The organism is Oceaniglobus sp. K40-3 (genome assembly GCF_055808395.1).
In genome coordinates this window covers 3,051,173-3,279,336 of sequence record NZ_CM147868.1, presented here as the reverse complement: position 1 = coordinate 3,279,336, position 228,164 = coordinate 3,051,173, and the positions used below count along the sequence as shown (strand labels likewise).

197 protein-coding genes, 2 tRNA genes, 28 pseudogenes and 1 riboswitch (2 of these 228 running past the window's edge) are annotated in these 228,164 nt (G+C 61.2%); of the genes and pseudogenes, 103 read left to right on the top strand and 124 right to left on the bottom strand.

The genetic code is table 11. From position 1 onward, the window contains the following. From AC0L7P_RS17030 to parA, 5 genes are all read left to right on the top strand, one after another. Positions 1-68 carry the 3' portion of a hypothetical protein gene (locus AC0L7P_RS17030; protein WP_473433789.1) on the top strand. Its footprint begins 1,279 nt before the window's first position, so 68 of the gene's 1,347 nt are visible here — the last part of the coding sequence; the start codon falls outside the window, past its left edge; its stop codon occupies positions 66-68. After that, entirely contained in the window at positions 62-814 is a 753-nt protein-coding gene (locus AC0L7P_RS17025) for a hypothetical protein (protein WP_473433788.1), read from the top strand. Before AC0L7P_RS17030 ends, AC0L7P_RS17025 begins: the two co-directional genes overlap by 7 nt. Beyond that, a complete protein-coding gene (locus AC0L7P_RS17020) occupies positions 804-3,107 on the top strand; it encodes a sulfatase-like hydrolase/transferase (protein WP_473433787.1) in 2,304 nt (767 codons plus the stop codon). Before AC0L7P_RS17025 ends, AC0L7P_RS17020 begins: the two co-directional genes overlap by 11 nt. A 97-nt stretch (positions 3,108-3,204) precedes the next feature. Then, positions 3,205-3,873 (top strand): exopolysaccharide biosynthesis protein, encoded by a 669-nt coding sequence (locus AC0L7P_RS17015; protein ID WP_473433786.1) that lies wholly within the window; start codon positions 3,205-3,207, stop codon positions 3,871-3,873. Positions 3,874-3,965: 92 nt separating this feature from the next. Next, positions 3,966-4,592, top strand: coding sequence for a ParA family partition ATPase (parA, locus tag AC0L7P_RS17010; protein ID WP_473433785.1), 627 nt, complete (start codon positions 3,966-3,968; stop codon positions 4,590-4,592). A 60-nt stretch (positions 4,593-4,652) separates the two neighbouring features. Here parA and AC0L7P_RS17005 read toward each other — a convergent pair whose 3' ends face one another. From AC0L7P_RS17005 to ettA, 6 genes are all read right to left on the bottom strand, one after another. Continuing rightward, positions 4,653-4,859 (bottom strand): cold-shock protein, encoded by a 207-nt coding sequence (locus tag AC0L7P_RS17005; RefSeq protein ID WP_473435494.1) that lies wholly within the window; start codon positions 4,857-4,859, stop codon positions 4,653-4,655. 296 nt (positions 4,860-5,155) lie between these two features. Beyond that, positions 5,156-5,362, bottom strand: coding sequence for a cold-shock protein (locus tag AC0L7P_RS17000; protein ID WP_473433784.1), 207 nt, complete (start codon positions 5,360-5,362; stop codon positions 5,156-5,158). Positions 5,363-5,618: 256 nt separating this feature from the next. Continuing rightward, positions 5,619-6,068: a CreA family protein gene (locus AC0L7P_RS16995; protein ID WP_473433783.1), complete on the bottom strand. Its 450-nt coding sequence runs from the start codon at positions 6,066-6,068 to the stop codon at positions 5,619-5,621. 73 nt (positions 6,069-6,141) lie between these two features. Further along, positions 6,142-6,597: a hypothetical protein gene (locus tag AC0L7P_RS16990; protein ID WP_473433782.1), complete on the bottom strand. Its 456-nt coding sequence runs from the start codon at positions 6,595-6,597 to the stop codon at positions 6,142-6,144. A gap of 289 nt (positions 6,598-6,886) precedes the next feature. After that, entirely contained in the window at positions 6,887-7,636 is a 750-nt protein-coding gene (locus AC0L7P_RS16985; RefSeq protein ID WP_473433781.1) for a glycosyltransferase, read from the bottom strand. 89 nt (positions 7,637-7,725) lie between these two features. After that, on the bottom strand, positions 7,726-9,381 hold the full coding sequence (gene ettA, locus AC0L7P_RS16980; RefSeq protein ID WP_473433780.1) for an energy-dependent translational throttle protein EttA: 1,656 nt from the start codon (positions 9,379-9,381) through the stop codon (positions 7,726-7,728). A 175-nt stretch (positions 9,382-9,556) separates the two neighbouring features. Between ettA and AC0L7P_RS16975 the strand changes: the two genes are divergently transcribed. Then, positions 9,557-10,033: a hypothetical protein gene (locus AC0L7P_RS16975; RefSeq protein ID WP_473433779.1), complete on the top strand. Its 477-nt coding sequence runs from the start codon at positions 9,557-9,559 to the stop codon at positions 10,031-10,033. On the opposite strand, the gene AC0L7P_RS16970 is transcribed toward AC0L7P_RS16975, so the two are convergent. From AC0L7P_RS16970 to AC0L7P_RS16940, 7 genes are all read right to left on the bottom strand, one after another. After that, positions 10,030-10,641: a TadE/TadG family type IV pilus assembly protein gene (locus tag AC0L7P_RS16970; RefSeq protein WP_473433778.1), complete on the bottom strand. Its 612-nt coding sequence runs from the start codon at positions 10,639-10,641 to the stop codon at positions 10,030-10,032. The two genes, AC0L7P_RS16975 and AC0L7P_RS16970, sit on opposite strands and share 4 nt — an antisense overlap. Continuing rightward, complete coding sequence (locus AC0L7P_RS16965) at positions 10,638-11,162, bottom strand: TadE/TadG family type IV pilus assembly protein (protein ID WP_473433777.1); 525 nt, start codon at positions 11,160-11,162, stop codon at positions 10,638-10,640. Before AC0L7P_RS16965 ends, AC0L7P_RS16970 begins: the two co-directional genes overlap by 4 nt. Continuing rightward, the gene (locus tag AC0L7P_RS16960; protein ID WP_473433776.1) at positions 11,159-11,989 is read right to left on the bottom strand and encodes a hypothetical protein; all 831 of its coding nucleotides are present in this window, start codon (positions 11,987-11,989) and stop codon (positions 11,159-11,161) included. Before AC0L7P_RS16960 ends, AC0L7P_RS16965 begins: the two co-directional genes overlap by 4 nt. After that, positions 11,950-12,684 (bottom strand): pilus assembly protein TadG-related protein, encoded by a 735-nt coding sequence (locus tag AC0L7P_RS16955; protein WP_473433775.1) that lies wholly within the window; start codon positions 12,682-12,684, stop codon positions 11,950-11,952. The genes AC0L7P_RS16960 and AC0L7P_RS16955 overlap by 40 nt, the downstream gene beginning before the upstream one ends. Before the next feature lie 345 nt (positions 12,685-13,029). Then, a complete protein-coding gene (locus tag AC0L7P_RS16950; RefSeq protein ID WP_473433774.1) occupies positions 13,030-13,590 on the bottom strand; it encodes a TadE/TadG family type IV pilus assembly protein in 561 nt (186 codons plus the stop codon). A 13-nt stretch (positions 13,591-13,603) separates the two neighbouring features. After that, entirely contained in the window at positions 13,604-14,158 is a 555-nt protein-coding gene (locus tag AC0L7P_RS16945) for a TadE/TadG family type IV pilus assembly protein (RefSeq protein ID WP_473433773.1), read from the bottom strand. Beyond that, positions 14,155-15,813: a pilus assembly protein TadG-related protein gene (locus tag AC0L7P_RS16940; RefSeq protein ID WP_473433772.1), complete on the bottom strand. Its 1,659-nt coding sequence runs from the start codon at positions 15,811-15,813 to the stop codon at positions 14,155-14,157. Before AC0L7P_RS16940 ends, AC0L7P_RS16945 begins: the two co-directional genes overlap by 4 nt. 362 nt (positions 15,814-16,175) lie before the next feature. Between AC0L7P_RS16940 and AC0L7P_RS16935 the strand changes: the two genes are divergently transcribed. From AC0L7P_RS16935 to AC0L7P_RS16915, 5 genes and pseudogenes are all read left to right on the top strand, one after another. Further along, entirely contained in the window at positions 16,176-16,790 is a 615-nt protein-coding gene (locus AC0L7P_RS16935) for a DUF6151 family protein (RefSeq protein ID WP_473433771.1), read from the top strand. Next, positions 16,780-18,031, top strand: a pseudogene (locus AC0L7P_RS16930) (sarcosine oxidase subunit beta family protein). The gene AC0L7P_RS16935 and the pseudogene AC0L7P_RS16930 overlap by 11 nt, the downstream one beginning before the upstream one ends. A gap of 69 nt (positions 18,032-18,100) precedes the next feature. Further along, entirely contained in the window at positions 18,101-18,358 is a 258-nt protein-coding gene (locus tag AC0L7P_RS16925) for a sarcosine oxidase subunit delta (protein WP_473433770.1), read from the top strand. Further along, a pseudogene (locus AC0L7P_RS16920) lies at positions 18,355-21,264 on the top strand (sarcosine oxidase subunit alpha family protein). Before AC0L7P_RS16925 ends, AC0L7P_RS16920 begins: the two are co-directional and overlap by 4 nt. Further along, positions 21,257-21,778: a sarcosine oxidase subunit gamma gene (locus AC0L7P_RS16915; RefSeq protein WP_473433769.1), complete on the top strand. Its 522-nt coding sequence runs from the start codon at positions 21,257-21,259 to the stop codon at positions 21,776-21,778. The pseudogene AC0L7P_RS16920 and the gene AC0L7P_RS16915 overlap by 8 nt, the downstream one beginning before the upstream one ends. On the opposite strand, the gene AC0L7P_RS16910 is transcribed toward AC0L7P_RS16915, so the two are convergent. The 3 genes from AC0L7P_RS16910 to cobT form a co-directional block, all read right to left on the bottom strand. Continuing rightward, complete coding sequence (locus AC0L7P_RS16910; RefSeq protein ID WP_473433768.1) at positions 21,775-22,116, bottom strand: DUF427 domain-containing protein; 342 nt, start codon at positions 22,114-22,116, stop codon at positions 21,775-21,777. The two genes, AC0L7P_RS16915 and AC0L7P_RS16910, sit on opposite strands and share 4 nt — an antisense overlap. A gap of 97 nt (positions 22,117-22,213) precedes the next feature. After that, a complete protein-coding gene (locus AC0L7P_RS16905) occupies positions 22,214-24,019 on the bottom strand; it encodes an aminopeptidase P family protein (RefSeq protein ID WP_473433767.1) in 1,806 nt (601 codons plus the stop codon). A 74-nt stretch (positions 24,020-24,093) separates the two neighbouring features. After that, positions 24,094-25,965, bottom strand: a complete 1,872-nt coding sequence (cobT, locus tag AC0L7P_RS16900) for a cobaltochelatase subunit CobT (protein WP_473433766.1) — start codon at positions 25,963-25,965, stop codon at positions 24,094-24,096. A 204-nt stretch (positions 25,966-26,169) separates the two neighbouring features. Between cobT and AC0L7P_RS16895 the strand changes: the two genes are divergently transcribed. Further along, positions 26,170-26,949 carry a PRC-barrel domain-containing protein gene (locus AC0L7P_RS16895; protein ID WP_473433765.1) on the top strand — a complete coding sequence of 260 codons (780 nt, stop codon included), beginning with the start codon at positions 26,170-26,172 and terminating at the stop codon, positions 26,947-26,949. A gap of 68 nt (positions 26,950-27,017) precedes the next feature. Here the strand turns inward: AC0L7P_RS16895 and cobS are convergent, their stop codons facing one another. Continuing rightward, positions 27,018-28,004, bottom strand: coding sequence for a cobaltochelatase subunit CobS (cobS, locus tag AC0L7P_RS16890; protein ID WP_473433764.1), 987 nt, complete (start codon positions 28,002-28,004; stop codon positions 27,018-27,020). Positions 28,005-28,168: 164 nt separating this feature from the next. On the opposite strand from cobS, the gene AC0L7P_RS16885 reads away from it, so the two are divergent. From AC0L7P_RS16885 to AC0L7P_RS16875, 3 genes are all read left to right on the top strand, one after another. Next, a complete protein-coding gene (locus AC0L7P_RS16885) occupies positions 28,169-28,711 on the top strand; it encodes a sigma-70 family RNA polymerase sigma factor (protein ID WP_473433763.1) in 543 nt (180 codons plus the stop codon). 8 nt (positions 28,712-28,719) lie between these two features. Then, the gene (locus AC0L7P_RS16880; protein WP_473433762.1) at positions 28,720-29,424 is read left to right on the top strand and encodes an anti-sigma factor; all 705 of its coding nucleotides are present in this window, start codon (positions 28,720-28,722) and stop codon (positions 29,422-29,424) included. 183 nt (positions 29,425-29,607) lie between these two features. Further along, positions 29,608-30,159 (top strand): fasciclin domain-containing protein, encoded by a 552-nt coding sequence (locus AC0L7P_RS16875; RefSeq protein WP_473435493.1) that lies wholly within the window; start codon positions 29,608-29,610, stop codon positions 30,157-30,159. A gap of 180 nt (positions 30,160-30,339) precedes the next feature. On the opposite strand, the gene AC0L7P_RS16870 is transcribed toward AC0L7P_RS16875, so the two are convergent. Next, positions 30,340-30,969: a DnaJ domain-containing protein gene (locus tag AC0L7P_RS16870; RefSeq protein ID WP_473433761.1), complete on the bottom strand. Its 630-nt coding sequence runs from the start codon at positions 30,967-30,969 to the stop codon at positions 30,340-30,342. Between the two features lie 73 nt (positions 30,970-31,042). Here AC0L7P_RS16870 and AC0L7P_RS16865 point away from each other — a divergent pair, with 73 nt between their 5' ends. After that, positions 31,043-31,300, top strand: a complete 258-nt coding sequence (locus AC0L7P_RS16865) for a BolA family protein (protein WP_473433760.1) — start codon at positions 31,043-31,045, stop codon at positions 31,298-31,300. Here the strand turns inward: AC0L7P_RS16865 and AC0L7P_RS16860 are convergent. The 3 genes from AC0L7P_RS16860 to gatB form a co-directional block, all read right to left on the bottom strand. Beyond that, positions 31,270-31,800, bottom strand: a complete 531-nt coding sequence (locus AC0L7P_RS16860) for a DUF4177 domain-containing protein (RefSeq protein WP_473433759.1) — start codon at positions 31,798-31,800, stop codon at positions 31,270-31,272. The genes AC0L7P_RS16865 and AC0L7P_RS16860 overlap by 31 nt on opposite strands. 91 nt (positions 31,801-31,891) lie before the next feature. Next, positions 31,892-33,760 carry a hypothetical protein gene (locus AC0L7P_RS16855; RefSeq protein WP_473433758.1) on the bottom strand — a complete coding sequence of 623 codons (1,869 nt, stop codon included), beginning with the start codon at positions 33,758-33,760 and terminating at the stop codon, positions 31,892-31,894. Between the two features lie 153 nt (positions 33,761-33,913). Continuing rightward, positions 33,914-35,425, bottom strand: a complete 1,512-nt coding sequence (gatB, locus tag AC0L7P_RS16850) for an Asp-tRNA(Asn)/Glu-tRNA(Gln) amidotransferase subunit GatB (protein WP_473433757.1) — start codon at positions 35,423-35,425, stop codon at positions 33,914-33,916. Between the two features lie 169 nt (positions 35,426-35,594). Between gatB and AC0L7P_RS16845 the strand changes: the two genes are divergently transcribed. Next, positions 35,595-36,173 carry a lytic transglycosylase domain-containing protein gene (locus AC0L7P_RS16845; RefSeq protein ID WP_473433756.1) on the top strand — a complete coding sequence of 193 codons (579 nt, stop codon included), beginning with the start codon at positions 35,595-35,597 and terminating at the stop codon, positions 36,171-36,173. Between the two features lie 98 nt (positions 36,174-36,271). After that, on the top strand, positions 36,272-36,964 hold the full coding sequence (locus tag AC0L7P_RS16840; RefSeq protein ID WP_473433755.1) for a lytic transglycosylase domain-containing protein: 693 nt from the start codon (positions 36,272-36,274) through the stop codon (positions 36,962-36,964). A 113-nt stretch (positions 36,965-37,077) separates the two neighbouring features. Here AC0L7P_RS16840 and pepN read toward each other — a convergent pair whose 3' ends face one another. Further along, positions 37,078-39,630, bottom strand: coding sequence for an aminopeptidase N (gene pepN / locus AC0L7P_RS16835; RefSeq protein WP_473433754.1), 2,553 nt, complete (start codon positions 39,628-39,630; stop codon positions 37,078-37,080). A gap of 106 nt (positions 39,631-39,736) precedes the next feature. On the opposite strand from pepN, the gene AC0L7P_RS16830 reads away from it, so the two are divergent. Then, a complete protein-coding gene (locus AC0L7P_RS16830) occupies positions 39,737-39,934 on the top strand; it encodes a hypothetical protein (protein ID WP_473433753.1) in 198 nt (65 codons plus the stop codon). A gap of 4 nt (positions 39,935-39,938) precedes the next feature. On the opposite strand, the gene AC0L7P_RS16825 is transcribed toward AC0L7P_RS16830, so the two are convergent. The 10 genes and pseudogenes from AC0L7P_RS16825 to AC0L7P_RS16780 form a co-directional block, all read right to left on the bottom strand. Continuing rightward, complete coding sequence (locus AC0L7P_RS16825) at positions 39,939-40,409, bottom strand: universal stress protein (protein ID WP_473433752.1); 471 nt, start codon at positions 40,407-40,409, stop codon at positions 39,939-39,941. Further along, a complete protein-coding gene (locus tag AC0L7P_RS16820; RefSeq protein WP_473433751.1) occupies positions 40,406-43,015 on the bottom strand; it encodes a TRAP transporter permease in 2,610 nt (869 codons plus the stop codon). Before AC0L7P_RS16820 ends, AC0L7P_RS16825 begins: the two co-directional genes overlap by 4 nt. Positions 43,016-43,116: 101 nt before the next feature. Next, positions 43,117-44,085, bottom strand: a complete 969-nt coding sequence (locus tag AC0L7P_RS16815; protein ID WP_473433750.1) for a TAXI family TRAP transporter solute-binding subunit — start codon at positions 44,083-44,085, stop codon at positions 43,117-43,119. A 323-nt stretch (positions 44,086-44,408) separates the two neighbouring features. Next, the gene (locus AC0L7P_RS16810; protein WP_473433749.1) at positions 44,409-45,737 is read right to left on the bottom strand and encodes a glutamine synthetase family protein; all 1,329 of its coding nucleotides are present in this window, start codon (positions 45,735-45,737) and stop codon (positions 44,409-44,411) included. Further along, positions 45,734-46,574, bottom strand: a pseudogene (locus AC0L7P_RS16805) (ABC transporter permease). The gene AC0L7P_RS16810 and the pseudogene AC0L7P_RS16805 overlap by 4 nt, the downstream one beginning before the upstream one ends. After that, positions 46,571-47,338: an ABC transporter permease gene (locus AC0L7P_RS16800; RefSeq protein WP_473433748.1), complete on the bottom strand. Its 768-nt coding sequence runs from the start codon at positions 47,336-47,338 to the stop codon at positions 46,571-46,573. Before AC0L7P_RS16800 ends, AC0L7P_RS16805 begins: the two are co-directional and overlap by 4 nt. 203 nt (positions 47,339-47,541) lie before the next feature. Then, positions 47,542-48,262, bottom strand: a pseudogene (locus AC0L7P_RS16795) (transporter substrate-binding domain-containing protein). 28 nt (positions 48,263-48,290) lie between these two features. Next, positions 48,291-49,070, bottom strand: coding sequence for an ABC transporter ATP-binding protein (locus AC0L7P_RS16790; protein ID WP_473433747.1), 780 nt, complete (start codon positions 49,068-49,070; stop codon positions 48,291-48,293). Between the two features lie 41 nt (positions 49,071-49,111). Then, complete coding sequence (locus AC0L7P_RS16785) at positions 49,112-49,927, bottom strand: phosphate/phosphite/phosphonate ABC transporter substrate-binding protein (protein WP_473433746.1); 816 nt, start codon at positions 49,925-49,927, stop codon at positions 49,112-49,114. Then, positions 49,924-50,367 carry a tellurite resistance TerB family protein gene (locus AC0L7P_RS16780; RefSeq protein ID WP_473433745.1) on the bottom strand — a complete coding sequence of 148 codons (444 nt, stop codon included), beginning with the start codon at positions 50,365-50,367 and terminating at the stop codon, positions 49,924-49,926. Before AC0L7P_RS16780 ends, AC0L7P_RS16785 begins: the two co-directional genes overlap by 4 nt. A gap of 156 nt (positions 50,368-50,523) precedes the next feature. Here AC0L7P_RS16780 and AC0L7P_RS16775 point away from each other — a divergent pair, with 156 nt between their 5' ends. Then, positions 50,524-51,360 carry a MipA/OmpV family protein gene (locus AC0L7P_RS16775; protein ID WP_473433744.1) on the top strand — a complete coding sequence of 279 codons (837 nt, stop codon included), beginning with the start codon at positions 50,524-50,526 and terminating at the stop codon, positions 51,358-51,360. Positions 51,361-51,372: 12 nt separating this feature from the next. Here AC0L7P_RS16775 and AC0L7P_RS16770 read toward each other — a convergent pair whose 3' ends face one another. The 5 genes from AC0L7P_RS16770 to AC0L7P_RS16750 all read right to left on the bottom strand — a co-directional run bounded on the left by AC0L7P_RS16770 (position 51,373) and on the right by AC0L7P_RS16750 (position 55,155). After that, positions 51,373-52,143, bottom strand: coding sequence for a 23S rRNA (adenine(2030)-N(6))-methyltransferase RlmJ (locus tag AC0L7P_RS16770; protein ID WP_473433743.1), 771 nt, complete (start codon positions 52,141-52,143; stop codon positions 51,373-51,375). Between the two features lie 40 nt (positions 52,144-52,183). Continuing rightward, on the bottom strand, positions 52,184-52,477 hold the full coding sequence (locus tag AC0L7P_RS16765; RefSeq protein ID WP_473433742.1) for a DUF1330 domain-containing protein: 294 nt from the start codon (positions 52,475-52,477) through the stop codon (positions 52,184-52,186). A gap of 24 nt (positions 52,478-52,501) precedes the next feature. Then, positions 52,502-54,145 (bottom strand): CTP synthase, encoded by a 1,644-nt coding sequence (locus AC0L7P_RS16760; RefSeq protein ID WP_473433741.1) that lies wholly within the window; start codon positions 54,143-54,145, stop codon positions 52,502-52,504. 168 nt (positions 54,146-54,313) lie between these two features. Continuing rightward, positions 54,314-54,673 (bottom strand): preprotein translocase subunit SecG, encoded by a 360-nt coding sequence (gene secG, locus AC0L7P_RS16755; protein WP_473433740.1) that lies wholly within the window; start codon positions 54,671-54,673, stop codon positions 54,314-54,316. 86 nt (positions 54,674-54,759) lie between these two features. Then, positions 54,760-55,155: a DUF6524 family protein gene (locus AC0L7P_RS16750; RefSeq protein WP_473433739.1), complete on the bottom strand. Its 396-nt coding sequence runs from the start codon at positions 55,153-55,155 to the stop codon at positions 54,760-54,762. A 158-nt stretch (positions 55,156-55,313) separates the two neighbouring features. On the opposite strand from AC0L7P_RS16750, the gene AC0L7P_RS16745 reads away from it, so the two are divergent. Further along, positions 55,314-56,606, top strand: a complete 1,293-nt coding sequence (locus tag AC0L7P_RS16745; RefSeq protein WP_473433738.1) for an adenylosuccinate synthase — start codon at positions 55,314-55,316, stop codon at positions 56,604-56,606. A 9-nt stretch (positions 56,607-56,615) separates the two neighbouring features. Continuing rightward, the gene (locus AC0L7P_RS16740; RefSeq protein ID WP_473433737.1) at positions 56,616-56,843 is read left to right on the top strand and encodes a DUF2842 domain-containing protein; all 228 of its coding nucleotides are present in this window, start codon (positions 56,616-56,618) and stop codon (positions 56,841-56,843) included. A 76-nt stretch (positions 56,844-56,919) separates the two neighbouring features. On the opposite strand, the gene AC0L7P_RS16735 is transcribed toward AC0L7P_RS16740, so the two are convergent. Next, positions 56,920-59,406, bottom strand: a complete 2,487-nt coding sequence (locus AC0L7P_RS16735; protein WP_473433736.1) for a hypothetical protein — start codon at positions 59,404-59,406, stop codon at positions 56,920-56,922. A 225-nt stretch (positions 59,407-59,631) separates the two neighbouring features. Here AC0L7P_RS16735 and AC0L7P_RS16730 point away from each other — a divergent pair. Further along, positions 59,632-59,895, top strand: a pseudogene (locus AC0L7P_RS16730) (motility associated factor glycosyltransferase family protein); the annotation flags it as partial. After that, the gene (locus AC0L7P_RS16725; RefSeq protein WP_473435546.1) at positions 59,895-60,287 is read left to right on the top strand and encodes a hypothetical protein; all 393 of its coding nucleotides are present in this window, start codon (positions 59,895-59,897) and stop codon (positions 60,285-60,287) included. The pseudogene AC0L7P_RS16730 and the gene AC0L7P_RS16725, both read left to right, overlap by 1 nt. Here the strand turns inward: AC0L7P_RS16725 and AC0L7P_RS16720 are convergent. From AC0L7P_RS16720 to AC0L7P_RS16705, 4 genes are all read right to left on the bottom strand, one after another. Further along, positions 60,238-61,182 carry a DMT family transporter gene (locus AC0L7P_RS16720; protein ID WP_473433735.1) on the bottom strand — a complete coding sequence of 315 codons (945 nt, stop codon included), beginning with the start codon at positions 61,180-61,182 and terminating at the stop codon, positions 60,238-60,240. The genes AC0L7P_RS16725 and AC0L7P_RS16720 overlap by 50 nt on opposite strands. Continuing rightward, positions 61,179-62,099, bottom strand: coding sequence for a DMT family transporter (locus AC0L7P_RS16715; RefSeq protein ID WP_473433734.1), 921 nt, complete (start codon positions 62,097-62,099; stop codon positions 61,179-61,181). Before AC0L7P_RS16715 ends, AC0L7P_RS16720 begins: the two co-directional genes overlap by 4 nt. Before the next feature lie 81 nt (positions 62,100-62,180). Next, the gene (locus AC0L7P_RS16710) at positions 62,181-62,882 is read right to left on the bottom strand and encodes a glutathione S-transferase N-terminal domain-containing protein (RefSeq protein WP_473433733.1); all 702 of its coding nucleotides are present in this window, start codon (positions 62,880-62,882) and stop codon (positions 62,181-62,183) included. 60 nt (positions 62,883-62,942) lie between these two features. After that, positions 62,943-63,821, bottom strand: coding sequence for an alpha/beta hydrolase family protein (locus AC0L7P_RS16705; protein ID WP_473433732.1), 879 nt, complete (start codon positions 63,819-63,821; stop codon positions 62,943-62,945). Positions 63,822-63,938: 117 nt separating this feature from the next. Continuing rightward, positions 63,939-64,017: riboswitch (SAM riboswitch) on the top strand. A gap of 39 nt (positions 64,018-64,056) precedes the next feature. Here AC0L7P_RS16705 and metZ point away from each other — a divergent pair. From metZ to AC0L7P_RS16690, 3 genes and pseudogenes are all read left to right on the top strand, one after another. Then, a pseudogene (gene metZ, locus AC0L7P_RS16700) lies at positions 64,057-65,237 on the top strand (O-succinylhomoserine sulfhydrylase). 196 nt (positions 65,238-65,433) lie between these two features. Continuing rightward, on the top strand, positions 65,434-66,516 hold the full coding sequence (gene folE2 / locus AC0L7P_RS16695; RefSeq protein ID WP_473433731.1) for a GTP cyclohydrolase FolE2: 1,083 nt from the start codon (positions 65,434-65,436) through the stop codon (positions 66,514-66,516). A gap of 56 nt (positions 66,517-66,572) precedes the next feature. Further along, on the top strand, positions 66,573-68,021 hold the full coding sequence (locus AC0L7P_RS16690) for a TrkH family potassium uptake protein (protein WP_473433730.1): 1,449 nt from the start codon (positions 66,573-66,575) through the stop codon (positions 68,019-68,021). A 3-nt stretch (positions 68,022-68,024) separates the two neighbouring features. Here the strand turns inward: AC0L7P_RS16690 and AC0L7P_RS16685 are convergent, their stop codons facing one another. Then, positions 68,025-69,293, bottom strand: a complete 1,269-nt coding sequence (locus AC0L7P_RS16685; RefSeq protein ID WP_473433729.1) for a trypsin-like peptidase domain-containing protein — start codon at positions 69,291-69,293, stop codon at positions 68,025-68,027. Positions 69,294-69,916: 623 nt separating this feature from the next. Between AC0L7P_RS16685 and AC0L7P_RS16680 the strand changes: the two genes are divergently transcribed. The 9 genes and pseudogenes from AC0L7P_RS16680 to AC0L7P_RS16640 all read left to right on the top strand — a co-directional run. Continuing rightward, the gene (locus AC0L7P_RS16680; RefSeq protein ID WP_473435492.1) at positions 69,917-70,873 is read left to right on the top strand and encodes a glycine--tRNA ligase subunit alpha; all 957 of its coding nucleotides are present in this window, start codon (positions 69,917-69,919) and stop codon (positions 70,871-70,873) included. Further along, positions 70,870-71,385, top strand: coding sequence for a DUF6446 family protein (locus AC0L7P_RS16675; protein WP_473433728.1), 516 nt, complete (start codon positions 70,870-70,872; stop codon positions 71,383-71,385). The genes AC0L7P_RS16680 and AC0L7P_RS16675 overlap by 4 nt, the downstream gene beginning before the upstream one ends. Positions 71,386-71,412: 27 nt before the next feature. Beyond that, positions 71,413-73,575: a glycine--tRNA ligase subunit beta gene (glyS, locus tag AC0L7P_RS16670; RefSeq protein ID WP_473433727.1), complete on the top strand. Its 2,163-nt coding sequence runs from the start codon at positions 71,413-71,415 to the stop codon at positions 73,573-73,575. A 67-nt stretch (positions 73,576-73,642) separates the two neighbouring features. Beyond that, positions 73,643-76,203 (top strand): annotated as a pseudogene (locus tag AC0L7P_RS16665) (putative PEP-binding protein). Positions 76,204-76,358: 155 nt separating this feature from the next. Further along, on the top strand, positions 76,359-77,027 hold the full coding sequence (locus tag AC0L7P_RS16660; protein ID WP_473433726.1) for a cell wall hydrolase: 669 nt from the start codon (positions 76,359-76,361) through the stop codon (positions 77,025-77,027). Between the two features lie 51 nt (positions 77,028-77,078). Beyond that, a pseudogene (locus AC0L7P_RS16655) lies at positions 77,079-78,007 on the top strand (dihydroneopterin aldolase). 31 nt (positions 78,008-78,038) lie between these two features. Further along, positions 78,039-79,048: pseudogene (gene folP / locus AC0L7P_RS16650) on the top strand (dihydropteroate synthase). Positions 79,049-79,207: 159 nt separating this feature from the next. Continuing rightward, positions 79,208-79,297, top strand: a pseudogene (locus tag AC0L7P_RS16645) (hypothetical protein); the annotation flags it as partial. A gap of 52 nt (positions 79,298-79,349) precedes the next feature. Beyond that, positions 79,350-79,478, top strand: a pseudogene (locus tag AC0L7P_RS16640) (hypothetical protein); the annotation flags it as partial. Between the two features lie 183 nt (positions 79,479-79,661). Here the strand turns inward: AC0L7P_RS16640 and AC0L7P_RS16635 are convergent. Then, positions 79,662-80,606, bottom strand: coding sequence for a DMT family transporter (locus AC0L7P_RS16635; RefSeq protein WP_473433725.1), 945 nt, complete (start codon positions 80,604-80,606; stop codon positions 79,662-79,664). Between the two features lie 73 nt (positions 80,607-80,679). Next, positions 80,680-81,702, bottom strand: coding sequence for a ketol-acid reductoisomerase (ilvC, locus tag AC0L7P_RS16630; RefSeq protein WP_473433724.1), 1,023 nt, complete (start codon positions 81,700-81,702; stop codon positions 80,680-80,682). A gap of 130 nt (positions 81,703-81,832) precedes the next feature. Between ilvC and AC0L7P_RS16625 the strand changes: the two genes are divergently transcribed. The 3 genes from AC0L7P_RS16625 to AC0L7P_RS16615 all read left to right on the top strand — a co-directional run bounded on the left by AC0L7P_RS16625 (position 81,833) and on the right by AC0L7P_RS16615 (position 83,940). Continuing rightward, the gene (locus AC0L7P_RS16625) at positions 81,833-82,288 is read left to right on the top strand and encodes an Lrp/AsnC family transcriptional regulator (protein WP_473433723.1); all 456 of its coding nucleotides are present in this window, start codon (positions 81,833-81,835) and stop codon (positions 82,286-82,288) included. After that, entirely contained in the window at positions 82,285-82,740 is a 456-nt protein-coding gene (locus AC0L7P_RS16620; protein ID WP_473433722.1) for an Lrp/AsnC family transcriptional regulator, read from the top strand. The genes AC0L7P_RS16625 and AC0L7P_RS16620 overlap by 4 nt, the downstream gene beginning before the upstream one ends. Positions 82,741-82,812: 72 nt before the next feature. Continuing rightward, positions 82,813-83,940, top strand: coding sequence for an aminotransferase class V-fold PLP-dependent enzyme (locus AC0L7P_RS16615; RefSeq protein ID WP_473433721.1), 1,128 nt, complete (start codon positions 82,813-82,815; stop codon positions 83,938-83,940). Here AC0L7P_RS16615 and AC0L7P_RS16610 read toward each other — a convergent pair. Together AC0L7P_RS16610 and AC0L7P_RS16605 are read right to left on the bottom strand one after the other, a co-directional pair. Beyond that, complete coding sequence (locus tag AC0L7P_RS16610; protein ID WP_473433720.1) at positions 83,928-85,127, bottom strand: FAD-dependent monooxygenase; 1,200 nt, start codon at positions 85,125-85,127, stop codon at positions 83,928-83,930. The genes AC0L7P_RS16615 and AC0L7P_RS16610 overlap by 13 nt on opposite strands. Before the next feature lie 38 nt (positions 85,128-85,165). Further along, positions 85,166-85,813: a pyrimidine 5'-nucleotidase gene (locus AC0L7P_RS16605; RefSeq protein ID WP_473433719.1), complete on the bottom strand. Its 648-nt coding sequence runs from the start codon at positions 85,811-85,813 to the stop codon at positions 85,166-85,168. Positions 85,814-85,895: 82 nt separating this feature from the next. On the opposite strand from AC0L7P_RS16605, the gene AC0L7P_RS16600 reads away from it, so the two are divergent. Further along, complete coding sequence (locus tag AC0L7P_RS16600) at positions 85,896-86,546, top strand: GntR family transcriptional regulator (protein WP_473433718.1); 651 nt, start codon at positions 85,896-85,898, stop codon at positions 86,544-86,546. Here the strand turns inward: AC0L7P_RS16600 and AC0L7P_RS16595 are convergent. Continuing rightward, a complete protein-coding gene (locus AC0L7P_RS16595) occupies positions 86,527-88,380 on the bottom strand; it encodes a glycosyltransferase (RefSeq protein ID WP_473433717.1) in 1,854 nt (617 codons plus the stop codon). The two genes, AC0L7P_RS16600 and AC0L7P_RS16595, sit on opposite strands and share 20 nt — an antisense overlap. Positions 88,381-88,491: 111 nt before the next feature. After that, positions 88,492-89,643 (bottom strand): glutamine-hydrolyzing carbamoyl-phosphate synthase small subunit, encoded by a 1,152-nt coding sequence (carA, locus tag AC0L7P_RS16590; RefSeq protein ID WP_473433716.1) that lies wholly within the window; start codon positions 89,641-89,643, stop codon positions 88,492-88,494. A 198-nt stretch (positions 89,644-89,841) separates the two neighbouring features. On the opposite strand from carA, the gene AC0L7P_RS16585 reads away from it, so the two are divergent. Beyond that, positions 89,842-90,312, top strand: a complete 471-nt coding sequence (locus AC0L7P_RS16585; protein ID WP_473435491.1) for a GatB/YqeY domain-containing protein — start codon at positions 89,842-89,844, stop codon at positions 90,310-90,312. Between the two features lie 7 nt (positions 90,313-90,319). On the opposite strand, the gene AC0L7P_RS16580 is transcribed toward AC0L7P_RS16585, so the two are convergent. From AC0L7P_RS16580 to lipB, 3 genes are all read right to left on the bottom strand, one after another. Continuing rightward, on the bottom strand, positions 90,320-90,853 hold the full coding sequence (locus tag AC0L7P_RS16580; RefSeq protein ID WP_473433715.1) for a DUF2244 domain-containing protein: 534 nt from the start codon (positions 90,851-90,853) through the stop codon (positions 90,320-90,322). A 32-nt stretch (positions 90,854-90,885) separates the two neighbouring features. After that, positions 90,886-92,559 (bottom strand): cytochrome c oxidase subunit I, encoded by a 1,674-nt coding sequence (ctaD, locus tag AC0L7P_RS16575; protein ID WP_473433714.1) that lies wholly within the window; start codon positions 92,557-92,559, stop codon positions 90,886-90,888. A 324-nt stretch (positions 92,560-92,883) separates the two neighbouring features. After that, positions 92,884-93,612, bottom strand: coding sequence for a lipoyl(octanoyl) transferase LipB (lipB, locus tag AC0L7P_RS16570; RefSeq protein WP_473435490.1), 729 nt, complete (start codon positions 93,610-93,612; stop codon positions 92,884-92,886). A gap of 75 nt (positions 93,613-93,687) precedes the next feature. Here lipB and AC0L7P_RS16565 point away from each other — a divergent pair, with 75 nt between their 5' ends. From AC0L7P_RS16565 to AC0L7P_RS16555, 3 genes are all read left to right on the top strand, one after another. Beyond that, on the top strand, positions 93,688-95,010 hold the full coding sequence (locus tag AC0L7P_RS16565) for a peptidoglycan-binding domain-containing protein (RefSeq protein ID WP_473433713.1): 1,323 nt from the start codon (positions 93,688-93,690) through the stop codon (positions 95,008-95,010). A 73-nt stretch (positions 95,011-95,083) separates the two neighbouring features. Continuing rightward, positions 95,084-95,169: transfer RNA gene (locus tag AC0L7P_RS16560), tRNA-Leu, on the top strand. A gap of 78 nt (positions 95,170-95,247) precedes the next feature. Further along, entirely contained in the window at positions 95,248-96,843 is a 1,596-nt protein-coding gene (locus AC0L7P_RS16555; protein ID WP_473433712.1) for a DUF6538 domain-containing protein, read from the top strand. 123 nt (positions 96,844-96,966) lie between these two features. Here AC0L7P_RS16555 and AC0L7P_RS16550 read toward each other — a convergent pair whose 3' ends face one another. The 4 genes from AC0L7P_RS16550 to AC0L7P_RS16535 all read right to left on the bottom strand — a co-directional run bounded on the left by AC0L7P_RS16550 (position 96,967) and on the right by AC0L7P_RS16535 (position 99,901). Continuing rightward, positions 96,967-97,167: a hypothetical protein gene (locus AC0L7P_RS16550; RefSeq protein WP_473433711.1), complete on the bottom strand. Its 201-nt coding sequence runs from the start codon at positions 97,165-97,167 to the stop codon at positions 96,967-96,969. A gap of 982 nt (positions 97,168-98,149) precedes the next feature. After that, positions 98,150-98,794 (bottom strand): hypothetical protein, encoded by a 645-nt coding sequence (locus AC0L7P_RS16545; protein ID WP_473433710.1) that lies wholly within the window; start codon positions 98,792-98,794, stop codon positions 98,150-98,152. 349 nt (positions 98,795-99,143) lie between these two features. Then, complete coding sequence (locus AC0L7P_RS16540) at positions 99,144-99,338, bottom strand: recombinase family protein (RefSeq protein WP_473435489.1); 195 nt, start codon at positions 99,336-99,338, stop codon at positions 99,144-99,146. Further along, positions 99,338-99,901, bottom strand: a complete 564-nt coding sequence (locus tag AC0L7P_RS16535; protein WP_473435488.1) for a recombinase family protein — start codon at positions 99,899-99,901, stop codon at positions 99,338-99,340. Before AC0L7P_RS16535 ends, AC0L7P_RS16540 begins: the two co-directional genes overlap by 1 nt. A gap of 520 nt (positions 99,902-100,421) precedes the next feature. Here AC0L7P_RS16535 and AC0L7P_RS16530 point away from each other — a divergent pair. From AC0L7P_RS16530 to AC0L7P_RS16495, 8 genes and pseudogenes are all read left to right on the top strand, one after another. After that, positions 100,422-101,477, top strand: coding sequence for a DNA cytosine methyltransferase (locus tag AC0L7P_RS16530; protein ID WP_473433709.1), 1,056 nt, complete (start codon positions 100,422-100,424; stop codon positions 101,475-101,477). A 151-nt stretch (positions 101,478-101,628) separates the two neighbouring features. Further along, complete coding sequence (locus AC0L7P_RS16525) at positions 101,629-102,993, top strand: hypothetical protein (protein ID WP_473433708.1); 1,365 nt, start codon at positions 101,629-101,631, stop codon at positions 102,991-102,993. Positions 102,994-103,729: 736 nt separating this feature from the next. After that, positions 103,730-104,452: a hypothetical protein gene (locus AC0L7P_RS16520; protein WP_473435487.1), complete on the top strand. Its 723-nt coding sequence runs from the start codon at positions 103,730-103,732 to the stop codon at positions 104,450-104,452. Continuing rightward, complete coding sequence (locus AC0L7P_RS16515) at positions 104,449-104,919, top strand: plasmid mobilization protein (RefSeq protein ID WP_473433707.1); 471 nt, start codon at positions 104,449-104,451, stop codon at positions 104,917-104,919. The genes AC0L7P_RS16520 and AC0L7P_RS16515 overlap by 4 nt, the downstream gene beginning before the upstream one ends. Beyond that, positions 104,916-105,389 carry a hypothetical protein gene (locus AC0L7P_RS16510; protein ID WP_473433706.1) on the top strand — a complete coding sequence of 158 codons (474 nt, stop codon included), beginning with the start codon at positions 104,916-104,918 and terminating at the stop codon, positions 105,387-105,389. The genes AC0L7P_RS16515 and AC0L7P_RS16510 overlap by 4 nt, the downstream gene beginning before the upstream one ends. Before the next feature lie 64 nt (positions 105,390-105,453). Further along, positions 105,454-106,023, top strand: a pseudogene (istA, locus tag AC0L7P_RS16505) (IS21 family transposase); the annotation flags it as partial. 123 nt (positions 106,024-106,146) lie between these two features. Further along, positions 106,147-107,130, top strand: a complete 984-nt coding sequence (locus AC0L7P_RS16500) for a Mu transposase domain-containing protein (RefSeq protein ID WP_473432711.1) — start codon at positions 106,147-106,149, stop codon at positions 107,128-107,130. Next, a pseudogene (locus AC0L7P_RS16495) lies at positions 107,127-107,970 on the top strand (ATP-binding protein). Before AC0L7P_RS16500 ends, AC0L7P_RS16495 begins: the two are co-directional and overlap by 4 nt. Before the next feature lie 118 nt (positions 107,971-108,088). On the opposite strand, the gene AC0L7P_RS16490 reads toward AC0L7P_RS16495, so the two are convergent. Beyond that, positions 108,089-108,496, bottom strand: a complete 408-nt coding sequence (locus AC0L7P_RS16490; RefSeq protein WP_473433705.1) for a hypothetical protein — start codon at positions 108,494-108,496, stop codon at positions 108,089-108,091. 610 nt (positions 108,497-109,106) lie between these two features. Between AC0L7P_RS16490 and AC0L7P_RS16485 the strand changes: the two genes are divergently transcribed. Further along, on the top strand, positions 109,107-109,358 hold the full coding sequence (locus tag AC0L7P_RS16485; protein WP_473433704.1) for a hypothetical protein: 252 nt from the start codon (positions 109,107-109,109) through the stop codon (positions 109,356-109,358). A 15-nt stretch (positions 109,359-109,373) separates the two neighbouring features. Beyond that, positions 109,374-110,942 (top strand): recombinase family protein, encoded by a 1,569-nt coding sequence (locus tag AC0L7P_RS16480; RefSeq protein WP_473435486.1) that lies wholly within the window; start codon positions 109,374-109,376, stop codon positions 110,940-110,942. On the opposite strand, the gene AC0L7P_RS16475 is transcribed toward AC0L7P_RS16480, so the two are convergent. Both AC0L7P_RS16475 and AC0L7P_RS16470 read right to left on the bottom strand, forming a co-directional pair. Further along, a tRNA-Ile gene (locus AC0L7P_RS16475) sits at positions 110,899-110,975 on the bottom strand. The genes AC0L7P_RS16480 and AC0L7P_RS16475 overlap by 44 nt on opposite strands. 34 nt (positions 110,976-111,009) lie before the next feature. Continuing rightward, positions 111,010-111,249, bottom strand: a complete 240-nt coding sequence (locus AC0L7P_RS16470) for a hypothetical protein (protein ID WP_473433703.1) — start codon at positions 111,247-111,249, stop codon at positions 111,010-111,012. Between the two features lie 119 nt (positions 111,250-111,368). Between AC0L7P_RS16470 and purM the strand changes: the two genes are divergently transcribed. From purM to rnd, 3 genes are all read left to right on the top strand, one after another. Beyond that, the gene (gene purM, locus AC0L7P_RS16465) at positions 111,369-112,415 is read left to right on the top strand and encodes a phosphoribosylformylglycinamidine cyclo-ligase (protein ID WP_473433702.1); all 1,047 of its coding nucleotides are present in this window, start codon (positions 111,369-111,371) and stop codon (positions 112,413-112,415) included. Further along, a complete protein-coding gene (gene purN, locus AC0L7P_RS16460; RefSeq protein WP_473433701.1) occupies positions 112,412-113,005 on the top strand; it encodes a phosphoribosylglycinamide formyltransferase in 594 nt (197 codons plus the stop codon). Before purM ends, purN begins: the two co-directional genes overlap by 4 nt. 74 nt (positions 113,006-113,079) lie before the next feature. Beyond that, a complete protein-coding gene (gene rnd, locus AC0L7P_RS16455) occupies positions 113,080-114,237 on the top strand; it encodes a ribonuclease D (RefSeq protein WP_473433700.1) in 1,158 nt (385 codons plus the stop codon). A 17-nt stretch (positions 114,238-114,254) separates the two neighbouring features. On the opposite strand, the gene AC0L7P_RS16450 is transcribed toward rnd, so the two are convergent. Next, positions 114,255-114,728, bottom strand: coding sequence for a hypothetical protein (locus tag AC0L7P_RS16450; RefSeq protein WP_473433699.1), 474 nt, complete (start codon positions 114,726-114,728; stop codon positions 114,255-114,257). A 114-nt stretch (positions 114,729-114,842) separates the two neighbouring features. Here AC0L7P_RS16450 and AC0L7P_RS16445 point away from each other — a divergent pair, with 114 nt between their 5' ends. Continuing rightward, positions 114,843-115,256 (top strand): SufE family protein, encoded by a 414-nt coding sequence (locus tag AC0L7P_RS16445; protein ID WP_473433698.1) that lies wholly within the window; start codon positions 114,843-114,845, stop codon positions 115,254-115,256. Here the strand turns inward: AC0L7P_RS16445 and AC0L7P_RS16440 are convergent. After that, entirely contained in the window at positions 115,253-115,927 is a 675-nt protein-coding gene (locus AC0L7P_RS16440; RefSeq protein ID WP_473433697.1) for a phosphoribosyltransferase, read from the bottom strand. The genes AC0L7P_RS16445 and AC0L7P_RS16440 overlap by 4 nt on opposite strands. A 48-nt stretch (positions 115,928-115,975) precedes the next feature. On the opposite strand from AC0L7P_RS16440, the gene AC0L7P_RS16435 reads away from it, so the two are divergent. Continuing rightward, positions 115,976-117,124: a M20 aminoacylase family protein gene (locus AC0L7P_RS16435; protein WP_473433696.1), complete on the top strand. Its 1,149-nt coding sequence runs from the start codon at positions 115,976-115,978 to the stop codon at positions 117,122-117,124. Here AC0L7P_RS16435 and AC0L7P_RS16430 read toward each other — a convergent pair. The 17 genes and pseudogenes from AC0L7P_RS16430 to AC0L7P_RS16350 form a co-directional block, all read right to left on the bottom strand. Beyond that, positions 117,121-117,642, bottom strand: a complete 522-nt coding sequence (locus AC0L7P_RS16430) for an adenine deaminase C-terminal domain-containing protein (RefSeq protein WP_473435485.1) — start codon at positions 117,640-117,642, stop codon at positions 117,121-117,123. The two genes, AC0L7P_RS16435 and AC0L7P_RS16430, sit on opposite strands and share 4 nt — an antisense overlap. A gap of 216 nt (positions 117,643-117,858) precedes the next feature. Further along, positions 117,859-118,416 (bottom strand): annotated as a pseudogene (locus AC0L7P_RS16425) (amidohydrolase family protein); the annotation flags it as partial. After that, positions 118,338-118,607 carry a hypothetical protein gene (locus AC0L7P_RS16420; protein ID WP_473435484.1) on the bottom strand — a complete coding sequence of 90 codons (270 nt, stop codon included), beginning with the start codon at positions 118,605-118,607 and terminating at the stop codon, positions 118,338-118,340. The gene AC0L7P_RS16420 and the pseudogene AC0L7P_RS16425, both read right to left, overlap by 79 nt. Before the next feature lie 275 nt (positions 118,608-118,882). Beyond that, positions 118,883-119,467 (bottom strand): nucleoside hydrolase, encoded by a 585-nt coding sequence (locus tag AC0L7P_RS16415; protein ID WP_473433695.1) that lies wholly within the window; start codon positions 119,465-119,467, stop codon positions 118,883-118,885. After that, positions 119,443-119,763 carry a nucleoside hydrolase gene (locus AC0L7P_RS16410; protein WP_473433694.1) on the bottom strand — a complete coding sequence of 107 codons (321 nt, stop codon included), beginning with the start codon at positions 119,761-119,763 and terminating at the stop codon, positions 119,443-119,445. The genes AC0L7P_RS16415 and AC0L7P_RS16410 overlap by 25 nt, the downstream gene beginning before the upstream one ends. A 67-nt stretch (positions 119,764-119,830) precedes the next feature. Continuing rightward, entirely contained in the window at positions 119,831-120,721 is an 891-nt protein-coding gene (locus AC0L7P_RS16405; protein ID WP_473433693.1) for an ABC transporter ATP-binding protein, read from the bottom strand. Then, positions 120,714-121,493, bottom strand: a complete 780-nt coding sequence (locus AC0L7P_RS16400; RefSeq protein WP_473433692.1) for an ABC transporter permease — start codon at positions 121,491-121,493, stop codon at positions 120,714-120,716. The genes AC0L7P_RS16405 and AC0L7P_RS16400 overlap by 8 nt, the downstream gene beginning before the upstream one ends. Further along, on the bottom strand, positions 121,490-121,957 hold the full coding sequence (locus tag AC0L7P_RS16395) for a GNAT family N-acetyltransferase (protein WP_473433691.1): 468 nt from the start codon (positions 121,955-121,957) through the stop codon (positions 121,490-121,492). Before AC0L7P_RS16395 ends, AC0L7P_RS16400 begins: the two co-directional genes overlap by 4 nt. Continuing rightward, positions 121,954-122,784 (bottom strand): ABC transporter permease, encoded by an 831-nt coding sequence (locus AC0L7P_RS16390; protein ID WP_473433690.1) that lies wholly within the window; start codon positions 122,782-122,784, stop codon positions 121,954-121,956. Before AC0L7P_RS16390 ends, AC0L7P_RS16395 begins: the two co-directional genes overlap by 4 nt. A gap of 85 nt (positions 122,785-122,869) precedes the next feature. Next, entirely contained in the window at positions 122,870-123,889 is a 1,020-nt protein-coding gene (locus AC0L7P_RS16385) for an ABC transporter substrate-binding protein (protein ID WP_473433689.1), read from the bottom strand. Continuing rightward, on the bottom strand, positions 123,886-124,848 hold the full coding sequence (locus AC0L7P_RS16380; protein ID WP_473433688.1) for a LacI family DNA-binding transcriptional regulator: 963 nt from the start codon (positions 124,846-124,848) through the stop codon (positions 123,886-123,888). Before AC0L7P_RS16380 ends, AC0L7P_RS16385 begins: the two co-directional genes overlap by 4 nt. A gap of 74 nt (positions 124,849-124,922) precedes the next feature. Continuing rightward, positions 124,923-125,936, bottom strand: a complete 1,014-nt coding sequence (locus tag AC0L7P_RS16375) for a zinc-dependent alcohol dehydrogenase (RefSeq protein WP_473433687.1) — start codon at positions 125,934-125,936, stop codon at positions 124,923-124,925. Between the two features lie 4 nt (positions 125,937-125,940). Beyond that, positions 125,941-126,591 (bottom strand): DUF1638 domain-containing protein, encoded by a 651-nt coding sequence (locus AC0L7P_RS16370; protein WP_473433686.1) that lies wholly within the window; start codon positions 126,589-126,591, stop codon positions 125,941-125,943. 133 nt (positions 126,592-126,724) lie between these two features. Beyond that, a complete protein-coding gene (locus AC0L7P_RS16365) occupies positions 126,725-127,060 on the bottom strand; it encodes a YbjQ family protein (protein WP_473433685.1) in 336 nt (111 codons plus the stop codon). Then, positions 127,041-127,259: a hypothetical protein gene (locus AC0L7P_RS16360; RefSeq protein WP_473433684.1), complete on the bottom strand. Its 219-nt coding sequence runs from the start codon at positions 127,257-127,259 to the stop codon at positions 127,041-127,043. The genes AC0L7P_RS16365 and AC0L7P_RS16360 overlap by 20 nt, the downstream gene beginning before the upstream one ends. 54 nt (positions 127,260-127,313) lie before the next feature. Next, positions 127,314-127,505 (bottom strand): hypothetical protein, encoded by a 192-nt coding sequence (locus tag AC0L7P_RS16355; RefSeq protein ID WP_473433683.1) that lies wholly within the window; start codon positions 127,503-127,505, stop codon positions 127,314-127,316. Positions 127,506-127,651: 146 nt separating this feature from the next. After that, on the bottom strand, positions 127,652-128,269 hold the full coding sequence (locus AC0L7P_RS16350; RefSeq protein ID WP_473433682.1) for a glutathione S-transferase family protein: 618 nt from the start codon (positions 128,267-128,269) through the stop codon (positions 127,652-127,654). A 94-nt stretch (positions 128,270-128,363) separates the two neighbouring features. On the opposite strand from AC0L7P_RS16350, the gene AC0L7P_RS16345 reads away from it, so the two are divergent. Then, positions 128,364-128,696, top strand: coding sequence for a DnaJ family domain-containing protein (locus AC0L7P_RS16345; protein ID WP_473433681.1), 333 nt, complete (start codon positions 128,364-128,366; stop codon positions 128,694-128,696). Between the two features lie 14 nt (positions 128,697-128,710). Here the strand turns inward: AC0L7P_RS16345 and AC0L7P_RS16340 are convergent. Further along, positions 128,711-129,687: pseudogene (locus AC0L7P_RS16340) on the bottom strand (tellurite resistance/C4-dicarboxylate transporter family protein). A gap of 228 nt (positions 129,688-129,915) precedes the next feature. Next, positions 129,916-130,608, bottom strand: coding sequence for a corrinoid protein (locus tag AC0L7P_RS16335; protein ID WP_473433680.1), 693 nt, complete (start codon positions 130,606-130,608; stop codon positions 129,916-129,918). 145 nt (positions 130,609-130,753) lie between these two features. On the opposite strand from AC0L7P_RS16335, the gene AC0L7P_RS16330 reads away from it, so the two are divergent. After that, positions 130,754-131,872, top strand: a complete 1,119-nt coding sequence (locus tag AC0L7P_RS16330; RefSeq protein ID WP_473433679.1) for a PA0069 family radical SAM protein — start codon at positions 130,754-130,756, stop codon at positions 131,870-131,872. Here the strand turns inward: AC0L7P_RS16330 and AC0L7P_RS16325 are convergent. The 3 genes from AC0L7P_RS16325 to AC0L7P_RS16315 form a co-directional block, all read right to left on the bottom strand. Beyond that, complete coding sequence (locus tag AC0L7P_RS16325; protein WP_473433678.1) at positions 131,830-132,369, bottom strand: DUF1697 domain-containing protein; 540 nt, start codon at positions 132,367-132,369, stop codon at positions 131,830-131,832. The two genes, AC0L7P_RS16330 and AC0L7P_RS16325, sit on opposite strands and share 43 nt — an antisense overlap. 4 nt (positions 132,370-132,373) lie before the next feature. Beyond that, positions 132,374-133,390 (bottom strand): betaine--homocysteine S-methyltransferase, encoded by a 1,017-nt coding sequence (gene bmt, locus AC0L7P_RS16320; protein ID WP_473433677.1) that lies wholly within the window; start codon positions 133,388-133,390, stop codon positions 132,374-132,376. A gap of 169 nt (positions 133,391-133,559) precedes the next feature. Continuing rightward, positions 133,560-133,880 (bottom strand): DUF1476 domain-containing protein, encoded by a 321-nt coding sequence (locus AC0L7P_RS16315; RefSeq protein ID WP_473433676.1) that lies wholly within the window; start codon positions 133,878-133,880, stop codon positions 133,560-133,562. Between the two features lie 171 nt (positions 133,881-134,051). Here AC0L7P_RS16315 and purC point away from each other — a divergent pair, with 171 nt between their 5' ends. From purC to AC0L7P_RS16280, 7 genes and pseudogenes are all read left to right on the top strand, one after another. Then, entirely contained in the window at positions 134,052-134,813 is a 762-nt protein-coding gene (gene purC / locus AC0L7P_RS16310; RefSeq protein ID WP_473433675.1) for a phosphoribosylaminoimidazolesuccinocarboxamide synthase, read from the top strand. A 53-nt stretch (positions 134,814-134,866) separates the two neighbouring features. Further along, positions 134,867-135,097: a phosphoribosylformylglycinamidine synthase subunit PurS gene (gene purS, locus AC0L7P_RS16305; RefSeq protein WP_473433674.1), complete on the top strand. Its 231-nt coding sequence runs from the start codon at positions 134,867-134,869 to the stop codon at positions 135,095-135,097. Further along, a complete protein-coding gene (locus AC0L7P_RS16300; protein WP_473433673.1) occupies positions 135,097-136,134 on the top strand; it encodes a zinc-binding dehydrogenase in 1,038 nt (345 codons plus the stop codon). The genes purS and AC0L7P_RS16300 overlap by 1 nt, the downstream gene beginning before the upstream one ends. A gap of 10 nt (positions 136,135-136,144) precedes the next feature. Next, positions 136,145-136,813 (top strand): phosphoribosylformylglycinamidine synthase subunit PurQ, encoded by a 669-nt coding sequence (gene purQ, locus AC0L7P_RS16295; protein WP_473433672.1) that lies wholly within the window; start codon positions 136,145-136,147, stop codon positions 136,811-136,813. Positions 136,814-136,851: 38 nt separating this feature from the next. Further along, positions 136,852-138,608, top strand: a pseudogene (locus AC0L7P_RS16290) (sensor histidine kinase). An 8-nt stretch (positions 138,609-138,616) separates the two neighbouring features. Beyond that, positions 138,617-139,945, top strand: a complete 1,329-nt coding sequence (locus AC0L7P_RS16285) for a sigma-54-dependent transcriptional regulator (protein ID WP_473433671.1) — start codon at positions 138,617-138,619, stop codon at positions 139,943-139,945. Between the two features lie 420 nt (positions 139,946-140,365). Next, positions 140,366-142,993, top strand: coding sequence for an Rne/Rng family ribonuclease (locus AC0L7P_RS16280; protein ID WP_473433670.1), 2,628 nt, complete (start codon positions 140,366-140,368; stop codon positions 142,991-142,993). 70 nt (positions 142,994-143,063) lie between these two features. Here AC0L7P_RS16280 and AC0L7P_RS16275 read toward each other — a convergent pair whose 3' ends face one another. Next, positions 143,064-143,294, bottom strand: a complete 231-nt coding sequence (locus AC0L7P_RS16275) for a sulfurtransferase TusA family protein (protein WP_473433669.1) — start codon at positions 143,292-143,294, stop codon at positions 143,064-143,066. A 91-nt stretch (positions 143,295-143,385) separates the two neighbouring features. Between AC0L7P_RS16275 and AC0L7P_RS16270 the strand changes: the two genes are divergently transcribed. The 3 genes and pseudogenes from AC0L7P_RS16270 (at position 143,386) to AC0L7P_RS16260 (ending at position 146,780) form a co-directional block, all read left to right on the top strand. Then, positions 143,386-144,138, top strand: coding sequence for a cytochrome c biogenesis CcdA family protein (locus AC0L7P_RS16270; protein ID WP_473433668.1), 753 nt, complete (start codon positions 143,386-143,388; stop codon positions 144,136-144,138). A 62-nt stretch (positions 144,139-144,200) separates the two neighbouring features. Beyond that, positions 144,201-145,437, top strand: a pseudogene (locus tag AC0L7P_RS16265) (hypothetical protein). Beyond that, positions 145,434-146,780 (top strand): cytochrome P450, encoded by a 1,347-nt coding sequence (locus tag AC0L7P_RS16260; protein ID WP_473433667.1) that lies wholly within the window; start codon positions 145,434-145,436, stop codon positions 146,778-146,780. The pseudogene AC0L7P_RS16265 and the gene AC0L7P_RS16260 overlap by 4 nt, the downstream one beginning before the upstream one ends. Positions 146,781-146,891: 111 nt before the next feature. Here AC0L7P_RS16260 and AC0L7P_RS16255 read toward each other — a convergent pair whose 3' ends face one another. The 5 genes from AC0L7P_RS16255 to purF form a co-directional block, all read right to left on the bottom strand. Further along, positions 146,892-148,082: a peptidoglycan DD-metalloendopeptidase family protein gene (locus AC0L7P_RS16255; RefSeq protein WP_473433666.1), complete on the bottom strand. Its 1,191-nt coding sequence runs from the start codon at positions 148,080-148,082 to the stop codon at positions 146,892-146,894. Between the two features lie 97 nt (positions 148,083-148,179). Further along, positions 148,180-148,824: a protein-L-isoaspartate(D-aspartate) O-methyltransferase gene (locus AC0L7P_RS16250; protein WP_473433665.1), complete on the bottom strand. Its 645-nt coding sequence runs from the start codon at positions 148,822-148,824 to the stop codon at positions 148,180-148,182. Further along, a complete protein-coding gene (surE, locus tag AC0L7P_RS16245) occupies positions 148,821-149,600 on the bottom strand; it encodes a 5'/3'-nucleotidase SurE (protein WP_473433664.1) in 780 nt (259 codons plus the stop codon). The genes AC0L7P_RS16250 and surE overlap by 4 nt, the downstream gene beginning before the upstream one ends. A gap of 119 nt (positions 149,601-149,719) precedes the next feature. After that, positions 149,720-150,367, bottom strand: coding sequence for an SDR family NAD(P)-dependent oxidoreductase (locus AC0L7P_RS16240; RefSeq protein ID WP_473433663.1), 648 nt, complete (start codon positions 150,365-150,367; stop codon positions 149,720-149,722). A gap of 78 nt (positions 150,368-150,445) precedes the next feature. Further along, positions 150,446-151,918 carry an amidophosphoribosyltransferase gene (purF, locus tag AC0L7P_RS16235; RefSeq protein ID WP_473435483.1) on the bottom strand — a complete coding sequence of 491 codons (1,473 nt, stop codon included), beginning with the start codon at positions 151,916-151,918 and terminating at the stop codon, positions 150,446-150,448. A 293-nt stretch (positions 151,919-152,211) separates the two neighbouring features. Here purF and AC0L7P_RS16230 point away from each other — a divergent pair, with 293 nt between their 5' ends. Next, positions 152,212-152,793 (top strand): L,D-transpeptidase, encoded by a 582-nt coding sequence (locus AC0L7P_RS16230; RefSeq protein WP_473433662.1) that lies wholly within the window; start codon positions 152,212-152,214, stop codon positions 152,791-152,793. Positions 152,794-152,842: 49 nt separating this feature from the next. Here the strand turns inward: AC0L7P_RS16230 and AC0L7P_RS16225 are convergent, their stop codons facing one another. The 11 genes and pseudogenes from AC0L7P_RS16225 to pyrC all read right to left on the bottom strand — a co-directional run bounded on the left by AC0L7P_RS16225 (position 152,843) and on the right by pyrC (position 162,882). Then, positions 152,843-153,310: a host attachment family protein gene (locus tag AC0L7P_RS16225; protein WP_473433661.1), complete on the bottom strand. Its 468-nt coding sequence runs from the start codon at positions 153,308-153,310 to the stop codon at positions 152,843-152,845. A 1-nt stretch (position 153,311) separates the two neighbouring features. Continuing rightward, positions 153,312-153,542: a hypothetical protein gene (locus AC0L7P_RS16220; protein ID WP_473433660.1), complete on the bottom strand. Its 231-nt coding sequence runs from the start codon at positions 153,540-153,542 to the stop codon at positions 153,312-153,314. 210 nt (positions 153,543-153,752) lie between these two features. After that, entirely contained in the window at positions 153,753-154,307 is a 555-nt protein-coding gene (locus tag AC0L7P_RS16215) for a CvpA family protein (protein ID WP_473433659.1), read from the bottom strand. 41 nt (positions 154,308-154,348) lie between these two features. Beyond that, positions 154,349-155,713: a DNA repair protein RadA gene (gene radA, locus AC0L7P_RS16210; protein ID WP_473433658.1), complete on the bottom strand. Its 1,365-nt coding sequence runs from the start codon at positions 155,711-155,713 to the stop codon at positions 154,349-154,351. Between the two features lie 67 nt (positions 155,714-155,780). Further along, complete coding sequence (locus AC0L7P_RS16205; RefSeq protein ID WP_473433657.1) at positions 155,781-156,605, bottom strand: DNA repair protein; 825 nt, start codon at positions 156,603-156,605, stop codon at positions 155,781-155,783. Between the two features lie 199 nt (positions 156,606-156,804). Further along, a pseudogene (gene alr, locus AC0L7P_RS16200) lies at positions 156,805-157,850 on the bottom strand (alanine racemase). Between the two features lie 80 nt (positions 157,851-157,930). After that, positions 157,931-158,218: an ATP-binding protein gene (locus tag AC0L7P_RS16195; RefSeq protein WP_473435482.1), complete on the bottom strand. Its 288-nt coding sequence runs from the start codon at positions 158,216-158,218 to the stop codon at positions 157,931-157,933. Next, entirely contained in the window at positions 158,137-159,333 is a 1,197-nt protein-coding gene (locus AC0L7P_RS16190; protein WP_473433656.1) for a histidine kinase dimerization/phospho-acceptor domain-containing protein, read from the bottom strand. Before AC0L7P_RS16190 ends, AC0L7P_RS16195 begins: the two co-directional genes overlap by 82 nt. Positions 159,334-159,411: 78 nt before the next feature. Further along, the gene (locus tag AC0L7P_RS16185) at positions 159,412-160,848 is read right to left on the bottom strand and encodes a replicative DNA helicase (protein WP_473433655.1); all 1,437 of its coding nucleotides are present in this window, start codon (positions 160,846-160,848) and stop codon (positions 159,412-159,414) included. Between the two features lie 266 nt (positions 160,849-161,114). Continuing rightward, complete coding sequence (locus tag AC0L7P_RS16180; protein ID WP_473433654.1) at positions 161,115-161,789, bottom strand: orotate phosphoribosyltransferase; 675 nt, start codon at positions 161,787-161,789, stop codon at positions 161,115-161,117. 55 nt (positions 161,790-161,844) lie between these two features. Then, positions 161,845-162,882: a dihydroorotase gene (gene pyrC / locus AC0L7P_RS16175; RefSeq protein ID WP_473433653.1), complete on the bottom strand. Its 1,038-nt coding sequence runs from the start codon at positions 162,880-162,882 to the stop codon at positions 161,845-161,847. Between the two features lie 243 nt (positions 162,883-163,125). On the opposite strand from pyrC, the gene AC0L7P_RS16170 reads away from it, so the two are divergent. Beyond that, entirely contained in the window at positions 163,126-163,362 is a 237-nt protein-coding gene (locus AC0L7P_RS16170; protein ID WP_473433652.1) for a hypothetical protein, read from the top strand. Positions 163,363-163,386: 24 nt separating this feature from the next. Here the strand turns inward: AC0L7P_RS16170 and AC0L7P_RS16165 are convergent, their stop codons facing one another. The 6 genes from AC0L7P_RS16165 to AC0L7P_RS16140 form a co-directional block, all read right to left on the bottom strand. Then, positions 163,387-163,560 carry a hypothetical protein gene (locus AC0L7P_RS16165; RefSeq protein WP_473433651.1) on the bottom strand — a complete coding sequence of 58 codons (174 nt, stop codon included), beginning with the start codon at positions 163,558-163,560 and terminating at the stop codon, positions 163,387-163,389. Positions 163,561-163,801: 241 nt separating this feature from the next. Further along, positions 163,802-164,734: a hypothetical protein gene (locus AC0L7P_RS16160; protein ID WP_473433650.1), complete on the bottom strand. Its 933-nt coding sequence runs from the start codon at positions 164,732-164,734 to the stop codon at positions 163,802-163,804. Between the two features lie 121 nt (positions 164,735-164,855). Continuing rightward, a complete protein-coding gene (locus tag AC0L7P_RS16155) occupies positions 164,856-165,542 on the bottom strand; it encodes an FkbM family methyltransferase (protein ID WP_473433649.1) in 687 nt (228 codons plus the stop codon). Continuing rightward, positions 165,535-166,230, bottom strand: coding sequence for a class I SAM-dependent methyltransferase (locus AC0L7P_RS16150; RefSeq protein WP_473433648.1), 696 nt, complete (start codon positions 166,228-166,230; stop codon positions 165,535-165,537). The genes AC0L7P_RS16155 and AC0L7P_RS16150 overlap by 8 nt, the downstream gene beginning before the upstream one ends. Further along, entirely contained in the window at positions 166,230-167,117 is an 888-nt protein-coding gene (locus tag AC0L7P_RS16145) for a hypothetical protein (protein ID WP_473433647.1), read from the bottom strand. Before AC0L7P_RS16145 ends, AC0L7P_RS16150 begins: the two co-directional genes overlap by 1 nt. Beyond that, a complete protein-coding gene (locus AC0L7P_RS16140) occupies positions 167,114-167,917 on the bottom strand; it encodes a hypothetical protein (protein WP_473433646.1) in 804 nt (267 codons plus the stop codon). The genes AC0L7P_RS16145 and AC0L7P_RS16140 overlap by 4 nt, the downstream gene beginning before the upstream one ends. A 205-nt stretch (positions 167,918-168,122) precedes the next feature. Here AC0L7P_RS16140 and AC0L7P_RS16135 point away from each other — a divergent pair, with 205 nt between their 5' ends. The 5 genes and pseudogenes from AC0L7P_RS16135 to AC0L7P_RS16115 all read left to right on the top strand — a co-directional run. After that, on the top strand, positions 168,123-168,653 hold the full coding sequence (locus AC0L7P_RS16135; protein ID WP_473433645.1) for a glycosyltransferase family 2 protein: 531 nt from the start codon (positions 168,123-168,125) through the stop codon (positions 168,651-168,653). Further along, the gene (locus tag AC0L7P_RS16130; protein ID WP_473433644.1) at positions 168,581-169,630 is read left to right on the top strand and encodes a hypothetical protein; all 1,050 of its coding nucleotides are present in this window, start codon (positions 168,581-168,583) and stop codon (positions 169,628-169,630) included. Before AC0L7P_RS16135 ends, AC0L7P_RS16130 begins: the two co-directional genes overlap by 73 nt. Next, complete coding sequence (locus tag AC0L7P_RS16125) at positions 169,605-169,904, top strand: hypothetical protein (protein WP_473433643.1); 300 nt, start codon at positions 169,605-169,607, stop codon at positions 169,902-169,904. Before AC0L7P_RS16130 ends, AC0L7P_RS16125 begins: the two co-directional genes overlap by 26 nt. Continuing rightward, positions 169,901-170,794, top strand: a complete 894-nt coding sequence (locus tag AC0L7P_RS16120) for a hypothetical protein (RefSeq protein WP_473433642.1) — start codon at positions 169,901-169,903, stop codon at positions 170,792-170,794. The genes AC0L7P_RS16125 and AC0L7P_RS16120 overlap by 4 nt, the downstream gene beginning before the upstream one ends. Further along, positions 170,791-171,282, top strand: a pseudogene (locus tag AC0L7P_RS16115) (glycosyltransferase family 2 protein); the annotation flags it as partial. The gene AC0L7P_RS16120 and the pseudogene AC0L7P_RS16115, both read left to right, overlap by 4 nt. On the opposite strand, the gene AC0L7P_RS16110 reads toward AC0L7P_RS16115, so the two are convergent. Both AC0L7P_RS16110 and AC0L7P_RS16105 read right to left on the bottom strand, forming a co-directional pair. Continuing rightward, the gene (locus AC0L7P_RS16110; RefSeq protein ID WP_473435545.1) at positions 171,244-171,645 is read right to left on the bottom strand and encodes a hypothetical protein; all 402 of its coding nucleotides are present in this window, start codon (positions 171,643-171,645) and stop codon (positions 171,244-171,246) included. The pseudogene AC0L7P_RS16115 and the gene AC0L7P_RS16110 sit on opposite strands and share 39 nt — an antisense overlap. 195 nt (positions 171,646-171,840) lie before the next feature. Continuing rightward, on the bottom strand, positions 171,841-173,061 hold the full coding sequence (locus AC0L7P_RS16105) for an acyl-CoA dehydrogenase (protein WP_473433641.1): 1,221 nt from the start codon (positions 173,059-173,061) through the stop codon (positions 171,841-171,843). Positions 173,062-173,494: 433 nt separating this feature from the next. On the opposite strand from AC0L7P_RS16105, the gene AC0L7P_RS16100 reads away from it, so the two are divergent. The 3 genes from AC0L7P_RS16100 (at position 173,495) to AC0L7P_RS16090 (ending at position 176,616) form a co-directional block, all read left to right on the top strand. Next, a complete protein-coding gene (locus AC0L7P_RS16100; RefSeq protein ID WP_473433640.1) occupies positions 173,495-174,220 on the top strand; it encodes a hypothetical protein in 726 nt (241 codons plus the stop codon). Continuing rightward, a complete protein-coding gene (locus tag AC0L7P_RS16095) occupies positions 174,210-174,728 on the top strand; it encodes a LysM peptidoglycan-binding domain-containing protein (RefSeq protein ID WP_473433639.1) in 519 nt (172 codons plus the stop codon). The genes AC0L7P_RS16100 and AC0L7P_RS16095 overlap by 11 nt, the downstream gene beginning before the upstream one ends. Positions 174,729-174,801: 73 nt before the next feature. Continuing rightward, a complete protein-coding gene (locus tag AC0L7P_RS16090) occupies positions 174,802-176,616 on the top strand; it encodes an ABCB family ABC transporter ATP-binding protein/permease (RefSeq protein ID WP_473433638.1) in 1,815 nt (604 codons plus the stop codon). 165 nt (positions 176,617-176,781) lie between these two features. Here the strand turns inward: AC0L7P_RS16090 and AC0L7P_RS16085 are convergent, their stop codons facing one another. Together AC0L7P_RS16085 and AC0L7P_RS16080 are read right to left on the bottom strand one after the other, a co-directional pair. Continuing rightward, positions 176,782-180,408, bottom strand: a complete 3,627-nt coding sequence (locus AC0L7P_RS16085; RefSeq protein WP_473433637.1) for an efflux RND transporter permease subunit — start codon at positions 180,406-180,408, stop codon at positions 176,782-176,784. Beyond that, positions 180,405-181,640, bottom strand: a complete 1,236-nt coding sequence (locus AC0L7P_RS16080; RefSeq protein WP_473433636.1) for an efflux RND transporter periplasmic adaptor subunit — start codon at positions 181,638-181,640, stop codon at positions 180,405-180,407. The genes AC0L7P_RS16085 and AC0L7P_RS16080 overlap by 4 nt, the downstream gene beginning before the upstream one ends. Positions 181,641-181,867: 227 nt before the next feature. Between AC0L7P_RS16080 and AC0L7P_RS16075 the strand changes: the two genes are divergently transcribed. The 3 genes from AC0L7P_RS16075 to der are packed head-to-tail and all read left to right on the top strand — an operon-like array spanning position 181,868 to position 185,411. Beyond that, positions 181,868-182,515: a hypothetical protein gene (locus tag AC0L7P_RS16075; protein ID WP_473433635.1), complete on the top strand. Its 648-nt coding sequence runs from the start codon at positions 181,868-181,870 to the stop codon at positions 182,513-182,515. A gap of 52 nt (positions 182,516-182,567) precedes the next feature. Continuing rightward, positions 182,568-183,884, top strand: a complete 1,317-nt coding sequence (locus AC0L7P_RS16070) for a PQQ-like beta-propeller repeat protein (protein WP_473433634.1) — start codon at positions 182,568-182,570, stop codon at positions 183,882-183,884. Positions 183,885-183,932: 48 nt separating this feature from the next. Next, complete coding sequence (gene der, locus AC0L7P_RS16065) at positions 183,933-185,411, top strand: ribosome biogenesis GTPase Der (RefSeq protein WP_473433633.1); 1,479 nt, start codon at positions 183,933-183,935, stop codon at positions 185,409-185,411. A gap of 45 nt (positions 185,412-185,456) precedes the next feature. Here der and parE read toward each other — a convergent pair whose 3' ends face one another. Further along, positions 185,457-187,418 carry a DNA topoisomerase IV subunit B gene (parE, locus tag AC0L7P_RS16060; protein ID WP_473433632.1) on the bottom strand — a complete coding sequence of 654 codons (1,962 nt, stop codon included), beginning with the start codon at positions 187,416-187,418 and terminating at the stop codon, positions 185,457-185,459. 166 nt (positions 187,419-187,584) lie between these two features. Between parE and AC0L7P_RS16055 the strand changes: the two genes are divergently transcribed. Together AC0L7P_RS16055 and AC0L7P_RS16050 are read left to right on the top strand one after the other, a co-directional pair. Continuing rightward, on the top strand, positions 187,585-187,743 hold the full coding sequence (locus AC0L7P_RS16055) for a hypothetical protein (protein WP_473433631.1): 159 nt from the start codon (positions 187,585-187,587) through the stop codon (positions 187,741-187,743). 185 nt (positions 187,744-187,928) lie between these two features. After that, on the top strand, positions 187,929-189,809 hold the full coding sequence (locus AC0L7P_RS16050; protein ID WP_473433630.1) for a calcium-binding protein: 1,881 nt from the start codon (positions 187,929-187,931) through the stop codon (positions 189,807-189,809). Positions 189,810-189,863: 54 nt separating this feature from the next. Here the strand turns inward: AC0L7P_RS16050 and AC0L7P_RS16045 are convergent. The 3 genes and pseudogenes from AC0L7P_RS16045 to AC0L7P_RS16035 form a co-directional block, all read right to left on the bottom strand. Then, positions 189,864-190,207, bottom strand: a pseudogene (locus AC0L7P_RS16045) (HesB/IscA family protein); the annotation flags it as partial. A 222-nt stretch (positions 190,208-190,429) separates the two neighbouring features. After that, positions 190,430-190,771, bottom strand: a complete 342-nt coding sequence (locus tag AC0L7P_RS16040) for an SUF system Fe-S cluster assembly protein (RefSeq protein ID WP_473435481.1) — start codon at positions 190,769-190,771, stop codon at positions 190,430-190,432. Between the two features lie 94 nt (positions 190,772-190,865). Then, a pseudogene (locus AC0L7P_RS16035) lies at positions 190,866-192,265 on the bottom strand (RimK family alpha-L-glutamate ligase). Between the two features lie 66 nt (positions 192,266-192,331). Between AC0L7P_RS16035 and tgt the strand changes: the two are divergent. The 6 genes and pseudogenes from tgt (at position 192,332) to AC0L7P_RS16005 (ending at position 202,157) form a co-directional block, all read left to right on the top strand. Next, positions 192,332-193,462 carry a tRNA guanosine(34) transglycosylase Tgt gene (gene tgt / locus AC0L7P_RS16030; RefSeq protein ID WP_473433629.1) on the top strand — a complete coding sequence of 377 codons (1,131 nt, stop codon included), beginning with the start codon at positions 192,332-192,334 and terminating at the stop codon, positions 193,460-193,462. A gap of 313 nt (positions 193,463-193,775) precedes the next feature. Then, positions 193,776-196,186: pseudogene (lon, locus tag AC0L7P_RS16025) on the top strand (endopeptidase La). Positions 196,187-196,734: 548 nt separating this feature from the next. Further along, positions 196,735-198,345, top strand: a complete 1,611-nt coding sequence (locus AC0L7P_RS16020; RefSeq protein ID WP_473433628.1) for an ABC transporter substrate-binding protein — start codon at positions 196,735-196,737, stop codon at positions 198,343-198,345. 124 nt (positions 198,346-198,469) lie between these two features. Then, positions 198,470-199,426, top strand: a complete 957-nt coding sequence (locus AC0L7P_RS16015) for an ABC transporter permease (protein ID WP_473433627.1) — start codon at positions 198,470-198,472, stop codon at positions 199,424-199,426. A gap of 12 nt (positions 199,427-199,438) precedes the next feature. Next, positions 199,439-200,503, top strand: coding sequence for an ABC transporter permease (locus tag AC0L7P_RS16010; protein ID WP_473433626.1), 1,065 nt, complete (start codon positions 199,439-199,441; stop codon positions 200,501-200,503). Position 200,504: 1 nt separating this feature from the next. Then, on the top strand, positions 200,505-202,157 hold the full coding sequence (locus tag AC0L7P_RS16005) for an ABC transporter ATP-binding protein (RefSeq protein WP_473433625.1): 1,653 nt from the start codon (positions 200,505-200,507) through the stop codon (positions 202,155-202,157). A 17-nt stretch (positions 202,158-202,174) separates the two neighbouring features. Here the strand turns inward: AC0L7P_RS16005 and AC0L7P_RS16000 are convergent, their stop codons facing one another. The 3 genes and pseudogenes from AC0L7P_RS16000 to AC0L7P_RS15990 all read right to left on the bottom strand — a co-directional run bounded on the left by AC0L7P_RS16000 (position 202,175) and on the right by AC0L7P_RS15990 (position 207,479). Beyond that, positions 202,175-202,297, bottom strand: coding sequence for a hypothetical protein (locus AC0L7P_RS16000; RefSeq protein WP_473433624.1), 123 nt, complete (start codon positions 202,295-202,297; stop codon positions 202,175-202,177). 455 nt (positions 202,298-202,752) lie between these two features. Further along, positions 202,753-206,198: pseudogene (locus tag AC0L7P_RS15995) on the bottom strand (pyruvate carboxylase). A gap of 144 nt (positions 206,199-206,342) precedes the next feature. Further along, complete coding sequence (locus tag AC0L7P_RS15990) at positions 206,343-207,479, bottom strand: alpha-hydroxy acid oxidase (protein ID WP_473433623.1); 1,137 nt, start codon at positions 207,477-207,479, stop codon at positions 206,343-206,345. A 111-nt stretch (positions 207,480-207,590) separates the two neighbouring features. Between AC0L7P_RS15990 and AC0L7P_RS15985 the strand changes: the two are divergent. After that, a pseudogene (locus tag AC0L7P_RS15985) lies at positions 207,591-210,037 on the top strand (ATP-dependent helicase). Positions 210,038-210,750: 713 nt separating this feature from the next. On the opposite strand, the gene AC0L7P_RS15980 reads toward AC0L7P_RS15985, so the two are convergent. Continuing rightward, complete coding sequence (locus tag AC0L7P_RS15980; protein ID WP_473433622.1) at positions 210,751-210,969, bottom strand: DUF1127 domain-containing protein; 219 nt, start codon at positions 210,967-210,969, stop codon at positions 210,751-210,753. A 232-nt stretch (positions 210,970-211,201) separates the two neighbouring features. Between AC0L7P_RS15980 and AC0L7P_RS15975 the strand changes: the two genes are divergently transcribed. The 8 genes and pseudogenes from AC0L7P_RS15975 to mraY all read left to right on the top strand — a co-directional run bounded on the left by AC0L7P_RS15975 (position 211,202) and on the right by mraY (position 220,666). After that, positions 211,202-212,269 (top strand): Mrp/NBP35 family ATP-binding protein, encoded by a 1,068-nt coding sequence (locus AC0L7P_RS15975; RefSeq protein ID WP_473433621.1) that lies wholly within the window; start codon positions 211,202-211,204, stop codon positions 212,267-212,269. A 708-nt stretch (positions 212,270-212,977) separates the two neighbouring features. Then, a complete protein-coding gene (locus AC0L7P_RS15970) occupies positions 212,978-213,475 on the top strand; it encodes a division/cell wall cluster transcriptional repressor MraZ (RefSeq protein ID WP_473433620.1) in 498 nt (165 codons plus the stop codon). A gap of 5 nt (positions 213,476-213,480) precedes the next feature. Next, positions 213,481-214,476 (top strand): 16S rRNA (cytosine(1402)-N(4))-methyltransferase RsmH, encoded by a 996-nt coding sequence (rsmH, locus tag AC0L7P_RS15965; RefSeq protein ID WP_473433619.1) that lies wholly within the window; start codon positions 213,481-213,483, stop codon positions 214,474-214,476. Next, on the top strand, positions 214,476-214,814 hold the full coding sequence (gene ftsL / locus AC0L7P_RS15960) for a cell division protein FtsL (RefSeq protein ID WP_473433618.1): 339 nt from the start codon (positions 214,476-214,478) through the stop codon (positions 214,812-214,814). Before rsmH ends, ftsL begins: the two co-directional genes overlap by 1 nt. Then, a pseudogene (locus tag AC0L7P_RS15955) lies at positions 214,783-216,598 on the top strand (peptidoglycan D,D-transpeptidase FtsI family protein). The gene ftsL and the pseudogene AC0L7P_RS15955 overlap by 32 nt, the downstream one beginning before the upstream one ends. A gap of 13 nt (positions 216,599-216,611) precedes the next feature. Continuing rightward, a complete protein-coding gene (locus AC0L7P_RS15950; RefSeq protein WP_473433617.1) occupies positions 216,612-218,093 on the top strand; it encodes a UDP-N-acetylmuramoyl-L-alanyl-D-glutamate--2,6-diaminopimelate ligase in 1,482 nt (493 codons plus the stop codon). Continuing rightward, positions 218,090-219,580, top strand: coding sequence for a UDP-N-acetylmuramoyl-tripeptide--D-alanyl-D-alanine ligase (locus AC0L7P_RS15945; RefSeq protein WP_473433616.1), 1,491 nt, complete (start codon positions 218,090-218,092; stop codon positions 219,578-219,580). Before AC0L7P_RS15950 ends, AC0L7P_RS15945 begins: the two co-directional genes overlap by 4 nt. Next, positions 219,581-220,666, top strand: coding sequence for a phospho-N-acetylmuramoyl-pentapeptide-transferase (gene mraY, locus AC0L7P_RS15940; RefSeq protein WP_473433615.1), 1,086 nt, complete (start codon positions 219,581-219,583; stop codon positions 220,664-220,666). Positions 220,667-220,675: 9 nt separating this feature from the next. Here the strand turns inward: mraY and purD are convergent, their stop codons facing one another. Further along, positions 220,676-221,941 (bottom strand): phosphoribosylamine--glycine ligase, encoded by a 1,266-nt coding sequence (gene purD, locus AC0L7P_RS15935; protein WP_473433614.1) that lies wholly within the window; start codon positions 221,939-221,941, stop codon positions 220,676-220,678. A 69-nt stretch (positions 221,942-222,010) separates the two neighbouring features. Here purD and xseA point away from each other — a divergent pair. Both xseA and AC0L7P_RS15925 read left to right on the top strand, forming a co-directional pair. Next, positions 222,011-223,563 (top strand): annotated as a pseudogene (xseA, locus tag AC0L7P_RS15930) (exodeoxyribonuclease VII large subunit). Between the two features lie 93 nt (positions 223,564-223,656). Continuing rightward, positions 223,657-224,435, top strand: a pseudogene (locus AC0L7P_RS15925) (gamma-glutamyl-gamma-aminobutyrate hydrolase family protein). Here AC0L7P_RS15925 and AC0L7P_RS15920 read toward each other — a convergent pair. From AC0L7P_RS15920 to AC0L7P_RS15900, 5 genes and pseudogenes are all read right to left on the bottom strand, one after another. Further along, positions 224,430-224,891: a GNAT family N-acetyltransferase gene (locus AC0L7P_RS15920; protein WP_473433613.1), complete on the bottom strand. Its 462-nt coding sequence runs from the start codon at positions 224,889-224,891 to the stop codon at positions 224,430-224,432. The pseudogene AC0L7P_RS15925 and the gene AC0L7P_RS15920 overlap by 6 nt on opposite strands. Continuing rightward, entirely contained in the window at positions 224,888-226,081 is a 1,194-nt protein-coding gene (gene kynU / locus AC0L7P_RS15915; protein WP_473433612.1) for a kynureninase, read from the bottom strand. Before kynU ends, AC0L7P_RS15920 begins: the two co-directional genes overlap by 4 nt. A gap of 10 nt (positions 226,082-226,091) precedes the next feature. Further along, positions 226,092-226,846 (bottom strand): annotated as a pseudogene (locus tag AC0L7P_RS15910) (SDR family NAD(P)-dependent oxidoreductase). Between the two features lie 67 nt (positions 226,847-226,913). Next, positions 226,914-227,312, bottom strand: a complete 399-nt coding sequence (locus tag AC0L7P_RS15905) for a hypothetical protein (protein ID WP_473433611.1) — start codon at positions 227,310-227,312, stop codon at positions 226,914-226,916. Between the two features lie 79 nt (positions 227,313-227,391). Further along, positions 227,392-228,164: the 3' portion of an alkane 1-monooxygenase gene (locus AC0L7P_RS15900; protein ID WP_473433610.1), read on the bottom strand. It continues 274 nt past the right edge of the window; only the last 773 of its 1,047 coding nucleotides appear in the window; its start codon lies off the right edge, out of view; it ends in the stop codon at positions 227,392-227,394.

The following is a 228,164-nucleotide window of genomic DNA, read 5'->3' as shown; positions in this document are numbered from 1 at the left end:
CCGGTGCGCTGCGCGATGAACAGGGTCGTTGGGCGCTGCCCGCCATTTTGCCGGTTGGCCGATGCTGAGCCTTGAGGGATATCTGCCGCAGGGGGCGCTGTTAAATGGCGCGACACAGCCGATCTCGCAGGTGATGGAGGCGGCTGGCGCGCTCTGGTTCAGTTTTGACGCTGCGCTGGCCGATCTTGACAGTGACATCATCACCGGATTGCACAGCCGCACGGGCCAAAACCACGCCCGCCCGACCGAGGCGAACACCGGGAATGGCCGCCTGACCCGGCACCGGGGGGCGGATGTTCTGGTGACACAGGCGCGCACCAACTGTGGTTTCGTGCTGAGCGAACGGGTGGATTGCGCACTGATGGGCGTGGCTTGTGTGTTTGATGCGCCGGGGGGCAATGGCGAAACCCTGTGGTGTGTCGATGCCAAAAAGGGCAACAGCGGCATCGTGTTATCCGAACAGGGCGGCGTTCTGCGCCTGAGCGACCGGCGTGGCGAGGATGAGCTGACCTGCCCCCTGCCCCCGGGCAGCGGAATGCAGGTGGCATTTGCCACAGTCACGCCCGGGGATCTTTCGTTGCTGGTGGGCGAAGGGGCGCCCGTTACCGGCCCGTTGCAAGGCAGCTTTGCGCCGGGGCCTTGCGATGTGTATCTCGCCTGTCGACGCGGGCGGCAGGGGTTGTTGAACACCTTGGGGGATCTGCGGCTGGGCGATGTGATTCTGTTTCCGGGGCGCGATATTTGCGCCTCCGATGCGCAGCCTCTGCGCGACCGGCTGCGCATCTATGCCAACGAGGTGTTTCATGGGGTTTGATCGCGAAAGCGTGGCGGGCGACAACATCGTGGTGATCTGGATCGACGATCTGATCGACGTGTTCACATGGCGCAATGCCTACGGTGTGCCGATCCTCACTCCGAACCTTGATTCGCTGATGGGGCAGGGGGTGCGGTTTTCCAATGCCTATGCCACCGTACCCCTGTGCGCCCCTTGTCGAGCCGAGCTGACAACCGGGCTGTCGCCGTTTCGCACCGGGCTGGTCGATCTGAACCGGCTGTGGCGCGATGTTCTGCCCCCGACCGAAGCCTGGCAATATGACCTGCGCCGCGCCGGGTTTCGCACCTTTACCACGGGCAAGACCGACGGCAATTATAACCCCATGCCCGAGGAATATCGTCGGGTTCTGTTTCATCACGATCCAAAGGCGCAGGCCTTTGGCAAACGCACCGGCCATCGGGTGTATCTGGAAAAAGGGCCGGGGGTGCGCAGTTTCAACGCCCCGGACGATGATGGCAGCCTCGATCATAAACTCTATGATTATTGGGTGGCGCAGAACGGGATTGACCATCTGGGCACGCTGGACCCCGGCGAGCGGCACCTGATCCAGCTTGGGTTCAAACACCCCCATTACGATCTGGTTTGCCCTGACCGGTTTTACCAGATGTATGACGTGGATAAAATCCACTGGCCCCGCATCGCCGCGCCCGAAGATTTCACCGGGCCGCAGGATGGCATGGCGATCTATGAAAACGCCTATATCGTGACCGGGCAATTCACCCCCGAAAAGGCCGGGCCAGAGGCGTGGAAACAGGTGGTGCGCGGGTATTTTGCGGCGTGCAGCCACATGGATCATGAATTGGGCCGGTTTCTTGATGCCCTGCGCGGCTCATCCATCGCCGATAATACCACGGTGGTCTTGCTGTCGGACAATGGGTTCAACCTTGGCACCCATGACAGTTTCCACAAGATGAGCCAGTGGGACAGCGCCGCCCATGTCCCCCTTGGTATCTGGTCGCCCCGGATGGAGGGCGGGCGCGTGATCGACTTGCCGGTGTCGCTGCACAATCTGCCGAAAACCATCCTTGATCTGGCCGGTTTGCCACCGCGCAGCCACTGGGCGTCTGGTCAGAGCATGCTGCCCCTGCTGGATAAGAGTTTCGGGGGCTTTGACAGCACGAAATCCCCGGTGACCTGCGTGTTCGGCACGCTTTCGGTGCGCCCCTCGGTCGAGGGGCTGACCCATTTGCGATACTTCCGCTATCCCAATGGCGAAGAACACGTTTACGACGTGGTCAGCGACCCGGGCGAAACGCGCAATCTGGCCGAAACCACCCCGTTGGCGCAACTGCGCGATGAGTTGATCCGCGGCGCGCTGGATCTGGGGCTGGATCTGCGCGGGCTGGCCGACCCGGCGAATGGCGTGAATGCAATGATGGCGGTGGATGGCACCGTGGTGATGCAGGGCGGGGTGCGTGACAACGATTACTGGGCTTACGGCGCGGATGCGGAAAAGATCGACGAACAGGCCGATGGCGGCCATGACACCCTGTGGTATATGGGCGGGCCGGATGATTATTTGCTGCGCCTGCCTGCCAACGTTGAAGCGGTGCGCATCGCCACGGTGCAATCGCGGCTTGAATCCGACACAACCACCCAGAAAACCATCCGCATCGTCGCGCATCCCGACAGCCCGATCCATTTCGAAACCTCGGAACGGGTGACGGTGGAAATGGTGGGCAGCAACGGTGACGATGTGATGATCGGCCCGAAATACGACGGCGCCACCTTTCATGGCGGGGCAGGCAACGACCGGCTGATCGCGCGGTCGGGGCGGGGAAAATCGGTGCATCACTTCTATGGCGGGGCGGGCGACGATTATCTTCAGGGCGGGCAGGGCAAGGATATTCTGGACGGGGGCACCGGTGATGACACGATCATCGGTGGGAACGGCAAGAACCGGATTTTCGGCGGCCACGGCAATGATCAAATCACCGACGGCGAGGGCAATTCGCAAATCCACACCGGCCCCGGGCGCAATTCTGTTGTGTCCCTTGGCGGCGATGATACGATTCATGTGGGTAGCGGTGAAAATGATCTGACCGGCGGCCCCGGGGCCACCTGTTACCGGGTGGCCTATGGCGGGGTGGTGCGCATTCACGATTTCGGGGCAGGCGACCGGATTGAACTGATTGACTGGCCGGCCCCCGCGCAAACCACGCAGCGGGGCGATGATTTCGTGATTGCGCTGGGGTTGTCGCGGATTATTCTGATTGGCAATTCGGGTATCACCGAAGGGCAGTTGAGCCGTGGGGCAGGCGCCCTTGTGTGACCGCCCGTCTGCGCGCTAAACGGCCCATGAACAGCGCGGCACCGGAACCACCCATGGTGCTGCCGTGTTAAGCCAGAACAGGCCAAAGGACGCGTTCATGATGCCACCTGCATCCCCGATGCCGGACGAATGTAGCAATGCCAAGGATGCCGATGGCTCCGCCCCGGATACAGGGGGTGGGCCGCAGCGTCCGGTGCGCCTGATCGTCGAACAACTTGACGGGCTAAGCGGCGGCGAAACAGTATCGCTGGGCGAGATCATACATACATTCGGGCGCACGTCGTTTCTGCCGATGATGTTGGTTCCTGCACTGATGCTGGTATCACCCCTGAGCGGAATTCCCTTGTTTTCCTCATTTTGCGGGCTTTGGATTGCGGCTGTGGCCCTGCAACGGGTGGCACAGCGTGACCGGCTGTGGTTGCCCGGCCTGCTGACCCGGCGCGAGATCAGCGGCGCGGCCCTGCACCGGGCGGCCAAGCGGCTGCACCGGGTGGCCGATTGGCTGGATCGCAATTCCCGGCCCAGATTGCGCCTGCTGGTCATGCCGCCCTTCAATGTGCTGGCCTATCTGCTTTGTGCGTTGGCGGGGCTGACTATTCCGTTTTTTGAACTGGTGCCGTTTTCGTCGTCGGTTCTTGGTATGGTGGTGGCGTTGGTGGTGGTGGGCCTGTTGGTGCGCGACGGGGTCTATCTGATCGTTGCGCTGGGGCTGGTGGCGCTGGCGGCCAGCATCCCGGCCTTTGTGATGACACAGGTGGTCAACTAGGCCCGAACCCACACCCTGCACGTCACGCGGCCCTTGTGATAAAGGGCTTTGCGCGTTATGCTGCGGCGCAGCAACGCAAGGAGTGCCTGAGCATGGCCGGGAAAGTCATTACTGTCGCCCAGCAAAAGGGTGGATCGGGCAAGACGACCATCGCGGCCAACCTTGCCGTCGGGCTGACCCGGGCGGGGGCCACGGTTGCCCTTCTGGACACCGATCCGCAGGGGTCGCTGGGGCGCTGGTTCATGGCGCGGCGGGGCGATGGCATTGAAGACATGGAATTTTCCACCGCCAGCGCTTGGGGCGTCGGGTATGAATGCGAAAAACTGAAGAAGGTCAGTGATTTCGTCATTCTGGATACACCGCCCAAGGTCGATGCCGATTTACGCCCGGCCCTGCGGATCAGCGATCTGGTGATCGTGCCGGTGGCGACAAGTCAGGTCGATGTCTGGGCGGTGGAATCAGTGCTGGACCTGGTCGAACGGGAAAGCCGCACAGCGTTGGTGGTGTTGAACCGATTCAAATCCGGCACCCGCGTGGGGCAGGATGTGACGGCGGCCGTGGGTGAGATGAACGTCGCGCTGGCCGAAACCACCCTGGGCAACCGGGTGGTGTTTGCCGAAACCCTGGGCCTTGGGCGCGGGGTGCAAGAGCGCGGCAAGGGGGCAGCGCAAGACGAGGTTGATCGTTTGGTTGCCGAGGTGCGCCGCCATCTGGGATAGGGCGGCGCAAAAGGGCGCGCAACAGGATGCGCGCCCGAAACTCTGTTTCCGGTCAGGCGTTTATGCCAGTGCCAGATTGATCGCGCTTTCGCGGCCGTCACGGCCGGCTTCGATGTCAAAGGTCACTTTCTGATCGTCGCGCAGGCCGGTGAGACCCGAGCGTTCGACAGCCGAGATATGGACAAAAATGTCCTTTCCGCCGGTGTCGGGGGCAATGAAACCATAGCCCTTGGTAGTGTTGAACCATTTCACGGTGCCGTTGGCCATACCGTGTTCTCCTTCAGCTTTCTTATGCTGTTCGCGGAAGTGCAACAGCGTGGCTAAGTCAGTGCTGGATCGAATGCGCTGTAGCCGTGGCGGAAAGCAGGCGGGGTCGATATAGATGACGTCGCAACCCCATTTTATGCCACCTTTCGAATTTTCGGTAAAGATGTTTTCGTGATATTTTCCCTGCGACCCATCGTCCTGCCCCTTTGCGCCGGGACGGTGCAACAAAAAACCGGCCCAAAGGCCGGTTTGATGTAATTCATGGGCGGGGGTGACCCCCACCAAGGCGGTGAGGCTTACGCCAGAGCCAGATTGATGGCGCTTTCGCGGCCATCACGGCCAGCTTCGATGTCGAAGGTGACTTTCTGGTTGTCGGCCAGGCCGGTCAGGCCGGAACGCTCAACTGCCGAAATGTGAACGAAAACGTCCTTGCTGCCGCCTTCGGGCTCGATAAAGCCGAAACCCTTGGTTGCGTTAAACCACTTCACGGTGCCATTGGCCATCGTGTGTACTCCTGTCTATGCCACCCGCAACATGCGGTGGCCCGGCTTGGTCAGTGCTAAATCGAGTACTGTGCCGTGCGTGCAGAGAACAGTGGCCGAAAGAGAAAGAACGTTCGCAAAGGCCATATGGGGCCTTTGGGCCAGAATTGCAATCATTTTCGTGTGACGGACCCGGGCGTTCCGGCACATTTCTGCCGCGTTTCTGGCGGTTTTGCGCGCCGTGCGCTGCGTTGCCTGCCGGATATCGGGCGCTGTTTCATTGTCCGGCCTGATAAAGCGGCACGGTGGAAATGGCCATTTTGGCCGATCCATCCTGTACGTCGCGGGCATGCGAGATATAGATCAGCGTCTGGTTTTCTTCATCGAAGATGCGCTTTACCTTCAGGGATTTCCAGATCACCGAGCGCCGCTCGGAAAACACCGATTCGCCTTCTGCGCTGCGATCAATATCACCGATCTCGATCTTGCCGGTTTGACGGCACGAGATTGACGAGTTCGACGGATCCTCAAACCAATTGCCTTTTTGCAACCGGTCAATCAGCCCGCGGTCGAAATAGGCCACGTGGCATGTGACGCCCTTTACCTCGGGATCGGAGAACGCCTCGATGATGATATCGTTGCCCAGCCAATCAACATCGACATTGCCCACCTCTTTTGCGTGGGCAGGCAGGGCGCAAATGAACAACAGCAAACACAGGTGGCGCATGGGAAATCCTTTTGTGGGTCGAGGCCTAACGCGACGACCCACGCCCGGGTTCCCCGGCTTTTGCAAAGGTGCGTTAGCTGATCTCCTGGCCATCAATCTTGTATATTTCGATCGAGACATTGCCGTTTGCCAATTCGTGGCGCAAGGCGTTCACCTTGCGGCCCACGGACCATTCCCCGTTGGCGACACCGCCCACTCCGCCGCTCAGCCCCTTGGAGATGTTCGCCGGCCGCTCCAGTTTCTGCCAGATGTGGTGGGCATCGCTTGACCCCAGCCAGAGCGCCTTGGTGTCGCTCATTTTGGGGTTCGCATAGGCGGTGTCGGCGGCGATTTCCAGATATCTGTGGGGCGGCAGCCCGGCCCGGTTGGCCGGGGGATTGCCTGCGATAACACCGGTCAGAATTTGACGCGACGCGCCGTTCCAGCCGATCGCGGCATGGGCAAGGGCCGTGACGGTTGCGCCCATCTTGCTCTGAAGCGCATCGTAATCCTTGCGCTTTATATCGTAGATGAAAAATTGACCGGCCATGATATTTCCTTTGGTTCGAAGGGGCAGTCGCGAAAGATTTGAAAATACAGAAACCCGCAGACTGGCAATGGCGCAATGTTGGTCGCATTTGCGGCGCCGATCAAGGCAGGGAAACCTGACCCAAACCAAAACCGCCGCGTAATTGCGGCGGTTTGGAAGGCTCTCTCACATGCACTGACGTTGAGGATATACCTGATTTTGAGGTGCTGCGGTCTGGCCTTGCACAACCCATAGCACATTTCGCCCGAGTCGGAAATAGCCGAAGCAAAGCTCACGAACTTTGTGATTTTCACCGGCGCAGGCGACGGCGCAGGGCGTGTTTGATCCGGTTGGCCAGAACATCGGGGCCGAACCGAAGCAAGGCCAGCGCCCGATCAGACATGTCCCCGGCCCGTGGCAGTGCGTGCAACACGACATTTTCGCTGAGGCAGGAATAATGCGGGCGATAGCGGGGCCTTACATCCGCCTTGCGGGTGCCGCCGGTGAACTGAAACCCGATATCATCAGGCCAGAGAAACGCGACCTTTGTGGTGGCGGGCGATGATGCAATCGCGCGCGTAAACATCTTTGGCCCGGTTACATTGAACACACCCGATGACCCGATTCCCTCGTGGTTGGCCCGATAGCCTGCAATGCGCGAAATCATGGAGGCCGCGATATGCGTTAGCATTTTATCGCCGGCAGGGGCGGCAAAGAAGCATTGGGAAATCAGGTTCTTGTTGCGCGAGCGGAATTGCGCAGGTGCCAGCGCGCGAAAATTGTCGACGGGGAATTTTTCGGGGCGCAACACCGACAAACAGCGGTGATGCGATGTAATGGTCGAAAGCGGCACGGTTATTCTGCTTTTGGCATCAAGATAAATGCCACCGTGCAACAGTACCGCATAATAGCGAAAGAAATCGGCCTGCGCGACACCGTAAGAAGGATTGAGCGCGTCATAGGCGGCAATCACATCGGCGCCGAAATTGTCGGCGATCAGACGCCGCCGCGCCCCTGCATCATAGAACCGACAGTCGAAATCGGGATTCCCGGCCTGCATGAAAAGAACGGAATCCTTTATCGATTGAGGTAAAGGATCCCATTCTTCTTCGGTCTGATGCAGGATTTTCGGTATCATCGGGGATACGGCTAGCGGACGAATTTCTTGAATTTCACCCGCTTGGGTTCCAGGGCATCGGCGCCAAGACGGCGTTTCTTGTCCTCTTCGTAATCCTCGAAATTGCCTTCGAACCATTCCACATGTGCGTCGCCCTCAAACGCGAGGATATGGGTGCAGATCCGATCAAGGAAGAACCGGTCGTGGGAAATGACCACGGCGCAGCCGGCGAAATCGACCAGCGCATCTTCCAGCGCACGCAGGGTTTCGACATCAAGGTCGTTGGTTGGTTCATCCAGCAGCAACACGTTGCCGCCCGCCTTCAGCAGTTTGGCCATATGCACCCGGTTGCGTTCGCCGCCCGACAGCATCGCGACCTTTTTCTGCTGATCGCCGCCCTTGAAGTTGAACGCCGAACAATAGGCGCGCGAATTCATCTGCGCATCGCCCAGTTGGATGATCTCGGCGCCGCCGGTGATTTCCTCCCACACGGTCACGCCGGGATCGAGCGCGTCGCGCGACTGATCCACATAGGACAGATCGACCGTTTCGCCGTATTCCACCGTGCCTGCATCGGGCGTTTCCTGCCCGGTCAGCATCTTGAACAGGGTGGTTTTACCGGCGCCGTTGGGGCCGATCACCCCAACGATGCCACCCGGCGGCAGGGCAAAGGACAGGTCTTCGACCAACAGCTTGTCGCCCATGGCCTTGGTCAGGCCCTCGACCTCGATCACCTTGTTGCCCAGACGCTGACCATTGGGGATGATCATTTGCGCGCGGGTCAGTTTGTCACGCTCGGATTGACCGGCCAGTTCGTTATAGGCACTGATTCGGGCCTTGGATTTGGCCTGCCGCGCCTTGGCGCCCTGACGCATCCATTCCAATTCGCGCTCAAGGGTTTTCTGGCGTGACTTATCTTCTTTCGCTTCCTGGCTCAGGCGTTTGGCCTTTTGTTCCAGCCAGGAAGAATAATTGCCTTCCCATGGCACACCGCGCCCACGATCCAGTTCCAGAATCCAGGATGTGATGTCGTCAAGGAAATACCGGTCGTGGGTGACGATCAGGATTGTGCCTTTGTAATCAATCAGGTGGTTTTGCAACCAGGCGATGGTTTCGGCGTCAAGGTGGTTGGTCGGTTCATCGAGCAACAGCATATCCGGCGCTTCGAGCAGCAGTTTGCACAGGGCGACGCGGCGCGCCTCACCACCGGAAAGCGAACTGACGGCGGTATCGTCGGGCGGACAGCGCAGGGCCTCCATGCTCACGTCGATCTGGGCGTCGAGATCCCACAGATTCTGGGCGTCGATTTCATCCTGCAAGGCGGCCATCTCATCGGCGGTTTCGTCAGAATAATTCATCGCCAATTCGTTGTAACGATCCAGAATCGCCTTTTTCGGGGCCACGCCCAGCATGACGTTTTCACGCACGTTCAGCGCCTCGTCCAGCTTTGGCTCCTGGGGCAGATAACCGACCTTGGCCCCTTCCGCCGCCCATGCCTCGCCGGTGAATTCCTTGTCCATGCCGGCCATGATTTTCATCAGGGTCGATTTACCGGCGCCGTTCGGGCCGACGACACCGATTTTCACACCGGGCAGGAACGACAGGCGAATGTTTTCGAACAGCTTCTTGCCGCCGGGGTAGGATTTGCTCACGCCGTCCATGTGATAGACGTATTGATAGGCTGCCATGGGGGTGCTCCGCTAATGGGGTTTTGCCGTGGTTTACTTGGTCCGGCGGGCGGGGGCAACGGGATGGTTGGAATACGGGAACGCAGGTGGCGGCCTGCGGTTACCCTTGCGCGAAACGGCTCGATTTTCCGGGCGCGATGGGATAGGCGCGATCACACAACAGTGGGAGCCACCGATGTCAGAAATTATCGCCACCGTCACGCCGTCGCCGCTGCGCCGCCTGGTGGGTGTGACCGTCGTGGGCGCATTGGGGTTCCTGCTGATCTGGATGGCGATAAGCACGGCGCCGCCCCTTATCTGGCGGATCGTGATTCTGGCCCTTGGGGCAATGGCGCTGGTCGGAATGATGCGCCTGTGGCAGGCCACCCGATCACGGGTCGAACTGACGGCGACCGAGCTGCGCGATTCCGCGGGAACACGCCTGGCGCTGGTGGATGACATCATCGGGATCGACCGGGGGGCGCTTGCCTTCAAGCCGTCAAATGGTTTTGTGATTATCCTGTCCACGCGCCATGCCCGGGGCTGGGCGCCGGGGCTGTGGTGGCGCACGCCGCGCCGGGTTGGCATTGGCGGGGTGACGGGGGCAGGCGAGGCCAAGCTCATGGCCGAACTTTTGGCCGCGCGCATCGTCGCGCGCAGCCACGAGGCCTAGCTGACCGGCGTATCGCTCCACAACAGTTGCGGTACGAACCGGGGCGACGACACCACACGGTTGTTGAATTCCGACGCGGGCAGCCCGATCGAGAACGGAGGGGTGTAGTCCATCCAGGTTTCCACGATCACGGCCGAATCGGCATTGGCCAGCACAGGCAGGGTCGGGGCAAGCTGTGCCAATGTGGCTTTGCTGATCTTGGGCCGTTTGGGATCGCTGGTATAAGACCAGACCAGCACATGTTCGTCGGGGGTTACGACAGTTGTGTTTGTGTCCTCGTCATATTCGGATTTGCCTTCCTTGAAATAAACCACGGTGACCCGCATGGCGGTATCGTGGTGGGTCTGGGTCAGAAATTCGTGGTATTTTTCCAGACCGTCCAGGAATTCTTCGTCCACCGGGTTCCACTGCCGGGTCAGAAGGTCGCTGATCGTGTAGGTGGCGCGCAGGTTCAGAGATTGCATGCGATACGCGTCGACAAACGTATAGGTGGCCAGCATACCCCAAAGCAGGATTGGCAGGATCAGGACGGTTTCAACCGTATAGCTGCCGTCGGTATCCCGGGTGAAGGCGCGCAGCTTTCTGCGCAGATGTGTCATGATGTTCATGTCGGTTCATTCACAAAAAAGGTTGAAGCCATCATCTTGTATCCGCCCCCTACGACCGGGGGCAGGATCGCGCCGAGGCCGACGGCAGGGAAAATTGGGTCGTGCAGATAGCAGAACCGGATCAGCATCACCTCGTTGTTGGCGCCCGAGGTGTAACTGATCACCGGCTTTGACGTCTGGGTGCGGTCAACACAATCGCCGCCCCCTTCCCAATAGGTAAAGCCGCGGGTTTTGACCGGCCCCATCTCAAGTTTCATGTTGGTCGCACAATCGGTCAGCAGCAGCGCCTCTTGGCACACGGCGGCCTTGAGCACTTCGGGATCGCGATATTCCGGTTTGCCAAGGCGCAGTTCGCGCACCACGATGTCCATGCTTCGTTCCAGCATCGCCTGACGCAACTGGACCACGCCCATTTCGGCCGAGCACATGAAGATGGCCATCACCAGAGGAAACATCAGGGCAAATTCGACAGAGGCGACCCCGTCTTCACGGCGCAGAAAGGTTTTCAGCATCTTGATCATTGGATCAGCCTCAGTTGGTTGATGGTGGATGCGATGGCCGAAAAGGCATAGACGATGTCTTCGCCGTCAACGTCGAAATAGTGGTTATCGGACGAGGCGCATTGTTTCATCAGCGGCACATCCGCGCTGTCAATTTCGAAGGCGACGCTGAACACCAGGATACCCTTGGATTTCGCTTCGGCACAGATGTTGGCCATCCGCCTGTCCTTGACCGAGCCCGAAACGTAGTCGGTGGGTCCATTCAACCAATCGTAATAGAGGTTGGAATTGTAGTCCTGACGATACCACATGTAATAGGCGTTATACCCGAGCGAGGCAGCGGCCCAGAGTTCCTGATAGCTCAGCCGGTGGGATTTTGAATTCCCGCCATCACGGGCGTCGTCCCAACGGTTGCTGCGCGGAATATACCAGGTTTCCCACCAGTCATCGTCGTCATCCTTGTCGCGATATTCCTGATGATCGACGCTGAACCGCCAGCTGCCATCGGAATATTGGCGTCCCCAGACATCGGACATGCCCTGATTATACTGATCGCGCAGCGTGTATTGGGTTGTTTGGGCGCCGTCGGTCATGACCACCAGCACTTTCATGCTGTTGTTGCGGTTGTATGCGTAGGGCCGGTCACTGAATGTGTTTTCCACTTTGCCGGCGGTGATCAGATCGTCGGTGATGCTCTGGAATGACGGGTCAAGCATGGCGACGCCCCATTTCACGCCGATATCGGTCGAGGTGTTGCCGTCGGCGGTCAGGCCATTGATCTGGGCGATCAGCTTGGTCTTGTCCTCGGTCAGGGGTTGAACCTTGAAGGATTCATCGTCGCGGCACACCGGGGTGGTCGGGGGCTGGTCCGGCTCCAGGGATCAAAATGACCGGTCTGTTTGCGGGTGCCGTCGGGCATCGCGGTGGTCTGAAAATCGTCGGAGTCGAAATCCACGCAGTGCGAATAATCCTGGGTAAAGCTGAGATCCATACCGTCGGCGATAACCTTGCCCACGTTCACCTGGGTCGAATAGGGAACGATCGAGATCGAAACCTCGCCATCGCCGGTAATGCCGCGTTCATCCGACAGCACCGTGTTCACGAAACTTTTGGCGGCGTTTTTCATGTCGCGCAACCGGTTGTCGTTCCCCATGGAGCCGGATACGTCAAGCACCATGGAAATCTCGATATCGCTGATTTCTTCGCGGGCGGTGCCTTTTGCAACGGCAGGCATCGAATTGATCCCGAGGGCGTTGATGAACATCGTGCCCACATCAACCGAAGATGTGGCCGTGACGGTACGCGAGTTGATGTTCTCCACCACGTTGATTGAATCAAGGTATTCGGCCATCCCCGCCTTGTCGAAATAATCGGTTACGACTGCGGCTGGGTCCAGTTTCTGGTCCAGGTCGGCGGCGGCCAAAACGGCGGTGTCCACCGTATTCTGAAGGCCGAGACGCGAGAATTCGTTGCGCATTATGTCAACCGAAATTCCCCCGATCAACAGAATTGCCATGAACAGATACAGCCCGAAAAGGATCATCGACCCTTCTTCGTTCCGTGCGAATCGTTGGGCGACGTTGACAGGGGAGCCGTGATCGGGGCCCCTGGCGTGGCCATTTTTTGTCTTTATTTGGGGCACAAACCAACTCCTGAATGCGGTCGCGACGCAATTCGCACGTCGCGGTACGCAATCTATGGCAGATGGATTCGGCGGGAATTGGGCCAGATTGAGACAGATTGCGATGATTTGAGGTAACTTTTTGGCGTATGTATCCGGGGCGTCTGGCCCCGCCACATTTCGTGCCGGGCGTAAACGGTCCATGCAGAAACGAAACGGCGGCGCCCTTTTCGGGGCGCCGCCGTTTCGGTGCATCGGGGCGGTGGGTCAGGCTGCCGGGGGCGGGGTGGTCTGCCATTGCAGTTGCGGGGCAAACCGTGGGCTGGTGACCATGAAATTGTGCAGGGTGGTATCCGTCAGACCCATCACAAAGGCAGACCGATAATCCATCCATGTTTCCACAGTGATCACGATATCGCCGTTTGCTGTGGTCGGCAGGCGGTCATTTACTGCGGCGGCATCCACAAAGGCCGCCTTGCCGCCCCGGGCTTCGGACCAGACCAGATCAAAATGCTGATCTTCGCCGTCATAGCGGAATACGGAAACCCGCAGGGATTTGTGGTAACTGCGGTTGACCAGAAACGCGAATAATTGTTCGATCCCATCGATATATTCGTCGTTGATCGGCGCGGTTTCCCGCGACAGGATATCGCTGATCGTATCGGTGGCCTTGACGTTTACATTGGCCAGCCGGAGCCCGTCGAAATAGCTGAACATTGCCAGGATCGCCCAGGCCAGCATTGGCAACATGAGGATCGTTTCAACGGAATAGCTGCCTTCGCTGTTGCGGCCAAAGCGACGCAGAAGGGGCTTGAGGCGCAGGGTCATTGTCACTCTCCTCTCAGGGTTCGTTCACAAAGGCGGCGGTGGAAATGGCCGCATAATCGCCGGCGCCGTCCTTGGGCAGGACCAGCCCAAGGCCGGTCGTCGGAAAGATCGGCTGCACCTTCACGCAGGCCCGCACCAGCATCAGATCGCTTGGCGCACCGGGAATGAACCGGGTGACCGGCCTGATCACATCGCTGCGGTCGCTGCATTCGATGGCGGCATTGATCGTGTTCCAGGCGGTGCGCGGCACGCTGCGCATTTCGACCCGCAGCGCATTCATGCAATCGGGGATCAGCATCGCCTGATCGCAGATCATCTGTTTCACCTGTTCGTGGGTCGGCGGGGTTCTGGGGTTGATGCGCACGGCACGCATGGCCATGTCGGTGCCACGCTCTAACATGACACTGCGCATATTCAGCAGGCCAGCCTCGGCGCCGGACATGAACATCCATATTACCGGCACCACCAGGATCACGAATTCGATGGTGGGGCCGCCGTCCTCGTCCCGGCGAAAGTGGCGCAGGGGGGCGGTGATGGCGTGCAGAAATCGCTTGATCGGGCGGTTCATTGGGTCAGCCTCAGCTTTGAGATGGAGTTGGCGATCTGATCGAAGGCCGACTCTAGGTCATTCCCCACCACGCGGATGAAATAGTTCGGCGTGCTGGCACATTGGCCCATGACATCGGCGGAATGGTTGGTAACTTCGAACCCGATGGTAAAGATCGTGGCGCCCTTGGTCCGCAGCTCACTGCACAGATCCAGAAGGTTGGCATCCTTGGTTGGCGCGCTCACGCCCTCCCAGACATTGTTATAGAAGGTGTTTCGTGCGGTATTTGAGTTACGTTGACCATACACATAGGTGTTCGCAAAACGACGCACCGGCATTTCATTCCACAACTCGGCAAAACTCAGCGAAACCGGCGCGATCGCGTTGGATAATGCGCCGGGCAAACGCGCGTCGATCGCCCCAAGATTGTCGCCAAGACGGTCGTTCGACCATCCGGCGGGTATCGTGATGTTGGACAATCCGGTGACGGAACGGGGCAGGGTGATGCGCGGATTCCAATATTGTTCGTTGGCGATGCCGTCACCATCCTCATCGCCGACCTCGGGCGAATTCCAGGAATAATACACGTTCGAACGGGCCGAATTGGGCACCCAGCGCGACATCCCCGATGGCCCGGTGGCAAAGGCATCGTTGATTTCCTGCTGTTCGGTGTTCACGCCATCGGTCAGCAGGACGATGAATTTTTCGGTGTTGGGCCGGTCCCAATCAAAGGGCCGGTCGTTAAAGGCGTTGTCCACGTCACCTTCGGAAATCAGGCGCCGGGTGATATTGCGGGTGCTGGGATCGACAAAGGCGGCGCCCCACTTCAATCCGATCTCGATCGAGGTATTGCCGTCCGCGCTCAGGGCATCGATGTCCTGTTTGATTTCAGTGGGGTCATTCAGCACCGGTTTGACGATCAGGGCCGGTTCGGGGCGGCAGACATAAAGGCGGGGCGTTGCATTGGTGTACCATTGGTCAAAGTGCATCGTCTGGTTATAGGGCGACACGCCAAAAGCGTCGGGGCCGCGCAACTCGGAACTGTCAAAATCCGCGTCGGCAAAGTTGATGCAGTTCGAATAGGCATGGCGCGGCGTGACACCCATTTCATTCATGATGACCGGGCCGGCGTTCACCTGGGTGGAATAGGGCACCAGGCTCATGGTGATCCGCTCGGGGCTGTCGGTATTATAGATTTTGTCGACGAACCGCTTTGCCGCTGATTTCAGATCGGCCAGTTTTGACGTGCTTCCAGGGGCCGAACTTGCCCGGGCCATGGAACCGGACACATCCAGCACCAACGAGATTTCAAGATCGGTCCGTGCCTCGGTGGCGGCAGATACCGACCGGGGGGTCAGGGTGTCGATTCCTGTGTGGTTCCAGAAATTCATGAACATCGTTCTCTGGACCTTCTCGGTGTTCACCTTGACCGAGCGCTGATTGAGATTCTGGTTCACCTCGATGTCGCCAAGATATTGCTGCATCCCGGCCTTGGCGAAATAGCTGTTCACGACGTCCGTGGCGGGAACGGTCTGATCGAGATCGGCGGCGGCCAGAACGGCGCGGTCCGACAGGCTTTGCAGGCGGGCGCGGTTGTTTTCAAACACCATGATATCAATCGAGATGCCGCCGATCAGGATCATGCAAATGAAAAAGAACAGCGCCAGAATCGTCATTGATCCGGCCTCGTCCCTGCCAAAGCGCGCATTTACATTCGAAAATAGCTTAAACTGTTGCAGCATTGTTAACCTCGATTCAGTCGAGAACGCCCCCGGTTCCGCTCTCGGGTGGCAGATTGACGCCTGGATTGAGGCAGGAATGTGGCGCCCGGGGGCAAAGGTGGGGTCATAGGTGCGACGCTGGAACCTATGGGGGAGAGTGGCGGAAACTGTTGAAAAACAGGCGACAGTGGTATGGTTAATATTGCCGCCCGAATTTGCATCACGTCGAACCTGCGCCGACGGTATGGTTAATTCGGCGACAATAGATCAGCATCCAAAGGCGCGATCTCGCCGCACCGTTACCCAACAGGAGAGCCATGGCCCAGGATTTGAATTTCACTTGCCGATGTGGGGCGCTGCACGGGGTGTTGCGCGATGTGGGGCCTGGTTCGGGCAGCAATCTGGTGTGCTATTGCGCCGATTGTCGGGCCTTTGCCCGTCACATGGGCGTGGCCGACCAACTGACCCCCGGCGGCGGCAGCCCGCTTCATCAAACCGTGCCGGCATCCATCAATATCACCGGCGGGGCCGAGCATATCGCCTGCGCAAGGTTGCGCCCCAAGGGGTTGTATCGTTGGTATGCGTCGTGCTGCAACACGCCGCTGGCCAATACCGTGGGCAGTTCGCGGATGCCGCTGGCAAGCCTGTGGCAACCCTTGTTCGCTGATCCTGTCGCGCTGGGCGCGGACACGGCACAGGTGTTTACAAAATACGCGCAGCGCCCGTCGGCGGCTCCGGCAAAAGACCGGGGGGTGGTTTCATTGATGCTTGGATTGATCCGTCGCATCTTTTCCGCCTATGTTTCCGGCACCGCCCGTCAAACCCCGTTTTTTGACGCAAACGGAATGCCTGTGGTCACACCTGTGATCCTGACCGAGGCCGAACGGCGCGATGCCTATCAGGAAGGGTCGAAACCGGCCAATGGGATATAACGCACTTCGTCTGCTGAAAGAGGGATTGACCGGCAACACGGGCTGGAACCCGGTCTGGCGCGATCCGACACCCAAGGATGAATACGATATCGTCATCATCGGTGGCGGCGGGCATGGGTTGTCCACGGCCTATTATCTGGCGCGCGAACACGGGCTGCGCAATATTGCAGTGGTGGAAAAGGGCTATATCGGCGGCGGCAACGTGGGGCGCAACACCACCATCGTGCGCGCCAATTATTTTCTGCCCGGCAATTCCGAGTTTTATTCCCATTCCATGAAGCTGTGGGAGGGGCTGGAGCGTGACCTGAATTATAACGTCATGCATTCCCAGCGCGGGCTGATCAATCTGTTCCATTCCGACGGGCAGCGCGACGCTTTTGTGCGGCGCGGCAATGCGATGATCAATCAGGGCGATGATGCGATCCTGCTGGACCGCGACGGCGTGCGCCGCCATCTGCCCTATCTCGATTTCGACAATGGCCGCTTTCCGGTCCATGGCGGGCTCTTGCATCCGCGCGGCGGCACCGCGCGTCATGATGCCGTGGCCTGGGGCTATGCCCGGGGGCTGATCGGCGCGGCGTCGATCTGTTGCAACAATGCGAAGTCACCGGAATCGACGTGAAAGACGGAAAAGTGCAAGGCGTCACTACAAGTCGTGGGGTGATAAAGGCCAAAAAGGTGGGAATTGTGACAGCCGGGCGTTCAGGGCAGGTGGCCGCAATGGCCGGTTTGCGCCTGCCGGTGGAAAGCCATGTGTTGCAGGCGTTTGTTACCGAGGGGCTGAAACCGGTGATTGACCATGTGGTCAGTTTCGGGATGGGGCATTTCTATATTTCCCAATCCGACAAGGGCGGGCTGGTCTTTGGGGGCGATCTGGATTTTTACGCCTCTTACGCCCAACGCGGCAATCTGCCCATGGCCGAGCATGTGATGGAGGCCGCGATGACCCTGATGCCGGTGATCGGTCAGGCCAGGGTGCTGCGGTCCTGGGGGGGATCATGGATATGACGCCCGATGGATCGCCGATCATCGACCGCACGGGCATTGACGGGCTCTATATTGATTGCGGCTGGTGTTATGGTGGGTTCAAGGCGGTGCCCGCGTCGGGGTTTGCCTTTGCCCATCTTCTGGCCACCGACCGCCCTCACGAGACGGCAGAACGGTTCCGGCTGGATCGGTTCCGCGATGGTGTGACCCTGATGGATGAGGAGGGCACCGGTGCGCAACACAATCTGCATTAGGCGCGGGGCGCGGCCGGGGATGCCTGCGGCGCGAGTATTTATGTCAGTAAAAAATCAGGGGATGTGTCCATGCGGCTGACCTGTCCCCTGTGTGGCGAACGCGATTTGCGCGAGTTTTCCTATACCGGGGATGCGGTATTGGTGACGCGCCCCGCGCCTGACGCCGGTGCGGCGGCCTGGGGTGAATATTTGCATTTGCGTGATAACCCGGCGGGGGTGACCCGGGATTTGTGGCATCACGGGGCGGGGTGTTCGGCCTGGTTGGTGGTGACGCGCAACACGGTCAGCCACGCGGTGATTTCGGTTGAACTGACAGGTGGCAGATGAGGATTGCGGGGCGCGGGCTGGTCGATCACGCATCAACCGTGGGGTTCACCTTTGACGGGCGACCCGTTCAGGGGGTGGCGGGCGACAGTCTGGCTTCGGCGTTGTTGGCCAATGGTCAGCGGCTTATGGGGCGGTCGTTCAAATATCACCGGCCGCGCGGGGTGGTGACTGCGGGATCGGATGAACCGAATGCCCTGGTGACGATCGGGCAGGGCGCGGACCGGAGGCCCAATGAACGCGCGCCCATGGTTGAGATTTTTGGCGGGTTGGAGGCGGTGAGCCAGAACCGGTGGCCCACGCTTGGATTTGATGCCATGGGGGTGAATGACCTGTTGTCGCCGTTTCTGTCGGCGGGGTTTTATTACAAGACCTTCATGTGGCCCCGGGCGTTTTGGGAACGGGTATATGAGCCGATGATCCGTCGCGCTGCCGGTCTGGGGGCGTTGTCGGGTGTGGCGGCGCCTGATGTATCGGACAAGGTGTTCGGGTTTTGCGATCTGTTGGTTGTTGGTGCCGGGCCTGCGGGGCTGATGGCGGCACTGGTGGCCGGGCGGGCCGGGGCGGATGTGATTGTCGCGGATGAACGCGACCGTATGGGCGGGCGGTTGCTGGACGAGGACGAACAGGTGGGCGGGGTGGCCGGGCACGACTGGGTTGCGGCGGCGCTGGGCGAGCTGGACAGTATGCCCAATGTGCGGCGCATGGTACGCACCACGATCACCGGGGCCTATGACGGCGGCACTTATGGCGCCCTGCAACGATGTGCGCCGGGGGAAAACCACCAGACATTCTGGCGCATCGCTGCGCGCCGCGCGATCCTGTGTGCGGGCGCGTTGGAGCGGGGCATTGCCTTTCCAGGGAACGACCGGCCCGGAGTGATGATGGCCGGGGCCGTACGCAGTTATCTGCATCGTTATGGTGTGGCGGCAGGTCAATCGGTGGCGGTGTTTGGCAACAACGACAGCGCCCATCGCACCGCCCGCGATCTGTTGGCGGCGGGGGTGAAGGTGACGGCCCTGATCGACACCCGCCCCGAGGTGGCAACCCACGCCGATTTTCCCACCTTTGCCGGGGCCGAGGTGGTGGCGACGCGCGGGCATTTAGGCCTGCGCGGTGTGACCATCCGACAGAATGGGCGCACACGCCGGATTGCGGCCGATACCCTGGCGGTTTCGGGGGCTGGAACCCTTCTGTGCATCTGACCTGTCACATGAACGCGCGGCCGCTCTGGAATGAGGGCATCGCCGCCTTTGTGCCGCCCGACAATGCCGTGCGGGGGCTGGCTGTGGCGGGGGCCGCGGCGGGGGTGTTTTCAACCCATGGCGCGTTGGGCACCGGCGCGGCGGCGGCACAGGCGGCGCTTGGCGATCTGGGGATCAGCGTCCCCGCGCCCGATCTGCCCGAGGTCGGGGATGTGCCCTTTGTCATCACCCCACACTGGCAGGTGCGCGCCAAAGGGCGTGCCTGGCTGGATTTGCAAAACGATGTGACCACCAAGGATGTCGCCCTGGCGGCGCGGGAAAATTTCCGCAGTGTCGAGCATATGAAGCGCTATACCACCCAGGGCATGGCCACGGATCAGGGCAAGGGCAGCAACGTGAACGCCCTGGCGGTGCTGGCCGATGCCACCGGGCGCAGCATTGCGCAAACCGGCACCACCACGTTTCGCCCACCTTATACGCCGGTGGCGATTGCGGCCATGGGGGCGGGGGTGGCGGCGCGGGCTTTGCGCCGCAACGCTTTACCACCTCGCATAATGCCAGCGTTGAAAAAGGCGCGCCGATGATCGAAGCAGGGCTGTGGTATCGGCCCAGCTATTTTCCACGCCCGGGGAAACCACATGGCGCGAAAGCTGCGATCGCGAGGTGGCGATGGTGCGCGGCGCCGTGGGGATTTGCGACGTGTCGACCCTTGGCAAGATTGACATTCAGGGGCCGGACGCCGCTGCCTTTCTTGATTTCGTCTATACCAACACGTTTTCCACCCTGAAACCGGGGCGGGTGCGCTATGGGCTGATGCTGCGCGAGGATGGCCATGTCATGGACGACGGCACCACCGCCTGCCTTGCCCCCGACCATTATGTGATGACGACGACAACCGCCGCCGCCGGGCCTGTCATGAAACATCTGGAGTTTGTCGCGCAGGCCCTGCGCCCTGACTGGAATGTCCGCTTTACTTCGGTCACGGAACAATGGGCGCAATTCGCCGTGGCGGGGCCAAGGGCGCGCGATCTGCTGAATGGCCTGCTTGACAGCGCAATCGATGATGAGACTTGGCCGTTCATGGCCTGCGGCGCGGTTTCCGTCTGCGGGATCGTGGCGCGCCTGTTCCGCATCTCGTTTTCCGGCGAACAGGCCTATGAAATCGCCGTGCCGGCACGCTTTGGTGACAGTCTGTTCCGCCTGCTGGTGGCACAGGCCGAGGGGCTGGGCGGGGGCGCTTACGGGATGGAGGCGCTGAACGTCTTGCGCATCGAAAAAGGCCATATCACCCACGCCGAAATTGACGGGCGCACCACCGCATCTGACATCGGAATGGGGCGGATGGTGTCGGTGAAAAAAGACTGCATCGGTCAGGTGATGGCGGCGCGCCCGGGGCTGTGCGATCCGGCGCGCGAGCGGCTGGTGGGGCTGCGCCCGGTTGATCCGGCGGCACCGCTCAGCGCCGGGGCGCATCTGTTCAATCCCGGCGACAGGGCCGAACGGCTGCGCGATCAGGGCTATGTCACGTCGGCCTGCTGGTCCCCTACGCTTGGCACCAACCTTGCTCTGGCATTCCTGAAACACGGCCCCGCGCGCCACGGCGAACGGATCAGGCTGGTCGATCATCTGCGCGGCTATGATACCTTGTGCAGCGTCACCGATCCGGTGGCGTTTGACCCGGAAGGAGAGCGGTTGCGTGGTTAACCTTGTCGTCAAAAGCCCGGCCAACGGTGCGTTGCCCGTCACCATCGGCCCCCTGACCCTGAGCGAGCATTCGCCAGAGGCGATCACCGCTGTCATGCCCTTTGCCGGGCAAACCGATGCCGTTTCCGCGGATATGGGCCAGATGTTCCCGGCCCCCAATTGCACCAGCGAAAGGGGCGGCACACTGGCCATCTGGGCGGGGCTGGATCTGGCGCTGGTGTTGGGCACGCCGCCCCGGACACAGCACGCCGCGCTCAGCGATCAATCCGATGCCTGGGCGGTATTTGATCTGAGCGGCCCCGGGGGCGATCAGGCCCTCGCGCGGCTTTGCCCCATCGACACGCGCCCGGCGCATTTCGCCCCCGGCGACACGGCGCGCAGCTTGCTCGGCCATATGAACGCCAGTATCACGCGCCTGGACGCAGATACGCTCAGGCTCATGGTGGTCCGGTCCATGGCGCACACCGCCCTGCACGACCTGACCCGCGCGATGGAGCATGCGCAGCGCGGCTAAACCTGCTCCACCGTCACCTTGTGCGAATGGAAGGCCAGATGCCCGGCGATCGACCCGGCTTCGGTGCGGGGGGTTTCATAGCTCCAGGCGGCATCGCGGATCAGTTCGCTTTTGGTCTGAACCGAATAATAGCTGGCATCGCCCTTGCGCGGACAGTGGGTTTTGCTGTCCGAGAGTTCCAGAAACGCCATGGCCAGATCAGAGCGGGGAAAATAGATCACCGGGGCGTCAGCGCCCTCGGTCAATTCCTGCGCCGCGGTGGTTTCGCCGATGACGGCCCCGCCTGCGCGCACCACCCATGTGCCGCCCGCCGGACGGATCGAGATTTGGTCGGCCATGCTGTTCCCCCTGTGATGTCGTTGTTGGCAATGTTTTATACCAACGTATGCGACAGCGCCATGTGCCATGATACCGCAAACAATGCTGCGGTGAAAATCACAGGGGCGCCGTTGCCCTGGTCAGCCACCGCGCGACATCGCCACTCACCAGGGGGGCGATCTGCGCGGCAACCTCGGCATGATAGCTGTCGATCCATGCGCGTTCCGCCGGGGCCAGAAGGGTGGTGTCGATCAACTGCCGGTCAATGGGGGCAAAGGTCAGGGTCTCGAATGACAGCTGATCGCGCCCATCGCCGCCGGGCAGGGCCGGGGCCTGTTGCACCACCACCAGATTTTCGATGCGGATGCCAAAGGCGCCATCGCGGTAATATCCGGGCTCATTGCTCAGGATCATCCCGGGCTGCAATGGCACCTCGCCCAGGCGCGAAATCCGCTGAGGCCCTTCATGAACACTCAGGTAAACCCCCACGCCGTGGCCGGTGCCGTGATCAAAATCCAGCCCCGCCACCCACAGGGGATAGCGCGCCAGCGGGTCGAGATCACGCCCCGCCAACCCCCGGGGCCAGCGGGCGCGCGACAGGGCGATCATCCCCTGCAATACCCGGGTGAAACAGGCCCGCTGTTCCTGCGTCGGTGCACCAATCGCCATGGTGCGGGTGATATCGGTGGTCCCGTCCAGATACTGCCCGCCGCTGTCCACCAGCAGCAATTCACCCAAAGCCAGATCGCGGTTGGTGTCCTCGTTCACCCGGTAATGAACGATGGCCCCGTTCGGGCCTGACCCCGCAATGGTTTCGAAACTGATATCGCGCAACTGGCCGGTGTCGCGCCGGAACCCTTCCAGCGCGCGAACCACATCAATCTCGGTGATTGTTTCGCCGCCTTCCACCCGGCCCGCCACGCCATCGACCCAAGCCAGAAAGCTGCATATCGCCGCCCCGTCGCGCAGATGCGCGGCCCGGGTTCCGGCAATCTCGGCCTCGGTTTTGCAGGCCTTGGCGATGATGCAGGGATCGGCGTCAAAAGCCACCGCAATACCTGCTGTTTCCAATGCCTGCGACACCGCAAGGGGGGCCGTCGCCTTGTCCACCCGTACCGGCCCGGCAAGCGCGGCCAAAGCCCCGACAAAACCCTCGCCAGACTGTACGCGCACGCCAGCCCCCAGATGCCCGGCCAACCCCGCAACCTTGGCAGGGTCGCAAAACAGATCGACCCGCCCGTCATCATGCAGGATGGCAAAGCCATGAATCACCGGGTTGCGCTCAATATCATGGCCCCGGATGTTCAGCAGCCAGCAGATGGAATCGGGCAGGGTGAGGACACAGGCGCGCTGGCCGGCATCGCGCAAAACGCCGGCCATATCGCCACATTTCTGCGCCCCGCTGCGCCCCGCCAATGCGTCGGGCCAGGCCTCGGCACTGCCCGCGGGCGCGGCGGGCTGATCCTCCCAAACGGCATCCACCAGATTGTCAGTGGCCACAAACGCCAGTGCGGGCGCCGCCGCGCGCAGGGTTTCAATCTCACGCGCCGTGTGCAGCCAGGGATCAAACCCCACCCGCGCGCCACTCTCCACCCGCGCCGCCAACCACGGGCCAAGGGTTTCGCCGGGCCAATTCACCGGGGTAAACACATCCGCCACCTGGGCGCGCACCTGCACCCGGTATCGCCCGTCCACGAACACGCCCGCCACATCCCCCAGCACGGCGCAAAACCCGGCCGAGCCGGTAAACCCACTCAGCCAGGCCAGCCGCGCGTCGCGCGGCGCCACATATTCCCCCTGATGCACATCGGCGCGCGGCACCAGAAATCCGTCCAGCCCCGCATCGGCCATGGCGCCGCGCAACAGCGCCAACCGCCCCGGCCCCTGCTCGGGCGATGTGGTCACGTCAAAGCTCTGAAACATCACCACTCCCCGCGACGCGCCTGTCGCTTTTTACTGATCCAAATACTCAAAATCCGACGGGCAGCCAAACCACCTCAGCCTGCCCGTTTCATCCCCGTCACCCGCGCCCGGGCGCGGGGATCGGTGTCAAACAGGGCGGCCAGCTGTTCGGTCATTGCCCCGGCCAGTTGCTCTACATCGGTGATCGTGACCGCCCGGTCATAATACCGGGTCACATCATGGCCGATGCCGATGGCCAGCAATTCAACCTGTTTGCGCCGCTCCACCATGGCGATCACATCGCGCAGGTGTTTTTCCAGATAATTCGCCGGATTCACCGACAGGGTTGAATCGTCCACCGGCGCGCCGTCGGAAATCACCATCAGAACCTTGCGCGCCTCGCTGCGCGACGAAAGCCGCCGGTGCGCCCACTCCAACGCCTCGCCGTCGATGTTTTCCTTCAGCAGGCCCTCTTTCATCATCAGCCCCAGATTGGGCCGCGCCCGCCGCCAGGGTGAATCCGCGCCCTTATAGATAATGTGGCGCAGATCATTCAGGCGCCCGGGGGCCGCAGGCCGCCCGGCGGCCAGCCAGGCCTCGCGCGCAAGGCCCCCTTTCCAGGCACGGGTGGTGAACCCCAGAATTTCGACCTTGACCTGACAGCGCTCCAGGGTGCGGGCCAGAACATCGGCACAGATCGCGGCAATGGAAATGGGCCGTCCGCGCATGGAGCCGGAATTATCCAGCAGCAGCGTCACACAGGTATCGCGAAATTCGGTGTCTTTCTCGCGCTTGAAGCTCAGCGGCGTGGTCGGGTTTGCCACGACGCGCGCCAGACGGCCCGCATCCAGCGTGCCTTCCTCAAGGTCGAATTCCCAACTGCGCGATTGCTGGGCCTGAAGGCGGCGCTGCAATTTGTTGGCCAGCCGTGACACCGCGCCTTTCAGCGGCTCAAGTTGCTGATCCAGATAGGCGCGCAGGCGTTCCAGCTCGGCCGGTTCGGCCAGATCCTCGGCGCGGATTTCCTCGTCATGCTCGCTCAGATAAACCAGATAATTCGGATCAGCGGCCGACGCGGGCGGCGGGGCGGGTGGTTCGAACGGGGCGTCGCCCTCGGGCATTTCCGCCTCTTCGCCCATTTCGGTGTCGGCCATGTCATCCAGTGTCACCTGCGCCTGACTGGGATCCTGAGTCTGATCCTGCGATTGTTCCGGGCTGGCGTCGCTGTCTTCGGAATCGTCCTCTTCTTCGCCCTGGCTGTCGGAATTTTCGAGATCGTCGCTGTCGCTTTCGGCGTTCTCTTCGGTGTCGTCTTCGGCGTCCGGGTCATCGCCCAGTTGATCGCCATAGCCCAGATCCTCGATGATCTGGCGCGCAAACCGGGCAAACGAGGCTTGATCGCCCAGTTTTGCATCCAGCCCTTCCAGGGTGTCGCCCGCCTTTTCCTCAAGGAAACCGCGCCACAGGTTCATGATATTGTCCGCGCCCTCGGGCAGGGGGCGGCCCGTGGCCAGATGCCGGATCAGATACCCGGCCGCCACCGACAGGGGCGCATCGGCGGCTTTGCTCACCTGGGCATAACCCTTGCGCATTGCTTCATTGGCAATTTTCGCGTCGATATTGCCCGCGGTGCCCGGCATGGAGCGCGCGCCCACCGCCTCGCAGCGGGCCTCTTCCATCGCCTCATACAGATCGCGCGCTATCTGCCCCTGCGGTGCATAGCGGTTGAATGTTCCGGCATCATGGTGACGGCGGCGCAGGGCATAGGCATCGGCGGTGCCACGGGCCAGCAACACCTCATCGCGGGTCATCCGGCGGGTGATTTGGGGCAGACGCACGCTTTCATTCGTCATTCCCGGGGGATCGACGGAATAGGTGATCGTCATTTCCGAATCGTTGGCCATCGTCTTTGTGGCCTCGGCGAGCGCCTTCTTGAACGGATCTGCGGGGTTGTCTGTTTGCTTCATGTCCGAATGGCCTGACTTGCGACGGTGTGCCGGATGGGTCTGGCACGTTCCCGCCGAATGGTCAAAGGGGGCGTGTGAATCGCATTTTTGTCGGGAACCGTTTTGCCCCGCCGGGGATTGATTGGGCAAGAGGCGTTGATTGGATGTCAAGACACATGATTGGGATCGTGTGCGCCAAAACGCCGCATTATATTGGAGAGCCCCATGACCAACATCTTTCACACCGCAAGCCGCCTGGCCCTGGTCGCAGCACTGGCCGGTGCACCCGCCGCCGTGATGGCGCAAACCGCAACAGTTGATACCACAACCAAGGCGGAGGTCACCACCAACACCGAATCCGCAACGGAAACCATGAAGGGCGCGGCGGACAAGGCTGGCGGAGCAATGGAAAAGGCCGCTGACAAGACTGGCGATGCCATGGAAACGGCTGCGGACAAGGCCGAGAACGCTGCGGACAACGCCGCCGTTGAAACCGAGAAGGCGGTCGACAAGATGGGCGATGCCGTTGAAGGCGCCGCCGAAAAGACCGGTGAAACCGCCGAAAAGGCTGCGGCCGAGGCAGAGGCCGCCGTAGACACGCCGCCCACGGAAGAGATGGTCAAGCCTGTCGAGGGCCAGATCATTTTGCAGAGCGAAAACACGATCATGGCAAACGACCTGATTGGCAGCAATGTGTATTCTTCCGACGGTGAATCGATCGGTGAGATCGACAACATGATCGTCAATCTTGATGGCAAGATTGATGGCGTCGTGATCGGCGTCGGCGGTTTCCTGGGCATCGGCGAAAAGGACGTGGCCATCGCCATGGATAGCCTGTCGACCACCACCGATGAGAACGGGAACATCCGTCTGCTGACGAGCGCGACCCAAGCCGATCTGGAAGCGGCAGAGGCGTTTGTCACGAAGGCCGCCCAAGATCAGGCTGACCGCGCCAAGGAGCCCATGCCCGCCGCCGGTGCCACGGCCCCTGCCACCGGAAACTGATCCTCTGCATCAACTGAAAAGGCCGCGCTGGTTTGGCGCGGCCTTTTCATGTCAAGTTGACTGGCATCTCATCCGAGCGAGATGCTTGCCGCGCTTTCGGGCAATTCCTCATCGAAACAGCGCTGATAGAATTCGGCCACCGTTTCACGCTCCAACTCATCGCATTTGTTCAGGAACGTCAGGCGGAACGCATAGCCCACGTCGCGGAAAATGCTGGCGTTTTGCGCCCAGGCGATCACGGTGCGCGGCGACATGACAGTGGACAGATCGCCGTTCATGAATGCCGTGCGGGTCAGTTCGGCCACCGTTACCATCTGGCCGATGATCTTGCGACCTTTTTCGGTGTTATAGGTTGGCGATTTGCTCAGCACGATGGCAGCTTCGGCATCGTGGCGCAGATAATTCAGGGTGGCGACCAGCGACCAGCGGTCCATCTGACCCTGGTTGATTTGCTGGGTGCCGTGATAAAGGCCGGTCGTATCGCCCAACCCCACGGTGTTGGAGGTGGCGAACAGGCGGAAATAGGGGTGCGGCGTGATCACTTCGTTCTGGTCCAGCAGCGTCAGTTTGCCGTCCACCTCCAAAACCCGCTGAATCACAAACATGACATCGGCGCGGCCCGCATCGTATTCGTCAAACACGATGGCGGTCGGGTTGCGCAGGGCCCAGGGCAGGATACCTTCCTGAAATTCGGTGACCTGCACGCCGTCGCGCAATTTGATCGCATCCTTGCCGATCAGGTCGATCCGGCTGATGTGACTGTCCAGGTTCACCCGCACACAGGGCCAGTTCAGCCGCGCGGCCACCTGTTCGATATGGGTGGATTTGCCGGTGCCGTGATACCCTTGGATCATCACCCGCCGATTGTGGGCAAAACCGGCCAGAATTGCCAGCGTGGTGTCGGGGTCGAATTTATAGGTCGAATCGAGTTCCGGCACGCGGTCGGACCGTTCGGCAAAGCCTTTGACATGCATTTCACTGTCGATGCCGAAGGTGTCGCTCAGCGAAATATCCTCGGTCGGTTTTGCCTGAATGTCGATGGTGCCGTCTGCCATGGTGTTCGTCCTTTCCGCGCGGCGCCGGATACGGGGCGCCAGCCAACCCCGAGGTGGTGCAACATATCTATCCCACGCGCAAGGGGAAGGCGCCGGGAAAGCAGTAAGGAACTGGTCATACGCCCCTGCGTTTGATTTAACAGCCCTGACAACCAGGAGTGACCATGAGAACCGCGCAAGACGTTGAACAAATGATCCTGGCCATGGCCAAAGGTGACAGGGCGGCGTTTCTTTCGCTCTATGATGCGACCAGTGCGAAACTTTTTGGTATCTGCCTGCGTGTACTTAATGACAGGGCAGAAGCCGAGGATGTGCTGCAAGAGATCTTTCTCAAGATCTGGCGCAACGCGGATCGCTACAAGGCGAACGGATTTTCCCCCATGACCTGGCTGATCACCGTGGCGCGCAATGGCGCCATTGATCGGCTGCGCGCCCGCAAGGGACGAGGCGAATCGCTGGATCTGGCCGAGGAATTGCCCGATCACGGCCCCACGCCCGAGGCTGCGGCCGTGGCCTCGTCCGAGCGCGCGCAGGTGCAGGGGTGCCTTGAGGAGTTGAAACCCGAACGGGCAGGGGCCGTTAAAGGCGCCTATCTCGAAGGGCTGACCTATCAGGAGCTGGCCGACCGTTACGGTGTGCCGCTCAATACAATGCGAACCTGGCTGCGCCGCAGTCTGCAAAACCTGAAAGAGTGCCTGAGCCGATGACCCAAGAGATGGACCCGGACAAAGATGATGAAGTGACAGTGGCGGAATACGCCCTGCATCTTCTGTCATCCGAGGAGCGCACAGCGGTGGAGCAGCGGCTTGAGGTCGATGGCGCCCTGCGGCAACGGCTCGCTTGGTGGAGTGACCGATTGGCGCCCATGGCCGATGAAATTGCCGATGTCCCGCCCCCCAAGGGCCTGCGCGCGGCGTTGGAGCGGGCCATTGTGGCCGAAACTGCACCCGTCGCGGCCCAAAAGCCCGCGCGCCGCGGTGGTTTTCCGCTGTTCGGGCTGCTGGGGGGCGCAGGGTTTGCCATTGCGCTGGGGGTGGTTGTGATGACGCAACTTCCCAATATCCGCCCGCCCGCCGCCTTTACGCCCGATTTCGCGGCCAGCATCGCGGGGCAGGAGGGCGCGCTGTTGCTCAATGTCAGCTATAGTGACGAAACCGGCGAATTGCATGTCGAACGCACCGCCGGACAGGCGCCCGAAGGTCGGGTTCTGGAGCTGTGGGTGATTGCCGATGGCAGCCCCGGGCCGGTGTCGCTGGGCGTGTTGCCCGACGCGACCCAAGCGGTGCTGCATGTTCCCGAACCCCTGCGTGTCGATATGCCCGGCGCGACCCTTGCCGTCAGCGAAGAGCCGCCGGGTGGTTCGCCCAATGCTGGGCCAAGCGGTGCCGTTCTTGGAGCCGGGGCGCTGAGCGACATCTAAGTTGTTAAAGTTTTGCAACGAATACCCCTGCCGCCTCTGTCGGCAGGGGTATTTTGCTTGCTGAGGTGGGGTTTCCCACGTTCGGGAAAATAAACTGGTCCTCGCCTGAAACTCTTGCCTTTGCGCTGTCGTGGGTTCGTGTGACCGGGACAGACCCGGATGACACAAAACACGGAGATCAACATGATCCGCAAGACATTTGCTGCCGCGACCCTCGCCTTGTCCACCATTGCGACCGGCGCCTTGGCCGACAACCCGATGGTCGGCGGTGCCGAGATGCTGCCAACCCGTAATATCATCGAAAACGCTGTAAATTCGCCGATTCACAAAACGCTTGTTGCGGCGGTGAAAGCGGCGGGTCTGGTCGACACGCTTCAGGGTGAGGGGCCGTTCACCGTTTTTGCCCCCACTGACAAAGCGTTTGGGATGATCAAGAAAGAATCGCTGGATGCGCTGATGAAGCCTGAAAACAAGGCGCAACTGACCAAGATCCTGACCTGCCACGTGGTGGCCGCCGATGCGATGTCGATGGCGATCAAGGGTATGATTGATGATGATGGCGGTGCGCATCCCGTCCCGACGCTCGGCGGCTGCACTTTGATGGCCCGCTATGAGGGGGACAAGATCACGCTGACCGATGAAAACGGCCGCACGGCCAACGTGACCATCGCCGATGTGGACCAATCCAACGGTGTGATCCATGTGATCGACCGTGTGATGTTGCCCAAGCAGTAAGCACCGCCACATTTGATTTCGAGGCGCGCGGCACATGTCGCGCGCCTTTTGCGTTGCAAAGCGGCGCCAGAGGCCGCGCAGGAAGTTGGCAATCGTGTTCAACAGGGCGCCTCGGGGTCATCCGGTGTCATGCCAACAGATGACCCAAGGACATTACCATCCCGTTAAGCGCGACGTGGTTCAGCCGGTGAAGCTGCGGCTGTCCTTGATCTGGTCCCAGGCCCAGACGACCTCTTGCAATTGTTCCTCATGTCCCCGGTCGCCGCCGTTCATATCCGGGTGCAGCACCTTGATAAGTGCCTTGTACGCCTTGCGGATTTCGGGTTTTGTCCAATGATCCTTGGCCTCGAGGATATCCAGCGCGCGCCGCTCCGTAGGCGGCAGACGGCGGGTTCCGGTGATGGACCGGCCCGGATTGCGCGTGGCGTTTTCCCCCAGCACCTGATGCGGATCATCCACCCCGAGGCGCGACCAGGCGCGCTGTTCCTCGGATTTCTTGAACGGCTTGGTTTCGCGGTTCCAGACCCGGTCACTCTCAAGCTGGGCGTCCATTTCCTCTTCGGTGGTGCCGTTAAAGAAATTCCATTTCAGATTGTATTCGCGCACGTGATCCTTACAGAACCACAGGTATTCATCCAGATGATCGGGCGATTTCGGCGCACGATACTGGCCACCCTCTTCGCATCCGGGGTGTTCGCATACCCGGGTCGAGGTTTCGAACGCGCCGGACATGCCCCGCTTGCCACGGGGATTCTTTTTCTTGGCTGCGGTTACGCGCATATCGAAACCGAAGGGGTCATTTTTCGCCATCATCGCACCTTTCCGACTCGGGCCTAGGAGTTTAGAGATTTGGGTCTGAGAGTGAAGGGGAGATTGCACAAAAATGGCGGTAAGTGACGAAATCCATGCGCGGCTGCAACAGGCGTTCCAGCCAAGCACGTTGCAGGTGATCGACGAAAGTGAGGCCCATCGTGGCCATGCCGGGTATCAGGACGGCGGCGAGAGCCATTTTCGCGTCACAATCACCGCATCCGCCCTTGTTCCCCTGTCGCGCCTTGCCCGGCACCGGGCGGTGCATGCCGCCATCGGTGCCGATCTGATTGGCCGCATTCACGCGCTGGCACTTGACATTCGCACCTGATCGTTACTCGCCGCGCCCCTCGAACCGATCCGCCCCTGAACGCGGAAAGGGATGCACCCTTGTGCCCCCTCCGCCGCCGGGCCAAGTTTGGGTGCCGGGCCGGTGGCGCCATCGCGTGCCGCTGCGCCCAGGCGGGGGGCAGCGGCAGGCTCTGCCGGTTTGTGGCTGAACGACGGCGCAGGCTGGGGCGCAAGCTCGGCGGCCAGTTGCTCGGGCGTTTCCACATGGTCGGCCTCGGCCATGGCGTGGCCCACCGCATCACGGGCCTCGATGGCGCGACGAAACACCAGCATGTTCTGATACACGGTTTTCGTCCCCGTCAGCCCGCTGCGTTCCTCACAAGGGAGCGTGTCACACCGCAGATATTCCCACCCTTCGGCGCCATAGGCATTCATCACCTCGGTCAGCGTATGGGCAAACCGCGCCTCGCTGGTTTTGGCCCCCTTGACCTTGGGCGCCTTCTTCGGCGCCGGCACCACCACATATTCGAAATTCATCATTGCACTCTCCAGCACCCGTTCCAGATCGCGCTTTTATCAAAGCCGACAGCCGGGGGAAAGCCCACCTGAACACCTCGGCCAAACCGCGCCATCAGAGCGCGGCGAGGTCAGAGAGGATTGTGTCGCGCAAATTGCTGGCTTTGATGTGATGATATGAGAAATGTTCGGGGGCGAAAATCTCAAGCGCCAGATCGGCATGACGCAATGCCGCTTCCAGATGTTCGCGTGCATTGGTCGTGTCGATTTTTGAAAACGTCCCGTGGGCAATCGCCAAATTCTCCTGCGTCATCGCCCAATCCACCGGATGTTCGGCGCGGGTGCGCACACCCAACGCATAGTGATAGCGAGCTATAGCTTCGACCAGCAGAGCGATGCTGCCAGACCCGTTGATGCGTTTGGCCTGATCTTTCAGCGTGTTGGCGAGGTCGTTTTGCGATGCCGCCCAATACACAGGATGTTCGGCGCGGGTGCGTACCCGCAGCGCATTACGATAACAGTCCACAGCCTCGGCCAGTAGAGCGATGCCACCGGGGCCTTGGGCGCGGTTTGCCTGACTCACCAGCGCGATGGCGAGGTTGTGTTGCGTTGTCGCCCAAAGCTCGGCGCTGGTGCGTACCTGTAGCGAATTGCGAAAGGAGTTGACGGCCTTGACCAGCACGGCAATGCCACCGGGGCCATCGGTGCGGTTAGCTTGATCCGTCAGCGCGATGGCAAGATTGCTTTGCGTTGTTGCCCATTCGACTGGGTGCTCGGCGCGGGTGCGCACCTCCAGCGCGCTATGATAGCAGTCCACAGCTTCGGCCAGCAGAGTGGTGCCAGCGGGGCCGTGGGTGCGGCTGGCTTGATCTCGCAGTGTGATGGCAAGGTTGTTTTGAACCATGCCCCAAAGGGTAGGATCTTCTGCGCGCAACCTGTCGGTGACGATTGCGCGCAGCATGTCGGTAGCGCGCAACAGACCGCGCTCATCAAAGCGCAGGCCATGCTGATGGACCATGTATGAGTATCTGTCCCGCCGTCGCACCCGCTCCAATGTGTCCACGCCTGCAAAACTGTCCGCCGCTGCCGCATACAGCCCAAACGCCTGATCCACCCGGCCGCGCAGCAGGGCGTTGCCGGCGCGCAGTTCAGCGGTTTCCGCAGCGATGTCCAACTCCACCGTCTGCACCCGCGACAACAGCACCTCGACCTCTTCCAGATCGACCCGCTCCATCGCATCTCGCGCGGCGGCCTTGAGGTTGCCCAGCCCCGCAACCCGTTCGTCAATCGCCTCGACCTCGGCCTTTAGCAGGTCATATTCCACGGCCTTGTCACCCAGAAACGACAGCAATTTTTCGCGCGACAGAGCCTCTTCGAGACCAAACCGCGCGGCCAGTTCCTGCAACGCGGCCAAGGGCAGGTGATCGGCCTGCTCCACCACCCCCGCCACGCCGCCCTGTGCCAAGATCTGTTGAACCATCGCCTTGGTTTCAGCCAACTCCGCCTCGATCCGCCCCAGCGTCGGCAGGATCAGGTTCACGTCCCGGGCGGTTTTCTCGACAAGCGCCAGGGTCAGCCCACCGCGAAACGTCTCGCTGCTGTGACAGGCGGTGAGGGTTTCGACCAGAATGTGGCGCACCAAGCCGCGCAGAGCCGTCTCATCAACGCCAATCGCCAACCCATCGATCAACACATCGGCGCAATGTTCGGAAAATCCGTCTGCCTCCCACGTGCCCACCAGATGGTCGAGCGATACGACCTGCAAAGGGTTCACCCCCTCCAGCACAGCCTCGGCCGCCGCAATCACATCGTCGGGATATTCCCGCGCGAGATCACTCAGCAACCTGTCACGCGCTTTTGCCAGGGCGCGTTTCGCGCAGTCCTCCCGCAACGCCGCACCAAAGGCCAGCAGACCCGTCACCGCGCCCGCCGCCACACTCGCCCCGGCGGGCAATGCAAGCGCCAGCGCCGCCCCCCGATGCACAGGTTTCCACCCAGCGTGATGACTTTTTCCAGTTTTCTCATCTGCGCCCTTCACCGCCCATGGGCATGTGACGGGCGCAAATCGGGTTCGTCAAGCGGCGCAAGATCATATGCTGGGCCTGCGCACGTTCGGCGCACCGGCGGTGCAGGGCGGTTACAGGCCCAGTTTGGCGCTGACGATCTGGTTCACGGCGGCGGGGTTTGCCTTGCCACCTGTCGCCTTCATCACCTGCCCGACGAACCATCCGGCCAGCTTCGGGTTGATCTTGGCCTTTTCCACCTGCGCCGGATTTTCCGCGATGATCTTGTCCACCGCGGCCTCGATGGCGCCAGTGTCCGTGACCTGTTTCATACCTTTTTCTTCAACGATTTCAGCAGGGTTTCCGCCGGTGGTATAGACGATCTCAAACAGATCCTTGGCGATCTTGCCGCTGATGTCGCCCTTGGAAATCAGCGCGATGATGCCGCCCAACTGATCGGGGGAAACCGGGCTTTCGGTGATGCTCAGGTCGTCCTTTTTCAGACGACCGAACAATTCATTGATCACCCAGTTCGCGGCCAGCTTGCCATCGCGCCCCTTGGCGACCTCTTCAAAGTAAACGGCATTTTCCACATCCGCCGTCAAAACCGACGCGTCATATTCCGTCATTCCAAAGTCACCAACAAACCGCGCCTTTTTCGCATCGGGCAGTTCGGGCAGGGTGGCGGCGATGTCATCGACAAACCCCTGCTCAATTTCAAGCGGGAGCAGGTCAGGGCAGGGGAAGTACCTGTAATCGTGCGCTTCTTCCTTGCTGCGCATGGACCGGGTTTCGCCCTTGTCCGGGTCGTACAGCCGGGTTTCCTGCACCACCTTGCCGCCATCCTCGACAATCGCAATCTGACGCCGCGCCTCGACTTCGATGGCCTGCTGGATGAACCGCATGGAGTTCATGTTCTTGATCTCGCAGCGCGTTCCGAGATGGGAAAAATCCTGCGTTTCCTGATACTTCTCATATTGCCCGGGGCGGCAGATCGACACGTTCACATCGGCCCGCAGGTTGCCGTTTTGCATGTTGCCATCGCAGGTGCCAAGATAGCGCAGGATCTGGCGCAGTTTCACCACATAGGCCGCCGCCTCTTCCGGGCCGCGAATGTCGGGGCGCGACACGATCTCCATCAACGCCACGCCGGTCCGGTTCAGGTCGACGAACGACATGTTCGGGTCCATGTCGTGAATCGACTTGCCCGCGTCCTGCTCAAGGTGAATCCGCTCGATCCGTACCCGGCGCGCAATGCCCGGCGCCATATCGACGATCACTTCGCCCTCACCCACAATCGGATGATAAAGCTGGGAAATCTGGTAGCCCTGCGGCAGGTCCGGGTAAAAATAATTCTTGCGGTCAAAGGCCGATTTCAGATGAATCTCGGCCTTCAGGCCCAGCCCGGTTTTCACCGCCAGCGCGACACAACCCTCGTTGATCACCGGCAGCATCCCGGGCATCCCGGCATCCACAAAGGCGACGTTGCTGTTGGGTTCGGCCCCGAATTGGGTTGACGCCCCCGAGAACAGCTTGGCCTTGCTGGACACCTGGGCATGAACCTCAAGCCCGATCACCAGTTCCCAGTCGTGTTTCGCACCCGAAATGACGCGGGGTTTCGGGGTGTCGAAGGTGAGATCAAGCATGGCAAACCTGTTTGGCTGAGTGACGTTCGCGGTTCTAGGTCAGGGCGCCACGCCACGCAAGGGGCGCGGGAATCCGCCGAGTGGCGGGCGGGGCGATGGCAGGTCTGTGTTTTTGCGCTATGCCAGCCTCGCCGGGGCAGAATCGCCCGGTGCTGCCAAGTTGAGTCTCATGATACGTACCATCGCACTCGTTTGCGGGCTGGCGCTGTCTGTCAGCGCCTGCGCCACGACGGACACCACCGACGAATCCACAACACTCCCCGCCATGCGCTGGGATCATCGTCCCGAAGCGCCCCTCTGGACTGCGGCAACGCTGACCGCGCTGGAAAGCAACACAACCGGATTGCCCAGCCTGGTGCCCGCCGACATCGCGGCCTATTGCCCCGGATATTCCACCGCCGACACAAATCAACGGGCTGCGTTCTGGGCCGGTTTGTTCAGCGCGCTGGCCAAACACGAAAGCACCTGGAACCCCAACGCGGTTGGCGGTGGCGGGCGCTGGTTCGGACTGGTGCAGATTGATCCGCGCACGGCGCGTGCCTATAATTGCGCGGCGCAAACGGGCGATGCCCTCAAGGATGGGGTCAGCAACCTGCGCTGCGGGGTCAAGATCGCGACCGTTCAGGTCACCAAACGCGGCACCGTCAGCCGCGGGATGCTGGATTGGGGGCCCTTTCACAGCAGCGGCAAACGCGCCGACATGAAAGCCTGGACCAGCCAGCAGCCCTATTGCAAAGCCCCTGCATAAACAGCCTTGCCCGGGCGGCGCACAATTGGCAACTTGGCGCGATGTGCTGCCGCACCCTTTCATACCTGCGCCGAATCGCCCGGTCCGCTGCCCTGTTGATGCTGTGCCTCGCTGGGGCTGCGTTCGCGACCCCAGATCACAGCCAGCGGCCAAAGCCACGCCCGGCCTTCGCGCCCGAGGTCATTCCCGATACCCGCTGGGATCATCGCAGCGAAGGCACGGCCTGGACCCGGGCCGCGCTGAGCGCGCTCAAGACCCACGGCGCGCCTTTGGTAAACACCGTACCCCATGACATCGCGACGTGGTGCCCGGGCTATCGCACTGCCCCGGCGCCGGTGCGCCGGGCGTTCTGGGTGGGGTTTTTGTCGGCGCTGGCCAAATACGAAAGCACCTGGAAACCGCGCGCTGTCGGTGGCGGCGGGCAATGGTACGGATTGTTGCAGATCCTGCCGTCGACCGCGCGGGGATATGGCTGCCGGGCGCGGTCGGGCAATGCCCTGCTGACCGGAGCGGCCAATCTCGCCTGTGCGATTCGCATCATGGCGGTCACCGTTCCCCGGGACGGCGTGATCTTTCGCCGTGAACCCCGCTGGAGCGGGGTCGCCGCCGATTGGGGACCGATGCGGTCAGCCCGAAAACGACAGGAAATGGCCAACTGGCTGCGCACGCAGGATTACTGCCAACGGGCCACCAGCCCGCGTCCGAAACCGCGCCCCGGGGCACTTGGCGTCAGGACACCGACACCAAACATTCGCCCCCGGGCGCGCGAAGTCGCCCAAAACGATCTCTGATCGGGCGCCCTGTCTTTTTACTGATCAAAATACTCCCGCCGGAGGCTCCGCCCTGTGCCGCGACCCGGCCAATGCCGGTCGGGCGCAGGGGGTCAGTATTGCGGTTTTCACGATCAGCCCAGAATACGGCTTACCATTTCCGTGCAATCGCGTGACAGGCCGGGCGTGGCGGCGATTCGCTCAAGGGCGCCACGCATCAGGGCCTGACGGTCGGCGTCATAGCGGCGCCAGGTTTCAAATACCGTGGTCATCCGCGCGGTGGTTTGCGGGTTCAGCGCGTCCAGCCGGATCAGCCAACCGGCGATCAGATCATAGCCGGCACCGCTGGCGTGGTGCAGCCCCGCGTGATTGCCCGCCAATCCACCAATAAGCGAACGGAATCGGTTGGGGTTCTTCCAGTCGAAATCGGCGTGACGGCCAAGCGCATCCGTGACCTCTGCCGCCTTGGCCGGGCTGGCCTGCATCGCCTGCAACATGAACCATTTGTCCATGACCAGCCGGTCCTTATGCCACTGACGGTAAAACGCCGACACTTCCTCGCCGCCTAGCCCATTGGCCAAAAGTGCCGAAAGTGCGCCCAGTTGTTCGGTCATGTTATCGGCCTGCGCGAACTGGCGCGCGGCCCGTTTGCCGCCATCCACCCGGGTGAGAAACCCCAGCGCCGACAGCCGCAGCGCCCGCGCCCCTGCCGCCCGGGCATCGGGCGTATAGGGGCCGGGAATCGCCATGGATTCATAAAGGTCGCCAAAAGCGTCGCGGTGGGCATGGGCGATGGCATCGCCCAGTTTCTGACGGGCCGCATAGATCGCGTCGGGGTCGGGGGTGACGCCGCCGTCAAACAGGCTTTGCGCCAGATCGTCGTCCGATGGCAGCGCCAGCGTAAGGGCACGAAACGCCGGATCAAGGGTTTCATCGCGCAACACCTGCGCCAGCGCCGACAGGTAATCCGGCCCCGGCGCCGCGCCATCGGTGATCATCGAGATCAGAACATCCTTGGCCAGGGCGCGCCCTGCCTCCCATTTGTTGAAGGGGTCGGTATCATGGGCCAGCAGAAAGGCGCGCTGCTCGGCGCTCAGGCTGCGTTCAACAATGACCGGCGCGGAAAAACCGCGCAGGATCGACAGGATCGGGCGCACGCCTTCGGAATCGAACGTCAGCGTGGTTTCGGCCTGATCCATCACCAGCATTTCGGTGCCGGTCATTTCATGGCCATCGGGGTGCAGCAGGCCAAAGGCGATGGGAATGACCTGGGGTTGCTTGTCGCTCTGGCCCGCAGAGGGGGGCGTCGTCTGGCGCAATGTCACGGTCAGCCGGTTGTCGGCAAAGCTTTCCTCGACCCGCAGGCGGGGTGTGCCGGGTTGTTGATACCAACGTTTGAACTGGCTCAGATCCTGGCCGGTGGCATCCGCGAACACCTGCAACCAATCCTCGATGGTGCAGGCCTGTCCGTCGTGGCGCTGAAAATAAAGATCCAGCGCGCGGTAATACCCTTCATCCCCGACCAAGCGTTTCAACATCCCGATCAGCTCGGCGCCTTTTTCGTAAACGGTGGCGGTATAGAAGTTGTTGATCTCGATATAGCTTTCGGGGCGCACCGGATGGGCGAGGGGTCCGTTATCCTCGCGGAATTGCCGCGCGCGCAGTTGCAGCACGCTTTCGATCCGCTTTACGGGGGCCGAGCGCATGTCGCCCGAGAATTGCTGATCGCGGAACACGGTCAGCCCCTCTTTCAGGCAAAGCTGAAACCAGTCGCGGCAGGTGATCCGGTTGCCGGTCCAGTTGTGGAAATATTCGTGGGCGATGATGCCCTCGATCAGTTCATAATCCCGGTCGGTTGCGGTTTCGGGGCTGGCCAGAACGTATTTGGAGTTGAAGATGTTCAGCCCCTTGTTCTCCATCGCGCCCATGTTGAAATCATCCACCGCGACGATGTTGAACACCGACAGATCATAGGCGCGGTCGTAAATCTCTTCGTCCCATTTCATGCTGCGGATCAGGGCGTCCAGGGCGTAGTCGCATTTGCTTTCATCGCCCGGGCGCACCCAGATATTCAGCGCCACATCATCGCCGTTCATGGTGGTGAAGGCCCCGGAACGGGCCATCAGATCACCGGCGACCAGCGCGAACAGATAGGCGGGTTTCGGCCATGGATCATGCCATTCGGCCCAGCCGTCGCCGCGCTCGCCCGGGTTGCCGTTGGACAGCAGAACCGGCTGATCGCCTTCGATACGCACATCGAAGGGGGCCATCACATCGGGGCGGTCGGGGTAATAGGTGATCTTGCGAAACCCTTCGGCCTCGCATTGGGTGCAATACATGCCGTTGCTCATATACAGCCCCTCAAGCGCGGTGTTGCTGGCGGGGGCGATTTCAACCTCGCATTCCCAAAGGAATGGGCCTTCGGGGACGGCGCAGGTCAGACAGGAATCGCCAACATCGGGGCTGACGGACGTGCCGTCGATGCGGGCCGAAATCAGGCGCAGGTTTTCCCCGTCCAGTCGCAAGGTCCGGCTGTTATCGGCGGCAGGGTTGGGGCGAAACCGGATGCGGGTTTGCACCCGCGTCGCATCGGGCGAGAGGCGAAAAACAAGCGAGACATTGTCGATCAAATGGCTGAACGGGCGATAGTCGGACAGGTACACGGCCTGGGGTGCGGCGTCTTTCATGGGGGGCCTTTCGGGGAAGCTGCAATGAACTTTCTGCTGGTTCACACGTTAGGCTGTTGAATGCCGGGCTTCAATGGCCGGGCCCAACCGACGTCAGGAGGCGCCCATGTCCCCACCCGATACCAATATCGACAAACAGAAAAAGCAACACCGCCCTTCCTTGTTTGGCATAGGGGGCGGCATGGCTTTCATCTTTGTGTTGCTGCTTGTGCTGATCGGCTGGGTGATCGTGAACGGCGGCAAAACCGAGGGCCCCTCGGTGCAAACCGATGACACAGTTACCGCACCCGCAACGACAGAATAAGGGTTTATGCCTCTGGCGTTGCCGGGCCAAAGGGGCTGTTGCGTGACCGCACAACGAACACATTGCAGTCGCTGTGGCGCACAATGCGCGCCGCATTGGGGCCGAGGAACAGATCGGCGATCCCCGGTTTGTGGGCGCCGATAACGATCAGCCCGCAATCGCTCTCTTTGGCCAGTTTCAGCACCTCGTCATAGGCGCTGCCGGTCGCCACGATGTGGCGCACCGCGGCGTTGATTTCGGCCCCCAGCAGGGTGGTGATCTGATTGTTCAGCGCCGCCCGCGCGGTATCAATGGCCTTTTGATGATAGCTGTCCTCAAAATACCCGCCGACGACGCTTTGCCCGAAATCGGGCAGGACGGTGATGACATCCAGTTGCGCGCCGTCCAGTTCGGCCAACCGGTGGGCCATTTTCAGGATATGGTTGTCCTGTCCGGGGTTGCTGATGTCGATGGCGCAGAGAACGGAACGGGTCATGCCGGTACTCCTTCTTCGTCTTTCGCAGCACGGCTGCGTTGCAACATGTAAACCATGATCAGCAGCAACAGCGCCGGAATAAAGACAAGTTCCTTGGGCAGTTGGCTGGCCGGGGCGTTGACGGCGGTGACAGTCACCGGGTCGTCGCCATAGAAATCATAACTTTGCAGGGTTTCCGAAAAGGGCGTGCCGAACAGCGGCTCTTCCAGGGCGATGGTTTCGCCCTCACTCAGCAGGGTCAGTCCAAGCGCGTCAAGCCGCGCGCCCGCAGGTTCATCGCCAACAGGCAGAACCAGCGTTGTTTCCTTGCTTTCGCCGGTGTCAAAATCCGGGCCGGTTACCTTGATGCGGATTTCGCTGCCTGGTTTCGCGTCATCCACCGCCTGAGCCAGGGCCGCCGGTTCGATGTCGTGGTATGGTGGTTGAATGCGGTTCATAAAGTAATCGGGCCGGAACAGGGCAAAGGCGATCAGCACCAGTGCCACGCTTTCATAGATGCGGCTGCGGGTGATGAAATATCCCATGGTGCCGGCGGTGAAGACCAAAATCGCGATACTGGCCGAGATGAACACCAATATTCCCTGCGCCCAATTCACATCAATCAGCAACAGGTCGGTGTTGAAGATGAATACGAACGGCAGGGCCACGGTGCGCAGGCTGTAAAAGAACGCCACGAACCCGGTCTTGATCGCATCGCCCCCCGACACGGCGGCGGCGGCGAAACTGGCCAGCCCCACAGGGGGCGTTACATCCGCCATGATCCCGAAATAGAACACAAAAAGATGCACCGCGATCAGGGGCACGATCAGCCCGTTCTGCGCGCCCAGTTCCACCACGACCCCCGCCATAAGCGAGGACACGACGATATAGTTCGCCGTGGTCGGCAGCCCCATGCCCAGAACCAGCGACAGCAGCCCCACCATGATCAGCATCAAAATCAGATTGCCACCCGACAGGAATTCAACCAGATCAGCCATCACCTGACCCACGCCGGTCAGGGTGACCGTGCCCACGATCACGCCTGCGGTGGCGGTGGCCAGGCCGATGCCGATCATGTTGCGCGCGCCATCCACCAGCCCTTGCAGCAGGTCAACGACACCATCCTTGAACTGTTCGACCATTTCGTTTTCGCCCCGGAAAATCGCCTTGAGCGGTTTTTGGGTCAGCAGGATCACGAACAGCAGCATGGTGGCCCAAAAGGCCGACAGGCCCGGCGATTTCTGCTCGATCATCAGGAAATAAACCAGAACGACGATCGGCAGCAGGAAATAAAGCCCGGCCTTATAGATTTCCCCCACCACAGGTAGTTCAACTTCGGTGGCGTTGGGATCGTCGGGTTCCAGATCCGGCACCTTGGACGCAACCCAGAGCAGGCCAGCATAGGCCAGAAACACCAGCGCCGACAGGATCAGCCCGGAATTGGGCAGGGCGGCGGTGATTGCCTTGACCGGGTATTGCACCCCGTAACACAACAGCGCGAAACCGACGAAAAACGCCGCCATCCCGCCAATGGTTTTTCCCATGGAAACAACGCGGTTGCCCAGAACGGGCATGTTCCGTTTTACCGCCTCAAGGTGCACGATATAGACCAACGCGATGTAGGAAATCGTCGCGGGCAGGAACGCGTGGGTGATGACCTCGACATAGGAAATGCCGACGTATTCCACCATCAGGAAGGCCGCGGCGCCCATGACGGGGGGCATGATCTGACCGTTGACAGAACTGGCCACCTCAACCGCGCCGGCCTGTTCCGAGGTGAAACCGACGCGTTTCATCAGCGGAATTGTAAATGTGCCGGTCGTCACCACATTGGCAATGGACGAGCCGGAAATCAGGCCCGTCGCCGCCGAACCGACAACAGCCGCCTTGGCCGGCCCGCCCTTGAGGTGGCCAAGAGCGCCAAAGGCCATCTTGATGAAATAATTCCCCGCCCCGGCCTTATCCAGCAACGAGCCGAACAGCACGAACAGGAACACGAATTTGGTGGACACCCCAAGGGCGATGCCGAACACCCCTTCCGAGGTGATCCACATATGGCTCATCGCCTTTTTCAACGATGCCCCACCCCAGCGGATCACATCCGGCACAAGGGGCGACGAGCCGAAAAAGACATAGAGCAGGAAAATCGTGGCGATGATCGCCATGGCCGGGCCAAGGGCGCGGCGCGCACCTTCGAACAGCAGGATCAGGCCGACAAGGGCAAACCATTTGTCCACGTCATCGGCCAACCCCCCCGAGGCCACGACCTTGGCATAGAAGATATAGCCGTAAAGCGCGATGAATACCCCGGCAAACCCCATGATCCAATCCTGAATGGGGATATAATTGCGCGGGCTGGATTTCAGGGCGGGATAGGCCATGAAGGCCAGGAAAATGGCAAAGGCCAGATGCACCTGACGGGCGTTGTTGATAACCGACCCGGGCAGAATGTAATAGGAGATGGGTGAGGCCAGGATCACCTGAAACACCGACCAGGCGATCGCGACGATGGCCAGAAAGGTGCCCACAGGGCCAACCGGATTGCGCGCCCCCGCATCTGACGAGGACACCAGATCCTGGAGCTCCTCTTCGCTCAGGGCGCGGCCCTTGGTGGGTTGGTCGGTCATTTCATGTCCCCCTGTCGCCGCGTCTTTGCGCCGCGTTATTGTTTTTGCAGGTCGTTGGTCGGGAAAGGCGGCGCCCGCCTTTCCCATGGGTCAGGGCAGGATTATTCCATCCAGCCTTTTTCCTTGTAATATTTCACAGCACCCGGATGCAGCGGGGCCGACAGGCTGGCGCTGATCATTTCTTCGGGGGTGAGGTTGGCAAAGGCGGGGTGCAGCTTTTTGAAATCGTCAAAGTTTTCAAACACGGCGCTGACCAGAGTATAGACCGCCTCGTCCGACACATCGGCGCTGGTCACCAGGGTGGCACCGACGCCAAAGGTGTTGGTGTCGTTATCGTTGCCGCGATACATGCCGCCGGGGATGACAGCCTTGCGATAGAACGGGTTGTCGGCGATCAGCTTGTCCACCGCTTCGCCCTCGACGCTGACCAGGTTGGCGTCACAGGATGTGGTTGCCTCTTGGATGGCGCCCGACGGGTGGCCAACGGTATAGGTCATCACGTCGATCTGGTTGTCGCACATGGCCGAGGCCTGCTCGGCGGGCTTCAGTTCGGTCGCGACGGTGAAATCATCCATGGTCATGCCCATGGCGTCCATCAGCACTTCCATGGTGCCACGGCTGCCGGAACCCGGGTTGCCGACGTTTACGCGCTTGCCTTTGGTGTCTTCGAAGGTTTTGACGCCTGCATCGGCGCGCGCAACCACGGTAAATGGTTCAGGGTGCAGCGAAAACACCGCGCGCAGCTTTTCAAACGGGCCGGCATCGGCAAAGGACGACGTGCCGTTATAGGCGTGGTACTGCCAATCAGACTGGGCAACGCCGAATTCCAGCTCGCCTTCGCGGATGGTGTTGATGTTGTACACAGAACCGCCGGTCGATTCGACCGAACAGCGGATGCCGTGTTCCTTGCGGCCCTTGTTGACCAGACGGCAGATGGCGCCGCCCGTGGGGTAATACACGCCTGTGACACCGCCGGTGCCGATGGTGATGAATTCTTCGGCCATCGCGGCCGGAGCCAACAGCGCCGTCAGGGCAAGCCCGACAGTTGCGCTTTTCAATCCAGTGAACATAATGTTCTCCCTTTTCCTTGGATGAGTGTTTTTGGTCGGTGCGCCTGCCTCATTGGGCAGGGGGCGACTGTGGTGATACTGGCACGGCAATGGATGGTTGCCGTCGACATGGCGCGGGGCGCTGTACGCACCGTTTGCCACAGACCCCCAAGAATCGGAAACGCCAACCCTGTCCGCGATGTTCGCGCCATCGTGATTGGTGTATCCTTGGGGTTGTGCAAATGACATCTCCGCAACGCCGGTAAACGAACCTGACTGTGGCAATTTGCCCCGATGGTTGTCAACGCGCGATTTGCAGATTTGCAGCCGCCCTCTGGCAGTGGTCAAACCGTATCGAGATACAGTTCGACCTGTTCGTCGTCGCTCAGTTCCGCAAGATAATGCAGTTCCTGGCGCTTGGTCATGACGAAATTGGTGATCAGCGCCTCGGGAAGAATGCGTTTTATCAGTGGATCGGCGGCAAAAGCATCAATCGCCGTTTCCCAGGTGGTGGGCATTCGCGGCAGATCCATGAGATAGGCGTTGCCGGTGATCGGTTCGGGCGGCATCTGCGCATCTTCCAGACCGTTCAGCGCCGCGCCAAGGATGGCGGCGATCATCAGATAGGGGTTCACATCGCCCCCGGCCACCCGATGTTCAATGCGCCGGGCCTTGTGATTGCCGCCGGGCACGCGAATCGCGGCGGTGCGGTTTTCATAACCCCAGGCAATGGCGGTGGGGGCATGGGCGCCCGGCACAAACCTGTCATAGCTGTTGCCGTGGGGGGCAAACAGCAGGGTCGATCCGGGCATCGCGGCCATACAACCGGCGATGGCGTGGTGCAGCGCCTCGGTGCCGTCAGCGCCACCGTTGTCGAAAATATTGTTGCCGTCACGATCCAGCACCGAGAAATGCACATGCATCCCGTTGCCCGAATGTTCGGCATAAGGTTTGGCCATGAACGAGGCGGCAAAACCGTGTTTGCGTGCCAGTCCGCGCACCAGCAATTTGAACAGATAGGCATCGTCGGCCGCCTTCAGCGGGTCGGCCACATGGTTGAGGTTCACCTCGAACTGACCCTTGCCCGCCTCGGAAATAACGGTTTCCGCCGGAATATCCATGGCATCGCAGGCGTCGTACAGATCGGTAAAGAACACATCCCAGGCATCCAGCGCCCGCAACGACAGGATTTCGGCACCCTGGCGCCGCTTGCCGGAACTGGGCGATTTCGGCACCCGAAGATCCTTGCCCGAGTCGTCGATCAGATAGAATTCCAGCTCGGTCGCGACCACGGGCGTCAGCCCGCGTTCGGCAAAGCGGGCCTGTACCCCGGCCAAAGCGTGGCGGGGATCGCCGGGAAAGGGCGTGCCATCCTCGTGAAACATCCACAGGGGCAACAGGGCCGTGGGCGCCGCCAGCCACGGCATGGGCAAAAGCCCCCGCTCGGTGGGAAACAGCACGCCGTCCGGGTCGCCCGCGTGATGCACCAGCGGGCTGTCGTCGATGTCTTCGCCCCAGATATCCAGAAACATCACCGACAGGGGAAAGCGCGTGCCATCCTCAAATACCTTGGATGCCAGATGGGCGGGCATCCGTTTGCCCCGCGCCTGACCGTTCAGGTCTGATGCGGCAACGCGGATGGTGCGGATTTCGGGATGGTCGTCGAGGTTCATCTGATCACCTGAGGGCGGATGCGCATTTTCTGGCGCCGCTCTTGCGGCAAATGCCGGTTCAGCCGGGCGTTTACAAGGCCGAAAACGCCAATCACCGTGAGGGTCAGCAAAATAAAGAACCCGGCCAGAATCGGATAAGGCACAAAGGGGTTGAATGTCTTGTCCGCAAAATAATTGGCGTAATACAGGGCATCGCCCCGCTGCTGCCATGCCGGAAAGCCCGAAAAATAAACCAGCGTGGTGGCATGAAACAGAAAGATTGCCTCGTTCGTGTACGACGGCCAGGCCAGGCGCAGCATGGTGGGGAAGGTGATCTTGCGGAATTTGGTCCAGCCGGAAAACCCATAGGCATCGGCGGCTTCCATATCGCCCTTGGGAATGGCCCTGAGCGCGCCATAGAAAATCTCGCCTGCATAGGCGGCGGTGTTGAGAAACAGCACGATCAGCGCCCCCGCCCAGGCCCGGGTCAACCACCGGGTTTCGACGGTTATGTCGGTGAACCCGAGGTTCAGATCAAACCCCAGCTTGGGCAGCATGACAAAGGTTTCATAGGCAAGGAAAAACTGGATGAACAGGGGCGAGCCCGCGAAAGACAAAGATGAACCATTCCGCCGGTTTGCGCACCCATGGGTTGGCGGTGTTCTTGGCCACGGCGACAGTCACCGCCAGAAAAAACCCAAAGCTGAGCGCGAGCACCCCGAAATAGATGTTCCAGATCATCCCCGACCCGATCAGCGTGACCTGTTCGCACAGGGTGAAATCGCTGCGCGGCAAAAGACGCTCGCCCATGCCGATGGAGCGGAAGGCATAGGCCTGAAAGGTATCAAAACAGCTCATGCCGCCCGCCTTTGTGCTTCGCCCGCCACGGTGGCCTGTCCGTGTGACAGGCGGATGGTCAGACGGTCCAGTACGATTTCCGAAACCCGGGTAAGGCAAAGGTAAAACACCAGCAGGCCCAGGAAATAATAAAGCCGCCAATCGGGATGGGGATAATCGTAAAGCTGAATTTTCGACCCGCCCAATTCGCGCGCCCAATAAACGATGTCCTCGACCCCCAGCAAAAACAAAAGCGGCGTTGCCTTGACCAGGATCATCCAGAGATTGGACAGGCCGGGCAGGGCGTAAACCCACATCTGCGGCACGAGGATACGCCAGAATGTCTGGCGCTGTGACATGCCATAGGCCTCGCCGGTTTCGATCTGCGCCCGGGGCACCGCGCGCATGGCCCCGTAAAGAACATTGGCCGCAAAGGCGCCAAACACGATGGAAAAGGTCAGCACGGCGATGGAAAAACCATAGGCCTCATGCACCCACTGGGGGCTGGACGACAGCGGCAGTTTGGCCTGGGCGCAGACGACAAAATCATTTCCCTGACGGATCGGCTGATCCCAGTCGGGGCATTTCACCTTGTGACGCAGCCATTCAAACCCCTGATCCAACGCAATGACAAAGAACAGGAAAAACGCAATATCCGGCACGCCGCGCACGATGGCGGTATAGCCCTTGCCGAACCAGCGCAGGGGCGCGAAACGCGACCGCGCCGCCATGGCCCCGCCAAACCCGAACAGCAGGGCAGATGGCGCCGTTACCGCCAACAGCAACAGAACAGTGCCGAAAGAGCCGTAAAACGCCAGATGCTTGCCCGTGCTGAGATAGCAGGCAAGCCAGTGCAGACCTTCAAGCGTCTTTGGATCGGTACAGGTGAAGATGGGCTGTCACCCTTTTCGGTGGCGTGGCATCGGGGACGCGCGCCGGTGAGGAAGGGGCAAAGGCCGCGCTGTGGCGGCCCTTGCCGAATGGTGGATCAGTAAGTCGTGGCGTCGTCGCCAAACCATTTCTTGATCATCGTGTTCAGGGTGCCGTCGGCCTTCATCTCGGTGATGACGGCATCGAAGGTTTCCTTCAACTCGGGGTCGGATTCGCGCACGCCCATGCCGATACCGCCGCCCAGTGCGATGTCGCCACCCAAAAGCGCGACATCGGACCCTTCGTCCGCCACGGGAACAAGGAACGCCTTGTCGGCCAGCACGGCATCGGCTTCGCCATTGCGCACGGCGGCAACGGTTTCATCGGGGGTGGCGAATTCCACCAATGTCTTACCTTCCATCGAGGCAACATGGGAGGCCTGAATCGTGCCGGTCTGGGCGGCGATCACTGTCACATCGTCCATGGTCATGCCAGCCATGGCCAAAAAGGCCGATGGTTCAGGCGGGAGATAGTTCTGGGTGAAATCAATCACCGCGTCCCGTTCGTCGGTGATGCTCATCCCGGCCATGATCGTGTCATAGTTGCCGGAAACGAGGTTGGGGATGATGCCATCCCAATCATTCGTAACCCATTCGCAGGTCAGCTTGGCGCGCGCGCACAGCTCATCACCCAACTCGCGCTCGAACCCGTCTACTTCGCCGGAATCATTGATGAAGTTATAGGGGGTAGGCGCCCTCGGTGCCCATGCGGATGGTATCGGCCATGGTCATGCCGGCCGACAGGGCCAGCGCGGCAGTGGCAAGGATCAGGTTTTTCATTTTGGTTCTCCCGTGGTCAGTTATGGGTTTATTGCGCCTGCCCGGCGTTCAGAAACTGTTGCAGGCGTTCGGTTTTCGGCGCCCCGAACAGCGTTTCGGGTGCGCCTTGTTCTTCGATCCGGCCCTGGTGCAGAAACACCACATGATCAGAAACATCATTGGCCAGCCGCATATCGTGGGTCACCAAAAGCATGGTGCGCCCCTCGTCGGCAAGGGCCTTGATCACCTTGACGACTTCTTGCTCAAGCTCGGGGTCAAGGGCAGATGTCGGTTCGTCGAACAACAGGGCGCGCGGCTCCATGCACAGGGCGCGGGCGATGGCGGCGCGCTGTTGCTGCCCGCCCGACAGCATGGCGGGGTAAACATCGCATTTGTCGCCAATGCCCACCTTGGCCAGATATTCGCGCGCCTTGCCCTCTACTTCGGCGCGGTCACGTTTCAGCACTGTTACCGGTGCCTCCATGACGTTTTGCAAAATCGTCATGTGGGCCCAAAGGTTGAACTGTTGAAACACCATCGACAGGTTGGTGCGGATGCGCGTCACCTGTACCCGGTTGGATGGATGCCGGCCAAGCCCCTTGCCCCGCCATGTGATGGGTTCGCCCTCAAACAGGATTTCGCCCTGCTGGCTGTCCTCCAACAGATTGGCACAGCGCAAAAGCGTGGATTTGCCCGACCCCGACGACCCGATAAGTGAAACCACATGACCGCGCGGCGCCACCATATCGACGCCCTTGAGCACCTCAAGCGCGCCATAGCTCTTGTGAAGGTCGCGGATTTCGATAACGGGCGGATTGGGTATATTCACGTGGCAATCATTATTGGCAAGGTCGGTGCGAGTAGGGCGGATTAGCCCGCCGATTGCAACGTTGAATTTTCGCCTGACGTGGGGGAATGGCCCGTTTTTGCAGCATTTGCCAGGGGCGCGGGCGGAATTGGCAGGTCAAGATGCGCGCCAAGGGGCAGTTTGACGACCCCGGCAAGGCCCAGTGTGGCGCGGTGTTGCGGCGGGAGGGCCTTGATGGCGCGGGTCAGGGCGCGCGCCAGTATCGGTGCGAGATCGCCAAAGGCGGTGATATAGGGCAGGGCCGGCGAAGCGGCAGTGCGCCCGATCACCTGCAAGCGGTCGGTCACTGATGGCTCGTACATCGAAAGGGCGCGCCATGTGTGGGCGTCAATCGCCGCAATATCGGCGCGTCCGTCGGCAATGGCGATTGCGCTGGCCCTGTGCGCGCCGGTTTCCAGGGTGTCGTCAAAGGTAAACCCATGGGCGCGGGCCTGTTCCTGCGGCGCCGCCCAGCCCGAATGCGACAGGGCATCGTTCAGGGCAAAGCGGCTGTTGCGGTAATGGCCCAAGTCGCGCGGGGCGCCTTTGCGGGTCACAAAAACGCTGTGGTAATGACCCGGCGGCGTGTCGGGCAGGGCAAAATCGGGGTTCGCCACCAGCGTCACACGCGGGTGCAACCGGGCGCGAAACGGCAGGCTGCACGTCTGGCCCAGCAACAGATCGCCACTTTCCCATTCGGCCCACAGATCGCCGCCCCGGGTCAGGCACGCGGGTGCATCGATTCCGCGGTCGTGCAGATCGTCGCGCAGGGCCGCCCACAGGGCATCATGGGCCGCCGCCGTTTCGGGGCGGTCATACATCGGCAGGCTGGCGATCATGCGCGGCGCGCCTCGACCCTCTGGCGGGCCAGATTGCTGTCACGGTCATTCAGGCCCAGCATCGGCGCGACAAGGCGCAGCAAGGCATTCTCGTCCTCGTCGCGCACACCGTCGGCCAGCACGATGTCCCACAGGGCCTCGATCACCTGCACGCGGTCCTCATAGGCGACGGCCTCTTTGATGGCGCGGGTGAACCGCACGGTGTCAGGCGCCTCGGCCTCCACCGCCTCGGCATCCCGGCGCAGGGCCGCCGCCTCGAACGGGGACAGCCCGTGGCGGGTGGCCAGCACGCGGTCGATCCGGGTGATTTCAACGTCGGAATAATCGCCATCGGTGCGTGCGATACGCACCAGAAGGGCGGCCAGCGCCAACCGTGCGTCCGGGTCGGGCAGGCGTTCGGGGTCGGGCGCGGTGAGGCGGCGGAGGAGATCTGCAAACATGGGGGGAGATATACTGCGCCGTGGGGCGAGAGGGAAGAGGGCACACCCTATGGTATAAATACCATGCCCCACAATCTTGTGTGTTGGGGCCTGCGCCGGGCGCGCTATGGTATTATAGAGAGAATAACTGCCATGTCTGCAACTTGGAATCACCGGATGAATCTGCTGCCCCGCACCCTTGCCGCCCTTGCCCTGATCGCGCCGTCCGTTGCGTCGGCTGGCGATCTTGCTACCCCTACGGTCGAAAGCGCCCCTGTTTATCAGGCGGTGCCTCAGGCCAGCCCCGATCTGATCTTTACCGTGCGCGGTGGGGTTTCGGCCGCGCCTGAATATTTCGGATCGGACGATTACAAACTGGGCCCGGATTTTTCGCTGGGGGTGAATTTTCTGCGTCTGCCCGGTGGGCGCAGCTTCGGCACCACCGACGCCAGTGATCCGCGCTATGGGTTCGGGTTGCGCGGTGCGTTCCGCTATATCGGCAAGCGCGACGCCGCCGATTACCCTGAACTGCGCGGCTTGAACGATGTCGATACCAGTGTCGAACTGGGCCTTGGCGTTGGCTATACCTCGCGTTATTTCGATGCCTTTGCCGATCTGCGCTATGGTGCCATTGGTCACCACGCCTTTGTGGGTGAAATGGGCGCGGATGTGAAAGTTCAGGCCAGCGACCGTCTGACCCTGTCGGCCGGGCCGCGGCTGTTCGTGGGGTCTGATCGCTATGCCCAGACGTATTTCGGTGTCAGCGCCGCCGAAGCCGGGGCCGCGGGCAGCAACTTTGCCGGGCAGGCGTATAACGCCCAAGGCGGTCTGCTGAGCGCGGGAATCGAACTGGGCGCGACATATAAAATCAATGATGATTGGGGCGTTGAGGGGGCCGTGACCTGGGATCGCTTCACCGGCGATGCCGCCGACAGCCCCATCGTGCAACAGGGCGAGCGTGACCAATACGGTGTGCGCATCGGGATCACCCGCCGCGTCACCCTGGATTTCTGAACCGCCAGCCGATCACAGTTTCGCGAAAAGGCCGTCCAATCGGGCGGCCTCTTCTTTTGTGCCCCATGGCGGGTTGACGATGAACATGCCGCTGCCCTGCATTCCGTGGCCCGGACGGGCCGGGACAAACCCCACCTCGTGGCGCAGGGCATCGGGCAGGGCGCCACACAGGGCGCGCAGCATGGGCCGGTGGCGCGCGTCGGGCAGGATCGGATACCACAGCATAATCACCCCCACGTTCCATTTGGCGTGCAACTGCGGGATGAGCCGGGCAATATCGGCGTATTCGGTTTTCACCTCATAACTCGGGTCGATCAGGGCCAGCCCCCGGCGGGGCGTGGGCGGCAACAGGGCATGGGCCAGCGCCAGCCCATCGGTTTTGTGCAACGTCGCGCGCCCGGCCACCTGCGCCAGGGCGGCGTGTTCGCCGGGGTGCAGTTCGGCCAGATGTTGGCTGTCACCAGGGCGCAAAAAATGCTGGGCGATCAGGGGTGATCCGGGATAGGCCGCCGCCCCGTGTTGTGCGCGCACTGCGCTAAGCGCCGCGCGATACGGGTGATCATCGGGCAAAAGTGGTTCGGCCCGGGCAATCCCTGCCGCCGCTTCGCCGGTCTTCAACGCCTCGGGCGCGCCCAGATCATACAGCCCCCGTCCGGCGTGGGTTTCCAGATAAAACAGGGGTTTACCCTTGGCAGTGAGATAGCGCAGCACCCACGCCAGCAAGGCATGTTTGTGCACATCGGCCAGATTGCCCGCGTGATATCCGTGTTGATACGACAGCATCTTTCGCTGCTATCCCGGAACGGGGCCGGGGAAAAGGGGCTTAGCCGTCGTAACCTTCGACAATCACCACCCGCCCTTCGGATACCGGCACACGAATGGCCTTGGCCGCCTGATAGTCCGGGTCATCATAACAGGCGAGCGCATCGGCGTAGCTTGCAAATTCGATGACAACCGAACGTGGAAACGGATCACCCTCAACCGATTTCTGCGTCCCACCGCGCACAATGAACCGCGCGCCATACCGGGCAAACACCGCGCCGTTTGCCTCTTTATAGCGGTTATAAGTTTCGGCATCGTGAACGATGTTATTGGCGATCCAGTAACCTTTGGGCATATCAGTCTCCGGGTAAGGGGGGCGTCAAACCAGCCGCGATACGTCTTTTGCGGCGCGCACGAAATCCTTGAACAAAGGGTGCGGATCGAAAGGTTTGCTTTTCAGCTCGGGGTGGAACTGCACGCCGATGAACCAGGGGTGGTCCTTGATCTCGACGATCTCGGGCAGGCGGCCATCGGGGGACATGCCTGAAAACGCCATGCCTTTTTCCTCCAACGCGGCGCGATAGGCCAGATCCACCTCATAGCGGTGGCGGTGGCGTTCCTCGATCACCTCGCGGCCATAAATTTCGGCCACCTTTGACCCTTCGGTCAGATTGGCGGTATAGGCCCCAAGGCGCATGGTGCCGCCTTTGTCATCGCCCAGCTTACGGGCGACGGTGTGATTGCCCTGCACCCATTCCTTGAGGTGGTAAACCACGGGTTCGAAACGCTTTTTTCCGGCCTCGTGGTCAAATTCCTCGCTTCCGGCGGTGCTGAGCCCGGCCAGATTGCGGGCCGCTTCGACCACTGCCATCTGCATGCCCAGACAGATGCCCAGATAGGGAATGTTGCGGGTGCGGGCGTATTCGGCTGCCTTGATCTTGCCCTCGGTGCCGCGTTCGCCAAAGCCGCCGGGCACAAGGATGGCGTGGAACCCTTCCAGCGACGAGGCGGCATCGCCCCGTTCGAACAATTCGGCATCCACCCACTGAATCCGCACCTTCACCCGGTTGGCCATGCCCCCGTGGGTCAGGGCCTCGGCGATGGATTTATAGGCGTCCTCAAGTTGGGTATATTTGCCGACGATGGCGATGCGCACCTCGCCTTCGGGGTTATAGATGCGGTCAAACACATCTTCCCAGCGGGTCAGATTGGGGCGCGGCGCGGGCGAGATGCCAAACGCATCCAGAACCGCCTGATCCAGCCCTTCGCGGTGATAGGCCAGCGGCGCCTCATAGATGGATTTCAGATCATAGGCGGCGATCACCGAATCCGGGCGCACGTTGCAAAACAGCGCCAGTTTTTCACGCTCTTTCTGCGGAATGAGCCGTTCTGACCGGCAGACCAGAATATCCGGCGCGATACCGATCGAGCGCAACTCCTTGACGCTGTGCTGGGTCGGTTTGGTTTTCAGCTCCCCACTGGCCGCAATCCAGGGCAACAGGGTGAGGTGCATGAAAATACATTCACCACGGGGCCGGTCCTGGGCGAACTGGCGGATTGCCTCGAAAAACGGCAGCCCCTCGATATCGCCGACCGTGCCGCCGATTTCGCAGAGCATGAAATCCACCTCATCGGCGCCAATCTTGAGGAAGTCTTTGATTTCATTGGTCACATGGGGAATGACCTGAATGGTTTTTCCCAGATAATCGCCCCGCCGCTCTTTCTCCAGAACGGTGGAATAGATACGTCCCGACGATACAGAATCGGTGTTGCGCGCCGCCACCCCGGTAAAGCGTTCGTAATGGCCGAGGTCCAGATCAGTTTCGGCGCCGTCGTCGGTGACGAAAACTTCGCCGTGTTCAAACGGGCTCATCGTGCCGGGATCGACGTTCAGGTATGGGTCAAGTTTGCGCAACCGCACGGAAAAACCACGGGCCTGCAACAACGCCCCCAAGGCAGCCGAGGCCAGCCCTTTGCCCAGAGATGAAACCACGCCGCCCGTGATAAAAACATACCGTGCCATGATCAAAGGCCCCCGTGAGTGATCGCTGCGACGCGTCGCAAATGCAAATGGAATGCGGTGCGCAATACGCACCACCACGGGGTTTAAGCCTTACAGGATTCGCGCTCTGCCCGCAACCAAAGCGCAACATCTTGGGGCGCTAAACTGCGCGCCCCCAATCGGGAGGGTTCAGTCCGCGCGCGGCGGCGTCAGGGGCGAATCGTCAGCCGCGGGCGGCAACAGATCGCTGCCTGCGGGCAGGGCGGGTGTTTCCGCAGCCGGCTCTGGAACGCCCAACCGGTCCACGACCGAGCTTCCCGCCGATTTCTGCGCCGCGATCACCGTCAGCCCGATGGAGGTGCCGATAAAACAGATGGCAAAGATCCAGGTCAGCTTGGTCAGCGCCGTCGCGACGCCCCGGGCTGAAATGGCGCCACCACCGCCGCCACCGCCCATACCCAGCCCGCCACCTTCCGAGCGTTGCAGCAACACAACGCCAATCAGGCAAAGCGCCAGGATCAGATGAACGATAAGAACGATGTTTTCCATGACGGCGGCCTTTGGCAATGGGACAGGCGGTATCTAGAAGCCAAAGCCATGCGCTGCAACCCCAAAGCGTGGCCGAATCCCCGAGGTTATTCGTCGACGTCGTCCATATCGGCCTGACCCGACAGTTTGCGCCGCACCAGGCTCCAGCTCAGCCCGATCCCGAGGATCAGCGACAGGGCAAACAGAGCCAGCCAGATATTCATGTCGCGGTTGTCCAGCCGCAGGATGCCATAATCGTAAAGCACCCAGATCACGGCCCCGACCAACGCCGCGACAAGGGCCATCCCGATCGGACCGATCGAACGGAACGTGGCGCGCAGATAGACGATATATCCAACCAGCAGGACAAGGCCCAGAAGCACCGTCAGCGGCATCTGTAAATCCCAGTTGGCGCGCGCCCAGCGGATATAGTTCAGATCAGTGGGGTTGAACGTCGCCGCGAGAAGGACAAAGGCAAACAGCCAGCGCAGTAAAAACCCCATCATATCCCTCCAACTTCTGTCCTTATTGGATGCCAGAGGTGGACGCGTGATGTAAAGCCCCGGGTCGGGTGCGAAATCCGTTTGTCCTGTCCCGGTCGGGCGCGTATATGGGCGCGGGCCGCACGGAACGCGGCACCGGGATCGGGAAAGGAAGCCTTATGGCCAATGTCGTCGTCGTCGGAGCCCAATGGGGGGACGAGGGAAAAGGCAAGATCGTGGATTGGCTCAGCGAAAGGGCCGATGTCATCGCCCGGTTTCAGGGCGGCCACAATGCGGGCCACACCCTTGTTATCGACGGACAGGTGTTCAAACTGTCGCTGTTGCCCTCGGGCATCGTGCGCGGTGGCAAACTGTCGGTGATTGGCAATGGCGTGGTGCTGGACCCATGGCATCTGCTGAGCGAGATCGCCGCGTTGCGTGAACAGGGGGTCGAAATTTCGCCCGAAAATCTGATGATCGCTGAAAACGCGCCGCTGATCCTGCCAATTCATGGCGAGCTGGACCGCGCCCGCGAAGCCGCCACGTCGGTTGCCAAGATCGGCACCACGGGGCGGGGCATTGGCCCGGCCTATGAAGACAAGGTGGGGCGCCGTTCCGTGCGGGTGGCCGATCTGGCCGATCCCGCCACGCTGGAAATCCGGGTGGATCGTGCGTTGGTGCATCATGATGCCCTGCGCCGTGGGCTGGGGCTGGAGCCGGTGGACCGTGACGCGTTGTTGGCATCCCTGCGCGAGATCGCGCCGCAGGTTCTGGAATACGCGGCCCCCGTCTGGAAGGTGCTGAACGAACAGCGCCGGGCGGGCAAGCGGATCTTGTTCGAGGGGGCGCAAGGTGCGTTACTGGACATTGATTTTGGCACCTATCCCTTTGTCACGTCGTCCAACGTGATTGCCGGGCAGGCGGCCACGGGCACCGGTATTGGGCCCGGGGCCATTGATTTCGTGCTGGGTATCGTCAAGGCCTATACCACCCGGGTGGGCGAGGGGCCGTTTCCGGCAGAGCTGAACGATGATATGGGCCAGCGTCTGGGCGAGCGGGGTCATGAATTTGGCACCGTGACCGGGCGCAAACGGCGCTGTGGCTGGTTTGATTCGGTGCTGGTGCGCCAGACCTGCGCCACATCCGGCGTTAAGGGGATCGCGTTGACCAAGCTCGACGTGCTGGACGGGTTCGAGACGCTGAAAATCTGTGTCGCCTATGATCTGGATGGAACGCGGCTTGATTATCTGCCCACAGCGGCAGAGCAACAGGCGCGCTGCGTGCCGATCTACGAAGAGATGCCGGGTTGGAGCGAATCGACCGAAGGCGCGCGGTCATGGGCCGAATTGCCCGCGAATGCGATCAAATATGTGCGCCGCGTCGAGGAGTTGATTGATTGCCCTGTCGCGCTGCTGTCCACCTCGCCCGAGCGGGAAGATACGATCCTCGTGACCGATCCGTTTGCCGATTGAGGGGGTGATATGGCGCTGAGTTATCGGGCCAGACGGCGCTGGTCGCTGGTGATTCTGCTGGTGGGGTTGCCGATCTATATTCTGGTGGCCAGTTGGGCGGTCACGCTGTTGACGCGCCCGAATATTCTGATCGAAGTGGTGATCTATCTGGCGCTCGGGGTGGTCTGGGCGTTGCCGTTCCGCGCGGTGTTTCGCGGCATCGGTCAGGCCGACCCGGACGCGCCGCGCGACGATTAGGGCGCGGTGGTACACCGGTCTGGAATGCAAAAGGCGGCCCCGTGATGGGGCCGCCTTTTGGGTCTGTGCAGGTGCCTTAATGACCCGAGGCGCGGCTTTGTGGTTCGCGGGCCGTGTTGCCCAGGGCGAACTGGCCCTGGCCGACCTTACGAATCCGCCCCGAGCGCAAAAGTTGCCCGAAGCTTTGCAGGCCCTTTTCGCGACTGTCGGTCAGGTCGGGGCGCAGGGTTGCTGCGCGGCGCAGGATTTGCGGGCGCGACAATTCCGCCTGTCCTTCGTATTTGGAGGAATACGCAACCGCCGCTTCGAGAAGATCGGGCAGGTCTTCGGCGCCGCGTTCGGCGGCGAAATCCGAAAAGCTGATTGCGTCTTTTTCGATGGAGGCGGGTTCTGGCGCGGCACTGGGGCGGTTGGCCGACACCCGGCGGGGGCGAATGACCGCAGGGCGGGCCGTGCCTTCGGCGGGGGTGTCGATCCGCTGTTCGGACACCAACACCAGAGGTGCGGGGCGCGGCGCCAGCGGATCGGTCGGGCGTTCGCGGGTTGACGCGGCTTCGCCCGATGTGGCGGGGGCCATCATGGGGCGGCGCGGGCGCACCACCTGAGCCAGATCATCGCGATAGCGATTCAGGCTTTCGTCTTCGGCCGGTTCACTGCGATCCCCCTTGAGCAGGCGGTCGGCCTTGGTTGCCGCGACGGCGGCTTTGAGGTGGGCAATGGCCGAGCGGCGGCGGGAGCCTTCGGTTTCGTTCAGCTTGGCATTGGTTTCGTTCAGCAGCCGGTTCAGCGCCTGTTCGTCCCCATCCTCGGCCGGCGCCTCATCGGACGCTTCGCTTTCCTCTTCGGGGCTCTCCATCAGATCGGCATAGCGCATCTTGGCCTTGGCAGCCTTGGCTTCGGCTTCGGCGGCCTCGCGTTCGACTTCGGCCAGTTCCGCGGCCAGCTCGGCCTCGGCGTTCTGATCCAGGCTGGTTTGCCCGATCAGATCGCGGATGCCTTCGGTCAGCGAATCGTCGGCGTCTGCTGTTTCGGGCTGCGCGTCCTTGTCGTCGGCGGGTTCGGCAAAGACGTTTCCGGGGGCGTCGGCATCATCTGCCAGGACTGCCGCGATGGTATCGGCAAGGGTGTCACCCTCATCGTTGTTCTCGTCGGTGTCGGACAGGTCGTCGGACTCGCCATCGACTTCGATTTCGGCGACCATATCATCGTCGTCGTCGGTCAGGTCGTCGTCATCGCCGACTTCTTCGATTTCGCCAGCGGCCAAAGCAGCCTCAAAATCGGTCCGCTTCAGTTTGATAACGCGAGCAATGGGCTGGAGTGGCTGGTTGACAGGCACGGCAGCCTCGACCGTTTCCTTCTCGATGCGGGCGTGCTCGGCGGCGACCTCTTCGGCCTCCTTCTCGATGCGGGCCTGCTCGGCTGCGGCGGCCTCTTCGGCCTCCTTCTCGATGCGGGCCTGCTCGGCGGCGGCGGCCTCTTCGGCCTCCTTCTCGATGCGGGCCTGCTCGGCGGCGGCGGCCTCTTCGGCCTCCTTCTCGATACGGGCTTGCTCGGCGGCGGCCTCTTCGGCCTCCTTCTCGATGCGGGCCTGCTCGGCGGCGGCGGCCTCTTCGGCTTCCTTTTCGATGCGCGCTTGCTCGGCTGCGGCGGCCTCTTCGGCTTCCTTCTCGATGCGGGCGTGCTCGGCGGCGGCCTCTTCGGCCTCCTTCTCGATGCGGGCCTGCTCGGCTGCGGCGGCCTCTTCGGCCTCCTTCTCGATGCGGGCCTGCTCGGCGGCGGCCTCTTCGGCCTCCTTCTCGATACGGGCTTGCTCGGCGGCGGCGGCCTCTTCGGCTTCCTTCTCGATACGGGCCTGCTCGGCTGCGGCGGCCTCTTCGGCCTCCTTCTCGATGCGGGCTTGCTCGGCGGCGGCCTCTTCGGCCTCCTTCTCGATGCGGGCGTGCTCGGCGGCGGCCTCTTCGGCTTCCTTCTCGATACGGGCTTGCTCGGCAACCGTATCATTTTCTGCTTCGTTCGCCAGCATGTCGGCCAAGCTTACGGGAGGTTCGGAATCGTCGTCGGTCAAAGATTCCGTGGCAAAATCGTCGGTGTCGTCCTGCAATGGGGCGTCACTGTCATCCACGGGCGCGATGGGATCGTTCAGATAGGCCTCGACCGGCTCATCCTCGACGAACGCGGTGTCGGCGTCGCGGTTGGCCCGGGCGCGGGCGACGACGGCGCGGATGCGTGACAGTTTGGCGGCCACACTGTCGCCGTCAATATCGACCTCAAAAGGCGTGTTGTCGCCGGCATCGGCCTTGGGGCCTGAGGGCCGGCGGTCGTCGCCGGACGCGGCTTTGGCACGATTGGCCGGGCGTTCGGGTGGCTGATCGGTATCGCCTGTGATCGCGTCTGCCGTTTGGCGCAAGACCACACCGTTTTTCTGAACCTGGGTTTCGACCCGGCGGTTCACCTCGCGTTCGGCAATCTGGTGGAGCATCTGGGCGTCGGGCTGTGGCGGCTCGGCGCCGAAATAACGGTCGTCCGCAGCCAGATCACGAAAGTACTCCGCGATTGATTTCATCGTCTCGAACGGTTGGTCGAACCCTTCGAGTGTGCACGAGAACGTGCCATATGAAACAGTCAGAATCTTACTCGATCCAACCATGGTTAACTCGCTTTCTCCCCCGATCCAGCAGGGGTATGTTTACCACGGATTGGTTCCCAAATAAGAACAGAACTGCGGGAAATCCGGTATCTTTTCGCGGCCAGAATGTGGTCAAAATCCTGAGATAGAGTTAATATCGCCATGTTTGAGAATATAGGCGCCGACAGGTCCGGCGCAACTTTGGTGGGTGGAGGCCCTGTTTTATCAGGGGATCTGGACGAATCTCTGGCGATCGCGCCGCTTTTGGTGGCGGCGGATGGCGGGGCGGACCGGGTTTTGGAATTGGGGCACACGCCCGACTGGGCCATCGGTGATCTTGATTCAATCTCGCAATCAGCACGGGGCAGAATCAGTGCGGCGCGGGTGATTCACGATCCCTGTCAGGAGACCACGGATTTTCAGAAATGCTTGTCGCGGTTGTCGACGCCACTGATTCTGGGGCTGGGGTTTCTGGGGGGCAGGTTGATCACGAACTGGCCGCGCTCAGCACATTGGTGCGGGCGCGCAATCAAAAAGTCGTGCTGATTGGTGCGCAGGACGTGGTGGTTCATGTGCCCGACGCGATTGATCTGTCGCTGGAGCCGGGAATGCGGTTTTCGCTGTTTCCGATGAAGCCGGTGACCGGGCGGTCCGAGGGGCTGAACTGGCCCATAGACGGGTTGGAGTTCGCGCCGGGGGTGCGGGGCGGCACGTCAAACCGGGTTACGGGGCCGGTGCGGTTGTGGTTTGATGCGCCCGGGATGTTGGTTATCGTGCCGCGTGCTGCACTGGTGCCGCTTTTGGTGGGGCTGCGCTGAGCGCGCGTTCACGCAGCACGATATAAAGCCCGGCAATGAGCGTTACGACAATGCCAAGCGCGGCCAGCCCGTTGGGCAAATTGCCAAATACCGCCCAGCCGATCAACGTGGCGACCGGGATTTCCAGATATTGCATAGGCGCCAATGTGGCCGAAGGGGCAAAGCGCAACGACCAGGTCATCAACAGATGTGCCGCAGTGCCCAGCAAACCAAGAAGGCCAAGCAAAGGCCAGGCGCGGCCTTCGGGCATCACCGGATCGAGGTGGGGCAATCCGGTGCCGTCCAACAGGAACAACACGGGGACCAACACGACCGATGCCATGAGTCCGCTGACGAATTGCAGCCCGATGGGATCGACATCCTTGGCCATGGTCCGGGTCACCAGCATGAACAGCGAAAAGACGACGGCAACGATCAACGGCAACAGCGCGGGCGCGCCAAAGGCGGCAAAGCTGGGTTGCACGACCATCAACGTGCCGATGAACCCGACCGAGCAGGCGGCCATGCGGCGCGGGCCGATCTCTTCGTGCAGCACGAATTTTCCGAGCAGCAGCAGCAGGAATGGCATGACAAAGGCGATGGATATTGCCTCGGCCATTGGCAGATAAAACAGCGACAGAAACATCGCGCCAATCCCGGCCATATGCAGCGCCGTGCGCAGGGCCGTCAGCAGCAGCATCCGCCGGCTCAGGCGCACCGCAGCCGGCGCCATGGCGACAAGGGGCGCCAGAATGATCACCTGAAGGACAAAACGCACGGTCACCAGTTGTGCCACGGGCAGGGTGTGGCCCAAAAGCTTGGCCGTGGCATCGCCCATGGGGGCCAGAACGCAGAACCCCAGCATCAGGGTAATGCCCAGCAGCGGGCGGTCTTCGGCGCGCAGGATTGTTGTCATACCGGCGGACGCGCAGCAAGAAGGGCGGCGCGCTCTAATCGCCGTTCGCGCAGGAAGACATAAAAGCCCGAGCTGATGATCAGGGCGATTCCGGCAAAGGTGGGCAGATCCGGCAGGTCGGAAAAGACGAAATAGCCAAGGGTCGTGGCAGCCACGATCTCAAGGTACTGCAAGGGGGCGATGGTGGCGGCAGGGGCGACCTTCAGCGCGAAACTGATGAACAAATGCGATATGGCGGCAACCAGCCCGACGCCGATCAGCCAGACCCAGACAATGCCCTGGGGGCGCACCGTCAGCAGGGGGGCGAAATCGCCGTCGCGCGCCAGCCAGAGCGCCGGAAGGATCAGCAGCGTGGCCCCGAATGCCGTCCAGAATTGCAGGGCCACGGGGGGGATGCGGCGCGCGATCCGGCGGGTCAGGACCATGTAACTGGCAAAACAAAGGGCCGTCACAAGGGGCAGCATTGCGACGGGGCCAAACACGGCCAGGCTGGGGCGGATCACCAACAGCGCCCCGGCAAAGCCCACACCACAGGCGGCAATGCGGCGCCAGCCGATGGTTTCGCCCAGAAACACGGCGCCCAGCAGGGTCAGGATGAAGGGTTCGACAAAGAAAATCGCGATGGCATCGGCGATGGGCATCACCCGCAGTGCGGTAAAAAACGCCCCCGTGGCCACCAGAATCAGCGCCGCGCGCAAAAAGTGCAGCCCCCAATCCCGCGCCGTTGGCCGGGCAAGCTGCGCCAGCAACAGCGCGACGGGGAACAACAGCAACGCCTGAAGGCCAAAGCGGAATGCCACGATCTGCCCCACCGCCACACTGGACGCGGCAAGTTTGGCGAACGTGTCCATCACCGGCGCGGTGACGGTGAAACCGATCATCAGAAGGATGCCGAGCAGGGGGCGGTCGTTGTTCATGGCGCGACGCTAGGGTGCAAATTGCGCCTGTGCAATGGCCTCGGGGGCGTTGGGCGCGCAGGCGGCCCCCAACGCGCGTTTTTATCGTTTGAACAAAAGGTCCTGCGCGGCCTTGTTCGTTTGCAGGTCAGACCGGTTTTCTGCCGCCACAGCCCGCCCCGCAACCACGCCGGGGCGCGCGGCAACGGCATCGAGCCAGCGGGCTATGTGGGGTTTGTCTTCCAGGGTTTGCTGTTGGCCTTCCCAAAGCGACGCCCAGGGCCAGATCGCCATATCGGCAATGGAAAAGAAATCTCCGGCCACATATTCATTTGCGGCCAACTGCCGGTCAAGAACGCCGTAAAGCCGCCCGGTTTCGGCGCGATAACGGTCTTTGGCATAGGGCAGGTCATTGGGCGGGTCCATCGCCGGGGCGTATTTCAGAAAATGGTGCGCCTGACCTGCCATGGGGCCAAGCCCGCCCATCTGCCACATCAGCCATTGATCCACAGCGACCCTGTCGCGTTCGGTCGCGCCACAGAACTGCCCGGTTTTGCGGGCAAGATATTGCAGGATTGCGCCAGATTCGAAAATTGAGATCGGCGCGCCGTCCGGGCCCTCAGGGTCGGTGATGGCAGGCATCCGGTTGTTGGGTGCGATTTTCAGGAACGCGGGGTCGAACTGGGCACCTGCGCCGATGTCGATCAGGTGCAGGTTATAGGGCAGGCCCATTTCCTCAAGCGCGATAGAGATTTTCCATCCGTTGGGGGTGGGCCAGTAAAACAGATCAATTGGGGTGGTCATAGGATTCTCCGGTTGCCTTGCCCGACTGTGGGGGCGCAGGCGCCGGGGTGCAAGGCCGCCTCACGCAGGGGTGTGTGCGGTGCGGGGCAGGGCGCGGAATGGCGCCGCAGGTTCGGCCAGACAGGCGGCCAATGTTTCAAAAGGCAGGGCGGCGGGATCGCTCAGCCACCGCCGATAAAGCGCAAACAGCCCCGGGCGCAGATAACCTGACCAGTGGCACACCCGCCGTACCGGGCGCGCGATCGGATGGCCAAGGCTGCGCAGGGCGGCGCGGCTGGCGTGGCTGTCGATCGGCAGGTCTATCCAGCGGGGTGCCGCGCCGTGCAGGCCACGCCCGACCGCCCGCCGCCCGCCGCCGACGGTCATTTCGATCAACGCGTCAAAGACAGCGTTTTCGCGGCTGGTGATGTTCAGCACCTCGGCGGTGGCGCCTGCCGGACTGGCCATGGCGCCCCGTGCATCACCGCGAAACGCCGCCCCGGCCAGCAGAATGACCCGCCCGACACTGCCCGCGCGGGCAGCTTTGATTGCCGACAGGGCGACGCGCGCGCCAAGGGAATGGGCGATAATTCCGGCAGGGCGGTCATGTGTCTGGTGGATCCGGTTCAGCACTGCGGCCAGCGCCACCCCGGCAATGCGCGCCCGCCGCCACGCGCCCCAGATTGTCCCCCTGGCATTCCACCCAACGGCAATGCACAGCGGTTCGGCCGTGGTGCCACTGCGCCCGACACCCAGATGCCGGGGCCATGAAACGGCCCGGGCGCGGCGCACCGGGGTAAGCGACAGGATGTCGCGGAACGGGCAGGCGCCGGTGATGCCCGGCGCAAATTTGAACCCGTGGATCATGACGATCACCGGTGTTTGTGGGGCAAGGCTGTGCAGGGCCGCGTCGAGGGCTGCGGCATCATCGCGATCCGGCGTGAAGTGGATCAAGGGCATCGGGAATTCTCCCCATAACTTGTGACCTGACGTTAACCAATCAATACGGCGAAAGAGTGAACCTGCGGTTACAGCAGTGTGACGGTGCTTGACCGGCCCGGGCAGCGGCGCTATGCCCGCCAGCATCGTGGCGATTTGTTCACCGGATTGCGGGCCACGTTAAATATTCCGCTAAAGAGGTCGGAACAAATGTCTCCGGCGTTTTACGGTGGGGGTTTTTGTAAAAGAGGCATCCATGACGAAAGACTGGAACACCCGCACCAAACTGGTGCATTCCGGCAGCCGACGCAGCCAGTACGGCGAAGTGTCCGAAGCGATTTTCCTGACCCAGGGCTTTGTCTATGACAGCGCCGAACAGGCCGAGGCGCGATTTCTGAAATCGGGCGAAGATGAGTTCATCTATGCCCGTTATGGCAACCCCACAGTGCGCATGTTCGAAGAACGAATCGCAGCCCTTGAAGGTGCCGAGGATGGATTCGCCACCGCCAGCGGCATGGCTGCGGTGAGTGGCGCGCTGATTTCAATGCTCAGGGCGGGCGATCACGTGGTCAGCAGCCGGGCGTTGTTTGGCTCTTGCCTTTATATTCTCGAAAATGTGCTGGGGCGTTTCGGGGTTGAGGTTACATTTGTCGACGGCACCGATCTGGACGCATGGCGCGCCGCCGTGCGCCCCGACACCAAGGCGGTGTTCCTGGAATCGATCAGCAACCCGACGCTGGAGGTGATTGATCTGGGCGCTGTCGCTGAAATTGCCCATTCCGTGGGGGCCACGGTGATCGTGGACAATGTGTTTGCCACCCCGATCTGGAGCCGCGCTTTGGAACTGGGTGCCGATGTCGTCGTCTATTCCGCGACGAAACACATCGACGGGCAGGGGCGGTGCCTTGGCGGGATCATCCTTGGCAGTCGTGAATTCATCCGCAAGACGGTTGAACCCTATGTGAAACATACCGGCGGCGCGCTGTCGCCCTTCAACGCCTGGGTCATGCTGAAAGGCATGGAAACCCTTGATCTGCGGGTGCGTGCCATGACCGATGCCGCAACCACCATCGCCACGGCGCTGGAAGGGCATGACAAACTGGCGCGCGTGATCTTTCCCCATCTGCCCAGCCACCCCCAGCACGAGGTCGCCTGCCGGATGATGGAAAGGGGGGTACGGTTCTGTCGCTGGACATCAAAGGTGGCCAGGCCGAAGCGTTCCGGTTTTTGAACGCCCTTGAAATCATCACAATCTCCAACAATCTGGGCGATGCCAAATCCATCGTTACCCACCCGGCGACAACGACCCACCAACGTCTGGGTGAAGACCAGCGCGCGACACTGGGCATCACCCCCGGCCTTGTGCGGGTCAGCATCGGGATCGAAGACCCCGACGATCTTTTGGCCGATATCCGCAATGCCCTTGATACGGTCTGAGCGCTGATTCGGGCGGCGCCTGTTCGGGTGCCGCCTGTACGACCCATTCGCATTCATCCATGTTACACTCCTGTTCGGGCCGCGCATTTCACCGAAATCTGTCTTCACCGTTGCAGCAATATCTTTATTTTCTGTGAAATTCCGCCATGGTTGCCTATCTATTCTGCATCCGTCACCTGCCCCGAAAGGGTTAAGCATGAATGTCCGTATGGCCAAGGTTAACCGTGATCCTGATCGTGACGATGCCGCGCGCGCGCTGAAATTGCTGCGTGACTGGGCAGGGCAGGCCAGCGCGAAAGAAATCAACGCCGTCGATCCGGTCCTCGCCGATCTGACTGCGGGCAGTCTGTCGCGGGAGTATCCGTCGGAATTTCGCGCCGATGCGGCCTATCGCGCCACCCTGCCTGATATTCAGAATGGCCCTGCCGGCCTGATTCGGGGCGCACAGCGCCAGATTCAGCATGTGGGGATCAGCAATTTTCGCCTGCCGATCCGTTATCTGACCCGGGATGGCGCGCCTTTGATGCTGGAAACCAGCGTCACCGGAACGGTATCGCTTGAGGCTGACAAAAAGGGCATCAACATGTCGCGCATCATGCGCACATTCTATGCTCATTCGGAAAAGACATTCAGTTTCAATGTGATCGAGGCAGCGCTGGATGATTATAAAACCGATCTTGAGAGTTTTGACGCCCGGATACAGATGCGGTTTTCCTTTCCGATGATCCTTGGATCACTGCGGTCCGGGCTGTCGGGGTATCAGTATTACGATATTGCGCTGGAACTGGTCGAACAGGACGGGCTGCGCCAGCGGATTTTGCATCTCGACTATGTATATTCCTCGACCTGCCCTTGTTCGCTGGAATTGTCCGAACATGCCCGCCAGACCCGGGGGCAGCTGGCCACGCCCCATTCACAGCGTTCGGTTGCGCGCCTGTCCGTGGTGCTGGCCGAGGGGCAGCCCTGCCTTTGGTTCGAAGACCTGATCGACCTGTGCCGTATCGCCGTGCCGACGGAAACCCAGGTGATGGTCAAGCGCGAGGACGAACAAGCCTTTGCCGAGCTGAACGCCGCCAACCCGATCTTTGTCGAGGATGCGGCGCGGCTGTTCGCCAGGGAATTGCAGGGTGATGCCCGGATCGGTGATTTCCGGGTGGTGGCCAGCCATCAGGAAAGCCTGCACAGCCATGATGCGGTGTCGGTCCTGACCGAAGGCCCGACCTTTGCCCAGGCCAGCCTTGATCCGCGGCTTTTCGCAAGCCTGAGCCATGGCGGCTGAGCGGCAGGAGCACAGGAACAGTTGACACCCAAGCGTCCTGCGGCCAAGCCTGCGCCATGATCGACCCGCGCCCCGTTGGATATGTCATTGGCCTGCTTGTGGCTGCCCTGGGTGTGACCATGGCGGTGCCGATGACCGTGGATATTGCGGCGGGCAACGGCCATTGGCCGGCGTTTCTGGAAAGTGCCGTGATCGTTTCACTGACCGGCGGGCTGATCGCGCTGGCCTGTTCCAATGGCGTGGTTGAACGGATTTCGATCCAGCAGACCTTTCTTCTGACGGTCGGGGTCTGGGTGGCGCTGCCGGTGTTCGGCGCCTTTCCCTTCGTTCTGGGCGCAACCGATGCGAGCCTGACCGACGCGATGTTCGAGGCCATGTCGGGCATGACGACCACGGGATCAACCGTGTTTACCGGATTGGAAAACCTGCCGCGCGGAATTTTGCTGTGGCGGTCGATGCTGCAATGGTTCGGCGGTATCGGGATCATTGTCGTCGCGATGGTGTTCATGCCTGAATTGCGGGTCGGCGGGATGCAGATTTTCCGTTCGGAAGCATTTGAAACCATGGGAAAAATTCTGCCGCGCGCAGCCGAAATCGCGGCGCAGATTTCATGGATCTATGTGGCGCTGACGTTCGTGTGTTTCCTGTGCTATCTTGCCCTTGGCCTGCCCAGTTTCGAGGCGATCAACCACGCGCTGACCACCCTGTCGACGGGCGGATTTTCCACCTCGGACGCATCATTCGGTGCCTTTCAGGGGGCGCCGGAATACGTGGCGTCGATTTTCATGATTTTGGCGAGCATGCCGTTTGTGCGCTATGTCCAACTGATCGCCGGAAGCGCGCAGCCACTTTGGCGCGATTCGCAGATACGGGCCTTTATCACCGTGATCCTGGCGGTTGTGATGGTGATGTGCATCTATCAGATGCTGGCCGATGGTCGCGCCGTTGAACCTTCGCTGCGCGAGGCGCTTTTTAACGTCACTTCGATCATGTCGGGCACCGGATATGCCAGTGTCGATTATCAACTCTGGGGCAGTTTCCCCATGGTGATGTTTTTCCTGATCGGGCTGGTGGGGGGCTGTGCCGGATCGACCTGTTGTTCGATCAAGATCTTCCGTTATCAGATTCTGCTTTCGGCGATTTCATCGCAGATCAGGCGCATCCATTCGCCCCACGGCATCTTTACGCCCCGCTATGACGGGCGGCCCGTGGGGGATGATGTGCTGAGTTCGGTAATCGCCTTTCTTGTGCTGTTCGTGGTGTCTTTGGGCGCACTTTCGGTGCTTTTGGCGATGACCGGGCTGGATTTCGTGACCGCGCTGACAGGCGCGGCCACGGCGATCGCCAACATCGGCCCTGGTCTTGGGCCGATCATTGGCCCCTCTGGCACCTTTGCAACGATCAACGACACGGCCAAATGGCTGTTGGTTGGCGGCATGTTGCTCGGCCGGCTTGAGGTGATGGCGGTTTACGTCCTGTTTACCTCGATGTTCTGGAAAGGCTGACGGTCACTGCCAGCAACTGACCAGAACGGTCATATCCGTGGCCAGATCGTTCAACACGCCCGCCTTCAATGCCCCGCCCCGTTCGGCCGCTGTGGCGGTAATTCCGTTGTCGGACAGGAACCCGGCGATGGTTTCCACATCCACGGCGAATGACACCTCATCGGGCAGAGCGCGCCCGTCTTTTGCAACGGTCGGCACCAACATGCCCAGAACGGCGCCGCTTTTGTCCAGAACCGGCCCGCCGGCATCGCCGGGCTGTGCATCCAGATCCAACCGTTTGATTGCGTTTTCGCCGTTCAGCCCGCGCAGATCGGCAAGGGTGCCAAACGTAAGGGACGGCGCGCCCAGAATGCCCTCATAGGAATAGCCAGACAGCACGACCTCGGATTTCAGGCGCGGCACAGCTGGTTGGAAATGGGCAAAGGCGCGGGGGGCAAGGGCCTGACCGGGGGTCAGAATGGCCAGACCGCTGGCCGGGTCGTTGACGGTCAGGCTTGCCTCGATTTCTTCGTTCAAGGTGATGCGCTTGCAGGATTCAACCGCCGTGCTGGTGGTCAGGATATGCCCACGCGGGTCCACATAGAATCCGCTGCGCGACACCTCGGGCTGGCGCACCTCAAGCCCGGCCAGAAGGTCGATCCGCTGATCCTCGGTTGGTTCGCCCACCAGATCGTCCATCACCTGGCCGGGGATGGCGGTAAAGCTGTCGGTCATTTCGTCAATCACCCGCTGGCGGCGCTTTTCATCGCCCGTGGGCCAGATCAGGGTAAACCCCTTGACCGTGCCATCCTTGGCCACCGCCTCGGTCTGGCTGATGAAATCGCGGCCTTGGCCAATCAGGGTAAAGGAATTGCGCCGCTTTTCCCGTTCCCCCTGTTCGGGAACAATCTCAAGGGTTTGCATGATGTCATACAGCCCGAACAGGGTGTTTTCATCACCCCGCTGGGAAATCAGAAGAACCTTGGGGAATTTGCCATCCTTATGGGGGCCGTAATGGGCAAAGGGGGGCTCATAGCGGTCAAACCCCACAAGGGCCAGCGGCAGCTTGATCTCAATCCCTGCCACATCGTCACGCACGATTTCCATGCCCAGCCCGTTGAGAATGGCGTTATAGGCGGCCAAAAGTTCGGTTCGCTGGCGGGTGGTCAGGATGCCCGTCACGTCATAACCTTTGGCGGCCTGCCAATCGGCCATGCTGGCACGGGTGCCACGGCCAAAGGCGCCGTCGATGGCGGCGTCGTAAAATCCCTCCCATTGCAGGGCGACCTGCAAATCGCGCCGTTCTTTGCCGCTAAGCTGTGCCTCGCTGCGCCGGGCTTCGGCCGGGGTTTCATCGATTGGCTCGGGCGTGGGAAGGGGGCTGCGGTTTCGGTTTCTGGTGTGACAGGGGTGGCCGGTGTGGCGGTGGGTGGCGTGTCGGGCGCGGCGACAGCAGCACCGCCGATGGGCCAGAACTGTGTACCGAACGACTGCCCGTCGGTGACGAAACTGTCAGCGGGGATTTGCCTGTCGCGGCGCAATGCCCGGCGTTCGAACTCGGCGGTTGCCTCATCGAAGGGGCCGATCACGATGGCGTACCAACTGCTCGAGCCCAGCCGGAATCCCCCGACTTTTGCGATCCTCTGGGCATAATCCGCCGCCCGTTCCTGTGCGGCCTGCAAACGCGGCTGCGCCTCGACCTGGATCCATGAATTCTGCTGGGCATTGGCGCCCGCCGCAACAAAGGCGGCCACAACCACCACAAGACTTCTTATAAAACCAAACATTCTTATCCGCTCAACCCTTGCATTTTCTGCCGTACCCACAGCCCACCTTAACAGCGATATATCTTGCACGGCGTCAAGAAACATCGAACAGATGGCCGGGTGCAATTGACCCTTGTTGCCCATGTGCCTATGCAGAACGCGCTTTTCCCGCCAGATGTGAGGCCCGCAGTGGACACGCCCCAGAGCTTTCAAGAAATCATCCTGAGGTTACAGACCTATTGGGCGCAGCAGGGTTGTGCCGTGCTGCAACCCTATGATCTTGAGGTCGGTGCTGGCACGTTCCACCCGGCCACCACCCTGCGCGCCCTTGGGCCAAACCCCTGGGCCGCCGCCTATGTCCAGCCCTCGCGCCGCCCGACTGACGGGCGGTACGGTGAAAACCCCAACCGGTTGCAGCATTATTACCAGTTTCAGGTGCTGATCAAACCCTCGCCCCCCGATTTGCAGGATCTCTACCTTGGCTCGCTTGCGGCCATCGGCATCGACATGGCGCTGCACGACATCCGCTTTGTCGAGGATGATTGGGAATCCCCGACGCTGGGCGCCTGGGGGCTGGGTTGGGAGGTCTGGTGTGACGGTATGGAAGTATCGCAGTTCACCTATTTCCAACAGGTCGGCGGCCATGATTGCCGCCCCGTCGCGGGCGAGTTGACCTATGGTCTGGAACGTCTGGCGATGTATATCCTCGGCGTCGATCATGTGATGGACATGCCGTTCAACGCCCCCGATGCGCCTATTGCGCTGACCTATGGCGATGTGTTTCGCCAGACGGAACAGGAATATTCCCGCTGGAATTTCGACGTGGCCGACACCGACACCCTGTTGCAACATTTCCGCGATGCCGAGGCCGAAGCGGCGCGCATTCTTGCCGCCCCGGCGGATGATCCGAAAACCGGCAAGCGGATCGTCATGGCGCACCCCGCCTATGACCAGTGCATCAAGGCCAGCCATCTGTTCAATCTGCTGGATGCGCGCGGCGTGATTTCGGTGACCGAACGTCAGGCCTATATCGGCCGGGTGCGCGCCCTGGCCAAGGCCTGCGCCGATGCCTATCTCGACACGCCCCAAGGTGGCCGTGCCCCATGAATGGCAAGTTTATCGGAGGGTTCCTTGTGATCACCGCCCTGATCGCCGGTGCGGCGATGTATTACCTTCAGGTCTATGCCTATTATGACGAGGTGAAATTTTCACCCGAAGACGTGGAACTGACCGTCCTTGTCACCGACACGCCCGAGCCGATTCTGGCCGAGAATTTCCAGGGCATCGACGCGGCAAGCTCGCCCCTGCGTTATCGCAGTTGTTTTACCACACCGATGAGTCAGGCCATGCTGACCGAAACCTATGTCACCTATGAAAACGCCCAACCCCTGACGGCGCCGGGGTGGTTTGATTGTTTCGATGCGGATGCCATCGGTGATGCGCTGGACACCGGCGAGGCGATCGCCTTTCTGGGGCAGCGCAACATTGAATACGGCGTTGATCGCGTGGTTGCCGTGTTCGGCGATGGCCGCGCCTATGCCTGGCACCAGTTGAATCACTGCGGCGAGCTTGACTATGACGGCAGCGCGGATGGCCCGGAATGCCCCCCGCGCGACTGACCCTCCTTTTGCGAAAAGAACCCTGACATGGCACATCTCCTGATCGAACTCCTGTCCGAGGAAATTCCCGCGCGCATGCAGGCCCGGGCCGCCGAGGATCTGAAAAAACGCATGACTGACGCACTTGTCGAGGCGGGCCTGACCTATGCCTCTGCCGGTGCCTTTCACACGCCGCGCCGTCTGGCCCTCTCGGTCGAAGGGCTGCTTGATGCCGCCCCCGCCAAGCGGGAAGAACGCAAAGGCCCCCGCGTCGATGCGCCCGAAAAGGCGGTTGCAGGATTCCTGCGCGCGACCGGCCTGACCCGCGATCAATTAACTGTGCGTGACGAGAAAAAAGGCCAGGTCTATTTCGCCGTGATCGAAACCCCGGGCCGCCCTGCCGACGGGATCGTGGCCGAGGTGCTGGAGCAGGTCGTGCGCAATTTCCCCTGGCCCAAATCCATGCGCTGGGGCGCGGGCGATCTGCGCTGGGTGCGTCCGCTGCATTCGATCCTGTGCATTCTGTCTGATGATACAGGCCACCGCATTGTTGATCTGGATATCGACGGCATTCGCGCGGGCGATATGACGCGCGGCCACCGCTTTCTGGCGCCCGAGGTGTTTTCCGTCACCGGGTTCGATGATTACGCTGCCAAACTGAAACGCGCCAACGTTGTGCTGTCGGCGCAGGAACGGGCCGATCACATCTGGGCCGATGCCACCACCGCCGCCTTTGCCCAGGGGCTTGAGGTGGTCGAAGATGCTGCCCTGCTGGCCGAAGTGGCCGGTCTGGTCGAATGGCCCGTGGTTCTGATGGGGCGGATTGATGAGGGTTTCCTGCATCTTCCGCCCGAGGTGCTGCAAACCTCAATGCGGGAACATCAAAAGTTTTTCAGCGTTCGTGACCTGAAAACTGGCCAGATTGTTCGATTTGTGACAGTCGCCAACCGCACCACGGCGGACGACGGGGCGACGATCCTGTCGGGCAATCGAAAGGTTCTGGCCGCCCGCTTGTCCGATGCGCGGTTCTTCTGGGACAATGACCTGCGCGTGGCCAAATCCGACCTTGGCCAATGGGTGAAGGCGCTGGAAAACGTGACCTTCCACAACAAACTCGGCACCTTGGCTGACCGTGTCGCGCGGGTGCAGGCCCTGTCCCGCGAAATCGCCCCGATGGTCGGCGCCGACCCGGAACAGGCGGCCCTTGCCGCCGGGCTGGCCAAAGCTGATCTGACCTCGGAAATGGTCTATGAATTCCCCGAACTTCAGGGGCTTATGGGGCGATATTACATTGAGGCGGCTGACCACCCGGCAGAGGTGGCCGCCGTCGCGCAAGATCATTATTCGCCGCTCGGGCCGTCCGATGACGTACCGACTGCGCCGCTTTCGGTGACGGTCGCGCTGGCGGACAAGCTGGATGTTTTGGCGGGTTTCTGGGCCATTGATGAAAAGCCGACCGGGAGCAAAGATCCGTTTGCGTTGAGGCGAGCGGCGTTGGGTGTGATCCGGTTGGTTTTGGTAAACGGGATGTCTGGGAGGCTGATAGAACTAATTGTTTCCCATCTGCTTCATCCCGGCAGAGACGACGCAAACTGGATTGAATCTCTTTATCGGCAGGAAATCGATATCTTTGATGCGAACAAGAGCAACGAAGATATCTGGCAGGAGGCCGCCCAGATTATGTCGCTTGACCTCCTCTCCTTCATCCATGACCGCCTCAAAGTCTATCTGCGCGATCAAGGCATCCGCCATGATGTGATTGACGCCTGCCTTGCCATGCCGGGCAATGATGATCTCACGCTTTTGGTCAATCGTGCCAATGCCTTGTCCGGCTTCCTGAAAACCGATGACGGTGAAAACCTGTTGCAAGGGTTCAAACGGGCCAACAATATTCTGGCGCAGGCCGAGGCGAAGGATGGGGTGGAATATTCCTTTGGGGCGGATGTGAAATTTGCCGAAACCGACGCGGAAAAGGCCCTGTTTGCTGCGCTTGACACAGCCGAGGCGCAGATCGCGCCAGCCGTGGAGGCCGAGGATTTCGCCGCCGCCATGTCGGCCATGGCCGCCCTGCGGGCCCCCATCGACGGTTTTTTCGAAGCGGTGCAGGTGAATGCCGAAAGTCAGGTGATCCGGCGCAACCGGTTGAACCTGCTCAGCCGGATTCGCACCATCTGCCTTGGCGTGGCCGATCTGACGCTGATCGAAGGATAGACGTCCAATGTAAACCTTGCATGACATTGCAAGGCGGTTATCCTGCGCGCGACATCGGAGTGCTGCAGTGCAGAAACATAGCCAGATCGACGCCTATACTGTGATCACCGCCACCGCGGCCATATCGGCTGCGTCCCATGGCGGACGGGCGAAATGTTTGCAACGGCTGATCCGTATGGGCCTGCCGGTGCCGTCGACTGTTGCGCTTGGCTTTGATCTGGTGCGCCGGATTGCCAAGGGCGATCTGCCCGATCTGGGACAATTGTTTGAACAGTTGGGCCGCGACACTCTGGTTTCGGTGCGCCCCTCGGGCGAGGTGGCCGATTGGGGCGGGCCGGGGGCGATCCTGAATATCGGGATGAATGATGCCCAGCACCTGCGCCTGACCAATCTTATCGGGCCACAGGCCGCAGATGCACTTTATGTTCGATTTATACAATCTTATGCGGTTCTGGTCGCCCGCCTTGACCCGGATATGTTCGAAATATCCAATACGCCCGATGCCGATTCAATTCGCGCCCTGCTTGCCAGTTACGAATCCGAACTGGATGAGCCGTTCCCCCAAGACCCCGAACGCCAGCTAAGTGATGTTTTGCGCTCCATGGCCCGCGCCTGGGAAGGGACATCGGCGCGCCTGTTGCGTCAGGCCAAGGGCGCGCCCGCCGATGCCGGGCTGGGGCTGGTGGTGCAAGTGATGGCGCTGGGGGTTGGACAGGGGCGGCGGGGGGAATGTGGCTCGGGCGTCATTCAATTTGTCGATCCGATGACGGGGCAACCCCAGATCACCGGGCGCTATCTTGGCCAAAGTCAGGGGCGCGAGGCGCTGGTGGAAGGCGCGCGCGCGATCTATCTTACCCGTGACGCGCGCGGCGGGTCGCTGGAAGATCTGTGCCCCACGGTCTTTGCCGAGCTTCTGACCTGCGGCGCCTTGTGCCGCAACCGGCTGCGCGAAGAAATGCAGGTGGAATTTACCATAGATGCCGGGCGGTTATACGTTCTTGACGCCGTGCGCGTGCCGCGCACAACCCGGGCTGCCGTGCGCATTGCGGTGGCACTGGCCGAGGATGGAATCATCCCGCACTCCGAGGCTGTGCTGCGGATCGACCCCATGGCGCTTTCCGATCTGCTGCACCGTCATGTTGACCCGGACGGGCCGCGCGACAGTTTCGCCAGCGGCATCGCCGCCAGCCCCGGCGCCGCCACCGGGCGTTTGGTGTTCACCGCCCACGCCGCGCAGGTTTCTGCGGCGCGTGAGGAACCCTGCGTGCTGGTCCGGCGGGAAACCAAACCTGACGACGTGCGCGGCATGTTGGCCGCCGCCGCTGTCCTGACCCAAAAGGGCGGGGTCACCAGCCATGCCGCCGTGATCGCCCGGGGGTTGGGCCTGCCCTGTGTCGTCGGGGCGTCGGGCGTTGCCATCAACGCCCGGACGCGCACCCTGACCGGCGATCATGGCCGGGTGTTCCGCGAGGGTGATATTGTCACCATTGACGGCAGCCGGGGCATCGCCCTGGTCGGCGCGGCGCGGCTGTTGGAACCGGCGCTGGATGATGCGTTTCAGTCGCTTTTGGGGTGGGCGGATGAGTTGCGCGACATCGGCGTGCGCGCCAATGCCGATACCCGCGCCGAGGCGGAAATGGCGCACCGATTTGCCGCTGAGGGAATCGGGCTGTGCCGCACCGAACATATGTTCTTTGACGCTGATCGCCTGACCGTCATGCGCGAGATGATCTTTGCCGCCCGTCCCGAAGATCGCGCCGCCGCTCTGGAGCGGTTATTGCCGGTGCAGCGCTCTGATTTCATTGATTTGTTCCGCATCATGGAGGGGCGCCCGGTTTGCATTCGCCTGCTTGATCCGCCGTTGCACGAATTCCTGCCCGAGGGGCGCGAGGGGCTGTTGGGGCTGGCCGAAGCCTTGGATCTGCCCCTTGCCAATGTGGTTGCCCGGGTCGATTCCCTGCGGGAGGTCAATCCGATGCTGGGGATGCGCGGGGTGCGTCTGGGCATCGCCGTGCCGGAAATATACGATATGCAGGCCCGCGCGATTTTCGAAGCGGCGGTCGCCGTGGGGGGCGCGTGGTGCCCGAGGTGATGATCCCGCTTGTGTCGGCCCGGCGCGAGGTTGAACTGGTGCGCAAGCGGGTCGATGGGGTGGCCGCAGCGGTGCGTGCGGAATCCGGGGTGGATTTCGAATATCGCATGGGCGTGATGGTTGAAACGCCCCGCGCCGCCCTGCGCGCCGGAGAGATCGCGGAAACCGTGGCGTTTCTGTCGTTCGGCACCAACGATCTGACCCAGATGACATATGGGTTGTCGCGCGACGATGCGGGGCGGTTCATGGGGCCCTATGTGCAACAAGGGGTGTTTCCCGACGATCCGTTCCTGCGGTTGGATATCGACGGGGTGGGCGAATTGCTGAGCCTCGGGGCCGAGAGAGGGCGCGCCGCCCAGCCCGACATCACCCTATCCGTCTGTGGCGAACACGGGGGCGACCCGGACAGCATCGCGTTTTGCCGCGCGGCAGGGTTTGATTACGTGTCGTGTTCGCCGTTCCGGGTGCCCATGGCACGCCTTGCCGCGGCCCACCTGGCGATCCGCGACAGGGTGAAAACCGAGCCGTGCGATTGACCGCTCTGGGCGCTTTTCGGCAGGAAACCGCCTGAAACCGGCGTCGCACCTCAAGAGGGTTTTCAAGCGGTAGCTGCGGACCTAGACCAACCGCCGCTTGCTGCTTTGGCAATTTTCGCCGAATCCGCCCCTGCATTTTGTTGTCCGGAGGCCGAATGAAACACTCGCGTTTAACGTGGGTCGTGCTTTTTTGTGCGCTCACTACATTTGCCGCCCCTGCCGGGGCTGATATCATATTTTCGCAATCCAACGACCCCACCGTCCAGCTTGAGCATCGCCTGAACGGCCTGCTTGGCCCCGACAGTGCGCAATTGCAACCTCAACGGGGCAACCGGCTCAGCCGCCTTTTGGCGCCGGCGCCCAAGGCTGCGCCCACTGGCGCGCTGCCCGAATATTCGGCCCGCGCCCTGGCGCGATTGCCAAAGGCCGCGGGCGGTGCCGAGTGGTCTTGTCTGTCCGAGGCGCTTTATTTTGAGGCGCGCGGCGAGTCGGTCAAGGGCATCTTTGCCGTGGCCGAGGTGATCTTGAACCGGGTCGATAGCCGCGCCTTTCCCGGGTCGGTCTGCAAGGTCGTCAATCAGGGAACCGGCCGGCGCAACCGGTGTCAGTTCACGTTCACCTGTAACGGCAGTTCGCGCAAGGTGTACGAGAGGAAAGCCTGGGTGAAGGTCGGCAAGATCGCGCGGCTGATGCTGGATGGCGCGCAGCGCAAGCTGACCCACGGTGCCACCTATTACCACACCAACGCCGTGCGCCCCCGCTGGAGCCGCAAGTTTGACAAGACGGCCAGCATCGGCGTGCATCTTTTCTATCGCAAGGGCTAACGCGTTCCGGCCCGCTGCGCTAGGGATGGGCCAAACCATGACAGGGCCACCATGCCATCCGATCTGACACAGGCCTTTGGCCATCTGGAACAGCGCGCAGCGGCCACCGCGCCCACGGGCATGGCCGATCGTATTTCCTTGCGCGATCATATCGTTACCGTTGAAATTGGCGCCTTTCAGCAAGAGCGCGACACGACCCAGCGCCTGCGGTTCAGTCTGGTGGTCGAGGTGGCGCCCCATGACGGCGCGGACGATGATGACGTGGACAAGATCCTGTCCTATGACACCCTGACCGAGGCGATTTCAACCGAGCTGGCGGCAGAGCGGCTGAACCTTCTTGAAACTCTGGCAGAGCGAATTGCCCAGCGGGTGCTGGTTGCGCCGCAAGCGCTGCGGTGTTTCGTTCGGATCGAAAAGCTGGATCGTGGTCCGGGTGCCTTGGGCGTGGAAATCGTGCGCAGCCGGGATGAAGGGGTGGCGCGCGATCTTGCGCAGTCCCGGGTTTCGCCTCTTGTGGTTTATCTGTCGAATGCGGCCCTTGGGGCGGCTTATCTTGCCGGTTGGATCGACGATCTGCTGGCGCGTAATGCGCCGGTCATCCTGTGCGTCGATGTGCCTTGTGGCGCGACAATTACCGCGCCAACCGTGGCGGCACAGCGGCGGATTGATCTTTTGGCGATAGAGCAGAACGCCTGGGCGCTGCATGGGCGCGATCCGCGCTGTGCGGTGGTTGGCACGCGAACCGAACTGGACTGGGCCATGAAACAGGGGGGCTGGCGGTTTGGGCGCCGTCAAAAATGGTGCTGGACAGTGTTGACGGGCCGTCTGCTGACGCATCTCGCGGCGCGACGCTGGCGGCGTGGTTTGCCCACAAGATCGGCGCGCACAGTTTGATCGTAATCGGCGAAACGCCGCCCGAAACCGGCGACCTGCACGTTCTGGGCCACCCGATACCCGGGCGGGATCTTCCCACCACTTGAAATCCGGCGCCGGGCATTCGATAGAGACCCCATGACCCGCTATTTCCGCCCTCTTGTGCAGACAGGCCCGCGCCGCCCCGATGATGCCGTGTCGTTGGCCGGGGGGCGCAGTGGTTCACCATGGCCGAGGTGTTGGAGCGCGGGCAGCCCGCGCATTTTGTCGCCGCCTGCGACATCCCGCCCGATACATTGACCCGGCTTACAGCGACCCGCGCGCCCATTGCAGGCCTGTCGATGGATCGCCCCCGGCTTATGGGTATTCTCAACACCACCCCCGACAGTTTTTCCGATGGTGGCCTGTTCGCGGCCCCCGAGGCGGCGCTGGATCAGGCGCGCCAGATGGCTAGGGATGGGGCCGATATCGTGGATATTGGTGGCGAATCCACCCGGCCAGGGGCCGCTGTCGTTCCGATTGACGATGAAATCGCCCGCACCGTGCCAGTCATTGCGGCCCTGCGCACGGGGTTTGACGGTGCAATCTCCATCGACACGCGCAAGGCGGGGGTGGCGCGGGCGGCTTTGGCGGCGGGGGCCACGATTCTGAATGATGTGTCGGCCATGACCTATGATCCGGCCATGGCACCGCTGGCGGTGGAAAGTGGCGCACCGATTTGCCTGATGCACGCCCAGGGCACCCCCGATGTGATGCAGCAGGCGCCCCATTACGATAACGTTCTGCTTGATGTCTATGATGTTCTGGCCGCCCGTGTCGAGGCGGCCTGCGCGTCGGGAATTGCCCGCGAGCGTATCATCGTCGACCCCGGCATCGGTTTTGGCAAGACGCTGGACCATAACCTGACCTTGCTGGCCGGACTGTCACTGTTTCACGCCCTGGGCTGTGTGGTTTTGCTGGGGGCGTCGCGCAAGAAATTTATTGGCACGCTAGGTGGCGGCGATCAGGCGCGCGACCGCGCACTTGGGTCCGTCGGCGTAGGGCTGGCTGCGGTGGCCCAAGGTGTGCAGATTTTGCGGGTACACGATATTGCAGAAACAAGGCAGGCCCTTACCTTGTGGTGGGCCGCCGCACATGGGACCGGATAGTCGCGCGAACATCAGAGCCCAGAAAGAACCGTAAACTGTTTGGAACCGACGGGGGGCGTGGCACCGCCCACACCTGTCCGGTGACGGTTGAACCGGCGATGAACCTGGGCGCAGGGGCGGTGTCAGATCACATCAGGAATAATTCAACTGACCACATCCATGCGCGCCGACGTGGCGGTGATGATTTTGGCCAGCCTCGATCCGGCGGTGGACAACGGAATCAAATTCATTGGCCCGTACGGGTTCAAACCCGGTGATCAGGCCAGTGCGGTATCAGATCTCAGAGCGGATCAGACGGCACCCCACCGGAGTGGGCGACCGCTACGTGGTCGCCGCGATGCGCAATCCGGGGTTCAACCGTGGCGGCGAACAATCAGGCCATATCGTGCTGAGAGATTACGCCACCACCGGCGATGGTTGTTGGTCGGGGACGGGCGGCGTCTGACCCGCACATCAGGCACCGAATCCCCGATCCGGGTGATGTCCGAATGCGGGGTGAAGCCAAGCTGGCACAGATCGCGACCGGGATCATCGATCAGGTGAAGGCGGCGGCATGATTATCAGAAAAGGTATAGTATCAGGCCTTATCTCTTCGGAATCCTGCCTGCTAATGTCACATTCTGATAAGTTTGCGCAGGCTGGCCCATTGGCTGATCGCCAGCCCGCCGAGGATCAGCAGCAGCGCGATAAAGAACCGGAACGGTAGAGCCTCGGACAGGACGAGGGCGCCGAACACCATCGACCACAGGGGCACCTGATAATTCACCAGCGTCATGAACACCGACCCTGCCGTGCGGATGACCTGCACGCGCAAAACCGCCGCCATGGCCGTGGGCACAAGGCCCAACAGGATGATTGCCCAGCCAGAGATGCCGGGCTGCCAGGTCGGAACGCCTTCGATGGCAAACATCAGCGGGATCAGCACGACAGCCCCGACAATCAGCGAGATCGCAGAAAGCGCGACCGGATCAACCGGCGGGCAGCGTCGGGTCAGGATTGACGCGACCGCATAACATATCGCCGCGCCGATGCAGGCTGCCTGCGCCAGAGATTCCACCGCCCCCGCGCCAAGCCCGCGCAGCCCGGGCCCCATCAGGACCAGCGCGCCGATAAACCCGAGGATCACACCCAACATCTTGCGCAGGCTCATTTTTTCATCCGTGAGCAAATGGGCGAGGGGCAGAACGAACAATGGCAAGGCGGCCATTGACAGCCCGGCAAAGGCAGATGGCACGTATTGCTGGCCCCAACTGAGCAACAGAAACGGAACCGCCGATGAGAATACCCCGATCGGCACGGCAACCACCCAAACCCTTGGGGATCGTGGAAAAGCCCGCCCCAATGACAGGGCCATCGTGGTCAACGCCACCGCACCCAACCCGGTGCGCGCCGCCGCCACGGTGACCGGGCCATAGCCGCGCAGGGCAAGCGAAACAACCATGAAGGTGCCGCCCCAAATCACACCCAACACCAGAACCGTCAGCCAGTTCGCAAGGGTCGGGTCTGCGCCGGTGATGGCCGGTTCGCTGCGCAGGGTTGTGATCTGAAGCGGTCGCATGAACATTTTCCCAAAAGGTAAAAAGGCACCGCCAACCAGCGGTGCCTTATGTATTGCAAGAACTTGAAAACTATCAGTTCTTTTCTTTATCAACCATGCGCCCTTCGGAAATCCAGGGCATCATCGCGCGCAGTTTTGCGCCCACTTGTTCGATCTGGTGTTCGTCGTTAAGGCGCCGGGTGGCCTTGAACGACGGTTGGCCAACGGCGTTTTCCTGCATGAAATCACGCACGAATTTGCCGTTCTGGATGTCCTTCAGAACCGCCTTCATCCGCGCCTTGGTTTCGTCATAGGGCAGGATGCGCGGGCCGGAAACATATTCACCATATTCAGCGGTGTTGGAGATCGAATAATTCATGTTGGCGATGCCGCCTTCATAGATCAGATCGACGATCAGTTTCACTTCGTGCAGGCATTCGAAATAGGCCATTTCGGGTTCGTAACCGGCTTCGACCAGGGTTTCAAAGCCCATACGGATCAGTTCGACCAGGCCACCGCACAACACGGCCTGTTCGCCGAACAGGTCGGTTTCGCATTCCTGACGGAAGTTGGTTTCGATGATCCCGGAACGCCCGCCACCAATGGCCGAGCAATAGGACAGGCCGATTTCCAGCGCCTTGCCCGAGGCATCGTTATCGACCGCCACAAGGCAGGGCACGCCGCCGCCTTTGGTGTATTCGCCGCGCACAGTGTGGCCGGGGCCTTTGGGCGCCATCATCAACACATCGACGCCGGGCTTTGGTTCGATCAACCCGAAATGCACGTTCAACCCGTGAGCAAAAGCAATCGCGCTGCCCTCTTTCAGGTTGTCATGCACGTATTTCTTATAGGTTTCGGCCTGCAATTCGTCGGGCATGGTGAACATGATGAGATCACACCAGGCGGCGGCCTCGGCGATGCCCATGACCTTGAGCCCCTGTCCTTCGGCCTTCTTGGCCGAGGGCGAGCCTTCGCGCAGGGCGACAACAAGGTTCTTCGCGCCCGAGTCGCGCAGGTTGAGGGCGTGGGCGTGGCCCTGGCTGCCATAGCCAAGGATCGCGACCTTCTTGTCCTTGATCAGGTTGATGTCGCAATCGCGGTCATAATATACGCGCATGATGTTCTCCGGTCTGGTTTGGTTGTGCGGACCATAAAAGCGCAGGTTGCGCTTTGCGAGGGGTGTTTCCCAAAGATTTCCTCTGATAGTGATAAATTCATTCGCACGGGTAAGGTGGATTGGCAAATTCATGCTTGACGATATCGACCGCCGCCTTTTGCGGCATTTGATGGCCGATCCCTCCATCGCGACGTCGGCCCTTGCGGTGCGCGCGCAGGTCAGTGGCGCCGTTGCCACCCGCCGCCTGGAGAGATTGCGCAGCATAGGTGCCCTGAAAGGCACCCATGGGGTGATTGATTGGCGGGCGTTGGGGTGGGCGGTTGAGGTTTCGCTGCGCTTTACGCTGGATAAAACCGTTCCCATGGCGTTTGACGATTTCCTTGCAGCCGCGCGAATGGTCCCGGAAGTTATTGAAATTCAGACGTTTCTGGGGCGTGTCGATGTTCGTCTGTCGATTGTGGCGCGGGATATGCCCCATTATCAACAAATATATCGCAGCAAAATCCTCGGGCTGCCACATATCGCCGATATCGAATCCCTGATGGAGGTGGCGCGGATCAAAACCGCCGGCCAGTTGCCCATATGACCCCTGACAGCACAGATTGGGCGCTGTTGCGACTGTTGGAGCAGGACGCGACCCAACCGGCCAGCGCCCTCGGCCGCGCTTTGGGGCTCAGCCAGCCTGCAACATGGCGGCGCATTCAACGGCTGGAACAGGCGGGTATTCTGACCGGGCGCAGGCTTGATCTCGATCTGGAAAAGCTGGGGTTCGGGGTTTCTGTCTTTTTGGGGGTAAAGCTGGCCACCAAGGGCCGGGTCAGTCTGGATGATTTCGAACGCGCGGTCATCGCCATTCCCGAGGTGCAAAGCGTGAGTCTGGTTCTGGGCCTTTATGATTACCGCCTGCGGGTTGTCGCCCGCGATCTGGCCGATTTCGAACGGGTGCTGCGCCGCCGGATCATGACACTGCCCGGGGTGGGAGATGTCGAGGCGAATGTGCTGCTCAGCGAAGAGCGGCTGCCGGGGCCGCTGGGATAGGAGGCGATGAAAATTGCCTTTGCCACCGGGCCGCGCGCCCGTTACCCCATAGGACAGATAAGGAGAAATGCCATGACTGCCCTTTTGCCCGATGTCGATCCCGATGGCCTGATGGAGTTTTCCGTCGTCTTCACCGATCGCTCGCTCAACCACATGAGCGGCGCGTTCCAGACGGTGATGCGCGACATTTCCGGCCTGCTGAAAGAGGTCTATAATGCTGATGCCGTGGCGCTGATCCCCGGTGGCGGCACCTATGCGATGGAGGCCGTGGCCCGGCAACTGGCCGTCGATGCCCGCGTGATGGTGATTCGAAACGGTTGGTTTTCCTATCGCTGGAGCCAGATTTTCGAGGCGGGCGTGCCCGTGGCCGATGAAACGGTGATGATGGCGCGCCGCACGGGCAATGCGCCCGATGCCCCATTCGCCCCGGCCCCGATCGATGAGGTGGTCGCGAAAATTGCCGAAGAACGCCCCGAGGTTGTCTTTGCGCCACACGTTGAAACCAGTTCGGGGATGATCCTGCCTGATGATTACCTCAAACAGGTGGCCGATGCGGTTCATGCCGTGGGCGGGTTGTTCGTTCTGGATTGCATCGCGTCGGGCTGTGCCTGGGTTGATATGACGGCGACCGGCGTTGATGTGCTGATTTCGGCGCCGCAAAAGGGCTGGTCGGCGTCGCCTTCGGCGGGCTGCGTCATGCTGAGCGCCGCCGCGCTGGAAAAGGTGAAGGTGCGCAAATCCACATCTTTTGCGGTGGACCTGGGAAAATGGCTGTCCATCATGGAGGCCTATGAAAATGGCGGTCACGCCTATCACGCCACCATGCCCACCGACGCATTGAAAGGGTTCCGCGACGCCATGCAGGAAACCCGCGATCTGGGGTTTGCCAAACTGGCCGAGGCGCAATGGGAACAGGGCCGCGCCGTGCGGGCGGCTTTGGCGCAGCGCGGGCTGAAATCGGTTGCCGCCGATGGGTTCGGCGCGCCCGGTGTCGTGGTTGCCTATACCGACCGCGACGATGTGCAGACCGGCAAGGCATTTGCCGCGCTGGGCATGCAGATCGCCGCCGGTGTGCCGCTGCAGGTGGGCGAGGGGGCTGATTTCAAAACATTCCGTATCGGGTTGTTCGGGCTGGACAAATTGCGCGACGTTCCGGCCAGTGTGGCGCGGTTGGAACAGGCCTTGGATCAGGTATTCTGAACCCGGCCCATCCCGGCGCGCATCACCCCGCGCCGGAGTGGGGCCAGATCATGCACCCCGCGCAGCCCGCTCAGGCGCAGGGCCTGAATCGCCGTGCTGTCGGATTGGCAGATCCGGTTGAACAGGTCGATCACCGCCGCGCGATTGCCCAGATCCCGGGCGCGCGCGGCCTCATACCGGGCCAGGCCCTCGGGCGCGCCGGGATCGTCGGATATTGCCTCTAGCAGCGCGATCACATCCTGCAACGAAGTGTTCAACCCCTGCGCCCCGATTGGCGGCAACACATGGGCGGCCTCGGCGACCAATGCCGTGCGCTTGGCCGTGATCCTGTCGGCGGTGCGGGTGATCACGGGCCACAGACGCCGCGCGCTGATCGGGCGCATGTCGCCCAACAGACCGCAGGCGCGCAGGGTCATTTCGGCCCCAAACGCCGCGTCATCCATCGCCAAAAGCGCCTTGGCGCGCGGCCCGTCGTTCATCCAGACGATGGCCGAAGTGGGGGCGCCCGCATGGTCGGGCAGGGGGACGGTGGTGAACGCGCCGCCCGAGTTGTAAATTTCGGTTGAAATCTCGTCATGGGGCAGATCGTGACGGGCCACCAGCGCCAGCGCCTTTTGCCCATAGCGCCGTACCCTGGCGCCAATGTCCGCCGCCCGCGCCACGGGCGAATCACGACCATCGGCGCCCACCACCAGTTGCGCATTGATCCGGCTGCCATCGCTGAGCGTGACGCGCACCCCGGCATCCCGACGCAGCATCCCGGAAAACCCGACGCCAAGGCGCAGATCGACCCCCGGCATCTGGCCCAGATGATGGGTTAGCACCGCACGACAACGCCAGTTGGGCAGGTTCCAGCCAAAATGTTCCGCGTCCACGTCCCGCGGCTCGAACTGTCGCCGCGCCCGTTCAACCGGCGGCCAACCGGTGGTGTCGATCACCTGCAAGGCGCGCAGGGGTGTGGCGTAATCGGCCAGCGGCGCCCAAAGATTCAGGCGCGCAAACAGGGCGCGCGCCGGTTGCAGGAACGCGGTCGAGCGTAAATCGGACCCTTCGCTTTGCGCATTTTCCGAAGGGGCGACCGGATCGACGATCATCACCCGCAGCCCTTTGGCGGCCAACCCGGCCGCGGCCACCAGCCCGGCAATCCCGGCGCCTGAAATCAAAACATCTGTATCGGTGTTGGTCATGGCATCATACCTGCGGGTTTGCCCGGGCTTGGCAAGGGTCAGGCACCGAGGTGCGACAGAAAGTCAGCCAGATCGACAGCATGAAACTGCACATGCGCGCCCGGGTCGCGGATGGGCGCCACATGCACTGTGCGCAGGCCCATGGCGTGGGGCACCAAAAGATTGCGGGCGTCATCCTCAAACATCGCTGCTGACGGCCCGTGCAACCCGTCGGCGGTGAACACTGTTTCAAAGGCCGCGTGTTCGGGTTTGGGCAGGAAATTTGCATGTTCCACCCCATAGATCGCATCAAACAGCCCGGTCAGCCCCCGCGCCGCCAGCACCCGTTCCGCATAGGGCGCGCTGCCGTTGGTATAAACGATCCGTCGGCCGGGCAGGGCGCGGATATGAGAGGCCAGCACCGGGTCGGGGGCCAGAGAATCCATGGAAATATCATGGACATCAACAAGATAGGGCGCAGGATCGACGCCGTGTTCGCGCATCAGCCCGGCCAGCGTGGTGCCATAGCGGCGCCAATAGTCGCGGCGCAGGCGATCCGCCTCGTCGCGGGTGACGTTGAGGGTCTGCATCACCCAGGCGATCATCCGCACTTCGATCAGCGCGAAAAGGCGCGCTTCGGGCGGATAAAGCGTATTGTCGAGGTCGAACACCCAGGTGTCGACATGGGAAAAGGCATCACGGTGCATGGGCCTGCCTACTCCGGCGCGGGGAGGGTTTGCAATGGGGCAGCGCGCCGCTAGGGTCGGGCCGAAAATGGATGGGGGGCAAATGGCAGAACACCGCAGCGGACAAGGGGATGCCTATCGGTTGATTCTCGAGGCAATCGACATCGGGACGTTCCGCCCCGGAGATCGTCTGGTCGAAAGCGAGCTGGCCGAGCGGTTTGGCGTGTCGCGCACCCCAATTCGCGAGGCTTTGCAACGGCTTGAGACGCAATCCATGCTGACGCGCGATGGCCGGTCGCTGATCGTGGCGTCGCTGGATCACAACCAGCTGGCCGAACTTTATGTGGTGCGCAGTGAACTGGAAGGGTTGGCCGCCCGTTTGGCGGCGCGCCATGCCACCGAAGAAGAGGTGCGCGTGTTGCGTGCCATGGTCGAGGATGATCGCGCCCTTTTGGGCGATCCGTCGGCGCTGGCCCGCGCGAACCGGCGTTTTCATAAACAAATACATCTGGCGTCGCATAATCGGTATCTGGTGCAACAGTTGGATCTGGTGCACCGTTTCATGGCTTTGCTGGCCACCACATCCCTGGCGGTCGAGGGGCGGGGCGAACGGGCCTTGGCCGAGCATGGTTCGATCGTTGCAGCGATCGAGGCTCGAGACGGCGATGCGGCCCACTTGGCATTGAAGACGCATATCTCGAATGCATTCGAAACGCGGCTGAAGGTTGTCGCTGTTACGTCTGAGTTGGGTTAACGGCCTGTCCGGGGTCGGACAGGTGGCCATGGCTGGTCTTGTCCCAAAAGAAAGGCCGGGTGACAAGTTCAAGCGCGGCCTTCAAAGCCGCCGCGGTGGCCAGCGCATGATAAAGTGAAAGCGTCGGCGCCCAAAGCGCCAGCCCCCGGTCCCCCCGTGCCAGTGCCCCGAGAACCCATACCCCCCAGTGAACCAGGGCCGCCCCGCCCATGACACAAGACAGCACAGTGCCCCCGACAGCTTGCACCGCATCGGACCAGGGATGGGGCAGACCAAAGACCATAAGGCCAAACGCCCAGAGAAACGGCGCCGTCAATACCCCTAGAAGGTTGCCCAGAAACAGGATTTGCACGCCCCAGAACCGTCGCGCCCCCAGATCCCGCCAGAGCGCAACCGGATCGCGCATATGAACAAAATAGGTCATCGCATACCCCTTGAGCCAGCGCGAGCGTTGCCGCACCCAAGACCAGGGGCGACAGTTTGCTTCTTCCAACGTATCACTGTCGAGCAGATCGGTACGATAGCCACGCCGCGCCAATCGCAGGCCCAGATCGGCGTCTTCGGTGACGTTGTGCGCATCCCACCCGCCCAGTGCAACCAGCGCCGATTTGCGAAAGAATAACGTTGTGCCCCCAAGGGGAAGAACCAGCCCCAGCCGTGCCAGACCGGGGAGCATGACCCGGAACCAGGTTGCATATTCGATGGTAAAACAGCGCGCCATCCAGTTGGCGCGGGGGTTGTAGTAATCCAACCGCCCCTGGAGGCAGGCCACCTGCGGTGCGGCCCGCTGGAACTGGCGCACAACCGCGCGGATTTGGCCGGGATCAGGCGCATCTTCGGCGTCGTACACCCCGACGATCTGACCCCGGCAGAAATCCAGTGCATAGTTCAGCGCGCGGGGCTTTGTCTGCACCTGGCCCCTGGGCACGATGAGACATCCCATGTTGGCAGGCAGATCACATGTAGCGAGAGTGGCGCGGGTGACGGCATCGTCCTCTTCCACGACCAGCAGGATTTCCAGTTGTTCTGTCGGATAATCCAGCCGTGCGAGGCGCTGAATCAGCCGTTCAGCAATGTGTTTTTCGCGAAACAGGGGCACCAGAACAGAAACCGGAACGATCCGCGGCACATCCGGCCCGGCGTCGTTGGGTGGGGCACTGCGAGCGCGCAGCCACTGAACGGCCATGGTGGCCGCAAAGACGGTATTCACGACCAGAATCAGCAGCGCCAACCTCGTCATGACAGAGAAAAGGGCGCTCCCGGCAAAAAGAGCAGCAACAATCAGCGCGCTGCATACCGCAAGCCCCCACCCCACGAAGGCGCGCCCGGTAAATGCGCGGCAACTGTCGTCGGCGGCGACCCGGTGTTCGGCGTCATGGGCCATGGAACGCTGGCGCATCCGGCCAAGGGCGCAATGCAGGTCGGCCTTTGTGGCCAAAACCATCGCAACACTGCCCAGGGTCTGTTCCAGCAGTGGGCGAATCAGATGAAATCGATCCGGTTCGCAGGTGGCAACCAGGGTAAGTGCGCCGGCCCGTCGCAACGGCAGGACATTGTGGGCGGCACAGCGCGGCGCACCGAACCGGTCAATCAGCGCGGGGTCAGGCGGATAGTCGGCCGGATCAACCCGCAACGTGCCGAATTGTTCGGCAAGCACATCGAACAGCGCCGCGTCGGCAATGGCCCCCTGCGTTGTGAGAATCTGCCCCAAGGGGGCCGATGATACTGCCTGATGGGCCAGCGCCAGGTGCAAATCCGACGGCCCGATCCGCCCACCGCCGAGCAACAGCGCGCCCAACCGCCCACCGCGCAGGGGCGCCCCTAGTGAAGGCACGGTTGTGGCCGTATTGACAGCGCGAAGCGGTTGAAACCCCATGGCCCGATCCAGAACAAGAAATGACCATCCTGTTCTGGGGCAAAGAGGTTAACCCGCCATTAATGCAGATCAGGCAGCGGTATCCATGGCGCGGGCAAAGCGTTCGAACAGGTAATAGCTGTCTTGCGGTCCGGGGCTGGCCTCGGGGTGGTATTGCACGGACCAGACCGGACGATCAGCCATGCGGATGCCGCAGTTGCTGCCATCAAACAGCGATACATGGGTTTCTTTCACCCCGGCGGGCAGGGTCTGACCATCCACGGTAAACCCATGATTCATCGACGTGATTTCGACCTTGCCGGTTTCCATGTCCTTGACCGGATGGTTGGCGCCATGGTGGCCGTGGTTCATTTTTACCGTCCGCGCGCCCAGGGCGAGGGCCAGCATCTGATGCCCGAGGCAGATCCCGAAGACGGGGATCCGTGATGTTTCCAGCACCTTCTGAATCATCGGCACGGCATATTTTCCCGTCGCCGCCGGATCGCCCGGACCATTGGACAGGAACAATCCGGCGGGGTTTTGCGCCAGCACATCTTCGGCGGTGGCCGAGGCGGGCAGGACCGTGACATCGCACCCCGAACTGGCCAGACAGCGCAGAATGTTGCGCTTGGCGCCATAATCGATCGCCACCACCTTGTGGCCCGGCGTTGTGCGTTTCTGATAGCCGTGCGGCCAGGCCCAGCGCATTTCATCCCAGCGATAGGATTGCGCGCAGGTTACTTCGCGCGCCAGATCGACACCTTCAAGGCCGCCGAACCCACGGGCGGCAGCGACGAGAGCCTCAATATCGAAATTGCCGTCGGGATCATGGGCCAGGGCCACATGGGGCGCGCCCTGTTGGCGAATGGCGCGGGTCAGGCGGCGGGTATCGACGCCACCGATCGCGATGCGACCGCGCCGCGCCAGCCAATCGTTCAGGGTGCCGACACTGCGCCAGTTGCTTGGCTCGGTCGGATCCCACTTTACCACCATCCCTTGCGCCACAGGGTCGGCGGTTTCATCGTCTTCGGGGGTGATGCCGGTGTTGCCGATATGGGGGAATGTGAATGTCACGATCTGGCCCGCATAGGACGGGTCGGTCATGATTTCCTGATACCCGGTCATCGCCGTGTTAAAGCAAAGCTCTGCCACAGTCTGACCGGCGGCCCCGAAACCGTGACCATAGAATAATGTACCATCCGCCAGGGCAAGACAGGCGGTTGGGCGAAGAGAAGTGGGCATGGGGGAACCTCAGGCAAGATGATAGTGCAGCGGGCAAATCTGTCGTAACCTAAGGGGCGGCGCCGGGGGGGTCAAGGGCGCCAGTCAAATGATTAATACTTTGAAAACAATAGGTTGCCAGATGATTGGATGGTTGTCACATTGGCGCGATTGCGGTACTGTCGGCATCTGTGCAATTTGACCTCTGGCAGGTGAATGATGGATCTTCGAACCCGTGTTTCCGATGCGCTGAAAGCCGCAATGAAAAACAAGGAGGCAGACCGTCTTTCGACCCTGCGCCTGATCAATGCGGCCATCAAGGACCGTGACATCGCCTTGCGTGGCGCTGGCCAGAGCGAGGGCGAAGACGCCCGGGTGGGTGACGGCGAGGTGCTTCAGATTCTTGGCAAGATGGTGAAACAGCGCCAGGAAAGCGCGCGCGCCTATGAAGAGGGCGGTCGTCTGGAACTGGCCGAGCAGGAGCGTCAGGAAGTCACCATCATCGAAGATTTTCTGCCCCGGCAATTGTCGGATGCCGAGGTGGACAAGGCGCTTGATGCCGCAATTGCCGAGACCGGCGCCAGCACGATCCGCGATATGGGGCGGGTGATGGGCGCACTCAAGTCGAAATACACCGGCCAGATGGATTTTGGTGCTGTCGGTGGCAAGCTCAAGGCGCGGCTGGGGTAAGGCCGCGTCAAGCCGAAAGACGCGCCAGAATTTGTTTCAGGTCGCGATAGAGCGTTTCGCGTTCTTCCGGCGACAGAAACGCGCCCAATTCCACCTCACGCCCGGCGCCGTTCAGGGTGACATAGCTTTCGACCGGGCCGCCGGTTTCGCGCAGTGACACCCGCACCCAAAACGGATTGGCCGCCCAGCGTTGCAATTGTCCGCCAGGGTTGCTGCGCTGAATTTCGATGCAGTCGGTCCAGATCGTGAGATCCTCGCGGGTCTGAGCGCCGACATAGCTGCGTTCCAGAAAAAACCACAAAAGCCAGATTGCCCCCAGCGTGAACGGCAACAGCCCCCAGAGTGCGGGCGAGCCGAGCAGCGGGATGGTGGGAATCATGATCATCACAAAAGCAAAACCGATCACCCCGACCATGCCCTTGCGTGGAAGAGATCGGTGCGGCCACAGCACCGCACGCCCCAGCGGCGCCCCGGTGTCATGTAAAAAGGCCCCGGTTTCTACCGGGGCCTTTTGTGGGTCGATTTCCCATTTCAGGGGCATGGATCAAGTCCTGTTGTCGTGGCCCTGCCGGGTCAGTGGGCGGGGTGTTTATCCCAGTCCGACTGCTTGGGCAGCGTTTCGAACGTATGTTCGGGCGGCGGGCTGGGCAGGGTCCATTCCAGGGTGTCGGCCCATTCGTTCCATGGGTTGGCACTTGCGGTGCGTGGCACCTTGAACATGACGTAAAAGATCACGCCGATGAAGAACAGGAACGAGGCGAACGACAGGAAGGCGCCCAGGCTGGACACATAGTTCCAGGTGGCAAAGGCGTCAGGATAGTCGATATAGCGCCGCGGCATGCCCTGACGCCCCAGGAAGTGTTGGGGGAAGAATGTCAGGTTGGTGCCGATGAAGAACGCCCAGAAATGGATGCGTCCGGCCCATTCCGGGATCATCTTGCCACTAAATTTGGGAAAGTAGAAATAGATCCCCGCAAAGATGGCAAAGACGGCGCCAAGGCTCATCACATAGTGGAAATGCGCCACGACATAATAGGTGTCATGGTACGCCCGGTCGATGCCGGCCTGGCTGAGCACGATGCCGGTCACGCCACCAAGGGTGAACACAAACAGGAAACCAAAGGCCCAGAGCATGGGCGTCTTGAATTCCACCGATCCGCCCCACATTGTCGCGATCCAGCTAAAGATCTTGATGCCTGTGGGCACCGCGATCACCATGGTCGCCATCATGAAATAGCTTTGCTGGCTTAACGACATGCCCACCGTATACATGTGGTGCGCCCAGACGACAAAACCCAGCGCGCCAATGGCGATCAGGGCCCAGACCATGGGCAGATACCCAAAGATCGGTTTGCGCGAGAACGTGGCGATGACGTGGCTGATGATGCCAAAGCCCGGCAGAATCACGATGTACACCTCGGGGTGTCCGAAGAACCACAGGATGTGCTGATAGAGAATCGGATCACCGCCCCCGGATGGGTCAAAGAAGGTGGTGCCAAAGTTGCGGTCTGTCAGCAGCATGGTGATCGCGCCGGCCAGAACGGGCAGGGACAGCAGAATCAGCCAGGCGGTGACAAAGATCGACCACGAGAACAGCGGCACCTTGAACAGGGTCATCCCCGGCGCGCGCATGTTCAGGAAGGTGGTGATCATGTTGATCGCCCCAAGGATCGAACTGGCGCCCGAAACGTGAACGGCAAAGATCGCAAGGTCGGTCGAGAACCCGCCCTCGGTGGTCGAAAGCGGCGGATAAAGCACCCAGCCGATTCCCGATCCCGGTTGGTCATTGCCACCCGGTGCCAGAAGCGAGGCGATGGCGAGCGACGTTCCAGCAACATAGAGCCAGAATGACAGGTTGTTCATCCGCGGGAACGCCATATCCGGCGCGCCGATCTGCAATGGCATGAGATAGTTGCCAAAACCGCCGAACAGGACGGGAATGACGACGAAGAACATCATCAAAATCCCGTGTCCCGTGATCAGCACGTTCCACAAATGCCCGTTGGGCGTACATTCACCCGCTGCCGCGGCCGTAAACCGCGCCCCTTCAAGGCACATATACTGTACACCGGGGTGCATCAGCTCCATCCGCATATAGACCGTGAAGGTCACCGAGATGAGGCCGACAAAGCCGCCAACGAAGAGGTAAAGGATACCGATGTCTTTATGGTTTGTGGACATGAACCAGCGGGTAAAGAACCCCCGCGTGTCGTGCCCATCGTGACCATGAACGGCTGCGTCCGCCATGTGGTGTCTCCTGGTTCCCGAATTTTTGTTGTCCCGCCCGTTTGCCGGGCAAGGTTGGAAAGGTTCTAATGCCATTCGGGGGGCGGGGGCAATGTCACCAACTGCCGCAGGGACGGAAAATTTCACCTGGCGTGTCTTCCCGGTGCGGAAAAATCGGGATCACGCCGCGCAGAGAATCACAGGAAGGTCAGAGAGGCCGCCGCCATGCCAAGGGCAAGCGAGGCGAGAAAGACCGAAATCGTGTAGGACATGACAGGTTCCTCAACAGGGGGTAACGGGAATGACGCTATCGCGCCCCGCCCATTGCCCCTATGGCGGTATTCCCTACCTGTCGGCCTGGCCGCCGAAGACCTGATCGAAACTGCGCCGCAGGGCCAGATCAACGTCGTCCATGGTGACCGGCAGACCCAGATCGACCAGGCTGGTCACGCCGTGATCGCGGATGCCACAGGGTACGATACCGTCGAAATGCGAAAGGTCCGGTTCGACGTTGATCGACAGCCCGTGGAACGACACCCATTTGCGCAGCCGGATGCCGATCGCGGCCACCTTGTCTTCGCGCATTGTGCCATCCGGGTTCGGCGCCTTATCCGGTCGTTCGACCCAGACACCGACGCGGCCATCGCGCACTTCGCCACGGATGTTGAATTCGGCCAGTGCGGCGATCACCCAGGCCTCCATATCGTGGACGAACCGGCGCACATCGCGCCCCCGTGCCGCCACGTCGAGCATGACATAGGCCACCCGCTGTCCCGGACCATGATAGGTGTATTGCCCGCCGCGCCGGGCCTCATAGACCGGAAACCGGTCGGGCGCGATCAGATCTTCGATGCGGGCGCTGGTGCCTGCGGTATACAGGGGCGGATGTTCCACCAGCCAGATCGTTTCGGGGTGGGTGCCGGCGCGAATCCCCTCGGCGATCTCCTCCATCCGGGTCAGCGCCTGAGGATAGGGCACAAGCCCGGGCGAGGTGATCCAATCGGTCATATTCGGGGTCTGCCGTGCAAGGGGCGGGAATTTCTTACCATATACCGGCCGCGCCCTGCGATAAATCCCTTAGGTTTGGACGCGAATGTGTTAATCTTTTCTTCAATGAACGGTCCTATTTTTATCAGCGGAGCCCTTATTATGATGTACAGATCCCTTTTGACGACCAGTGTAGCTGCCTCACTTGTGCTGTTTCCGGTCAACCGTGCGGCGGCGGATGCGGGTGATTTTATCGCCGGTGCGGTCGTTGGCGCCATCGTCAATCACGCCGCCAGAAACCAGTCGCGCAAAAAGGTCTATCGCTCCACCAAACGCAAAACCTATTCCAGACCGGGTATCCCTTCGACCCAGACCGGGCGCCAGATTCAATCATCGCTGAATTACTTCGGGTTCAATGCCGGGTCTGTCGATGGGCAGCTTGGCCGCCGGTCCCGCGACGCCATTTCGCAATATCAGATCTATCTCGGCTATCCGGCCACCGGGCAGCTTTCGTCGTTTGAACAGGATTTGCTGATCAATTCCTATAACCGGGCGCAGGCTGGCGGATATATGACCCAGCAAAAGGTCGCCGCCAATCCAGATGGTGTGCGCGGGCTGCTCAAGGAATTCCGTACCGAACTGGCCGGGGGTGTGCCCGGTGCGGCGACCGCGCCGCAAACGACAGTGGTGGTGGCCCCTGCGGCCCCGGCAACCACAACGACGACGACAACCACGGTCACCGCCGCGACGACAGATGCCCCGCTTTCGGATGGTGCGTTGCCCAACCTCTTTGGCGGCAAGACGACTCAGGTTTCGCTCGCCTCTCATTGCAATACTGTCAGTCTGCTGACCAATACCAATGGCGGCTTTACCACGGCGGCCACCATGGGGGATCCCAACGTGGCCCTGAATGAACAATTCTGTCTGGCCCGTACCTATGCGATTTCCGAGGGAGAGCAATTGGCCCAATCTCTGGGCGCCACGGCCGCACAGATCAGCGCCAATTGCGATGCTTATGGCACGCGTATGAAACCCTATGTCGCGGCCCTGTCGCTAAAGGATCGCGACGCCGTGGTGCGCGATGTGTCTTCCTTTGTGCTGGGCACGGGCATTCCCACTCAGGATCTGGCCGCGACGGCAAAAGTGTGCCTTTCCGTCGGCTATCGCACGGATGACATGGACGAGGCGATCGGGTCGGCGCTGATTCTGGTCACGCTGGGCGAGGCTGGCTATGGTGAATTGCTCGGCCACCATCTGAGCCAGGGGTTTGGCGCATCCAAACGCAACGATCTGGCCGCGGCCTGGTATGAAACCGGCCTTGAAGGCGCCACCACCCGCGCCGTCTTTGCCCCCGGTCAGCCAGAGCGTCTGGATTTGCTGCGCAAGGCCTCTCATGCATTGCAAGATGGTGATCGGGCGGGGCTTGTGCCGCAAGTGGTGCCGCAAAAGGCGTCGACCCTGCCATCCTTCTCGGTCAGCCAATAGAGTTGGGCAGACCCTGAAAAAGGGGCTTCACAATGGCGGCGGTGTTCATTACACCGCCGCCATGCCAAGACGTGCGGTCGTGGCGGAATGGTAGACGCGCAGCGTTGAGGTCGCTGTGGGGTAACACCCGTGAGAGTTCGAGTCTCTCCGACCGCACCACTATCCTTCATTGATATTGCTAAGCTTTTGTCTTAACAGGCAAATATATCGCCGTCTGTGTTAACAGAAGGTGTCAACATGGCGGTTCTAAAGATGGCCTCACCAAAGCGCGACACGCGAACTGGGATGATTTATCTGAATGTCCGCGTCCCGGCTGACCTTGTGGGGCGCTTGCAAGGGCTTTCCGTACGTTTGCCAGTTGCGGGCGAATATCACGCGGTCAAAGTTGGAACGCAGGCGGTGAAGGTCTCGTTACGGACCCATGACCCCGTTGAGGGCCGTGCAAGGTTCGCCGCTGCACATGCCGCGCTGTTGTCCTTCTGGGAAGCCCAGAGGCGAGACCCAGAGCGCCTTACCCATAAGCAGAGGGTGGCATTGGCAGGGGAGGTTAGGCGGCGCGTGACGGCCCGCTATGACGATGATCCGGTTTCACCTGAGATGTGGCGTGACGTGATCCGGGTGAATGAATACATCAAAGGCGGGGTGGGGTTCTTGCCGTCCAGTCATGGCAGTGATCCAGCCTCACCAGACGACCTTGCAGAGTACCGTTATGGGGCTGCCTTGGATGAACTGTTGGCCGAGCGCCCGATGCGGTTGGACCCGGAGGACAGAGCGCCATTGATTGCCTTGGTCGCTGACGCGATGGCAGAGGCCGCTGAGGTCAACCTCAAGAAAGCAGAGGGCGACTATTCCCCGGATCACGGTGCTGCCCGCTATCCTGCTTTTGAAGTGCCAACGCCCGTGAAGACCATGCTGGCCCCGAAGTGGACCTTTGAGGGTGTCGTGAAGGAACAGGCCAAGCTGCTATCCTTGGGGCTGGATGCTGCGCCCTTACGACCCGCCACGGTGAAGAAGTATCTGCGGGTTGCACAGCTCTTCACGGATCATCGGGGCAGTGCTGACATCGAAACCTTGGCCACTCAAGAAGTGAGCGGGTGGGTCAGGGCGATGCAGGAAGCTGGTGAAGTCAGAAACAGGACAATCAAGGATCGGCTGGCGTCCCTAAAGACCATCATAAACTATGCGATTGAGCAATCTGACGCGCCCATGTTTGGTGGGATGAACCCGGCAAAGGATGTTAAACCGCCGAGAGTTCTGGCGAAAGCGCCCGGACACTTCACCCACACCTTAGACGAAGCGAGGCGGCTTTTGACTGCGGCACGTCTGCAAAGTAGGGCGGAGTTGCGGTGGGTCTGGTGGATTGCTGCTTACAGCGGTGCGAGGGTGGGCGAGATTACTCAGCTAAAGAGGTCCGATTTCAGGACCGTTGAGGGGCGAGTGTTCTATGTGATCGGCGGGGAGGGTGGTCTGGCTGTTAAGAACCGCTCATCCCTGCGGACCCTGCCTGTCCATCCCGATCTCGTTGCAGAGGGATTGCTTAGGTTTGTCGAGGATAGTGCGCCCGGTCGCTTGTTCTCTAAATCGTCAGGCGACTATCTGGGCGAGTTTGCCCGTGATGATCTGGGAATGAGGCGCGAGGGATTTAGGCCCAACCACGGCTGGCGTCACTTATTCGAGGACAAGTGCATGGGGTCAGGCATCAGCGAGAAAGCGCGGTTGTACATCGCTGGTCGCTCGTCCGGTAAGTCGAGTGACGGCTATGGTGGCAGTGATGCGTTGCTTTTGGGCCTTGCCAGTGAGTTGGACAAGTTTCCCGGCTATCTGACCGACTAGGAGCGGCGCTGTGGTGCCACCTGAGGCGCTGGGCAGGGTGTACCCGTCAAGACCTCAAGACGGGACTCAGCGGGCTTCTCTGGGGCTGTGGTGAGGGAACGCTGATACCTGCCCCACCTATGCTTAGATCAGCTTGCCGCGTGGCTTTTTCGGGGCCATACACGTCCCGTCAAAGATGCCGGGTTCTGGTGGTAGTCGCTTGCGCCAATCAAAGACCATGACAAGACCAAAGAGATTGACCCACAGATCGCGGGGTCGGGTGCGGTCGATCCACGCCCACGGTTCGCCCTTGAGGTTCTTTCGGTAGAATATGTCGAAGTGCATGATCTAGGTTTTCCTGCATTGTTTCAAAGTCATTGCAGTAGTGGGCAGACCCTACCCCCTGCTACGAGGGAAGACCATACGACGAACACGGGGCCAACAGGTGGCAGTTGATCCAGACCCTTGAAGGGGCTTTCAGCTTGCATCAGACCACGATTGTCTAGGGGATCGTGATAGCGGATCAATGACGGTCACAACCACTCACCACTCCTTCTCGCCCCTACCTTGAAAGCCACCGACCCGGACCCCTTTCGGAGTGTTCATGTCTTCCGGGTCGGTGATGCCTTTAAGATTGGTTTGGAGGGAGTGGTGGTGGGCGGCTGTACTTAGGACACACCCCTAGACAACCGCGCAAAGTCGGCCCATGCCCCCCCAAACGTAAACTTATATATACTGGTGGAGGGTGGATTGTCTTCGTTCCGTTACTTGCGTGGGCCAGCTCACCCCACGGTGGAGGGGAAGCTTGTGCCGCCGGTCAAGACTTCGCCCGTTGGGGGTTCATCTGCTCGGCCATTCACCCACTCCCAAACACGACACCAGAGCAAGCGTTTACAGAACTGGTTCGCAAGGTATGGCACAGGGGGATATGCGCGGCTGGATCGAAAGCAGAGCCTCTTGTCCGGCCTTGGATTGTAAAAATCGGGCCGGGACATGACAGCCCTCAACTGAACGCTGCCATCGCGGGCCATATCCAGCCAAGTTTTGAGCAACCCCAAGCGTTCCTGCGGCGGTGTGCCATAGTAGGTCTCATTCATCCAAGCGAGTGTCGCCCGTTGCCTACGTTTCTCTGCCCGCACATCTAAATTGTCAGTTGCATTGCGAGGGCCACGGGCAACGTTGCGGGACGCTGCTTTCTGACATGCGGTAGCGCAGTATCGCTGGTTCTTTCGCTTGCGCTGAAACGTGATACCGCAGCGTGGACATTCAGGGTGAATTGAGAGGGCGCAGTTGCCCGCACCCTCTCTGGCAATTTCGGCCATCGCGTTCATTCGCCGCGCCCTTGCTGCTTGAGCTGAGCAACGGCGGTGCGATTGCGCCGGACACGCCTAAGCTCGGTCAATGTATCGGCTCGTGCGGTCCCGACCCTTCCTTCTGCGGTCACTGGATTGCCGACTAACGATACGTTGGCATGGCGCAGGTTGAAGGGATTGCCGTCCACAATTCGCGCTTCCTGATACTTGCCAGCGCCGACAACCACGCGGGCAACGGCAATCTGACTGGCACCTGTGCGCGGGCCACCCTGAGCCAGCTTGGTCAGCACCTGAGGACGTGACCTGTCTTTGCCCTTGTATCCGATGATCCATGCACCATCTGCAAAGCGTTCGGTGACATTCAGGAAGGTCTCAAATTCGGTTTTCACCCCGACAATCTTGCCTGCCCGTCGATCTTTGACAGGGATTTCGATGATCAAGCTACCAGCGTCAAAGGTGAACCGCGCACCGCGTCTTTGTTTGCCGGTGGTCAGGTGAACATGCCTAGCCTGCCCGATTGTTAGGTGGTCAGTGGTGCGGTGGTCGAGGTGGTCGAGATATTGTTCAAGAGTGAAAATGCCGTATACGCGACCAAAACGATCAGCGATAATCTGGTCAGCGTGGGCTTTGGCGAAAGCCATGGTGTTGGAGTGTTTCATGGGAATTGTTCCTGAGATATGAGTACGGCCCTGAGGGGCGTGAGGGGTCCGCCCGTCCAAGCGGAAACTTGGCGGGTGACGGCGAGGGAAAACTGAAAAGGGTTCTCCATTCATGGGCCACCTTCAAAGTCAGCCCGAAGACCCGCCCGGTTCTGGGCAGCCTGAGCGATTGAAGCGCCAGCCGGAAAACCGAAAGGGTTCTCCAAGTAGGGCGACATTCAAAGTATATTGAGGAAAAGCGCAGGTCCGAACGACGAGCGAACGGCTCAAGGGCGCTGCTTGCTCACTATCAGCGGCATCTCAGCAAAACAGATGGCAGACACGACCCCGCACAGCGCAGAACGGGCCTCTAACGCGCCCCCGTGGCGTCCAACCGCTGCAACACGCGCTGGACCTGTGACGCTTGCCACTGCCCGCCCCGTGCCGTTGGTACACCGGACTTATTCAAGGACGGTGCAATCTCTCTCAAGGTCAGACCTTGGGTCCGCAGCGGAACAATCAGACCCACCACCCCCAGATCGGAGACACAGCCCAGAACCAACATCATGCGGCGTCTTTGGTCGCCAATATCCGGTAGACCGATGCCCGCCCGATGCCCAGCTCTTTGGCAATCGCGGTCGCGCCCATGCCAGCGGCGCTCAACCGGACCACCTCGTCACTCTTGGCCCGTGCCGTGGGCTTGCGCCCCTTGTATTTCCCGTCAGCCTTGGCCTTCGCGATGCCTTCCCGCTGGCGCTCCAACATGATGGACCGCTCAAACTGTGCGATGCCGCCCATGATCGTCAGGATCAACTCCCCCGCCGCTGTCCCGGTGTTGAGGTCAGGATCAAGGATGCGCAGGTGGCCACCCTTCGCCTTGATCTCGTCAAGGATCGTCAGGAGGTGCTGTGTCGAGCGGGCTAGGCGGTCCATTCGGGTGACGACCAAGGTATCACCGGCCCGCATGAAGGCCAGCGCCTCGGCCAGCTTGTGGCGTTCTTTCACATCGACTGACGATACTTGCTCTATGAACAACCGCTCACAGCCCAGCTTTTCAAGGTCACGGCGCTGGGCGTCCAGTCCGGCCTTCTGGTCCAGTGTCGAAGTGCGGGCGTATCCGATGGTCATGGGGGTGTGGTGTGTCATGGCGTCTATTTCCGTCCCAATAGGTTCTAAGACTTGATAGCTGGATCGCCCCAAAACATCAACACCAATTCTATTGAGACAAAAAGTAAGGGGAGATGAGACGTACCATACGACCAAGCCCTATTGAGAAACACCACTCACCCCCGCCCCCTCCATTCGATCCATCCCCGCCTTTGCCTGTGGTTGGATGAATGACCCGCCCCGCGCTCAACTGCCCTGCGCCTTGGTCTGTCGTGACCCGTGTACGGCGTAGGGGGAAATCGCAGACCGCGACATAGTGATAAGGGGTTTCAGAAATCTGACCCCAAAATATCTCGCTTTGCAATCGAACTTAACCGTTCAGTCTCCAACCCAAAAACCACATGTTGATCGCGTTAGGGAGTTGAATACAAGATAGGTCTCGACTGTACACGATTGCCGATTTATTCAATATAAACCAAAAACACTGAGAATTATCAGAAGTCGCGAGATCTGAGACGCGACCAGTTGAGCGGAGCATGGCATGAACAAGGCAGTTAGTCTGAGAGAAGTTGAGAACGAGTATCTGCACCTTCTTGGGCAACAGAAGCTGCCTACCAAGAAACTTGGCCTCAACTACGCGTCCGTTTTTTGTGGCGGTGGTGGCTTGGACCTTGGCTTCTCTCTTGCTGGTTTTTCCCCGTCCTTCTCTAGCGATGTTGTTCCGTACTACTGCGACACGCTGGCGGCCAACCTTGGCGGCGGGAAGCATGTTGTTGAGCCACATGACATCTCAAGCCTCACTGGTTCGCACGTTACTGACGTTACAGGTTGCGATATGGACATTGTTATCGGCGGGCCACCTTGCCAGTCATTTAGCATCCTTGGCTCTCGCGGCTCTACCGAAGACCCACGAGGTCAACTCGTTTTTGACTATGCCCGCTTTATTCGAGAATTGGCACCACGCGCCTTCCTGTTTGAGAATGTTCCAGGGATTATGACTCTGAACAAGGGTGCAGATTGGGCGCAACTCGTTGACTGCTTCAAGGTAGAGACTGGATTTCACCTAAAAATTGGGAAGTTGAACGCGGTTGATTTTGGCGTTCCTCAGTTTCGGCAGAGGGTCTTGCTGATAGGCTTCAAAGACTTGGAGTCTGCCAACGCTTTCAACTGGCCTGTTCCGACCCACGGTAAAGACGCGCTTGAGGGGATCGAGCCTTACCGAACCGCTTCTCAAGCTCTGCAAAATGTTGAAGGAGTGCCTAACCATATCCTCCGCAAGCACTGTAAGCGGGTCAGGGATCGGTACAGCCTAGTTGATCAAGGCGGTCGGGATCGCAAGGACCATACAGACCGTATCCATGCTGGGCGACCATCTGGGACAGTTCTTGTTGGATCGGGCGCAGGTGGTGGACGCCCCTTCATCCACCCTACTGAACATCGGCACATTACTGTTCGAGAAGCCGCAAGGTTGCAGTCTTTCCCAGACTGGTGGGTCTTTTGCGGAGGGCCGACAGCCGCGTATCGGCAGGTCGGCAACGCGGTTCCGCCACTGATGGCAAAAGCTGTCGCTAAGGAGATCGCAAAGGTTCTTTCTTAACATGATAGTTAGGCCACTTCCGCATCCCGGATATGCTTGGAGCCTGTCGCAACATGCCGCTGGCTTTGACGAAGAAACGATTCGTGGCATGTTGGTATGCGCCTTCCCTTTTCAGGGGCAATCAAGAGTTGGACCTAGGATAACCGACCTGATGGTGAGGGCCGATTTGCTGACCTCGAACCAAAGGAATGGAAAAGCAGATGCTTGGCGCGATTACCAACAAATCCTCTCTGAATTGGGCCTTATCGTTTCCACCAAGCTAAGTGGCGAATTGCGGCTGACAGAGGTATCAAAGGCCTTCATTGCGGGCGAATTGCCGTTCGGCCAAATGATGGCGATGCAAGTCCTGCGATACCAATATCCTAACGGACAAAAACATGATCGCTCACCTGCATTAAAGGCAATATTAGAGGCCAATGGGCAAGCTGTACCAGACAGCCTGATTGAGCTACATTCTAACTCTGGCGTCTTGGTAAAGCCCGGTCTCTTAATTCTTCAAACTCTGCTGGGACTGATGGAGTCAGGAGACGACCCGAGCATTTCCGCTGATGAATGTCGTGCAATTCTCGTACCATGCAAGACTAATGCAGATTGGCAGATAGCGGTCGTAGATATTCAATCTGTCCGTAAAAGCAACTCTGACATCACTACACTTCACCATGATGGCAGGTTGCGGCGAAACATCCAAGACTGGTTCAAGCTCGTAGCAGTAACAGGACTTTTTGAGACGGATGGCAGCTCATTTGTCAGATTGACAAAGTACGCAAAAACGATTGCTCCCTCGTTACGAGAGCTATGTATTGACCAGTCCGAGCCGCAGAGTTTCTGGTTTCCCAAAGGCCATGATGCGGCAAGCCGACTGACTTGGTTTTCCCATTTCGGCAGTTATGATGTATCTTTTGAGGCATTGGCCCTCCCACTTGGCACTGTAACCAGCCCGGCGGAACTTGATGAGAGTGACGACGATGAGCGCCCACTCTTTACTGGTCCAATCAGGCTGGCAATTTTCGACAAAGACAAACTTTTCAAGAATGATGCCCCAAACCTTTCACAAAACATGGACGAGTTGGCGGCAAGGGTGAAAGCTGGGGCTATCAAGAGGCATGCAAAGACGGTTTTGCACGACGAATTAGTGCTACATTACGCTGAACGGTTTCTGGCTCAAGGGGCTGAGGTCAAAGTCGATCCAAATTCAGTAGACCTATTCGTGTCATGGTCGCCGCAAGAGACAGCAATTTTTGAGGTAAAGACAGTCTCTCAGCGTTCTCTGCCGCAACGCATGAGATCAGCGGTCGGACAAGTAAAGGAATATGCTTTTCGTTTGGAGCTAGAAACTGGGAGTGAGCCTGAACAGGCAATAATCGTTGATCGTCCAATCAATCCGCTGGGTTGGCAAAGAGCTTTCCTGAACGACTATATGGATATTGGCTTAATTTGCTTTGTCAATCCGAATGAGACGATATTTTCCCCTGAGAATTCTGCTACATCAGGTCACTGGCATGAACACAGGCGTTAATATCAAACAAGCACTGATTGCGACCAGAAGACCGTGAACACCTGTGCGGACAAAGCTAGGACGCATCCTTGACGTACAGTAACGCCGTGTGTTAACATCGCTGGAAATAAACGGCGGTAACGCATTGTTATTGAACGATTTGGTCTGCGCTGGGCAAGAGTTCGAGTCTCTCCGACCGCACCACTATCCTTCATTGATATTGCTGGGTTTTGTCTTGACCGGCAAATATGGCGGATTTGACGCCGGCGTTCGCGCACCAAAGGCCCGTGTCAGGGAATGCCGTAAATGAACACCGCGCCCCTGATGCCCTTGGAGTTTAACATACACGGCTTGCTGACCGGACCAAGTTCCCGCCCCTGAGGAACGAGACGAAGGTTCGGCAACCGAAACGTGGCTCACCCCACCAGTTTCGGACATCGGCGGTCTCAGTCGGCTCGCTGAAAAATATGGTAGGCCCGGCAGGCAGAGCACAAAATCACGAAAGCAACAAGTTAGCCTGACGAACCGCAAAAACGCGGCCTTTGATTTCATTGCGATAATTCGGCAAGTGACGAACCTTTTATCGCAATCGTTCGGTAGCTCAAAGCCATGAGCGGCATGGCGTTGATCTGGGCCGCGAATGTCAAAGGGTTGAAACCAGCTGCCAAGATTGTACTGATTCAGGCTCGCGGATTTTCACAATAAGGAATCCGGCCAGTGTAACCCAAGCGCACAGCGGTTGGCGGACGAATGCGAAATGGGCCGCGCAACGCTGTTCCGACACATGACGACGCTGGAAGAATGCGGCCTTGTCACGCGCCATGCCCGTGGTGATGGCGATGGCGGGCGCGGGTCCAACCAATATGAGTTGCACCTTGATATAACCCTTGGCCCAAGCGCCCGCCCGAAGAGCGGCGGCGGTCCCAACGGGGTTGAGTCTCAAAATGAGACGGGGGGAAACGTCTCAAAAAAGCGGGGGAAAAGTCCCAACGGTGAGACGGGGGTAGTCTCAAATCGGGACAGGAACCTTACCATTGAACCTAAGAAAGAACCTCCTTCGCGCGAGTGCGAGGCGGGGGAGGCTGAGAAAATTTTGGCGGCTTATCCGCTCGACCGACTGCGCAACAAAGCGGCCTGTCTTGCCCGGATCGAAGAGGCCATGAAGGAAGGGATCTCGCCTGAAGACTTGTTGCAGGCAGTCCAAGCCTACGCGACCGAAAGCGCAGGGTTCACCCGCTCCAAGGTCTGCTTTTCCGACAACTGGTTCCAGTCGCAGCGCTGGCAGGCCTATGTTGAGAAGCAGGCGGAAGACCGAGAGAAGACGGCGGCGTTGCAAGCCGATCACCACAAACGGCTGGCGTGCTGGATCAGTGATCGCAGCCCGATGTGCAAACACATCACGGCCCCGCAGGTCGCTGCGTTGCTTGCCGCAAAGCTGGTGACGCAAGCCCAAATCCAAGCCGCTGGCCTCGGATCATGACCGCACCCGATCCGACGACAGAGCAAACAGCAAGGTTACCCACCGATTACATCGGCGGGACTTGTGAGGGGCGGCGTGCCTCCCCTTCAAACTCCAACCAGACGCGCGAGGAGCGCGTCAAAGAAGGCCTTTCCGAGACTGTGATCTTTCGATGCACCGTTGCGGAGAAGGCCGCGCTTGTAGCCGAGGCGGACGCGGCTGGACTGCCCAATGCCACGCTGATGCGTGAGGCCTTGGGGCTGGTCCAAGCGCGGCGGCGCAAGCCCTTGCCGCGCGTTGACCCATCGCTGACCTTGGCCGTTGCCCGTGTAGGCGGCAACCTCAACCAACTGGCATGCTGGATCAACGGGGCCGTCAAATCTGGCCGCGCGAGCCACATCGACGCCCTCAAGGTCAGCGTGCGGCTTGTCGCGATTGAGCGCCAACTTGCGCAGATCATCGGCCAGAACAGCGATGGCCAGCCGTGATAATCTCGTTCTTTTCCTCTGGCACCAGCGGTGGTGCGGCCCCCGTTGACTACCTGACCGCCCGCGAGGTTTTGGCCTACGACGAAAACCGCAACCTGATCCGCGACGAGCACGGCCAGCCGCAAACCAAACTCCGCGACCCGCTGCCTGAAGTGCTGCACGGCAATCCCGAACGGACGCGCGATTTGATCGACGCCAGCGCGAACAAGTGGAGCTACACCGCTGGCGTGATCAACTTTGCGGATAGCGATCAGCCCAGCGAGGACGCCCAACAAGAGGTCATTGAGCAATTTGAGGCTCTGGCCTTTGCGGGGCTTGAGGCGGATCAATACGACTGCCTTTGGGTGCGCCATGTCCACGAGGGAAATGTCGAGCTGCACTTTTGCACGCCGCGCGTTGAACTGGCGACGGGCGTTGTTTGTGAATCGGCATGCGAAATTGCCCCACTTAGGTGGGTTATGAGCGAGTAAAATTGACCCACCTGTTTCGTTAACATCGGCGCTTCAAGTGCGGAGGGAAGAGCAGGTGTTATTGATGGAAAGTGTATCGAAGATCCGTCTGTGGGTGCTGGTTGAAGGGCGCAGTATCCGGTCTGTTGCGCGGGCGACGGGATTATCGCGCAACACGATCAAGAAGTATCTGAAGGATGAGAGCCCGCCGAGCTACCAGCGCCAAGCCCCGCCGGTTCGGCACAAACTGTGCAACGGGTTTGATCTTCGGCTTCAGGAGCTGTTCGAGCAGGACCAGAAGCGACCACGCCGGGAACGGCGAACGGCCGTGAGGCTTTACGAGCAGCTTGTCTCGGAAGGTTATCCTGGTTCCTATTCGCCGGTTCAGCGATTTGTCCGCGATCTGAAGCAGGCCGGTGCCGGTTCGGGCGAGGCTTTTATCCCGCTTTATTTTGCGGCAGGTGACGCGCTGCAATTTGACTGGAGCGAGGAACGGGTTGTCCTGGGCGGTGTCGAGCGATCGGTGAAGGTTGCCCACTTCCGCCTGTGCCATAGTCGCAAGCCCTTTGTCGTCGCCTATCCCGGCGAAGCCCAAGAGATGGTGCTGGATGCCTTTGTGCGGGCGTTGTCCTTCTACGGCGGGGTCCCGCGACGGGGTGAACATCGACCCACCGAAGGTGGCAAACCGTCCGGGGGACGGTTTGAGATGTGAACGGGCGGAGCCCCGGGATTATCGACCCACCGAAGGTGGCAAACCGTCCGGGGGACGGTTTGAGATGTGAACGGGCGGAGCCCCGGGATCATCGACAATCCCAAAACGATGGTGACCTATGTCTCCCGCTCGAAGGATCGGATATTCCATCCGCGGTTCCTCGCGTTGATGAACCACTATGTCATGGAGCCGCCGTCCATTGGGCTTGAACCAATGGCGCCCTTCTGGACGGCCCTGCCCCCCGCGTCGGGCTGGGAGAAGGGTCAGGTCGAGAACCAGGTCCAGTTTTTGCGAGGCCGGTTGTTTGCCCCAATGCCAGCCTTCGATGATCTGGATGGGCTGAACGACTGGTTGCGCCTGCGCTGCGAGGAGCTGGCAAATCGCGCTCATCCTGAACATTCGACCCGCACGGTTGCAGAGGTTTTTGAAGATGAACGCGCCGGGCTGCGCCCCCTGGGGCGGGCTTTTGATGGCTATGTGGAGAAGACGGTGCGTGTCCGCTCCACCTGCCTGGTTCAATATGCCAGCAATCGCTACAGCGTGCCGTCCCGGTTTGCAGGCCAGCATGTCTCCTTGCGCGCCTATGCGGGCCGGATCGTGCTGGTGTCAGGCCAGGATGTCATTGCCGAACACAGGCGCCGCTTTACCCGCAACGTCAGCTACTTTGAACCGTGGCATTACGTTCCTCTGCTGGATCGCAAACCCGGCGCCTTGCGCAACGGGGCACCCTTCGTGGACTGGCAACTGCCCGATGCCATGCATCGGATCAGGGAACATTACATGGCCGGCAAAGGTGGGGATCGGGAGTTTGTCGATCTGCTTCTGCTGGCCCAGGATCACCGGATCGAGGTCGTCGAGATTGCGTGTGATCTGGCGGTGGAGCAAAACACCCTGCGCCTGCCCGCCATCATCAACCTGATTAACCAGCTGGTCGAGCCGGTCATCACCTCCTTGAGCGAAACATACGTCTATCCACAGCTGACCCTGCGCCCGGAGGCCGATTGTAAGCGCTATGAAACGCTGTGCTCGGCAGAGGGGGCCGTCATATGAACGCTCTCATTGATCAACTGACCGCCCTGAGGCTGCATGGAATGGCAGCTTGCGCACATGATTTGCTGTCCGCGCGCAAGCCGCCCAGTCTGACCACAGCGATAAAGCAACTGATCGACGCAGAAACTGTAGAGCGCCGGGTGCGCTCCATCTATTAGCTGACAGGCGATGCTTTGCATCGCCGAGAGGCCAGTATCAAATGCGCATCGCGAAGTTCCCGCATCACAAGGACTTCGCCACCTTCGATTACGGCGCGGCAGCCGTCACCAAGGCCCGGATCGAGCCCTTCTGCTCGGGCCAGTTTACCGAAGAGGCACACAACCTCATCCTGGTGGGTGGAACCGGAACAGGCAAAACCCACATCGCCATCGCGCTTGGAACCGCCTTGATCAACAACGGCAAAAAGGCCCGCTTCTTCAACGCCGTCGATCTGATCAATGCCCTCCCTCTCATGCATGTAAACATGCACTGCCGGGCAGTGGATCAAGGAACAGGCCGATGGCAACGCCGGGAAGATCATCCGGCAACTGTCGGCCCTGGATTGCGCCATCATCGACGAGTTGGGCTACATCCCCTTCCCGAAATCCGGCGGCGCACTGCTGTTCCACCTGATCAGCAAGCTCTACGAGAAAACCAGCGTCATCATCACCACCAATCTGGAGTTCGGGGAATGGGTCGCTGTCTTCGGCCCCTCTCATCGCTGCAAGCAGCGACTGCCGGGCAGTGGATGCCAAGATGACAACCGCGCTCTTGGATCGCGTCACGCACCACTGTGCCATCATCGAGACCGGCAACACCTCATACCGCTTCGCGCAGAGCAAAAGCCGCAGAGAAGAATAACCGCACCGCAAGCAAAGCCCACAGACGGACTCGCTATATGAGGGCGGCCCGCCTGAGGGCTTTGCCTCCCAATAGGCGGGTCAAAATCAAATGCTGAAACCGGGTCAGTTTTGAACGCTCATTGACACTCAAGTGGAATACATCGTCTTCTGACTTCTTCCAGAAGCTTCGGAAGGTCTTCCATAGCGGCTGCCAGGATAGCATCTTGGTTCGCGTCATCCTCGGTCCGCTTCAGAACCCTCTCGAAGTTCTTGGCAACCTCGATGCCGAAGTATTTCCGGCCGCAATCAATACCGCAAAGAGCAATTCTGCCATCTTTCATCTCGGCAGTGAAACCGCGCCGGTGCGGGGTGTGATTGTCGCAGAATGCACATCGCACATCATAGTCTGTGTGATATCGGTTGATATACTTGATCGGGATCTGACCGGCTTCGATTACATCCGTCAGATCTGTCTGTAATTCCGGGCTGGCGATCGATAACGGCCTCGATGTGCCTTCCGCCTCGATTTTCTGATACTGGCTCATGACCTCGTAGATTCCTTCTACATCGGATTTCCCATCGTCGTTGTGGGTCCGATATACACCCTTCGTTCTCTTGTGGGAAGGAGTGACGGGTGCGCAATATGTTGTGGTGACGATCAGGCAAAAAAGGCCGATCCGAAGACCAGGGGGTGAGCTGATACAGGTTCCGGCCCGTCACCCGGCCGGCGGGTATGTCATTCTGCGGCGACGGACCGAAGATACGCTTGTGTATACCTGACCGCGCCAACCTCGCCGTTGGTCCAAACTGATTCTACGGGTTAATTTGCGAAGGGTGAGCAGTTTTGAACAGGTATGAGCCAAATTCTGACGGCGTTGTGTGCTAATACCCGAAGTAACACATTTTCCTTTGGCTGTGTTTTAGCACAGTCGAATGTCACGATTGGTGACAAATAAAATCGACGTCTTAGCCTTTTCAGGAGCTTGCGAATTTGTCAGCCTGTGATGACTCGTGACATGTTCCTTTTGAGGGTCTTAGCTGGTTTAGCTTATGAAAACAAAGGGTTGATTCAGGGTGTTTGAGAGTTCTAACTCGGATGCAGAGGGTCGCTCCAGTATGTGGGCAGCCAAGAAGCGTTAACGTAGGAGGCCCGTTGTGCCAGAACAGAATTTACCCAAAATCAATATTTCCGCTCAAGCACGCAGATTGGAAATAGATGTCGATTTATTCGATTCGCTGCTTGAAGAAAGTTCGATATCAGATGAAGCCAAACGTGAGTTTCTCGACAGTCTTTGGGCGGTAATTACCGCGTTTGTAGAAATTGGATACGGTGTGCATCCAGTTAATCAAAGTGGAAGTGAAAGCCAAGAGGTTGGTAGTGCCGATTACATGTATGCGGCAGAATAGTGGGGAATAGGCAATATGAAAAATATCAAAAAGAACGATATCACTGGTGCAGTGATTTATTGCCGGGTGTCTTCACATAAGCAAACCGTGCAAGGTCATGGGCTAGTTAGCCAAGCTACGAGGTGCCGTGAGTTTGCTAGGTCAAAAGGGTATGACGTAATTAAGGTCTTCAACGATGATATCTCAGGAGGGAGTGCTGATCGCCCTGGTATGACGAAAATGCTCGAAGAGATTTCTTTGAGAGGCAATGGTGAAACAGCAGTAATAATTGATGGCATCTCTAGGTTGGCTCGGGGACTTGAGGCTCACATCACGTTGCGAGCCAGCATCAGCGCTGCTGGCGGTGTTTTGAAAAGTCCGTCGATAGAATTCGGTGATGATCCGGATGCAATGCTGGTTGAAAACATGATGGCATCTGTCTCCCAGCATCATCGTCAAAAAAATGCATTACAGACGCTTCATAGAATGCGAGCGCGGCTACGAAATGGCTTTTGGCCCTTTCGCCCTCCACAGGGCTATCGCTTCGAGCTACGGAAAGGATCAGGAAAAATCATCGTTTTACATCAAGATAAAGCAATGATCATTAAGCAGGCGCTTGAAGGCTTCGCGAACGGCAGGTTCCGGTCGCAAGCAGAGGTTACTCGGTTCTTGAACTCGGCAGGTCCGTTTCGTATGAAGCGGGGAAAGAAATTTACGCGCAGTAACGTTCAGGCCCTTTTGGTGAATCCATTCTACACAGGATACTATTCCAAGCTCGATTGGGATATTCCATTTATGCGTGGGAACCACGATCCAATTATATCTATGGAGACTCATAAGAAAATTTTGAGAATGCGAGATGAACATTCCAATGGAGCAGCTCGCAAAGACATAAACAGAGATTTCCCGCTGCGCGGGTTCATCTTTTGCGAGGGCTGTTCGAGACCCCTAACTGGATATAGCGCGAAGAGCAAAACTGGTAAGTATCATCCGTATTTTCACTGCTACTTCAAGGGATGTAAATACTACGGAAAAACGATTAGACGTGCGATCATTGAAGAGCAGTTCAGTGAACTGTTGCGCAAGCTGACTCCCTCCAGGACTACCTGTGGGATTGCTGAGAAACTTCTTAGGAAGGCTTGGGATCAAAAAGCTGACGAGGTGGAGAAAGATCGAAAGGCTTGCAAGCAACAAATATTGGCGGTCGAAACCCGTATCGAAAGCTCGATTGACCAGATGGTAGAGATGGAAAGCCAAAATGCCATTAGAGCCTATCAACGGAAGCTGGAGGCATACGAGATCGAGCGTGCTGAGCTGCTCGATAGACTCACGAAGATGAATGAGCCGGTCATGGGTTTCGACGAAACGTTAGAACTCGCGTTGAGCTTTCTCCGAAGCCCTTGGAATGATTGGAAAAATGGAGACTATCGGACTAAGATCACCGTGCAAAGATTGACGTTTGTCGAACCCCTCACGTTCTACCGCGAAAGCGGACTTAGAACCCCAAAAGTAGCCTTTTCGTTCAAGGCCTTAGACGACATTTCAGTCGCCGATGGGGAAATGGTAGGCCCGGCAGGACTTGAACCCGCAACCAAAGCGTTATGAGCGCTCTGCTCTAACCAGTTGAGCTACAGGCCCGCCTTGAGAGGGATTAGCAGAGTCAGCCCGCCGGTCAAGACCCGAAGTTCGCCAATTCGGGTTGCGGTGTAATGGGGGAGGCGCCAAGAACCTGTTGCAGCAGGCTGAATTTGCGCTGCTCTTCAATGGTGAACGTGGCTGGATCGTGATCGATTTCTGCCAGGGCCCGCACCGATGCCGTGTCGTCGTTCGCCGGGGTCGCAGGAACAATCAGCGCGACGGAATCTGCGGCGGTCAGGCCCAGGCAAAAGGCAATAAGGATGGCAAAATTCATTGTATCGGTCCCTCTTATGTCATTGGTTTAAGCCTTTGTGACGGGTATCGGTTCCATCTGCGTTGCGCGCTTGGGGTGGATCGTTTATCCGGCTGTCAGTTCATGAAAGGCGAAATGGCATGACTTCGGGCAAGAACGGGCTGACCTATGCGGCGGCGGGTGTGGATATCGACGCGGGCAATGCGCTGGTTGACCGGATCAAACCGGCGGCAAAGCGCACCAACCGCCCGGGGGTAATGGCCGGTTTGGGCGGATTTGGCGGGCTGTTCGATCTGAAAGCAGCGGGATTCACCGATCCTGTCCTGGTGGCGGCGACGGATGGCGTTGGCACCAAACTGCGGATTGCGATCGACACGGGCCATGTGGATGGCGTCGGGGTCGATCTGGTGGCGATGTGCGTCAACGATCTGATCTGTCAGGGGGCCGAGCCTCTGTTTTTCCTCGACTATTTCGCGACTGGCAAGCTGGACGTTGACAATGCGGCGCGGGTTGTCGAAGGCATCGCGGCGGGCTGTGCGCAATCGGGCTGTGCGTTGATCGGCGGCGAAACGGCCGAAATGCCGGGGATGTATCACGGCGGTGATTTTGATCTGGCGGGGTTTGCCGTGGGCGCGATGGAGCGGGGCACCGCCCTGCCTGCCGATGTGCGGATGGGGGATGTCTTGTTGGGGCTGGCCTCGGACGGGGTGCATTCCAACGGTTATTCCCTCGTGCGCCGGATTGTCGAGCTTTCGGGGCTGGGCTGGGAGGCTGACGCGCCCTTCGCCGACACATCCTTGGGCGCGGCATTGCTGACGCCAACGCGGCTTTACGTGCAGCCGGTGCTGGCGGCGATCCGCGCCGGGGGCGTTCATGGGTTGGCCCATATCACCGGCGGCGGGCTGAGCGAAAACCTGCCCCGGGTCCTGCCCGATGGTCTGGGCGCCGAGGTTGATCTGGCCGCCTGGGATTTGCCACCGGTGTTTGGCTGGCTTGCGCAAACCGGCGGCATTGCCCCCGAGGAGATGCTGAAAACCTTTAACTGCGGCATCGGCATGGTTCTGGTGGTGCAGGCCGATCACGTCGAAACCCTGACCAACATTCTGACGGACGCGGGCGAAACCGTCTGTGTGCTGGGCGAAGTCTGTGAAGGGCAGGGCGTGCGGTATACAGGCGCCTGGGCGTGAGCAAACGGGTTGCCATCCTGCTGTCAGGGGGCGGATCAAACATGGTCAGGCTGGTGCGCAGCATGACCGGCGACCACCCCGCGCGCCCGGTTCTTGTCGCCTCGAACGATCCCACCGCTGGCGGGCTGGTGCGGGCGCGGGAAATGGGCATCGCAACAGCGGCGGTGGATCACCGGCCGTTCAGGGGCGACCGGGCCGCGTTCGAGGATGCGCTGCATGACCAATTGATCGCGGCGCAGCCTGATATCCTGTGCCTTGCCGGGTTCATGCGCATCCTGACGCCCGGTTTCATTGCCCGCTGGCAGGGGCGGATGCTGAACATTCACCCGTCGCTTTTGCCCAAATACCGGGGGCTGCACACCCACGCCCGCGCGATCGAGGCGGGCGACAGCATGGCCGGCTGTACCGTGCATGAGGTCACGACAGAACTGGACGACGGCCCGATCCGGGGCCAGGCGCAGGTGCCGGTACAACCGGGTGACACCCCCGAAACCCTGGCCGCGCGGGTGCTGGGGGCTGAACATCGGTTGTATCCTGCGGTTCTGGCCCGGTTCGCGGCGGGTGACCTTACGCCTGTCACATTGGCCTGACCTTTTCTTTTGCCGCGCGATTGCCTATCAAGAGGGCAGGCGGGGCAAACAACAACGGAAAACACATCACCCCAATGATCACCATCACCACCACAGACGGGCTGACAGACTTCTGCACCCGCGCCCGTGCGCACCCTTACGTGACAATCGACACCGAGTTCCTGCGCGAACGCACCTATTATTCCAAGCTGTGCCTGATCCAACTGGCCGTACCGGGCGACGCCGAGCAAGACGCCGTTCTGGTCGACCCTCTGGTTGATGGCCTGTCGCTGGAGCCGCTTTACGATCTGTTCCGCGATACATCAGTCGTAAAGGTGTTTCACGCGGCGCGTCAGGATCTTGAAATCTTCTTTGTCGAGGGCAACGTGTTTCCACAGCCCCTGTTCGACACTCAGGTTGCCGCCATGGTATGCGGTTTTGGCGAACAGGTTGGCTATGAAACCCTTGTGCGCAAGATCGCCCGCGCGACGGTGGACAAGACATCGCGCTTTACCGATTGGTCGCGTCGGCCCCTGAGTGATGCCCAGAAATCCTATGCCCTGGCGGATGTGACCCATCTGCGCGGCATTTATGAATTTCTGGCCGCCGAATTGCAGAAATCCGGCCGCACCGAATGGGTCGAGGAAGAACTGGGCGTCTTGACCGATCCGGCTACCTATACGGTCGTGCCGAACGAGGCATGGCGCCGGGTAAAGACCCGCACCAATTCGGGCCGGTTCATGGCCATCGTCAAAGAGCTGGCGCAGTTCCGCGAATCCTATGCGCGCGACAACAATGTGCCGCGCACCCGGGTTTACAAGGATGACGCGCTGCTGGAACTTGCCTCGACCAAACCGGCAAATGTGCAGGATCTGGGCCAGCTCGCGCCTGTTGCTGCGCGAGGCGCGTCGCGGTGCGATTGCCGATGGTATTCTTGCGGCAGTGGCGGCAGGGCAGGCGGCCGACCCAAAAGTTTTCCAAAGGTCGAGGCGGGCCGCGACAAGGCGCAGGTCAATCCGGCCATCGCCGATTTGCTGCGCGTGCTGCTCAAGGCGAAATCCGAAACCGCCGGCGTCGCGACCAAGCTGATCGCAACCTCGTCGGATCTTGATGCCATTGCAGGCGGCGATCGCGATGTGCAGGCCCTGCGCGGCTGGCGCAAAAAGGTGTTCGGCAGTGACGCCCTGCGCCTGTGCAAAGGCGAAGTGGGCCTTGTGGCCAAGGGCCAGAGCGTGGACGTGTTCGAGATTTAAGGCGTCGAGGTGCGCCCTCAGCGGCGCACCGACCGCCGGTTTCTCTGGGCCACCACGCGGATTTCGCGCACCCCGTTCAACCCTTGATTGGTGACGAACAGCCCCACGATCACCTCACGTGATTGCGGGGTCGAGGCGCGGTTTTGTTGCCGGGGCGGGCGGATGCGGAACTGATATTCCAGCACGCCGTCCACGGGTTTGTCATCGCTCAGCGACACAAGTTCACCGTCATAGAACCCCTGTTCCGGGGGCAGGCCGGTGGCCCGGATAACCGCACCGCCGGGGTTTTTTCGACGCGCAGTTCCGTCACCTGATCCACCAGATGGCGCAGATCCTGATCGATGGCGGCGTATCCCTCTTCCGGGGCGAGGGTTGCCACGGATCTCGCTTTTGCCGAACCAGTTGAACGGGTTCAACCGCGACCCTGCTATGCGGCCACATCCCGTCATCATTCCCAGGATCAGAACCGTCGCAATCAGCGCACGTGTCATGGCGTTTCCCTTTCCCAACCTGCCAAGTGGGTTAGCACCAAAGTGGCGGGGTTGAAAAGCCTTGTCCCCGCTGCGCGCGACGCTTACCCAAGGGTGTGACATGAGAGGACAGCCATGGCCACCGCCGCATTTGAAGACATCGCCGAAACGTTTGAATTTCTCGACGATTGGGAAGACCGCTATCGCCACGTGATCGAGCTGGGCCGCGCCCTGCCGCCCATGGATGAATCGCTGAAAATTCCGGCAACCAAGGTCGAAGGCTGTGCCAGTCAGGTCTGGCTGGTGCCATCGGTTGACGGCGAAGGGCGCGCCGCGATCCTGACGTTTGATGGCGACAGCGACGCGATGATCGTCAAAGGATTGATCGCGATTCTGCGCGCGCTTTATTCCGGGCTGACGCTGGATCAGGTGCGCACGGTCGATGCCGTGGCCGAACTGGGCCGTTTGGGCCTGAACGAACACCTGTCGTCGCAACGCTCCAACGGGGTGCGCGCCATGGTTGAACGGATTCGCACCCTCGCGGCCTAGGTCTCTGATTCGCGCCATCCTTTGCCATCGCGCACCAGCAACGGCGAGGTGAACGCGCCCCGCACCCTTGCGGGCATGCCGGGCAATGCGCCCCCGATCCGTTGATGCCAGCGCCGGGTCTGTAACATGGCCGCGCCCAGAACCACCGGTGTCACCCCGATCAGGGCCAGCGCCGACAGCCCCGCACAGATCGATGCACCGCTGCTGATCACATCGTCGATCAAGGCCACCCGCCGCCCGGTCAGCAGCGGCACCATGCGCGGATCGACATAAAGCCGCTTTTCCGTACCGGGACTGGTGATCGATGACATCGGCACCGACAGCGCGGGATCGTACCAGAACTTGCGCGACGTTCCCAGCGCGACGAATCGGGTATGCCCCAACCGCTGCGCCACCAACCGCGCCAGGGACAGGCCCAGCGTGGGCAGTCCGACGATCACCTCTGGTGCCTCGGGGCGCAGTTTGTCGGCCAGAAAATCGGCCAATGCGCCTTCCACCGCAAAGCTGCTCTGGTTCAGGATCAGCGAGGCAATGGCGTTTCCCGTGTCGCCCAAAGGCCGGATTGGCAGGGTCAGGATGCGCCCGTCCGGCAAAGGCGCCGGAAACTGATCGAAAAACGGTGGCTCTGGGGCATGATCGCTGAATTCCTGCCAGAAATCATGGGGCTGCATGGTCTGTCCTCTTGTTCCGTCCATCCCACCAAGGTTATCATCCGCCCCATGCAACAACCAGCCCAACCCGACATCGCCGCCCTGACCGAACTGCGCCGCGATCTGCACCGTCACCCCGAACTGGGGTTCGAGGAACACCGCACTGCCGCTTTGGTCGCTGACCACCTGCGCGCCCTCGGGCTCGACGTGACGACGGGCATCGCCGGCACTGGCGTGGTTGGCACCCTGCGCGGCGAAGGGCGCGCCGTGGGGTTGCGCGCCGATATGGATGCGCTGGCCATGCCCGAACACACCGGCCTGCCGTGGGCCAGCGAAACGCCGGGCAAGATGCACGCTTGCGGCCATGATGGCCACACCGCGCTGCTGCTTGGTGCGGCCGGGGTTCTGGTGGCCGATCCGCCCCCCGGCACCGTGCATTTCATTTTCCAACCCGCCGAGGAAGGGCGCGGCGGGGCAAAGGCGATGGTCGAGGCGGGGCTGTTTCAACAATTCCCCTGTGACATGGTGTTCGGTCTGCACAACATGCCGGGGCTGGCGCCGGATCAGATGGCGGTGGTCGCGGGGCCGCAACTGGCCAGTTCTGATTCCTGGCGGCTGACCTTTACGGGCGTTGGCACCCATGGGGCCAAACCGCATCTGGGCCGCGATGCTGTTACGGCAGCGGGGCAGTTTCTGGCCGCGCTGCAAACTATCCCGGGCCGGGTGGTTGACCCGCTGCAACCCAGCGTCGTCAGCGCCTGCTCCCTGCGCGCCGGTGATCCGAACGCACTGAACGTGATCCCGGATCATGTGGAAATCGGCGGCACAGCGCGGGCCTATACGCCCGAGGTGCGCGACCAGTTGGAACATGAGATCGGGCGCCTCGCTCATGGAATTGCCAGCGCCATGGGCGTGACGGCGAAGTATGACTATATCCGCCGAATTCCCCCCGTGGTGAACGACCCGCATGCAACCGCCGTTGCCCTGCGGGCGGCGCAGGCGGTGAGTGGCAATGTGCTCACCGATTTTCCGCCCTCGACGGCGGGCGATGATTTCGCCTTTTTCGCGCAGGAGGCGCCGGGCGCCTATGTCTGGCTGGGCAATGGTCCGGCAGTTGATGGCGCGCTGCACCACAATTCGGGGTATGATTTCAATGATCTCGCGTTCCCCACCGGCATCGCATTTTGGGTTGCGGTGGCGCGTGAAGCATTGGCCTAAGGCAGCCCATCCTCAAGGATCGCAGAGCGCAACAGGCGCCCGGCCAGTGGATCGGCGGTGCCCAGATCGGTCTGGTGTGGCCCGGCGTTGCAGGCGAGGGTGGCCCCGACAAGCGCCTTGAATACCAGATAGGGCGGATTCCAATCCACCACGCGGTCCATCGCCGCGCGTACGGCGGCAAAGGCTTCGCCAACTTCGCCCAAGGGTCGGTCCGACACCAGGCCTGCGACGGGTAAAGGCAGCAATGCCAAAACCTTACCGCGCGATGTTGCCACCATTCCGCCGCCCGTTTCGATCAGGGTGTTCGCGGCCAGGGCCATATCTTGGGGGTCGTGGCCGAAAACGGTGAGGTTGTGGCTGTCATGGCTGACTGTGGTGGCGAAGGCGCCGCGCCATGTGCCCCAGCCGCGCAGCACGCCCAGCGACGGGGTGGCAGGGCGCAGCCCGTGGCGGTGAATCACGGCAATGCGGGTGTGGTCGGGCGGCAGGGTGACGGTGCCGTTTTCAACAGGCAGCATGGTTTCGCCCCAGCGGGTGAAACGGGGTTGGTCGATGGTGGCGATGCGGGCCGTTGGGCCATTTGCCCTTAACTTGAAATTTTCTGCTGAAACGGCAGGGATTGCGCAGGTTTCCATTAGTTCCGGGGGCGTATCGCTCGTTTGTGTTGATGGGGTGACGATGGCGCCGTCCCGGATCACATGACGGGCGCAAAACCCTTGCAGATCCTCAAACAAAACGATGTCGGCGCGTCGGCCCGGGGCGATTGCGCCAAGGTCGGCGCGGCGCAGGCGCAAGGCGGCGTTGTGGGTGGCGGCGCGCAGGGCGAGAAGCGGCGCCATGCCATAACGGGTGAGGCGGCGCAGCACGTCGTCAAGACCGCCGGAACGGTGCAGATCGTCGGGGAAAACATCGTCGGTACAAAGGGTTATGGTCGATGGCAGATGCGCAAGATTTTGCAATACCTTCACAAAGTCCGGCAAGAGATAATCATGCGAGCCGCGCATCTCGATCCACAGCCCGGCGCGCAGTTTTTCGAGCAAATCATCGCCCGATGTCAGCTCATGATCCGAAGAAACGCCAGCAGAAACATAGGCTTGCAGGTCAGGCCCTGTCAGGCTGCGGGCGTGGCCATTGATGTTCTTGCCCGCGCCAAGCGACGCTTGCAGGATCGCGCGCATCCGGGGGGCGCGGGTGGTGACGGCGGCCATGTCCATCACTTCGGCCAATCCATGAATGCTGTATTCTGACAACAGATCAGCGAGTGTTTCTGATGTGAAATCCGCGCCTGCGGTTTCATATCCGGGGGCGGACGGGACGCAAGACGGGGCAAGGGTAAGGATGCGAAGGGGGATTTTGCAGCGGAAACAAGGGCGTATTCCATGCCCTTCAACCCCGCGACATTGGCAAATTCATGGGGATCCCAGACCACGGTTGTCACGCCCCGGGGTAAAACGGCTGCGGCATAGGTTGCGGGTGTAACCATGCTGGATTCGATGTGCATATGCGCATCTATCAAACCCGGGGAAAGGAATAATCCTTTTGCATCAACAACCTTTGCGGCGTCCTTATGTTCACCCGCGCCATGGACCGAGGCGATTATCGCGCCGATGCACCCCACATCGGCGGCGCGCAATTCGCCTGTTACCACATCCACAAGGGTTGCACCGGTGATCAGCAGGTCAAACGGGGCATCGCCCCGTGCGGCGGCGACGGCGCGGTCGCGCAGGGCGGCGTCGTTCAGGTCGTTTGGTTCAACTCTCATGATGTGAAAACCGACATGCACAGGGCATGCACCGCTTGGGCATCAGAGGTGCAAAGCACCCGTGTGGGTTGGCCGGTCGCGTTGCGCCGGTCGGTCACGGTGCGCCCGCGCGTGTGCTGGCCGCACAGTTCGACCGACAGGTGAACGGGAACCGGCTCAAACAGATCGGGGCGGAGAAGCGCGGCGGCGGCAACCGGATCGTAAAGCGCCATGGAGGGGCGGCCCCGGCTGAGAGCGATGTCGAGGTAGCCGCCCAACAGATCGCGCAACAGCGGATCGGGGGTGGCGGTCACGTCAGCCTCGGTGATTTGCACCTGACGGCAGATGTCGAGATCGACCATGGTGAGCGGCACGTCACGGGCCAGAAGGATGGCCAGCGCCTCGGGGTCGGCAAAGGCGTTGAATTCGGCGCTGGCGGTATGGTTGCCCGCGCCCACAGCGCCACCCATCCAGGTGATCCGCCCGATGTTGGCCAACAGGTCAGGCGCCAGAAGGGCAAGGGTGGCGAGATTGGTGAGAGGGCCGAGCGCGAGGATTTGCGCGTCGGTTTGCCCGCTCAGCCAGCGGGCCAGCGCGGGCACTGCCGGGGGAATTGCGCGCTGACAGAGGGCAGGGCCATGCCGCGCGTGGGCATTCCGGTATCGCCCAATATCCGCTGGGCCGTTTCGATCCCGCCCAGCACGGCGCGGTCGGCGCCCATGGTGATCGGGGTGGACCAGCCGAACACGGCCATGGCTCCGGCGGCGTTGCTGGCCACCTGTGGCAAAGGCGCATTGCCGAAGGTCAGCGAGATGCCGTCAACAGCGGTGTGTTTCATCGCCAGCAGGACGGCGAACAGATCGTCAACGCCCATGTCGGTGTCGATCCAAAGGCCCATCAGCCAACCTCGGCCAGTTGCACGGCGCGTTCGCGCGGCAGATCAAACGGCACGCTTTGGCCGATATTCAGGGGCGGTTCGCTGGCCGGGGTGTCGGCCTTGATGATGCCAAGGGGGAGTCGAGAACATATTCCCGCCGTTCCCCCGCAAACGACGCGCCGCGCACGGTGCCGGTATTGGGGCCAGACCCAAGGACCACCGCAGAGGGGCGCCATGCGTGACCGCCGCCCTGACCATCGGGAAGGATGGTTTCAAACCCCACAAAATCGGCGGCAAAGCCGGTGCGTGGCGCAGTATAGATTTCCTCGGGGGCGCCGATCTGTTCGATGGCACCGTCACGCATGAGGACAATACGGTCAGCCAGGGCCATTGCCTCGGCCTGATCGTGGGTGACGAAAATCATCGTGATGCCGGTTTCCTTTTGCACCCGTTGCAGCTCCATCCGCATTTCAAGGCGCAGGCGGGCGTCGAGGTTGGACAGGGGTTCATCCAGCAACAGCACCTTGGGTTGCATCACCAGCGAGCGGGCCAGCGCGACGCGCTGTTGCTGGCCACCGGACAGATCGGCAGGTCTGCGATTGGCGAAATCCGACAGCCCGACGGTGGCAAGGCCATCGCGCACCTTTGTGTCAATATCCGGCGCGCGTTTCAGGCGCAGGCCAAAGGCGACGTTGTCATAGACGCTGAGGTGGGGAAACAGGGCATAGGATTGAAACACAAGGCCCACTTCGCGTTTCGCCGGGGTGGTGCGGGTCACGTTGCGCCCGTCGATGAAAACACGCCCCGCATAGGGCATGAGCAACCCGGCAATGGCCCGCATGGTGGTGGTTTTGCCACAGCCGGAGGGGCCAAGCAGGGTGATGAGTTCGCCCTTGGCAATATCGAGGTTCAGCCCGTCCACGGCAATGGTTTTGCCATAGGTGAGGGTGAGGTTTTGCAGGGAAACATAGTCAGACATATTTCGAGAACCCCAGAAATTTTTCAGCGGCAAAGATGATGGCGATGGAGAGGAAAGCGAGCAGGGCCGACAGGGCCGCGACCGACGGGTCATAGTTGATTTCCATATAGGCGATCATGTCGATGGGCAGGGTGCGCAACCCGGGGCCGGACAAGAACAGCGACACCGGCACCTGATTGAACGAGGTGACAAACCCGAGGATGAACGCGGCGAGGACACCGCCCCGGATATTGGGCAGCACAATGCGCAGGAAGGCGGTGAACCGGGTACAGCCCAGCAAAAGGGCCGCTTCCTCCATGTCGACGCGCAGGTTTTCCATGCTGGCCGACACCACGCGCACGGCATAGGGCAAAACGAGGGCCGTATGCGCCATGAACAGGGCCGGACCAATGCCCACGCCAAAGGGAATCACCATATAGCGCAGCAGGGCAAGGCCAACGATGATGCCCGGCACGATGATCGGTGAAGACACGATAAGGCGCACGAATTCGGCCCCCGGCACCTTGTAACGGGCCATGCCATAGCTGGCGGGGATGCCAAGGATCAGGGCGGTGATGGTGCCGAAGATCGCCAGAAACATCGACACACCGAACGAGGCGCGGAAACTGTCGACCTGAAACACCTTGATGAACCATTTCAGGCTGATGCCCTGGGGTGGAAAGGCCATGGTGTTGCCGGCCGAAAGGGCGGCGGCGATGATGATCAGGAACGGGCCGATCAGAAAGGTGAGCGTCAGGCCAAGGATGGCCCATGTGGCAAAGCGGTTGGTCATGGCTGTTCCCTGACGAAACGGTGGATCGTGCCATCGTCGGCGGCGAATGTGGTGTGGCTGGTGATGCCGGGGGCATCTGTGGCGCAGGCCCAGAAGGCGCGCCCGGGGGCGTTGGCATCGGCCACCCACAGTTCCCATTGACCGGGATGGGCGGCAAAGGTGGCCCGGGCGGCGGCAAGGCCGATATGGGCATGCCGCGCGGCGGGTGCGACATAGAATTCGGCCATCGCGGCATCAATGGGCCGACCAGACAGGGCGTGTTGGTTGACCATGGCAAACCCCGCGTTTTCGCCCCGGTGACGGATCAGATAAGGGTGACGGCCCGGCTCGCTCCAGTAAAGATCAAGAAACCGCGCAGGATCACCGATCACGCTGTCGATCGCCAGTTCATCGGAATAGGGCGCGAACAGTGCAGCAAGCGCCGGTTTGTCGGCGCGGCTGGCGCGGTGAAGTGTCGTGGTCATGCCCGCGTCTTTCGAGCCGTGGCGATCTGTTTCAACAGGATGTTGGCGGAGAATGCCATGACGATCAGGATCATGGCAATTACACTGGCGGCAACGAAATCATTGGCGACGGTGACACGCTGATACAGCAAAGTTTCCAGCATCAGCACCTTTGACCCCCCAAGGATCGCGGGGGTGATATAGGCGGTCATCGACCCGGTGAACACCAGCGTCCCCCCCACAACCAGCCCTTCACGGGTCAGGGGCAGGATCACCTTGGTAAACACCTGAAACCAGTTGGCCCCAAGGATGCGGGCGGCGGGAACGGCATCGCGGGGCATGTTCTCCATGGCCGAGACAAGCGAAATAATCATCAGCGGCATGAACAATTGCAACAGCCCGATGAACACGGCGGTTTCGGTGAACAGGATGCGCGCGGGGCTGTCCATGATCCCCAGATCCACAAGGATCGCGTTGACGAAACCGGTGCGCCCCAGGATCACCAGCCAGGCATAGGTGCGCGCCACGGGCGAAATCATCAGCGGCAGGGTGACAAGGCCAAACATCCGCCCCCGTGACGTGGGCGGCAGCGATACGATGCAAAAGGCCGCGGCGTATCCGATCAGCGCCGATACCCCCGCCACCAGCGCGGCCAGTTTCAGGGTGCGGAAAAACACCGTCTGGTTGCGCGCCGAGGCAAAGAAATCGACATAGGCCTGCACGGAAAAACCGCTGGCGCCCTGAAACGCCTCGGATAACAGGATGCCTACAGGCAGCAGGAACAGCGCCGCCGCGAACAGGGCGGCGGGCAGGGTCAGGGCAAGGCCGATGGCGCGGTTTTCAAACATGATTTCTTGTTTTTATCTCGCAGATGTTGGCGGGCTGCCCGGCGTTCCCGCCGGGCAGATCGGTCCGATTTTGACAGGGCGCGACTTACTGCAACACCTTCGCGTTCCATTCCCTGAGCCAGTTTTCGCGCTGATCCAGAATGACATCGGCGGGAATCAGATCAAGGCTGTTGGCGGTATCTGCCCCATAGGTCAGGTTATCTGCCACATCGTCGCTGACCGTCACTTCGGAATTTGCCGGGCTGTCAACCAGCGCATTGGCCAGGGCGGTCTGAATGTCGGTGGACAGCCAGAAATCCATGAATTGCAGGGCCAGATCCTCGTTGCCGTTGTCCTTGGTCATGACCATGACGTTCATGCCGCCGGTCTGCCCCTCTTTCGGGGTGGCCCAGGCCATGGGCAACCCGTTGTCCTTGAACTGACCCCAGGCAAAGCGGCCAATGGGGGCGGCCCAGATTTCCTCTTGTTGCATCAGTTGGGCCAGTTGCGAGGACCGGACATAGAAGGTGACAATATCATCCACATGGTCGGCCACCGCCTGAATCGGACCGGCCAGCGACGGATCGGTGTCGCCCATGGCCTTGCCGATCATATGCAGGGTGGGCGGGCCTTGATTGGTAGTCACATCAGGCAGGGCGACATTGCCCGCCAGTTCGGGCGAAAGAAGATCGGCCCAGCTATCGACGCTGTCGATCTTGTCAGACCGGTAAACGATGGACGTGGCATAAAAGGTGTATCCCACCGCCATGTGATCACCGATGGGGTCTTTGGCCAGATCGTACAGCTTGTCATAATTTTCCAGCTTGGACACATCCACTGGCTGCAACAGCCCCTTGCGCGCAGCAGCCAGCGCATCGTGGGTGGACACCACGGCCATGTCGATCACCGGGCTGGCGGCGTTGGCCTCGATCTTGGCCATGCGTTCAACGGAATTGCCGGTTTCCACCACAAGGGTGCAATCGCAGATCGCCTCGAACGGATCATAGACCAGTTCCTTGAATTCATCCTGGGCAAAGGAATAGACGGAAATCGTCAGGGTTTTGTCCTGCGCCTGTGCGCCGGTGGCGATCAGGGCGGCGGCAGTGGTCATCAACAGTTTCTTCATGTCTTGGCTCCATGTTGGGGGTGCGGTGGTTGCGCGGTTGAATCGCGCGTTATCAGGGTCATGGGAATGATGGTTTCAGGGGGCGCCGGGGCGCCTGCCAATTGCGCGGTCAGGCTGGCCATTGCGGCCCGGGCGATGCTGTCGGTATTTTGCGCCACGGTGGTCAGGGCCGGGGTGATCGCGCGGGTAAAGGCGTGGTCGTCAAAGCCGATCACGCTGACATCATCGGGAACGCGCCGCCCCACCCGGTGCAGGGCCGTCAGCGCCGTCAGCGCGTGCAGATCAGAGGTGGCGATGATCGCCGTTGCGCGGGCGGCGGTGATGTCGCCGCCCTCCTCAAGCCACAGGGTGTCGGCCCGCATGGCCGGGGGCAGGGCCGATTTCATCCCGGAAATCCGGTCGTTCTGGACCAAAGATGTGCGGCTTTCCCCGATCAGCAAAAGGTGGCGGTGGCCAAGGCTGGCCAGATGCGCAACCGCCAGCGCCCCGCCGCCCCGATGGTCGGCCGACACAGAATTGCCGGGCGTTGACGGTGTGTCGATCACCGCGATGGGCAGGTCCATCGCCATCACCCGTGTGCCGCGCCTTGGTACAATGACAATCCCGTCGGCGCCTTGCCGCATCAGCCGTTGCAATGCGGCGGTCTGCGCGCCGGTATCCCCGCGCGAATCCGCGATCAGCACGCCATATCCGGCAAGGGCGGCGGCGGCTTCGATGGCCTGGGCGATGGCGGGAAATAGCGGGTTGGAAATGTCGGGCAGTACCAGGCCAATCACCCCGCTGCGCCCGGTACGCAGGGCGCGCGCCTGGGCGCTGGGCCGGTATTCCATGGCCGAGGCGGTGGCGCGAATGCGATCGCGCAATTCGCGCGAAACCCGCCCCCGCCCGGTCAGGGCGTTGGATACGGTGGCGGCGGAGACCCCCAGTTCGCGCGCGATATCTTGCAGGCGTGGCTGCACGATTCCCCCGGATTAATCGTTAAAGCAACCTGAAGTGGCGCAGGCGATTCTGTCAAGGTCGGAATGTGGGGTGTTCAGGGTTGTATCAGCAGGGTTTTGACGCCCGTGCGCCGCTGGGCCAGGGCGATGGCCCTGGGGAAATCTTCCAGTGTCAGGCGGTGGCTGATGATCCGGGCCGGGTCAAGCGCGCCGGTTTCGATCAGCCTGATGGTTTCGGGCCAGAGGCCAGGGCTGCCCAGCACGCCGCGCAGGGCAAGATCGCCAACCACCAGTGGATCGAAATCCATATCCGTCAGAGTGCGCCCGCCGAACAACCCGAGCAGGGCGAGGGTGCCACCGGGCGAGAGCGCGCCAAGGGCGGCGCGCACCGCCGCAGGTTGGCCCGTTGCCTCGACCGCGTGGTGGTGTGGCGGCAGAGGGGCAGGGCCGTGGCGGATGTCAAAGGTTTGCGCGGCGCCCAGATCACGCGCCAGGGCCAGACGTGCGGTATCGGCCCCCACCACGCTGACCGGCCCGGCGCCCAGGGCACGGGCCACCAGCAGCGCCAGCAACCCGATCGGCCCGTCACCATGAATGACCAAAGGCGCGCCCGGTTTGACCCCGGATTTGCGCACGCCGTTCAGGGCCACCGCTGTGGGTTCCACGAGGGCGGCGGTGGCGACCGGTACGTGATCGGCCACAGGATGCAGGGCGCGGCGGGGCATGGCGATATATTCGGCAAAGGCCCCGTCGCGGTTCAGAATGCCGGTTTCCGTCAGATCGGGGCAGATGTGATAGGCACCGGCCCGACAGCGCGCACAATTGCCACAGCCGACCGAACATTCGCCCACCACTTGTTGGCCCGGGGCCAGATCAGTGACGCCTTTGCCGAGGGCCACCACATCCCCGGCCCATTCATGGCCGGGGATGATGGGAAACCGCGCCCGCCCGCTGCGCAGATAGGGGGCGGTGCCCTCGGCCAGTTCCACATCGGTGCCACAGATGCCGGTGGCGCGCACCCGGATCAACACCATGCCCGGCGCGGCGTCGGGCATGGGGATATCAGCAAGTGTCGACATGTGGGGCGCGTCAAGGCGTATGGCGCGCATGGTATCAGTCCTTTTGGGCCACGCGACCAAGGGCGCCGGCCAGATCGCCATAGCCGGTAAAACGCCGCTCGAACTCCAGCCCCAGCCGCTCGGCGCAGTCGCGGGCGCGGGCAGTCAGGTCTTCGTTTTCGGTCTGGGCCTGATAGACGAGTTTGGTGTAATTGCCGAAAATCATCTCGCGCAGTTGCGGATAGCGGTCCAGCCCGAGGGGACGCCAGACAAAGGCATCAAACTGGCGCACCAGAAAATCGGTGAGATAGAAACAGGTGATTTCATCTTCGGCCCGGGCGACAAACCCGTCAACGCCTTCATAAAACGCATAGCAATGGGGCCCGGCGATCATTTCGACGCCCATTTCAGCGCAGGCCGCCTGAAGCAGCCCGCCAGTTCCGCAATCGGCGTAAACCACGAATATTTCACCATAATCGGCCCGGTGCTTTGCGACGGTTTCGCGTACAGCATCGGTGATCTTGTCGGGGTGATTGTGCAGGATGGCCGGCAGGCAGGTGAGATCAAGATGATCCCAACCGTTCAGCCGTTTCAGGGCCATGATTTCGCGCGCCAATGCACCGCAGGCAATCAGCAGAACACGGCCCGTGCCACTGGCCGTCAGGCCGGTTTTGGTCAGGGTGGCGTCATCGGGGAGCGTTGACACAATTCTAACCTTTCTGTGGTTGAAATGAACTATCGCCCAGGGGCGCATCGCGTCCGACACTATGCTTGTTGTCGGAATGTTCAACCGCAGACAGGGGGAAACCTATGGTATCAAAAATCTATTGTCGCATTGCTCAGCGCAGGCGCACCGCAGTGCCGTAAAACACGACCTCGGAGGCGGCCTGCATGATGGTTGAGGTTTCCATCCGGGTGGCAACGATGGCATCGGCGCCCAGGGATGCGGCCTCGTCTATCATCCGGTCATAGGATTGTTCGCGTGCGGCCGCCAAAAGCTGGGCGTATTCCTTGACTTCGCCGCCCACCAGATTGCGAAGCGAGGCCACGATATCCGACCCAAGGTGTTTGGCGCGCACGGTCGAGCCACGCACAAGGCCGATGATTACGACCACTTCGCGCCCGGGAACGCCATCAGTGGTGGTGACGATGATGTCACTTTTCGATCTGATCATAATGATCGTCCTCGCGGTTGTTCAGGCGTTCGGCAATCACCCGCCAGATGACCCAGATCACCAGCGCAACGGGCACCAGCAGAAAAAGCGCGGGAAAGGGCAGGGTGACGACAGCGGCCAGAAAAACCCCCAGCCAGATCGTGCCCCCCGCCGCAGCGGCGACGCAGACAAGGATCAGCACAAGTCGGTCAAGTGGCACGGTGAACACTCCTTTGCCCACAAGATGGCGATGGAAGGGGCGCTTTGTAAGGGGTCAGTCGATGCGATGGGCGGAACGGCGTGCCATGCGCACCAGCAGCAGAATGACGATGCCGGTCGGCAACAGAGCCACAAGGCCGTTCACCATCAGCGCCTGGTCGGCACCGAGGATCGCCTTGAACAGGACGGCAAAGCCGAAGGCGGCAAGAATGGTGACAACGCGCTTGAGAAACAGGGAGAAGGTCATTGGCAGCTCCGGTCATGTGATTGCGTTTCGTTACACAACCTATGGCGGATCGGTGTGACGTAAAAAGGGCCGGGTTGGGGTAAGGATAAGGTTAATTCGGGCAGGCCCGGGGCGAAGTGCCCCAAGCCTGCCGCATTTCCCACGGCTCAGCCGTGCAGGGATATCGCCCGCCGCACTGCCGGGCGGGCAGACATGGCGGCGAAATGGGCGGCGACCTTCGGGAATTGCGCCAGCGCCACGCCGTCGCCTTCCAACCAGCGGGTCACGGCATAAAGATAGATATCGGCGGTGGAATATTGGGCGCCCAGCACCCATGGCCCTTCGCCGAACCCCGCCTCGATCACCGTGAAACCATCGGTCATGTTCTGCGTCACCTTCGCTGCCATCGACGGCCAGCTTGCCGGATCGTCAGACCAGCGATGGCCGCGCATCTTGTGGGCGTGACTGATATGCACGGTCGCGGCAAGGTAATACGAAAGTTCGTCCAACCGCGCCCGTTGCAGTGGATCGGCGGGGGTAAGGCCCGCCTCGGGGTGAAGGGCCGACAGGTAATTCAGGATCGCGCCGGTTTCGGTCAGTCGCCCGGCAGGTGTGATCAGCACCGGCACCCGCCCTTTCGGGTTGAGTTTGCCAAAGATTTCACCCCGCTGTTCGCCGCTGGCGAAATCAACCCAGATCAGATCGAACGGCGCACCGGTTTCTTCAAGCAGGATATGCGGCGCGAGCGCAACGGTGCCTTTGGCAAGGTGCAGGGTGAGGGGCATCGGCGAAACCTTTGTATCACAGGGAAAGATGAATCGTCGCGCGCAGGGGCGGAATGTTCAAGCGGTTGATCGGGTAAATGTGTTATCAGATCCCATGATCAGACGTATTCAACAGCTTATCGAACGGCAGATCCAAAAAGCAAAGCTGCAAGGGCAGCTTGAGGGGCTTGAGGGCGAGGGGAAACCTTTGCCCGACCGCCCCGGCGATGCCTTTGTGGATGCCGGCGACGCCGTGGGATTTCGCGCCATGGCCCAGGCGGGGGTTGTCCCGGAAGAAATCGTGATCAAGAAGAAGCTTGACGCACACCGCAAACATTTTGCCACGTTGGTGGATGAGGATGCCCGCAAAGATGCCATGGCCGAACTTGCCCGTCTTGAATTGCGCTATAATATCGCCCGGGAAGCGCGCCAAAGATTCATGCGCTGAGTGCGGTCTTGCCCTTATGGCGTTTTCTTTACGGGGAACACTGCCATCAGATAGGCGGTGAAGGTTACACACCAGGCCAGGAGCGCGATCCACGAAAATGCAACCGGAAGGGGATCGAGGAAATCAAACCCCATTGCGTGGGCCATCTGAAGCGTGCTGACCGCATACATGCCAAGGGGAAAGACCGCGCCCCAATAAAGCGGATCATAGGTCAGGGGAAACCGTTTGTAGACATGTCGCCAGATCGCAAGGATAACCAGCATCGGAATCCACCAGGTGCCGGTGACCCAGTAAAAGATCGTGAATCCCTTGATGAACGGCAATATGGACTGCAAAAACGGGGCATCCTGCGCGTTGACGATCAGCAGTGACCCCGCAAGCGTTGAAATCGCCATCGCCCCCATATTGATCCAATAGGGTGGTGAATGATCGCCGGGGGAAAACCGGAAGAACGTATAACGGTAAAAGATCAGCGACATCATCCAGATGTACAGCATCCCCCCCAGAGCCACATGGACAGTGCCAGAAAATTCAGCTCGACCCGGTAAGGTTGATCAATCTGCGCCGTCACAAGCGATGACAGAACGGCAATGGATTGCGTCGCCACAACCGCGAGCAGCCAGGCGCCGCTGATGCCCCGATCCAGTGTGGGCTTTTCCGCCTTGATCGTAAAAGCGGTGAATATCGTATAGGTCAGGCCAAACCAGAGGATCACAGCGATCACCCCAAGGATAATCCCCAACGTCAGGTTGTCCGCAAGGATCAGGAATTCACTGCCCAGAATGCTGGACGCGGCGACCATGGTGAAAAATCCGGGGCCGCGCAGGTGGTCGATCAGATCCAGAAATACCCGGTCGCGATGGCGCAGGATGCGCAGCCCCGTGAGCGCCCACAGCACCAGATAGGCGATGGCCGCAATCACGAACAGGCCCCATGCCGCCATCTCCAACCCGATCTGATGGGCGGCAAGGGATACGATGCCGGTGGCCATGACCATTCCGAAATAGGCCGGTGACAGAGTTGTCAGGTCAAATGACAGTGCCCGGGGCGAAAAAGGCGCCTGGCGTGGTTTGTCGGTTCGGATGGGCACGGTCTCGATCCCGGTTCAGGGTTTCCTGCGTCGTCTATGACGGTATGGCGGAAACGCTGCAAGGGATGGGGCGGCGCGGCAGGGCGGAAACCGGGCGCGCAGGGCAGCCCCCGGCGCGCCCGATGCCTGTTACATCTGGTTATGTTTGCGCGCCATGTATTGCTTGGCGGTTTCCACGGTAACGGCGGCGTCGCGGCAATAGGCATCGGCGCCGATGGCTTTGCCGAATTCCTCGTTCAACGGCGCGCCACCGACCAGCACGATATAATCGTCGCGGATGCCGTTGGCGACCATCGTGTCAATCACCACCTTCATATAAGGCATCGTGGTGGTCAGCAGGGCCGACATGCCCAGAATGTCGGCTTCTTCGGCGGCCAGCGCGTCAAGGTATTTATCGACGGCGTTGTTGATGCCAAGGTCGACCACTTCAAACCCGGCGCCTTCCATCATCATCGCGACAAGGTTCTTGCCGATGTCGTGAATGTCGCCTTTGACCGTGCCGATCACCATTTTGCCCATGCGCGGCGCGCCGGTGGCAATCAGCAGCGGTTTCAGGATCGCCATGCCGCCTTTCATGGCGTTGGCGGCCAAAAGCACCTCGGGGACAAACAGGATTCCATCACGAAAATCGTGGCCAACGATGGTCATCCCGGCAACCAGGGATTTCGTCAGGATGTCATAGGGTTCCCAGCCGCGCTCAAGGAAGATGTTGACGCCTTCCTCGATTTCTTCTTTCAGGCCGTCATACAGATCGTCGTGCATTTGCAGGACCAGATCGTCATCGGACAGATCCGCCAGGATGATATCGTCGTCGTCGGCCATGTGTATTCCTCCGGGGCGCGCGCGGGTTAAACACGCTGCTGGTTTCGTTGTAGGGTCAAAAGGCTGGCTGCCACACGGCGGATTGCGACACTGGTGATGCAACAACCGACGCGGGGGCGGTGGGGGCTTGGCAAATGTTCTCTTTATGTTCTATTCTTGTGCAATGGATCACGATTCTGAACACAATCTGCCGGGCACGCGGCGCAAGGGGCGGGGCGCCGGCTTTAACCCGGCGGTGCGGTTCGATCCCTATTTGCGTACAGTTGAACATGACGGTTGGGCCGGCGGGTGGGAGCGCGACGAAGATCTGCCGCCCCTGCGCACCACGGTGAGTGTCGAGGTGCCGCGCAAGGTTATCAGTCGCAACACATCGCCCGATTTGCCGTTTGACCGGTCGATCAACCCCTATCGCGGTTGCGAACATGGCTGTATCTATTGTTTTGCGCGGCCATCCCATGCGTTTCTGGGGTTGTCGCCGGGGCTGGATTTTGAAACCCGGCTGATTGCGCGCCCCAAGGCGCCGGACCGGCTGGCGCGTGAATTGTCGGCCAGGGCGTACCGGGTGGGCGATATTGCCATCGGCACCAACACCGACCCCTATCAACCGATCGAGCGGGATCGCAGGATCATGCGCCGGGTGCTTGAGGTGCTGTCCGAGTTCCGCCATCCGGTGACGGTGACCACCAAGGGCACCCTGATCGAACGGGACGCGGATATTCTGGGCGAAATGGGGCAGGCGGGGCTGGCGCGGGTGGGAATTTCGATCACCACCCTTGATCGCGATCTGGCCCGCCGGTTGGAACCCCGGGTGCCGTCGCCCGCCCGCCGGTTGCGTGCGATCGAGGCCTTGGCGCAGGCCGGGGTGCCGGTGCGTGTCATGGTCTCGCCGGTCATTCCGGGGCTGAGCGATGGGGAAATCGAGGCGATCCTGAGTGCCGCCAGGGATGCCGGGGCGGTTGCCGCAAGCTGGATCATGCTGCGCCTGCCCTATGAGGTGTCGCCGCTGTTCGTGGCCTGGCTGCGCGAACATTACCCGGATCGTGCGGGCAAGGTCATGTCGCGCCTGCGCGAAATGCACGGGGGCAAGGAATACAGCGCCACATGGCATCACCGGATGCGCGGCGAGGGACCGCACGCCGAGATGATCGGCAAGCGGTTCGATCTGGCCGTTGCGCGGTTGGGGTTGGATGTGAAACTGCCGCCGTTGCGGTGTGATCTGTTTCATGTGCCACCGCGCCCCGGCGACCAGTTATCATTGTTCTGAGCCTTTCGCGCCAAGGCCTGCACCGTGTTGCGGTTGCGCATGGTGCCACGGGAAAAGGCCGGCAGGTTGAGGCGGGAGGTTCCCATGCCCGAGGGGTAGTGGATGACGATATGATCCTGGGACAGCACGATGTCCTCATCTCTCTGGCCTTTGGCCAGTCGATCTTCGGACCTTGCCGCGTCGGGCAGGAACAGCACGCTGACCTTTCCACCTGACGCATCGCCAAAAGGCAGGGCATCGGCCAGTGACGCCATTTCGGCACCGCTGCGCAGGATGACGCCGGGGGATTTTCCCATAAGCCGGGTCAGCCCGTCGTTCAGCCGGTTCAACAGGGCATCGCGCCCCAGATCCGAGGCGAACAGCAGGTTGCCGGTGGCAAGGTGGGTCTGGGCATGGTGCAGGCCAAGGGCATCGCCCAACGCGCGCAAATCGGCCATGGGCAATCTGCCGGTGCCCCCGACATTGACCGCGCGCAGAAGGGCGATCCAGATATTCATGGGGTCAGCCCCGCTGACGGCCGCGCCGTTCACGCACCGGTCCGGTCGTATCGCCGGTGCCATCCCCGGGCGAGGAAAAGCCCCCGAGCAGCGCAGTGATCTGATCCAGCGTCGGGCGGGTGCCCGTGGGGCGGGTATCAAGCGCCGCGCGCATGTGGCGCAGGTGTTCGGGGGTGGTGCCGCAGCAGCCGCCAATGATCCGCGCGCCGCAATCCCGGGCCAGAACCGCGTATTCGGCCATCAGTTCTGGGGTGCCGTTATAATGGATGTGGCCGTCGTGAAATTTCGGGATGCCCGCGTTGCCCTTGGCGATCAGGGGGCGTTCGCTCCCGGCGGCGGCAAAGCCGAGAACGGTGCGCAGCAGATCCGAGGCACCAACGCCGCAGTTGGCCCCGAAAGCGAGAGGTTTTTGCTCTTTCATGTTCTCGACCAGTTCGACCATTCCGGCGCTGGTCAGCCCCATCATCGTGCGCCCGGCGGTGTCAAAGCTCATGGTGCCGCACCAGGGCATACCAGCCAGTTCGGCGGCGGCACCCGCGGCGCGGTATTCATCGGGGGCAAAGATCGTTTCAACCCAGAGCACGTCTGCGCCGCCCTCTTTCAGGCCTTCGGCCTGTTCGTGAAACATTTCGACAGCGCTGGCATAGGTGAGCGGGCCCATGGGTTCCATGATGTCACCGGTCGGGCCGATGGACCCGGCGACGATCACCGGACGCCCGGCCTTGTCCGCCACTTCGCGGGCCAGTTCGGCGCCCGCGCGGTTCAACTCGCGCACCCGGTTCTGGCCGTTGTGCAGTTTCAGGCGCGATGCGTTGCCGCCAAAGGTGTTGGTGAGAAACAGATCGCTCCCGGCATCGACCGGGCCACGATACAGATCGCGGATCTTGTCGGTGTGGTCGACGTTCCAGAATTCGGGGGCATCGCCCGATTGCAGGCCCATGTTGAACAGGTTGGTGCCCGTCGCGCCATCCGCAAGGATGAACGGCTTTTCGGCAAGCATGCGGGACAGGGCATCGGTCATCAGGGGCGCTTTCGGGCTGGGGCGTTTTGGTGCGTCCTGTTGCCATGGATCGCTGGCGGGCGCAAATGCAGATGCCTCATGATCATCATGCGGTGCAGCGATGTTTCGCCGTTGCGTTGGGGCGCCGCCCCGTTCCCCTGTCGGGTGGGGCGGCACCAATGGCGCGGGATCAGTCGTTGATCTCGGTCATCAGCTGGGCTTTCGCCTCGGCCATCAGAGCCGTCATCCTGGTACGGATCGTCGTTTCGTCGGCCTTGTCGCCCAGATCGCCCGACACCTTGCGGTAAACGTCTTCGTCGCCGGCCTCTTCGAAATCGGAATTGATCACCTCTTTGGCATAGGCATCGGCATCGGCGCCCGATTTCCCCAGCAGGCCAGCGGCCCAAAGCCCCAGAAGCTTGTTGCGCCGCGCCTCGGCCTTGAACTGCATTTGTGCGTCATGGGCGAATTTGTTTTCAAATGCGTCCTTGCGGTCGTCAAATTGAGTCATTGGAATATCCTTTGTAGGGTCGGGCGTTGCGCCGGAGATATATCCGATATGCCCATGGCGGGCCTCTGGGGCAAGAGGGTGTTCTTGCCGGGGGCGACGGTTTGCCCTATAGGCTGAGAAAATGCGCACGGGTTTCGCCCCTGCGCCCCTTTTCGTTTCTGGAGCCCCGCAATGGCACGTCGCAAGAAGATATACGAAGGCAAGGCCAAGATCATGTATGAAGGCCCCGAGCCGGGTACCATGGTTCAGTATTTCAAGGACGATGCCACCGCGTTCAACGCCGAGAAAAAAGCGGTGATCGAGGGCAAGGGCGTGCTGAACAACCGGCTGTCGGAATTCTTCATGACAGGGCTGACCCAGATCGGCGTGCCGAACCATTTCATCAAGCGGCTGAACATGCGCGAACAGTTGATCCGCAGTGTGGAAATCATCCCGCTGGAGGTGATCGTGCGCAACTTTGCCGCCGGGTCGATGTGCAAGCGTCTGGGCATGGCCGAGGGCACGCCGATGCCCCGCCCCATCGTCGAGTTCTGTTACAAGGACGACGCGCTGGGCGATCCTCTGGTCAGCGAAGAGCATATCATCGCCTTCGGTTGGGCGGCGCAGCAGGATCTGGACGACATGATCGCGCTGGCTCTGCGGGTGAATGATTTCATGTCCGGCGTCATGTTGGCGGTCGGAATCAAGCTGGTGGATTTCAAGATCGAGATCGGCCGGATCTGGGAAAACGATTTTCACCGCCTGATCGTGGCCGATGAGATTTCACCGGATTCCTGCCGGTTGTGGGATATCGAGACCGGTCAGAAGCTGGATAAGGATGTGTTCCGCCGGGATCTGGGCAATCTGACCGATGCCTATACCGAAGTGGCGCGGCGGTTGGGCGTTTTGCCCACCAATGTGACCCATGCGCCCAAACCGACGCTGATCAACTGAGGCCGGCGTCGGAATTTGAGTATTTTTGTCAGTAAAAAGATGGGGGTTCGGCCATGAAGGCACGGGTACATGTGATGTTGAAGGACGGTGTTCTGGACCCCCAGGGCGAGGCGGTGCGCCATGCTTTGGGCGCGCTGGGGTTCGACGGTGTGAACGGCGTGCGGCAGGGCAAGGTGATTGAGCTGGATCTGGCGGAGGGCGCGGATGCAACCACCGTCGGGCAGATGTGTGAAAAGCTGCTCGCGAATACGGTGATCGAGAGTTACCGCGTCGAGATGCTTTGATGCGGGCGGCGGTGCTGCGCGCGTATAACGCCGATCTGCTGATCGAAGAGGTGCCCGATCCGGTTTGCCCGGAGGACGGCGTGGTGCTGAAGGTGCTTGCCTGTGGGGTGTGCCGGTCTGACTGGCACGGCTGGACGGGGGAACATCCGCGGGTGAAGCCGGGGCAGATCGGTGGCCATGAATATTGCGGTGAGGTTGTCGAGGCGGGGCCGCTGGCGACCCACGGGGTGGGGGCGCGGTTGGTGGCGCCGTTCATTCTGGCCTGTGGGTCGTGCCCGTCCTGTCAGAGCGGCGCGCAGAACACCTGCCCCAATCAGCGGTTGCCGGGGTTTGTCGAGCCCGGCGCCTTTGCCGAATATGTGGCGGTGCCGTTTGATCACAATCTTTCGCCCTTGTCCGACAGTCTTTCGCCGGTTGTGGCGGCGGGTTTGGGATGTCGTGTGACCACGGCATGGCACGCCCTGACCGGGCGCGCGGCGGTGCAGGGGGGCGAGTGGCTGGCGGTGCATGGCACCGGCGGGATTGGTCTGAGCGCGCTGATACTGGGCCGGGCTCTGGGGGCGCGGGTGATTGTGGTGGATGTGGTTGCCGAAAAGCTGAGCCATGCTTTGGGCCTTGGCGCCGAGGCGGCGGTGGATGCCCGCGAGGGTGATGTGGCCGCGCGTATCCGCGAGATCACCGGTGGCGGCGCCCATGTGAGCATCGAGGCGCTGGGTATTTCCGAAACCACCAATGCCAGCATCGAGTGCCTGCGCCCCCTTGGGCGGCATGTGCAGGTGGGAATGCCCGTGGGCCATACCGCGAAGATGGAGATCAACATGAGCGCCGTCTATCAGGGCAATCTTGCGCTTTTTGGCACCCGGGGGATGCCGGCCTGGCGATACCCGAGCCTGTTGAGCCTGATCGAGGCCGGGCGGGTGGATGTTTCGCCGATGATCGCGCGCGAGATCGCCCTGAGCGGTGTCAGCGCCGAACTGGCCGCCTTTAACGGGCCGACGCCGCCGGGTGTGGCCGTTGTTTCCGATTTTCTGAACTGAGGGGCGTGATATGAAAGCTGCCGTCATCGTCTTTCCCGGGTCGAATTGTGACCGGGATCTTGCCGTCGCCTTTGAGGGCGCGGGCATGGATGTGTCCATGGTCTGGCACAAGGAAACCGGCCTGCCCGAGGGGATTGATATTGTCGGCATTCCGGGTGGATTTTCCTTTGGCGATTACCTGCGTTGTGGGGCGATTGCGGCGCGTTCGCCCATTTGCCGGGCGGTGATCGACCATGCCGGGCGCGGGGGCTATGCCCTTGGTATTTGCAATGGGTTTCAGGTGTTGACGGAAACCGGGGTTCTGCCGGGGGCCTTGATGCGCAACGCGGGGATCAAATTTATCTGCCGCGACGCGGAATTGCGGGTGGCCACCACGGACAGCGATTTCACCGCAGGCTATGAGGCGGGGCAGTCTGTGCAGATCCCCATCGCCCACCATGATGGCAATTACACCGCCGACGCCGACGTGCTGGAGCGGCTGGCGGGGGAGGACCGTATCGCGTTTCGCTATGGGGAAAATCCCAACGGCTCGGCGGGGGATATTGCCGGGGTGCTTTCGGTCAACCGCCGGGTGCTGGGCATGATGCCCCACCCCGAGCGCGCCTGTGACGCGGCCACCGGCGGCATCGACGGGGTGGCGATGTTCCGCGCATTGGCGGGGGTCATGGCCGACGCCTGACGCTTGAGCCGGGGGGCGGGGCGGCGTATCCTGCGCTGATGAACAGTGTACCCACAGATCGCCCCAAACGTTCCATCCGCCGCTGGTGGGTGCGTGGCGTGTTCCTTGGGCTGATCGCTGTGGCGCTTGGGGTGGTGTGGTACACCAATCAATTCCTGACCGAACGCTTTACCGAAAGCACCCGCAACCGCGCCGAAGTGCGCATGGCCCTGTATATCGGTAACCTGCGTTCGGAATTGCAGCGGGCCAGCATCGTGCCGCTGCTGTTGAGCCGCGATCCGGCGTTGATCGGGGCGTTGAATTCGTCGGATTTTTCGCAATCCACGCAACGGTTGATTTCCTATCGCGATGAGATCGGCGCGGCCTCGCTCAAGCTGCTGGACCGGGATGGGCGCACCGTGGCAGCGACCGACCGGGAGGTTCTGGGCAGCCAGTATCGCAACGAGGCGTTTTTCGTCGAAGCCCTGCGCAGCAATGACACGGTGTTTACCACGGTGCGCACCGAGGCGGGTGGATTCATTTTTTCCTATTCCCGCAAGATTTCCGTTGGGGGCGAGGTGCGCGGCGTGATCGTCGTGGGGGTCGATCTGGCCAAATTCGAAAGCAGCTGGGCGGGATTTTCCGACGCGGTTTTCGTGACCGACAGCGAAGGCACGATCATTCTGGCCACCGAAAGCCGTTGGCGCGGACGCACCGAGGCCGAGGCGCTGGCCGTGCGGTCCGCGCCCAATGCGATCGAGCGGGCGTTGCAGGCCACCGCCGACTGGGCCGCGCTGCCGGCCGATGCCTATCTTCTGGGCGAAGCGGTGTTGCGGCAAGAGGCGCGCATTCCGTTTCAGGGCTGGCGCATGGCGTCTTTCACCACCTACAGTTCGGTGCGCGAGCAGGTGAACGGTGTTCTGGCGATCGAGATCATGGTGTTTGCCCTGCTGCTGGCCGCCGGATTCTATCTGGTCAGCCGCAAGGCCCTGAGCCGGGTCGTGCTGTTTCAGCGGGAATCGGCGGAATTGCGCCAGTTGAACCTTGCCTTGCAGCGGGAAATCGCAGAGCGCGAGAAGGCGGAAAAGAACCTTGAGGTGGCGGAACAGACCGTTGCACAGACCAGCAAACTGGCGGTTCTGGGGGAAATGTCGGCGGCGGTCAGCCATGAATTGAACCAACCTCTGGCGGCGATGAAAACCTATCTGGCGGGGGCGCGATTGTTGTTAAAGCGCAAGCGCCCCGACGAAGCCCTGAGCAGTTTCGCGCGGATCGACGATCTGATCGACCGGATGGGCGCCATCACCCGGCAGTTGAAAAGTTACGCCCGCCGTGGTGGCGAGGCGTTTGAGCCGATGGACCTGCGCGCCTCGCTCAGCAGTGCCCTGGCGATGATGGAACCCCAGTTGAAACAGCGCGATATCGAAATCACCAAGAGTCTGCCGCGCGAACCGGTGATGGTGAACGGCGACCGTCTGAGGGTGGAACAGGTGATCGTCAACCTGCTGCGCAATGCTTTGGATGCCACCAAGGATGTGGAACAGCCCCATATCGAATTATTGCTGGCCGCCGGTGAAACAGCCACCTTCAGCGTCCGTGACAATGGCACCGGCATCGCCAATCTGGATGATCTGTTCGAACCGTTTTACACCACCAAGGCGCCGGGTGATGGTGTGGGGCTGGGGCTTGCCATTTCGTCGGGGATCGTGTCCGACCTTGGCGGGCGTCTGACCGCGCGCAACGGGCGGGCAGGGGGGCTGTATTTGAAATGCAGATCCCCATCTTGGAAGAAACAAATATCAAGGCAGCAGAATAGGAACCGCAATGGCTCAGGCAATGAAGATCGCGATTGTTGACGACGAAAAAGACATGCGCCAGTCAATCAGTCAGTGGTTGGCCCTGTCCGGTTTCGACACCGAAACCTTTCCCTCGGCCGAGGATGCGCTGAAAGGTATCAGCGCCGATTACCCCGGCGTGGTGGTCAGCGATGTGAAAATGCCGGGCATGGATGGCATGGCGTTCCTGAAACGATTGATGACCGTGGATTCGTCCCTGCCGGTCATCATGATCACCGGCCACGGCGATGTGCCCATGGCGGTGGAGGCGATGCGCGTGGGTGCCTTTGATTTTCTGGAAAAGCCCTTCAACCCTGACCGCATGACCGAATTGGCCAAAAAGGCGACGGGCAAGCGGCGGATGACGTTGGACAGCCGGGCGTTGCGTCGGGAATTGTCCGATGGCACCGGGATCATGCGCAAGGTGATCGGCAGTTCCCAGGTGATGGAGAGGCTGCGCGAGGACATCCTCGATCTGGGGCAGGCCGATGGCCATGTGTTGATCGACGGGGAAACCGGCACCGGCAAAACCCTGGTGGCCCATGCTTTGCATGCGGTGGGGGCCAAGGCGGGGCGCAAATTCGTGCTGGCGTCCTGTTCGGGGCAGGAACCCGATGCCATGGGCGAACGCCTGTTCGGCCAACCGGGCAGCGAACAGATGCCGTTGTTGGAGGAAGCGCGGGGCGGCACCCTGGTGCTGGAAGATATCGACGCCCTGCCCACCGCTTTGCAGGCGCGGCTTTTGACATGGATCAACGATCAGGGCACGCCCGCCGAAACCCGGTTGGTGGCGATTTCAAACCTTCAGGAACAGGGCAAAACCTGTGAAGACGTGCTGCGCCCCGATCTTTTTTACCGGCTGGCGGCGATGAAAATCACCCTGCCGCCCCTGCGGGCGCGCGGCGAAGATATTCTGACGCTGTTTGCCCGGTTCTCGGAACAATTCGCCGAGGAATACGGCTGTGACGCCCCCGAGGTTTCGGCGCAAGAAGCGGCGCAATTGTTGCAGGCCCCCTGGCCGGGCAACATCCGCCAGTTGGTGAATGTGGCCGAACGCGCGGTGCTGCAAAACCGGCGTGGCACCGGCACGATTTCCAGCCTGCTGATGGCGGATTCCGAAGAAAATGAACCGGGCATGACCACCGAGGGCAAACCCCTGAAGGAATATGTCGAAGCGTTTGAGCGGATGCTGATCGACAACACCATGCGCCGCCACAAGGGCAGCATCGTCAATGTGATGGATGAATTGTGCCTGCCGCGCCGGACCCTGAACGAAAAGATGGCCAAATATAACCTGAGCCGGTCAGATTACCTGTGATCGGGCGGGCGCGGCGCGGAATTCCTGCGTCGCGCGATTTTGGCCATTGTGTTTGTTGCCCCGCGCCCCTTACTATGAACACTGGACGTGTGTTCGCCTTGTGAACACCGCCACCATGAGATTCACTGCGCCGAAGGCGCCGTCACGATCGTGACGGCAGGTATTTTCGGTGCAAGCTGATCGGCCTTCGGGCCAACCGATTGCCCGCGTGCCTGCAAAGGCCGGGTGTAAAATGGGCACCCCGCAGGGTGTCGGAGCAAGAAACGCGATGACGCGCGACGCATTACGCAGGCGAAAGGCAAGGGGTTCACGACCCGGCTTTTTTGCGTCTGAATGCCCGCAAATCGCCCTTACCAGACAACATCCGCTGATGCCGCCCCCCACAAGAGGGCGCCTTGGCGCGGTGCGAGATATAATAACATGCCAAAAAAGATGCTTATCGATGCCACCCACACCGAGGAAACCCGGGTTGTGGTGGTGGACGGAAACAAGGTTGAGGAATTCGATTTTGAATCGGAAAGCCGCCGCCAGCTTGCCGGCAATATCTACCTTGCCAAGGTAACACGGGTCGAACCTTCGCTTCAGGCGGCCTTTGTGGATTACGGTGGAAACCGCCACGGGTTCCTCGCCTTTTCGGAAATTCACCCTGATTATTATCAGATTCCGGTCGCTGACCGGCTTGCCCTTCTCGAAGAAGAGGCGGCCTATGCCAAGTCTCTGGAAGAAGAGGAAGAAAAGCCCAAACGCCGCAGCCGGTCGCGCAGCCGTTCCAAACCCAAGGCCGAAGATGTGGTCAGCGATGACGCCGTGCTGACGCAGGAAACCGACGGCGACGACGGCAAGGTGATCGAGGGCATGGATGTCGTCGATCTGGACAGTGACGACGAGGGCATCTCGCCCATGGAACGGGTGACCGAAACCCCCGTCGAAACCCCCGAATCCGATGAGGACGACGCGCCCGAAACCAACGCTGACCGCGACGACGACATCGAATCGGTCGCGGATGAGGACGTAGCAGAGGAAATCAACCGTCCGCGCAAGCCGCGCCCGCGCAAATACAAGATTCAGGAAGTGATCAAGGTTCGCCAGATCCTTCTGGTGCAGGTCGTGAAAGAAGAACGCGGCAACAAGGGCGCCGCGCTGACCACCTATCTGTCGCTGGCCGGTCGCTATTGCGTGCTGATGCCCAACACGGCCCGTGGTGGTGGTATTTCGCGCAAGATCACCAATGCCGCCGATCGCAAAAAGCTCAAGGAAATCGCCAACGGCATCGAGGTGCCCCAGGGCGCGGGCCTGATCATCCGCACGGCCGGATCACAGCGCACCAAGACGGAAATCAAGCGTGATTACGAATATCTGCAACGGATGTGGGAACAGATCCGCGAACTGACCCTGAAATCCATCGCGCCCGCGAAGATTTACGAAGAAGGCGACCTGATCAAACGCTCGATTCGCGATCTGTATAACCGCGAGATCGACGAAGTGTTCGTCGAAGGGGTTGAGGGCTATCGCACGGCCAAGGACTTCATGAAGATGATCATGCCGTCCCATGCCAAGAACGTGAAGCAATATCAGGATCAGATGCCGCTGTTCGCGCGCCATCAGGTCGAATCCTATCTGTCGGGCATGTTCAACCCCACGGTGCAGTTGAAATCAGGCGGTTACATCGTGATCGGCGTGACCGAGGCACTGGTGGCGATCGATGTGAACTCGGGGCGGGCCACCAAGGAAGGCAGCATCGAACAAACGGCGCTGAACACCAATCTTGAAGCCGCCGAAGAGGTCGCGCGCCAGTTGCGCCTGCGCGATCTGGCTGGTCTGATCGTGATCGATTATATCGACATGGAAGAGCGCAAGAACAACACCGCCGTCGAAAAACGGTTCAAGGACAAGCTGAAAACCGACCGCGCACGCATTCAGGTGGGCCGTATTTCCGGCTTTGGCCTGATGGAAATGTCGCGCCAACGTCTGCGCCCGGGCATGATCGAGGCCACAACCCAGCCCTGCCATGCCTGCCACGGCACCGGGTTGATCCGCTCGGACGACAATCTGGCCCTGAACATCCTGCGCCAGCTTGAGGAAGAGGGCGTGCGCAAGCGGTCCAAAGAGGTGCTGGTCAAGGTGCCGATCGGCATCTGCAACTTCCTGATGAACCAGAAACGTGAACATATCGCCAATATCGAGGCGCGCTATGGCATGTCAGTCCGGATTGAGGCTGATCCGGCGCTGATTTCCCCCGATTTCACCGTTGAAAAGTTCAAAACAGCCACCCGGGTGGTGGAACAGGTGGCGCCCGTGGTGTCGGTCGATGCGTCGCATATGTCCGACGCGGTGAACGAGGATGCGGTCGAAGAGGCCGTCGAGGCCGATGAGGCCCCCGCAGTGGTCGAAGCCGCGCCCGAGCCGCAGCCATCCGATGACGAAGGCCAGCCGAAAAAGCGCCGTCGTCGGCGGCGGCGGCGGAAATCGGGCAATGGTCAGAATGGTGACACTCAGTCCAATGATGATCAGAACGGCGAGGCGTCAGCCGAGCCTGCACCACAGGCCGAGGTGACAGCCGAGGCTGACACCACCACCACCGAGCCGGAACCAACCCCCGAGGCGGCGCCCGCCGCCGAGGAGGCGCCGAAAAAACGCACCCGCGCCCCGCGCAAACGCAAGACCGCCGCCGAAAAGGCCGCCGAGGCCGAAGCGGCAGCAGCGGGTGAAGAACCGCCCGTGGCCACAACCGTCGAAGAGGTCGCGGAAAAACCGGCGCCGAAAAAACGCACCCGCAGCCGGGCCAAGCCAAAGGCGACGCCCGAACCCGAGGCCTTGGCCGAGGCCCCGGTTACAGAACCTGCCCCTGAAACACCCGAGCCGGTGGCAGAAACGCCCACGCCTGATGCCGAGGCGCCAGTGGCCGTGGACAGCATGATCGATGCCCCGGCAGCGGCGCCCGAACCTGCACCCGAACCGGAACAGGCTCGTGAACCGGCCCTGGCCGAGGAAAGCAGCGATGAACAGGCCAAGCCAAAGCGGCGCGGCTGGTGGTCTCTGGGCCGCTAAACCGGCCAATTGGCTGTGAAAATGACAAACCGCGCCGTACTCCGGCGCGGTTTTTCCGTTTCGGCCTCGCTCAGCTGCGCCGGATCAGAAATTCCAGCACCGCACCTTCGCTTTTCATCTCCAACAGGACATGGCCCGATTCGGCGCAGAAATGCGGCACATCCACCACTGCCGCCGGATCATCGGCCAGCATGTGTAAAACCTGCCCCGGGCGCAGGGCATTCAGCCGCTTGCGGGCCTTCAAAACGGGCAGGGGGCACAGCAGGCCCAAAGCGTCGAGATCGTCATCAGAGCTATCCATGAGCTGAAGCTAACCAATTGCTACAGATTGTCCACGAGGATGTGAGCGGTTGTCGCGTGACCTTGGCGCCGCGTTGCCCTAAGCCAATCCCATGTTTGGAATCGAAATCATCGACGCGGGCCTGATCCCCGCCATGGCCGTGGCCCTGCTGGCGGGGCTGCTGTCATTCCTCAGCCCCTGCGTTTTGCCCATTGTGCCGCCCTATCTGGCCTATATGGGCGGCATCACCATGAACGAAATGAAGGAACAGACCGGCGCCCACCGCCGCGCCATCATTGCCGCGGTGTTTTTTGTCATGGGCCTGTCCACGGTGTTCCTGATCCTTGGGTTCACCGCGTCGGCCTTTGGCGCGTTTTTCCTGCAAAACCAAGAGATTTTCGCCAAGGTCTCGGGCGCGGTCGTGATCATTTTCGGCCTGCATTTCATTGGAGTGTTCCGCATTCCCCTGCTCAACCGCGAGGCGCGGGTTGACGCGGGCGACAAGGGCGGATCGGCCTTTGGCGCCTATGTTCTTGGCCTTGCCTTTGCCTTTGGCTGGACGCCGTGCATTGGCCCGCAACTGGGCGCGATCCTGTCTTTGGCCGCGAGCGAGGCAAGCGTGGCACGCGGCACAACCCTTTTGGGGGTTTATGCGGCCGGGCTTGGCATTCCGTTTCTGTTGGCCGCAGTGTTCATCCAGCGGTCGATCGGGGTCATGAACCGGATCAAACCGTGGATGGGCGTGATCGAAAAGGCCATGGGCGTGTTGCTGATCCTCGTCGGCCTTGCCCTGTTGACCGGCGCATTCAGCGCGTTTTCATGGTGGTTGCTTGAAACCTTCCCGGCGCTCGCCACGCTGGGCTAGGGCGGCTTAATTTCGTCAAACTGTCCTGCTATGCTGCGTTACAACGCAACAGGATGGCACCCATGGCCCAGGACAAATCGCGCGTCACCCGGCGGCGGGTGTTCTATATCCCCGGGTATGACCCGATTCACCCCCGCCGCTATCGCGAACTGTATCGCAAAGAGGGCGCGGCACAGGCGGCGATTTCCGGCTATGACATCGGGCTGAAACCGCGCAAGGGCGCGCTTTATGGCTGGGAGGTTGCGGCGCGAATTGACGGCGCCGATGTGCACGCCGATATTGAGGTTCTCGTCTGGTCCGACATCGTGCGCCAGTCCATGAAAACCGGCATCCTTGCCACCTATGGCCAGTTGGCGCGCACGGCTTGCACCTATATTGGCTCGGGCGCGTTGCGTCGGCTTATGTGGCTGCGCAAAGGGCCGGTGATTGCGGCGCTATATCCCGTGGGCATGTTGCTGTTGCAGCTTGGTCTGGCCATCGGTGTCATGTGCGCCATTGCGGCCCTTGGCGTTGCGTTGGCTGGGGGGCTGGGGGGCATTGGCGCTGGCCGCCCGCCTTGTGGCATGGGGCGCCGGGGCGGCGGCGGGCATTGCCCTGCTGCGCTGGTTCCGCGCCAAGGATGGCAAATTCTTTGCCTATTATCTGATGCATGATTATGCCTTTTCCGCCGCCACCAAAGGGGCCAACCCGCCCGAGTTGGAACGCCGCATGGCCGAATTCACTGCCGCCGTGGCCCATGCCATGGCTGATGATGTGGATGAGGTGCTGATCGTCGGCCATTCCTCGGGGGCCCATCTGGCAGTGTCGATCCTGTCAGATCTGATCCGTCAGGGCCTTGTGCCGGCCAATGGCCCCGCCCTGTCGTTCCTGTCCCTGGGGCAGGTGATCCCAATGGTCAGCTTCCTGCCCGATGCCACCCGTTTGCGGGCCGATCTGCATTTTTTATCCGCCCGTGATGACATCACATGGGTCGATGTGACGGCCCCCGGCGATGGCTGTGCCTTCGCCCTGTGCGATCCGGTGGCGGTGTCGGGCGTGGCCCCGGCGCGGCAAAAATGGCCGCTGGTCTTTTCCGCAGCCTTTACCCAAACCCTGAAACCCGAAACATGGAAGGCCCTGCGCTGGCGGTTCTTCCGGCTGCATTTTCAATACCTTTGCGCCTTTGATGCACCGCGCGATTACGATTACTTTCAGATCACCGCCGGGCCGCTTACCCTTGGCCAACGCTATGCCAATCGCGCGCCCAGCAAATCGCGCATCGACATAGCCGCCTCGTGCCACACGACGATGGCCGCATGATTCCGCCCAAACCTGCCGCGCGCCCTGAAAAGGTATCTCTCTGGCGTTATCTGAAACTGTTCCGGCAGGACATCCTGTCGGCGCAACCGGCCAAGCTTTACCGCGCATGGATGGCCGAATTCCGCACGCCGTTCTTTCGCAGCTATCTGGTGAATGATCCCGCACTGGTGCGCCGGGTGCTGAAAGAACGGCCGATGGATTTCCCCAAGTCCAACCGGATTGGCGAGGGGCTGCGCCCGCTGCTGGGCAATTCGGTGTTTCTGACCAACGGTGAAACCTGGCAAAAACAGCGCCGTATCATCGACCCGGCGTTCGAAGGCGGGCGCCTGCGCGATACCTTTCCGGCGATGTTGGCGGCGGGGCAGGCGGCCAGTGCGCGCCTTGCCGAGGGGACGCGCGACATTGAACCCGAAACCAGCCACGCCGCCGCGGATGTGATTTTCCGCACCCTGTTTTCGATCCCCATTGAACATGAAATCGCCGCGCAGGTGTTTGACCAGTTCCGCGCCTATCAACGCAATCAACCGATCCTGAATTTGGCGGCGTTCCTGCCCATCCCCGGCTGGTTTCCCCGGTTTCACCGCCGTGGCACCAAACGCACGGCGCGGGCCATCCGCGCCCTGATCACCGATCTGACCGCCCGTCGCATGGCCGAAATCAAGGCAGGCCGCGCCCCCGATGATCTGGCGACAAAGATCATGACAACGGCTGATCCGCAGACGGGCGATACCTTCAGCACCGCTGAGATGGTCGATCAGGTGGCGATCTTTTTCCTCGCGGGTCATGAAACCAGCGCCTCGGCCCTGGCCTGGGCGTTGTATCTGTTGGCCACCCACCCCGAGGCACAGGATAGGGTCGCGCAAGAGGCGCGAGCCTTCATGAAAGACCCGCAGTTTTCCCGCCTCTCGACCCTCAAATTCACCCGCGATGTGTTTCGCGAGGCTTTGCGCCTCTATCCCCCCGTCCCGATGATGGTGCGCGAAGCGAAATCGCCCGAGGAAATGCGCGGCCGCACTGCCCCGAAAGGCGCGCAGATCGTGCTCAGCCCATGGCACCTGCACCGCCATACCCGGCTGTGGGATAATCCTGACGGGTTTGATCCCACCCGCTTTGCCACGGATAACGGGCGGCAATGCCTGCGCAACGCCTATATCCCGTTTTCAGCCGGCGCGCGGGTCTGTACCGGGGCAGGGTTTGCCATGGTCGAAGGGCCGCTGTTGCTGGCCACCATGCTGGCCGATTGGCAGATCGCGCCCGAACCGGGCCACACCCCGGTTCCCGTTGCCCATCTCACCGTGCGCAGCCGCGATGGCATTCGCCTTACCTTGAAAAAACGCGCCTGAACGCTGTCACGCCAACAGCCGAAAACCGGGCGCAACCGATGCCACAGGCGCCAGCAAAATATGAAATGTGCCGCAGGCACGCCTTTGGATCAAACCCCGCCAAGGGGCGGATCAGTTGACGTAGGGTTCCGGATCGACGCTTTCAAAGCCTTCGCGCACCTCAAAATGCAGCCCCGGCGACGCACCGCCGCGCACCTTGGCCACCTGTTGGCCGCGTTTCACCTTCTGGCCCTTTTTCACCGAAATTGCATCCACCCCGGCATAGACCGTCAGAATATTGTTGGAATGGCGCAGCACCAGGATCGGCACCTGATCGGTGTCGCGGGTGATGGCGGCGACGGTGCCGGCATCGGCGGCATGTACCGGCGCACCGGCGCTGGCTGAAATGTCGATCCCGTCGTTTTTGCCTTTCTTATAGGTGCGAATGATCGGCCCGCTCACCGGTAACACAAAGCGGGCGCTGCTGCTGGCCTTGGTCTGACCTGCCGCAAAATCCGGCGAGGGCGGCGTTTCCTTGGGCTTGGCTGCGGTCGCCTTTTCATCGGGCAGCGGTTCGTCCGCGCTTGGCGGCACCGGTGCCACACTGCCGGCGCCGGGGGCGGATTCGGGCAGGGGCGCAGGGGCCGACAGGGCAACCGGGATCAACAGGTATTGCCCTTCGCGGATCGCCAGTTCTCCGGTCAATCCGTTCCACTCGGCCAGGGCGTGAACCGGAATGCCATAATGGCGGGCGATGGAATAGGCGGTCTCGCCCCGGGTCACCTTGTGGCGGATCGGCTCTTTGCCCGATTGGGTGGATTTGGCCGCAGGCGTGGTTTTCGGGCGCGCCGGCTGAATCACGGAATCGTCCAGCGGCGCGCTGGAGATCGGCGCGTTGGAAATTGCGGCAGGGGTGGGCAGGATCGGGCCGGTGGTGGTGGATCCGGTGGCGGGCGAGGGTTCGGCCACACGGCGCGGCAGGGCGATGATTTCACCCCTGCGCAGGGTCAGATCCGGCGACATCCCGTTGTAACGCCCCAATTCATCAGCAGGCAGCCCGACGCGCCGCGCCACCCCCGCCAGCGTATCGCCGCGCTGCGCCACAGCCACCTGATAGTTCGGATAGGAAATCACGCCGCGATTGTCGGGGCGGGGCCGGTCGGCGGTGCGCACGGCAAGCGCGGCATCGGAGGTATCCAGCCCGTTGCCCAGCGTGTGGCGCAAATCCAGATCAAAGCCCGAATTGGCACAGGCCCCAAGGGCCAGCAAGGCCGCGCCGCACATAAGGGTGCGATGCCCGCGAAAGGTGGGAAATACTGCCATCTGTCGTCCTCAACTCAATGGCGGCACCTTCTTTGGGTGCGCGCCTTACCGCGAAAATACCAGGGTCGTTGCCCCGGTTTATGTCATCCGTCCTGTGTCATCCGTCTTGTCCCAGCCCTTCAAGCAAGGGCACGAACCGCACCGGGCGCAGTTCGTGATAGTCAAATCCGGTTTCGTGTCGCGTGACCTTGATCAGGCTCTGCACCGTGTCCGATTGGCCAACCGGCAGCACCATGATACCCCCAACGCGCAATTCCGCCAAGAGGGGGCCGGGCGGATCTTCGGCGGCTGCGGTCACAAGGATACGGTCAAAGGGGGCCTGATCGGGTAATCCGTGACTGCCATCGGCGGCAAAGGCGGTGACGTTGGCCAGCCCCAGCGTGTCAAACACCAGGCGCGCCTCGCGCACCAGACGTTTGTGCCGGTCCACCGTATAGACCCGGCGCGCCAGATGCGACAGGATCGCCGCCTGATAGCCCGAACCAGTGCCAATTTCGAGCACCTTGTCCCGGGGCTGAACGTCAAGGGCCTGGGTCATCAGGCCGACAACCGAAGGCTGGCTGATTGTCTGACCACAGGCGATGGGCAGGGGCATATCCTCATAGGCGCGCTCGGCAAAGATACCGCGCACGAAAGCGCCACGGTCGACCTTTTCCATGGCATTCAGAACGCGGCTGTTCGTCACCCCGCGCGACCGCAGCGCGAAAAGGAACTGCATCTTGCGTTCCGCGTCATATATCATCCAAGGGCAACCCTGAGGTCGGCAATCTGGTCATGGGCGGTCAGATCGGCGCGCATGGGGGTGATCGAGGTATAACCCTCAAGGTTGTCATGGGCATCGCTGCCCGGCGCGCTTGGGGTCTGCGCGCCGCCCTTGATCCACAGAAATTTGCGCCCCGAGGGGGAATGATGGGGTTCGGTCGAAAAATAACTGTCGCGCCGGAACCCTTGGGTGGAAACGCGCAGGCCGCGCACATCACGCCCGGCGACAGGAGGGAAATTCACGTTGTAAAACAGCCGGTAATCGGTTTCATCCCAGGCGCCCTTTTCCAGCAGGGCGCGTACCGTGGCGGCGCCGGTCAGGGCGGCGGCATCGAAGGGATCATCCAGATCGCGGTTGTCGGGGCCGAAAAACTGCGACAGGGCGATGGCGGGCAGGCCCTGAAGGGCGGCTTCCATGGCGGCCCCGATGGTGCCGGAATACAGCGTGTTTTCGGCGGCATTGTTGCCCCGGTTCACGCCGGACAGCACCAGATCGGGGCGTTGGGGCATCACATCGTAAAGGGCCGCCAGAACGCAATCAGCAGGCGAGCCTTCGGCGGCGACACGGCGCGGGCCGAGTTCGGCGATCATCATCGGGTGGGTATAGCTGATGCAATGGCCCACGCCCGATTGTTCAAACGCGGGGGCGACGATCCAGACTTCGCCGGTTGGCCCGGCAATTTCAGTGGCGATGCGTTCCAGAACCTTTAGCCCCGGGGCGTTGATACCGTCGTCGTTCGTGATCAGAATGCGCATGGTTTGCCCTTTGTCCCTTGGATATTTCATAGGGGACACAGCCGTGAGCGGCAAGCGGGGCAGCCCCCTTTCGGGCGCAAAGGCGCCCTCAAGGTGCGCTGTTGCCACGGATTTGCGGCTCAGACGGTGAGAGAGGCCAAAAGGCGGGCTGCTTCGGTGTCGGGGGCAGAAAGAAGGGCGCGGTCTTCGCCGGGGAAAAACCGGGCGCGCAGGGCGGTGGGCATCGGTTCCGGTGTCAGGATATGCACTGTCGGGCCGGTTTTGATCGTTTCACGCTGCCAGCTTTGGGCCAGTGCGATTTGCGCCGCTTTGGTGGCGCCGTAGCTGGCGAAGAATTTTTCGCCCGGGCGGGGATCGTCGAAAAACAGGGCCTGACCGGCGGGTGCGGCCAGAAGCAGGGGGGATACCATGGGGATGAGCGTGGCCGTTGCGGTGGCATTTGTGGCGGCGGATTTTTGCCAGTCTTTGGCATCGACACTGCTGGCCGGGGTCAGGGGCGCGGCATGAATTGCCGTGTGCGCCCAGAGATCCACGTGGCCCCAGCGATCATAGACCGAACGGCAAAGATGGGCCATGGCCCCGGCATCGGTAATGTCAAGGGGCGCGAGGGTGGCGGTGCCGCCCATGGCCTGAATCACGTCGTCCACTTCCTCAAGTGCGCCGGTGGTGCGGGCAACGGCGATGATGTGGTGGGTTTTGGCCAGTGCCTTGGCCAGGGCGGCGCCGAGGCCTCGGGAGGCGCCGGTGATGAGGGCGATTTTTGTCATTGCGTCACTTCGGGTGCTGGGGTGCGCGGAGGGGGCTGGAGCCTCCGGCGGGAGTATTTTTGTCAGTAAAAAGCCGGGTTATTCAGCCGCTTGCAGGGGGAAGCCTTTTTCGATCATATCCGAGGGTGCGACCGGGTATTGGCCCGAGAAGCAGGCATCGCAATATTGCGGTGCGGCTGGGTCGCGCCCCTTTGATTCGCCCACGGCGCGGTAGAGCCCGTCGAGCGAGATGAAGCGCAGGGAGTCGACCTTGAGGTGGTCGCGCATTTCCTCTTCGCTCATATGTGAGGCGAGGAGTTTGTCACGTTCGGGGGTATCGACCCCGTAAAAGCAGGGCCATGCCGTGGGTGGGCTTGCGATGCGGAAGTGTACCTCGGCGGCGCCGGCATCGAGGATCATTTCGCGGATCTTGATCGAGGTGGTGCCGCGCACGACGGAATCGTCGACCAGGATCACCCGTTTGCCCTTGATCAGGGCACGGTTGACGTTGAGTTTCAGGCGCACCCCCATGTTGCGGATCTGTTCCGTGGGTTCGATGAAGGTGCGGCCCATGTATTGGTTGCGGATGATGCCCATGGCATAGGGGATGCCGCTTTGCTGGCTGAATCCGATGGCGGCGGGGGTGCCGCTGTCGGGGACGGGGCAGACCAGATCGGCGTCGACCGGGGCCTCTTTGGCCAGTTCGACACCGATGGCGCGGCGGGTTTCATAGACGCTGCGGCCCCCAAGGATGCTGTCGGGGCGGGAAAAATAAACGTGTTCGAATATGCAGAACCGCGATTTTTGCGGCATGAACGGGCGGTGGCTGTGGACTTCGCCGTTTTCGATCACCACCATTTCGCCCGGTTCGATTTCGCGGATGAACTGGGCGCCGATGATGTCGAGGGCGCAGGTTTCGCTGCTGAGTACCCAGCCGCCGTTCTGATCGGGGCCAAGCTGGCCCAGCACAAGGGGCCGCACGCCCAGCGGGTCGCGCACGCCGATCAGTTTGGTGCGGGTCATGGCGACGATGGAAAAGGCGCCTTCGACCCGGCGCAGGGCATCCTGCATCCGGTCCGGCACCCGGCGTTGCAGGGAACGCGCCATCAGGTGGATGATACATTCACTGTCGCTGGCCGATTGAAAGATCGAGCCGGCGCCGATCAACTCGCGGCGCAGGGCGTCGGCGTTGGTGATATTGCCGTTGTGGGCGATGGCGGCCCCGCCGATGGAGAATTCACCAAAGAAGGGTTGCACGTCGCGGATCTGGGTGTTGCCCTTGGACCCGGCGGTGGAATAGCGCACATGCCCGATGGCCAGCGGCCCGGGCAGGGTTTCCATCAGCGACACCTTGGTGAAATTATCGCGCACATAGCCAAAGCGACGGGCCGAATTGAACCCCTGTTCGGCGTCATGGCTGACGATGCCGCCCGCCTCTTGTCCGCGATGTTGCAGGGCGTGCAGGCCGAGGGCGACAAAATTGGCCGCATCGGCCACGCCGGTGACGCCGAAAACGCCGCATTCCTCCTTCAGCTTGTCACTGTCGAAATCGAACGGGTGGGCAGGGGGCATCTCGGGCATGGCGGGGGCGCTCCGAATCCATTGGGCAACTGCGCCATCACATAGAGGGTCTGACGCCGGGTGTCACCAAAGGATCACAAATTGCCGCAGCGCGGCGTGCTTTGCAGGTCACGCCAGTTCATTCCGGGGCCAGGGCCAACCCGAGCTTACAAAATACCGCTCATGTGGTTGTGGGAGCGCCCAAGCACATGCGTGCACCTGACATTCCCGTGAGGGGCCTTGGCCCCGCGCCGCGGTGCAGGCATATGTTGCAAAACAACAAGCCGACCGAAATGAGGACAGATATGGCAGGCATTCCCCCCACCCGGCGCCGGATATTGGCCGGTGCAGCCGCGTTCATGGCCACACCGCAGATTATTCGCGCGCAAGAGCTTCAACCCAACATCCGCGCTGATGAAATCGCCCGGCGCAATGCGTCGGCCTTTGTCACCCAGCGCTGGGAGGATCACTTTGACAAACTGGGCCGGGTGACTCTGGTGGCGGATACAACGTCGCGGGCGCTGCATTATTGGGCGGCGGATGGCAGCGATTACCGTATGTATCCCACTTCGGTTCCGCTGAGCGATGAATTGACCCGCCTTGGATATACCGAGGTGGTGCGCAAAAAGGTTGGCCCCACATGGACCCCGACATCCAGCATGCGCGAGCGTGACCCCACCCTGCCCACCTTTATGCCGGCAGGCGAGGGGAATCCGCTTGGCACTCATGCGCTTTATCTTAGCTGGCCCGCTTATCTGATCCACGGCACCCATGACACCCGCAAGATTGGGCGCCGTTCGTCGTCGGGGTGTATCGGGCTTTATAATCGCCAGATTGCAGAGCTGTTCAAGATGGTGCCGATTGGCGCGCAGGTGCGCCTGATCTGATCGGTCAGCAATGATAAAACGCGCCCCGTGTCCGGGGCGCGTTTTGCTGTCAGGCGGCCAGTTCCGCCTTGACCAGATCCTCGATCTTGTCCACCGCGTGATTGGTCAGGGTCTTGGGGATTTCGCCAATTACCCGATCCGCCACTTCCTTGTGAATCGCCTTGCGCAATTCGCCCAGCACTTGCGGGGCTGCCACAATCACCAGATGGTCAAAAGCGCCGCGATGGGCCTGTCGGTACAGGATTTGCGCCAGATCGTCGGCAAACCTTTCCTTGGCCAGTTGATGCCAGTCGGTATCCTGAAACGCCGAACGCGGCCCCGAGGTGGAACTGCCGGGGCGCCCCTCTTGCATCCGGCCGGGCCGGTTGGCCGATTGGTCGATGTCTTTGGGGTTTTCCTGCTCTTCGATGCGGCGCACCTGCAAATATGGGTCTTCGCCGTCGGTGACATTTTCCAGAAACAGGGCCTTTTCGCCATCGGCAATCAGAACCCATGTGCCGTTCTTCAGCTGGGTCATGTTATTTGCCCCCCGTGCCGTGATGTCCGCCCAGATTGCCTTTGCCCTCTTCGTCGGCCTTGGTGACGCGGGTTTTGCCGGCGTTTCCTTCGGCTTTCTTCAATTCATCGCGGGTGCCGACCTGGCGTTCCAGATTGCCCTGGGACCGCCCTTGTTGCGTTGGCGTATCTGCATCGCCGATGAACTCCTGGGTTTCGCGGGTTCCGTCATGTGATCTCTTGCGCTCGGCCATTGTCATGTCCTTTCACTTGTGCTGTGAAATCAACACGTGGGGCACGGGTAAGTTCCCGCTTTGCCCGCTTGGCTTTTCCCCATGTTCAAGAAACGATCCCGGCGCAATGTGGCGGGCGCAACATCGTGCGCAACGCCAGTGGCGAATGGCCTGCGCTTGCCACGGGCGCCCGCAAAATATGGAATGGCGCGCTTGCGCGCCGCCTTTGGATCAGGCGCCGCAGTCACCGACCAATTGTTCATAGCGGGCAACGATCCAGCCGGGGGCGTCGTTGGGGATCTGTTGGTCGATGCTTGCCTGACTGCGGGCGAATATCTTGGCGGTGCGGCTGTTGTCCACCATCGGGATCGAATCCGTGGTCACCAACCGGTCATAAACCACCAGCGCCACCGCCACGAGAAGCACACCGCGCGCCACCCCGAACAGGAACCCGATCGCCTGATCCACCCCGCCAAGGGCCGAGCGTTGCACCGCACCGGCAAAAAGCGGCGTAAAGATCGAGGCCAGCACCAGCGCCACCGCAAAGACGGCGGCAAAGGCGGCGATGATCGACAATTCGCAACTGTCGCCCAAAAGATCCTTGAGGATCGGGATTTCGCGCACAAGGGGTTCAGCTTGCGGTGCGAAAATGAACGCCAGAACCGCCGCGGCAATCCAGCCGACAATCGCCATTGCCTCGCGGATGAAGCCCCGGGAATAGGCCAGAACCGCCGAAATCACGATCACCGCCGCGACCACACCATCAATGATGGTAAAACCTTCCATAGCTCTGCCTTTCCTGATGCGGTGCCGTGGCGCCGCCGCTGTTATCCTGCGCCGAACAGATCGCCCACAAGGCCGGTCAGATCGCCGTATTGTCGCAGGGACAGGCCGAACGTTCCGGATGTCTTGCTGCGCTCGGGCGCAATCGCCGCTGTGAAACCAAGTTTTTGCGCTTCTTTCAACCTGTTTTCGGTCTGCCCCACGGGCCGCAGGGCACCAGAGAGGCTGATTTCACCGAAAACCACCGATTGTGGCGGAAGCGCCGTATCTTCGCGGGCACTGAGCAGGGCCATGGCCACCGCCAGATCAGCCGCCGGTTCGCTGACGCGCAATCCCCCGGCGACGTTCAGATAGACATCAAGCCCGGTGAACGGGATGGCGCAGCGGGCCTCAAGCACCGCCAGGATCATGGCAAGGCGCCCCCCGTCCCAGCCCACCGCCGAACGCCGCGGTTGGCTGTGCGGCGACGGGGCCACAAGGGCCTGAAGTTCGCAGAGCACCGGGCGGGTGCCTTCGATGCCGGCAAACACCACCGATCCGGGCGCGGGGTTTTCCCGGTCACTCAAAAACAGCGCCGAAGGGTTTGTCACTTCGGACAGCCCGTCACCGGTCATTTCAAACACGCCGATTTCATCCGCCGGGCCAAACCGGTTTTTCACCGCGCGCAGAATGCGGAACTGATGGCCGCGTTCGCCCTCGAAATACAGCACGGTATCGACCATGTGTTCCACCACACGCGGCCCGGCGATCTGGCCATCCTTGGTCACGTGGCCCACCAGAATAACCGCGACGCCGTGGCGTTTGGCGAAGGTGGTCAATTCGTGGGCCGCCGCGCGCACCTGACTGACCGAACCGGGCGCGCTGCTGACCTGATCGCTCCACATGGTCTGAATCGAATCGATGATTGCCAGCGCGGGCTTTTCCGCCTCCAGCATGGTCAGAATATCGCGCAGGTTGGTTTCGGTGGCCAGTTTGACCGGCGCGTCAGTCAGGTTCAGGCGTTGCGCGCGCATGCGCACCTGTGCGCTGGCCTCTTCGCCGCTGACATAGACCGATTTCAACCCGGCGCGCGCGAAACTGGCCGCGGCCTGCAACAGCAAGGTGGATTTGCCGATGCCGGGATCGCCCCCCACCAGAATGGCCGAGGCCGGGACAAGCCCGCCCCCCAGCACCCGGTCAAGTTCGTCAATTCCCGAAGACGTGCGCGGTGGCGGGGCCTCGTCGCTGGACAGATCCGACAGCACGATCCGGTTGCCCCGTTTGGCCCCCAGGGATTGCGCCGACGGGCCAGATGACAATGGCACCTCTTCGACGATGGAATTCCACGCGCCACAGGCATCGCAGCGCCCCGACCATTTGGTATGGGCGGCGCCGCAGGCGTTACAGGTGAATCCGGGTGATTTGGCCATGGCGTCTTTTGCCCCCATGGCCCGGGCTGTGCAAGGTCGGGTGTTGCGGTCTTTGCCCTTGGGGGGCTCAGGTATCGCGCCCCTGTGGTTGGTTCAGGGCGGTCAGACGCTGGGCCTGTTCACCAATGTGGCGGTTGAGCGGGATAACGGTTTCGCCACGCCTTGCGCGATCTTCAACCAGGATTTCAAACCCGAGTTGCGGCAGAAGCTCCTGTAAATCGGCCTCAAGCCGGGCAAGTTGCCGATTTACCACCGCCTCTTCGGTCTGGACCTCCAACAACCAGTGGCGCAGTTGGTCGCAGGTGCTGCGCGCCATCTTGATGGTGTCTTCCATGCGCGCGGCTTCTTCCTGACGTTGGCGCAGGAAAACGCGGGCGCGCTCAACTTTTTCGCTGGAATAGACCTGTGCCAGTTCACGCGATTCGCGGCTCATCTGGGCGGCGATCTCGATGACGCCGGGTTCCAATGCGCCCAGATCAGGATGATTGCGCAGGTGGTTGATGCGTTCGCGCACCGAATCGAATTCTGACGCCGCCTTGAACAGGCCCGCCCGGTCGGCGGCGTGGCTCACCCGATAGGCGCGGGCCACATCCTCCATGTTCAGGTGAAATTCGCGGTGCGATTGTTCAAGCCGCAGAATGCGTCGGCTGGCGGGCAGGAAAAAGCAAAGCCCGATGCAAAACACCGTGAACCCGACCTGAAGCGCGATTCCCCACCAGGGCAGGCTGACCCCACCATAGCGGGCCTCCAGTTCAAGCCAGGGCGCGATTCCGGCCATGGACAGCAATGTCAGTCCGCCCATCAGCCCTGCAAGAATTGCGATCGCGGTTAACGCCATTGATTGCGCCACGGCGCCGATCCCCATTGCGGGGGGCGGTTTCAAATTGTTCATGTGTGTTCACCCATTTCACCCATCGGTCCCCGGCATCGCGGCTGGGGGCCGAATGTGTCAAGTATAAGGCAGATTTTCGGGTGTTTAATCTGTTGATTTGGTTACAATTGGTGAGCTGCCGGGGTTTTGTTAACCAAATCGTAACAATGCCGGGGGTATTGTGGCAGAAATGGGGCGGTCGCGGAATCAGCCGCCACGCTCAGGCGGTGCCGGAATATCGACGCTGATACCTCGGCCCGAGAGAGGTAAGAATTTCATACCCGATGGTGCCCGCCGATTCGGCCAGATCGTCCACCGTCTGCACCGGGCAGAGGATATCAAGGTGGCTGGGAACGCGCGTCAGATGGGTGATGTCCACGGTCAGCAGATCCATGGATACCCGGCCCACAAGGGGGCAAGGGGTGTCATCGGCAAACACGACGGCCACGTTGCCCATGGCCCGGATCAACCCATCGCCATAGCCCGCCGACAGGGTTGCGATGACCGAGGGTTCCTCGGCCACCCAACTGCCGCCATACCCAACGATTTCGCCGACACCCACATCGCGGGTCTGGATCACCGGCAGCGACAGGCGCACCACCGGTTCCGCATCGCCAAAGGGGGCGCCGCCATAAAGGCCGATCCCGGGGCGGGTGATGTCGAAATGATACTCGGGGCCGAGCAAAATTCCCCCGTCGCGGCCAGTGACCGGGGCACCCCCAGATCATCGGTCATGTCCTGAAATGTCGAAAGCTGTGCGGCGTTCATCGTGCCTTCGGGATCATCGGCGCAGGCCAGATGGCTCATTACCATCTGGGGTTTCTGCGCCATGACAATGGCCCGCGCCGCGCCCCATTCGGTGGGTTCAAGGCCCAGTCGGTTCATCCCCGTATCCAACTGCACGCCAAAGCCATGGCCGGGCAGGGATTCGAAATGGCGGGTCATCTGTTCGATACTGTTCAGCATGGGCGTCAGGGCCAGATCATGCAGAACATCGGCATCACCGGGCATATGGCCGGAAAACACACAGATTTTGGCGTCTGGTCCGATATCCTGCCGCAGGGCGGCGCCTTCTTCTGCGACGGCGACAAAAAACCGTTTGACCCCGGCCCGTTGCAGCGCGCGCGCCACCTTGCCGGCGCCCAGGCCATAGCCCCCCGCCTTGACCACGGCGGCGGTTTCCACCCCGGGGCCGGACAGCGCGTTCAACGCCCGCCAATTGGCCACGAGGGCATCAAGATCAATATGAAGTGTTGCAGTTCCCATGGGCTGTTTGTGACCAAGCCGGGCGGGGCTGGCAAGGGGCCGCGACGGGAAAACTTTGCCGTCGGCGGATACCGCCCGGTTCACCGGTGCACGGCCGGATCAGCCATGTCCTTTGCCGGCGCGAGGGGCAGCAGCATCGCCACCTCGGCGCCTTGGCCACGGCCCGCGTTGGCAATTTGCAATGCGCCGCCCGATTGTTCGGAAAACCCCCGGACCATGGGCAACCCCAGACCCGACCCCTGACCGATCGCCTTTGTGGTGAAAAATGGTTCGGTCACGCGGTTGATCAGATCAGCGGGAATGCCCGGCCCGGTGTCGCGCACCACGATTCGGGCATAGGCACCAGCGGCCAGTTCCTGCATGGCAATGATCCGCGCGCAACGGATGTTGGCCTGCTCGATGCGGATCGAAATGCGGCCACGCCCCCCATGGCATCGCGCGCATTGATGACCAGATTCAACAGCGCCGCATCCAGCGAGGCCCGGTCGCACAGAATGGGCGGATGGCCGTCTTGCACCTCATGATCCAGAGTGATGGTCGCGGGCAAAACCCGCTGCATGGCGCGGGCAAATGTTTCGATCACGTCAACCGGATCCTGCGGCGTCGGGTGCAACTGCGCCCGGCGCGAAAACGCCAGAAGCTGCGCCACCAAAGATGCCGCACGCTCGGCGGCGTGCTGTGCCTCAGAGAGGCTGGCATCGGCATCGCTGGGGTTGTCAGACAACCGGGCCAGTTCAATATTGCCCAGAACGACCGTCAGGATATTGTTGAAATCATGGGCAATTCCTGTGGTCAACTGACCGATCGCCTGCATTTTCGCGCTTTCTCCGGCGTTGCGTTCATTTTCCAGAACCCGCGTGCGCAGTTTCAACCCATCCATATGGGCATAGGCGTAATAGCCCGCGCTGCACAATGTCCCAAGGCCAATCAGGATCGCTTCGGTGCCCATGCCCCGTTCTGTGATCCAGAAAAACCCCATGAACAGGATCGACAGGCTTACCATTACCATATCGACCCGGGCGATGTTGCCCACAAACGTGTGGCGGGTGAGGTTCACCATTGCCATGCCGAATATCCCGCAGACGGCAACAAAATTCAGGACCAGATCGGGCAGCGTCCAGAGATACAGCGGCAGGAACGTGTAAAATGTCGTTCCCGCCACATTAAAGGCAATGGCAATCCGATAGGCGCGCCGACTGCCCGGGGCGCGCAGGCCCGACATGAACAGGTAATAGCCAATGACGATGGCCTCATAAAGAATCACCCAGACGAACGCCCAGGCAACACCGCCGCCAAACCCGACCGCCAGCGCGACAATCACCACAAGACAGTTGCGGACCACGAATTCCTCAAGGCGGCCGATGTCGGTCTCGCGGATCTGCTGGATGCGCGGCCAATAATCCGGGGGCGGGCGACGGGGCATGTCGCCGCTGTTTCGTCTGGTCTGAGCAGGGCCGCTGCTCTGGCCATCGTCCCCGATCATTCAAATATCCATCAGTTGATGCGTGTCGACCGGGATTGGCCAATCGTTTCAGTTCCCGCAAGGCCGGAAAACCAGACCCTAAAACCCCGTGTCATTCTGTTGTTGCCAAGGTTGAATCAGATTGCCAAACCGGGTGAAGCGGCCCTCAAAGCTCAGATCGACGGTGCCGATGGGGCCGTGACGTTGTTTGCCGATGATGACTTCGGCGCGCCCATGCAGGCGCTCCATTTCTTCCTGCCAGGCGGCGACCTTTTCCAGCTCGTGATCGCCGGGCTTTTCGCGTTCCTTGTAATATTCCTCGCGGAACACAAACATGACCACATCGGCGTCCTGCTCGATCGAGCCGGATTCGCGCAGGTCCGAAAGTTGCGGGCGCTTGTCGTCGCGGTTTTCCACCTGACGCGAAAGCTGTGACAGGGCGACCACCGGAATATCCAGCTCTTTTGCAATCGCCTTCAGGCCCATGGTGATTTCGGAAATTTCGTTCACCCGGTTTTCGCTGCGCCCGGTGCCGCGCACCAGTTGCAGATAATCCACCATCAACACATCCAACCCATGGGTCCGTTTCAGCCGCCGCGCCCGGGCGGCCAACTGGCTGATCGGCAGGGCAGGGGTGTCGTCGATGAACAGCGGGCAAGCCTCCAGCGATTTTGCCGCCTCGACGAACCGGCGGAATTCGGCCTCGTTCATGTCGCCGCGCCGGATCTGTTCGCTGGGCACTTCGCTGGCCTCTGACAGGATGCGCGCTGCCAATTGCTCGGCGCTCATCTCAAGGCTGTAAAACCCGACAACGCCGCCATCCACCGCGCCCTCGCTTCCGTCATGCAACCGCCCCCGCTTATAGGCTTTGGCGATGTTGAAGGCGATATTGGTGGCCAAAGATGTTTTGCCCATGGACGGCCGCCCGGCCAGAATCAACAGGTCGGATTTGTGCAACCCGCCCAGTTTCTTGTCCATGTCCACCAGCCCGGTAGACACGCCAGACAACCCGCCCTCGCGCTGATAGGCGGCATTGGCCACATTGACCGCGTCGGTGACAGCCTTGAGAAAACTCTGAAACCCCTGGTTGGTCTGGCCCGACTCGCCCATGGTGTAAAGCCGCTGCTCGGCCTCGACGATCTGTTCTGCCGGTTCGCTGGCCACATCCACCTTGGCGGCCTTGGCGCTGATGTCGCGCCCCAGTTGGATCAGTTCGCGCCGCACCGCCAGATCATGAATCATCTGGGCATAATCGCGCGCCGCAAAAGACGAAATCGCCGCCCCCGCCAACCGCATCAGATACGATGGCCCGCCCAATTCCTTCAGCCCCGGATCATCCTCCATGAATGCCTTGAGGGTGACGGGACTGGCCAGCGCATTCTTGGCAATCCGCGCGGCAGCGATCTCATAGATCCGCGCGTGAACCGGATCGTAAAAATGACCGTCGTTGACGATGCTGGCGATCCGGTCAAACACATCGTTGTTGGTCAGGATCGCGCCCAGCAATTGCTGCTCGGCCTCGATGTTGTGGGGCAAAAGATCGGGGCCTTCTCCCCCTCGCTGGAAATTTCACCGCTGCGGATCGTTGCGATCTCGTTCATGCCTGCCCTCGTCCGATTGTCCTGATGCCATGCCCGGGGTCATAGAACCTGCACCTGCACAGGTGCAAATTGTATGTTTCTGTGGATAGAATCCGGCCCATGGATACACACCGCATATTGCGGCAATTCCCCGTCACCCGTCAATATAAGCCCGGATTACAGCCCGCGCTCCGGGGATTCTCGCCTACCGATCCCGTAACGTCAGCCGCGCGCATCCTGCCAGGCCCGCGGTGCGCGCAAAAAGGATTCGACCTCATCAAGGGTGGAATCGTCAAAACCCGCGCGCCGCCGCGCTTCGGCCAGAACATCCCACCAGGTACACAAATGGTGCAATTGCACCCCATGCCCGCTCAGGGTCTCGATGGTGCCCGGAAAGATGCCGTAATAAAAAATCACCGCCGTGTGGCCACAGGTTGCCCCGGTCTCGCGGATCGCATCCACAAACGACAGCTTGCTGCCCCCGTCCGTGGTCAGATCCTCGACCAGCAGCACCCGCTGGCCCTCGCTCATCATCCCTTCGATCCGGGCATTGCGCCCATAACCTTTCGGCTTTTTGCGCACATATGTCATGGGCAGGGCCAGCCGTTCAGCCACCCAGGCCCCGAACGGAATGCCCGCCGTTTCCCCGCCCGCGATATTGTCAAAGGCTTCGAACCCGGCTTCGCGCATGATCGTGACGGCCAGAAAATCCATCAACGTGCTGCGAATTCGCGGATAGGAAATCAACTTGCGACAGTCGATATACGTGGGCGATGGCAACCCCGAGGCAAGCGTGAACGGCTCATCCGCGTTGAAATGCACCGCGCCAATTTCCAACAGCATTCCCGCTGTCAGTCGCGCAATCTCGTCTTTGGCCGGAAATCCGCTCGGGATCATGGCACTTCCCCTTTTTACTGATCAAAATACTCAGGCGCCGCAGGCATCCGAACTCTCACCGCGCGACACGCCAATGCAGCGGCATCATCGGATCAAACACCGTCACCGACCCGTCATCGGTGGCAATCGCCGCCGGATATTCCACCGGTTCACCCTTCACCAGCGTTATACTCTCCTTGTTGACCGGCAGGCGGTAAAATGCAGGCCCATTGCGCGAGGCAAACCGCTCCAGCTGGTCCAGCGCACCCTCGCGCTCAAACACTTCCGTCAGAATCGACAGCGTATTCGTAGCGGTGAAACAGCCCGCACAGCCACAGGGCAGCAGTTTGGCCGCGTCCAGATGTGGCGCGCTGTCTGTCCCGAGAAAGAAGGCCGCCTCGCCAGAGGTGGCCGCCGCAACGAGGGCGCGCCGGTGTTCCTCGCGTTTGGCCACGGGCAGGCAATAATAATGGGGTCTGATCCCCCCGGCCAGAATGTGGTTGCGATTGATGATCAGATGATGCGTCGTGATCGTCGCCGCCAGATCATCCCCCCCGGCGCGCACATAGTCCACCGCATCGCGTGTGGTCACATGTTCCATCACCACACGCAGCCCCGCCACATCACGCCGGATCGGGTCCAGCACCCGGTCGATAAACACCGCCTCGCGGTCAAAAATATCCACGTCAGGGTCGGTCACCTCGCCATGGACGCAGAGGGGCAGGCCGATCTGCGCCATGATCTCCAGCACAGGCTTTACCTTGGTGAAATCCGAAACCCCGCTGGCCGAATTGGTCGTCGCCCCCGCCGGATACAGTTTTACCGCCGTGATCAGCCCGCTTTGCGCCGCCGCGCGCAGATCCTCCGGATCGGTGTTTTCAGTGAGATACAGGGTCATCAGCGGCTGAAACTGCGCGCCGTCTGGCAGTGCCGCCATGATCCGCGCGCGATATGCCTCTGCCTGGGCGCGCGTTACCACGGGCGGCACCAGGTTGGGCATGATCAGGGCGCGCCCGAAATCACGGGCAGTTTCGGGCAAAACGGCGCGCATCATCGCGCCATCGCGCAGGTGCAGGTGCCAATCGTCGGGGCGGGCAAGGGTCATGCTGGTCATGGCGCTGGCTTAGCGGTTCGTTGCGCCGGTTTCCAGTGGGCAAATGGTGCGCAGACGCGGCCAATGGGTGGCCCATCAGCCCCGGTCCTGGCGCGCAATCCTGGCAAAGTCAGACGGGCCCAGACCATGGCTTGCGCCTGCTGCATTGCGGCATTGCGCAATTGGCCCTCCTGCTCCAGCACTCGGGCGGCTATCTCTGAAACAACGAAATACTGTGATTTCAAGGAATAAAGGAGCGGAAAGATGGCCGTTGCAGCACTTACTCCCATGAACGACGCACCCGCAGCACAAACCGTCTGGGGCAAGCTGGGCGAGTTCTTTACCGTTATAGGTCAGGCGGTGATCGCCAGCCGCGAGTTCGATGAGCGTCAGGGCCAGATTGCCGCGCTGAACGCGCTGAGTGACCAGGAACTTGCCGCCCGCGGCATTGCGCGCGAACGGATTGTTCACCACGTTTATCGCGATATTCTGGCCGCCTGAACAGGGCGGTTCGCAGCGTCGAGATCAGTTCAGATTGCCGACAATCGTGGTTATGCCGTTTTTGCGCTGTACGGTATATCCGGTAACGCCGCCTTGGGCAGTGGCGCTGGGTTGGATGGCATCTTTGGTGACTGCGACCGTCGGTGTTTCAACACAGGCGGCCAGACCAAGAAGCAAGGTCGGGAAGATGAATTTCATGATGTCTGCTCTCTTTATTATTTGCGGTGGCGTATCATGGACTGTGGAATCCGATCCAGTCAGGAATACGGCACTTGCCAGAGAAAATGATTAGAAGTTGAGGAAATACAACAAAAATTACTGGTTGCGCGGAACCCTGCCGGCGATTGGCTGATCGATAGCGGAGGCGCGCCTGCCGGCGCGCCACGACAAGCCCCCCACCACGCCCATCCGGGCGCGGCGGGGCCCGTTGGCGCCCGGATCAGGCGCCGTGTGCCGCCGGAATGGTGATGCCCTGTTGCCTGAGGTCGGCCTCGATCTGTTCGAATCGTTTGGTGAACCGGTGACGCCCCGTGCGTTGGGCCACATTGCGCACGGCCAGCGCCTCCAGCACGGGGCGCTTTTGTTCAATCAAGCGCCCGATCAGGCGGCGCAGCCAGGCCGGATCATCGCGCCGTGCCCGCAGCGCGCGGTAAAAATCGGTTGCGTCCAGATCGCCCTCCATGGCGCGCACGACCATTTCTTCCAGCAGGCCGAGTTCCGTTAGCCCCGCTTCGATATCCGAACCCATATTGCGGCAATAGAGCGTGCGTGCTTCGGCGATGGCCTCGGCATGGGCGCGATCCTGCCGCTGGTTCGGGTCGTGCAGCACCAGAATCGATTGCGCCGCCGACAGGTATTCCGCCTCTATCCCATAGCGGGTGGTGAAATCCACGCCTTCTGCCTCGGGAAACCGATCATCCGCGGGGGCACTGGGGCCAAACCCGACATGGGGGGCCAGCGCCATCACCCGTGCGCCGGGCGCGGTCAGGGCAAAGGCCAGCGCGGCATGGGCGCCAGATCCCTGACCATAAAACAGCACATCCCCGAACTGATCCAGCAGGGTGCCATCGACCAGCGCGTCGAAAAAGTTGATCACTTCGGGGGCGCGAAACCAGGTATTGCCCCGTGCCACGAGGGTCAGGGTCGACCATTCCATTTCTTCGGCCAGATCCTGAAACCGCGACATCCGCTGGGCCAGTGCCACATCGCCGGTTTCTACTTCAAAGCTGACCAAAAGGGCGGGGCCGCGCCGTTTGAACCGGATATAATGGGCCGGATTCAGACCATAGGCGAATTCCCCCAACGCCCCGGGGTCCATCGAATCTTCGTCGTCATCATCATCGAACGCGGTAGATTGATCCTGCGTTTTCATCGTTCTAACACCTTTCGAGCCAGTCGTGCCCACGTCCCTCGCACTATCGTTTAACGATCAAATGGTCTCGTTTTGTGCAGAGAATAAGTCTTTTTCTGGCGGGGGAAAGGAATGTTGCGTTTCAGATCCAGTCGAGGTTGACGTGACCGGGGGCAAATCGTGCGTTGATTTCGGCCCTGAGGGCACGGAAGCGCGGGCGCAGATCCTTGAACTTGCGCTCATGGGTTTCGGCGACCAGACAGCGGACATGGGTGAACAAATCCTGCTCCAGCATGGTTTCCAGAATTTCCAGCTCGGCGCCTTCGATGTCCATTTTGACAAAGGCAAGGGGGCGTTCCGCGCTGGCCAAATCGCGCAGGATGTCGAGGAACGACAGGCATTCGACGTCGATTCCGCCCTGGGCGGCAATCGAACGTCCCCCCGACAGGATGGTGGATTTCACCGAGGCTCCCTCGGGGTTGTCGTCGAAATTCTCGGCCCGCATCAGGCGCACGGTGCCGGGGGTGGCGGCGACGGCGGCATTCATCAGGGTCACGTTGGGGGTGTCGGCAAAGCGGGTGGTGAGCCGTTCAAAGGCGAACGGATCGGGTTCATAGGCGATGACCCGGGCCGGGCTGCGGCGCAGTTGCTCGGTGATCACGCCCATGTTGGCGCCACAATCCAGCACTGTATCGCCGGGGCGCAGCATGGCGCAGACCCCGGACAGAAATCCCTCGGCTCCCGCCTTGCGCAGATTACGTTTCTGGCGGCGAATCAGCTTTTCCGCCTGCACCTCAGCGGCGGACTTTTCGGGGGGATCGTCAGACATAATGGCCCTGAATTGGAGGTGTGTAAGGGGGCGCATCCAGTGGTTTTCGGCAGGCATAAAGAAGCATCTGTGGCCCTTCAAAAAACTGCTCGCCGCCGCGCGGGCGGCCTGTGGGATCGGGAATTTTCACCACATTGCGCGGCGTCTTGCGCCCGACCACGGATACTTCCAGCATTTCGCAGCCGCGCGCGTGGTGCCAATATCGCCAGGGCACATCCGGCCCGGTCTGGAAAAATCCATGGCCGAACCAACCGTCACAGGCCACATAAGACAGCATCAGGCCGCCGGGTTTCAGCATGGCATAACAATTGTCGAGGGCCTGACCGATATAGAAAATATGTTCGGTGGTGCCGCCGTCAATCACAATGTCGAACTGTTCGTGCAGGGCGTCCGGCACCGGGTGGTTCAGGTCGTGGATGTGCTGGGCGCCCTCGGAATCGGTGAAATCCATCGCTTCGATGGCGGGGTATCCAAGGGCGGTGAACAGCGATTCGGTAAACCCATCGCCCTGGGTGATAGCGGCCTCGTCCACCGCGAAGCCCATGGTGTTCAGCAGCCCGACAAACCGCACCATCCGGCGCGGCGGCATGTGGAATTTCTGTCGGCCGAGAATGACGCCATTTTTTGCCCCGGCGGCGTGACGCGCGTTGCGGGCCATGAACAGGCCCGGGATCAGGGAAATCCCCATCAGGCGTTTTCCTTGCGGGCCTTGCGCACATTGCCCTCGGTCAGGCGGCGCACGAAGGGCACGCCGGTTTTATCCTGCAACATGCGGCGTGCGGTTCCCAAAAGCCCGGATTCCTTTAGCACGCCGTTATGCCGGTAATGCACTGTAAACACGTCGCGATCATCGGGAAGAGGCGCGCCGCGCAACTGGCCGCCCATGATGAAATGCTGTTCCTCGGGCAGGGGATTCCACGTCAGCCCCGCGCGCGAGATGGCCGCAGGCAGGGACATCTGATCAAGATAGGGGCGGCGGTTTTCAAGGGTTTCGATCCGGTCGATCCGGCGCGCGGTATCATACCAGACATCGGGAAACCGCTGTGTGCCGGTTTCGGGAAACACCACCAGACCGGCACTGTAATAGGGCATCACCGGGCCGACGGGGCGGCGCATGTATTCGATCCGCTCATCGGGCAGGGGCATGTCGAGCGCGCCGTAAATCTCGGGCCAGATTTCTTCACCGCTCCAGATTTTCGAGGCGGCGACGGAACAGGACACATGACCGGCGCGGATCAGGTTTTCCGGTGAATTGGGCCGCAGAAACAACACGTCAGAATCCACAAAGGCGCTGTATTCGCTGTCGCGCGGTTGCATCGCTGCGATGATCTTGTTGCCGTGGGGATAGTCGGTTTCCCACATGCCCTTGGTGCGCATGGGGCGGATTTCGCCGTCCATCATCTCGTGCGCCTTGAACACGGCCGGGTGCAATTCATCCATCCGGTGTTCGGGGCAATATCCGACCGCCGCCACGTCATCGCCAAACTGCAACCGGATGCTGGCCAGCAGGGTGCAGGCGTAAATCTCATACTCTGGCGGTTCGACAATATAGGCAAAGGTCAGGCGCGCGGTCATTCCAGCGCATCCTTTGGATTGACCCCGATCTGTTCGCACATCCGCGCCACATAGGAATTTTTCAGGGGCGCATGTTTACGCCACCATGGCCGGGTGCCGTTGGTATAAAGATGCACCGACAGTGTGTTATCGGTGAACCAGCCTTCCACATGACCGTGAGGATCGAAGAACACATCGTTCAACTGGAACGGCACGGGGTACAGCACATCGGCCCCCATGGCGCGGTCGATATCACCGGTGACCTTGGCGAAATGGGTAAACGCCTGGGGGCCAAAGGCCGTGCGTTCGGCGCGATAAATCCGCGCGGCGTGGGGCAGATCGTCGGGTTGGCGGGCCAGACGGCGTTTTTGCCGGTCGTTGAACCATGGCGGTGCAGGGGGCAGATTGTCGTAATAATCCAACAGGGCGTCGATCAGCGCGCCTTTTTGCGGAATTTTCACCACCCCACAGTTCAGCGCACCGCGCATTCCATGCCCGGCATAGATATGATCCAGGTCGTCGGGAAAGGGTTTGTGACAATAGGCATCGCAGTCGATCCAGATTTCATCGGTCTTCTGGATCATCTTGTAGCGGAACACGTTGCTCAGGAATGACGCGCTGGTCTGTTCGACGATATCCATGGGGATATCCATGATCTCATCCGCCCGGCGCACCGTGACGCCCTCTGGGACGTTTTCAACCGTATCGGTGCAATAGAGCGTTGTCGGATGCCCCTGCTGTATATGGGAAAGCAGGCACAATTGATTGATATATTGTAATCTTTCGCCGATCCAAAGCGATGCAACGGGACGGTGTGCCATTCCTGCCTCTTTCTGCCCTCGGTGTGAAAGCGCCCAACAATCAGCGGGACGTTGCACGTTTTTTTACCATTTTGGACACAATGCCCCAAGCGATCTCGCCCTGTCCAGTCTGGGCCGTTGTGTGGTGTTGTCGGGTTGGGGTATGGTCGGGAAAAGTGAATATTTCGCGGCAAACAGCGAAAAAAACGGCAAGCAGAGGCATAAAGTGAGCGTTTCGCAGATCATCACCGGGCTTCCGGCCAAAAACACCAGCCGCCATGGCACTTTGATGGCGGTGTCGATGATGAAGGACGAAGGGCCGTACCTGCTTGAATGGGTGGCCCACCACATGGCGGTCGGGTTTACCGATATTCTTGTCTATACCAATGATTGCAGCGATGGCACCGACGACATGCTCATCCGGCTGGAGGAGCTGGGCCTGGCGCATCACCGGCGCAACGTCATTCCCGAGGGGATCAAGCCACAGCCTTCTGCGATCAAATACGCCACCAAAGAACCGCTGGTGCAACAGGCCGATTGGGTGCTGGTGTTTGATGCCGATGAATTTCTCTGTCTGCGTCACGGCGATGGCACCCTTGATCCGATGCTGGACGCCGTGGTCGCGCAGGGGGCCAACGGTATGGTCATCACCTGGCGGATTTTCGGGTCAGGCGGGGTGGTGGATTGGTCGCGCGCCCCGGTGACGGAACAATATCTGATGGCCGCGCCGCCGATGTGGAACAAGGGCTGGGGGTAAAGACCCTGTTCAAATATGACCCGGCCCATTGGCGGCTGGGCATCCACCGCCCCAAACTGTTGAACAAGACGCTGGACACCGAATTTCCCGCATCGGTCAAATGGCTGAACGGGTCGGGGCGCGAGATGGAGGATTATTTCAAATTCCGCGGTTGGCGCAGTATCACCCGTACCGTCGGTTATGACTGGGCGCAGATGAACCATTATGCGGTCAAATCCATCGACAGCTATGCAATCCGCAAATTTCGCGGCAACGTGAACAACAAGAAAAACAAGTATAACGACGATTACTGGAGCCTTCAGGACCGCAATGAGGTGCGCGACGACACCATGTTGCGCTATTCCGCCCGGCGCCGTGACATTTTCAACGCTCTGCTGCGCGACCCTGAATTGAACCGCCTGCACCACGCCGCCCTTGATCAGGCCGAGGCAAAGCTGGCCCGTTTCAAAGGCACCGCAGAATACGCTGATTTTGTTGCAAATCTGAAAGCCGCCAGCGCCGTACCAATCACCCGGGTCGAGGCCAAGCCCCCGAAAGAACGCAACGCCGCCGAGATTGCCAAACTGATGAGCGGGGTCGAAAAGCGCGCGGGGGACACGGCAAAGGCGGAAAAGAAAAAGCCCCCCAAAGCCGCCAGGTGCAGCCCCTTGATATGCTGGTGCGCGGGGCGGTGGATGTCAGCGCGCCGGTGTCGCTGGATTGGCACGTCAACCACAGCGTGGCACTGCCCGCCGATCCGCGCCTGTTCACCCCCCGGCGTTGATCAACATTGCCGAGGGGAAATTCGCCCGCAATCTGGCCCGCAATATCGGTGGGGTGATCCCCGACAACGGAACGATGCTGGAACTGGGCGCGACCACCGGGTTTCTGGCCCTGCAACTGGCCATCACGCGCCCGGATGTCACCCTGCGCCTGCATCAACAGGAGGCCGGCTGGCGCGGCGCGCTGGCGATGATTGCGCAAAGGAACGATGTTGATCTGCCTGTCTCGTCTGATCCGGTCAACAATCTGGCCGCGATTGCCCCCGATCTTGTGATCCTCGAAGATCCGGCGATCACCCCCGATACCCTCGGGAATCTGCTTGCCACGCATGTGCCCGCAACTCTGGTGCTGACCGGCCGGTTCTGGTGTGATCGGCACGGCGATCTGCGCGCATATGAGCGGGTACTGCACCGGTGCGGATATGATGAACGGCTGCCGTTTGATCCGTTGCTGGCAGCCGGGTATCGCAGAAAGGAACGCGCAGAATGAACGATACCGCATTGTTCTTTATTGCCGATGGCGATCACCTGACGGCGCAGGCGATCCTGCTGGCCGCCAGCCTGCGGTTTCACAACGGGCGCGATCTGCAACTGATTGCCTATCTGCCCGATGGCGATGCCGCCGATTTGCCCGGGCCTGCGCGCGCCGCGTTTGATGCGCTGAGCGTCGACCTGTGCCCGCTGGCCACTGATCCGTCCCTGTGGAAACGGCCCTTTCCCCATGGTAACAAATTATTCGCCTGTGCCGCTGCGCGTCGTGCCACGCGGCAGGTGTTTCTTGACAGCGATATGGTGTGTGTTGCGCCGCTTGATCTGTCGCATATCGGCGCCGATGCCGTGGCGCTGGTGCCCGAAGGGACGCCGACATGGGGCAAGGGGAATGACCGCTGGGATCGGGTGTATGGCCATTTCGGCCTGCCCATGCCCAGTGACCGCGTGCGTCTGGTGCGTCGGCGCCGGATCGAATTCCTGCCTTATTTCAATGCCGGGATGGTTGGCTTTCACCGTGATTTCGGGGCTGACGGGCGCAGTTTTGGCCAACTCTGGCTTGAAACGGCCCAAGAGATTGACCAGAATGTCGCGGTGGCAAAGAAACGCCCCTGGCTGGATCAGGTTGCGCTGCCGGTGACGCTGAAACGGTTTGGCCTTGAATATGCGGTGCAGGATGAGGCGTGGAACTTTTCGATTTCGGATCGTGAATTTGAACCCGAGGCAACGCCCAGGCTGATCCATTACCATTCGTTCCGTTATGCCGCCCATTGGCCGCAGGTGCGGGCCGAGCTTTCCCGCATGGCCCATACATTGGGCGCGGCGCAAATGGCCGAGCTTGCGCCGCTGTATGGCGCACATTGGGCGCGCAGGCCCGAGCCTGTCACATGAGCCGACCCCGGGTTCTGGTCATTGCAACCCTGCGCGATGAGGGGCCGCACCTTGTGGAATGGGTGGCCCATACACGCGCCGCCGGGGCCGACGATGTGCTGGTGTTTTCCAACGATTGCACCGATGACACCGACGCCCTGCTGGATGCCCTGGCCGGGGCTGGGGCGCTGACCCATGTTCGCAATGTGGTGCCACCGGGGCGCACGCCGCAATGGGCGGCCCTGAAACAGGCTGCCGATCATCCGCTGACCCGGGCGGCGGATTGGATCGCGGTGCTGGATTGCGATGAATTCATCAACCTGCGCGCCCCTCTTCGGTCGTTTCACGCCCTCATCGGGGCCGTTGCGGGCGCCGATGCGGTTGTGCTGCCATGGCGGTTGTTTGGTCACGCGGATCATGTGACACGGCCCACCGGCCTGAGCATCGACAATTACACCCGCGCGATTCCGTCAGATGCGTTGTTTCCACCCCTGTCGCGGTTTTTCAAAACCCTGTATCGCCGTGATGCCATGCAGAAACCCGGTGTCCATCGCCCGAAACAGCGCAAGGGCAGGGTGCCGGTCTGGGTTGATGGGTCTGGGCGCGCGCTTGACCCCGGTTTTGCCGCTGATGACGGGCGTATCCTGTTGTGGGGCGCTCCTCTTGCCAGTGATCTGGTACAGCTTAATCATTATTCTGTCCGCTCGGCCCATGATTTTCTGTTGAAGCGCGCCCGTGGCCTGCCCAATCACACCGATAAACCGGTTGATCTGACCTATTGGGTCGAACGGAATTTCAATACGGTCGAAGATCGCACCATCGCCGCCATGGCCCCCGCCACCCGTGCGGAACACGCCCGTCTGATGGCGCATCCGGACGTGGCCGCTGCGCAAAGTGCCAGTGATAAACGCAGCGCCGCGGCCCTTGAGGCGGCGCTGGCCCGCCCCGACGCGGTGGCGCTTTTGGGGCGGTTGATCCTTGCGGGGGCAGCACGCCGCCCCCCATGTCAGTTGCCCATGACCTTGTGCGGGCCTTTCGCGCCGCCTCGGGGGGTAAACGGTGGGGCGTCAGAAAAACGCCTGAAGCCCGGTTTGCGCGCGGCCCAAAATCAGCGCGTGAACATCATGGGTGCCTTCGTAGGTGTTCACCGTTTCAAGGTTCACCATATGGCGAAACACCTGAAATTCCTCGGAAATGCCGTTGCCGCCGTGCATGTCGCGGGCCATCCGGGCCACATCGAGCGCCTTGCCGCAATTGTTGCGCTTGAGCATCGAAATCATCGCCGGTGCGGCGCGCCCCTGATCCATCAAACGCCCCAGCCGCAGCGACCCTTGCAAGCCAAGGGAAATTTCCGTCTGCATGTCCGCCAGTTTTTTCTGAAACAACTGGGTTTGCGCCAGAGGTTTGCCAAATTGCCGCCGGTCCAGCCCATATTGCCGCGCCGCGTGCCAGCAGAATTCAGCGGCCCCCAAGGCACCCCAGGAAATGCCATAGCGCGCCCGGTTCAGGCAGCCAAACGGCCCTTTCAACCCTTCGACATTGGGCAGCAGGGCATCTTCGCCCACCTCAACCCCCTCCATCACGATTTCGCCCGTGGTCGAGGCGCGCAAGGACAGCTTTCCGCCGATCTTGGGGGCGCTTAACCCTTTCATTCCCTTATCCAGAATAAACCCGCGGATCTTTCCGCCATGGGCGTCGGATTTTGCCCAGACGACGAACACATCGGCAAAGGGGCTGTTGGAAATCCACATTTTCGAGCCGGAGATGACATAGCCATTGGCGGTTTTCTTAGCCACGGTTTTCATGCCCGCCGGGTCTGACCCGGCGTCGGGTTCGGTCAGCCCGAAACAGCCGATCAATTCCCCCGAACACAGCCCCGGCAGATATTTCTGCCGCTGCTCTTCCGAGCCATAGGCATAGATCGGATAGATCACCAGACTGGTTTGCACCGACATCATCGAGCGATAGCCGGAATCGACCCGCTCTACCTCGCGGGCGATCAACCCATAGGTCACATAGCCTGCGCCAAGGCCGCCATATTCCTCGGGCAGGGTGGCCCCCAAAAGCCCGGCATCGCCCATTTTGCGAAACAGCCCCGGTTCGGCCTTTTCGTCGCGATAGGCGTCGATCACCCGGGGTTGCAGCACCGTCTGGGCAAAGGCGCGCGCCCCATCGCGCAGCATCCGCTCATCCTCGTCGAGCTGATCTTCGAGCAACAGGGCATCCTCCCAATCGAACCGCGACATATCGGGGGCATCCTTGGCTGAAATTTTCGGGCTGGCGTTCATGGTAAATCCTCTTGTCCGGGTTGGCTGATTTCTTACGCTGATCCTGGCAACCGCGCAATCTTAGCCGACATTCCCGCACCACAACCTGCTGTGTTTAGTGTTTTGACCGCCCTGTCTGCTGTTGTTAAGGTCGCGCGCAACACGCGCCCGAGAGCGGCGTGTCCGGGGGAAAGACGAATATGATCAAGCTGGCAGGCATAGGTGCGAGCGGCGGCGCTGTTGTGGGGGCGGTGGCACTGGCCGGTGTTGCCGCGTTGGGGTATTTTACCCAGCACCCGGCCCCGGCGCCGGTGGCCCCTGTCGTTGTGCCACAGGCGGCGCCGGTCGCGGCGCCCGATGCCCCCAAACGCCCGAACCCGTGGCGACCCCCGTGGCCGCTCGGCCGGTTGTCGAGCCAACCCCGGCGCCGCCCAAGGACCCAGGCCAGGGGCCCATGCGCGCGCCCAGCTTTGATATCGTGCGCTCCGAAGCCGACGGGACAACCCTGATTGCGGGCCGCGCCGCGCCAGAGTCACAGGTTTCTGTCCTGCTGGATGAGGCCGGAATCGGCAAACAGACGGCAGACGGCGACGGTGGGTTCGTTGCCTTTCTTGATATCCCACCGTCGAACGCGCCGCGCATCCTGTCGTTGTCGTCTGAACGTGACGGTGTGGTTGTCGTATCGCCCCAGACGGTGATCCTGGCACCAAGTGCCGAAACCATGCTTGCCGCTGCCGCAGTGGCGCCGGACGACCCACTTGCGAGCGGCGCGCCAACGCCCGATACGGCGCCTGCGAAACGTGGCGTCCCGGCGGAACCGGTCAGGGTTGCGACCGATGCTGCGGTGCCTGATGATCCCTCCGGCGTCGGCCCTGCGCCTGCCGCTGCCACCTTGCCGCCAGCGGGGCTTGTCACCATGGCCCGGCCGGCCACGGAAACGAACCTGCCCGGTAATCCGCCGTCACTGTCCGGGGGCGCGGTGCCTTCCGGCCCTGTCGCGCCCGCCGCACCGGACGGCACCGCGCCGGTCGCTGCGCCGCCCGATCCGGTGCAGGTGGCGGCTGTGCCACAGGCCCCCGCGCCGGGCACGCAATCGCCCGGCATCCCATCCGCCCCGGCCAAAGTGGCCCCCCCGGTGCATCGCCGGCGCCCGCCGCCCCCGTGTTCTGGTGGCCGATGATACCGGCATCAAGGTGTTGCAAGAACCGGGGCCGGAGCCCGAGGTGATGGGGAATGTTTCGCTTGATACGATCACCTATGATGCGGTGGGCGAGGTGGTGCTGGGCGGGCGCGGACGGCCCTCGGGGTTTGTCCGGGTGTATCTCGACAACACCCCGATTCACACCAGCCAGATCGGCGCCGATGGCCAATGGCGCGCCGAACTGCCCCGGATTGACACCCGGGTTTACACCCTGCGCGTGGACGAGATCGAGGCAGACGGCGATGTGGTGTCGCGGGCCGAAACCCCGTTCCGCCCCGAAGCGCCGGAAACCATCGTCGCGGCGGCCAGTGCCGACACGGCGCCGCTCACCGTGGTGACAGTGCAGCCGGGATTCACCCTCTGGCGGATCGCACAGGAAAATTATGGCAAGGGCGTACTGTATGTGCGGGTGTTCGAGGCGAACTCGGATAAAATCCGCGATCCTGACCTGATTTATCCCGGACAGATATTTACCGTGCCGCAATAACACCGCCGCCACTGGTCAATCGGTGGTTGGCGCCCTAAGTTCTGGTGTTCCCTGCACAAGCCCCGAGATTTCCATGCCAGCCACACCAAAGCCCGCCGACCCCAGCACCAGTGGGATCAGCGTCATCCGCCGCGTCGCGCCCTATCTCTGGCCCGATGACCACCCCTGGGTGAAACGCCGTGTGGTGCTGGCGCTTGCGGTGCTGGTGCTGTCAAAACTGATCGCGGTGGGAACACCGTTTTTCTATAAGGCGGCGGTTGATGCCCTGTCCGGCGAAGGCACCGCAGATGCGGCCTGGACCCTGGGCATGGGGGCCGTGGGGCTGACCGTGGCCTATGGGATCGCGCGGCTGATGAACGTGGGGTTCCAACAGTTGCGCGATGTGATTTTTGCCGCCGTCGGGCAGCGCGCGCTGCGCCAACTGGCGCTGGAAACCTTCACCCACATTCACCGGCTGTCCATGCGCTATCACATCACCCGCAAGACGGGTGGCCTGAGCCGGATCATCGAGCGGGGCGTGAAGGGGGTGGAATTCCTGCTGCGGTTCCTGCTGTTTTCCATCGGGCCGCTGGTTCTGGAGCTGTTGATGATCGCGGTGGTGCTGGCCTGGGTGTTTGACATCTGGTATCTGGTCGTCGTTTTCGTGACCATCGCGCTTTATACTTGGTTCACCTTTGCTGTCACCGAATGGCGGGTGAAGGTGCGCCGCGTGATGAACGAACAGGACACCGACGCCAACCAGAAGGCGATCGATTCCCTGCTGAATTTCGAAACGGTAAAATATTTCGGCGCCGAGGCCCGCGAGGCCGAACGCTATGACAGCGCCATGGAAAAATATGTGGCGGCGGCGCTGACCACGTCCTATTCGCTGGCGTTTCTGAATTTTGGCCAATCGGTGCTGATCACCGGGGGCCTTGTGACCGTGATGGTCATGGCGGCGATCGGGGTTGGAAATGGCGCGCTGACGGTGGGCGATTTCGTCATGGTCAACGCCTATATGATTCAGATCACCATGCCGCTGAATTTTCTTGGCACCGTGTACCGCGAAATCCGTCAGGCGCTGGTGGATATGGGCGAAATGTTCGGCCTGCTGGAACAGCCCGCCGAAGTGCAGGACAAACCCGGCGCGCCCGAATTGCAGGTGAGCGGCGGGGCGATTTCCCTGAAGGATGTGCAGTTCGGCTATGACGCGGCACGCCCGATCCTCAAAGGCATTTCGCTCGAGGTGCCGGCGGGGAAAACCGTGGCGATTGTCGGATCGTCCGGGTCGGGGAAATCGACAATCGGGCGGCTGCTGTTCCGGTTTTACGATGTGAATGACGGCAGCTTTTCCATCGACGGGCAGGATCTGCGCGATGTGACCCAGGACAGCCTGCACGCGCAGATCGGCGTGGTGCCCCAGGACACGGTGCTGTTCAACGATACGATCCGTTATAACATCGCCTATGGGCGCCCCTCGGCCAGCCACGCCGAGGTTGAGGCGGCGGCACGGGCGGCCAAGATTCACGATTTCATCACCGGATTGCCCGATGGCTATGAAACCACGGTGGGCGAACGGGGATTGAAACTGTCGGGGGGCGAAAAACAGCGGGTCGGCATCGCGCGCACCTTGCTGAAAGATCCGCCGATCCTGTTGCTGGATGAGGCGACATCGGCGCTGGATACGGAAACCGAACAAAACATCCAGACTGAGTTGAAGGGGCTTGGGCGTGGGCGCACGGTGATGGTGATTGCCCATCGCCTGTCGACCATCGCCGATGCGGATCAGATTGTGGTGCTGGAGGATGGCGTGATCGTCGAACGCGGCACCCACGACGCGCTGTTGGCGGCGCAGGGGCGCTATGCATCGCTCTGGTATCGCCAGGAAGCCGAAGAAGAGGCCGCCTGATCCAACAGAGGCGCGCTGACGCGCGCCACGAGATTATGTGTTTGGCGCCTGTGTTTGGCGTTTCGCGCCGTTGGGGGAGCGGAAGAGTGGGGATGTGGGATGCCTCCGGCGGGAGTATTTGTGTCAGTAAAAAGCGGGGCGTATATTTTTTACTGATCCAAATACTCAATTCCGGCGCTGGCCACGGGCGCGCCGGTTATTCGGCGGCGCGCAGTGTCGGGGCAGGGGGGCTTCGGTCTCGTCGGTGTCCCAGATGATTTCGGGCGAGCGGATTTTGCGCGCTGCGCGGTGGGTCGAGACGTCGCGCGCCGATTGACCGCGCCGCCGGGCCAAAGCGCCGAGGCCGCGCATGGAGCGGTAGGCGCCTTCGGACAGCCAGACCCGAAGCGCCAGCGCCGAGGGGGTGAAGATGAGTGTCAGCACCGTGGCAATCCCGAGGCCGAACACCACCGCCGTGGCCAGTTGTTTCCACCAGAGCGCCGTGGGGCTGTCGATGGAATAGCCGCCGCCGATGAAATCGAGGGACAGACCGAACATCATCGGAGCCAGACCCGCCATGGTGGTGATGGTGGTGAGCAGGACCGGGCGGATGCGGTCTTCGGCGGTGCGCACGATGGCCTCGATCCGGGGCATGTATTGTGAATATTCTTGATAGGTGTCGATCAGCACGATATTGTTGTTCACCACGATTCCGGCCAGCGCGACGATGCCCGTGCCGGTCATGATGATGCTGAAGGGTTGCCCCATGACCAGCATTCCGATCAGGCAGCCGGTGGTGGACAGGACCACCGCCAGCAGCACCAGCACCGAATTGTAAAAACTGTTGAACTGGGCAAGCAGGATGATGAACATGAGGCCGAGCGCGCCGGCGAAGGCTTTCATCAGGAAGGCGCCTGATTCTGCCTGATCTTCCTGATCGCCGGTCCACTCCCAACTGACCGAAGGCGGCAGGGGGGCGTCATCCTTGAGCCATTTGGTGAGGGTTTCGATCCGTTCGTTGGCGTTGATTGCTATCTCGCGCGCCTTGCCATCGGCATCGGTGACTGTGGTGGTCAGCCCCGGCGCGACATCGGCCTTTACATCGAAGTACCGCGATTGATCGACGCGATCGATCTGGCCGAGTTTGCGCACCGGTTTGCGGGTGATGAAGTTGGACAGGGGCACAAGGCCATCGCGCGTGCGCACCTTGAGGTTGTCGAGGGTTGACAGCACCCGGTCCTGTTCGGGCAGGCGCACGCGGATTTCGATCTCTTCATCGGACGATGGCACCCGCATGGTATCAAGCAGGATGCCGCGCGTGACCAGTTGCACCATCCCCCCCACGGTCAGCACATCGGCGCCATAGCGGCCGGCCTTTTCCACATCCACGTCGATCTGCCAGTCGATGCCGGGCAAGGGGCGGCTGTCTTCTACATCGGTCAGGCCGGTGGTGTTCTGGAATTTCGCGCTCACCCGGGCGGCGGCGCTTTGCAGATCATCCCAGTTGTTGCCCTTGAGGCGCAGATGCACCGGTTTGCCCGATGCCGGCCCCATGGCAAGGTTCAGCACCTCGGTTTGTACGCCGGGGACTGTGGCCAGGCGGGCCTGAAGATCGGCGATGACGGCGTCACCGTCGAGATCGGTCAGTGTTACTTCATCTGGGTGGGTGCGGGCATAGTCCGGGCGATCCTCCCATGGGATCAGTTCGATCTGGATCTGGCCGATGGCATCAAGCGGGGCCTGTCCGCCGCCGGTGTTGGCATTCAGCCCGCCCTTGCCGGCAAAGGCAAAGGCGCTGTCAATGCCCTTGGTGGTAAGGGTGATCTGTTCGACCTCGCGCAGCAGGGCATCTTTTTCTGTCAGCGACAGGTTGCCCCGTGCCTTGACATAGATGATTGCCTGTTCCGGTTCGGATTCCACAAAGAATTCAACGCCGTTGTTGTTGGCCGCGAAATAGCCGAACACCGACACCACAAGAAAGATCACGGCACCGATCGACACCAGCGGCATCACCGGATTGCCGGTGATGAATTTGATGAAATAACCAAACAGGGTGCGTTTGCGCTTTGCGTCGATCCGTTTGGGTGCGCGGGTGATCTTGACCGATCCCAGCGTGATCGCGCTCAGCACTGTCCCCAGCAGGAACAGTGCCGCACCGGGCAGGATGCGCGCCGGGGCGGGGAGGGGCGAGGGGCCGGAGAAGATATAATCGGGATTCAGAAGCTGCATTGCGGCGACGAACACCAACAGCCCCGCAGGCACGACCAGCGCGGCGCGCACCACCCATGGCAACAGGGCGCGCAGCATGTCTGACGCGCCCTGAAAGCTGCGGCTGATCCGGCCCGCCACGCCGCCCATGACGGGCAGATAGACCAGCGCCACCAACAGCGACGCTGACAGTACATAGATCAGGGTGACAGGCAGCATTCCCATAAATTCACCCGCGACGCCGGGCCAGAACAGCATGGGCAGGAAGGCACACAGGGTGGTCGCGGTCGAGGATACAATGGGCCAGAACATCCGCTTGGCCGCTTCGGTGAAGGCCTGCATCGGGCCTGCGCCTTCGTCGATCCGGCGGTCGGCGTATTCGACCACGACGATGGCACCATCCACCAACATGCCCACCGCCAGAATCAGCCCGAACATGACGATGTTGGAAATGGTGATTCCCATCACGCCGAGCAACACAAAGCACAGCAGAAACGAGGTGGGAATTGCAAACCCGACCAGCAGGGCCGAACGGATGCCAAGGGCCGCCAGCACCACGATCATCACCAGCGCGATAGCGGTGAGCACCGATCCTTCGAGCTGGCTGACCATGGATCTCACCTGACGGGACTGATCGTTGCTGGTGCCGACGGTGATCGCGTCGCGCAGATCCTGGGGCCATGCGGCGCGGGCCTTTGCCACCTCTTCCTTGATCAATGCCGAGGTGTCGATGAGGTTGAACCCTTTGCGTTTGACCACTTGCAGGGCCACCGTGGTTTGCCCGTTGAACCGGGCCGTGCCGGTGCGGTCCTCAAATGTCAGGCGGATGTCGGCCAGTTCGCCCAGTGTGACCACGCGGTCGCCGTCCACCTTGACGGGCAGGTTGTAGATGTCCTGCTGTTCGTCAAAGGACGACGGGATCTTGACCGAAAAGGCGCCGTTGTCGGTTTCAACCTCGCCTGCCGCGATCAACTGATTGTTGTTGCGCACGACGTTGATCAATTCATTTGCGGTCACGTTGTAGGCTTCGAGGCGCAGTGGGTCGATGGTGACTTCAAGCATCTCATCGCGGTGCCCGGCCAGCGCCGCCTCAAGCACCGGGTCCAGACCCTCAAGCCGGTCCTGAAGGCCCTTGGCGACCTTCAACAGGGTGCGTTCGGGCAATGCGCCGGTGAGGTTGACGATGATGATCGGGAATTCGGAAAAGTTGATTTCGTTGATCGAATATTTGTCGGCCCCGGCGGGGAAATCTGCCTCGACCGTGTTCATCCGGTCGCGCACATCGGCCAGAACCTTGGTCTTGTCCCAGCCGAATTCGAATTCGAGCGCAAGACCGGCGTAGTTTTCCGCCGCCGTGCCGGACATCTTTTTCAGCCCGTCCAGATCGGACAATTCGGTTTCCATTGGTTTGACCAACAGTTTTTCGCTGTCTTCGGCGGAAATGCCGGGGAAGGGGACCGAAACGAAAAGCGCAGGGATTTCAATGTCCGGTTCGCCCTCTTTGGGCAGCGAGGCATAGGCCAGCCCGCCCGCCAGCAGCGACAGCAGGATAAACGCCAGAACCATCCGCGCCCGCGAGGCGGCCCAATCGACGATACCGGTCATTGGCTGTCACCCGCGTTGTCCGCACTGCGATAGGTGGGCCTGACCCGAACGCCATCGGTGACATATTCCTGCCCGACCACGATGACGGTGACCGTATCGTCCAGCCCGGCCAGCCAGACGCCATTCACCGTATCGCGCAGCACGCTGACGGGGGCGAATTTTGCGGTGTCGTTGTCGGTGATGGTGCGCACGCCCAGATTGCCGTCATTGTCCAGTGTCAGGGCCGACTGGGGCAGAAGATGGGCCTTGCGCCCGTCCGATTGAATGATGATTTCAACAGTTTGGCCGTCGCTGATGGCGCGGTCGGGGTTGGCGACCGTAACCTCGGTTCGAAAGGTGCGGGTCGTGTCATCAGCGCTGCGCGACAGGAATGTGACCTTGCCTGTCACCTCTTGCCCGGACACCAGCCGCGCACCTGCCAGCGCGCCGAGCGTCACTTTTGCCACCTCGGTTTCCGGCACGAACCCCACCAGTTTGATCGGGTCAAGCTGGATCACTGTGGCGCAGAGCGCGCCGGGCTGCATCAGGGTGCCCAATTCAGCGGAATCGGTTTCCAGCAATCCGGCGAATGGCGTGGTGATCGTCAGTTTGTCGATCTCGCTTTGGGCCGCGGCCACGGCGGCTTCGGCGGCCTGTACCCCGGAACTGGCCGAGTCCAGCCCCGATTTTGCCGCCTGTACCGTCGCGCGGGCCGATTCGACCGCCGCCGCCGTTTGCGCGACCCGGGTTTGCGAGGCAAAGCCGTCTTGCGACAGTTTGCTGGCGGCGTTGTCGTTGATCATCGCTTCGGACAGGCGCGCCTCGGCCTCGGCCACCCGGGCCTGTGCTTCGGGGCCGCGGGCGCGTGCCTCGACCAGCCGCGCTTGTGCTTCGGCCAGTTGGGCGGCGCGGATGCCGGGGTCGAGTTTGCACAAAAGCTGTCCCTGATCGACAAACTTGCCCTTGCGCAGCGGGGCCGAGATGATGCGCCCGCTGGTTTCCGCGCTGACCGTAACCTGACGCGCCGCTTCGGTGCGCCCGCGCAGCAACACCGCGCTGTCGATCACCTGGGCGCTGGATTTCAGCGCCACAACCGATACCTGGCTTTTTTCTTCGGCTGTGTCGCTGCCCGGTGGTTCGGTGTGGTCGGTCGTCGTCCCCGCCGCAAATGCCAAAAGCGCCGGGCGCTCGAACACCAGAAGATAAAGGCTGGCGGTGACCAGCAGGGCGGTAATGATCGAAAAAATGCGCATAATGGCCTCGTTGCAGTGGCGGCGTTGGTCGTCATCTGCCCTCGGGGGCACATTGGGGTGCGATTTATGGGCGCGGGGCTTGTTTTGAAAGGTCTGATGGTGAACTAATCGGTTCAGTTTAAACTTTTTGAATCCTGACGCAAGTTGGTCACGCCCGGGCGCGCTGTGCCCTTGGCATTATGCCCCCTGACAGGGTAAGAGGGGCCAAACCGAGATGGGGAAGTGGCGTGAGCGATACCGACAGTTTTATCGACGAAGTCAGCGAAGAGGTCCGGCGCGACCGGTTGTTTGCGCTTATGCGGCGCTATGGCTGGATCGCCATCGCCTGTGTGGTCCTTCTGGTCGGGGCGGCTGCCTATAACGAATGGCAGAAATCGCGCACCGAAGCGGCGGCGCAGGCCTTTGGCGATGCCTTGCTGGGGGCGATGGCCGAAAACGACCCCGCCGACCGGCGCGCGGCATTGGCCAAGATCAGCGGCAATCCGCGGCAAGACGCGCTGGTCGCGATGCTGAGCGCGCAAGAGGCCGACGACAGTGACACCAACGTGGCGCAATCGCTTGAGGCCCTGTCGAACGAGGCCGAGCTGCCGCAGGTTTACCGCGAGCTGGCGCTGCTGAAATTCGTCATGCGCAACGACAACGGGCTAAGCGCGCAAGACCGCATCGACCGGCTGACCCCGCTGACCATTCCCGGCGCACCCTATCGCCTGTTGGCGCTGGAACAAACCGCGCTGGCCGAGGTGGAGATGGGCAAAACCGACGCCGCACTGAAGCGGTTGCAGGATATTCTGGGCGAAGATCAGGTAAGCCAAGGCTTGCGCCGCAGGGTTTCTCAGTTGATTGTGGCATTGGGCGGTACGCTGGATGCGGCATGACCGAAGGCCCCGCAAAGGGGCCGCGGTGTTACCGAGAGGGCAGGAGGCACGGATGGGACTGAGCAAACCGGTGATCGCCGCCATTGGCGGCCTGGCGTTTCTGGCGGCCTGTGGTGACCCCGAACTGATCCTGACGGGTGAACGGCTCGATCTGCGCGCCGATCTGGATGGCACGGCGGCGCCCGAGGTTGCGCCCCCGTCCGATGCGATCACCCTTCCTGCGCCCATTGCCAATGCCGAATGGTTGCAAAAGGCCGGTGGCGCGACCCACCATATTACCCATCCGGCCCTTGGCACCGCCCTGACACAGGTTTGGAGCGCGTCAGTGGGCGAGCCGGAAAACCGCCGTCACCGGATCACTGCCGATCCCGTGGTGGCCAACGGGCGCATCTTTACCGTGGACAGCCGCGCCCGGGTCATGGCTCATTCAACCAGTGGCGCGCCGATCTGGTCTGTCGATCTGACACCGCCCACCGACAATGCGGATGATGCCTCTGGCGCCGGGCTGGCCGTGGCGGGCAACCGTTTGTTCGTGACCACCGGGTTTGGCGATGTTGTCGCGCTGGACGCGACCACGGGCGCGCAACTGTGGATTCAGGAACTTGATGCAGCGCCGGCGGGCGCGCCCACGGTTGTTGATGATCTTGTCTATGTGGTGACCCGCGATGCCACGGCCTGGGCGATCAAGGTGGACGATGGCCGCATCGCATGGACACTGCCCGGCACCCCCAGCCCTTCGGGCGTGGTGGGGGGCGCGGCGCCTGCCGTTGGCGATCGGCTGGCGATTTTTCCCTTTGAAAACGGCGAATTGGTTGCGGCCCTGCGCGATGGCGGCACCAGAGTCTGGGGCAGCAATGTCGCCGGTCAGCGGCTGGGCAAGGTATATGCGCAGGTGTCGGACATTTCCGGTGATCCGGTGATCGACGGTAACCGCGTCTATGCCGGGAGCGCCTCTGGCCGCATTCTGGCGGTGGATCTGGCCACCGGTGAAACGCTCTGGTTGGCCCGCGAAGGCGCGATGAGCCCGGTCATTGTGGCGGGCGGTTCGGTGTTCACCGTGACCGACCGGGCCGAACTGGTGCGCCTTGACGGTGCAACCGGCGCCCGGGTCTGGGGTACGAAACTGCCGTTTTTCGTCAATGAAAACGCCCGCAAGCGCAAGGCGGTCTATGGCAATTATGGCCCGGTTCTGGCCGGTGGGCAGTTGTGGGTGGCGTCAAGCGATGACACCCTGCGCGCCTTTAGCCCCAAGACCGGCCTGTTGCAAAGCAGCGTCGATTTGCCCGGTGGTGCCGCGACAAACCCGGTCGTTGCCGGGGGCACGCTGTATATCGTATCGTCAAATGGACAGCTTCACGCTTTCCGTTAGGCGCAATAGGGTGTAAGCGGCATTTTTCCCATCCCGCGTGAGGGCAATATGAGCTTTACTCTGGCCATCGTCGGCCGCCCCAATGTGGGCAAATCCACGCTGTTCAACCGACTGGTGGGCAAGCGACTGGCGCTGGTCGATGATCAGCCGGGCGTCACCCGCGATCTGCGCGAAGGTGCGGCGCGGCTGGGCGATCTGCGGTTTACCGTCATCGATTCCGCCGGTCTGGAAGAGGCGAGCGACGATTCGCTTCAGGGGCGGATGCGCAAGCTGACGGAACGCGCGGTGGAAATGGCCGATGTCTGTCTGTTTCTTGTGGATGCGCGGGCCGGAATCTTGCCCCAGGATGAGGTGTTTGCCGAAATTCTGCGCAAGAAGAACAGCCATGTGATTCTGGCCGCGAACAAGGCCGAAGGTCGCGCCGCAGATGGTGGCGTGATCGAGGCATATTCCCTTGGCCTTGGCGAACCGATCCGCCTGTCCGCCGAACACGGCGAAGGGTTGAACGATCTTTACGAACAGCTGCGCCCCCTGTCCGATGCCTTTGCCGAACGGGCCAAGGCCCATGCCGATGAGGCCCCGGAAACCGATGTGGACGTCGATGAAGACGTCGACGCGCCGCGCGTTCCGACCAAGGCCAAACCGTTGCAGGTGGCCGTGGTGGGGCGGCCCAATGCCGGGAAATCCACGCTTATCAATCAGTTTCTGGGCGAAGAACGCCTGTTGACCGGTCCCGAGGCGGGGATCACCCGCGATGCGATTTCAGTGACCATGGATTGGGCTGCGGCAGACGGGGCAAAGGTGCCGGTGCGCCTGTTTGATACGGCAGGCATGCGCAAAAAGGCCAAGGTTCAGGAGAAGCTGGAAAAACTGTCGGTGTCCGACGGGCTGCGCGCGGTGAAATTCGCCGAGGTCGTGGTGGTGTTGCTGGATGTTGCCGTGCCGTTCGAACAGCAGGATTTGCGCATTGCCGATCTGGCCGAACGTGAAGGGCGCGCGGTGGTGATTGCCGTGAACAAATGGGATATCGAGGACGACAAGAACACCAAAATCAGGCTGTTGCGCGAATCGTTCGAGCGGCTTTTGCCGCAGTTGAAAGGCGCGCCCCTGGTCACGGTTTCGGCCAAGACGGGCAAGGGGCTGGACCGGCTTGAGGCGGCAGTGATCAAGGCCCACGAGGTGTGGAACCGCCGGGTGACAACGGCGCATCTGAACCGCTGGCTGACCGGCATGGTCGAGGCCCATCCGCCCCCCGCGCCCGGTGGTCGGCGGATCAAGCTGCGTTATATGACACAGGCAAAAACCCGGCCACCGGGGTTTGTGGTGATGTGTTCCTATCCCGACAAGATGCCCGCGAGTTACGAACGGTATCTGGTCAACGGATTGCGGCTTGATTTCGATATGCCCGGCACGCCGATCCGGTTGTGGTTTCGCGGGCAGGGCGATGATAACCCCTATAAAAACCGGACCAAATCAACGCCGTCGCGCCTGCGCAAACATCTGGGCAAGGGCCGCGCAGACGATTGAGCTGCGCCACTGTTGTGTGACCTGCCCCATGGGGCAGGTCACACCTCAGACGTCCAGCTCTTCCACGAATTGCGCGTTTTCGGAAATATACTGAAACCGCATTTCGGGTTTCTTGCCCATCAGCCGTTCGACCAGATCGCCGGTTTCGCCGGGTTCGTCCTCGTCGATGGTGACGCGGATCAATTTCCGGGTTTCGGGGTTCATGGTGGTGTCTTTCAGGTCTTTGGCGTCCATTTCGCCAAGGCCCTTGAAGCGAGACACGTCGATTTTCCCCTTGCCGCCCAGCCCCTTATCCAACCACATGTCACGCTCGGCCTCATCAAGGCAATAGACCCGTTTGGCGCCTTGGGTCAGCCGGAACAGGGGCGGACAGGCCAGATACAGGTGCCCGGTGTCGATCATCGGGCGCATCTGGGTAAAGAAGAAGGTCATCAACAGGCTGGCGATATGGGCACCGTCCACATCGGCGTCGGTCATGATGATGATCTTGTCATAGCGCAGATCATCAAGGTTGAATTTCGTCCCCATCGCCACGCCAAGGGCCTGACAGAGATCGGAAATTTCGGCGTTCGATCCGATTTTTGAGGACGCGGCCCCCAGCACGTTGAGGATCTTGCCGCGCAGGGGCAACAGCGCCTGTGTCTTGCGTTCGCGCGCCATTTTGGCCGACCCGCCGGCAGAATCACCCTCGACGATGAACAATTCGGTGCCGACCCGATCTGTGGCGGAACAATCGACCAGTTTTCCGGGCAGGCGCAGCTTTTTCGTCGCCGTCTTGCGCGCGGTTTCCTTTTCCTGGCGGCGCCGCATCCGCTCTTCGGCGCGCAGCACCAGAAAATCAAGGATGGCACCCGCCGCCTTGGTATCGGCGGCCAGCCAGTTGTCAAAGTGATCGCGCACCGCGCCCTCGACCAGACGCCCCGCTTCGGTGGTGGCAAGGCGATCCTTGGTCTGGCCGACAAATTCCGGTTCACGGATGAAACACGACACCACCGCGCAACCGCCCCCCATCAGATCATCGCGCGAGATGTCCTTGGCCTTGCGGTTGTTGATCAGATCGCCGTAAGCGCGGATGCCTTTCAGGATTGCGGCCCAGAACCCCGCCTCGTGGGTGCCGCCTTCGGGGGTGGGCACGGTGTTACAGTAAGATTGGGTGAACCCGTCGCGCACCGGGGTCCAGTTGATCGCCCATTCCACAGAACCGGGCGTGTTGAATTTTTCTTCGAACGACACCTTGCCGGAAAAGGGCCGTTCGGAATAGGTGACCGCGCCGTTCAGGGTTTCGTTCAGGTAATCGGCCAGCCCCCCGGGAAAGTGGAACACTGCCTCGGTCGGGGTTTGGCCGTCGTCAATGGCGGATTTCCAGCGAATTTCAACGCCCGAAAACAGATAGGCCTTTGAGCGGATGGATTTGAACAGGCGCGCCGGTTTGAACCGGTGATGGCCGAATATCTGTTCATCCGCGTGAAAGGTGGTCGTAGTGCCGCGCCGGTTAGGGGCGGCGCCGATTTTCTCGATTGGCCCCAGAGGGATGCCGCGCGAAAACCGCTGTTCGAACAATTCCTTGTTGCGGGCCACCTGCACGACCATAGAATCGCTGAGCGCGTTGACAACCGAGGCTCCGACCCCGTGCAAGCCACCCGATGTCTGATAAGCCTTGCCGCCAAATTTACCCCCCGCGTGCAGGGTGCACAGGATCACCTCAAGGGCGGATTTGTCGGGGAATTTCGGATGCGGGTCCACCGGGATGCCCCGGCCGTTGTCACGGACGACAATGGAATAATCGGCCAGCAATTCCACCTCGATCCGGTTGGCATGGCCTGCCACCGCCTCGTCCATGGAATTGTCCAGCACCTCGGCCACCAGATGGTGCAGCGCCCGTTCATCGGTGCCGCCGATATACATGCCCGGACGTTTGCGCACCGGCTCCAACCCTTCAAGCACCTCGATCGAAGAGGCGTCATAGGTTGGGGGCTCTGCCCCGGACAGAAGATCGTCGTTGGCCATTATGCTGCTCATTTTTATGTTACCGCGCACAGTATGGCATTTGCGAACGGGCCGGGAAAGGGGGCGTGGCGTGTGGGAATTCACGCAATCGCCGACTGCGCGGCACGGTTTGGCCGCAATCCACAGGCAAGGTTGGCGATAACGTCGGCAATGCGAAGGTTTGACCATGAGCAGTGGACCATTTTTTGATCTCGCCCGCAACGGCCGCAGGCGCGCGCTGTTGTCGCTGGCCGCGCGGGATCTGATCTGCGATCCGTTTCAGGGCCGCAACCGCCCGCCGCGCGTGACCCGTGCCGCTATCTCGCGGCTCATGGGGCGCCAATAAACCTGTCGGGCGATGGCAAAAGGCGGGGCGCGCCAATATCTTTGCACAGTCTTGTGAGCGGAAAACCCTTGATCGGGGCGCGAAACAGCCGCAGGCTCGCGTCATTGGTTGCGGTTTCGACCGTAGTGACGGAACGCGCTCCTGAACGTCTTGACGTGACATCGTACAGATGAGGGTTTGGATAAATGGCCGTTACAACTGAAACCACCGATGCTGCGGGCATCACCAGCGCAGGCGTGCGCCCCACCGATCCAACATATGATCTGGCCCCCGGAGGCACGTTTCAGGGCAGTTTGGATGGCTTTGGCGACAGCGATTTCATCGCGACCGAATTCGAGGCGGGCTATGGGTATTACGCGACGCTGACCCCACTGGCCGGATCTGGCATCACCGGCGCCTATTTCAATATGTTCGATGCCCGCACCACCGATCTCTATGCTGAAACCTACAGCTATACCGAGGGCGATCTGCCGGTGCGGTTGGTTTTTGCCGTCAACCCGACACGCATTCCCAGCGAATATCGCAAGGAAGGCCCCTGGCACATGGAGGTTCGCGCCAACGGAACCCCGACAGGGACCGGGCGCTATTCTGTCAGTCTGGTTCAGGAGGTTGGCAACGATCGGTTTACCGAGGCGACCGCCGATATTGGTGTCGCGTTCCACAGCCGTCTGGATTACGCCGCCTATACCCGATTGTACGCGCGGTCCTACGCCGATGTGGATGTTGTTGCCTTCGAACTTACGGCGGGGGTGACCTATACGATTTCGGTGACGGGGGCGAACCTCGGGTTTCGTCTGGAAGACCATCTGGCCTCCAGTCACGCCCTTGGTACCGATGACACCAGCGGCGACGGGCGGGCCGAGGTTGTCTATACGCCCACCGAAACGGGTCGCTATCTGGCGCGGATCGAAGGGCTGACCGATGATGTGACCGGGGCCTATACCCTGTTGGTGAGCGAACCGGGCCAGAATCTGCCCGGTGACGCGGGGCCAAACAGCATCCCCGGTGGGGCCGGTAACGATACGATCCTTGGGTATGGGGGTAATGACACCCTGTTGGGGAACGGCGGCAATGATCTGTTGGGCGGCGGTTCGGGGAACGATCTGTTGGGCGGTGGCGATGGCAACGATCAGATTTTCGGTGGCTCCGGGGCCAACAGCATCTATGGCGGTCTGGGCAACGATACGGTTCAGGGGGGCGGCGGGGCGGATTTGATTGTCGGCGGTGGCAATGGCACGAACCGGTTGTTCGGAAATGGCGGCAACGACACGATCCATGCGGGGGCGGGTGGCGATTTCATCGGCGGCGGTACCGGCAATGATCTGCTGCTTGGCGGTGCCGGCAGCGATACGATCTATGGCGGGCAGGGCGCTGATCGCATCGGCTCGGCTGGCGGCAACGATCTGATCTATGGTGTGTCGGGCAACAACCGGATTTTTGGCGGTCTTGGCAGTGATACGATTCAGGGCGGCGTCAATAACGATCTGATCTATGGCGAAGGATCGACCCGTAACATTCTGTATGGCAACGCTGGCAATGACACGATCCATGCCGGATCGGGCACTGATTTCATGGCCGGTGGCACGGGCAACGACCAGATTTTCGGCGGGGCGGGTGCCAACAGAATTTATCTGGGGAACGGCAATGATTTTACCGGCGGAGGGGCGGGTAACGATGTGATATTTGCAGGCGCGGGCAACAACCGCATCTATGGCGGCGCGGGCAACGACACGGTTCACGCCGGATCAGGGCGTGACGTGATGACGGGCGGACCTGGCGCCGATGTGTTCGTCTTTAACGCTGCGACCCAGACGGGGACAGGGGCCGCGCGGGATGTGATCACCGATTTTCAGCACGGGATCGATACGATCAACCTTGATCCGGGCAACGCGTTGAACCTGACGTTCATCGGCAATGCACCGTTCAGCGGTGGCGCGCAGATTTCGTATCTGACAAATGGCGGTTCAGGGTTTCTTCAGGGGGACATCAACGGCGATCATATCACCGATTTCACCATCGAGTTGAGCGGCGCGCCAGCACTGACGGCAGGGGATATCATTCTCTGACGTGAAACGGACCCGGTCAATCGCCGGGGTTTCTTCGATGGCCAGTTCGCTGACATCCTTGAACTTGATCGATTCGCCGCAGCCGCAGGCATCGGCGACGTTGGGGTTGCGGAATTTGAAGCCGGATTCCAGCAACGACACCTCGTAATCGATCTCGGTGCCGAAAAGGAACATCTGCGCCATGGGGGCAATCATCACCCGGGCGCCGTCCACTTCGACCACTTCATCCAGCTTGTTGATCTCGGTGACGTAATCCATGGTATATTCCATGCCCGCACATCCCCCTTTTTCACGCCGATGCGCAGCCCCTGATGACCATCGCGGGCCATCAGCCGGGCGATTTGCCGTTGGGCGGTGGGGGTCATGGTGACGGCCTGTTTGCCGGGAATGCCGAACATGCTGTGATCCTTTCGGGTGTCATGAGAAAGGTAATGCCTTTGGCCCGTTGTCTCAAGGGCCGGGGCGCGGGGATATTTTCGGGACATGGGGGTGGCACGCAAAAAGGGGAGGGCCGGGAACCCTCCCCTCTGGTGCTGAAAATGCGCTTGAGGGTTGATGCGCCCCTGATCGCCTTTTTCTGTAACACCGGGGTGACGCCCCCGTGACGGTTGTGTGAAACCCTACATGAACCCCAGTTCAAGGCGGGCTTCGTCGCTCATCATCTCCATGCCCCAGGGCGGATCCCAGACCAGTTCGACGCTGACGGTTTTCACCCCGGCCAAAGGTTCGACCGCATCGGCAACCCAGCCGGGCATCTCACCGGCAACCGGACAGCCGGGGGCGGTCAGGCTCATCAGCACCAGCACTTCGTTTTCGGCGTTGATGTCGATGGTATAGACAAGGCCAAGGTCATAGATATTCACCGGGATTTCCGGGTCATAGACGCTGCGGCAGGCCTCGACGATCTGTTCGTGAAGCGGATGATCGGTAGAGGAAGGGCGGATCAGTGGCGCACCTTCCAGGGGGGCTTGTTTCGGGGGTCATCTTGTCCTCGCGGCAATAACTTACAAAACATATAAGGTTTGTGGTCGGGGGCGTAAAGGGTGCCCGCCCGTGTCACTTGCGCGCGGGGTGCGCCGTGCGGGGCCGTTTGGCGGGCGGGCGAAGACGCTTTTCCAACAGGTCCATCACCAGCGCCGCAATATTGCGCCCGGTCGCCGTTTCAAACCGCGACAGCCCCGGCGTGGCGCTGAGGGACAGCACCCTTGGCCCCTCGGGGGTGCGCAGCAGATCGACACTGGCCAAGCCCAGCTTGAACGCGCGGGCGGCTTTCTGGGCGGTGTCCCGCTCGGCTTTGGTGGTTTTGGCCAGCTTGCTATGGGCGCGCCGGTCAAGATCGCCGGTGTCGGTGCGCGCCGGACGTTCCAGCGCGGCGATGAATTTACCGCCCAGAACCAGGCAGCGGATGTCGCGCCCCGCCGCGTCGGGCAGGAAATCCTGTATCAGGAAATTGGCGTTCAGCCCGCGAAATGCAGTGATGACCGAGGCGGCGGCGGCTTTGGTATCGGCCTTGACCATCCCGTCGCCCGCCGCCGAGTCGAGCAGTTTCAGAACCAGCGGCGCGCGCCCCACAAGCCCGATCAGATTGCCCGTATCCTTGGGCGATGCGGCAAAGGCGGTGGCAGGCATCCCGATGTGATAGCGCGCCAACAACTGATGCGCATGAATGCGGTCACGGCTGGAGGTGATGCCGTCAGACCCGTTCAGGCAATGGGTGCCGATGGTTTCAAACTGCCGCACAAGGGCGGCGCCATAGCCGCTCATGGCCGCACCGATGCGGGGAATCACGGCATCATAGCGGGGCAGCGGCGCGCCGTCGCAATGCACCTCGGGGGCCAGCGCGTTCATCGCCATGTAACAGCGTGCGGTGTCGATCACATCAATCCGGTGGCCCCGTGCGTGGGCCTCGTCCACCAGATGGCGGGGGGTATAGGCATCGGGTTCGCGGCTGAGGATGGCGATGGACAGGGGGCGGTCGGGCACGGCGGCATGGCGCCGGGCGGCGGGATAAACATCATAGGACAGTTGCGGCTGACAGAAACTTTCCCCCGGGGCCACCACCGCCCCCCGTCAAGGGCCTGACGGCCGAGCAACATCCGATAGGCCATGGCACCCCGGTCGGTCAGGGTCAGTTCAACCGGCCAGGTGCGCGGGCCGATGGTGATCGGGGACAGTATGACATAGCGGTATTGGGTTTCGCCATTGCTTGACGTAACTTCCCTCCGGTCATGAACAGGCGCGGTGCAGCGCACCACCACATCATGCCGCCCCGGAATTGGATGCACGGCGAAACGCACCATGGGGGCCTCGGGCGGGCCGAACCCTTCGATATCAAAGGCATGAAGCGCCGAGGTGCGCGCCCCGGTATCCACCTTGACCTTGAGGGCGGGCAGGCTCAGCGCGGGCAGGGCGCACCATTCCTCCCATCCCAGACGCAGATCAACAGGCTCGTTCATGTCAAAGCTCCTTGCGGCGGGGGCCGGGTTCGGGCCAGAAGAGGCCAATTGCAAGAGGTGAGACAGATGGCACAACGCGTCGCATTTCAGTTGAATGGCACAGATGGGGCCGCCCGCACAGGGGTGATTTCAACGCCCCGGGGCGATATTCGCACGCCGGCCTTCATGCCCGTGGGCACCGCCGCCACGGTCAAGGCGATGCTGCCCGAAAGCGTGCGTGACACGGGCGCCGACATTCTGTTGGGCAATACCTATCATCTGATGCTGCGCCCCACGGCGGAACGGATCGCCAATCTGGGCGGGTTGCACCGGTTCATGAACTGGGATCGCCCGATCCTGACCGACAGTGGCGGATTTCAGGTGATGAGCCTGTCGGATTTGCGCAAGATGAGCGAAAAGGGGGTCACCTTCAAATCCCACATCGACGGGTCGCGCCACGAATTGACGCCCGAACGCAGCATGGAGATTCAGCGCCTTTTGGGCAGCGATATCGTGATGTGTTTCGACGAATGCCCCGCCTTGCCCGCCGAGCGTGACCGCATCGTCGACTCCATGCGCCTGTCCATGCGCTGGGCGCAACGATCGCGCGATGCCTTTGGGGATCGTCCCGGCCATGCGTTGTTCGGGATACAGCAAGGTGGGCTTGAGCGGGATCTGCGCGAGGAAAGCGCCAAGGCCCTGAGCGACATCGGTTTTGATGGCTATGCCGTGGGCGGTCTGGCGGTGGGCGAGGGGCAAGAGGCGATGTTTTCCTGTCTTGATTACGCCCCCGGAATGCTGCCCGCTGACAAACCCCGGTATCTGATGGGGGTGGGCAAGCCCGACGATATTGTCGGTGCGGTGAAACGTGGCATCGACATGATGGATTGCGTGCTGCCATCGCGATCCGGGCGCACCGGACAGGCGTTTACCCGCCACGGTGTGGTGAATATCAAGAACGCCCGCCATCAGGATGATCCGCGCCCGCTCGATGAAAACTGCCGCTGCCCGGCTTGTCGCAGCTATTCCCGGGCCTATCTTCACCATGTGTTTCGCGCACAGGAAATGATTTCCGGGATGCTGCTGACATGGCACAACCTGACGTATTTTCAGGACATCATGCAGGAAATGCGCGATGCCATCGCCATGGGCCGCTTTGCCCCATGGGAGGCCGGATTTCACGCCGCCCGCGCCGAAGGGGATATTGAGCGGTTGTGATACGCGGCAATTTTATCGTGGCTCAAACCTGTTGGGCCACACAGCTTTTGCCTGTGGGTATAATTTGCAACGAAATTGCCGGGGATTCCACCGAAAGGGGCGAAAAATAAACCGGATGGGAAGGGTAGGGTGCCATAACACCCAAGATCATCTTGCCCCGGGTGGGCCGGGCAGGCACAATATGCAGCAACAGTGATAACAGGCCGTGGTTGACGGCGGGGGGCAGGCACCCCACTTTAAACAGCTATGACCGGAGAAGGGGCGTGTTGCCGCAAAGCGGGACCGATGCCTTCTTGCCAACAAAGGAAAAAACATGACCGAGCAACTCAGCCAGTCCTATCCCGTGTTGCCCCTGCGCGACATCGTGGTGTTTCCCCATATGATCGTGCCGTTGTTTGTCGGGCGCGACAAATCGGTGCGTGCCCTCGAAGAGGTGATGGCCGATGACAAGCAAATCCTGCTGTCCTCGCAGACCGACCCGAGCATCGACGACCCGACAACCGACAGTATTTATGAATACGGTGTGCTGGCGAATGTTCTGCAACTGCTGAAACTGCCCGATGGCACCGTCAAGGTGCTGGTCGAGGGGCGGTCGCGGGTGCGGATCACGGAATACGTTGAAAATGAACGGTTCTTTGAAGCCCACGCCGAAGTCTTGACCGAAGTGACGGGCGACCCCGATACCGTTTCCGCCCTCGTTCGTTCGGTCGGAGAAGAGTTTGAGCGTTACGCCAAAGTCAAAAAGAACATCCCCGAAGAGGCGCTGTCGTCGGTTTCCGACACCCGCGAGCCGGAAAAGCTGGCCGATCTGGTGGCCGGGCATCTGGGCGTGGAAGTGAACCAAAAGCAGGAGCTTTTGGAAACGCTCAGCGTGGCGGAGCGTCTGGAAAAGATTTTCGGTCTGATGCAGGGCGAAATGTCGGTGTTGCAGGTCGAACGCAAGATCAAGACCCGGGTGAAATCGCAGATGGAGCGTACCCAGCGCGAATATTACCTGAATGAACAGATGAAGGCCATTCAGAAAGAGCTGGGCGACGGCGAGGAAGGCCAGAACGAAGTGGCCGAGCTTGAGGCACGGATCGCGGACACCAAGCTGTCGGACGAGGCGCGCGAAAAGGCGGATGCCGAGATCAAGAAGCTGAAGAACATGTCGCCCATGTCGGCCGAGGCCACGGTGGTGCGCAATTATCTGGAATGGATGCTGTCCATTCCATGGGGCGTGCGGTCGCGGGTGAAAAAGGATCTGACCCGTGCGCAGAAGGTTCTGGATGACGATCATTACAGCCTTGAAAAGGTAAAGGAGCGGATCGTCGAATATCTGGCCGTGCAGCAGCGCAGCAAGAAACTGAAAGGCCCGATCATGTGTCTGGTCGGCCCTCCGGGCGTGGGGAAAACCTCGCTTGGCAAATCGGTGGCCAAGGCAACGGGACGCGAATTTATCCGTATCTCGCTTGGCGGCGTTCGGGATGAATCCGAAATCCGCGGGCACCGGCGCACCTATATCGGCTCCATGCCCGGCAAGATCATTCAGGCCCTGAAAAAGGCGAAAACCACCAACCCGCTGATCCTGCTGGATGAAATCGACAAGATGGGTCAGGATTTCCGCGGTGATCCGGCCAGTGCCATGCTTGAGGTGCTGGACCCGGAGCAGAACTCGACCTTCGTCGATCACTATCTTGAGGTGGAATACGACCTTTCCGATGTGATGTTTCTGACCACGGCGAATTCGTACAACATGCCCGGGCCGCTGCTTGACCGGATGGAGATCATTCCGCTGTCAGGCTATACCGAGGATGAGAAATCCGAGATCGCCAAACAGCACCTGATTGCCAAGCAGATCAAGAACCACGGTCTGAAAAAGGGCGAATTCGAACTGACCGATGCAGCGCTTCTTGAGATGATCCGCACCTATACCCGCGAAGCGGGCGTGCAGGAATCTGGAGCGTGAGATCGCGAAACTGTGCCGCAAGGCGGTGACGCGGATCGTGCGCAAGGCTGAAACGAAAGTGGTGATAACGCCGGAAAACCTTGCTGAATATCTGGGGGTTACGAAATACCGCTATGGTCTGGCCGAACAGGAAGATCAGGTTGGTGTCGTCACGGGCCTGGCCTGGACATCGGTGGGCGGTGAACTGCTCTCGATCGAGGCGCTGCGCCTGCCGGGCAAGGGCCGGATGAAAACCACCGGCAAACTGGGCGATGTGATGAAGGAAAGCATCGACGCCGCCGCCAGCTATGTCCGGTCGATCAGCCCCAGCATCGGGGTGAAACCGCCGAAATTCGATGCGGTGGATATCCATGTTCACGTGCCGGATGGCGCGACGCCCAAAGACGGGCCAAGTGCGGGCCTTGCCATGGTGACCAGCATCGTGTCGGTGCTGACCCAGATTCCGGTGCGTAAGGACATCGCCATGACCGGCGAAGTGTCCCTGCGGGGCAACGCCATGCCCATCGGCGGATTGAAGGAAAAATTGCTCGCCGCTTTGCGGGGGAATCAAGACGGTGCTGATTCCGCAGGAAAATGCCAAGGATCTGGCGGAAATCCCCGACAATGTGAAAGATGGGCTGACGATCATTCCCGTCTCTCATGTTTCCGAGGTGCTGGAGCAGGCATTGGTGCGCAAGCCCGAGCCGGTGGAATGGGACGAAGCGGCAGAGGAAGCCGCCGCCGCCAAGGCCGCCCTTGAGCGCAGGAACGAAGGTGCAGGGGCCACGGCCCACTAACGCCACCGAAACGCCATCAAGATAGGGGCGCCGCGTGCAAACGCGGCGCCCCTTGTGGTTTTCGGACAGCCGCGCGGGATGCCAGAGGCGCCGTCACGAGGGCGGTAAACGGGGCGGTGTCGGCTGAAATCCAGAGACACCTGTCGTTGGCCCAGGGCATTCCACCTCAATGTCGTCAATTTTGTATGCCGCGATAGTGTAGCAGTAGCCCATTGACCTGCCCTGCAACTGCCTGTCTAGTGGGTCCATGCCAGTGCTTAGCAACATGACGCCGACGAAAACACGAAGCGTCTTGTCATTTTCCGACCATTCCCCAATGGCCTTGGTCGTTTTGGCCACGCTCAAACGTCGTGTTTTTACCGGAACGATCATTGCGTCCTCAGACGAAAAGGGGAATGCACGGCCTTCCCGAACGGGAAAGCTGCCGCAGGTTCATCTTTGGTGCGCAGGTCGCTTTTTGGCATTCATCAACAATGGTGTAGGATGAAGACCTCAAGGAGGGAAGCTAAGGCACAGGCCAAATAAACTAACATACTTAGGGAGACGACATGACAAATCGAAAAGATCAGTTTATTCTCGACCGGCTTGCGGAAGCCGCCCGTCAGGGCAAGGTTTCACGGCGGTCTTTCATGCATTACGCAACGGCTGCGGGTGTGACGGCGACGACGGCCACCGGCCTTTGGACAACGAAGGCTTCGGCGCAGCCGAAATCCGGCGGGACGTTCCGCTGGGGCGTACATGACGGCAATACCGCCGACAGCCACGATCCCGGCACCTATGTCACCCGTCAGATGATTTTCCTGGCGCATACCTATCGCAGCTATCTGACGATGATCAATGGCGACGGTTCACTTGGCCCGGACCTTGCCACCGGTTGGGAGGCAAGCCCCGATGCGTCGATCTGGACGTTCGAGCTGAACCAGAACGCATCGTTCCACTCGGGCAAGAAATGCACGGCGGATGATATCATTGCATCGCTCAACCACCACCGGGGCGATGAAACGACCTCGGCGGCCAAGGCATTGCTGACAGATGTGACGGACATCAAGAAAGACGGTGATTATACGGTCATCGTCGAACTGAGCCGTGGCAACGCCGATTTCCCATGGCTGATGACCGATTATCACATGGCGATCTGTCCGGCGAACGATGACGGCACGATCGAGTGGAAATCGGGCGATGGCACCGGCCCATACAAGATTGATGCCGGTGAGTTCGGCACCCAATGGAGCCTGAGCCGCCACGATGGTTGGCATGGGGAAGGCGCGTATTTCGATAAGGTCGAATTGCTTGTCCTGAATGACCCCAACGCACGCCAGACGGCGCTGGTAACCGGCGATGTCGACAGTGTCTCGCTCATCGAGCTCAAGACAATGGCGCTGTTGCAGCGCGATCCCAACATTGTCATCGACAATGTTCCCTCGGCTGCGGCCATCACCCTGCCGATGCATTGTGACACAGCGCCGTTCGATAACGTCGATGTTCGCAACGCGTTGAAACTGGCGATTGACCGCGACGAGATCATCGAGAAGATCGCGTTCGGTGCGGCGACCAAGGCCAATGATTTCCACCATTCGCCGGCGCAGCCTTACTGGCCCGACGACATTCCCCAGCGGGAATATGACCCGGATCAGGCAAAGTCGCTTTTGAAAAAGGCCGGTGCAGAAGGGCTTACCGTCAGCCTGTCGACAGCCGACAGCGTTTATGCCGGCGCGGTCGACATGGCCGTTCTTTATGCCGAACAAGCCAAGGCGGCGGGCATCAATATCAACGTCGTGCGCGAGCCGAACGACGGGTATTATTCCGATGTCTGGCTGGTGAAACCGTTCTGCCTGGTGTCCTGGGGCGCGCGTCCGACACCCGACGTGATGTACACGTTGGCCTACAAGGATGATGCGGCCTGGAATGAAAGCCGTTGGCAGAACGAGGCCTTCAACAAATTGTTGCTGCAAGCCAAATCAGAACTGGATGACACCAAACGCGCTGAAATGTATCACGACATGGCGTTGCTTGCCCGTGATGACGGCGGAACGGTTATCCCGTTCTTCAACAACTTTGTTTATGCCCACCGTTCCAATGTCGGTGTTCCCGATGCGCTTGCCGCAAGCTGGGAATGCGACGGTGGCCGCGCGGCCAGCCGTTGGTGGTTCAACAGCTAGGCCCTGCGCCAGTACATAAATTTGACGTGTCCCGGCAAAACGGGGCGCGTCGCTGCCCGCACAAAAGACGGGCACTATCAAGGTCGGCGATACAGACCGGCGAATGACGACAGGAGGGGACGAAATGGGAGACATCCTGGGGCTCGTTGCGAAACGGCTCGGGCTGGGATTGGTGACGCTGTTTGTCGTCTCGATCCTTATCTTTTTCGCGGTTGAGCTGCTTCCGGGCGATATTGCTCAGGCGGTTCTGGGGCAAAGCGCGACGCCCGAAACGCTGGCCGCCTTGCGCGAGAAACTGGGCCTCGATCAACCGGCGGTGTTTCGATACCTGCAATGGTTGGGCGGAGTTGTCCAAGGGGACTTTGGCGTATCGCTTGTCTCGGGTGAATCGGTGACCGATGCGATTACCGGACGGTTCATCAACACTCTCTTTCTTGCGAGTTATGCCGCTGTCATCGCCGTACCCTTTGCGATCGTGCTCGGGGTCATCGTTGCCCTGCTGCGCAACTCGATCTTTGATCGGGTCGCCAACGTGCTGACGCTGACCTCAATTTCATCCCCGGAATTCTTTCTCGGGTACGTTCTGATCCTGTTTTTCGCGGTGAAATGGCAGATGTTTCCGGCCATCGCGAGTTTGCGGGAAGGCATGAGCTTTTTCGATCTGCTTGATCGGGCATTCCTTCCGGCGCTGACACTGGTTCTTGTTGTGACGGCGCATATGATGCGCATGACCCGGGCGGCCATCATCAACCTTCTGGCGTCCCCCTATATCGAAATGGCCCGCCTGAAAGGCACGCCGCCGTGGAAGGTCATTGTCCGCCACGCCCTGCCGAACGCCTGGGCCCCGATCATCAACGTCGTTGCACTGAACCTGGCGTATCTGATTACCGGCGTTGTGCTGGTCGAAGTGGTGTTCGTTTATCCGGGCATCGGGCAGCTTCTTGTTGATGCGGTCGCAAAACGTGACTTCCCGATCGTGCAGGCCTGTTGTCTGATCTTCGCGGCCACGTTCATCCTTCTCAACCTCGCGGCGGATGTGGGAGCAATTCTCACAAATCCGCGTCTGCGGCATCCGAAATAAGGGGGGCATATCATGAGCGTCTTCGTCATTGGCTACTACGCCGCCCTCATCGGGGCTTCCTGTCTTGCGGCATATTTCAATCGCCGGTCATTGTTCCTGCTGTTGTTTTCCCTGACACTCGTGTCTTTCGTTCTCGGGATCATCGGCGGTGTGTCGGCCTTGCGCTTTGTCGCGGTTTCTGCCGGTGCTTTGGCGCTGGCTGCGGGCACGTCCTATGCTTTCCGCGAGTTTTTGATCGCGATATCGTCCAAAAACATGGCAAAAGAGCTGCGCACAGCGCCGTTGACCGCTGCGTTTGGCATGTTCGTGATCTTTACCTATGCGATCGCCGGGTTCTTTGCGCCGTGGATCGCCCCGCATGGGGAAAGCGAGGTGATCGCCTCGGCCTTTGCACCTGCGGATCAGAATATGATCCTGGGCGCCGACCAGCTTGGCCGTGACATGTTTTCGCGACTGGTTTACGGCGCGCGAAACACCGTTGGCATCGCCCTTGTCGCCACGATCCTCGCCTTTGTGATGGGCGCGCTGGCAGGCCTTCTTGCGGCCACCAAGGGCGGCTGGTTCGATCAGATCATGGGCCGCGCCGCAGATGTCATCATGTCGGTGCCGTCCCTGATTTTTGCGCTTCTGATCCTGTCGATTTTCGGCACCAGCATCCCGGTGATCGTTCTCGTTGTCGCGATCATTTATTCACCGCGCATCTTTCGCCTGACGCGGGCTGTCGCGGGCAATATCGTTGTCATGGATTTTATCGAAGCCGCAAAACTTCGGGGTGAGGGCGATTGGTATCTGATCCGCAAGGAGATTTTGCCAAACTCGACCGCGCCGCTTATTGCCGAATTCGGTTTGGAGTTCTGTTTCGTGTTCCTGTTGATTGCCGGTCTGTCGTTCCTGGGCCTCGGCATTCAGCCCCCGACTGCCGACTGGGGCTCGATGGTACGCGAGAACGCGACCCTTATTTCATTCGGAGACGTAACCCCACTGATCCCGGCGGCGGCCATTGCGCTTTTGACTGTCTCGGTGAATTTTGTCGTGGACTGGATGCTGTTCAGGTCCTCAGGCCTGAAGGAGATGTAAAGTGACCAATAAAAATGACGTTATACTGAAAATCCGCGATCTCAAGATCGAGGGCTATTCCGATGAAACCTGGGTGCCCATCATCAAAGGGGTCGATCTGACCCTTCATCGCGGCGAGGTCATGGGCCTGATCGGCGAATCCGGGGCGGGGAAATCCACGATTGGCGCCGGGGCCATGGGCTATGCCCGCGACGGAACACGCATTTCCGGCGGCTCGATCGAGTTTGACGGGATGGAACTGACGACGGCCACCGAAGGCGAACGCCGGGCGCTGCGCGGGTCGCGCATTGCCTATGTTGCGCAATCGGCAGCGGCGTCTTTCAACCCGTCGCACCGGATTATTGATCAGCACACCGAGGCGCCGGTTCATTACCGCATCAAGAAACGTCTTGAGGCGCAGGAAGACGCGATGGAGCTTTACGAGCGTCTGCGCCTTCCCAACCCGACCGAGATCGGCTTTCGCTATCCCCACCAGGTGTCTGGTGGGCAGTTGCAAAGGGCCATGACGGCGATGGCGATGTCCTGTCGGCCGGACCTGATCATTTTCGATGAACCGACCACGGCGCTTGACGTTACAACCCAGATCGAGGTTCTGGCGGCCATCCGCGATATTGTAAGTCAGTTCAATACAGCGGCGATCTATATCACCCATGATCTTGCGGTGGTTGCGCAGATGGCCGACACGATCAAGGTGCTGTTGAAGGGCCGCGAGATCGAAGAGGCCCCGACCGAAAAAATGCTGTCGTCGCCCAAAGAGGAATATACCAAATCGCTCTGGGCGGTGCGCAGTTTTCAGCGCCCGCAAAAATCACGGCCCAAGGACGACACAAAGCCGCTCATCTCGGTTCAGAATGTGGACGCGGCCTATACCGGCGGCGTGAAGGTGCTGGATGACGTGTCGTTTGACATCTATCCGGGCATGACCGTCGCCGTCGTGGGGGAATCCGGGTCGGGGAAATCAACAACCGCGCGGGTTATCACCGGCCTTTTGCCACCGTCAAACGGACAGGTTTTGTTCAACGGTGAACCGATGCCACCGAAATATGGGGATCGCAGCCGGGATCAGTTGCGTCAGGCGCAGATGATTTATCAGATGGCGGACACCGCGTTGAACCCGAAGGTTCGGATTTCCGATATCATCGGGCGCCCCGCACAATTCTATTCCGGTCTGAGCGGGTCGGCCCTCAAGCGGCGCGTTGATGAACTTCTTGATCTGATCGAACTTGAACCGTCGCAATATTACAGCCGCTTTCCGCCCGAACTGTCGGGCGGGCAGAAACAGCGGATCGGTATCGCGCGGGCGCTTGCTGCGGAGCCAAGTTTCATCATCTGTGATGAGGTTACATCTGCCTTGGACCAACTGGTCGCCGAGGGCATTCTGAGGCTTCTTGACCGGCTTCAGAATGAGCTGGGTCTGGCCTATATGTTCATCACCCATGATCTGGCGACTGTGCGCTCCATCGCGGATGAAGTCGTGGTCATGCAGTACGGCAAAGTGGTAGAGCAGGGGCCAAAGGATGTAATGTTCACCCCGCCGCACCACGAATACACGGATCTGTTGCTGTCCTCAGTGCCGGAAATGGACCCGAACTGGCTGACGACCGTTCTGGAGGAACGCGGCGTGGATAATATTGGCGAGGCGGCCGACGTTTAAGGCCGCCCCTTGCCCAATCAGGTAATTGCCATACCCGAAAGAACCATCGCGCCGACGATGATGGCATAGACGAAAGCGATCGTCGGCAGCGAACCACGGTTGGCACGGGTCTGACGAATTAGGGTGTCGCGTGAAATCATTGTGTGTCCTCCGTGCCTGGTTGCGCTCTGGCCGTGTTTATAACAGCCGACTAAAGGCACTACTACATTGTGGGGCTTTGACCAAGCCTTCAATGCCATGCCAGGTATGCGATTTCGGCAAGCCTCGTGCGCCGTGATTTAGGATGATTGCGTCGTTTGACGGGGGGCAGTCCCATTTTTCGTGGCAGGTCAACCCCATAGTGACCGAACCCCCAGCGCCCCACCTGCCGCGTGCAGGCTGTCATGTGAATTTCGTTACGGCGGCAAACGCATAGCGCCGCCAAAGTAATTTATGTGCGTCCAGTAAAATAGGACGAGATCATTCCGCCCTGGATGGTTTTTGTCGTTCTTTCCGGTGATCAGATCAGAACTGATTCGCTGCGTGTTCTGATCGTCGGGCGGCGGTCCCAGAGCCTTGCCGAATGTACCGCAAAGCCCTGGGGTGAAATGCCGCGTTACTCGAACTCGATCAGCAAATCCTTGGCGTCGATCTGGGCGCCGGCGGTGACGTGAACGGCCTTGATTTTGGCGGCGCGTTCGGCATGGATACCGGTTTCCATTTTCATCGCTTCGATGGTGAGCAGCAGATCGCCTTCTTTCACCTTTTTGCCCGGTTGCGCGGCCACGGTGGCAACGACCCCCGGCATCGGGGCGCCTACATGGGCCGGATTGCCCGGCTCGGCCTTGGGGCGTTTGGCCGTTGCCGCGCTGACCTTGCGGTCTGGCACACGGATCAGGCGGGGTTGGCCGTTGAGTTCAAAAAACACCTTGGCCTCACCCTCATCCGTGGTTTCGCCAATGGCCTGACAGCGGATTTCAAGGGTCTTGCCCGGGTCGATTTCGGCGGTGATCTGTTCGCCGTCTTGCATCCCGTAAAAGAAGGTATGGGTGGGCAGGGTGCGCACGGGGCCGTATTCCAGATTGCGCTTGCGGTAATCGACGAACACCTTGGGATACATCAGGTAGCCGTTCAGATCCTCGTCGTCGATGGTCACGTCACCGCCGATGGCTGCGGCAGCCTCGGCGCGGGCTGCTTCCAGATCGACCGGTTTCAGATGCTTGCCCGGGCGGTCGGTGAAGGGCTTTTCCTCCTTCAGGATCTTTTTCTGAATCGCCTTGGGCCAGCCGCCCGGGGTTGCCCGAGCGAGCCGCGCATCATGTCGATCACGCTGTCGGGGAATGACACGTCAACCTTGGGGTCTTCGACCTGCGCGCGGGTCAGGCCCTGCGCCACCATCATCAGCGCCATGTCACCCACCACCTTGGAGGAGGGCGTGACCTTGACGATATCGCCGAACATGCGGTTCACATCGGCATAGGTTTGCGCCACCTCGTGCCAGCGTTCCTCAAGCCCCAGAGAACGCGCCTGCGCCTTGAGGTTGGTAAACTGGCCACCGGGCATTTCATGCAGATACACCTCAGACGCGGGGGCCTGCATGCCCGATTCAAACGCCGCGTAATGGCTGCGGACCGTTTCGAAATAGTTGGAAATCTCGCGCACTGCGCCGATGTCGAGGCCGGTTTCCCGGTCGGTATGGGCCAGCGCCTCGACGATGGTGCCAAGGGTCGCCTGCGAGGTGTTGCCCGACAGCGAATCCATGGCGCAATCCACCGCATCAACGCCTGCCTCGGCGGCTGCCAGGATGGTGGCACAGGCGATGCCGGCCGTGTCGTGGGTGTGGAAATGGATGGGCAGGCCCACCTCGTCTTTCAGTGCCTTGATCAGCATCGTCGCGCCGACCGGTTTCAACAGGCCCGACATATCCTTGAGCCCGAGAACATGGGCGCCCGCCGATTTCAGCTCTTTGCCCATGCCGACATAATATTGCAGGTCGTACTTGGACCGCTCTGGGTCGAGCAGATCGCCGGTGTAACAGATCGTGCCTTCGCACACCTTGTTTGCCTCGATCACCGCATCCATGGCCACGCGCATGTTTTCGACCCAGTTCAGGCTGTCGAACACACGAAACACATCGACACCGGATTCGGCGGCGCGGGTGATGAAACTTTGCACCACGTTGTCGGGATAATTGGTATATCCCACGCCGTTGCTGGCGCGCAGCAACATCTGCGTCATCAGGTTCGGCATTGCGGTGCGGATATCGCGCAGACGTTGCCATGGGCATTCCTGCAAGAACCGGTACGCGACATCAAACGTGGCGCCGCCCCAGCATTCAACGCTGAACAATTGCGGCAGGTTGGCCGCATAGGCCGGCGCCGCTTTGATCATGTCGATGCTGCGCATCCGGGTGGCCAACAGGGATTGGTGCCCGTCGCGCATGGTGGTGTCGGTGATCAGCAGTTGTTTCTGCTCGCTCATCCAGTCGGCCACGGCGGCAGGGCCGAATTCTTCCAGAATCTGGCGGGTGCCGGGGCGTGGGGAATCGGTGCGCAGATCGGGGGCCTTGGGGGTTTTCACATCAGCGGCAGGACGCGCGCGGCCCTCGGTTTCGGGATGCCCGTTGATGGTGATGTCAGCGATATAGGTAAGAATTTTCGTCGCCCGGTCACGCCGTTCCTTGAAATCAAACAGTTCGGGCGTCTGGTCGATGAATTTGGTGTGGTATTCATAGTTGAGAAACGTCGGGTGTTTCAGCAGGTTTTCCACAAAGGCGATGTTGGTGGAAACGCCGCGAATGCGGAATTCCCGCAACGCGCGGTCCATCCGGGCGATGGCGGCCTCGGGGGTTGGGGCCCATGCGGTGACCTTTTCCAGCAGGGAATCGTAATACCGGGTAATCACCGCACCACTGTAGGCCGTGCCGCCGTCCAGGCGGATGCCCATGCCCGTCGCGCTGCGATAGGTGGTGATGCGGCCATAATCGGGGATGAAATTGTTTTGCGGGTCTTCGGTGGTGATCCGGCATTGAATCGCATGGCCACGCAACACCACATCGTATTGCGAGGCAACGCCGGTGGCTTCGACCAGGGATTTGCCCTCGGCGATCAGGATCTGGGCGCGCACGATGTCGATACCGGTCACTTCTTCGGTGACGGTGTGTTCGACCTGCACACGCGGGTTTACTTCGATAAAGTAAAATTCGCCCGAATCCATATCCATGAGGAATTCGACCGTCCCGGCGCATTCGTAATTCACATGTTCGCAAATCTTCTTGCCCAGCCCGCACAGCTTTTCACGCTGCGCGGCGGAAAGATACGGGGCCGGGGCGCGTTCGACCACCTTTTGGTTGCGCCGCTGGACCGAACAATCACGTTCCCACAGATGATAGATCGCGCCGTGTTGATCGCCCAGAATCTGCACTTCGACATGGCGGGCGCGCAGGATCATCTTTTCCAGATACCCTTCGCCGTTGCCAAAGGCGGCCTCGGCCTCGCGTCGGCCTTCGCGCACCTTTTCCTCAAGCTCTTCAGGGCCTTCGATGGGGCGCATTCCACGCCCGCCGCCGCCCCATGACGCCTTGAGCATCAGAGGATAGCCGACCTCTTCGGCCTGTTTGGCGATCTTTTTCATATCCTCGCCCAGCACCTCGGTGGCCGGGATGACCGGCACACCCGCCTCGACCGCGACGCGGCGGGCGCTGGCCTTGTCGCCAAGGGCGCGCATGGTTTCCGCCTTGGGGCCGATAAAGGCGATACCATTCCTGGCGCAGGCATCGACGAAATCGGGGTTTTCCGACAACAGGCCATATCCGGGATGAATGGCATCGGCGCCTGACATCTTGGCGACACGGATGATTTCATCAATGCTCAGATAGGCGGCCACGGGGCCAAGCCCTTCGCCGATCCGGTACGCCTCGTCTGCTTTGAAACGGTGCAGGCACAGCTTGTCTTCTTCGGCATAGACGGCGACCGTTCGCTTGCCCAACTCATTGGCGGCGCGCATGACGCGGATGGCAATTTCGCCGCGGTTGGCGATCAGGATTTTTTGGAATTCGGCCATGTCTGTCGGTCCCCTTGTTTGCAGGCGCAGCATAACCAGATGACGGGCCTGTGAAAGCGGTTTTTCATATCGGGAGAATGTGGTGCGCTGCTGTGTGTATTTATGATTTTATATCATAAGCTTAGGTTTTTTCAGAGAGTGACGTCAGTCCGTTTCAGGGGCCAGCCCCGCGCGCAAACACCCCAGGCCAAGCTGCCCCATGTCGGCAATCAGCCCGGCCCTGAGCACATGGATCACGTGATCCACCCCTGCCGGTCCGAAGGCGGCAAGGCCCCAATGGGGGGCGCGCCCCAGCATCACGAAATCGGCACCCCGTGACATAAGGCGCAGTAAATCGGTGCCGTTTCGCACCCCGCCATCAGCGATCACCGGATAGTCCGGCCCCACAGCGGCCCGGATTGCAGGCAGGGCGGTGATGGGGGCGGGGCCGGCGTCAAACTGGCGCCCGCCGTGGCCCGACACCCAGACGGCATCGGCGATGGTTGCAATGCGCGCGGCATCGCCCGGATGCAGCACGCCCTTGACCACCAGCGCGCCGTCCCATTCACCGCGCAGGGTTTCCAGATAGCCCCAATCGGGTGCCGTGCGCAGTTGATATCCGATGTGTTCGGTCCCGCTGCGCGCAGTGCGGGTATCGCCGTATTTTTCCAGGGTTTTCAGGGTGGGAACCCCACTGCGGGCCATGGCCAGCGCCCAGGCGGGCCGCATTGCCACCTGGGCCAGAACCCGGGGCGTCAGGCGCATGGGGTTGGTCACCCCGGCCCGGTGGAGCCTTTCCCGGCGGCTGGGCACCGGCACATCGGCGGTCAGGATCAGGGTGTGAAACCCGGCATCCCGGGCGCGGGCCAACATATCGCGCCGGATGTCCGGCTGCCCGGGGGCGTACAGCTGAAACCAACCCTGATTGCCGATATGGGGCGCCAGATCCTCGGGCGTCTGGGTGGCCACGGTGGACAGGCCAAACGGAATGCCGTGCTGCACCGCAGAGCGGGCCAGGACCCCCTCGGCGTCGGGCCAGACCAACCCCGACATTCCCACCGGCGCAAACCCAAAGGGCAGGGGGTAATCGCGCCCCATCATATGCACGGACAGGTCAGGCGTGGGCGCCCCGCTCAGGGCGCGGGGCGTCAGGGGGACGCCATCCAATGCGGCAACCGCGCGGGCAATGGCCGTTTCGTCGCCGGTGCCGCTGTCCAGATATTCCCACACGAAACGGGGCAGGCGGCGGCGCGCGCGCTGGCGCAGATCGTCAAGGGCGGGAAAGTGATGATCAAGGGTCATGCGCCTTCATCGCGCGCAACGCGGGCGTCGGCAAGGGGGCGTTACAAAACCATCGGAACATTACGCGAACAATGCTTTTCCTCTCGGGGGCACTATACTATAGTCCCGCCCATGAGCAGTTTTGACGAAAGCGATGCCTTCGAGGCCGCCGTGCCGCTGAGCCAACAGGCCATGGCGGCGCGCCCCGTTCCCTATCTTGATGATCTGAACCCGGCGCAACGGCAGGCCGTTGAAACCATGGACGGCCCGGTTTTGATGCTGGCCGGGGCCGGAACCGGCAAAACCAAGGCCCTGACGGCGCGGATTGCCCATCTGATGATGACAGGCCGGGCGCGGCCCAATGAAATTCTGGCGGTGACGTTTACCAACAAGGCCGCCCGCGAGATGAAAGATCGCGTTGGCCGTCTGCTGGGCCAAACGGTTGAGGGCATGCCATGGCTTGGCACCTTCCACGCGGTTTGTGTGAAACTGCTGCGCCGCCATTGTGAATTGGTGGGGCTTAAATCGAACTTTACCATTCTTGATACGGACGATCAGATCCGCCTGTTGAAACAACTGATCCGAGCCGAGAACATCGACGAAAAACGCTGGCCCGCCCGGCAGTTGGCGGGAATCATCGACAGTTGGAAAAACCGCGCCTGGACGCCCGACAAAGTGCCCGCCGCCGAGGCGGGCGCGTATAACAACCGCGCGACCGAGCTTTATGATTATTACCAACAGCGCCTGAAAACCCTGAATGCCACGGATTTCGGTGATCTGTTGCTGCATGTGGTGACGATCTTTCAGAATCACCCCGACGTGCTGGAACAATATCAGCGCTGGTTCAAATATATCCTCGTGGACGAATATCAGGATACCAACGTGGCCCAATATATGTGGCTGCGGCTTTTGGCGCAGGGGCATCGCAACATCTGTTGTGTGGGCGATGACGATCAGTCGATCTATGGCTGGCGCGGGGCCGAGGTGGGCAACATCCTGCGGTTTGAAAAGGATTTTCCCGGCGCCCATGTGGTGCGGCTGGAACAGAATTACCGCTCGACCCCGCATATTCTGGCGGCGGCCTCGGGGGTGATCGACGCCAATACCGGACGGTTGGGCAAAACCCTGTGGACCGCCGAAGAGGACGGCGAAAAGGTGCGCCTGATCGGCCATTGGGACGGCGAGGAAGAGGCACGCTGGATTGGTGAGGAAATCGAATCGCTGCAACGCGGCACAAGGGGCCTTGCCCCGGTCAGCCTTGATCACATGGCGATTCTGGTGCGCGCGTCGCACCAGATGCGCGCGTTCGAGGATCGGTTTCTGACCATCGGCCTGCCGTACCGGGTGATTGGCGGGCCGCGATTCTATGAACGGCTCGAAATTCGCGATGCCATGGCCTATTTCCGCCTTGCGGTGTCACCTGACGATGATCTGGCATTTGAGAGAATCGTGAACACCCCCAAACGCGGGCTGGGTGACAAGGCCCAGCAGAATATCCAGATCACGGCGCGCAATCATGGGGTTTCTCTGGTCGATGGGGCGCGAGATCCTGTTGGCGGACAAGGGAATCGGCGGCAAGGGCGCGGCGCAATTGCGCATTCTGGTCGATGGCCTTGCCCGCTGGCATGATCTGACCCGCCCGAGCATGGCCGCCGGTGGCGACGATGACGTGATCGAGGTGGAAACCCCCGCCCAGCCCCCGATCAGCCACATCGAACTGGCCGAGCAGATCCTTGAGGAATCGGGCTATGTCGCCCATTGGCAGAACGACAAGACCCCCGAGGCGCCGGGCCGTCTGGAAAATCTCAAGGAACTGATCAAGGCATTGGAACAATTCGAAAACCTGCAAGGGTTTTTGGAACATGTTTCGCTGATCATGGACAATGGCACCGAACAAAGCGGTGAAAAGGTGTCGATCATGACGCTGCACGCCGCCAAGGGGCTGGAGTTTCCGGTGGTGTTCCTGCCGGGTTGGGAAGACGGGCTGTTTCCCTCTCAGCGCAGCATGGACGAGATCGGGCCTCAAGGGGTTGGAAGAAGAACGGCGGCTGGCCTATGTGGGCATCACCCGCGCCGAGCGGTTGGCCACCATCAGTTTCGCGGCCAATCGCCGGATGTATGGCCAGTGGCAATCGGCGCTGCCCTCACGGTTTATTGATGAATTGCCCGCAGCCCATGTGGATGTTCTGACGCCGCCCGGCCTTTATGGTGGCGGTTATGGCGCGGCGGGCATGGCGGCACAGGCCTCGCCCGGGATTGATACAGAGGTGCGCAGCGATCTGCACCAAAAGGCGGCCGAGGCGAATGTCTATAATTCGCCGGGCTGGAAGCGCCTGCAAGCGCGCAGCGCTGCACGCCCCACCGGCCAGCCGCGCGATAATCGCAATATGGTTATCGATTCGACGGCAATCGCGGCCCACACACAGGGCGACCGGGTGTTTCATACCAAGTTCGGCTATGGCACGGTGATGGGCATTGAGGGCGACAAGCTCGACATCGAATTTGACAAGGCCGGCGCGAAAAAGGTTGTCGCGCGGTTCGTTGTGGATGCCGCAAGCGCGGATGACGTGCCGTTCTGAACACTCCTGTAGGCCGCGTTTGCGATTGCTTTACCCTTAGCTGCTACGCCGCTGAAAGGGCCGGACGGTTGTTCTCGGCGGATAGAGTGCATTGCATCATGCCATGATGATCAGGTTCATGTGCAAGGAATGGTTGCGTTGGATGCGGGCAGGCACAAAAAAACGGCAGTGCCCGGGAGGAGGTGGACACTGCCGTTCTTCGATGCGCGCACCCTTAAGGGAGGAGGGATGCGCGAACTCGGTGGGGCTGTGGCCCCGAAACTTTGCGGTGACACCCGGGAGGAGGTGAGTGCCACCGCTGGTATCGCGCAAACCCCAATTGGGAGGAGAAGGCCTGCGGATCACGGTTGGGATGGGGGTGCATTGCACCCGAACCCCGGAAAGACGCGGTGACACCCGGGAGGAGGTGGGTGCCACCGCTGGTATCGCGCAAACCCCAATTGGGAGGAGAAGGCCTGCGGATCACGGTTGGGATGGGGGCGCAATGCGCCCGAACCCCGGAAAGACGCGGCGACACCCGGGAGGAGGTGAGTGCCACCGCTGGTATCGCGCAAACCCCAATTGGGAGGAGAAGGCCTGCGGATCACGGTTGGGATGGGGCGCAATGCGCCCGAACCCCGGAAGAAAAGTGCGGCGACATTCGGGAGGAGGTGAATGCCACCGCAAGAAACAGATGACCCCGGGAGGAGGTGGAGCCCTCTGATCTCTGAACCTCAGGCGCCGTAGGCGGCTTCGGTTGCGATACTGTTGATCATCGAGCGGTTGATGCCCAGATCGGCCAGTTCCCGGTTGCTCAGCATTGACAGCTCGGCCAGGGTGCGGCGGTAGGTGCGATATTGCTCCATCCGCTCGCCGGTGTGTTTGAAGAAGGCGGCCAGACGACCCAGGATGTCGGAACGGGCGGCGCCGTGTGTATTAGTGATAAAAGCCATTTCTCTACCTCGATAACTTCTAGCGTCGGTACGCTGTGTGTTCGTTGTGATTGAAGATAGGGAAATGCTGCGGGTGCGCAATACCGCAAAGGATCAATGCTGCTATGCAGCAATTGCATACGTATTGTTGACGTAAAGTCAGTCACTTAGTTCAATCTTTGACCATTTGGAAAACACCCTTGCTGCTATGGGGCAAAGGTGCATGGTAGAGACGGTCTACGACGGAGGCACCATGTCAACCACGCGCGAAGATGTCCTTGCAACCCTGTCGCGGCTGGGCCTGCCCGATGGGCGCAGCCTTGTTTCCGCTGATATGATCCGCGCTTTGGCCGTGGAAAACGGCGCGGTGCGGTTCGTGATCGAAGCGCCCAGCGCCGAGGTGGCGCAAAAGATGGGCGCAATCCGCGATGCCGCCGAAAAACTGGTGCGCGACATGCCCGGCGTCACATCAGTGTCGGCCGTGCTGACCGCCCATCAACAGGCGGCTGCGGCACCCAACCTTAAACTGGGGCGCCATCCCACGCCATCGCAGGGCGGGCCGCAAAAACTGCCCGGGATTGCGAATATCATTGCGGTCGGGTCGGGCAAGGGCGGCGTCGGGAAATCGACGGTCGCGTCAAATCTGGCCGTGGCGCTGGCCCGGCAGGGGCGGCGGGTTGGGTTGCTTGACGCGGATATTCACGGCCCCTCGCAGCCCCGGATGATGGGCGTGAATGCGCGGCCGGCCTCGCCAGACGGCAAAACCATCGTACCGCTTACCGCCCATGGGGTGACGATAATGTCGATTGGCCTGATGCTTGACCCGGACAAGGCGGTGGTCTGGCGCGGGCCAATGTTGATGGGCGCGCTGCAACAGATGTTGGGGCAGGTGGAATGGGGCGCGCTTGACGTTTTGCTGATTGATCTGCCGCCCGGCACCGGAGATGTGCAACTGACCCTGTGTCAGCGGTATGACGTGACCGGTGCGATTGTTGTCTCGACGCCGCAGGATGTGGCGTTGCTGGACGCGCGCAAGGCGCTGGATATGTTCCGCACGCTGAAAACGCCGGTTCTGGGCCTGATTGAAAATATGTCGGTCTTTGTTTGTCCCCATTGTGGGGGCGCGTCCCATATTTTCGGTCAGGACGGGGTGCGCGCCGAGGCTGAAAAGCTGGGTCTGCCGTTTCTTGGCGCGCTTCCCCTGACGCTCGATGTGCGGCTGGCGGGGGATTCCGGCACGCCGGTGGCAGCCGGAACAGGTGACGCCGCCCAGGCTTATGGTGTGCTGGCGGCAAATCTGGTGGGGCAGGGCGTCGCCTGAGATCTGATTTGGGAAATCATGGGTGCGGGATGGGCGCATCGTTCTGATTTGGGAAATCATGGTACTTTGGTGGGGGCGGCGCCGGTTCCGGTGGTCGCCCCCGTCGATCTCCGGCCCGAATCCACGAATCACAGACCCGTGATTCTGACGATTCCGCGTCGCGCGCTGGCCTGGCCCGGTGTTGAGCAGAGCGGCGCGGGGGATTCCGGGAAATCATGGGTCAAAAGCGCCACTTGGTGCCGATTTTCTTCTATACTACATCTTGTGTTTGATATGGCGCCCTTAGCCTAGGTTGTGTGCGCTTCTGCACGCGGGTGCCAAAAAATGTGCCAAAACCGCCACAGCCATCGGGCTTAAGGTCACCGGTTGAGGCGATTTTTTGTTGCGTCCCATGAATTCCCATGGCATCCCTTTGTTCATCGAAGAGCAGGCGGGACGGAGCGACCAAAGACTTCAACCGCACAATAAAAACAGAGGCTTAGCTTCATACAGGCAAACACTTTTCTTCGTGACATAGTCCGGTAACGGACAAACGAGATCCGGCGCGCGGGCGAGCAGACATCCCCCCAGGTGGCGCGCGCAGTCGGACAACCCCGGAAACGGGTAGAAGGCGGCGAACCGTGCAGTGGCAGCAGTACGGTTCGCCGTTTTACGTTTCACGGAACAGCATACACCAGATCTGGGGCGGGACAAAGAAGGAAACGGCACGTGTTTGGAGTGTTCATCGGCGAACACGAGAACAAGATCGACAGCAAGTTCCGCTTGTCGATCCCGGCCGATTTCCGCCGCGAACTTGAAGAGGGCGACCCCAAATGGGAACCCGGCAAGAACGCCTCCATGGCCATCGTTTACGGCGATCAACGCCGCAATTTCCTGGAAGTGTTCACGATCAAGGATCTGATGGGCGTTCACAAAGCCATCTCGAAAATGCCGCGTGGTTCAGCCAAACGCGCCGACCTTCAGAAACTTTATGCACGCCAGGCCGTTCCCGCCACGCTGGACGACACCGGGCGGATCGTTCTGTCGGCCAAGCTGCGCGAAAAGCTGGGCCTTGACGGGTTGGCGGCGGTGGTGGGCAACGGTGAGACGTTCCAGATCTGGAAACCCGAAACCTATGGCGAAGACGCCGCCGCGCCCCTGCTTGAGGAAGAGGATTACGATCCCAATCTTGATCCGTCCGTCTATCTTCCGGGCGAAGAGGATTGACCCCCATGGTCGCCTCTGATTCCGCCTCCGAACCCCATATTCCTGTCCTGTTGCGCCCGCTTCTGGCGGCTGTGGCGCCGGTGTCGGGCGTCTGGCTGGATGGCACATTCGGCGCGGGTGGGTATGCGCGCGGGTTGCTGGCGGCGGGGGCCGACACGGTGATCGGCGTTGATCGCGATCCGATGGTGTTTGACATGGCCGCGGCCTGGGCTGGCGCACATGGCGACCGCCTGCGCCTTGTGCAGGGTATGTTTTCCGAGATGGATGATCTGGCGGGCGAACCCTTGGATGGCGTGGTTCTTGATCTTGGGGTCAGCTCGATGCAGCTGGATCTGGCCGAACGTGGATTTTCCTTCATGAAGGACGGCCCGCTTGATATGCGCATGGGCGACACCGGGCCAAGCGCCGCCGATCTGGTCAACCACGCGCCCGAGGCGCAGCTTTCCGATATCCTGTTTCACTATGGCGAAGAACGGGCGGCCCGCCGCATTGCCCGCGCCATTGTCAAAATTCGGGCCGAGGGGGTGATCGAAACCACCCGCCATCTGGCACGGATCGTCGAAGGGTGCCTGCCCCGTCCCAAGCCGGGGCAGAGCCACCCGGCGACGCGCAGCTTTCAGGCGCTGCGCATCGCCGTCAACGACGAATTCGGTCAATTGGTCGCCGGGCTTGAGGCCGCGGAACGGGCGCTGAAACCTGGCGGGCAACTGGCCGTGGTCAGCTTTCATTCACTGGAGGACCGTGTTGTGAAAAGGTTTTTCACCGCGCGCAGTGGCGGGGGCGGCAATGCCAACCGCTATGCGCCAGAAGTCATCACCGAACAGCCCCGGTTCGAACGCCTGTCCAAAGGTATCAGCGCGGACGAACAGGAATTGTCGGAAAATCCGCGCGCCCGGTCGGCCCGGTTGCGGGTGGGGCGGCGCACAGATGCACCGGCGGGCGCGGTTGATCGCGCCGCGCTTGGATTGCCACGTTACGATCATCAGGGGGACGGCACGTAATGCGTTCGGTATTTTTCATCATGTCTGCGCTGGCCGTCATGGGGCTGGCGTTCTGGGCCTATCACGAAAATTACAAGACCCAGCAGGCCCTGAAAAATGTTGAACAACTGCGCCGTGACATTGGCCAGCGCCGCGAATCCCTTGCTGTTTTGCGGGCGGAATGGGCCTATCTCAACCGGCCAGAGCGGCTGAATGAACTGGTGAACATGAATTTTCAACGGCTGAGCCTGCTGCCGCTGGCGCCCGAACAATTCGGGCGGGTGGATCAGTTGAATTATCCCCAGACGCCGAGCATCGGGATCACCAATTCCGTCAGCGTTCAGGGAGAGCAGCCATGACCCGCACCCCCTGCGCCCCCTTGCGCGCATCCTCAAGGCCCGGGAAACCGGCGAAAACCCCGACGCGATCGAGGCCGAAAACCTGCGTTTGCGTCATGAGGAAATGCGCGACAAATCTCGTTATCAGGCCGAAGGGCGCCTTTTGGTGCTGGTTCTGTTCTTTTTCTGTGCATTCCTGACGGTTGGTGCGCGCATGGGCCTGTTGTCGGCCTCTGAGGCGGAAGAGCCGCGCGCGCGCGCGCCGGGGGCTGCGATCGTTGCGCAACGGGCGGATATTGTTGATCGCAATGGCCGCATCCTGGCCACCAACATGTTTACCCATTCGTTGTATGCCCAACCGCCAAACATGATCGACAAGGCGAACGCGGCGCATAAACTGGCCGAGATATTCCCGGACCTTGACGAAAAGAAACTGCTGGCGGATTTTACCGGAAAGCGAAAATTCCTGTGGATTCGCAAAAAGCTAAGCCCCGAGCAAAAGCAGGCGGTGCATGATATCGGCGATCCGGGCCTGTTGTTTGGGCCGCGTGAAATGCGCCTCTATCCCAATGGTCAACTGGCCGCCCATGTTCTGGGGGGCCAGCTTTGGGCGTGAAGGTGTGCATTCCGCCGAAGTGATCGGCGTGGCCGGTGTGGAAAAACAATTCGACAGCTATCTGCGCGACCCGGCAGAGGGCGGCAAGCCGTTGCAATTGTCCATTGATCTGACGGTGCAATCGGCCATGCGGCAGGTGCTTTATGGTGGCATGAAGCTGATGAATGCCAAAGGCGTTTCCGGGGTTTTGATGAATGTCCACACCGGCGAAATTGTCGCCATGGTGTCGCTTCCCGATTTCGACCCCAACGACCGGCCCGCGCCCCTGCTCAAGGGCGATCCGGCGGACAGCCCGCTGTTCAACCGCGCCGTGCAGGGGGTGTATGAGCTTGGCTCGACCTTCAAGATTTTCACCGTTGCACAGGCCATGGAGCTGGGCCAGGTCACGCCGACAACCATGGTGGATGCCGATGCGCCCCTGCATTGGGGCAAATTCACCATTCACGAATTCGAACGCCACAATTATGGCCCGCTGCTCTCCGTGACCGATGTGATCGTGAAATCCAGCAACGTCGGCACCGCGCATATGGCGATGAAAATCGGCGGCAAGCTGCAAAAGGAATTCTTCCGCAAGCTTGGCCTGCTTGATCCGTCCCCCGTTGAACTGGTCGAAGCGCCGGGGGTACAGCCGCTTTATCCCAGCAATTGGAGCGAAATCACCACGATCACCGCGTCCTATGGCCATGGGGTTGCCTCGTCGCCGCTCAATCTGGCGGCGGCCTATTCGTCGCTGTTGAACGGCGGAACCTTGATAAAACCCACGTTGCTGAAACAGGATACGTTTACGGTTGGCCCGCGCGTGGTGTCAAAACGCACCTCGGCGGCGGCGCGCGATATGCTGCGCGCGGTTGTTGTGCGCGGCACGGCCAGTTTTGGCAAGGTGCCCGGGTATGAGGTGGCGGGCAAAACCGGCACGGCGAACAAGCCCAAACATACGGGCGGCTATTACGAGGACAAGAACGTCAACACCTTTGCCTCGGTCTTTCCGGCCTCTGATCCGCAATATGCGCTGATCGTATCCATGGATGAGGCGTCGGACAATTCGTCGGACAAACCCCGCCGCACCGCCGGCTGGACAGCCGTTCCCGTGGCCGCCGAGGTGATCCGGCGCACCGGTCCGCTGCTGGGCCTCAGACCGATCATTGAAAAGGTCGATGTACCTGCGGTAACACTCACCTCAAGCGAATAATCAGGGGCGAGGCATGGGCAAGACGGCAACGCTGGCAGATCTGGGTCTGACGGCGCAATTCGGGCGTGAGGCGCAGATCACGGAACTGGTGGTGGACAGCCGCGCGGTGCATGAGGGCGCGCTGTTCGCCGCATTGCCGGGCAGCCGGGTGCATGGGGGCGAATTCATCCAATATGCCCTGCGTCTGGGCGCAAGCGCGATCCTGACCGACCGTGAGGGCGCGCGCATCGCCGCCGATGATCTGGCCAGTTCCTCGGCTGCCGTGGTGCTGGCCGAAGATCCGCGACAAACGCTCGCCATGGCGGCTGCCCTGTGGTTCGAACAACAACCCGAGGTGATCGTCGCCACGACCGGCACCAACGGCAAAACCTCGGTGGCCACCTTTACCCGCCAAATCTGGATGGCTTTGGGCCACCCTGCGGTAAATCTGGGGACAACCGGGGTCGAAGGCGCGTATGAGGCGCCGCTGAGACACACGACCCCCGAACCGATCACCCTGCACGCCATGTTGGCACAGATCGCCGGGGCGGGCGCGACCCACGCGGCGATGGAGGCGTCCTCGCACGGTTTGGCGCAACGGCGGCTGGACGGTGTGGCGCTGAGCGCGGCGGCCTTCACCAACTTTTCCCAGGATCATCTGGATTACCACGAAACCTTTGACGATTATTTCGAGGCCAAGGCAGGGTTGTTTGCCCGCGTCCTGCCCGAGGATGCCATCGCCGTCATCAACATCGACGATCCGCGCGGCCCCGATATGGCGGCCGTGGCCGAGGCGAGGGGGCAGGACGTGCTGCGCGTCGGTCGGGCCGGGGATGCTGCGCTGCGCATTCTGGCGCAGCGGTTTGATGCCACGGGGCAGGATTTGCGGTTTTCGTGGAACGGGCAGGCGCGCCTGGTGCGCCTTGGCCTGATCGGTGGGTTTCAGGCCGATAACGTGCTGGCGGCGGCGGGGCTTGCCATTGCCTGTGGCGATGACCCGGCGCAGGTGTTTGATACATTGCCGGGCCTTGTCAATGTGCCGGGCCGGATGCAACTGGCCGCAACCCGCGACAACGGGGCGGCGGTGTTTGTTGATTTCGCCCATACGCCCGATGCGCTGGCCACAGCACTTTCCAATCTGCGGCCCCATGTGATGGGGCGTCTGATCGTTGTCTATGGCGCCGGGGGCGACCGTGACCGGGGCAAACGCCCGTTGATGGGCGCGGCAGCGGCAAAATACGCTGATGTTCGAATAGTGACAGATGACAACCCCAGAACCGAGGAGCCGGCCATGATAAGGTCGGAAATCCTCAAGTCTGACCCCGACGCAACCGAGGTGGGCGACCGCGCCGAGGCGATTCTGCGCGGCATTGATGCCCTGCAACCGGGGGATGCCCTGCTGATTGCGGGCAAGGGCCATGAAAAGGGCCAGACCATCGGCGATGCGGTGTTTCCCTTTGACGATGTGGAACAGGCCAGCGTTGCCGTTGCCGCCCTTGACGGGCGCGTCGCATGAGCGCCCCGGTGCTGTGGACCTCGGCCGAGGCGGCCGCGGCGACCGACGGCATGGCGATGCTGCCCTGGCAGGCCACGGGCGTTTCCATCGACACGCGCACCCTGCAACCCGGTGATCTGTTTGTGGCCCTGTCGGATGTGCGCGATGGCCATGATTTCATCCTGCAAGCCATGGAAAAAGGGGCCGCCGCCGCCATGGTGTCGTATATCCCCGAGGAGGTGGACGAAACCGTTCCGCTTTTGGTGGTCGAGGATGTGCTGGACGCGTTGGAGGATATGGGCCGTGCTGCCCGCGCCCGCACCTCGGCACAGGTGATCGGGGTGACGGGATCAGTCGGGAAAACCTCGGCCAAGGAAATGCTGCGCACCATCCTGTCGGGACAGGGGCGCTGTCATGCCTCCGAGGCGAGCTATAATAACCATTGGGGCGTGCCGCTGACCCTTGCGCGCATGCCGCGCGACACCGAATTCGCGGTGATCGAAATAGGCATGAATCACCCCGGCGAAATCGCCCCGCTGGCCGAAATGGCCGCGCCCCATGTGGCGCTGATCACCACGATCGCCGCCGCCCATCTTGAGGCATTCGACGATATTGACGGGATCGCGCGGGAAAAGGCGGCGATATTCGACGGGCTTGAACCAAACGGCGTGGCGGTGATCAACGCTGATCTGTCCACCACCCCCATTCTTGCCCAGGCGGCGCAAAAGGCGGGCGCGCGGATTGTCCGCTTTGGCATGGCCAAGACCGCCGAGTACCGTCTGACAGATGCCAGAGTGGGCGATGAGGCCACCGTGGTGCAGGCCGCGCACGGCGATCAATCCCTGTTGTTCAAGGTAAAGAGCCAGGGCCGCCATTTTGCCATGAACGCCCTTGGTGCGCTGGCAACCGCCGAGGCCGTGGGCTGTGATCCGGCGGTTCTGGCCTGTGATATCGCTGGCTGGACGCCGCCAAAGGGGCGCGGCACCCGCGAAACCATCAGGCTCGATTCACTTGATCCGGCGATGTCGGTGTCGCTGATCGACGATGCGTTCAACGCCAATCCCACCTCCATGGCCGCCGCGTTTGATGTGTTGGCCGCCAGCCAGCCGGTGCAGGGCGTGGGGCGGATTGCCAAGGGCCGCCGCGTGGCCATTCTGGGTGATATGCTGGAGCTGGGGCCGGATTCGGCGGCGCTGCATCTGGCCATTGCCGATCTGCCTGCATTGCAGTGCGTGGATGTGGTGCATTGTGTCGGCCCGCTGTTGAAACCGTTCTATGACGCGCTGCCTGACGAAAAGCGTGGCCATTGGGCTGTGGCGGCAAGTGATCTGGTCAACCGTGCCCACAGTCTGATTGATGCCGGTGATGTTGTGCTGGTCAAGGGCAGCAAGGGGATCATGGTCAGCCTGATTGTTGACGCCATCCGTAAATTGGGCCATCGCGACGCCCAGGCGGGCGATGCGCCGGCCAGAGAGGGCGCAACCCGCGCCCACAGGGGGACAGAATAAGTGCTGTATTGGCTCACCGAGTTTTCTGACGGCGGCGACGTCTTCAACCTGTTTCGCTATATCACCTTTCGGGCAGGGGCGGCGTTTTTCACGGCGCTGATCTTTGGGTTTCTCTTTGGGCGCCCCCTGATCAACCTGCTGCGCCGCCGTCAGCGCCACGGTCAGCCGATCCGCGATGATGGTCCGCAAAGCCACATTGAAACCAAATCCGGCACCCCCACCATGGGCGGTGTTCTGATTCTGGGGGCGCTGATCGTGTCCACATTGCTTTGGGCGCGGCTGGACAATCCCTATGTGTGGATGGTGCTGATGGTGACGGTGGGGTTTGGCCTGATCGGGTTTGCCGATGATTATGCCAAAGTGACCAAAAACAGCCACGCGGGCCTGTCGGGCCGGGTGCGGCTGGCCATAGGGTTTGCCATCGCTGCTGCTGCCGCGATCTGGGCATCGCATTTTCACCCACCCGAGCTGAGCTATAATCTTGCCGTGCCGATCTTCAAGGATGTGCTGTTGCACATGGGGATTTTGTTCATTCCATTCGCGATGTTCGTGATCGTGGGCGCGGCGAATGCGGTGAACCTGACCGACGGGCTGGATGGTTTGGCGATCATGCCGGTGATGATCGCGGCGGGTACGTTAGGCGTGATCGCCTATGCGGTCGGGCGTGTCGATTTCACCGATTATCTCGATGTGCATTATGTGCCGGGCACGGGCGAATTGTTGATCTTTACCGCCGGGCTGATCGGCGGGGGCCTTGGGTTTTTGTGGTACAATGCGCCTCCGGCTGCGGTGTTCATGGGCGATACAGGGTCGCTGGCGTTGGGCGGCGCGCTGGGGGCCATCGCGGTGGCGATCAAGCACGAATTGGTGCTGGGCATCGTTGGCGGGTTGTTCGTGGTCGAGGCGCTGAGCGTTATTATTCAGGTTCTCTATTTCAAACGGACCGGCAAACGGGTGTTCCTGATGGCACCGATCCACCACCATTTTGAAAAACGCGGCTGGGCCGAACCGCAGATCGTGATCCGGTTCTGGATCATCTCGCTGATTCTCGCGCTGATCGGCCTTGCGACGCTAAAACTGCGCTGAGCCGGCGCGTCAGTCCAGGGCGCGCCAGCCGATGTCGCGCCGACAGAACCCGCCGGGCCAATCCACGGCATCGACCAATGCATAGGCCCGGTCGCGCGCCCTGCGCAGATCGCTGCCCCGCGCCGTGGCGCCCAACACGCGCCCGCCAGCCGAGATCACCCGACCCTCGCGCCGCGCCGTACCTGCGTGAAACATCATGGTGAAACTGTCGGCTTCAAACCCATCCAATCCGCCGATTTCTTCGCCCCTGGCATAGGCCCCGGGATAACCGTCGGCGGCCATCACCACACAAATCGCGTGATCGTCGGCCCAGTTCACCCGCGCCTCGCGCAGCCGCCCTTCGGCGCAGGCCAGCAGCAGATCAAGCGCCTGCGCCCCCAGCCGCATCATAAGGCACTGGCATTCGGGATCGCCAAAACGGACGTTGTATTCCACCAGGCGCGGCTGGCCATTCTGGATCATCAGCCCGACAAACAGCACCCCCTGAAACGGGGTGCCACGGCGCGTCATTTCGGCCATGGTCGGGCGCACGATCTGTGCCAGCGTCGTTTCAACCACCGCATCCGTCATGATCGGGGCGGGGGAATAGGCGCCCATGCCGCCGGTGTTGGGGCCGGTGTCGCCCTCGCCCACACGTTTGTGATCCTGCGCCGTGCCGATGGGCAGCACCGTTTCGCCATCGCAGAGCACAAAGAACGACGCCTCTTCGCCCTCCATGAATTCCTCGATCACCACCTCGGCGCCCGCTGCCCCGAATTCGCCGGAAAACATGTCGTCGATGGCGGCCATCGCCGTTGCCTCATCCATGGCCACGATCACGCCCTTGCCGGCGGCCAGACCATCGGCCTTGACCACGATCGGCGCGCCCTGTTCGCGGATATACGCCCTGGCCGGTTCTGCGCTGTCAAACCGCGCCCAGGCGGCGGTGGGCGCATTTGCGGCGTCGCAGATTTCCTTGGTGAACCGTTTTGAGGCCTCAAGCATCGCCGCCGCTTTGGACGGGCCGAACGCCAATATCCCGGCATTGCGCAGATCGTCTGCCACCCCGGCGGCTAAGGGTGCCTCGGGGCCGATGATTACGAAATCAATGGCGTTTTCCTCGGCGAATTGTACCACCGCAGCGCCATCCAGAATATCGAGGGTCGCGCAATCCGCGATCATCGCGATTCCGGCATTGCCGGGGGCCACGATCAATCGGTCGCATTTCGGGTTCTGCATCACCGCCCAGGCGATGGCATGTTCACGCCCGCCACTGCCCAGAATAAGGATGTTCATGTCGCCCCTCGCTTTGCTTTGCCGCGCTTGCGTTCTAGGGTGGCGCGAAACATGACACAAGGCCGCCCCATGTCTGACCTGATCGACGATCCCGCCCCGGGTGAAAATTCGCACGAATATACCGTTTCCGAAATTTCGGGGGCGGTGAAACGGGTGATCGAGGGCGAATTTGGCCGCGTCCGCGTACGTGGTGAGGTGGGGCGCGTGTTCAAGGCCCGTTCGGGGCATCTCTATTTCGATATCAAGGACGAGCGCAGCGTATTGGCCTCGGTCACATGGAAGGGGCAGGTCGGCGCGCTGTCCACCCTGCCGGAAGAGGGAATGGAGGTGGTCGCCACCGGGCAGCTCACCACCTTTGGGTCGCAGTCGAAATATCAACTGACAGTGGATGATTTGCGCCCGGCGGGGGTGGGTGCACTGATGGCGATGCTGGAAAAGCGCAAGAAACAGCTTGAATCCGAAGGGTTGTTTGCCAAGGGGCGCAAACGCCCCCTGCCGTTCCTGCCCGAGGTGATTGGCGTCGTCACATCGCCCAGCGGCGCGGTGATCCGCGATATCCTGCACCGCTTGCGCGAACGGTTTCCGCGCCGGGTTCTGGTCTGGCCGGTGGCGGTACAGGGCAAGGATTGCGCGCCCCAGGTGGCGCGGGCGATTCGCGGGTTCAACGCCCTGACGCCGGGGGGGCCATGCCCCGTCCTGATCTGATCATCGTGGCGCGTGGTGGTGGCAGTATCGAGGATCTGTGGGGCTTTAACGAAGAAATCGTCGCCCGCGCCGCCGCCGAAAGCGACATTCCCCTGATTTCCGCCGTGGGCCATGAAACCGACACCACGCTGATTGATTTTGTGTCCGACAAACGCGCCCCCACCCCCACGGCGGCGGCGGAATTGGCGGTGCCGGTGCGCGCTGATCTTTTGGCCTGGGTCACAGGGCAGGGCGCGCGGATGAGCGGCGCGTCGGGGCGGATGTTGGCCCAGCGGGGCCAGCGGCTGCGCGATGTGGCGCGGGCCTTGCCCCGGCTTGATTCACTTTTGGCACCGGCCCGTCAACGGCTGGATCTGGCGGCGGCGCGCCTGCCTGCGGCCCTGATCCGCCACACCCAGGCCGAGCGTGGTCGGTTGACCCAGGCGGCGGCGGTGCTGCGCCCGCGCACCTTGTCGGTGCGGTTGGAAAACGGCGCGGCGACAATGAACAGTCTGGCATCGCGGCTGACCCCGGGCCTGTCGCGGGCCTTGGCGGTGCAGCGTGACCGGCTGTCGCAACGGGCGGGGCGGCTTTCGCCGCAATCCATTGCGCGGGCGGTGGACACCGGGCATCGCGACCTTGCCCGTCTGTCCCAGCGGATGGAGCGCGCAGAGCGCGAGCGGATCGACACCGCCACCAAACGGCTCGCGGCACTGGAACGGTTGCGCGCAACGCTGGGGTATCAGGCAACCTTGCAGCGGGGCTATGCCGTGGTGCTGAGCGGCGAAGATGTGATCACGTCGAAAACAGCCGCCGCCAGGGCCGACAATCTGACGATCCGCTTTGGGGATGGTGATTTTGCCGTCGGCGGGGCGGCCCCAACGCCCAAGCGCCGCAAAACGCCCAAGGCACCGCCGGAACAGGGCGAATTGTTATAACCTCAGCGCACAGGCCTTGTGCGGCCATTCCTGTTGGATATGGGTGCAAAACGCGATAGATACGAGACAAAACAGGCAACAGGACCAGACAGCATGGCACGCCCCATTGTTGGGATCATCGGCAATCAGAACCTTTTGAACGATCAATATCGCGTCACTGCCGGGGGGCTGATGAACTCTGAAGCGATCGCCGATGTCGCGGATGCGCTGCCCCTGATCATTCCGGCCGATCCGCGCCTGGTGTCGGTGCCCGATCTGATGGCGGCCTGTGATGGGTTTCTTTTTACCGGGGGCGGCCCAATGTTCACCCTGCCGAATATGGCGAGGCCGAAACCGAGGCCCACGGCGCCTTTGACCGTGCGCGCGATGCCATCACCCTGCCGCTGGTGCGGGCCTGCGTGGAATGTGGCCAGCCGTTTCTGGGCATTTGCCGGGGTTTCCAAGAAGTAAACGTCGCCATGGGCGGCACCCTTGACCCCGAAATCCGCGATCTGCCGGGGCGCACCAACCACCGGATGCCCCCAGACGGCACCATCGAAGAAAAGTTCGCCCTGCGCCACAGTGTCACTTTCACCCCCGGGGGCGTGTTTCACCGGCTGATGGGGGCGGAAACGGTGATGACGAACACGCTGCACGGGCAGGGCATTCGCACCCCCGGCGCGCAGATCGTCATCGACGGGCGCGCCCCCGATTCCACCCCCGAGGCGATTTTTATCGAAGGGGCGCCCGGTTTTGCCCTGTCGGTGCAATGGCACCCCGAATGGAATGCGGCGAATGACCCAGTGTCGCGCCCGCTGTTTCAGGCATTTGGCGCGGCGGCAGAACGCTGGGCGGCGGGCAAACGCACGCCTGCCATGTCGCGGGTGTCATAACAGCCGGGACATTCGGAAATTTTCCAATGTCACCCCATGGCGTTCCACGGTTTGGGCCGCGTCTTCCTGCCAGCCATGTTTCAGGAAAAACCGCCGCGCCAGATGGCTGGCGTCAGTGGTCAAACGGTGCATGTTTTGTGCGGTGGCATGGGCGAGCGTCCGATCCAAAAGCCGCTTTGCCACCCCCGTGCGCCGGGCATCGGGGTGGACAAAGGCCAGATCAAGATACCCATCCGCGCGCAAAGACATGAACCCGGTAATTGCCCCGTCCTTTTCGGCCAAGGTGGTGTGCATCGCGGCCAGCCTGTTGCGCCAGGCCACATCCATCGGCCCGGTGCCGGCCCATGCCGCCCGCTGTTGCGCGTTATAAAGCGGCCCGGCCCCTTCGAGAATCGCCAAACGGAACAGATCGAAACAGCCCTGTGCATCACCGGGTGCAAAGGCGCGCAAAATCATGTGACCGCTGCGCGCACCTTGTATTCGGGCCTGTCCCACAGGGCGCGCTCCATCACTTCGGCCAGGTGGGCGATGGCGGCGTCCACATCGCTGTTGTCGATATAAAGCGGGGTGAAACCGAATCGCAGAATGTCAGGCGCACGGAAATCACCGATCACGCCGCGCGCAATCAACGCTTGCATGATGGCGTATCCTTCGGGATGGCGGAACGACACCTGACTGCCCCGGGTGGTGGCATCGCGCGGTGATGCCAGGGTCAGATCGGGGCAGCGCGCCTCGACCCCGGCGATGAATTGCTCGCTCAACTCGATCGAGCGCGCCCGCAATTCAGCCATATCCACGCGGTCCCAGATGTCGAGCGCCGCATCCAGCGCCGCCAGTTGGATCACCGGCGGGGTGCCCACGCGCATCCGTTCAATCCCCGGGCCGGGGCGGTAATCAGGATCAAACGCAAAGGGCGCATCATGGCCCAGCCAGCCCGAAAGCGCCGGATCAATCGCATCGGCGTGGCGGGGGGCCACATGAATAAAGGCCGGGCCGCCGGGGCCAGAGTTGAGATATTTATAGGTGCAACCGATGGCAAAATCGGCGTTGCACCCGGCCAGATCCAGTGGCATTGCCCCCGCCGAATGGGCCAGATCCCAGATCACCAGCGCGCCCGCTGCATGGGCGCGGGCGGTCAGATCGGCCATGTCGTGCATCCGTCCGGTGCGATAATCCACATGGGTCAGCATCAGCACCGCGACGCTTTCGTCTATCGCGCCCGCCACATCCTCGGGGGCCGGGGTGCGCAGTTCGTGTTGCTTGTCCAGCGCCCGGATCAGCCCGTTCGCCATATACAGATCGGTCGGAAAGTTGCCGCTGTCGCTGACCACCACCCGGCGATCAGGGCGCAGGGCCAGGGCGGCGGCAAGGGCCTGAAACACCTTGATCGACAGGGTGTCGCCCAGCACCACACTGCCCGCAGGCGCGCCGATCAGCCGGGCGATGCGATCCCCCATCGCGCTGGGGGCGGCCATCCAGCCGGCCTTGTTCCACCCGGTAATCAACAGCTTGCCCCACTCGGCGGTCATCATCTGTGCCACCCGGTCGGGCGCCGCCAAAGGCAGCGGTCCGAGCGAATTGCCGTCAAGATAAATCATGCCTTCGGGCAGGTGGAACATCGCCTTGGTGGCGGCAAAATCGGTCATGGGGGTCCTTTCAGATCTGGCCACCTGAAATTTCGATGGCCTGTCCATTTACACTGCCGGATCCCGGCCCGCAAAGCCAGAGGGCAGCGGCGGCCACTTCATCACATGTGACCAGTCGTTTGTGGGGGTTGGTTTCGGTCATCAACGTCGTGGCATCCGTGGCACTGATGCCTGCGTGGGTGGCGATGGTTGCGGCGTTGCGGGTGACGATGTCGGTGTCCACATAGCCGGGGCAGAGGGCGTTGAACGTGATCGGCCCCCCGCGTAATCGGTGGCCAAGCCCCGGATCAGCCCGATAACCCCATGTTTTGACGCGGTATAGGCCGTTGCGCCCTTTAACCCCTTGATCCCGGCGACCGATGACACGGCGATCACCCGGCCCCATTCCTGCCCCCGCATGGAGCCGAGCGCGGCGCGGATGGTCAGGAAGGCGCCATCAAGGTTGGTGGCCATGATCCGGCGCCAAAAATCCATGTCGGTTTTATGCAGCGCGCGGCCCTCGGCGATGCCGGCATTCGCCACGCAGATCGACAGCGGTCCCCGCGCCGCGACGGCCTGTTCCATGGCGGTGCTCAGCGCGGCTTCGTCGGTGACATCGGCCACGGCGGGGTGCAGGCCGCGCGTGGCGGCTGCGGCCTCCAATGGCGCCGGGCGGCGCCCGGTGATCGTGACCTCGGCACCCGCCGCGGCAAGGGCCCGGGCAATGGCCAGCCCGATTCCGCTGCCCCCGCCGGTGACCAACGCATGTTTGCCTGCAAGTGTCATGGGAGCCTCCGCTGGGATGGCACCAGAGTGCGGGGCGCGGCGCACCTGCGCAACCCGCCAATCGTCATCAGACGCCGATCTTGGGGCCGAGACAGACCATGGGTTTATCGCCCTGGCGCGCTTCGTAAAGTTCACTGGCGGGATCGTCGCCTTGAAATACGGCGCGTAACCCGCTGTTTCCCTTGTAAAACGTCCAGCATTGCGGGCCGGTGCCGTCTTCGTATTCAAAACAGATCTGCGGCCCGGACGTATACCATTCGCCGTCCTTGCATTCGCCATCCATGAAGGACCAGCGCACCTTTTGCCCCGGCAGATATTTCTCAACCCCGTAAGACACGCCGCCCGAATTGAAATAGAGCGTCTTGCCCTGCGTATAGGCGTCGAATTCGGCACCAGACATAGGGGTCTGCGCGGTGGCCTGAGTGGCGCAGAGCGCCATCACGACGAGAGAGAGCAGGTATTTCATCGGCCAACCTTGCCACAGGCTCGCGGTGGGGGAAAAGCGGGTGCAGGTCGTAAAGGGGGGATGGCCGCTCACTTCTTTGTCAGGCGGCGGTGCTCTGGGGCGGGTGGCGCCATTTTTTCGCGCGTTTGTCCATGATCCGATGCCAGGCCGGTGGATAAAGGGCAATGGTCGCCATCACCGGAAGCGAGCGCGGCAGCATCGGCACATCCCCGAGTTCCAACGTTGCAAAGGGTTTGGAGGGATGGGCGTGATGGTCGGAATGGCGCGGTGCGTTCAACATCATTGCCCCGGAATAGCGATGGGGCGCGTTCCAGCTGTGATGCGGTCCCACCGGTTCCAACCGGGACGGATCGGTCCGGTGCCGCACCAGGCCATAGTGTTGCACATAGTCGGATAACAGCAGTTGTGCCTGCGCAAACCCCGCAAGCGCGAGATACCACAACAGGCCGACCAGCCCGCCAATCACCAAAGCCAGCCCGGCAAAGCCGATTCCGCCAAGGATATAAACCACATAAGGGTGGCGCAATATGCCAAGGCGCAGCCCGCGCCGGGCAATCAGCGCGGTTTCCATATCGCGCCCGGCGACAAACCCTGCGGGCCAGGCGCGGGCGGCAAAGGCATAAAACGATTCGCCCAGTTGTGCGGTGTTCGGATCGTCGAGAGAGCCGACAAAGCGGTGGTGCACCTTGGGATGTGCCGAGGTGTGGTGGCCAAACAGCAGCGAGATATAGAGCCATTTCCCCACCCGAAACAGCCGCCGGTCACTGCGATGAATCAGTTCGTGAGCGTTGGAATTGCTGATCTGGCCCAGCCACAGGCCAACCCCGAAAAACACACCGATATGTTCGAGAG

Excerpts from the sequence above, each read along its gene's own strand:
- AC0L7P_RS16050 (WP_473433630.1), top strand. The coding sequence starts at position 187,929 with ATGGCCGTTACAACTGAAACCACCGATGCTGCGGGCATCACCAGCGCA.
- folE2 (WP_473433731.1), top strand. The coding sequence starts at position 65,434 with ATGAATGTCCGTATGGCCAAGGTTAACCGTGATCCTGATCGTGACGAT.
- AC0L7P_RS16520 (WP_473435487.1), top strand. The coding sequence starts at position 103,730 with ATGGGCCGCGCAACGCTGTTCCGACACATGACGACGCTGGAAGAATGC.
- AC0L7P_RS17000 (WP_473433784.1), bottom strand. The coding sequence starts at position 5,362 with ATGGCCAATGGCACCGTGAAGTGGTTTAACGCAACCAAGGGTTTCGGC.
- AC0L7P_RS16315 (WP_473433676.1), bottom strand. The coding sequence starts at position 133,880 with ATGACTCAATTTGACGACCGCAAGGACGCATTTGAAAACAAATTCGCC.
- AC0L7P_RS16400 (WP_473433692.1), bottom strand. The coding sequence starts at position 121,493 with ATGACCAACCGCTTTGCCACATGGGCCATCCTTGGCCTGACGCTCACC.
- AC0L7P_RS16080 (WP_473433636.1), bottom strand. The coding sequence starts at position 181,640 with ATGCGCATTTTTTCGATCATTACCGCCCTGCTGGTCACCGCCAGCCTT.
- ettA (WP_473433780.1), bottom strand. The coding sequence starts at position 9,381 with ATGGCAGCCTATCAATACGTCTATCACATGGACGGCGTGAGCAAATCC.
- AC0L7P_RS16300 (WP_473433673.1), top strand. The coding sequence starts at position 135,097 with ATGCGGGCGGCGGTGCTGCGCGCGTATAACGCCGATCTGCTGATCGAA.
- AC0L7P_RS16985 (WP_473433781.1), bottom strand. The coding sequence starts at position 7,636 with ATGCAGGCCGGGAATCCCGATTTCGACTGTCGGTTCTATGATGCAGGG.
- AC0L7P_RS16765 (WP_473433742.1), bottom strand. The coding sequence starts at position 52,477 with ATGCCCAAAGGTTACTGGATCGCCAATAACATCGTTCACGATGCCGAA.
- AC0L7P_RS16830 (WP_473433753.1), top strand. The coding sequence starts at position 39,737 with ATGTCCCCACCCGATACCAATATCGACAAACAGAAAAAGCAACACCGC.
- AC0L7P_RS16365 (WP_473433685.1), bottom strand. The coding sequence starts at position 127,060 with ATGATCAGATCGAAAAGTGACATCATCGTCACCACCACTGATGGCGTT.
- AC0L7P_RS16735 (WP_473433736.1), bottom strand. The coding sequence starts at position 59,406 with ATGAAATCAATCGCGGAGTACTTTCGTGATCTGGCTGCGGACGACCGT.
- AC0L7P_RS16760 (WP_473433741.1), bottom strand. The coding sequence starts at position 54,145 with ATGGCACGGTATGTTTTTATCACGGGCGGCGTGGTTTCATCTCTGGGC.
- AC0L7P_RS16220 (WP_473433660.1), bottom strand. The coding sequence starts at position 153,542 with ATGGCCGAGCGCAAGAGATCACATGACGGAACCCGCGAAACCCAGGAG.
- AC0L7P_RS16355 (WP_473433683.1), bottom strand. The coding sequence starts at position 127,505 with ATGACCTTCTCCCTGTTTCTCAAGCGCGTTGTCACCATTCTTGCCGCC.
- purC (WP_473433675.1), top strand. The coding sequence starts at position 134,052 with ATGGCACGTCGCAAGAAGATATACGAAGGCAAGGCCAAGATCATGTAT.
- surE (WP_473433664.1), bottom strand. The coding sequence starts at position 149,600 with ATGCGCATTCTGATCACGAACGACGACGGTATCAACGCCCCGGGGCTA.
- AC0L7P_RS16615 (WP_473433721.1), top strand. The coding sequence starts at position 82,813 with ATGACTGCCCTTTTGCCCGATGTCGATCCCGATGGCCTGATGGAGTTT.
- AC0L7P_RS16610 (WP_473433720.1), bottom strand. The coding sequence starts at position 85,127 with ATGACCAACACCGATACAGATGTTTTGATTTCAGGCGCCGGGATTGCC.
- AC0L7P_RS16555 (WP_473433712.1), top strand. The coding sequence starts at position 95,248 with ATGGCGGTTCTAAAGATGGCCTCACCAAAGCGCGACACGCGAACTGGG.
- AC0L7P_RS17015 (WP_473433786.1), top strand. The coding sequence starts at position 3,205 with ATGATGCCACCTGCATCCCCGATGCCGGACGAATGTAGCAATGCCAAG.
- AC0L7P_RS16690 (WP_473433730.1), top strand. The coding sequence starts at position 66,573 with ATGATCGACCCGCGCCCCGTTGGATATGTCATTGGCCTGCTTGTGGCT.
- AC0L7P_RS16285 (WP_473433671.1), top strand. The coding sequence starts at position 138,617 with ATGGCTCAGGCAATGAAGATCGCGATTGTTGACGACGAAAAAGACATG.
- AC0L7P_RS16885 (WP_473433763.1), top strand. The coding sequence starts at position 28,169 with ATGAGAACCGCGCAAGACGTTGAACAAATGATCCTGGCCATGGCCAAA.
- AC0L7P_RS17020 (WP_473433787.1), top strand. The coding sequence starts at position 804 with ATGGGGTTTGATCGCGAAAGCGTGGCGGGCGACAACATCGTGGTGATC.
- AC0L7P_RS16990 (WP_473433782.1), bottom strand. The coding sequence starts at position 6,597 with ATGGCCGGTCAATTTTTCATCTACGATATAAAGCGCAAGGATTACGAT.
- AC0L7P_RS16090 (WP_473433638.1), top strand. The coding sequence starts at position 174,802 with ATGCCAGCCACACCAAAGCCCGCCGACCCCAGCACCAGTGGGATCAGC.
- purD (WP_473433614.1), bottom strand. The coding sequence starts at position 221,941 with ATGAACATCCTTATTCTGGGCAGTGGCGGGCGTGAACATGCCATCGCC.
- AC0L7P_RS16445 (WP_473433698.1), top strand. The coding sequence starts at position 114,843 with ATGGCCACCGCCGCATTTGAAGACATCGCCGAAACGTTTGAATTTCTC.
- tgt (WP_473433629.1), top strand. The coding sequence starts at position 192,332 with ATGGCACAACGCGTCGCATTTCAGTTGAATGGCACAGATGGGGCCGCC.
- AC0L7P_RS16280 (WP_473433670.1), top strand. The coding sequence starts at position 140,366 with ATGCCAAAAAAGATGCTTATCGATGCCACCCACACCGAGGAAACCCGG.
- AC0L7P_RS17025 (WP_473433788.1), top strand. The coding sequence starts at position 62 with ATGCTGAGCCTTGAGGGATATCTGCCGCAGGGGGCGCTGTTAAATGGC.
- AC0L7P_RS16870 (WP_473433761.1), bottom strand. The coding sequence starts at position 30,969 with ATGGCGAAAAATGACCCCTTCGGTTTCGATATGCGCGTAACCGCAGCC.
- AC0L7P_RS16390 (WP_473433690.1), bottom strand. The coding sequence starts at position 122,784 with ATGTTTGAAAACCGCGCCATCGGCCTTGCCCTGACCCTGCCCGCCGCC.
- AC0L7P_RS16055 (WP_473433631.1), top strand. The coding sequence starts at position 187,585 with ATGAGCAGTGGACCATTTTTTGATCTCGCCCGCAACGGCCGCAGGCGC.
- AC0L7P_RS16255 (WP_473433666.1), bottom strand. The coding sequence starts at position 148,082 with ATGGCAGTATTTCCCACCTTTCGCGGGCATCGCACCCTTATGTGCGGC.
- AC0L7P_RS16875 (WP_473435493.1), top strand. The coding sequence starts at position 29,608 with ATGATCCGCAAGACATTTGCTGCCGCGACCCTCGCCTTGTCCACCATT.
- AC0L7P_RS16085 (WP_473433637.1), bottom strand. The coding sequence starts at position 180,408 with ATGACCGGTATCGTCGATTGGGCCGCCTCGCGGGCGCGGATGGTTCTG.
- AC0L7P_RS16070 (WP_473433634.1), top strand. The coding sequence starts at position 182,568 with ATGGGACTGAGCAAACCGGTGATCGCCGCCATTGGCGGCCTGGCGTTT.
- AC0L7P_RS16740 (WP_473433737.1), top strand. The coding sequence starts at position 56,616 with ATGGCGCTGAGTTATCGGGCCAGACGGCGCTGGTCGCTGGTGATTCTG.
- AC0L7P_RS16745 (WP_473433738.1), top strand. The coding sequence starts at position 55,314 with ATGGCCAATGTCGTCGTCGTCGGAGCCCAATGGGGGGACGAGGGAAAA.
- AC0L7P_RS16545 (WP_473433710.1), bottom strand. The coding sequence starts at position 98,794 with ATGAAACACTCCAACACCATGGCTTTCGCCAAAGCCCACGCTGACCAG.
- AC0L7P_RS16395 (WP_473433691.1), bottom strand. The coding sequence starts at position 121,957 with ATGACCACGACACTTCACCGCGCCAGCCGCGCCGACAAACCGGCGCTT.
- AC0L7P_RS16535 (WP_473435488.1), bottom strand. The coding sequence starts at position 99,901 with ATGACCATCGGATACGCCCGCACTTCGACACTGGACCAGAAGGCCGGA.
- AC0L7P_RS16330 (WP_473433679.1), top strand. The coding sequence starts at position 130,754 with ATGTTCTATTCTTGTGCAATGGATCACGATTCTGAACACAATCTGCCG.
- AC0L7P_RS16270 (WP_473433668.1), top strand. The coding sequence starts at position 143,386 with ATGTTTGGAATCGAAATCATCGACGCGGGCCTGATCCCCGCCATGGCC.
- AC0L7P_RS16825 (WP_473433752.1), bottom strand. The coding sequence starts at position 40,409 with ATGACCCGTTCCGTTCTCTGCGCCATCGACATCAGCAACCCCGGACAG.
- AC0L7P_RS16895 (WP_473433765.1), top strand. The coding sequence starts at position 26,170 with ATGACCAACATCTTTCACACCGCAAGCCGCCTGGCCCTGGTCGCAGCA.
- AC0L7P_RS16565 (WP_473433713.1), top strand. The coding sequence starts at position 93,688 with ATGATGTACAGATCCCTTTTGACGACCAGTGTAGCTGCCTCACTTGTG.
- AC0L7P_RS16955 (WP_473433775.1), bottom strand. The coding sequence starts at position 12,684 with ATGATCCTTTTCGGGCTGTATCTGTTCATGGCAATTCTGTTGATCGGG.
- AC0L7P_RS16110 (WP_473435545.1), bottom strand. The coding sequence starts at position 171,645 with ATGCGCCATCAGACGGGCGTGTTCCGCACGGGTGGCGGGGGCCATGGC.
- AC0L7P_RS16430 (WP_473435485.1), bottom strand. The coding sequence starts at position 117,642 with ATGCTGCCTGTTGAAAACGGCACCGTCACCCTGCCGCCCGACCACACC.
- AC0L7P_RS16515 (WP_473433707.1), top strand. The coding sequence starts at position 104,449 with ATGACCGCACCCGATCCGACGACAGAGCAAACAGCAAGGTTACCCACC.
- AC0L7P_RS16585 (WP_473435491.1), top strand. The coding sequence starts at position 89,842 with ATGGATCTTCGAACCCGTGTTTCCGATGCGCTGAAAGCCGCAATGAAA.
- ftsL (WP_473433618.1), top strand. The coding sequence starts at position 214,476 with ATGCGTTCGGTATTTTTCATCATGTCTGCGCTGGCCGTCATGGGGCTG.
- purS (WP_473433674.1), top strand. The coding sequence starts at position 134,867 with ATGAAGGCACGGGTACATGTGATGTTGAAGGACGGTGTTCTGGACCCC.
- AC0L7P_RS15980 (WP_473433622.1), bottom strand. The coding sequence starts at position 210,969 with ATGGCTTTTATCACTAATACACACGGCGCCGCCCGTTCCGACATCCTG.
- AC0L7P_RS15950 (WP_473433617.1), top strand. The coding sequence starts at position 216,612 with ATGGGCAAGACGGCAACGCTGGCAGATCTGGGTCTGACGGCGCAATTC.
- AC0L7P_RS16150 (WP_473433648.1), bottom strand. The coding sequence starts at position 166,230 with ATGGGGATTTCCCTGATCCCGGGCCTGTTCATGGCCCGCAACGCGCGT.
- AC0L7P_RS16335 (WP_473433680.1), bottom strand. The coding sequence starts at position 130,608 with ATGGCCGACGACGACGATATCATCCTGGCGGATCTGTCCGATGACGAT.
- AC0L7P_RS16525 (WP_473433708.1), top strand. The coding sequence starts at position 101,629 with ATGGTGAGGGCCGATTTGCTGACCTCGAACCAAAGGAATGGAAAAGCA.
- AC0L7P_RS16785 (WP_473433746.1), bottom strand. The coding sequence starts at position 49,927 with ATGATCGCCAGCCTGCCGATGTATGACCGCCCCGAAACGGCGGCGGCC.
- gatB (WP_473433757.1), bottom strand. The coding sequence starts at position 35,425 with ATGCTTGATCTCACCTTCGACACCCCGAAACCCCGCGTCATTTCGGGT.
- AC0L7P_RS16230 (WP_473433662.1), top strand. The coding sequence starts at position 152,212 with ATGGCAGGCATTCCCCCCACCCGGCGCCGGATATTGGCCGGTGCAGCC.
- secG (WP_473433740.1), bottom strand. The coding sequence starts at position 54,673 with ATGGAAAACATCGTTCTTATCGTTCATCTGATCCTGGCGCTTTGCCTG.
- radA (WP_473433658.1), bottom strand. The coding sequence starts at position 155,713 with ATGGCCAAATCACCCGGATTCACCTGTAACGCCTGCGGCGCCGCCCAT.
- AC0L7P_RS16995 (WP_473433783.1), bottom strand. The coding sequence starts at position 6,068 with ATGCGCCACCTGTGTTTGCTGTTGTTCATTTGCGCCCTGCCTGCCCAC.
- AC0L7P_RS16620 (WP_473433722.1), top strand. The coding sequence starts at position 82,285 with ATGACCCCTGACAGCACAGATTGGGCGCTGTTGCGACTGTTGGAGCAG.
- AC0L7P_RS16420 (WP_473435484.1), bottom strand. The coding sequence starts at position 118,607 with ATGGTTACACCCGCAACCTATGCCGCAGCCGTTTTACCCCGGGGCGTG.
- AC0L7P_RS16975 (WP_473433779.1), top strand. The coding sequence starts at position 9,557 with ATGTCAGAAATTATCGCCACCGTCACGCCGTCGCCGCTGCGCCGCCTG.
- AC0L7P_RS16820 (WP_473433751.1), bottom strand. The coding sequence starts at position 43,015 with ATGACCGACCAACCCACCAAGGGCCGCGCCCTGAGCGAAGAGGAGCTC.
- AC0L7P_RS16725 (WP_473435546.1), top strand. The coding sequence starts at position 59,895 with ATGCTTGTCGCGGTTGTCGACGCCACTGATTCTGGGGCTGGGGTTTCT.
- AC0L7P_RS16145 (WP_473433647.1), bottom strand. The coding sequence starts at position 167,117 with ATGACCGCGCGCCTGACCTTTGCCTATATTGTCGAACCGCCAGAGTAT.
- AC0L7P_RS15975 (WP_473433621.1), top strand. The coding sequence starts at position 211,202 with ATGTCAACCACGCGCGAAGATGTCCTTGCAACCCTGTCGCGGCTGGGC.
- AC0L7P_RS16945 (WP_473433773.1), bottom strand. The coding sequence starts at position 14,158 with ATGAACCGCCCGATCAAGCGATTTCTGCACGCCATCACCGCCCCCCTG.
- AC0L7P_RS16600 (WP_473433718.1), top strand. The coding sequence starts at position 85,896 with ATGGCAGAACACCGCAGCGGACAAGGGGATGCCTATCGGTTGATTCTC.
- AC0L7P_RS16540 (WP_473435489.1), bottom strand. The coding sequence starts at position 99,338 with ATGTTGGTTCTGGGCTGTGTCTCCGATCTGGGGGTGGTGGGTCTGATT.
- AC0L7P_RS16375 (WP_473433687.1), bottom strand. The coding sequence starts at position 125,936 with ATGCGCGCCATACGCCTTGACGCGCCCCACATGTCGACACTTGCTGAT.
- AC0L7P_RS16635 (WP_473433725.1), bottom strand. The coding sequence starts at position 80,606 with ATGCGACCGCTTCAGATCACAACCCTGCGCAGCGAACCGGCCATCACC.
- AC0L7P_RS16410 (WP_473433694.1), bottom strand. The coding sequence starts at position 119,763 with ATGGGCCTTTGGATCGACACCGACATGGGCGTTGACGATCTGTTCGCC.
- AC0L7P_RS16155 (WP_473433649.1), bottom strand. The coding sequence starts at position 165,542 with ATGTCTGACGATCCCCCCGAAAAGTCCGCCGCTGAGGTGCAGGCGGAA.
- AC0L7P_RS16680 (WP_473435492.1), top strand. The coding sequence starts at position 69,917 with ATGCAGAACGCGCTTTTCCCGCCAGATGTGAGGCCCGCAGTGGACACG.
- AC0L7P_RS16450 (WP_473433699.1), bottom strand. The coding sequence starts at position 114,728 with ATGACACGTGCGCTGATTGCGACGGTTCTGATCCTGGGAATGATGACG.
- AC0L7P_RS16965 (WP_473433777.1), bottom strand. The coding sequence starts at position 11,162 with ATGATCAAGATGCTGAAAACCTTTCTGCGCCGTGAAGACGGGGTCGCC.
- AC0L7P_RS16880 (WP_473433762.1), top strand. The coding sequence starts at position 28,720 with ATGGACCCGGACAAAGATGATGAAGTGACAGTGGCGGAATACGCCCTG.
- purF (WP_473435483.1), bottom strand. The coding sequence starts at position 151,918 with ATGCCCCCTGCCCACCCGTTCGATTTCGACAGTGACAAGCTGAAGGAG.
- AC0L7P_RS16550 (WP_473433711.1), bottom strand. The coding sequence starts at position 97,167 with ATGCACTTCGACATATTCTACCGAAAGAACCTCAAGGGCGAACCGTGG.
- carA (WP_473433716.1), bottom strand. The coding sequence starts at position 89,643 with ATGCCCACTTCTCTTCGCCCAACCGCCTGTCTTGCCCTGGCGGATGGT.
- pepN (WP_473433754.1), bottom strand. The coding sequence starts at position 39,630 with ATGAAAGACGCCGCACCCCAGGCCGTGTACCTGTCCGACTATCGCCCG.
- AC0L7P_RS16440 (WP_473433697.1), bottom strand. The coding sequence starts at position 115,927 with ATGCAGCCCCATGATTTCTGGCAGGAATTCAGCGATCATGCCCCAGAG.
- rsmH (WP_473433619.1), top strand. The coding sequence starts at position 213,481 with ATGGTCGCCTCTGATTCCGCCTCCGAACCCCATATTCCTGTCCTGTTG.
- AC0L7P_RS16925 (WP_473433770.1), top strand. The coding sequence starts at position 18,101 with ATGCGGCTGACCTGTCCCCTGTGTGGCGAACGCGATTTGCGCGAGTTT.
- AC0L7P_RS16865 (WP_473433760.1), top strand. The coding sequence starts at position 31,043 with ATGGCGGTAAGTGACGAAATCCATGCGCGGCTGCAACAGGCGTTCCAG.
- ctaD (WP_473433714.1), bottom strand. The coding sequence starts at position 92,559 with ATGGCGGACGCAGCCGTTCATGGTCACGATGGGCACGACACGCGGGGG.
- AC0L7P_RS16810 (WP_473433749.1), bottom strand. The coding sequence starts at position 45,737 with ATGAACCTCGACGACCATCCCGAAATCCGCACCATCCGCGTTGCCGCA.
- AC0L7P_RS16105 (WP_473433641.1), bottom strand. The coding sequence starts at position 173,061 with ATGAACGCCAGCCCGAAAATTTCAGCCAAGGATGCCCCCGATATGTCG.
- AC0L7P_RS16225 (WP_473433661.1), bottom strand. The coding sequence starts at position 153,310 with ATGACCCAGCTGAAGAACGGCACATGGGTTCTGATTGCCGATGGCGAA.
- AC0L7P_RS16845 (WP_473433756.1), top strand. The coding sequence starts at position 35,595 with ATGATACGTACCATCGCACTCGTTTGCGGGCTGGCGCTGTCTGTCAGC.
- AC0L7P_RS16325 (WP_473433678.1), bottom strand. The coding sequence starts at position 132,369 with ATGAATATCTGGATCGCCCTTCTGCGCGCGGTCAATGTCGGGGGCACC.
- AC0L7P_RS16010 (WP_473433626.1), top strand. The coding sequence starts at position 199,439 with ATGAGCGTCTTCGTCATTGGCTACTACGCCGCCCTCATCGGGGCTTCC.
- AC0L7P_RS15920 (WP_473433613.1), bottom strand. The coding sequence starts at position 224,891 with ATGATTTTGCGCGCCTTTGCACCCGGTGATGCACAGGGCTGTTTCGAT.
- AC0L7P_RS15905 (WP_473433611.1), bottom strand. The coding sequence starts at position 227,312 with ATGAAATACCTGCTCTCTCTCGTCGTGATGGCGCTCTGCGCCACTCAG.
- AC0L7P_RS16860 (WP_473433759.1), bottom strand. The coding sequence starts at position 31,800 with ATGATGAATTTCGAATATGTGGTGGTGCCGGCGCCGAAGAAGGCGCCC.
- AC0L7P_RS16345 (WP_473433681.1), top strand. The coding sequence starts at position 128,364 with ATGATCAGACGTATTCAACAGCTTATCGAACGGCAGATCCAAAAAGCA.
- AC0L7P_RS16020 (WP_473433628.1), top strand. The coding sequence starts at position 196,735 with ATGACAAATCGAAAAGATCAGTTTATTCTCGACCGGCTTGCGGAAGCC.
- AC0L7P_RS16940 (WP_473433772.1), bottom strand. The coding sequence starts at position 15,813 with ATGACGATTCTGGCGCTGTTCTTTTTCATTTGCATGATCCTGATCGGC.
- rnd (WP_473433700.1), top strand. The coding sequence starts at position 113,080 with ATGATCACCATCACCACCACAGACGGGCTGACAGACTTCTGCACCCGC.
- AC0L7P_RS16125 (WP_473433643.1), top strand. The coding sequence starts at position 169,605 with ATGATTGCGCAAAGGAACGATGTTGATCTGCCTGTCTCGTCTGATCCG.
- AC0L7P_RS16840 (WP_473433755.1), top strand. The coding sequence starts at position 36,272 with ATGCTGTGCCTCGCTGGGGCTGCGTTCGCGACCCCAGATCACAGCCAG.
- parA (WP_473433785.1), top strand. The coding sequence starts at position 3,966 with ATGGCCGGGAAAGTCATTACTGTCGCCCAGCAAAAGGGTGGATCGGGC.
- AC0L7P_RS16815 (WP_473433750.1), bottom strand. The coding sequence starts at position 44,085 with ATGTTCACTGGATTGAAAAGCGCAACTGTCGGGCTTGCCCTGACGGCG.
- AC0L7P_RS16775 (WP_473433744.1), top strand. The coding sequence starts at position 50,524 with ATGAATCTGCTGCCCCGCACCCTTGCCGCCCTTGCCCTGATCGCGCCG.
- AC0L7P_RS16710 (WP_473433733.1), bottom strand. The coding sequence starts at position 62,882 with ATGACCACCCCAATTGATCTGTTTTACTGGCCCACCCCCAACGGATGG.
- AC0L7P_RS16435 (WP_473433696.1), top strand. The coding sequence starts at position 115,976 with ATGCAACAACCAGCCCAACCCGACATCGCCGCCCTGACCGAACTGCGC.
- AC0L7P_RS16205 (WP_473433657.1), bottom strand. The coding sequence starts at position 156,605 with ATGAACAATTTGAAACCGCCCCCCGCAATGGGGATCGGCGCCGTGGCG.
- AC0L7P_RS16625 (WP_473433723.1), top strand. The coding sequence starts at position 81,833 with ATGCTTGACGATATCGACCGCCGCCTTTTGCGGCATTTGATGGCCGAT.
- AC0L7P_RS16675 (WP_473433728.1), top strand. The coding sequence starts at position 70,870 with ATGAATGGCAAGTTTATCGGAGGGTTCCTTGTGATCACCGCCCTGATC.
- AC0L7P_RS16530 (WP_473433709.1), top strand. The coding sequence starts at position 100,422 with ATGAACAAGGCAGTTAGTCTGAGAGAAGTTGAGAACGAGTATCTGCAC.
- AC0L7P_RS16750 (WP_473433739.1), bottom strand. The coding sequence starts at position 55,155 with ATGGGGTTTTTACTGCGCTGGCTGTTTGCCTTTGTCCTTCTCGCGGCG.
- AC0L7P_RS16935 (WP_473433771.1), top strand. The coding sequence starts at position 16,176 with ATGGCCCAGGATTTGAATTTCACTTGCCGATGTGGGGCGCTGCACGGG.
- AC0L7P_RS16015 (WP_473433627.1), top strand. The coding sequence starts at position 198,470 with ATGGGAGACATCCTGGGGCTCGTTGCGAAACGGCTCGGGCTGGGATTG.
- AC0L7P_RS16180 (WP_473433654.1), bottom strand. The coding sequence starts at position 161,789 with ATGATCCCGAGCGGATTTCCGGCCAAAGACGAGATTGCGCGACTGACA.
- ilvC (WP_473433724.1), bottom strand. The coding sequence starts at position 81,702 with ATGCGCGTATATTATGACCGCGATTGCGACATCAACCTGATCAAGGAC.
- AC0L7P_RS16660 (WP_473433726.1), top strand. The coding sequence starts at position 76,359 with ATGAAACACTCGCGTTTAACGTGGGTCGTGCTTTTTTGTGCGCTCACT.
- AC0L7P_RS17005 (WP_473435494.1), bottom strand. The coding sequence starts at position 4,859 with ATGGCCAACGGCACCGTGAAATGGTTCAACACTACCAAGGGCTATGGT.
- bmt (WP_473433677.1), bottom strand. The coding sequence starts at position 133,390 with ATGACCGATGCCCTGTCCCGCATGCTTGCCGAAAAGCCGTTCATCCTT.
- AC0L7P_RS16405 (WP_473433693.1), bottom strand. The coding sequence starts at position 120,721 with ATGTCTGACTATGTTTCCCTGCAAAACCTCACCCTCACCTATGGCAAA.
- AC0L7P_RS16215 (WP_473433659.1), bottom strand. The coding sequence starts at position 154,307 with ATGGAAGGTTTTACCATCATTGATGGTGTGGTCGCGGCGGTGATCGTG.
- parE (WP_473433632.1), bottom strand. The coding sequence starts at position 187,418 with ATGGCCAACGACGATCTTCTGTCCGGGGCAGAGCCCCCAACCTATGAC.
- AC0L7P_RS16170 (WP_473433652.1), top strand. The coding sequence starts at position 163,126 with ATGGCCGTTGCAGCACTTACTCCCATGAACGACGCACCCGCAGCACAA.
- AC0L7P_RS16970 (WP_473433778.1), bottom strand. The coding sequence starts at position 10,641 with ATGAACATCATGACACATCTGCGCAGAAAGCTGCGCGCCTTCACCCGG.
- AC0L7P_RS16950 (WP_473433774.1), bottom strand. The coding sequence starts at position 13,590 with ATGACCCTGCGCCTCAAGCCCCTTCTGCGTCGCTTTGGCCGCAACAGC.
- AC0L7P_RS16240 (WP_473433663.1), bottom strand. The coding sequence starts at position 150,367 with ATGACAAAAATCGCCCTCATCACCGGCGCCTCCCGAGGCCTCGGCGCC.
- AC0L7P_RS16580 (WP_473433715.1), bottom strand. The coding sequence starts at position 90,853 with ATGCCCCTGAAATGGGAAATCGACCCACAAAAGGCCCCGGTAGAAACC.
- AC0L7P_RS16140 (WP_473433646.1), bottom strand. The coding sequence starts at position 167,917 with ATGGCACACCGTCCCGTTGCATCGCTTTGGATCGGCGAAAGATTACAA.
- AC0L7P_RS16100 (WP_473433640.1), top strand. The coding sequence starts at position 173,495 with ATGCGCGCGCCCAGCTTTGATATCGTGCGCTCCGAAGCCGACGGGACA.
- AC0L7P_RS16250 (WP_473433665.1), bottom strand. The coding sequence starts at position 148,824 with ATGATATATGACGCGGAACGCAAGATGCAGTTCCTTTTCGCGCTGCGG.
- AC0L7P_RS16275 (WP_473433669.1), bottom strand. The coding sequence starts at position 143,294 with ATGGATAGCTCTGATGACGATCTCGACGCTTTGGGCCTGCTGTGCCCC.
- AC0L7P_RS16910 (WP_473433768.1), bottom strand. The coding sequence starts at position 22,116 with ATGGCCGACCAAATCTCGATCCGTCCGGCGGGCGGCACATGGGTGGTG.
- AC0L7P_RS16780 (WP_473433745.1), bottom strand. The coding sequence starts at position 50,367 with ATGTTTGCAGATCTCCTCCGCCGCCTCACCGCGCCCGACCCCGAACGC.
- glyS (WP_473433727.1), top strand. The coding sequence starts at position 71,413 with ATGGCACATCTCCTGATCGAACTCCTGTCCGAGGAAATTCCCGCGCGC.
- purM (WP_473433702.1), top strand. The coding sequence starts at position 111,369 with ATGACTTCGGGCAAGAACGGGCTGACCTATGCGGCGGCGGGTGTGGAT.
- AC0L7P_RS16165 (WP_473433651.1), bottom strand. The coding sequence starts at position 163,560 with ATGAAATTCATCTTCCCGACCTTGCTTCTTGGTCTGGCCGCCTGTGTT.
- pyrC (WP_473433653.1), bottom strand. The coding sequence starts at position 162,882 with ATGACCAGCATGACCCTTGCCCGCCCCGACGATTGGCACCTGCACCTG.
- AC0L7P_RS16770 (WP_473433743.1), bottom strand. The coding sequence starts at position 52,143 with ATGCTGTCGTATCAACACGGATATCACGCGGGCAATCTGGCCGATGTG.
- AC0L7P_RS16470 (WP_473433703.1), bottom strand. The coding sequence starts at position 111,249 with ATGAATTTTGCCATCCTTATTGCCTTTTGCCTGGGCCTGACCGCCGCA.
- AC0L7P_RS16905 (WP_473433767.1), bottom strand. The coding sequence starts at position 24,019 with ATGTTTCAGAGCTTTGACGTGACCACATCGCCCGAGCAGGGGCCGGGG.
- cobT (WP_473433766.1), bottom strand. The coding sequence starts at position 25,965 with ATGAAGCAAACAGACAACCCCGCAGATCCGTTCAAGAAGGCGCTCGCC.
- AC0L7P_RS16385 (WP_473433689.1), bottom strand. The coding sequence starts at position 123,889 with ATGAAGAAACTGTTGATGACCACTGCCGCCGCCCTGATCGCCACCGGC.
- AC0L7P_RS16490 (WP_473433705.1), bottom strand. The coding sequence starts at position 108,496 with ATGAGCCAGTATCAGAAAATCGAGGCGGAAGGCACATCGAGGCCGTTA.
- AC0L7P_RS16720 (WP_473433735.1), bottom strand. The coding sequence starts at position 61,182 with ATGACAACAATCCTGCGCGCCGAAGACCGCCCGCTGCTGGGCATTACC.
- AC0L7P_RS16715 (WP_473433734.1), bottom strand. The coding sequence starts at position 62,099 with ATGAACAACGACCGCCCCCTGCTCGGCATCCTTCTGATGATCGGTTTC.
- kynU (WP_473433612.1), bottom strand. The coding sequence starts at position 226,081 with ATGACCGATTTTGCCGCCACCAAGGCGATGTTCCACCTGCCCGAAGGC.
- AC0L7P_RS16000 (WP_473433624.1), bottom strand. The coding sequence starts at position 202,297 with ATGATTTCACGCGACACCCTAATTCGTCAGACCCGTGCCAACCGTGGT.
- AC0L7P_RS15990 (WP_473433623.1), bottom strand. The coding sequence starts at position 207,479 with ATGACCCTTGATCATCACTTTCCCGCCCTTGACGATCTGCGCCAGCGC.
- der (WP_473433633.1), top strand. The coding sequence starts at position 183,933 with ATGAGCTTTACTCTGGCCATCGTCGGCCGCCCCAATGTGGGCAAATCC.
- AC0L7P_RS15945 (WP_473433616.1), top strand. The coding sequence starts at position 218,090 with ATGAGCGCCCCGGTGCTGTGGACCTCGGCCGAGGCGGCCGCGGCGACC.
- AC0L7P_RS16605 (WP_473433719.1), bottom strand. The coding sequence starts at position 85,813 with ATGCACCGTGATGCCTTTTCCCATGTCGACACCTGGGTGTTCGACCTC.
- AC0L7P_RS16160 (WP_473433650.1), bottom strand. The coding sequence starts at position 164,734 with ATGAAAACGCAGGATCAATCTACCGCGTTCGATGATGATGACGACGAA.
- AC0L7P_RS16480 (WP_473435486.1), top strand. The coding sequence starts at position 109,374 with ATGAAAAATATCAAAAAGAACGATATCACTGGTGCAGTGATTTATTGC.
- AC0L7P_RS16120 (WP_473433642.1), top strand. The coding sequence starts at position 169,901 with ATGAACGATACCGCATTGTTCTTTATTGCCGATGGCGATCACCTGACG.
- AC0L7P_RS16705 (WP_473433732.1), bottom strand. The coding sequence starts at position 63,821 with ATGCCCTTGATCCACTTCACGCCGGATCGCGATGATGCCGCAGCCCTC.
- AC0L7P_RS16190 (WP_473433656.1), bottom strand. The coding sequence starts at position 159,333 with ATGATCGGGGACGATGGCCAGAGCAGCGGCCCTGCTCAGACCAGACGA.
- cobS (WP_473433764.1), bottom strand. The coding sequence starts at position 28,004 with ATGGCAGACGGCACCATCGACATTCAGGCAAAACCGACCGAGGATATT.
- AC0L7P_RS16350 (WP_473433682.1), bottom strand. The coding sequence starts at position 128,269 with ATGCCCCTCACCCTGCACCTTGCCAAAGGCACCGTTGCGCTCGCGCCG.
- purQ (WP_473433672.1), top strand. The coding sequence starts at position 136,145 with ATGAAAGCTGCCGTCATCGTCTTTCCCGGGTCGAATTGTGACCGGGAT.
- AC0L7P_RS16260 (WP_473433667.1), top strand. The coding sequence starts at position 145,434 with ATGATTCCGCCCAAACCTGCCGCGCGCCCTGAAAAGGTATCTCTCTGG.